Here is a 230,686-nt window from a genome sequence, read left to right on the forward strand (position 1 = left end):
CGTTTGCCACTGACTATGATGTCAAAGCGGTCTTTTAGGACGTTGACCACGCTAGGATCGGTTTGGGTGGCAAGCGTGCTTAAGCTTTGCTGAAGCTTGCTGCTGATGGTGATAGCAGGGCTGCTAAGGCTGCTAGAAGCTCCTGATGACTCCACAATAGCTGCGGTTAAGGCAAATTGTCCTGCAGCTTCCAGTTTGGCGCGCTGATCGCTTGACAAATTGCTTGGAACACGAACTGTAAAGCTTACTTCACCTTTATCGTTGGTCTTTTGGGTAGTGTCCCCGTCTAAGCTTAAAAGACCTTCTTGTGTCAGGATTTTTGGAAGGGCTACCCCAACAATTTGATCTTTAATGACGCCGCCTTGTTTATTGTTCACCCTAAAGGTAACAATAGTACTACCGCCAAAACTTGATAACTGTTTTTGACTAGAGCCACCATAATTAAGCTGATATAAAGCCTCAGGCATTGCAACTTTTGCCACACTGGTTTGGGTTGCAACCCCATCGCTATCTGTTAGCGTCACGGTATAGCCAATTCCTGATGTGATTAAACTATCGCGTTGTTGCTGACTAAGATCTTGGCTGACATTTACAGTAAACGTGACCTGTCCTGAGCTGTTAGTAGTTTGTTGGTTATTTTGAATGCTAATGCCATTGACATTATTGATCGCCAGTTTAACTGATTTACCAACAGCTACACTGCCATCGGGGCGCTTGCTATTAACCACGATCTCAAACTGATCTTTTAAGATATTAACAACGCCAGGAACTGTTTTACTCGTTAATAGTGTCTCACTATCGGCAGTGATCTGAATGCGCTCACTGCTGATTTCACTGCTTGCGCCTGAAGTCTCGATCGCTTGAGCACTAAGAACAAAGCCGCCTGCTTTTTCAAGAAGTGCTCGATTTGCAGCGCTCAATCCTGAGGGCACAAAAACTGTATATTTAACTTGACCTTGGTCATTTGTGATTTGCTGGGCGCTATTATCAAGCAGCAATAACCCCTTTTGGGCTAAATCCGAAGGCAGAGAAGCGATTACAGTTTGACCTGCTACAGGGGCATTTTTATTGTCATTGACTCGGAAAACAACGTCAACTGTGCTACCAAAGCTTGATATGCGAGTTTTGCTACTTGATACAAAGCCTACTTTGTTTTGAGCTTGGGGAATATAAGCTGAGCTGCTAAATGCGGTCACCGTAGTTGAATAATTCGGCTCAGTCAAACTCACCGTATAACCAATACCCGTTTTAGCAATTTGGTTTCGCGCCGCTGTGCTTAGATTTTTTGCTACATTGAGCGTAACAGAGGCTTGACCTTGGGCGTTAAAAATCAACTCATTACTGCTTAATGTGACGCCTTCTATAGGATTATTTAAAGTAATAAATACTTTTGAACCCTCAATTTTGGTTGGAACATTACTATTCACGGGGGTCGCACTAATGACCAGCGGCTGACTGTCACCAAAAGCATTGATAGGATTGTTATTACCCTTGATACTAAGATTATAATCAGATATCGGGCTTGCTACGGGTAAAGTGCCACTGACTTTTTTGGTTGCGCCATTTTTTTCTTGAATATTAACGTTATAAAACAGCCCTGAGCGAATTAAGCTGTCGCGCTCCTCTTTGCTCAGATCGTTATCAATTTTAATATTAAAACGCGATATCCCTTGACTGTCCGTTACTTGGCTGGAACTATCAAGGCTCACCCCTTTAATATCAAGGATACTTGCGCCAACAGTTACCCCTGCTGCCAATGCGCCACTTGGGTCTTTGGTTTGAATAGTTAAAACCGCCGTATCACCATACGGGTTCAATTTGTTATTTGAAACTGAGGTGGTCACTAATCCAGTTTTGACACTAAGCTTACTTTCAGTGACCTGAGTGCCATCGCCACTGCCTTTTTTTCGCACAGAAACGGTATGAACCTGCTCTACAATCGCGCCATTTTGGCGCTTAGCGGTTGCTTTTAACTTAAACCCATTTGCCAGCAAACTGGCTTGTTGAGCGCTTGAGATAACATTGGGATTCAGTTTTAACTCATAAGTGGCTTCACCTTTGTCATTGGTGGTTTGATCACTCAAGCCTTCAACTGTAACGCCATTATTTTCAGAATCCTCAACTGTTAAGCTGACTTTTTTATTAATTACTGCTGACCCTGATTTTTTTTCAGCCGCTTTAACGGTTACTGAAAAGACCACAGGCTCATCGCTAAGCTCAATATTTGCAGGGGTGGTATAAAGTTTTTGTAAGTGAAAATCTGCCTCTTCAGCTGGGGTTTGCGTTCCACCTGAACCGCCATTACTCCCCCCAGTGTTGTTGTTACCTTGACCACCGCCGATAGGAGGCGCTACCACATCCACCCCATCACCGCCACCACAGCCTGCTAAAGCTAAGGCACAAGACAAGGATGTCAGTTGAAACAACTTTGAATTAAGAGGTAATGAGCTATGAGACATGAACAAAACTCCGCAGCGGCGAGAAGATAAAAACAATGAGCTGCCCTGAATCGTTGTCATTAGTGTTGGTCAAAATAAACAACGGGGCTAAAATTGCAGTATGTAATTAAATTGTGGTATATATTAACAAATTGTACGTTAATTCTAACAGCAACTTTACTGACTTTTGTCTTAAGTTACAACCAAAAATTCAGTTTTTGCATTAAATAATCAATCACATAGCCTTTTTAGCCGCGTCCCTCTACCTTCCTTCCTTTAACCTCAATCTGCACAAAAACATTTGAATAATTTATGATTTTATGGTATAAATGTCGGCTTTAAAAATTTCTGAATTGACCGCCTTTGTTATTGGCCTTTAGTGACAAATCGGTCAGCTCAACCTTCAAATAGTTTGTTTGGTCAATGAGTGTGCTGCGTCCATGCCGCAAAATTGCGCGCCTTGCCCAGACCGGTATGAGAGTCCCTCATATCTTATAGATTAGGAGTTCGCCATGTCTAAAGTTTGCCAAGTGACTGGAAAGCGCCCTATGGTGGGTAATAATGTTTCGCATGCAAACAACAAGACCCGTCGTCGCTTTTTGCCAAACCTGCAAAACCACCGTTTTTGGGTTGAGTCTGAAAACCGTTTTGTCCGCCTTCGTGTGTCTACCAAAGGCATGCGTGTGATTGACAAGCTAGGCATTGATAAGGTGCTTGCAGATTTACGCGCCCAAGGTCAAAAGATCTAATAAGCGCCTGATTGCCCCCATTTAAGGATAAGTGTCATGAGAGATAAAATTAAATTGGTATCAACCGCTGGTACTGGCTATTACTACACCACGACCAAAAACAAGCGTACCATGCCTGGCAAGATGGAAATCAAAAAATTTGATCCAAAAATTCGCCAGCACGTGATTTTTAAAGAAGCTAAAATCAAGTAATTTTAACCATTACTTTTTAGTGAGCTATTTAGCTATAAAAAAGGGTTTATCGATTGATAAACCCTTTTTTTGTCGCTGATTTTTTAAAGACAATCAGCTATAACGCGTTGGTTCTTTATCATAAACTTGCGCATGCCAGCGGCTGATTTGCTTTTGCATAATCACCTGAATTGCCGCTTGAATCATATGCTGACCAATCGCTTGGGTATCAGTGCCTAAAAGCTCTTTGAGTTTGTCTGAAAAATCAATCGTCATTAAAGCCTCATCGCTGTTGCCCGTTTCGCGAAGCAGCAGTTGCCCTGCTTCATTTTCAATCAGCTCAAGCGTGGTTTCCTTTGCCATTTTTGCAAATCGTTCAGTCTCAGCATCAAAATCAATTTCTTTATCAATATCATAGGGCATAATTGTCATCCTTATAGTCCCGAAAGCTTACGGGAGAGTCGCCAATACCCTTACAATGGATGCTTTTAACCCAGAATTCAAGCACAATTATGCAAGCAAACAAAACGCTAAAACGGGACTTGATGAATGCTAATGCCAATAGCGCAATTTGGCAAGGGTGAATAAAAACGCAACAAACATGCCTAAATAATACGTGAGTTTTAAATCCAAGGTTGGATCGCGGTATTTAAAAGGCAAGGCAACTGTTGCCGTCGCCGTTGGAATAATGAGCAGCATTAATAACCAATTTTCAACGACGTTAAGCCAGCCGTCCAAATCAGTACCATGACGCAAAGAGGCAAGCCCAAGCAATAAGCAGCCGATAATTAGCAAAATAAAAAGTGACTTTGGCAGCTCTTTTGGAAAGATAAGCGCTGCCAAATTAAAGGAGGGTTGCATAAATTTGTCCGATCAGCTGTAACTGCCCATAAGCCAAAGCATGGAAATACAAGCGGTAAGCCAGCCAAGGCTTAGTGCATTTCTCGGCTCGATATGAAGTCCATTAACTTTGTTTAAAATGCGCGATCCCACCCAAAAAAACAGCGGGATACCAATCATAAAAGCGGGAACAATGACAGCGGCGTGACGTAAAACCTCGCCCAAATCATCACCAACAATTAAGCGAAACGCGTAACCTGCTAAGCTTAAAATAAGTGCAAAAATCGCAAGACCAATGGTAATGCCTTTGGGAACTAGGCTTTTTTGGGATACTTCAGCGCGGTTGTTTAGCGATGTCGTTTGTTGTTCCATCTGTCACCTCATAACGCTTTTGGGATGCTTTATAAAAAATTGTTAACCCAAGCTCATCAAAGCTCAATGTTAATCCAAAGCCTGATTACGCTTTTTTGACTTTTGCCAACTCGGAGCGCAGGGCATCAATGGCAGTTTTATAATCGGCTTGGTTAAAAATTGCAGACCCTGCGACAAACATGTCCGCGCCAGCTTCAGCAATCTCGCGGATATTTTTCGCATTGACGCCACCGTCCACTTCAAGGCGGATATCACGACCACTTTGGTCAATGAGTTTGCGAACCGCGCGAACTTTATCCAGCGTACTTGGGATAAACGACTGACCGCCAAAACCGGGGTTGACGCTCATCAAAAGAATTTGATCAACTTTATCCATCACATGGTCAAGATAATGCAAAGGCGTTGCTGGATTGAGCACCAAACCACATTTTGCGCCGCCAGCTTTAATGAGCTGCAATGAGCGGTCAATGTGAAGGCTGGCTTCAGGATGAAAGGTAATAATGCTCGCCCCTGCCGTTAAAAACTGCTCAATCATGCCATCAACAGGCGACACCATCAAATGAACGTCAATGGGCGCATCAATACCAAAGTCACGCAACGCTTGGCAAATCATACTGCCAAAGGTGAGGTTTGGCACGTAATGGTTGTCCATAACATCAAAGTGAACCACATCCGCGCCCGCCGCCAACACGTTTGCCACTTCCTCGCCAAGCCTTGCAAAATCGGCGGATAAAATGGAGGGCGCGATCAAATAATCAGAGGTGACAGAGCGATTGGCAGTCATAACAATTCCATAAATTTTAATGAGCGATAAGCGATATTATCAACAATTACTTTTATGGGTATGATAGCAAAAAATTGCAATCGTAAACATCGCTTAAAGCTGCGCCATTTGATAATGGTGCTGAATATGATCATGAATAAAACTTTGGATAAAATAATAACTGTGATCAAATCCGGCTTGATAGCGCAGGGTTAACGGCTGATCAGCAGCAAAACATGCCTTTTGCAGCTTTTCTGGCATCAGTTGACCGTCGTGAAAAAACTCATCTGCCGCGCCTTGATCTACCAAAATGCTCGAATATTGCCGCCCTGATGCTTCGATGACTTTGGCGGCATCAAATTCATCCCAAAGCGCTTTATTATCGCCAAAATATTCTAAAAATGCCGCTTGACCCCAAGCCGACTCACTTGCGGAACAAACTGGCGATAAGGCTGAGACGCTCACAAATTTACTGGGAAATTTAAAGCCCAACAGCAGCGCGCCATGACCGCCCATGGAGTGCCCCATAATGCCAATGCTTGTAATCGGAAACTCTTCGCGCAATAACTCGTAAAGCTCGTCAGCAATATAGCTTTGCATATTAAAATGCTCAGACCAAGGCGCTTTCGTGGCGTCCACATAATACCCTGCCCCTTGACCAACAAAATAACGCTCGTCATTAGCAACGTCAACGCCATTATCCGCATCACTTCTTGGCGAGGTGTCGGGGGCAATAAAAATCATGCCAAGCTCACTACAAAGTGCTTGAAAATGGGCTTTATGAGTGACGTTATCGGCATTGCAAGTCAATCCCGACAGATACAAAATCGCCGGACAACGCTGACCTGAAAGTGCATCATCAGGCAAATAAATGCTAAAGCTCATGGGCGTTTTGGTCGCGGCTGAATCATGACGGTAATAATGCTGCTCGCCGTCAAAACAGCGATTGTTTGAGATTTTAGTCAGTTTTGACGATAATTTATGAGGATAGGAAAAAGCCATAATCACTCCTTATGAGAGTCCCATTTTTTATACATTTTTATCAGCGTTTTAAAATGATAATGATAAAGCCCACTTTGCCAAACCTAATAAGCTTGGCAAGGTAGCGTTAGCAAGGTGAATAACGCAAATTAATATTCAATCACGCTGCGAATGCAAGCCGGATCTTTTAGCAGCTCAAAGCCTTTATTAATCTCTTCGTGCTTGAGCTTATGGGTGATGAGCGAGTCAATATCGATTTTGCCTTCCATATACCAATCAACGATGGTCGGCACATCCGTGCGACCGCGAGCGCCGCCAAAAGCTGAGCCTTCCCACTTACGACCAGTCACCAATTGAAATGGTCGGGTAGAAATTTCTTCTCCTGCGCCTGCCACGCCGATAATGATGGAGCGACCCCAACCTTTATGGGTGCATTCTAACGCTTGTCGCATAACATTGACGTTGCCGATACATTCAAAAGAATAATCCACGCCGCCGCCAGTCATCTGAATAATATGGTCAACAACGTTATCAACTTCTTTGGCATTCACAAAATCGGTCATACCAAACCTGCGACCCCAAGCTTCACGGCTTGGGTCTAAATCGACGCCAATAATTCGGCGAGCGCCCACAAGCTTTGCCCCTTGAATGACGTTGAGTCCAATACCGCCCAAACCAAAGACGGCAACGGTCGCACCCGCTTCCATTTGTGCGGTATAAACGACTGCGCCAACGCCTGTGGTCACGCCGCAACCGATATAACATACTTTATCAAATGGCGCATCTTCGCGGATTTTGGCAACGGCAATCTCAGGCAATACCGTATGGCGAGCAAAGGTAGACGTTCCCATATAATGTAAAATTGGCTTGCCATCAAGGCTAAATCGTGAGGTGCCGTCAGGCATCAATCCTGCGCCTTGCGTGGTTCGGATGGCTTGGCAAAGGTTGGTTTTGGGATGCAAACAAAACTCACACTCGCGGCATTCAGGCGTATAAAGCGGAATCACGTGATCGCCCGGCTTTAAACTTTTCACATCTTTGCCAACTTCAAGCACGATCCCCGCGCCTTCGTGACCTAAGATCGCCGGAAAGCGACCTTCAGGATCCGCGCCCGACCACGTGTAATAATCGGTATGGCAAATACCGGTGGCTTTTAACTCAATCAATACTTCATGATCTTTTGGCGCTTCTAAATCAACTTCGTGCAAGGTGAGCGGCTTATTGGCTTCCCAAGCAATAGCAGCAGTAGTTTTCATGATGTTGTCCTTAAATTTATTAAATCAATCGTAAATGATGGCTAAAGTTTTAGCCCTTGATGACCTTAACGCAAATCAGCGCTATCAGCAACCAATCAAACTTTAATATTATTAAACTCATTGATTTGCAATTTTGGCGAATTAAGGGGACGCCGCTGTCACCTCATCAATGGGATGCGCGCTTAAATGCTCAGCATCTTGGTTGGCATGAATAGGATGAACGCTGTTATTTGAATAGCTGCTGTCAAATAGCGCCTTTTCAAACGCTGGCAACGCCGATTTCATAAGGCTTCCTATCGCCATTTGCGGCTCGGACGGCTCAAATCCCATCATGCTTTCGCGAGCTTTGACGCGCAGCTTAGCGTCCTCAAAAGCGGCGGCAAAGCTGTTATTTTCGCGCAAACTTTCAGCAAAAAAGGCTTGACCAAAATAAGTCATTTCCGCGCTATTGGTACAGCCAAACGACATTTTGTCAGCGGCAGATGCGGTAATGACCACGGTCGTTGGCGTCATAAGCTCATCAATAAATGATCCTGAATAACATGCCGAAATCACGATCACCCGCCAGCGGATTCCGGCAGCATCAAGTGCGCCTTTGAGCCATTTTGGGTCGATATTTTCCAAATCAAGCGGCGGATTCGCCAGCTGAAAAATATCTTGATTGCCATGTGAGGACAACGTTAACAAAAGCACATCTTCATCCACATCCATTTGCTGACCAATGGTTTTTAAGCCTTGTAAAATACTCGTTTTGGTCGCGACCGGCTCTTCAAGCCAGCTATGAGTGTTGTTAATTAAAGCTAAAGAATGCGCTTTGGTGCCAAATCTGACATCAAATAATTGCCTAACTTTATCAATCTCGGAGCGAAAAACGTTTTGCTCGGCAAACCCTGCCACGCCCATAAAATACCAGTCCGTTTTGCCTGCTGTATTGGCTTCAACGCGGCTAAGCGCTTGCTTAAGTAAAAAGGGCTGCTCGTAAAGCGCCGCTTCTTCTAATACCGGCGTTACCACAACGGGTTTGAAAATCGGCTGGTCGGCGACATTTTTTTGCCAAATGGTCAGTAGCCCCACCGCGCCAATCAAGATAATAATGCGCTCCCACCACGGCGAGCGAAAGCGTCGCGAAAAAATCCATAAAAGCGCAAGCGTTTGCCACAAAAACAACAGCAAAAATAAAATCGGTAAAAATGCATAGCTCCAATCAAACAGCCAGCCATGCGATCCTAAAAACTGAACCGCACTTTGTAATAGCGCGGATAAGGTATCCGCCACTAGCCACAAAATCGCCGGAACAAACACCATCGATTGGTTGCCGACGCGACCTGCCAAAATGATCCCACCAAGCACAATGATCGAGGGCCAAATCAAATAGCTGACCAAACCTTGCTCGTTAAAAACACTACCAATATCCGCAGCAAGCCAAGAAAACAGCACATTACTGGCAAGCGCGAGCAGCGCAAATAAGACAAACTGCAATAAGGTTGGTTTGACCCAAGCAAAGGCGCGTGTTGAGCCAACGAGCATCCACAAGGAAGCAATAATATTGGCAATAATATTAAATGAAAAGCGGTGTAAGGAGACGGTTTTAGGCGATGATAATGGCAAGGCTTCGACCTCAAGCTGGTCAATAAAATAAAGCAAGTCGCGTCAAGCCGATATGAAATTGGCTTTTGGCTTTGATTAGTTTATCTTGCTTATCTGTCGCAATTGTAACGGATTGTGAGTAAAGACAATAAGAGTGAATTGTAACGCCGATCAAGCAAGGACTTTAGATTTTCCCATAAAAAAAGGTCTGAAGTTCAGACCTTTTTTATCATTCATTGGCAAATTTACTTAAGCGTTATTTTGCTGAAGCTTAAGTTATTTCATCAACAGCTCATTAACGCGTTTTAAATAAGCAGCAGGGTCTTCAAGCTGACCGCCATCAGCAAGCAGCGCTTGGTCAAAAATCACTTGCGCTAAGTCATCGAACTGATCGCTTGATTCAAGTTTTTTAATCAAAGGATGATCAGGGTTCACCTCAAGCGTCGGTTTCACCTCAGGAACGTCTTGACCCATTTGTTTGAGCATTTGGATCATTTGCGGCGACAATTCACCCTCGCCGATCACAAGGCAAGCCGGACTATCGACCAGTCGGGTGGACACGCGAACGTCTTTGGCGCGACCACTGAGCGTTGATTTAAGCTTATCAACCACCGGCTTTAAGTTTTCCTCCGCTTTTTCCGCGTCGGCTTTTTCAGCGTCATCTTGCAAGTCGCCCAAATCTACCGCACCTTTGGCGATATTTTGAAGTGGCGTACCGTCAAACTCGGTTAAGAAGTTCATTGCCCAGTCATCAACGCGGCTGGTCATGAGAATGACTTCAATGCCTTTTTTCTTAAACAGTTCCAACTGAGGACTGTTTTTCGCCGCCGCTAAGTTGTCCGCGGTTAAATAATAAATCGCTTTTTGACCGTCAATCATGCGACCTTTATAGTCTTCAAAGCCGGTCGTTACGTCATTATGGGTGCTAGTGGCGTAGCGTAACAGCTTGGCAATACGCTCTTGATTGCCCATGTCCTCGCCAAGACCTTCTTTGATGACATCGCCAAACTCGCGGTAAAACTCGCGGTATTTTTCTTGTTTACTCTCATCGTCACTGTTAGCAAGGCTTGCAAGCAGCGTTAAGATGCGGCGGGCGTTACCATCGCGGATTGATTTGACATCGCGCGATTCTTGCAGCAGCTCGCGGCTCACGTTCAATGGCAAGTCGGCTGAATCAATCACCCCTTTTACAAAGCGCAAATACATCGGCAACAGCTGATCGGCGTCATCCATAATAAACACGCGCTTGACATAAAGCTTTAAGCCATGCTGCTGCTCGCGAGCGTACAAGTCCATCGGTGCTTTTTTCGGGATATAAAGCAATTGGGTATACTGAACGCGACCTTCAACGCGGTTATGTGTCCAAGTCAGCGGCGCATCAAAGTCATAAGTGATGTTTTTATAAAAATCAACGTACTCATCATCGCTAATGTCCGACGGGCTTCGCGTCCAAAGCGCACTGGCTTTGTTGATGGTTTCCCACTCATCGGTCAGCACCATTTGACCGCCTGCTGGCGTGTCGTCGTCCTCGTCCTCTTTGACATCTTCTTGCCAAACTTCTTTACGCATTTGAATTGGCAAACTGATATGGTCGGAGTATTTATTAACCAGCTGTTTGATTTTATTGCGGTCTAAATAGTTGCTTTCAAAGTTGCCCTCGTCGCTGTACTCATCTTTGAGATGCAAAATGATGGTCGTTCCGCGAGTTGGCTTATCGATGGTTTCGACGGTGAAAACGCCAGTGCCATCAGACACCCAGCGGACGCCTTGATCGCTTGGGACGCCTGCTTTTCTTGACTCAACGGTGATGGTATCAGCCACGATAAATCCTGAATAAAAGCCCACCCCAAATTGACCGATCAGCTGACCGTCTTGCTTTTGCGCGTCAGATAATTTGTCCAAAAAGGCTTTGGTTCCGGATTTGGCAATCGTTCCTAAGTTTTCGATCGCTTCGCTTTCTGTCATGCCAATGCCGTTATCAATAAAGCTGATGGTTTTGGCGTCTTTATCGATAGCAATGCGGATTTTAAGCTCACCGTCGTCCTCATAAAGGCTGTCATCGGTGTTGGCTTCAAAGCGCAATTTGTCGCAAGCGTCAGAGGCATTTGATACCAATTCGCGAACGAAAATATCCGCGTTGGAATACAGCGAGTGGGTCACCAAATGCAAAAGTTGCGCAACTTCAGCTTCAAAGCTATGCTGCTTGGGCTGAGCTTGATTATTTTGATTATTGTCATTAGCTTGAGTCGTATCGCTCATGATTGCTCCTTTTTTCCAAAATTTTTGACTAAAATGATTTCCATGGCGCCATTATTCCCATAACGGCGGCGCTGAAATTACAAATAAGGTCAGCTAAAAATATTTCAAGCCAAAAGGCGATTTTTGTAGTTTTAAAAGGTTTTAGGTTTAAAGCAGACGCTTAATTTACTTAAAGAGCCGCTATTTTGGCATCACTTTGGCATAGGACGAACGGTTAAAATCTGCTCGCTACGACCAAAAGGACCATTAATGTCATGCAAAATGGCGCTGGTTAAGCCAATGCCATCATCGCCAAATTGCTGAACGGCTTCAATGCCAAGATCGCGACCAATCGGCGCGCGAAATAGATGCACTTGCAAATCAGTATTGGGAAACATCCAGTCGGCGTCATCAAGACCCAGCCCTAATCGCGGAACGATGCCATTTGCCGTATCGACCATTCCCATGAGCGCCGTTAAATCCGAGGTCGGCTCGCCTGCCACCATCTCAACGTCGGTGGTCACCCAAGCCATTCCGCGACCGGCTCGGCGACCCGTCACCGAATACAGTTTGAGCGTTTTGATAAAGCCGCCCGGCCAGCGGTGCATTTCATCCCACTCAGGCAAGTCGCTTGGCGCAAACTCAGATTTGCTATCCTCAATCCCAACAATCGCACTGGTATCTTGGGTGAGCAGTCGCCAAGCCCGAGCTACGATGCAATCGCGACCTTGAACGCTTAACACCGCTTCAAGCAGCGCAATCGTTCGCCCTGCGCGAACAAATCGCGTGGTGATGGTGGTATCCGCTAGCGGAATTCGCCCTAAAATATCAAAGCTAATTCTTGCGATTCGCATGTGCTGCTCGGGTGCAAAATGCTCAAGCTCGCGGGTCATGAGTCCTGCCGCTGACGCCATGTGCTGATCGTCCAAATTCCAAGTGCCCTGCGCGTTCAAGGTTGGTTGATAGTGGGCAATACAACTGCCATCTGCTTGATGACTGCGATCAAGGCAGTGGTAATAAGCGCTCATAAGTTTCTATTTTCCGTTTTTGATGGATTACTTTTGCAAAATCACTGTTTAAAACCACTTTTAAATTTGATGGGTCAAATCTGCCACCGGAATTCGCAGTGCTTTTGGTAAGCTAAAGGTGATGTTTTCTTCAATGCCAGCAAGCTCATCAGGAATGTCGCCGCCCCAATCTTGCAAGGTTTGCAAGACTTCTTGAATGAGCACTTCAGGAGCAGAAGCGCCCGCCGTCACCCCAACGCTGCCAATACCATTGAACCATTCGGGCTGCATTTCGCTGGCGTTATCGATCAAATAAGCTTTGCAATTCATACGCTCAGCAAGCTCACGCAAGCGGTTGGAGTTGGAGGAGTTGGGCGATCCGACCACCAAAACGACTTCACAGCGCGCCGCTAAGTCTTTCACCGCATCTTGGCGGTTTTGAGTCGCGTAGCAAATGTCGTCTTTTCTTGGACCTTGGATCGCGGGGAACTTTTCTCGAAGCGCATCAATCACGCGCGCCGTATCATCCATGGACAACGTCGTTTGGGTGACAAAAGCAAGCTTGGTGTCGTCATTAACGCTAAGCTTGGCAACGTCATTTTCATCTTCAACCAGATGGATTTGACCACCGTGGCGGCTGCTAAAGCGCCCCATCGTGCCCTCAACCTCAGGGTGACCGGCGTGACCAATCAGCACCGCGTCCATGCCATCTAAGGCAAATTTAGCGACTTCCATATGAACTTTGGTGACCAGTGGGCAGGTGGCATCAAACACGGTCAAATCGCGGCGCTTTGCCTCATCTTCCACAGCTTTTGACACGCCATGCGCGGAGAAAATCACCACCGCACCGTCCGGAACTTCATTCAATTCTTCAACAAATACCGCGCCGCGATCGGCAAGATCAGACACCACAAACTTATTATGAACCACCTCATGGCGGACATAAATGGGCGGCGCAAAACGCAGCAGCGCCTCGTTGACAATCGCAATGGCGCGATCAACACCGGCACAAAACCCACGCGGATTGGCAAGATAAATTTGCATAAACCACCTAATTTTTGGAAAATTAAATCACTATTGAGGTAAAAAAAGTAATGTAAAAAAAAGCGTGTTGTAAAAAAATAATGTGAAAATGATAGGCTCTACTTTAGCATAACTTCGCCCGATTATTGCTTTATCCACCTGCAAAATCGCCACCTTTTGCGTCACAGACGCGACTTTGGACAAAAATGGCGATATAATAGCGATTTGCGGCGGTGGTTGCCGCCTATTAAAGCTAGGATAATTGCATGACCGGATCACTGTTTATCATCACTGCCGCCTCAGGAACGGGAAAAACCTCCCTTGTCAAGCAACTGGTCGCCACCACCAATGATCTGAGCGTGAGCATCTCCCACACCACTCGAGCGGCAAGACCTGGCGAGATTGACGGTCATCATTATCACTTTACCGATATTGAAAGCTTCACTCAAGCTGTTGAGAACCATCAGTTTTTAGAGCACGCGTTTGTTTTTGGCAATTATTATGGCACCTCAGAAGCCAGCGTCCGCGATCAGTTAACCGCCGGCATCGATGTGATTTTAGAAATCGATTGGCAAGGCGCCAAGCAAGTGAAAAATTTATTTCCAAACGCCACGATGATTTTTATCTTACCACCAAGTGTGGCAACGCTTCGCCAAAGGCTCTCCACGCGCGCCACCGACAGTAAAACGGTCATTGAGGAGCGCTTAGCGGGCGCGGTTGCTGAAATGTCGCAATACGTCAACGCTGATTATGTGGTGATTAATGACAACTTTGAGGTGGCGCTTGCCGAATTAAAATCGATCATCATCGCGGACAGACAAACCCTTGCTCGCCAGCAGGAACGCTATCAAGTCACCATCAATGCGTTACTTAATCACGATGTCAGCGCCGATTTGGCTGACATTGCCAACCGCTAAGCCAATTCCTATTAAAAATCCGCGCTCAAGCCCATAAAACTGCTATAATAGGCGTCATTTTGCAAATTGTATTGGTTTGATATTAAAGATAAATGAGGTGAACTATGGCACGAGTAACGATTGAAGACTGCTTGGACAATGTGGACAACCGTTTTGAGCTGGTATTGGTGGCAAGCAAACGCGCCCGCCAATTGGCAAAAGGCATTGCCGAGCCAATGGTTGAGGTGGACAACGATAAGCCAACCGTTTTAGCACTTCGCGAAATTGCCGCCGGCAAAATCACCCGCGATATCCTCAATCAGCCTGAGCACAGCTTTTCAGCCAGCTCGCTTGATTTGGCATTGTCAGGAAATCACGGATTTTAAGCCCAGCTTTAAAATAAACGGTCATCATTGATGAGTGTTTATACCCTAAACCACAGTTATTCTGTGGTTTTTTTTGATTCTATATTGCGGTACGCTTATTTGGGCAGGTTAATTGGTTTTAAAGAATAATTTTTTTGAAGCGCTTTTAATAAGGTTGACATTGAGGTCAATTTCATATTAATTATGAGTGAGGTCATACTTGATCAGCACTTTATTATAAAGTCGATGACAACGCCGACCGCCTTTAAAGTTTCCGCAGTAACCTTGCTATTATGGCGCTTTAGCCGCTTATCTCAATAGGACAGCCCATTTATGGATCTATCGCTTCCCAAACTCAGTCATCAAATGGTCGATGAGGCGCAATACTCCTTGCTGCGCTCTGTTGGGTATTTAAGCGCTGCTGAACGCCGCGATATCATTGATGCCTGTCAATTTGGGGATCAGGCGCATATCAACGATCGGCGCAAATCCGGCGAGCCTTACATCACCCACCCGATTGCGGTGGCGGAGATTTTGGCAGGATTTCGCTTGGATCGCGATACCATCATTGCTGCTATCTTGCATGATACGGTTGAGGACACTGAAGTCAGCGACGATGAGCTTGAACAGCGCTACGGCAAAGTGGTGGCGCGGCTGGTCGATGGCGTCACCAAGCTGAAATCCTCAAGGCACAATAAGCAGCAAAATAAAGCGGCGACCTTTCATAAAATATTGACCGCAACGCTTGATGATCCACGAGTATTGATCATTAAACTTGCTGACCGATTGCACAATATGTCAACGCTTGATGCCGTTCGCCCTGAAAAACAGCGCGCCACCGCCCAAGAGACGCTTGATTTTTATGTGCCGTTTGCAAGGCTTATGGGATTAAACGATATTGCCGATTATATTGAGGTGCTCTGCTACCGCAACCTTGATTCGGACATGTACAATAAATTGTCGGACAAATTGCTTCAGCATGGCTTGGGTCGCAACTTTCAAAAAGAAGCCATTCATCGTTATTTGACTATTGTGCTTAATAACTTAGGACTTAGCGGTCACGTCAAAGTTTTGGACAATCAGGTTGCCATGTTTCGGCAGTTTTTTCGCAATCGCGGCGAGATCAACTCCCTTTTGCGGCATTACTCCTTTGAGATCGTCCTTGATAACGTCGAAGCTTGCGACAAGCTTGCTTACTATTTGATCAAAAAATACCAAATCGATGACGCTCATATTGAGGATAATATTCGGCGACCGCTTCCCGGCGGCAATCAATCATTAACGCTCATTTATGAGCGCGATAATGACATTATCAAAGCCACCATTTTAACCAAACAAATGCAGCACGCCGCTCGCCTTGGCGTTATAGGCGCGGAGCACGCCTCCGATGTCAGCCAATCGGTCATTCAAGCTTCGCTTCGCAATATGAAAGATTTGGTCAATGATGACAGCTTGGATGAAAGCAGTCCCGATTTTGCGGCGACCGTTGCCACCATTAACGAGCTGATGGATTATTTGCATTCAAGCAAAATCATTTGCTACAGCCCACAAGGTCGCGCTTATGAGCTGCCACAAGGGGCAACCGCGCTTGACTTTGCTTATGCCGTAGGACCTATGGTCGGCAATGTGGCGATCGGTGCCAATATTGAAAACAAAAAAGCCAAGCTTGGAACGGTTCTTAAAAACGGTCAATTGGTCGAAATTGAAGTCGATGAAACTTCTGAACCAAAAGCGGAATGGCTTGGCTTTGTGGTCACCAACAAAGCCCGCGAGGAGATTTTACGCTGGTTTAAGCACTTATCTGCTGAAGACAAACAGCGCCATGGTCAGCAAGCGCTGGATCGCGCGCTACAAACTTACCAAAAAAGCTTGCAGGATTTGACTGAAAGCAATTGGGATAATTTACTTGAATGGCGCGGTATTAAGGACAAAAACACCTTATTTGAGCAAATCAGTTCAGGAACGTTATTGCCGCAATTGGTGGTCTCAAGGCTGTTTAGCGATGAGGTAGCTTGCGCTCAAGCATTAAATGATTTGGATAATGATGCCGCCGCTCAGCCGCAGCAATTGGTCGCTAATGCCGCAGGGGTTGAGCTTGATTTTGCCAATTGTTGTCATCCCATTTATGGTGACCCGATCGTCGGTCACTTATCGCGCCATGGCTTGGTGGTTCACCGTCATAAGTGCTTTTCGCTCGATGACATTCGAAAAGACAATCCCTACCAGATCATTCAGCTGCGCTGGCGTGAGGACAAAGCAAGCGCTCAAGCGGTACCAAAACCTAACCTCAACGCCCCTAACATTCCAGGTGAGTATGATGAAAAAATCCGCTTCCCTGCGTATTTGAAGCTGTCCATTGCGCTAAGCGATGAGCAAATCAGTGAGGTGATTTATCACTTGCGCCAATCTTATATCGGCGTTGAAACCATTGATGTTCGTGCAAGTGACACCATTTTACACATCATTGTCAGAAGCCGCGTTCACTTAGCGCACGGCATTCGTGAGCTGCGATCGCTGCTTGGCTTTCCAAACATCATGCGCTTGTACCAGCTGTAGTTTTATTTTTAGAAAAAAATTTTTATAATGGGCTTTTACCACCACCACGAAGGATATTTTATGACTCGCCAAACCATTCACACTGACCACGCTCCAGCTGCCGTTGGCACTTATTCGCAAGCGATCAAGGTTGGCAATACCGTTTATCTTTCAGGTCAGCTTGGTCTTGACCCAAAAACGATGGAGCTAAAAGACGGCTTTGATGCGCAAGCTAAGCAAGCCTTTGCCAATTTAAAAGCCATTTGTGAAGCGGCAGGTGGCAGTTTAAATGATGTGGTTAAGTTTAACGTGTCACTCACTGACTTGAACGACTTTGCGGCATTAAACACCGTTTTTGAAGCCAATTTAACCGCGCCTTATCCTGCTCGCGCTGCCGTTCAAGTTGCTGCCTTGCCCAAAGGCGGCGTGGTTGAAATTGAAGCCATTATGTTTCTTGACTCATAAGCCTAAAAGCCAAAACGGTTAAAGCAAAACGTTAATAACTTATCAGCTCAGCTATAATAAAACCCAAATGATTGCGTTTGGGTTTTTGTATTTTAAATCGTTAATTTTCAACCTAACCATAAAAAGGGGACAATATGTTGGTTCAAGTGGCGCTTCCTGTTCCCTTATTTCGGGAATTTGATTATTTGCCTATTGATGCCAAGCTGACCGTTATCGGCGGGCGCGTTTTGGTGCCTTTTGGCAGGCAGACATTGATCGGCATTGTGGTAGGATTGGTGGCTGAAACTGACAGCGACATTCCTAAAAATAAGCTTAAAGCCATTTTAGAAAATATCGATGATGAGCCAATTTTTACCGAAGCGATGCTCAATTTGGCGCGCTGGCTTTCTCAATATTATCACTATCCGCTAGGCGATGTGCTGTCGGTGATGTTGCCAAAGCTGATCCGGCAAGGAAAACCGCTTGATTTACTCACCACACATTGGCGGATTTTACCCAAGGCAACGGATACAGATTTGCCCGCGCGCGCTCATAAGCAGCAAGCTCAATTTGCGATGCTCAAACTTCACGGCGAGCATGGCGCAAGTGAGGATGTGCTTTTGATGGAGGGCATGGCGCGCAACTTTTTGATCCTGCTTGAAAATAAAGGCATGATCGAGCGCTTTGAAAAACCAAAAGCGCCGCCAAAACCGGTGAGCCTTGCCAAATTACCGCTTGATTTAACCGACGAACAACAAGCCGTGGTTGATGCTGTAATCTGCGCTCATGAGTCGCAGTCGTATTTGGGAATTTTGCTCAATGGCATCACCGGAAGTGGCAAAACCGAAGTCTACTTGCAAGCGATGCAGCACGTTTTAGAAGCCGGTCAGCAAGTGCTAATTTTGGTGCCTGAAATTGGCTTGACGCCGCAAACAAAGGCGCGATTTGCCAGCCGATTTGCTGCCCATATTGTGCTGCTGCATTCAGGAATGAGCGCCACGCAGCGACTTCAAGGTTGGCAAGATTGTAAATCCGGTCACGCGCAAATTATTATCGGTACACGATCAACGATTCTTTATGCCTTTAATAAGTTAGGATTAATTGTTGTTGATGAAGCTCATGACAGCTCTTATAAGCAGCAAGATACACTGCGCTATCATGCCGCCGATGTGGCGCTTTATCGCGGCGCTCAAATGAACATCCCCGTCATTTTAGGAAGCGCTACCCCAAGCCTTGAGCATTTAAAATTGGTTGATGACGGCAAATTAACCGAATATCAATTGTCAAAGCGCGCAGGCGGCGCAAACATGGCGGTCATGAAACTGATTGACGCACGATTTCAAAGCACGTATCAACAAACGACCCCTGATGGCGAGCGCTACAATACGGGACTTACCGATGCGCTGATTGACGCGATCCGCCGAACGCTTGACGCCGGTGAGCAGGTGCTGATTTTTTTAAATCGCCGCGGTTATGCGCCGATTTTGCTTTGCGAGGCTTGCGGTTGGCAGGCGGACTGTCCACGCTGTGATGCCCATTTGACCGTTCATTTTAGCAATCAGCTCATCACCCAAGGCAATTTATCCCAGTCGTATTTAAAATGCCACCACTGTGATTGGCAGTCGTATATTCCGCCCGTTTGCCCCGATTGCCAAAGCCAAAATTTGGATGCTCGCGGCATGGGAACGTCCCGCTTAAGCGAAAATTTGCATGCCATTTTTGCCAATTTACAAACGAGCAAAACCATTTACCCGATCATTCAAATCGACCGCGACACCACGCGCCGAAAAGACAGTTGGGAGAAAATTTACCAGCAAATTAACGAGGGCAAACCCGCCATTTTGGTTGGAACGCAAATGGTCGCTAAAGGTCACCATTTCCCAAACGTAACTTTGGTTTGTCTGCCAAATGCTGACCGCGGCTTTTTATCGGCTGACTTTCGCTCACCGGAGCACACGGCGCAATTGATGATTCAGGTTGCAGGTCGCGCCGGTCGCGGTGACAAAGCCGGTCAGGTGCTGATTCAAACCCTGCAACCTGAAAACCCGCTACTATTAAAGCTGATTCGTGATGGCTATTTGCCGTTTGCGCAAGCATTACTTGATGAGCGCAAAGTGATGGGACTGCCGCCTTTTAGCTTTGCCGCATTGATTCGCTGTGAAGCCAAAACTCTTGCCGCCGCTACCCAAGCGCTCAATGACGCCATTGCCATTTTGCCAAAGCCGCATCATTTGGCGGTGCTAGGACCTATTGATGCACCGATGAGTAAAAAAAACAGCCGCTATCACATGCAGCTATTGTTGTTGTCAAAAGAGCGTCGGCAACTGCATCATGTGCTTAATCATTGGTGGTCACAAGTGCTGCAACTGCCCTCCGCCAAATATTTAAAGCTAACCTTAGATATTGACCCCATCGCTTGGTAACACATTGCCACGGATTAATTTTTTGATTTTGCTATGCTAAGGGTTGCCAATTTTTTATCAAAATGAGCCTGCTATGACCAAAAGCCCCACGCCAAACTTGACTGATAGCCTTAAAAATACGCCAGAACTGCCTGCCGATACCAAAGGCTATCAAAAAACGCTGCTGATTAGCTTTATCATCATTGCAGGCTACATGGTGATCGAAGCGGTTGGCGGCTGGCTGACCGGAAGCTTGGCACTGTTGTCGGACGCCGGTCACATGCTCAGTGACGCCATTGCGCTTGGGGCGACGCTACTGGCTTTTAAAATTGGCGAAAAAGCCGCCACACGGCAAAAAACTTATGGCTATAAGCGCTTTGAAATTTTGGTTGCGGGCGCTAATGGGGCAACCTTAATTATTATTGCCCTAATGATTATGGTTGAGGCAGTAAAGCGCTTCAACTCGCCGCCTGAAATTGCCACCCAAGGCATGCTCATTATTGCCTTTATCGGAATGTTGGTCAACATTTTGGTGGCTTGGCTCATGCACCGAAGCAGCAATGATGATCACGGTCACAGCCACAGCCACGATCATAATGACAACCATGATCACAGCCACGACGACCACGATCATAGCCACGACAAAAGCACCACCAAAAAACCTGTTAATTTGAACATGCAAAGCGCTTATCTGCATGTGTTAAGTGACTTGCTCGGTTCCGTTGCCGCAATTATTGCTGCGCTTTTGATGATGGCGTTTGGTTGGATTTGGGCGGATGCGGCAGCCTCCGTGATCGTCGCCGTTTTGATTTTGATCAGCGGCTACCGCGTGGTTCGCGATGCAGCGCATATTTTGATGGAAGGCACGCCAAAAGGGATTCAACTTGCTGATGTTGAAGCTCAGTTGCTTAATCATCCTGACGTTGACGCCGTTCACGACCTTCATGTTTGGAGTATTACCAGCGGTCTGCATGCGCTCTCCTGCCACGTGGTCGTGGATGGTGACATGCGCATTCATGAAGCAAGTGCGCTTATTCGTGATCTTGAAGCACGACTGCAAACCCTTAATATTGGTCACGCGACCATTCAAGTTGAAAACGCTCAACATTCTCAAACTGCTGCCTGCTCGGACGGTTTGGTTTGTGATATTGCCAGCCGACCTGTGGAAGGTGGCGCTCATATTGGGCACTCGCATTAACGGCGCTGATTTTTTATCGTTTTATAGGCGCTCATGCTATCTTGAAATGAGCGCAAGCTTAGCCAAACTACCGCGCCAATCGCTATCAAAGCGCTTGCGATAACTAACGACAATCTAATCGGAAAATCAAGCGACCCGCCGTTAATATTAGGAAAATAGGCAGGTCCCATATTTGATGCCATCAGTAAATAAAAGCTAAATAGCAGCAATATGGCAACCGCAATTAACCGAAAAAATAACTGCTTGATGATCATTAATATTGCCGTTTTGGTGGATAATTTTTTCAGTCTCATGGCATCTTCTAATTGAACCTCTTTCATAATTGCCTTCCAAATTTTTTATTTATTTTATTTTCATAATAAATTAAATTTTCCTTATTTATCCGTTTTGTTTGGGGATTCATTACCGAATTGAAAAAAAGCGGCAAATTAAGCGCGCGCCAAATTGCTGCTTTATGGTAGGATGTAAAAAAGCCATTTTATCAGCCGCTTACTATTGATGACTCATTATGATCCGACGCTCAGCGCCTTTTGTTGCTCCCGATATTGTTGAGGATGCCTTATCAAAAGACGGTAAAAAACACGCCAAAGCTTTACTCTCAACGTTGCAAGAGGACATTGCGCAGTTTCGTGATGACCAGTTTCCGCCCGATATTTTGCGCCAAATCCGAGATTTGCCCATTTTTGAGGGAAATCTTGCCGAAGTTCAAGCTTACGCGGCGCGCTGGCGACCACTGATTGATCGCGCCATGGCATTTTATCCCAATGCCTATTTGCCGCCGGATTGTTTGCCGCTGCCGGCAAGCCTTGAGATTCCGCAGTTTATTTACCACGTTCAAAAGCTGCATTTGACCAAAACGCGCGCCAAAGAGTCCAAAAGCTTTGGCTCAGTTGGGGCGCTTACTGATAAATGCGGTGAGTTTACTGCCACCGAGATTGCGCGAATGGAAGTGGTCTTGGCAAAAAATGAGGACGCAAGGCTGGTGGCGCACCGCGAATTTATTGATCTTCGCGCTTACGTGTTTTGCCGCGACCAAAAAGGCGAGATGCTTGATCCTGAGCGCATCCGCTTTTATCGAACGGGGCTTATCGTTCATGCGTTACCCGATTTTAAAATCGTCGATAGCCGCCAAACTCCGCGCAAAAAGCGCAACGATGCTTACACCAATCCGCTTGCAGACAATGGCGTTTGGCGGATTTTTCAAAAAAAATAAGCGTTTTTATTCAGTTCTTTAACTCAAACATTTAACAGTTTTATGTTAGCCCCAACCCAATTAAGGAGAGTCTATGCTTGCTGCCGCGACCGGCGCCCCAAATTTGATGCTTCAAGCCATTATTTTTTTGGGGGCAGCGCTTCTGCTTGTGCCTTTAGGCAAGCGCTTTGGGCTGGCAACGGTGTTGGGGTATTTGTTAACGGGATTGATTTTAGGTCCCAGCGGTCTTGATGTGGTGGGCGATGCCGAAAGCCTGCTTCATGTTGCCGAGTTTGGCGTGGTAATGCTGCTATTTATCATCGGTCTTGAGCTTCAGCCGTCAAGGCTTTGGGCGCTGCGTCACTCAATTTTCGTACTGGGCGGCTTGCAGGTGGGGCTTACGGGCGTCACTTTAATGGGGCTTGCTTATTATTTATTTTCCCTGCATTTAGATACCGCGTTTATCGTCGGCTTTGGGCTGGCGTTATCGTCAACGGCATTTGTATTGCAACTGCTCACCGAAAAGCAGCAATTATCGAGCACTCATGGTCGCGAAGCCTTTACCATTTTATTATTTCAAGACATTGCGGTCATTCCGCTGCTTGCGGTGATCCCTTTTTTATCTGGTGTCCGCGAGCAAAGTTATGACATCATTTATTTTGCCAAAGTCATTGCCGTGTTTGCCGGATTGATTTTTTCAAGCCGCTATATTGTTCGACCATTTTTCAAATTTGTAGCGTTAAGCGGCGCAACCGAACTTCTTACCGCCGTTGCCCTATTTATCGTGATGGGCGTATCGATGTTGATGGAGCAAATCGGGCTATCAATGGCGCTTGGGGCATTTTTGACTGGCGTTTTGCTTGCCGACTCCGAGTACCGTCATGAGCTTGAAGCCAGTATTGAGCCGTTTAAAGGGCTGCTTTTAGGACTGTTTTTTATGTCGGTTGGTATGCTGACCGATGTTGGGCTGATTATGGCAAAGCCTGTCTTTATCATTAGTGCTGCGGCAATGCTGATGGTGATTAAGTTTTTGGTAATAACCTTTATTGCCAAAGCTACTGGCAACCGCTTGCCAACGAGCATTCGGCTTGGGGTGACGCTAGCGCAAGGTGGCGAATTTGCCTTTGTGCTATTTAGCGTGGCGACCCGCCAAAATGTCCTCAACGGCGAGCTTGCCGGAATGCTCAATTTAATCGTGACCATTTCCATGGCGCTGACGCCACTTGCGTTTTTACTGCTTGAAAAAGTCGGCGAGCCTATTTTTGCCAAAAAGAAACCCAGCCGCGAGTACGACACTATCCCCGATCATGAGCATCCGGTCATTATCGCCGGATTTGGTCGCGTGGGGCAAATCATTGGTCGCGTGCTGCGGATGCACAATATTGAATTTACCGCCATTGAGCGCTCGGCAAATCGCGTGGATTTCGTTCGCAAATTTGGTAACCAAGTTTATTACGGCGACCCCAAAAACCCAGAGATTTTGCGCGCAGCAGGAATCAGTAAAGCCAAGATTTTTATCATTGCCGTTGATGATTTGGAGCGCTCCATCACCACCGCTCAGTATCTTCGCGATCATTATCCAGATCTGATTGTGTTGGCGCGCGCCCGTGACCGTCAGCATTATTACCGCTTGCGTGAGGTGGGCGTTCGTCATATTTGGCGCGAAACGTATTTGTCATCCTTAGATATGTCGCGCGAATCGTTGCAACTTTTGGGGATTTCGCCTGAAAAAGCGCGCGAAACGATCCAAACGTTCCGCGATTATGATGATGATTTAATCGAGCGCCAACAAGCCATTTATGATGACGAAGCTCGAATGATTGAATCGGCGCAATCGGCAATCGCTGAGCTTGAAAGCTTATTTGATGAAGACATTGATGAAGCAAGGCGCTTAGATCTAAAGCTTTATCGCATGAGTAAAGAGCAGTCGTCATAGAAGATTAACGCTTAAGCTTATTGTGCCAAACAGCTTTTTGGCGCTTGTTTTTTGTTCAAAGAGCTGACGCATTGCCAATTGCCACTGTCCAAATCGTGATAAAACACCAGCGTTTTACCATTTAAATATCGTGTTGGAAATTGAGCACCGTTAACCGTTGCCACCACCGCGCAATCGGTATTTTTGATTCCGGCAACTTGATTAGCAACGGTCATATTCACCTTTTGCTCAAAAGTGCTCAGCGGCAAATTGACCGGACACAATTGCGTTTGCTCATAAATCAGCGCAACTCGAGATTGGGCATTTTTGGCAATATTATAAGCATCAAATAAAATCTCATGCTCTTTTTTCTTCGCCAGCAGTGGTAAAAACTGAACGTCAATGACAAGCAGCGCAAACGCAAAAAAGCCAAATCCCAAGCCAAAGCCGACCATGCTCACCCCGCCCTCGCGGCGAAGGTGTGCTTGCTGCGCTGCTTCATCACGCGGATTTTGCTCAATTGCGTCAGCAATCTCGCGCCGCGCCATCCGGTAATAATAAGCATCCGTCCAGCGCGCCACCATCACCGACCAAAACAGCCAAATCGCCGCTCCTATGCCAATCCGCGTTGCCATTTGATAAGCCTCTGGAACAAACGCCATAAAGGCAAATTCAAAAAACACCAAAATAATGGTGATATTTAAATGAATAAACGACCATCCTGCCACGCTATAAACGATGGCGTCCATATAGCGCTTTCGGTACAACAGCCACGGAAAGGTCATAAAAAACGCCGCCCAGTGCCATTTAGGCGACAAATAGCCTTGCTTATCAAAGTCATCAAAACGCTTTAAATAATACTCTTGGCTGCGATGACCGATAAACCACTGGTCAAGCTGTCGCCGTCTTTTGGCGCTCAATTGCTCTTGGTAAAACGGCGGCGGTGAATCCGTCTCAATAAATAGCATCGCGATAGGCTCACTTTACAAAAAGGTTCACTAATAAGTCATTATAAAGCATCACTTTGAGCGATTCGAGGGCGCTTTTTATGGCATTTGGTAGCAAAGCGGATCACCGCCTGCGTTCCAAGCGTGCCCGATTTATCTTATAATAAGACCACTTTTTACAACTGACACGGTATTATGAATCAGCCTGACATCTTACAACCGCGCGTGATTAACACCTTTATGAAGCGCAAAACCCACATGAATAAAAACGCTGAGCTTGCGCTAAGTGATCCTATTTTTGCGCCATATTTGGTCAATAATGGCACAGGGATGGGCAATCTTGAGGGCATCAATGACTTGCGAGCGCTATTTCAAGACACGCCAAACGGAGGCGATGCGCCATTAACGCTTGAGATTGGCTTTGGTCTTGGCGACTCGCTCATTGAGATGGCAACCAATGATAAAGACCGCAACTTTATTGGCATTGAAGTTCATGAGCCAGGGATTGGCAAAGCGGCGTTTATGGCGCATGAAAAAAACTTAACCAACATCAAAATCATCAACGGCGACGCCATTACTTTACTATCGCAGCTACCAAGCAATCATATCGACCGAATCCAGCTTTACTTCCCCGACCCGTGGCAAAAAAAGCGCCATCATAAGCGCCGCTTTGTCAGCCCTGAGCGCATGGCACTGGTCACCCGAGTACTCAAATCCGGCGGCTGGTTTCATACCGCAACCGACTGGGAGCATTATGCCTTTTGGATGGTAGAAGTGTTGGACGAGATGCCAAACCTTCACAACCAAGCCGGTCGCGGCAATTTTACCGACCGACCTAATTTTCGACCCCTGACCAAATTTGAGCGCCGCGGTATTGATCGCGGTCATGGCGTTTGGGATTTGATTTATGTTAAGGATTAATCAAGGCTGATTTAAGCAACCTCGTTTTAAAGTTGCTTTGTTAACACCTTTAAAACAGCGATAAATTGTCGCTGTTTCTTTTGGTAAAAATTAACGGCTAATTGGCGTGAAACATCGCCAAATTTTGATTTTTTGGGTTGCTAAAATCATTATTTATGCTTATGCTAAGAAGGATCATTTCACAAAATTCTCAATCTATTATCTTGTAAACTTCGGTTACATAAGGGTTACACGAGTTTTCCCCAAAAGCTGTGGATAACTCTGTGGATAACTCCTCTATTCATTGCTACTAGCACACGTCTTATAACGCCTCCATTAAAATTGATCATTTTTTATACAATTATTTTTTTATTTAAAAATCAATGACTTATCTAAAAATTTTTACTCTAAAAATTAATCTCAATTTTATTAAAGTCACTACTTTTTATTCCAATGTTTCACAAATTGGTTGGATAGCTACTAAAGCTATTCGTCATGCTACAAAACTTTTTCCCTTAAATATGATAAAAAATAGTCATTGGATCTTGAATTTCTAGGCGTCATCTATTGTCGCAAGCAACTGGCAGTTGGGTTAATTTGAGCCGTTAGTTTGCTATAATAGCATCATCGAAACGGCAGATGATTTGCCAAACTTACCAACGTTTTTTTATTATTATTGATAGGACGTCAGCGTAACTTTCGCTATAGTCGCGGTGTTCTATCCCAATTTATAAAAGGATTCCAGAATGGATGACAACAAAGCCAAAGCGCTCAAAGCCGCCCTTGGTCAAATTGAAAAGCAATTTGGTAAAAACACCATCATGCACTTGGGTGATGAGTCCGCAGCGCTTGATGTTGATGTGGTGTCCACCGGATCGCTTGGTCTTGATATTGCGCTTGGGATTGGCGGCTTGCCAAAGGGTCGCATCATTGAGATTTACGGTCCTGAAAGCTCGGGCAAAACCACAATGACCCTGCAAGCGATCGCAGAATGCCAAAAGCAAGGCGGAACTTGTGCGTTTATTGACGCGGAGCACGCGCTTGACCCAATTTATGCGCGCAAGCTTGGCGTCAATACCGATGATTTATTGGTCTCACAACCGGACAATGGCGAGCAAGCGCTTGAGATTACTGACATGCTCGTTCGCTCAGGCGCGGTTGATATGATTGTGGTTGACTCGGTTGCTGCTTTGACCCCACGCGCGGAAATTGAGGGCGAAATGGGCGACTCGCACATGGGACTTCAAGCTCGTCTTATGAGCCAAGCACTTCGTAAAATCACCGGAAACGCCAAACGCTCCAACTGTATGGTGGTGTTTATTAACCAAATCCGTATGAAAATCGGCGTTATGTTTGGTAGCCCTGAAACCACAACCGGCGGTAACGCGCTGAAATTCTATGCGTCAGTTCGGATGGACATTCGCCGCATTGGTGCGGTCAAAAATGGTGATGAAATCATCGGTAACCAAACGCGCGTCAAAGTCATCAAAAACAAAATGGCGCCGCCGTTCCGCCAAGCCGAATTTGAAATCACTTACGGCGAAGGCACCAACCATTTAGCTGAAGTCATCGATTTGGGCGTGGAAGTCGGTGCAGTTGGCAAAGCGGGCGCTTGGTACAGCTATGGCGATGAAAAAATCGGTCAAGGTAAAGCCAACTCCGTGCTGTTTTTGAAAGAAAATCCTGAGATTGCGCAAGCCATTGAAGCGAAAATTCGCGCGCAAAAACTCGGCGCTATTGACCCAACCGCCGTTACCGATGTTGACGAAGAAGCGCCGGATTTCAACGCTGATTCGGTTGAGCTGCCATAAATAACTGATTGTTTAGCTGCTATGAGTCAAGTTAAAACGCTCGCTGAAATCTTAGCGCAAGTTGATAAGGCGCCTGATAAAAAGCCTGATTCAAAATCAGGCTCGGCGATACCAAAGCCTAAAAATCGCTCTGAGAATCAGTCTCAGGGCGCTTTTGTGCATGAGGATAAACAAGAAACATCCTTCACTAAAAATTTTCGCTCAAAACATGAGTTTAAAAAGAAGAAGAAAAGGTCTAACTCCGTAGATGATGATTTTGAGCAAGACTTTCATGACAATTTAGAAATTGGCTTGGATATTGATTCGCCAAATCCTACTCGAAAACAAGGCAAAAAAAAGCGAAAGCGCTTTCATCCTGCCGCAACCTTTATCCCCGAAAAATCAGAAACGCCGGACTACGAGCCGCCAAATCCTAACAGCATCAAAGCCTTACTTGCCGAGGTCAAAAACGATTTAGAAAACGGTGAAACGGAAGGCGATACTCAAGATACGGACAATATTCCTGCCGCACTTAAAGCCTATTTGCGCTCTCCTGAGCAGCGCCAAGCTGAAACGGACGCGATCAAAGCAGAAAGCCGATTACGCTGGCTGGCATTTTACTATTTATCGCGGCGTGAGTTTGGACAAGCTGAACTTAAGCAAAAGCTGATTGAAAAAGATCAAGACCCCGACAAAATCGACGCGCTATTGGCGGAATTTAGCGAAAAAGGCTACCAAAGCGATGAGCGTGCCACCTTAATGCTGATTCGTGAAAATATCCGCAAAGGTCGCGGTCACAACCGAATTAAGCAAGAATTGCAGCAAAAAAAGCTGACCCTGCCTTGCAATATTGACGAGCTCATTGAGTTGGCGCAGTCAGAAACCCAAGCGTTTAGTGAGTTTATGGCGAATGATGACGACTTGGTCGAGGGCATCGACTGGCTAAAACTGGCTGTGGAGGCGCGAACCAAAAAGTACGGCAACAGCATTCCAACCACGCCTAAAGATAAAGCCAAGCAACTGCGATTTTTGCAGTATCGCGGCTTTCAAAGCGATGTTTGCTTTGCAGCGCTTGATTACACCCTTGAAACGTTAGATGAGCGCTATTAACTTATTAATAGCGCTTTTTTTGACTGATAAAAATCAAATCCTCTATCTAATAACTATTTAATTAGTAATAACCAAGCAATTTCCACCAAATCAATCCTGCTCCAATCCAAACGATTAAGTTCACCACGCTCATAATCGCGCCCATGATCCACCATTCCCCAAGCGTGACGTAGCCTGAGTTAAAAATTACCGGCGCCGTTCCGGTTGCATAATGGGTCAAGGTCATCATGATGTTCCCTGCAGCTGCCAAAATTAGGGCATAAAGCATCGGTGGCGCGCCAAGTGCCAATCCCACGGCATAAAACGCGGCAAATAACGCGGTAATATGCGCGGTCGTACTGGCAAAAAAGTAATGAATGTATAAATAAACCAGCGTCAAAATCGCCACCGCACCAATCCAACCGACGCCTGTTGCTGCAATCATATGCTCGATATTGTCCGAAAACCAACTGACCAAGCCAAGTTTATTAAGATAAGATGCCATCATAATCAGCGCACCAAACCAAACAATGGTATCCCAAGCAGATTTTTCTTTAAGCACATCTTCCCAAGTGAGAACGCCCGTTAATAAAAGCGCCGTTAAGCCAATAAATGCCGTGGTCGTTGCATCAACGGTAAGGCTTTCGCTAATCAATAGCGCTGGAATATTTGCCCAAAGTATCAGCATGAGTGCAAACACGCCCAGCATGATTTTTTCTTGACGGGTGACGTGACCCATTTTTTTAAGGTTGTCTTTAGCAAAGGCTTTAGCGTCAGGAGTCGCTTTGACTTCCGGCGGATAAATCAAGTAAATGACCAGCGGCATTAAGATCAAACAAAGCATTCCAGGGATAAACATGGCGACCGCCCAAGTCGTCCACGACAAATGAATTTGACTTCCGGTGGCTTTATTGACCAAATCCACCACCAAGGGGTTGGGCGCGGTGGCAGTAATAAACATACCTGAGGTGATGGGATTGGCATGATAGTTGACCATCGCCAAATAGCGACCGATCTTTTTTTGCGAGCCCTCCTCCGGCGTTGAGTGAAAGCTTTGGGCAATCGATAGCATAATAGGATGAATAATCCCGCCGCCGCGAGCAGTATTTGACGGCGTGATGGGAGCAATCATCAATTCCGCAGCGGTCAATGAATACGCCACGCCCACCGTTTTTTTGCCAAAAATCGAGATGAAATAATATGCAATTCGCCGACCAAGACCGGTCTTAATTAAGCCGCGCGAAATCATGACCGCAATACCAATCAACCAAATCAGCGGGCTTGAAAAACTGGATAACGCATCACTAATTGCACCGCTTGGCGTGTCATTAGTAACGCCTGTAAGTGCCACAGCAGTGACCGCAATAATTGCAATCGCACCGATGGGCAGCACTTTACCAATGATGGCAACAATGGTTGCAATAAACAACGCCAGCATGTGCCAAGCATCGGGGCTGACGCCCTCAGGAATCGGGATCAAAAACCAAATGATTAAACCAATGGCAATCGCGATGACCGCAGGAATGGGCTTAAATGGCATTACTTACCTCCTTAGCATGTTGTTCTTATTTATTTTTATAAGTGCTAATCATTTCGCTACTTTTTGTGGGTATCATATAATGATTAATCTTCCAAATTAGGAAACTTTCACTATTTTTAACAATTCTGTGAACCTTTTTTCAATAATCATTTTTGTTTAAACCATAAAAAAGAGCCCAAAAGAGCCCTTTTTGAATCAATAAACTTAAACTTAAGATTTAAGCGCTCCTAAGCGGTTAGATAACTGCTGAATGATTTGGTCAATTTCTTGATTGGCATCAGCTTCATTGTCCAAATTGCCATGCGGCGTCAGTTGGTTCATCACCTCAGGGAGCAGTTCAGCCAAGCCTTGACGGACTTCCAAATCATTGGCGCCTGTTTTTGCCGCAACGGTTTGAATATCTTGGTCATCAAACAATCGGCTGACTTCATTGGGATCAAGATTGTCATTTAATTCGTGATTGCTTAGCCAAGATCGCGCTTGATGCTCATAGCCAAGTTGGCTGACCTTATTGAGCGCGCCGCCAAGACCACCATTTCGTTGAATCCAGTTCAGCACCACAGGAAGCAGCGCAGCAATCAACATGCCTTTACCACCAAAACCGCTTTGCTGACGTGACCCTAAAATACTGCCTAAAATATCACCCAATCCACCTGCGCCTTGATTAATGCTGCCTCGTGATTGGGAACTTGAGTTCATCAGACCGCCCAAAATATCATCCAACCCAAAATGATTGTCTGTCTGCCGCTCATAGCGCTGCGGATTATAATCGCGCGATTGATGGCGACCGGTCAGCACACCGCTTAAAATATCGCCAAGACCGCCCGTTTTGCGCGGGGTGATTTGCTGATTGATAGGGTTACGATTGGCATCATCAGGATCGATCGCACTACGCGCGATTTGGGTGACCAAATTCCCTAATAAACTCATAATGACTCCTTATTGTTTTAATATTATCTTTTTAATGAGGCAGTTTGCGTTTGCCATCATAAAAACGGCATTAATATTAATATACCAAGTCTAACTGGTTATCGGGAGCGCTATTTTGTTATGTCCTGTATAGCGCTAAGCCATGAGTTGCCCAAGAATGCTCAATTTGCGCCAGTCATCCGCGGTCATTTGGTCGCGAAAAATGGTAAAGGTCAATGACCTCTGATAAGGCTCAATGACTTGAACCTCGGCAATGATCACCCAAGAATAGGCACGGACACGAAGCAAATCGCCCTGCCAAAGCTGATCGCCGCGACTGGTTGCCATCAGCAGTTGCCAGTTTTGACGCGCGTTTAAATGAAGTAGCGGCTGGCTTAACTGTAAAAGCGCAGGTTTTGATAAAAATATAAAACTGCTGATCAAAATCACTGACAATAAAGCCAGTCCAAACTGCCAAATAGCAAGCCCTGCCAACCACGCGATAGGCAAAAAAATGGCAAGTAAAGCGGCATAAAAAAGCAATCGAAATCGGCTTTGCAAAGTTATTGGCGCATCAAGGCGCATTAAGTTGCTCATTTATAATGCTTTAGCATGACGCCAAGATTTGATTTGATTGACCAACTGCCAAACGGCTTCATCTTCAGGCTTTGCTTGGTTGGTAAAATAATCAAGCAAATCAGGGTCTTCATAAGTTAACAGATTAGCAAACGTTGCTTGCTCTTTAGGGTCTGCCGCTAAATAGAGCTCTTTAACATAAGGGTCAAGGTAAAAATCCAGCTCTTTTAGTCCGCGCCGAGCTTGATAAATGATTCGGCGCTGCTCAAGGGTTGGCTCAATCGTTTGGTTAGCAGCCATTATTAGCTCCTTTTAAAAAATGTTAATAGTCATGTTAGCAGCGGCTTAACTGCTCCCAAAGGCTTGCTGCTTGCTTCATCATTGCCACATTATGCGTTCGAATAATGCTTGCGCCTTGCTGGATGGCAATGAGCCCCGCCGCTGACCCTACCCAATCGCGCTCCAAAGCTTGCGACTGCTCCCAAGACGCAACGCCACTTTTATTTAAAACTTCGGCTAAAAACCGCTTTCGAGAAATGCCAAACATCACTGGTCGATGAAAAATTTGAAAGTGATCAAGATGAGTGAGCAATTGACAATGATGATCATAGTTTTTTGCAAAGCCAAATCCGGGGTCAATAATGATATTTTCCGCGCGAACGCCGGCTTGAATGGTCGCTTCAACTTGAACAGACAACTCGCGGATCACCTCGCTGACCACCTCATGATAATCGGCAAACTCATTCATCGTTGTGGGTTCGCCGCGCATGTGCATGAGCATCACTGGAAGATCAAGCGCAGCTGCCATATCGCGAGCGCCCTCTCGAGTAAGCGCGCGAACATCGTTCCAAATATCTGCCCCCGCAATTGCCGCTGACCGCATCACCTCAGGATTACTGGTGTCAATCGACAGCCAAATATCATTGCCGAAGCGTTTGCGAATTTTCTCAACTACGGGAACGACGCGCAACTGCTCTTCCTTAGTTGACACAGCTTTGGCATTGGGTCTGGTGGACTCGCCGCCAATATCAATGATCGCTGCGCCATCATTTAGCATTTGCTCGCAATGATGAAGCGCATCATCAAGTTGATTAAATTTACCGCCATCTGAAAATGAATCCGGCGTGACGTTTAATATTCCCATAATCTGCGGGCGCGACAAATCTAGCGTTTTGCCCCGATAGGTTAACTCAAAATTTGGCAAGGGTTGAAACAATGACATAAAGATTCCAATAGCAAATCAATCTTTGCTCATCATAACAGGAATTTACAGACAATAAAAAAGCCCTTAATGAAAAAAGGGCTTTTTGTTTGAGTTATAACTTCACATTACATTGCAGGAAGTGGTGGTGGCGTTGACTTTGAAGGCTTCACGTCATCTTTTGCCAAATTGACCTCATTGCCTTGATAGACTTTCGGTGGTCTTGGCGCTTCACCCGCTAAAATATCTTGCAATTGATCGCGGTCAATGGTTTCCCATTTCATCAGCGCATCAACCATTGCATAGATTTTATCTTTATTGCCTTCGATCAGCTCACGAGCGATATCATATTGCTCCTCTAGCATTCGGCGAACTTCTTCATCTACTTTTTGCTGAGTAGCCTCTGAAATGGTTCGGCTGCCGCCACCAAAGTAGCCTTGCGAGCTGTCATCATCTTCATAAACCATGATTCCAAGAGCATCTGACATGCCGTACTTGGTCACCATGGCTCGCGCCATTTTGGTAGCCCGTTCAAAGTCGTTTGACGCTCCTGTTGACTGCTGATTAATGAATACTTCTTCAGCAATACGACCACCAAATAAAATGGCAATGTCGTTGAGCATTTTTGACTTATACATACTGGTTTGGTCATGCTCAGGAAGCTGCCAAGTTACCCCTAATGCAAAGCCGCGTGGCATAATCGTCACTTTATGAACCGGATCTGTTCCTGGAAGCAATTCGGCAACCAAAGCATGACCGGATTCATGGTAAGCGGTTGCTCGGCGCTCTTCTTCACGAAGCACCATGGATTTACGCTCAGGACCCATGTAAAGCTTGTCTTTTGCATCTTCAAAATCGTTCATATCAACGCTACGCTTGTTACGGCGAGCAGCAAACAGCGCCGCTTCGTTCACAAGGTTGGCAAGCTGAGCACCACTAAAGCCAGGAGTTCCGCGAGCGAGCGCATTGGCATCAACGGCAATGGTATTTGGCAATTTTTTCAAATGCACTTTTAAAATTTGCTCGCGACCTTTGATGTCTGGCAATCCCACTTGGACTTGACGGTCAAAACGACCAGGTCGCAATAACGCTTTATCAAGCACGTCGGCGCGGTTGGTCGCCGCGATCACGATCACGCCTTCATTACCTTCAAAGCCATCCATTTCAACCAAAAGCTGGTTTAAGGTTTGCTCACGCTCATCATTGCCGCCGCCCATTCCAGAGCCACGATGACGACCGACCGCATCAATCTCGTCAATAAAGATGATACAAGGTGCGTTTTTCTTAGCTTGTTCAAACATATCACGGACACGAGATGCACCAACGCCAACAAACATTTCAACAAAGTCAGAGCCTGAGATTGAGAAAAATGGTACTTTAGCTTCACCGGCAATGGCTTTAGCAAGCAGCGTTTTACCAGTTCCAGGCGGTCCTACCATCAAGATACCGCGTGGAATCATCGCCCCAAGCTTGGTAAATTTGTCCGGATCGCGCAGAAAGTCAACCACTTCAACAACTTCTTGTTTGGCCTCTTCACAGCCTGCCACATCGTCAAAGTTAACGCGGATTTGGTCTTCGGTCAGCATTTTGGCTTTTGATTTGCCAAAGCTCATAGGACCGCTGCCTTTACCGCCCGCGCCGCCTTGCATATTACGCATAAAGAATAAAAACAAGCCGATGATTAACAGGATGGGGAAGCTTGCAATCAACAGCTGCATCAACACGCCTTGACGTTTTGGCGCTGTGCCTTGAACTTCGACTTTATTTTCGCGCAGCATCGGCATAAGCTGCTCGTCCATCACCGCAGGTCTGATGGTCTCAAAAGTTGAGCCATTTTTCTTTTCACCCGTGATCTGCTCACCGTCAATCTTGACGCTTGCCACTTGGTTTTCGGTCACAGCGGTCACAAATTGCGAGTAGTTGAGATTATCAGGCTCAGATGATTGATCAAAGCTGCTAAACACCACTACCAAAACACCGATGACCACCAGCCACAATAAGGTATTTTTTACCATGTCGCTCACAAATTTTCCCATCCCTTATTTAATTGGTGTGCTTTTTTAAACCAGAACGTCAAAAACACAACATTTATTGGGGTAAAATAAGCTTCAGTCACTTGCTTATTTCAACACATAAATTCTTGTTTTTAGACAACTTTGCTCAATAGAATCATTTCGCATAAAACTGACTAATATAAAGTTAATATACCATGATATATGGTAGCTGCTATTAAAATTCAAGCGATTGCGGCAATTATTGAGTTAACAAATGTAGCGCTTAATTACCCTTATTTACGGGCGCTTGATTTGCTATTTAAGGACGCTTTATTGGCTTTGCTGCCGTTTATTTTGAATAAAATAGCTTTATTACATTTTACTAAGTTGAATAACAATCATGACATTATAATTCAAAATTAGAGGTTAACCTTTTGAAATTGGTAGTTATTTTATTGCTACCCAAAAAATTTCTTTTGATCGAGGTCGCGATGCCGCAGGCTTAATGCTACGAACTTTGCTAAACTGTTTTTGTAGCTCAGTGCGAAGTTCTTGCTCACCTTCACCTTGAAAAACTTTCATAATCAGCGCCCCACCTTTTGGCAAGGTATTATTGGCAAAATCAATGGCAAGCTCACACAAATACATCATTCGCGGCTGATCGACGCCGCTATTTCCTGAGGTATTGGGCGCCATGTCCGACAACACCACATCAACCGCGCGCTCGCCAACCTCAGTCATGATGGCATCAAACACTTCCGTTTCACGAAAATCCCCTTGAATAAAGGTCACGTTTTCAAGGGCATCCATCGGTAAAATATCGGAGGCAATCAGCACGCCTTTTTCACCAACCAATCGCCCTGCAACTTGCGACCAGCTGCCAGGCGCCGATCCTAAATCCACCACGGTCATGCCCTTTTTAATCAGCTTGGTTTTGTCATTGATTTCAAGCAATTTATAAGCGGCGCGCGCCCGAAAACCGTCTTTTTGGGCTTGTTGAACATAATAGTCATCGATGTGCTCTTTCATCCAAGCTTTGCTGCTTTTTGACAGTTTTTTATTTTCAATTCGCGTGGCCAAAATGGTGCTCCAACATACGGACCTAAAAGCGCGGTCATTAGATTACTTAATTGTGGCAATCACCGCGTTTTTCAAAGGCTAAAACCTTCATCTTAACATTTTCAATCTATAAAATCGTGCAATTTACCGCAATTTTTAAGCAAGTTGCTGTCAGATTATTTATAATTGTCTTTAACTTTTTTAATGATGCTGCTGTAATTTTTTAACATGGAATCTGCTATGAAATCGATCACTCTTGATAACGACACTATCCGCAAGCTCAAAGGCATCGGTCACGAATTAAAGCCCATCGTCATGATTGGCAATAATGGCGTAACGCCTGCCATCATCAACGAAGTGGATCGCGCGCTTAACGATCATGAATTGATCAAAGTCAAACTGCCGGCTGGAAGCAAGCACGATCGCGATGTGATCAGCAGTGAGCTTGCCGCGGCTGCAAACGCTTTTGTTATTCATAGCATTGGTCGCATGGCGTTGCTACTGCGCCAAAATCCAAATGCCAACCCCAAGCTTTCCAATTTAAGCCGCTATGAATAATTCCTACCCTTGATCAAAAAAAACCGCAGCATTAAGGCTTGCGGTTTTTTTCTAACCATTCATTAAACTGACTTTAGTTTTTAAACTGACTTTCGCAAAAATAACCTTATGCAACAACGATTTTTACTTCAACTGTCCCAAGACACCCTTCAAGAGGATGCCAAACGTTTAGGCGTGACGGCTTTAACCTTAAAGCACATCACCATTGATGTGATTGCTCAAATTCAAAAATCACCGACGCCTTATTTAGAGCTCAATTATCGGATTGAGTTGCCAACGCCGTTATCAAAGTATATTGAATGGTCAGATTGGCAGGCAGATAAGGTTGGCTTTAGCGATTTTTTATGGGAAAAAACCTGCCTTGAGTGCTTTATTCAGCAAAACCATCAGTCAGGTTATGTCGAAATCAATGCTGCGCCCTGTGGCAAATTTGCCGTTTATAACTTTTTAAACTACCGAACGCCCAGCGGTTTGCCCCCTGAGCCTTTATTCATATCAAATGGCAATCGAGCGGTCATTAATTGGCAAAATTTTAGTCAAGATGACTTATCAGATAACTTTCGGCGTCAATTTACCATCGATTTAAAGCAACTGCCTAACTTTCAAGAAAATCTACCCAATTTTGGAATAGGGAAGCTTCATCCTTGTGTGATTTTAAACTTTGAGGCGGCTCAGCTTTATTTTGCGCCAAAGCATGCCATTCCCGCCGATTTTCATGACGCAAGCTACTGGCAGGATTTTAAGCCCAAATCTTAAATTCAACGCGTTTTAGTCACCCTCAGATATCATAATCAATAAAAAAGCTCAGCCATGGAATTCACCATTTCTGAGCTTTTAAGCAAAATTTTTATAAAACAATATCGCGCTTCACTAAAGTTGTGAGGCTAAGAGTAATCATATAAAAATTTTGAGTTATTCGGCCATCGCAAGATAGATGCCGCGGTTTGATGCGTCGTCCACATATTGTGAATCGCGCCAAGTGGTGTATGAGTAAGCGCCGCCATAAGGGCTGATGCTGCTTTGACGGAAATCTGAAATCCAGTTTGAGCCATCATAAATTTGAATGTGACCATGCGGATGCTTTGAGCTGCGATCATAAACGACCACATCCCCTACTTGCGGTGGTGCATCGTTACTGATTTTTGAAAATCCTGCATTCGCAAGCGTTCCGCGAGTGGCATACTGATAGGCTGATGGATTTGGCGTAAAGTCATATCCGGCAGCTTGTAGCGCGGTGCGAACGTATCGCGCGCAGCGACCAGAACTTCTTGACAATGCCACGCGTGAGGCATGAGCGGCGGCTTGGGCTGGCGCTGAATAGCGATCAGGCGCTGATCCTGCCATTTTTTTCTGGTTTTCAAGATAAATCTTTGAAGTAAGCGTTGCAAGCTCTTGCTGCTTTTGCTGAGCTTGGTTGTTGAGCTGATAAATGGTTCGGCTGATTTCATCGTTGTTTGATACCGAAACGTGAGCGCCGGTTCTTGTGCTATAGATGTTTTTTGAGGAGCCGTAGTTTAATGAAGCATTGGTAATGTAATTTGACCCACTTTGGACAACGGCTGCACCACTCGTTTGTGCAACGCCCATTCCTAATACGGTCAAAATTAATAAAGCGTGTTTCATAAATTTACTGCCTTTGGTTAATACAAGATTGCTTGTCATCCATAACAAAGCATCAATTAATTTAGAGGAAGTTTCACCCGTCGTGATAAAATCCTGATTACAACAGCGCATGCTTTTATCTACAGTGGTCAGTATTGGCACCATTACCAATGTTTTAATGACCCACTTCAAAAATCACTTGCTACCCGCTTATGCCGCGCTTGATGGATTGTTCTTACTTAATACCACTCATTGCTTTCATGAAGGTTTGTAATGTCAAAAAAACAGCCCAATCAACTTGCCAATTTAATCGATCATCAAGCGTTTGCTGGCAGCTTATTGCCAAAAAATCTTGCTGATACGCTCAAAATCTACACACAAGCAACCTTAGAATTAAAAACGTTATTGGCAGAAGTTCTGCCCGAGGAAATCCTCAATTCATGCCAGGTTGTGGGTCTAACTGCCGAGCAACTAACGCTCAGTGTGAGCTCAACGACCGCCGCCAATCATATCCGTTATTTACAAAGCGCTTATCTTCAATTGTTGTCATCGCAATCACTTACATTTCAACAACTCAAAGAACTTCGCGTCATGGTAACTCAATTTGATAGCAAAAAACCGTCATCTTATGAACAATCTGTAGTGCTTATTGACCAAAAAAACCTTGATAAAGCCAATGAAAATCAGGCTCTTAGCCAAAACACAAAGCGGACTATAGCACAGGCTGCTAGGCATGTCACCACTGATAAAAATTTACAAAACGCACTTTTGCGACTCATTGATGATGAAAAATCTTGAATTTACAGTGTAATTTTATGTAAATAAAGTATTAAAAGCTTAAGAAAAATGTTTGAAGTGGGATTTGTTTTCACATAAAAAAAAGGTTTGAAAATGAAATCCTAATTTCAGATTTCGCTTTCAAACCTTTTTTTATGCCCTCAATCAAAGAGATTATCAGGGATTGCGCTTGGGTTTAAACAATATTAATTCTCATAATATAGTTTTGTCTTTTGATGTGGATCAACGCTTTGTAATCTTACGTAAATGTTGCGATACTTCGTGTATAATCGTGTATTTATCCCTCGATGGTTATGCCACTCAAAGGTAAGTACTCAATAGGGCAGCTTACATTGTCATCAAATGTTACAATTTCAAAGTTATTTTGATCCGATAAGATCTCACGAATGAGCAAATTGTTTAGCGCATGACCAGATTTATAAGCATTAAATCGACCTAAAATCGGATAGCCAATCAGATATAAATCGCCAAGCGCATCTAAGATTTTATGACGCACAAATTCATCAGCAAATCGCAGCCCTTCAACATTTAGCACCTTTAAATCATCAATGACAATGGCGTTTTCCATGCTGCCACCAAGGGCTAGGTTGTTTTTTCGCAGCATTTCAATGTCTTGTAAAAAACCAAAGGTTCGCGCCGCACTTAACTCTTCAATAAAGTTTTGGGTAGAAAAACACAATTGGGCGTGCTGAAAGTCTTTATTAATGGCAGGGTGATCAAAATCGATCTCAAAGTTCAGCTCAAAACCGTCATAAGGTCGCAGCTCTGCCCATTTATCATCAACTTTTACCCGAACTGATCGGCGCATTCGTAAAAACTTTTTGGGCGCATCTTGTTCACAAAGCCCAGCTTGCAGTAATAGCCCCACAAATGGCGCCGCGCTACCATCCATGATCGGGATTTCTGCCGCTGAAACGCGAACCAATAAGTTGTCAATGCCAAGTCCTGCCACCGCACTTAATAAATGCTCAACGGTGCCCACCCGAGTGCCCCCAAAAACAAGATTGGAGGACATCATGGTATCTTGAACCAAAAACGCGCTGGCAGGAATTGGCGCTGACCCCATAATGTCTGAGCGCTCAAAAATAACCCCGCTATTGACAGGCTGCGGGTGAAACTCCAAGTCAACCGGATGACCACTGTGCAATCCAATGCCAGTAATGTGAATGACTGATTGTATTGTCCGTTGATTCATGGCAGATTTCTCACATATCTTGTTACAATTGTTGTAGTGTACCATTTCTAAAGCAGGTTTCGCTATAGCCAAGTTTTGATAATTTATTGATATCGCTGATAAGTCTAGCAAAATTGTGACTTGATGCCCTTAAGCTTGGCTAAATGGTAGATAAGCTTAGGCATAAAAAAACCAGCCTTAAAAGCTGGTTTTTTAGAAGTTATGACAATGACTTAAACCTTATCACTATACCTAACCACATTTTTATCAGTAATAACTTAGCCGATTTACTGGCTGAAGTTATGAACTCATGACTTATTTATTTTGTTGGCGCTTTAAATAGTCTTGAATGCTGTTGGTTTTAGTTTGTGGCTGCTCTGGCTGAGCGTTTGGTCGTGCCATATTTTCTTGGAACATTTGCGGTTTGGCACGTTGTTGGCTGTTGAGCGCGCTGGTGTGCAAATTAGGATCTACTGGCTGATTGCTGGTAACGGGCGGCACGGATTGAGCAGGTTCAGGCGCTTTTTTAGGGGTGTCATTAAGCGTCAATCCAGTCGCAATTACAGTCACATGCAAGTCATCATTCATATCTTCATCAATAACTGAGCCATAGAAAATATGGGCGTCGTCAATGTCCGTGATGTCTTCAACGATTTCGCTGATTTTGCTAAATTCATCCAATGATAATGACTCTGATGAAATAACGTTGACCAAAAGACCCTTGGCATTTTCCAAGCGCAAATCGTCAAGAAGCGGTGAGCGGATGGCTTTTTCAGTCGCTTGGCGCGCTCGATCATCACCACTGGCACGACCAATCCCCATCATCGCATGACCTTTAGCGGTCATGGCAGTTCGGATATCGTTAAAGTCAATGTTGATCACGCCTTCGCTAGCGATCGTTTCAGCAATACCTTGAACGGCATGAAGCAATACGTCATCTGCCTTTTTAAAGGCATCTTTCATTGAAATGTTGCCATAAACGCTCATCAGCTTGTCATTTGGAATCGTGATGATTGAGTCAACGAAGTTGGCTAATTGTTCGATTCCCGCTTGCGCCGCTTTAATGCGTTTGCCGCCTTCAAATTTGAACGGTGTGGTCACTACAGCAACGGTTAACACTTCCATTTCTTTGGCAATTCTTGCCACCACAGGAGCGGCTCCTGTTCCGGTGCCGCCGCCCATTCCGGCAGTAATGAACACCATATCGGCATTTTCAAGCAAAGCTCGGATGGAATCCTCTTCGCTTTCTGCCGCTTCACGACCCACTTCAGGATTCGCCCCAGCACCAAGACCGCGGTTACTTTTAGCGCCCAATTGCAATTTATGCGGTGTGGTCAAACGATCCAGCGCTTGCTTATCGGTGTTGGCACAAACAAAGGTTACTCCTTTGATGCCTTGCTGAACCATATGCTCAACGGCGTTGCCGCCACCGCCGCCCACGCCGAACACAATAAAGCGTGCCTGACCGTTGCTCACTGGCTGATTGACATCTGGCATGGTATATTTTGACATAGAAAAAATTCTCCAGTTGTAGACAACATAAGCATCAACATGGCTTAAGTGCTATCGACGTCCTTTTAAAATGGTCTGATAAATAATAAGTGGGTTCAGCGCAAAAACCTAATTATTAGCGCTGTATGGATCACCCGTTATTTTAACATAAAAGTTTTTTGTAAAAATATGGGCTATGATAAAGCAGCCTACTACAGTATTTTTTTAAACATGCTACCAAAACCACGTTTTAGCCCTGAAAATAACCCCTCAGGCTTGCCAATCGCTTCAGGCTCACTTTGCTCACTATGGCGAAACTGATCGCTTTGACTATATAGCAAGGTGCCAAAAGCGGTTTGATAAGCGCGATTGGTCAGTTGCGAGGTGATATAGCTTTCAAGCTCATGATCGTTATACTTATAAGCTTTGATCGCAGGATGCGGTTTTGCCATGGTGACCGGCGTTCTTAAACGCTTTTTAGAAAACGCGACCATACCGCGCATGGCGCTTCCACCACCGGTGAACACAATGCCGCGATCAATAAAATCAAACAGCCCTTCTTGTTGTAAGCGCTCAGCAATCTCATCCAAAATGGTGATGTATCGCGCTTCAATAATTTGGGCAAGCTTATAGTTACTTACATTGAGCATCTCGCTGCTGCCATAGCGCTGATAAGAAAAAAAGGCGCTTGGGTCAACGCTACTGACATCCACGGTGCCAAAGTCTTTTTTCAGCTCTTCAGCTTCAATCATAGAGATATTCAGCTCAGCAGAGATGTCCATTGTCACCTCATGGCTGCCACTTGCAAGGCAATGAGTGAAAATGAGCTTATTTTCTTTATAAACACAAATGCTGCTGGTACTGGCACCAATGTCAATCAAACAAACGCCTTGCTGCCGCTCATCCATGCTCAAACAATATTCCGCACTGGTCACCGCATCAAAAACAACATGATCGACACCAACGTCGCAACTTTGCAGCAGTCTTTGGATGTTTTGGCGACTTGCTACAGGCATCATCATCATATGATACATCACGCAAATATCGCGAGCGATCATCTCAATGGCATCATCAACCATCGCTTCTTGATCGTCGATATAAATGCCTTGCTGACAGCAGTGCATCAAGTAATAGTTCGATGGCAAGTCGTTGGCTTTAGCGCGCGTTAAAGCGTTCACCATATCTTGAATTTGGACTTCGCCGGTCGCCGTTTGTACCTCACCCATGCTATTTCTACTTAACAATTCAGGGGTAGAGAGCGTCAACCAAACGCTATGGACACGGCAATTGGCGCGATCTTCAGCTTCTTGAATCGCTTTTTTAATGGCACTTTTTAAGCGCTCGCGGTGCTTGATCTGACCTTGATAAAAGTCACTGTTTTTTACCTGACCTATCCCCAAGATCTGGATGTCTTTGACCGACACCACATTGCCGATCACCACATAAACGGCGGTGGCACTTAAATGGACAACAACAAGGGTTTCAGTATTTTTCATCGTGTTTAATAAACTGCTTTAATAGAAGATGCCAGCATCTTCAAGTCACTCATAAAAAACATCGCAACATTTTTATTCGATGTCATTGAAATTCTGTAAAGCTGAAATTCTGTAAAAATTTTTAACTCATTAATCGCCATTACCACTATAGTTTTTAATCGTCATTAGCGCTTAATGCCGACCGCAAACTAAGCAATCGTTTGATCCGTTTTACCTTCAAATTTAATAGCAACGTCATCTTTATCATTAGAAGGTTTAGGTTTTGGCGAGCTGTCAATGGAGCGCCAAGCAACCGTAAAGCCATTTCTATACCGCAAATCAACCGATTGGATCTCATCAAGCTTTGTTGCCAACTGATTGTTTAGCAGCTGACTTAAGCTTAGCAGCTTTTGGGCGGTATTTTCATTGTCCACAATTACTCGAATACCATTGTCAAAGCGTACCAGCCACGTCATTCTGGGCGTTAAAATAATGTCTTCAACTTTCATGTTCAGCGGTGAAAACCACTCGTTAATTTGCTGCATTTGCTGCATAATCACGCGAGATTGTGATTGATCACCTTGTAGTGTGGCAAATTGGGTGCGCATCAAATCCGTACTTTCTACCGGAACAAATACCGAACCTTTGGCATCGATCAAACGCTCAGTGCCAAAATTTGCAACCGCCTGCTTAGGCAAAGCGCTGACCACAATGCCGCGCTGCCAATCGCGCGAAATGCTCACTTGATCAACCCAAGGCTGAGACAATGCCAAATCGCGAAGCTCTTGTAAATCCGTGGTAAAAAAGTTGCCCGTAGGCGGCATTGCCATCGCTTGCTTTAATACATGAAACTGAGCGTTGCTTAAATGGTCGGGACTCACCTCAATATGAGCGGCTGGCGCATCTTGCAGCGCCTTTGCTGCCATTGCTAAAAGCAGCAGCAATAAAACAACGCCGACGGCTAGGATATAATAGGTCGTTACCTGAACGTCAGCCAGCCGCTGTTTGACCTGAGCCAGCTTATTGCTCATCATTTCAGGAGTCTTGTTGACCGATGACGCCATGACGCTATAGTTTCCTATTTTTAAGCCCGTTGTTTTAAGTCAAAGTTTTTAAGTTAAAGTTTCTAAATTAAAGTCACAAAATGCGCGGTAATCATTACCAATTATTTACAATATTTGGCAAAAAATACTGCTACTATGCTTTTAATTGAGCCTAGCCTTTAAATTAACGATGCAATTTTACGTTACTAAAAATATCTTTACAATATTAACGTATTTTTGTTCTAAACAATAGCATAATGCGAAGTGATCAATCGCTATTTACATAAGATTACAAACAACAAATTAGGCGAACTGAATCTCAATATCGCCTAATTTTTTGATTATTATCCATGATTTAGGGCTAAATTGCCAGCACCACCCGCAATTTAAACGCTAACGGTTTGCGCCAAAATATGCCAGCATAGTTGCTCAAAATTCATCCCGCGAGCTTTTGCTGCCATAGGAACCAAACTGTGACTGGTCATTCCCGGAACGGTATTGATTTCAAGTAGCCAAAAGTTGCCTTTGTCGTCTTGCATGGCATCAATTCGACCCCAACCTTTGGCATCAACAGCGCGAAACGCGGCAAGACTCAGCTCCTGCAAATGACGCTCATCATCAGCGCTTAAGCCGCAAGGGATAAAGTAGCCCGTATCATTGCGATTATATTTCGCTTCAAAATCATAAAAGTTAGTGATGTCGGCAGGCTCTAAGCGAATGACCGGATAAGCTTCATCGTCGATAATGACAATGGTGAACTCGCGACCGGTAATCCAGCGCTCCGCCATCACCGCATCGCCGCAATCAGCAGCCGTCGCAAAAGCTTTAGGCAATTCGTCCAAATGATTCACTTTGGTCATGCCAATGCTTGAGCCTTCATGAACCGGCTTAACAATCAATGGTAATCCCAACATATTAACCACTTGCTGCCAATCGGTATCCGCTGTCAATAATGAAAACGGCGCCGTTGATAATCCGCAGCCCTGCCAAAGCTGCTTGGTGCGGACTTTATCCATTCCCAATGCTGAAGCTAACACGCCAGATCCCGTTTGCGGAATTTCAAGCCATTCAAGTAAGCCTTGCAATACCCCATCTTCACCGCCGCGACCATGCAACACGTTAAAAACGCGATCAAACTGCTTTAGTTCGCTGATGTCTTGAAACTTGGGGTCAAAATGGGTCGCATCAACGCCTTGATTTTTAAGGGCTTCTAGCACGGCTGCGCCACTATTTAGTGAAATGCTGCGCTCGTTGCTATTGCCCCCGTAAACCACCGCCACCCGCCCAAAAGAGCGAGCATCGGTAACGTGACTTTGCTTAATTTTAGGATAGGAGGCAGGTTCTGATTGACGAAATTTTTGATTACACTCGGTCATGGCTTATCCTAACTGTTAAATAATGGGATCGTTAAGGTACAGCTGATTGGCAGCCAAATCAATGGCGATTTGACCGACGTTTCCTGCGCCTTGGGTGATGAGCAAATCGTTGGGCTGCAGCATGCGTTTCATGACCTCAGCAAGATTGTCTTTATCAATGATGGTCGGCTCAACTTTGCCGCGATGACGGATACTTTTTGCCAGTGCTTTAGAATCTGCACCAACAATTAAGTCCTCTCCTGCCGGATAAACGTCAAGAAGCAACAGCTCATCAACTTCGGATAATACCTCAACAAAGTCATCAAAGCAGTCGCGCGTCCGGCTGTAGCGATGCGGCTGAAACAGCATAACCAATCGGCGATCTGGGAAGCTTTGGCGCGCCGCTTTAATGGTTGCCTCTACCTCGGTTGGGTGATGACCATAATCATCGATTAAAAGCACGTCGCCTTCTTCAAGTTCCACTGCCCCATGCTGCTCAAAGCGGCGACCAACCCCAGCAAACTTTTGTAGCGTGCGCTTAATGGCTTCATCATCAACACCTTCATCCGTTGCCATAGTGATCGCGGCTAACGCGTTGTAAACGTTATGCAATCCAGGAATATTTAAGGTCAATTGTAGCGGCTCAAAATCACGGCGAAGTACGGTAAAATGCGTTTTTGTGCCGTCGCTTACCACATCAATGGCTTGAACGTCATTGTAAGACTCAAGACCAAAGGTCAACACGGGGCGCGAAATGTCATCAATCATCGCATAAAGCTCACGGTCATCACCGCAAACCACTGCCAAACCATAAAACGGCATGTTTTGTAAAAACTGAATGTAAGCGGCTTTTAATTTATCAAAGCTGTTTTCATAGGTTTCCATATGGTCTTGATCGATGTTGGTGACGATCGCTGCCATCGGATGCAAGGATAAAAATGACGCGTCTGACTCATCCGCTTCAGCCACCAAATAACGGCTGCTGCCAAGCGCCGCATTTTTGCCGGAAGCGTTTAATTTGCCGCCGATCACATAAGTGGGATCAAGACCGCCTTCAGCCAGCATGGTGGTGAGCAAACTGGTCGTTGTCGTTTTACCATGAGCGCCAGCCACTGCAATGCCATGACGATAGCGCATAAGCTCGCCTAGCATATCAGCTCGGCGGACGACCGGAAGTCGGGCTTTTAGCGCCGCTTTAATCTCAGGGTTGCTGCGATCAATGGCGGAGGACACCACGACCACATCAGCATCGGCAATATTTTTGGAGTCGTGACCGATAAAAATTTCAATGCCAATCTCGCGAAGGCGCTTGGTAACGGGACTGTCCACGATATCCGAGCCGCTAACTTGATAGCCTTGATTGCTCATGACCTCGGCAATGCCGCACATCCCTGAGCCGCCAATTCCTACAAAATGCAGTCGCTGAATCCGGCGCATCTCAGGAATCTCAATCAAACGTTTGGGGGAATCTTGATCAGGGCGATCAGATCGAGCGCAAGGGCTATTGGCAAAAGCGGTGCTTGGCATAACGCGTCTCTTTAAATTAGGGCAAATAAAAGTTAGGTCAAAAAATCAGTAAACGTTGCTAAAAGCGTGACGCAATGGTGCTGATAGCAAAGGTTTATATTACAATTTATTTAAATGGCAATCATAGCCATCAAAGCAATCGCTGCCAAATAATTTGGGCAACCGTTTCGGTCGCGGCGCGATTGGCAAGCGCGTTGGCTTTTTTTGCCATCGCTAAGCAAGATGGTCGATCCAATGCCTGTATCGTGTCACTTAAGCGCTTAGGCGTCAGCTCTGATTGCGGTATTAAAATTGCCGCATCGTTATCGGTCAGCGTTTTGGCATTTGCAGTTTGGTGGTCATCAACCGCATGCGGTAGCGGCACAAAAATCGCAGCAATACCGACATTTTGGATTTCGGTCACGGTCAGCGCGCCTGCTCGGCAAACAATCACATCTGCCCAGTTGTAAGCCGCTGCCATATCCTCAATAAACGGCTGAACGGTGATGTTATGATGGTCAATTTGGCTTTGCTCGTAAGCTGACTGAGTGCTTTCTTCATTGCCGCGACCACATTGGTGGCGAACTTGCAGCGGCTTTGCAATCAGTTCAAGCGCTTTTGGTACGGTTTCATTCAACACTTGAGCGCCAAGCGAGCCACCAACAACGAGCAGTCTAAGCGGCGAGTTGTCATTTTTATCATAGCGCTCATCAGGCATTTTAACGCCAGAGATGGCATTACGAACTGGATTGCCGACCGTTTGAACTTTATCACTTTGACCTTTATCAAAGGTGCCGTCAAACGCCTGCAACACGTTGACCGCCATTTTTGCTAAATAGCGATTGCTCATTCCGGCAATGGCGTTTTGCTCGTGAATGATCAAAGGCGTTCCTGCCATTTTTGCTGCCATGCCACCCGGCGCTGTCACATAACCGCCAAAGCCGACCACCAAATCGATGTCATTTTGCTTGATCACTTTTCGGCTGGCAAGTACGGCGGCAAGCAGGGTCATCGGCAGCTTAAATAATCGCCCAATCCCTTTTCCGCGCAAGCCTTGCATAGCAATCGCGTGATAAGGGTAGCCCGTAGGTTTGACCAAGTCCGACTCCATTCCCGATTGCGTGCCAAGCCAATGAATGGTCGCGCCGCGCTGGGATAACGCTTCGGCAACTGCCAATGCCGGAAACACGTGACCGCCGGTTCCGGCTGCCATCATTAAGATATTGGGCGCTTTGGTTGGAAATTGGCGGGAGTCTTGGTCTTGCATGGAAAAAACCCTAGTTTTAGCGTCAGGATTGACTCAAATAAATGGTCAAACCTTGGTGGGAGTAAAAGCCGAATAGTATAAAGCAATGACAAAAAAGCACTGTGCCATTTGGTAACAAATTGCATGATATTTTGATTGCCATTGCCTGTATTTTTATCAATTAGCTCTCAAAGCGCGCCTCGATGGCTTTAATAAAGTCGGTTGCAATGTCTGTTCCGCATTGGTCGTTAATTTCGCGGACGCAAGTGGGACTGGTCACGTTAATCTCGGTGATGCGACCACCAATTAAATCTAAACCAACAAACATCAGCCCTTTGTCACGGACAATCGGCGCGACCGCTTGCGCAACTTCGCGTTCAGCATCACTAAGCGGCATGGCAACGCCGCGACCGCCCGCTGCCAGATTGCCACGCGTCTCGCCGCCAACGGGAATCCGCGCTAAGCAGTAATCAACCACGACCCCATCAACGATTAACACGCGCTTGTCGCCTTCGCTAATCTCAGGCAAATAACGCTGAGCCATAATTGGCATGGTTTCAAGCTCGGTGAGCATCTCAAGGGTCGCACCAATATTAGGACTATCGGCGGTCAATCGAAACACGCCCATCCCGCCCATACCATCAAGCGGCTTGACAATCACGTCTTGCTGATCGCGGATAAATTCGCGGATGTGCGACTGTTTGCTCGTCACAATAGTTGGGCTCATAAACGGGCTAAACCACGTGGCAAACAGCTTTTCGTTACAATCACGAATCGCGGTTGGGTCATTGACCACCAACACGCCAGCGGCTTTGGCATGATCGAGCAAATAAGTGGCATGCAAAAAGCGCAAGTCAAACGGCGGGTCTTTACGCATTAAAATCACATCAAACTCAGTCACAGCCTTGGTGTCTTTATCGCCCAACTGGTAAAAATCAGCAGGATTTTGCGCACAAACAACCGATTGGCTATCCACCATAAGTTGACCGCGATTGAGCCACAAATCATGAATTTGGCAATAAAACAGTTTGTGACCGCGATTTTGTGCCGACCACATCATCGCCAGACTGGTGTCTTTGTAATAATTGATGCGCTCGATGGGGTCCATCACCACCAAAATGTTTAAGTCCGATTGCTTCATGATAAGCTCACTTAACTTGTTATTTTTAATTTCTATTTTTAAATTTTAAAGTACTAACTCGCCATTATACGCCGTATTGCTCGCGGTAATGCTGCATTTTTGCAAGTTGGGTTGGGTTTTGATAAGCGCGATTTGGGTCAGATAAATAGCTGATCAAGTCATCCATGCTCACCAAAGCGCGAACAGGAACGGCTAAATTTTCGGCAAGCTCTTGAATCGCTGAGCGCGCACCTTGACCTTTTTCTTTTCGATCCAGCGCCACAATAATGCCGCCGACGGTCGCGCCCGCTTTAGTTAAAATGTCCACCACCTCACGCATTGCTGTGCCAGCAGTGATCACATCATCCAAAATCCAAACGCATTTGCCCGCCACATCCGCGCCAACCAGACTTCCGCCCTCGCCATGGGTTTTGGCTTCTTTTCGGTTGTAGCCCCAATGCGCGTTGATGCCGTGATTGCGCCAAAGCGCTTGCGCCGTTGCTGCCACAAACGGAATGCCTTTGTAAGCGGCACCAAAAATCACCAAATCGCGATTTCCCGTTTTTTGCATTTCATCGGCAAGGGCTTTGGCGTAACCATTTGCTAACAGCGACAGCATCTCGCCTGTCGCCAAAAGTCCTGCATTAAAAAAATATGGGCTAATGCGACCTGATTTTAAGACAAACTCGCCAAATTTAAGCACCTGATTGTCAAGCGCCAACTGGATAAACTCATGCGATGAAAACGACTGCGACGACATAACGACCTCTATAGACAAAAACGAATAGACAAAAAAAGTGCTTTATTGTACGCATTATTGCTTACATTGACCAACCGTTGATGGCAATTTCGCTCAAATTAACATACCTTGAAAATAAGCTTGATCGCGATGACATATTAAAATAACAAGTGCCATCGCGGCTAACCTCCATCTCAAAACCAAGCAGGAAGGCAGCGACAATAATATGACCAGAAAACAGACGAATTTGGCGGAAATAATCGCGCCGCGCCGGAAATTTAACCGCTTGGCTCAGCACAAAACTGCGCGCAAAATGACAAATCTGATCGCTATTTAAGCTGCGATTGATGGATTTTCGCTTGCTACACGATTTTAAAATATGCATGGCAACACTACAGGGCAAAATATCTAGCGCCAAACTGTCCTGAGCTTTGCCTATTGCAGAATCAGGAGCGACCGCTTCAAGGAGTTCTGGCTGCAAAATCACTTGCCAATCGTCCAAAAAGTCGCTATTTAATAACGCATCTTGGTCAAAGCGCTTAATCAAAGCGCGAAGCGAGGTTGACAGTGGCGGCGCTTTAAGCACTTTGCTTGAATCAACACTTATCCCAAAGCGGGTAAGCATTGGGAACTGCTGTAACACGCGGTCAATATCTGCCAAATCAAGCAAAACGCTTGGATCAAAATCAGCAATCAGTGGCGGCGAGCTGATCGGCTGCTCAAAATCAGCAGGAAGTGCTACTAACTGCGCCGCTGACAACAACTCTAAATGCTCTTGCAAACCTGTCGAGGCAATCAGCTGCCATTTTGACAGCTCAGTCTCGCCATCTAACGGCGATTTGGGGATCAATTCATAATAACCCTCGCCAAAATACGCGGTCGCCATTCCTTGAGCATTTGGCGCAGGCTCCGGAATATCGGTCAGCGGTCTTGCCGGATCGATAAGCGCTTGATTTGGGTCAAAATTGGGATGACGAACCTTTCGACTCGCCCGATTGAGTTTAGATTGAGTAGAACTTTCCAAAGCCTGTTTTTGTTTGGCTAAAGTTTGCGCCTCATTGTCACCATTTTTCCAAGTCATTGCCAAAGTCGTTTCCGTTACTGGGGTTATTTAATTTCAAAATCGCTGTGCTGCAAAATATCGCGGTAGCCTGCTTGCCAATCGGGAAAAGTAAGCCAATCGCATGGGATATTGCTGTGAAGCCGCTTGCCCGTTACTGCCGTTTTGCGGTCATCAATGACAGGATTTGTGCTGCCAAGCTGATCGCTGAGCCAAGTCGTTAATTCAAAGCTCGTCACTGGCAAATAATCGGTCGCAAGATATAACGGCTTTGGCGCAGCTGTCGTTAATACGTTGGCAATAATCGTCACCAAATCGCTGTCCATAATCCGGTTTGTCCAATGCTTGCGCGCTATCGGCTCTTTCTCATCTTTTTGAGCTTGGCGAACGCGCATGAGGCGATTGCGACCATAAATGCCACTTGGGCGGATGATAATGGTTTTATCGTGAAAGCCATTTTGCAGCGCTTGCTCAGCCTTTAAAATAAAATTTGAGGTTGAATTGTCATCAAGCGATGAAGGCACAACGGTGTCATCAATCCAATCGCCATTGTCTTGACCGTAAATTCCCGTTGAGGAAATAAAAAGGATACGCTCAAGGTTTGGTAACTCATCACTCAAGCTTGCTAAATGCTGACAAATTTTTAAATAGCTGTTTTCATAGCCCACTTTTGAATAGTCATCAGGGGTGACAATAATCGCAATTCTACTAAAATTTTTTAACTGCTCAGCGGTTAAAGCAAGCGCATCACATTGTAAAAACTGAGCGTTTGTTGCCAAATCATAATGATCACGCTTGTGCCTTGCAAGCCCTGTCACATCAAAGCCTTGATCGGCAAGGGTATTGGTCACTGGCAAGCCAATCGCGCCTTGACCGATAATCAGGTACTTTTGATTTTGATGCTGGTTTTGATTTTGCACAACCATAAGTTATCCCTTATCTTATTCTTATGATAACGTTCAACTTTAAATTTAATTAAAAATAGCGTTTATACGACAATTTAATATCATCTTGTGATTCAATCCGGTCGCGCCATTCATAGCTCGCCTCAATCCTAAGCGCTTGGTTTTTATCGATATCGTATTGCAGTCCTAAACTGCTGATTGGCTGCCAATAATGCGATGTTATACTGTCATCTGAGCTGTCACCATGATACCAATACGGCAGTTGTAGCCCTGCGGCGGCGCGCAAGCGCTCATTAATTTGATAATAGCAGCCGGTATCAATTCCTGCGCCCACGCGGTAGCCTTTGCTGATGCCGCGACCTGCCTGAGCTGTCCCATTTGCCATCGCAAAACAAAGCTGCGGCGGCATATGCCCCGTGCCAAGTTTTGGCGCGCCAAACGCCCACGACCAGCCATATTCAAACGAAGTGTTGCCCACCAAATGGTCTTTATCACTGTTTTGCAGCGCCTCGTTTTGCGAGCCATCGTTAACGCGAGTGGCTTCAATCGCGGCGCCCCAAGTTGCGCCTTTTTTAGCGGCATTGACGGGATTAAATGAGCGACCTTTGATTAAGGTGAAATTTTGCAACGTGACGCGATTTGGGGATAGTTTTTCGTTGTCAGTATCATTGACGCGCAAAGTGGCGGCAAGTCCAGTTAAGTTAAAAAATTGCGGAAATCCTGCGGGATTATCAAGCATGTCATGATAGCCGGCTTGAACACCAATATCCGCGTAGCTATTGCCGCCGCGCTGACCAATGCCAAGCTGCATCGATTGCAAAAAATGCCGGTCAAGCGGATTATTATTGGCAGCAGAAATGGTGGTTGGTAACAATGTTTGACCGTCTGGGCTGATGCTCGAGATTGGATTGTCTTTGTGTGACTTGATGCCATCAAGCTTGGCTTTTGGCAAGTTTAACGCTTGAGCTTTATTTAGCTGCGCTTGCCGTAAGCTGCTGTCCGAGGGCGTAAAGCGACCTTTTTCAATCAAGTTTTCTTTATTTAATAATTGGATCACGTCTGAGGGAATCACCGCAAAGGATAATTGGCTTAATAAATGCTGATCAGGACGAACGACGTCAATCAATCGCAAGATTTCAGAGGCGCAATTGTCCGTGGTGAAATAATACGGCAATCCTAAATCTTTGGTTTCCCAAACGTGAGCCATGATTTGCTGGACCTCGCTTGGGGTAAGCATAAGATGATATGTCCACGTGTCGCGCTCGTCTTCTTGCAGATATTTTGCTAACCTTGAGGGATAAGGATCAATCTCGATAATATTATTGTAGCGACCGCTGACCGATTTAAGCGCATAAATCACGAACTGATCGCTATCATTACCATTAACCGTGTCATTGAGCGCATAAGCATGATTGATTTTAGAAAAATCGTTGGCACTGGCTTTTGAATCGATTCGCAATAGCGTGTGAGCAAAGGCGGATAACGGATTGTCCAAGTATTCTTGAGCAAACATCACGGATAATTGGTTCGGCGCAAGGGTCGTCATCCAATCCTCAAGCTTTGGGCAATCGGCATTTATACGGTTTAAATCTATCCCAAGTTCGCCCGCCAGCCAATTAGCGCGCGCCGGAAATCGGCAAATGACCGAGTCGTTTTTGGCAGCTGGAGTTGCCATTTCCGCCGCTAACGCTTTGAGCATGGCATCAAGTTCGGCTTTGGAATCGGTTCTGCCGTTGGGGCTTAAAAAAAACTCAGCATTATCCACCAAGCTTTGGTTATTTTTTTTACTTTTACCAAGCAAGCTTTTTTTATCATCCACAAAATAAAGCAGCCGCCGCCACGTCGTATGCTGAGCTAAATTTTTGCTGTCAGCCTGATTTTGCCAACGTGATAATTGCTCGGTTGCGTTGTTTAAGTTTTGAGCGCTGGGCGGCGTTTTGCTTTCGGTAATTTTAGGTGCTGCTAAATTAGCCGTCATTTTTGCGCGATTGGTGTTGTCTGCCACCATAATTTGCTGCGTTGACTCATCGCTAAGCGTCGGGGCTAACACACCTTCACTAACAATGTTTAATGGCGTCGGTAAAAACGCTTGCGCCGATTGCGCGACCATCAAAATCCCAACGGCCGCAGTTAACGGCGATAGCGGCTGGTGAATAGCGTTCATAATCAAGGCGTGACATCTCATACGTTTGCGCTCGTGCAATTTGCCAAAATTAGCGATAAAATAACCTAAAACTAACGTCCTATCTTAGCATCAATCCTCGCCTTTCAGAATGTTAAAAATGTGACTGATCAAGAGTACCGCCGACGATGTCAACCCAAACTGCGATTCCTAAGATTTATGATGGCAAGCTTGATTCGGCTGAATGGCTTGCCTCGCCCAACTTTAACGAGCGACCAAAAAACAGCGATATTCAGGCGATTGTGATTCACAATATCAGCTTGCCGCCGGATGAGTTTGGTGCGGTGGTCAAAAACGGCTTGCATTACGTTAAAGCCCTATTTTTAAATCAGCTTGATTGGAACGCCCATCCGTATTTTTTAACGATTAAAGGCGCTGAAGTTTCCGCGCACTTATTTATTGAGCGCGACGGTCAACTGACCCAGTTTGTTAATTTTAACGACCGAGCTTGGCACGCGGGGCGATCTAGCTATTTGGGGCGCGCCGAGTGCAATGATTTTAGCATCGGTATTGAGCTTGAAGGCTCAGATTTTATGCCGTTCACCGATATTCAATATGAAGTGTTGGCAAGTGTGATTGCTGCAATTTATGAGGCATATCCCAAAACGCGGCGGCATTTGACGGGGCATAGCGATATTGCGCCGATCCGCAAAACTGACCCTGGCGAGTATTTTGACTGGCAAAAATTGCGCGGAATGGTTGCCCAACATATCAACGCTGATTGACTGTCTTTTAGCACTTTTTAAATAGCATAACCTCAAAAATCGCCCCCAAATTTTTAAGGTTATCCCTATAAAATCCGCAAGCAATTCATTTACGGCGGCGCTGAAAGTGCTATAATCGCTCGCGTTTTTTGACGATAAAGTTGCAAATTGTTATGGCAAAAAGTCGGTTATTTCGCTCCACCATGATTGTCAGCAGCATGACCATGTTGTCGCGGATTTTGGGATTGGTTCGCGATGTGGTGCTGCTCAGCGTCTTTGGCGCAGGCGGTCTCATGGATGCGTTTTTGGTTGCCTTTAAAATCCCAAACTTTTTGCGCAGGCTGTTTGCTGAAGGCGCGTTTAGCCAAGCCTTTGTTCCGGTGTTGTCGGAATACAAAGAAAAATATAGCCTTCGTGAAGTTCAAATCTTAGTTAGCCGAACCTCCGGCGCGCTCATGCTGATTTTATCGATGCTCACCGTGGTGGTCATCTTGCTTGCGCCGTGGGTCATCACCTTATTTGCTCCTGGATTTGCCGACCAACCGGACAAATTTAACATAGCAACTGAGCTGCTTCGCCTCACCTTTCCTTATTTGCTGTTCATTTCGATGACCGCGTTTGCCAGCGGCATTTTGCAAAGTTACAACTATTTTGCTGCTCCTGCCTTTGCGCCGGTGCTGCTCAATTTATGTATGATTGGTGGGGCGCTGATATTTGCGCCGATGTTTGACACGCCCATTATGGCGCTTGGCTACGCGGTGGCAATTTCAGGCTTGTTGCAACTGCTTATTCAATTACCGCAGCTTTGGCAACAAAAGCTCTTGGTTGCGCCCAAAATTGACTTTGCTCATGAAGGTGTTCGGCGCATTTTAAAATTGATGCTTCCTGCCATTTTTGGGGTGTCGGTCACGCAGATTAACTTGCTGCTCAATACCGTTTTTGCCTCTCTTATGATTGGCGGATCAGTTTCTTGGCTTTATGCCGCTGAGCGCATGAGCGAGCTGCCGCTTGGGCTAATTGGGGTGGCAATCGGAACGGTAATTTTGCCAAGCTTGTCCAAAAGTGAAGCGCAAAAAGATGATGTCAGCTTTAAAAAAACCATCGATTGGGCAGCGCGTTTGATTATTTTGGTTGGGCTTCCTGCTGCCGCGGCGCTATTCATGCTGTCTGATGTGCTCATGCAAGCGCTGTTTTTACGTGGTGAGTTTAGCCTTCGCGACGCGCAAATGAGCGCCCTTGCGCTGCAAAGCATGTCCGGCGGCATTTTGGGCTTTATGCTCATTAAAATTTTTGCCCCCGCCTTTTTTGCCCGTCAAGATACCCGAACGCCGGTTAAGATCGGCATCATTTCTGTCATTGCCAATATGATCTTTAGCGTGATTTTTATTGGTATTTTTTACTTATTGGGCAAGCCACTTCATGGCGGCTTGGCACTTGCGACCACCGGAGCGTCGTTTGTGAACGCAGGGCTTTTGTATTACTGCTTACATGAGCGCGGGATTTTTCGCTTTGGTTCGCACTGGAAAAAGCTGTTTTCACAGTTTTTTATTGCCACTTTTGCCATGCTTGCGACGCTTTATTTGCTCATTCCATATTTTCCAACCGATGCCTCACAGTGGCAACGCATTCTTGTTTTGGCGCTGCTTTGTGCTGCCGGAGCGGTCACTTATGGCGTCGTATTAATCGCTACCGGATTTCGACCACGGCAACTAAAACACGGCTAAAAGGTTACCGAACCCCAACAGCTTTGGGCGATTTGGGACAATTTTTATATTTATCTTCAAGGTGTTTCAGGATAAATTAGCGCTAAACATTGTCTCAAAAAACATTGTCCCAAATTTCAAAGTATAAAGGTAACGTCATCATGAGTTCATTAAAAAACTCTGCTGTTCATCAATCGCTTGTATTGAGCTTGCTAAGCGCCGCACTTTTGGTAAGCGCTTGTTCCCCAAAAGACAATCCACCTGAAACTACTGCAACCGCTGCAAATGACGAGCACCCAAGCCCTATTGATAGTGATAAGGGCTTAGGTGAAAGTCCAATCCAAAAAAAGCCAACGGCAACGACTGCTGACGAAGAGAGCGACATGCGGATCAATCAGTCCACTGTAGCCGCGCCGCCCATCATCACCCCAAAAAGTCAAATCGTCACAGGGGATGCCGAGGTGGTCAGTAAAGACATCAATCCCGTCGCCGCCGCCGTCAAGCAGCCCAGTCTGTTGACCAACCCTACGACTGCAGGGACGCCAGAGGACACCGTAAAGCGAGCGCTGGACACCTTATATTATGGCGATGCAGAAAAAGCCGCGATCTATTATCAGGTCAATATGCCAAATTTTACCCAAGAGCTAAAAAACACTCAATACGCCTTTAAACAAACCGTCCAAAGCGTGACCATTACTGATACCAAATATAACGCGGATAAAACCAAAGCCACCGTCACAGGCGAGCTGATGCTCACGGATCAAGGCGATCCTGCCCCGCTCAGCTATGATTTGGAAAAAATCAATGGCAAATGGAAAATCTTAGGATAAATGCTTAATCCTTATTGTTCATCATTGATGTCAAGCGTCAAGCCGAGGATAACCACATCCGCCAAAAAGCCGTCCATATCACAAACTTTGGGCAAATAGCCCCATTGGCTAAAGCCAAACTTGTTAAATAACGCCAAGCTTGGCGCGTTGTGCCCAAAAATCAGCGCGATGACATTGTTAATGCCAAGACTTGGCGCAGTATCTATCATCCAAGCTAAAAGCTTTCGACCTAAGCCTTGATTTTGATAGTCTTGATGTAAATAAATGCTGATTTCGCTGCTGATATGATAGGCAGGTCTTGCGTATAGATCGCTAAAGCTGCCCCAAGCTATAATTTGAGCGCTTGATGTTTGGGTCACGACCACAATTGGGCGCTTTGGATTTTGTAGATGCTCATCAAACCAAGCTTGGCGCTCCGCCACATCGACAAGCGCCAAATGCGCCGTGGCTTGCTTTCCGCCAATACTTTGGTTAAAAATCGCTAAAATATCTGGTAAATCTTCAGGATTTGCCACTCTTACTAAAAACCCGTCGCTTAATTTCGTCGCTGTTAATGCTTTGCCTTGTTCGCAAATTGCCATACCTTTGCCCCACCCTTTGATACGATAAAAAAACTTCGATGACTTGCTCTTAGCAAACTTCCGATAAAGATGCCCAAGTGATCATTTTACTTTATAATATGCCAAGATTTTGTTTGGGCAGGTTATTTTTTGCCAAACGCCTGCTTCTATGACTTTTTGCGATGACCAAAGCTGCCCATTTATGAATACCTATTTTCTTGAGCACTTACTTGACCCAACCCAAAGCGTAAAAGCGCTTGCGCCTTGTGTGTTGACCATTGGCAACTTTGATGGCGTTCATTTAGGGCATCAAGCGATGCTCAAAGCGGTTCGCGAAAACGCCCAAGCTGAGCGGCTGCAATCGGCGGTGATGATTTTCGAGCCGCAGCCGCGCGAGTTTTTTGATCCAAACAATGCCCCTGCCCGCTTGACCAATTTTGCTGAAAAACAAGCGATATTAAGCCAAATGGGTATTGATACGCTGATTGTGGCAAGCTTTGATGGCAAGTTTCGTAGCCTATCTGCCAAAGCTTTTACCGATATTTTGGTCAAAACCTTAAACGTTAAAGCGCTTGTATTGGGTGACGATTTTCGCTTTGGTCAAGACCGCATTGGCGACAGCCAGTTTTTGCGCGATTATGGCTTGCCTGTGACCAATCTTGCGACCATCACCGACCAATCCAAAGCCAACTTGCGAATCAGCTCCACCCGAATCCGCGAACTGCTATTGTCAGGAGATATCGAGCGCGCCAATCACTTATTGGGTCGGGATTACAGCATCAGCGGCGTGGTTCAAGATGGCGATAAAATCGGGCGAACGCTTGATTTTCCAACGGCAAACATTTCGCTTGACCGCTTAACGCCTGCGCTTCATGGCATTTTTGCGGTTGATGTTGTGCGTTTGGATGAGGATGGCAAGGTGATTACCGATGGCTTAACCAATCTGGCAAAAGACGGTCAAACGGGAATTCAAGGTCTGCGAGCTCATAGCCTGTTTGGAACGGCAAATATTGGCAAACGACCTTCCGTTGATAAACCACACGAGTGGCGGCTTGAGGTGTTTTTTCCAAAATTTAGCGGCGACTTGTATGGCTTGCGCCTTAACGTTCGCTTTTTGCACTTTTTACATGGTGAGCGCTATTATGAAAATTTGGCGGCGCTCAAAGCTGGCATTCAGCAAGACGTTCAAGACTTATTGGCTTGGCGGCGCGATCAAAGTTAAGCTTTGCAAAAAGTAAATAAAAAAGCGCCCTTGGTTTATTTATCACCAAAGGCGCTTTTTTATTTACTTTATAAATTTAAGCCGCAGGGTGCATCCGGACATTGAGTTCGTCAATAACGATTGCCCAAGCCGCATCTTTTTTCCATTCTTCTTGTAAAAACATGCATTGTTTTTCATCCCAAATGCTCGCCTCAATCAGCTTTTCATCTTTTGACAGCTTATTTTTTTCGATAAACGCGTCAATCGCTTCATCTGAGCTCTCAAGACCTAACTGCGCAAACAAATCATTGATGGTATAATTTGGTTCACCTAACATAGCACGGCTCCTATCATTTTATTCTTTATTGTTGGCTCGGTTGTCGTAGTAAAAGCAGTAGTAAAAATTATTGCTTTGTTGATTGTAGCAAACTCGGTGGCAGGATTTGTGAGGAAAGTTACCAATTGTGTTAACAAAAAGCTTTTTCCATAAAAAAGCCCTCAAAATAGAAGGCTTTTTTAACATTACAATTTTTACCATTTAAAAAAAATAGCTTATGGTAGCAAATGCGATACCGCGTCGCGCTCTTCGCTAAGCTCTTGCTCGGTTGCGCCCATTTTGTCTTTTGAGAAGCTTGAGGACACATCAACGCCTTCAACGATTGACCAATCGCCATTGCTACAAGTACAAGGGAATGAGTAAATCAAGCCTTTAGCAATGCCGTATTCACCGTTTGAATAAACGCCCATTGAAACCCAATCGTTGTCATCTGTACCAAGCGCCCATGAACGCATGTGAGCGATGGCAGCATTGGCAGCAGACGCCGCAGAAGAGGCACCGCGAGCTTTGATGATCGCCGCGCCGCGCTGTTGAACGTCTGGGATATAGGTGTTTTCATACCAATCGCGATCGATCAAATCAAGCGCAGGCTTGCCATTTACGGTGCAAGCGGTCAAGTCAGGATATTGGGTTGACGAGTGGTTGCCCCAAATGATGACTTTTTTTACATCATTAACGGTGCTGTCAGTTTTTTCAGCAAGTTGCGCCATCGCACGGTTATGATCAAGGCGGGTCATGGCGGTAAAGTTGCGTGGGTCAAGATCCGGCGCGTTACGCTGAGCAATCAGCGCGTTGGTGTTGGCAGGGTTGCCCACAACTAAAACTTTGACATCACGGCTTGCAACGTCATTTAACGCTTTGCCTTGCGCTGAGAAAATTGCGGCGTTAGCTTCAAGTAAGTCTTTGCGCTCCATGCCAGGACCACGAGGACGGGCACCAACCAATAAGGCGTAATCAACATCTTTAAAGGCAACATTGGCGTCGTCAGTTTGAACAATGTCAGCAAGTAGTGGGAAAGCACAATCTTCAAGCTCCATGACGACCCCTTTTAGGGCGTCCAGTGCTGGCGTGATTTCGAGCAATTGCAAAATAACGGGCTGATCTTTTCCTAACATCTCACCTGATGCAATACGAAATAGCATGGCATAGCTGATATTACCAGCAGCACCAGTCACGGCAACACGTAAAGGCTGTTTCATAGCGTAATCCCTCATAATAATTGGATAATTGATCATTATCGTTTTGGCTCACTGACGCTTTCATCGCCACCAAGCAGAAAAAGGCATGACATTGACTCAAAAGGCAAGACCGGATCGTGATTTAACATCCTAACTTTTTTATCAAAGCGCAGGCTAGTTTAGCATCTTGCAAGATTAACCGTCTAGGGACAAATACCGACCATCGCCTTGCGATATTGTTACATTTTATACCGACAAAAATTTGCTTGGCTAAATTTAATAACTGAAAAATTTACGAAATAAGCTTATTTTTATTTATTAATGAGACAATTATATTCACTTTACTAACTACTGCTTCCTGAAATGATAAAGTTTTTGCCACAATTGTCGATGATGTTATTGCAGCGACCAAACTGGCTGCCCTCATAACAAACATGGATTTCAGATAAAATAGCTTGGCGGCGACTGCCTTTAGTACAAATCAAATCAAGGCTTGCCGGCGTCATGCCACTATTTAGCCGCGTCATTTGGCTGATGAATCGCGATTTAGGAACGGTGTAGCTGTTGCCGGTGTTCAGCTCGTTAGGCAATTTAAGTTGTCCTGCAAGATTAGTAATTTGGCGAAAATAACTACTTGAGCTTAAAGGACTACAAGCGCCATAACGCTGCCAAACTTGGGATCGAACTGCCGAATCTGGCATGATTCGGTTGACCACTTTCAGCTGAAGCGGTGTTAAATTGGGATCAGTTGCGCGACCGCAGCGCTCGCCATAGCCCAAATCAAGACCTGAAACGGTCAAAGAATACCCCTCTAAACATTGGCGCATTCGCGCTCGCGACGGCTGAGCGCTACAAAGTACAGGAGTCATCTCAATCATTAACACGCGCTGACCAACTTTGGTCGTGGTCGCGGCTTGAGCACTGATCGGTAACAAGGACGCGCCAAGCAGCATCAGCGCAGGGCAATAAATAGGCAATAAGGTCTTGGTCAGAGGCAGTGATGGTCGAATCATAACAAACAAATAATATCAATAAATTAGAAAAATGAAGTTGGAAATCGGCACTTAAGCGCCAATCCTAAGCTAACTAAAGCGATTTCAATTATCGGCTTAAAATCATCGCCTTTTTTAATCATCACAAATCGTACAAGCTTACTGTTAAAAAATTGGCAGTTGCCATTTGCTCAGTATTTATTCACCCAGCACCTTTACTTTGCCTAATCCTAGATTTAAGCCAGTAAATAATCAGCTTTTATTCAACCCTATTGAATAAAAACCAAGAATAAAACCACCGCAAATAAAAAGAGATATTTAGTATTATTATGGACGCTAACTAATGAAATTGTTGCCAAAACAATAGTAGCAAATGAAGAAATATTCTCTATAGCAAAATCGTAAGCTTCGCGTAACGACGATCAAAAGCGATGCTTTAAATCCTTGCAATAAAAAAGCCAACAGCAAGGTTGCAATTGGCTGAATTAAAAACAGAGAAATAAAGCTTATTAGTATCCTGCCGGAACTGTTCCCATGCGCTGTAAAATCGGTTGATTGCGACCTAGCAAGCTGCTGTAAATAGTGGCATTTTCCATGACGTTTTTAACGTAATTTCGCGTTTCAGGATACGGGATGCTCTCAACGTATTGGTCGGCGGCAAGTGAGCCAAAGTCCGGCTGCCAGCGTTTGGCTTTGTTAGGTCCTGCGTTGTAGCCTGCAGTGGCAAGGACAGGTTGACCGCCAAGCTTTCCTAAAATATCGCCCATATACCACGTGCCGTAGCGAATATTGGTATCGCCGCTGTTGGCATTGGCAGCGCTGTAGGACTCGCCCAAATTGCGAGCGATATATTTGGCAGTGTCCGGCATGATTTGCATCAAGCCACTGGCACCAACGTTTGATCGCGCGGAGGTGACAAAGCGGCTTTCTTGGCGCATGATGCCATACGCCCAAGCCGGATCAATGCCTGCCGAGCGGCTGTAGCGAACGACCGCATCTTGGTGCGGCATCGGGTGCGATAACGCAAAGTTTTTGGCTTTATAGCTGTTATCTGCCGCATAGATGGCGCGATCAAGCCAGCCGTAATCGTGGGCTTGACGAGCCGCAGCTAAAATGAGCGCGTCATCACGGTTATCACGGGCAACTTTGACCGCCCAGTTCCATTCGCGGTTGGCATAAGCTCGGCTGGCATCAGCATTATATAAAGCAAAAGCGCGCGCAAAATGCGGATCTTGCAGCACGCGGGCGCGATCGCTTGCGCTGATATTGGGCAAACTGCTGCCGCCGGTTGAATTGACATCAAAGCGCAAGCCCGCTCTATCTTTTGCCATTAAGCCATAATAATCATCCGTTTTGGCAATGTGCTGATACATTTTTTTGGCAATGCCGCGCTTTTTAGCGTCCCCAGATTGCTCATAAGATCGCGCCAACCAATATTGCCATTGACTGGTTTTTTGCAAATCGGTGTCCATTCGCGCAATGGCTTCAACCGCATCATTCCAGCGGCTAAAACGGATCGCCGCTTTGGCATATTCCTCAGCTTCTTCATTGCTAAAGTCATCGTCCAAACTTTTGGCAAACCAATCGACCGCTTCACGATTAAAGCCGTCATCGGTGTTGTGCATCATGCGCTGAAAGCCCAAAATCCGGTAGCCATAGCGGCGTGTGTCCTCATTAAGCAATCGCGATTGGCGCTGATTGTCTTGTTTAATGTCAAAATCAAGCTGAACGGCGGCTTCGCGATACGATTTGTCGGCAATGCGCCCCAAAGCATAAAGGTACAGGTATTGATTGACCTGACTTGGCGGCAGGGTATTAAATCGGCTGATAAATCCGGTTGGGTTTAACTGAATCTCGCTTAAGGCTGAGTAGGCAATCGGCACGCCAAGCTTGCTAGACAGCGCCATAATGTCGCCCGTTTTGCCGGCTCGCAGCATTCGTTTAAGGCGTGCTGCTCGTTCTTGGTTGCTGATCAACACGTTATTGTTCATTTCAAGCGCTAGCTGATCGCAAAGCGCCGGCTGCTTTTTGGTGGCAAGCCAAACGTTATTTTTTTCTGCCATCGCTCGCATGGTATCACCGCCGTGATTAAACCCAAGCGCCACCGCGCAGCGCTCGGACTCATCGGCATTATGAATCAAATTGGCAACTTGCCGAACAGACGCATAATCCCCTGATGCTGCTTTGGTTTCTGCAAAATCAGCAACCAGCTTTTCTGCCATCACTGTGTTGGGATATTGACGGACAAATTGCGACACTGCCGCCGAGCTTTGCGCGTTCAAATTTAGATTCATCCGCCAATATGCTGGATACATCGCAAATAAGCCGCCGCTCATCTGCTGCTCGTAATTAAACAGCGCCCCCACATCACCGCGGTCAGCGGCGCGGGCGGCATCATTAAAATAGTTGATGCTGCTGTCCACTTGATAGCCGCCATTATAGACGGGCGCAGGGTCAGCGCAAGCTACTTGCAGCGCGCCTAAACTGCCCAAAATCGTAGCAGATAGCATGCCGACTTTCGCCGGAAAAAAGCGGCGTTTTGCCAATACAGGCTTGGAAACGAAGCGATGTTGGGACATTGAATTCTCTTTTTCTCAAAAAATCGTTTTTAAAATCAAGCAATAATAATAGCGCCCGAACCTTGGGCATTTTTACCATCATACTAAATCATTAATACAATCACCACCTATCTTACCGATTTATAGCCGTTTGGACAGCTTACCGTCATAATTTTGCGATAAAAGGCAATTTTCTAAAGATTATTTTCTTAACCTATCAGCTTTTGCCAATGAGCCTCAATTTTTTAAGATAAGCAATTGATACCTTTAGCAATCCTTAAGTGAATTAACGCCTTGCTTTTTTAGGATTTTTTCCCATTAAAAGCAAATTATGCTAAAATATGCCGCCTATATTTTTGATTGTGGCAAGATTTTGCCTTGCCGGTTAGCCATTGGATGCCAATATGAGTGTTTCCGTCTTTGACCCTCGTCAACATGTTCCTGCTGTCCCTGAAGCGGCGGTCGTGCCTGCAAGTCATGCCAAACCCAAAAAGGTGTTTGTCACCACCCAAGGCTGTCAGATGAACGTTTATGATTCGGGCAAAATGCTCGATGTTCTTGGCGACTCGCACGGCATGGAGATGACCGACAACATTGATGAAGCCGACGTTTTATTGATGAACACCTGCTCTATCCGCGAAAAAGCGCAAGAAAAAGTGTTTTCAGAATTGGGTCGCTGGCGAAAACTGAAAGAAAAACGCCCTGATTTGGTTATTGGCGTTGGCGGCTGCGTGGCGTCCCAAGAAGGCGACAATATCCAAAAACGTGCGCCCTATGTCGATATGGTTTTTGGACCACAAACCTTACACCGCTTGCCTGAGCTTTATAATAAATCACAAGAGCAGCAAGACATCGCGCCAAAAAACCGCATCGGTACGATTGACGTATCATTCCCAAGCATTGAAAAGTTTGACTTTTTACCTGAGCCGCGCGTTGAGGGCTTTAAAGCGTTTGTTTCCATCATGGAAGGCTGCTCAAAATATTGCTCATTTTGCGTCGTGCCCTACACTCGCGGTGAAGAATTGTCGCGACCGCTTGATGATGTCTTAGCCGAAATTGACTCCCTTGCCGCTCAAGGTATCCGCGAAATTAATTTATTAGGTCAAAACGTCAACGGCTATCGCGGCGAAAAAGACGACGGCAGCATTTGCCGATTTGCTGAGCTTTTACACTACGTTTCGCACATCGATGGCGTTGAGCGCATCCGCTTTACCACCAGCCACCCGCTTGAATTTACCGATGACATTATCGACGCTTACGCTAAATTGCCAGAACTGGTCTCGCATTTGCATTTGCCGGTTCAAAGCGGCTCAAACGCGATTTTGGCAGCGATGAAGCGCAACCATACCATTGACGTTTATATCAACCAAATTAATAAACTCAAAGCCATTCGCCCTGATTTGTATTTATCAAGCGACTTTATTATCGGCTTTCCGGGGGAAACGGATGCCGATTTTGAAGATACGTTAAACCTTGCTAAAGCTTTGGATTTTGACCATTCCTACAGCTTTATTTATTCCAAACGTCCCGGAACGCCTGCCGCTGAATTGCCGGATGATGTTAGCTTTGCCACCAAAAAAGCGCGCTTAGCGACGTTTCAAAAGGTGATTGTGGACTCAACCCTTGCCAAAACTCATGAGATGGTCGGCAAAAGCGTTCGCGTGTTGGTTGAGCAAATTGCCGACCGCCATCCAGATTGCCTCATTGGTACGGCGGACAATACGCGAACGGTAATGTTCCCGTACGCCGAGGACGAAATGGAAAGCTTACTTGGCAAAATCGTCAGCGTTCGCGTCACCGATTTTGTCAGCCCGCATATGGTCAAAGGTGAAATTGAAGAAGTTTTAGCTTAAATTTTGCTTTAAATTTACCTTTAAAAAGTCGTCAAATTAAAAAAGCCGCTCTAAATTAGAACGGCTTTTTTGTTATAAAAATTAATTACAAATTAATCCGCCAACCAATTGGTTTTGCGCAATTCACACTTCACCGCTTTTCGGCGGCGACGGGTCAATTGCGCCGGATTTTCTTTATCATGAACACCGCCTTTTTTAAGCAAAGGATTTTGCGCGATGGCGTTTCTTGCTTTGATCTGCAAAGGTAAATTTTGTTGCTCAAGTTGACGGGCAAGCTTGAGCGATTGCTTTAGGCTCATGATGCCTCCTTTTATACATTTATTATTGTTATATTGATACTAGCCCTTCACGCACATGACTTGCTTGAGCGTGTGGACGACTTCCACCAAATCGGCTTGGTTTGCCATCACCTCGTCGATGTCTTTATAAGCGCCGGGGATTTCGTCAATCACGCCTTTGTCTTTTCGGCACTCAACGCCTGCGGTTTGCTTAGCAAGCTCATCGACGCTAAACACGCGCGCCGCTTTGCTTCGGCTCATTTTGCGCCCTGCCCCATGCGAGCACGAACAAAACGACTCGCTGTTGCCAAGACCGCGAACGATAAAGGACTTTGCGCCCATTGAACCTGGGATAATTCCAAGCTCACCAGCGTTGGCGCTAATCGCCCCTTTTCGAGTGACAAATACCTGCTCACCAAAATGCAGCTCTTCATTGACATAATTATGATGGCAATTAATCGCCTCTTTAGTCGGCACAAATGGCGGCAAGCCTGCTTTTGGCGAACTAATTGCTTTTAGCACCAACGCCATCATCTCGCGGCGATTGGCTAGCGCGTAATCTTGCGCCCAATCGACCGCCTCGACATAATCGGCAAAGCTATTTGAACCCTCAGCAAAATAGGACAAATCGCGGTCAGGAACGTGACCAAATCGCGACTGCTGCTCTTTTTTTGCCAAATTAATAAAATAGCGCCCGATGGCGTTACCAATCCCGCGACTTCCTGAATGCAGCATCACCCAAACGTCTTGGTTTTCATCCAAACAAAGCTCAATAAAGTGGTTGCCACTACCCAGCGTCCCAAGCTGCCGCGCCCAAGTTTGATCAAAGTTTTTGACCATTTTAAGTAGTCCGGCATGCTTATCGGTAATTGGCTTTAAGCGTTTGCCAAGCGGGTCAAGGGTCGACATTTTGGCTTTGATTTGCTTATGAAAGTCAAAGCCAACCGGAACGGCGCTTTCAATGGCAAGTCGTAGCGGCTTTAAGTTTTCGGGCAAGTCAAATGCTTTTAAGGACAAGCGCACCGCGTTCATTCCGCAGCCAATATCCACGCCAACTGCCGCCGGAATAATCGCCGATTTGGTCGGAATCACGCTACCGACAGTCGCGCCAATGCCCAAATGAACGTCCGGCATTACCGCGATATGCGAGTGGATAAAGTCCAGCTTTGAGAGCGCAAAAAGCTGATTCATCGCGCCTTGCTCGACGTCTTTGGTAAAGATTTTCACCGGAACGCCTTGCTTGCCGGACTCATTTAAAATAAGTTGAATACTCATTGATTCAAATTTCCATTATACGATGGGTCAAAAGTTGCTTATTAAACTTTAGTGTCATTAACCGTTTAAATGCCATTGATTACAGGCTACTTATTAAAAAACGATTAATAGTTAAGCAAAAAAAGACCACAAAAAATCCTGGCTATTGCGACAGCAATAAACCAACGCAACATCGTCTTGGAATTGAAAAAATCAGTTGGAAAAGAAAATAAGCAAGCAATTAAAATAAGCTTGGACTTATTATTTTGCGAACCCAAATCCTAGTGAGTTCTCCAACATGATTGTAATCAACAACGATGACAATTCTACGGGCGTTAATTGCGGCATTTTGAGTCCTCCTTAGGTTGGGCTAATTTGAAAAACTAGCGGGGTAAAAGATAGCTTTGCTAAATTAAAAGATATTTAGCAAAATGGATGAACAATTATAAGGCATTTCAATCACTTAAGCAATGATTATTTAGATTTAGGTTTTAAATTTCCTAAAGTCGCTCAACTGGTATCAATTTTTTTTGCTTGCTGTTCATTTCATTCACAGAGGCGGCAAAAAATTCATCCCAGCATCGCTGTATTATTGTTAGGCATAAAAACAATGATTTAAAAAATATTTCCGGCAACCTCAACCAATAACGCCGCCGCAATCAGCATAAAAATTACGCCGCAGCCGCGATTGAGCCAAAGCAGCCGCTCGCCGACATCAAGCCAGCCCGACAGCTTTTTGCCGCCGCTGGTGTAAATCAGCTGCCAAATGGTTTCACTGACAAACAGCCCGATGGTCAGCACAATATACTGCGACCAAAGTGGCGCTTTAAAATTGATAAACTTAGGGAAAAAGGCAGCAAAAAATAAAATGGCTTTGGGATTGGATAGCGCCACCCAAACGCCCGTTTTAAATAAGGTTCTTGGCGGCGGGGCTTGGCTTACAGCAGCAGCGGAAACGCTTTTGGCAACCGGCTCAAAATTGCCCTCGCTATTCACCGCTTCTTCCAACGCTTGGGCATCTCCAGTAAGGCTTGAGGGCGTCGTATCCCGCCAAGCTGAAATTCCAAGATAAAGTAAATAAATACCGCCAACCGCTTTAATCAGTAGCAAAATCCAAGGCGACTGGCGACTGATGACATCCAGCCCTAAAAGTGTGGCGACCAGTAATATAAATAGCCCAACGCTCAATCCTGCCAGCGTCCAAAGCGTTTTTTTCACGCCGTAATTGAGACCATATTGAAAGGCAAGCAGCATATTGGGACCCGGCGTGGCAGAAATCAAAAACGTACTGGCAAAAAACGCCAAAAACCACTGCCAAGACATCACGCGCCCCTATTTTTTTATGGTTAAAAATCTATAACCACTGCCAATCAGCAATCAGCTATAAGATGAAAAATTGATAAAAAAGCAAACACCGCCATAAAGACGGTGTTTATTCTATTAAAGCATAATTTATCACTAAAATAACAGTCAAAAATCAGATTATTTTTAACGTGAAAATCTGTGATTAAGCGCTTAAGCCCTCAAGCAGCTTTTGCAAAAAGATATCGCAGCGCTTGATTTGACTGATTTCAACAAACTCGTCCGGCTTATGCGCTTGCTCAATACTGCCGGGACCACAAATGATGGTTGGGATGCCAGCGTTAGTAAATTGACCGCCTTCGGTGGCATAAGCCACTTTATGGCGCTGATCATCATCAACAAGCGCGGCAATAAGGTCTTGCAATGCTTTGCTGTCGCGGTCGGTCATCGCCGGAACGCCTTCTTCTTGAAGCAATTCAATCTTGGTTTCAGGGGCGCGATCTTGCATTTGCTTGCTAAGCTCAGCAATTTTATTTTGAATAGGAATGACGATATCGTCTTGGGACATGTGCGGCAAATTGCGATAATCAAAGGTAAATTCGCAAAAATTGGGGACGATGTTGGTTGCCGTTCCGCCTGAAATCGTGCCGACGGATAAGGTGGCAAACGGGACGTCAAACACTTCATCAATATCATCACGCGATTTTAAATCTTCTGCCAAATCATCGACAAAGGCGACTAATCGGCTGGCATAGCTGATGGCATTCACGCCCCGATTGGTCAAAGACGAATGCGCCGATTTGCCATGGACTCGGCAGCGATAAACGGCAATGCCTTTATGAGCGGTGACCATTTTCATGTTGGTTGGCTCACCAACGATACAATAATCGGGCTGAATTCCGCGAGCTTTTAAATCGGCTAAAATCAGCGGCGCGCCCAAACAGCCTACCTCTTCATCAAAAGACAATGCCAAATGCAGCGGTTTTTTGAGTTTTCCTTGATTGGATAAGTCGACCGCTTTTGGCAAAAGGGTCAGCAAACAAGCAATAAAGCCTTTCATATCGCAAGCACCGCGACCAAACAGCTTGCCGTCTTTAACCACCGCGTTAAAGGGCTGTGATGACCAGTTTTGACCATCCACAGGGACGACGTCGGTATGACCTGACAGCACGATGCCGCCTGAAACAATATCTTGCTGCATCCCTGCCTTTACCGTGACAAACAAGTTGGCTTTGTCTTTTTGATCATTAAAGCTAAGCGTGGTATCCAGCCCAAGCGCTTGGCAGTAGCCTTGAACGTCATGAATCAGCGCAAGGTTTGAATGTCGGCTGACGGTATCAAAACCAATCAAGCGCCCAAGCCAATCAAGGCTATCTGAGGGATAATCGCTAACATGCGCTTTTGACAACATGGTGCTGTGATTACTTACCGTTAACGTCATGATGACTCCTTAACTTAACATCAAGATCAAGCCTTAAAATACGCCGTTAGTTTTAAACCATGGCATCCCATCAACTGCGCTGCTTGGCAACGGCTTGTTTTTGCAGGGCTTTGACCTCTGCCACTAGCGCCTCAACCGGACCTTCGACCGGAACGTTTTGCGCAACGTCATTGATGGCAAGACTGTTGAGCGGTGAGCCGGAAGTTGCGCCAAACTCGTCCAGCCACTCATCAAGCTGAGCCATTGAGCTGATATAAACGATGCGACCAAGCCCCGCCCAAGCATGAGCGGCCGAGCACATCGCGCAGTGCTCCCCTGAGGTGAACACCACGGCGTCTTTACGCTCAGCTGCCGACATATTTTCCGCCGCCCATCGTGCCACGGCAATCTCGGGATGATAGGTTGGATTTTTTGATTGGGCGCGGTTACGATCTTCTCGAAGTACGCGACCCTCAGCGCTGACAAGGACGCTGCCAAACGGCTCATCGCCTGCTTCAAGTGCCTCGCGAGCAAGCTCAACACAGCGGCGCAAATGGTTCATGTCGTCATCGGTTAACTGGGGCGTTTGGACAGTATTCTTTTCTTGAACGTGGCTGCTCATCATGACTTCCTTTTTTGGTTATTGTTTTGAGTTTTGGTGGTTGTTTTGAGTCGCAAAATCTTACTCTACCATGAAACTTATCCAATAACCTATCATGACGTTATAAGTAGCGCTTAAGACGGTCGTTGTTGGTTCATCAGGTCACTCACTGGCGGTATGGCTTTAGCAACGTTCAATTCCGCCTCGCGCTCTTTTGCCGTTTTGGCGTCCATAGCAAGCCCTGCAATTAATGACAACTCTTTCACCGCTTTGCGTTTTCGGGTGGCAAGGCTTACCGGAACCATCCGCGCAAATTCAAACAACTGCAAATACGACTCCTCGCCGCCCTCAAAATCATCCTCATCTTCCAAGCGAATCGCGCCAATTTTTGCCAAATCGGACAGCATCTCATTTTCATCGGCACTGATTCGGCAATCACTGACCCCAAAGCCGGTCATAAAGCCATTTGACCATTGTTTTAACGCCAAAATGCGCTCAAGCAAATCGTGCTCATCATCGGGAACGAGTGGGGAGAACGCATAAGCCTCATCTTGGTCTTTTAATTGAAAAACGGTATCTTCTGCCTCCTCAGTTAGCAAAGTAAGCGCCGCCTCTGGCAATGGCGCAAAGCTTAACTCCTCAAGCACCTGCGCCCAAACCGCCTCATCAGGCGCATGGCAAACTGTCATCAGCCCCGTCATTAAGCCATGAAGCTCGCTAATACTCACATCGCTCCAATCTTCAATCGCTATCTGCCAATCATTCCAGCCAGAAATGTTATCATTCATCTTAATGTACCCTTACTTAGTAAATAAATATCAAATTTGCAAAAGCTTTATTCTATAATGCCAAAATCAAGCCAAACCGTCGGCAACTTTTTCTTGCAACAAAAATAAGCCATCGTCAGCAAATTGTCGCCACCATATAGCTATTATGTGGTCACCTATGGCATTATTAAACAGCCGCTCAACCTGATTCACTTGCCGTGGCATTCTAATCTTAATCGCGCCTTACCAAAAGCCGTTTGGCTTGGCTGCGGCAACTGCTTTTTATCTTCCTTTTTTATTCAAGGTCACAATTCATGATGTATGACAAACTGCAAACGCTCGAGACTCTCATTTTAAAATTAAAGCAGCAGCACACTCAACAAAACGATGAGTTGGCGCGGCTTAAACAAAAACCCGTTGCCAACCCAAAAGAGCTGACTGCCCTTAAAAATCAGCTCAACAACGGCATGGCTGAATTAAACGGCTATAAAAAACGGCTCGATGAATTAAACAAGCGTTATCAAAGCCTGGCTGAAGCGCACCGAATGCTAGGCGGCGAGCAAGATAGCTTGCAAAAACAACTGGCGACCATGCAAGAGCATAACCAAAAGCTTGAAACCGAAAACCAAGCGTTAACCCAAAAATGTGAGGCGCTGTCTCAACAAAACAGCGAGCTGCAAGAAAAAAATCGCCTCGCCGCTGAGCGCACCCAAGTGGTACTCAACCGCTTAACTATCATTGATCAAGCTGACGCCTGATCGCTGCATTGTTAACGTATTTAGTTAGCTTATTTCGCGTTTCACTTTATGACTGATTTACTTTAGGACTCATTATGACCGACCCACTCAACCAAAATGTAGAACAAAAAGACAGCACCGAGCAGCCGCAGCTTAAAAAAGTCGATATCATGATTGCCGGCGTTCGCTATAGCGTGATGTGCCCGATTCATGAAGAAGAGGACTTACGCTCTGCTGTGTACTACATCAATAACTTTGCCATGGACATCAAAAATAGCGCACCCAATATCAGTCAAGAAAACTTGCTGGTCTTATCGTGCTTAAACTTATTTGAAAAAATCAGCCATCAAGAAAAATCTGCCAATCATGCCAAAAACAGCAATCAGCAGTCCGAAAACTTGCTGAATAAACTCATTGACGATGCCGAATCGATGCTTCAAAACACGGATAATAAAGCAAAATAATATCAGTTATGGTTGATAGGTTTTGCCGGCATGATAGTCGGATTGGTGCTCATAATTGCAAAAAAATAGCGGCGTCGCACTATGGTCTGTTGGCTCCAAAACGCCGCGATACTCTGCCAATTGGTTATGACAAAAATTGCACTCGCGCGGGGTGATGACATCGCCTTTTTTTGGCATCAAACTTTGCGGCGGCTTTGGGTACATAAACTTAAAAAAGCCCCACATTGCCGCAAATGTGATTACCATCACTAAAATGACCGCGCCCATGACTTGCTCCTTTTATAAAAACTGTTGCCGACTCACACTTATCTTAACCAAAAAACTGGCATAAAAAGCCAGTTTTTTGACGTACTTTGCTAAAATAAACTGTTAAATTTGCAGCTCACTAATGTCCGCCACGGTTAAAAACAGCGCTCGAACTTGCTTTAATAGCGCTAAGCGGTTGTTTTTTAGCTGATCATCATCACTATTAACCATCACGTGATCAAAAAACGCGGTCAACGGCGTATCAAGGCTGGCAAGCGTCTGCAAAATCGCGGTGTAGTCGGCAGTTTCTAGCAGTGGTGCTACCGATTGCTTCGCTTGGTTTACGGCGGCAAACAGCGATTTTTCAGCCGCTTCGGTTAACAAGGCTTCATTAACGCTATCGTTTACCGAAGTTTCCGATTTTGCCAAGATGTTTGCCACGCGTTTGTTTGAATCGGCTAATCGCAAGGCTTGCGGCAACTGGCTGAAAGCTTGAACGGCGCGGATACGTTGGTCAAAATCAAGCGGCATGTGCGGATTGATCGCTTGAACGGCTTGGATCGTTTCGACATTGACGCCTTGCTCGGTGTACATCGCCCGATAGCGTGAGTTTAAAAACGCCATGACTTGAGTAAAGGTGTCGCCCATAGTTGGCATAAGCGCAGGGTTGCTTTGCGCATAATTTTTAATGGCTTGCTCAACCAAGGCAACCAAATTAATTGGCAACTGCTTTTCAATCAAAATGCGCAAAATACCAATGGCGGCTCGGCGAAGGCTAAACGGGTCTTTTGACCCTGTTGGCGCTTGATTGATCGCAAAAATCCCAACCAACGTGTCAATGCGATCAGCTAATGCCAAGCTAATCCCAACCGGCGTTTTTGGCAGCGCATCGCCGCTAAACTTAGGTAAATATTGCTCTTCAATACTAGCTGCAACTGCTTCGGTTTCGCCATTTAAGCGCGCGTAATACGTGCCAGCAATACCTTGCAATTCTGGAAACTCGCCCACCAACGTACTTGCCAAATCTGCTTTAGCAAGCATCGCCGCGCGAACGGTATCGTCAATGCTGATCTCAAGACCTTGCTCTTGCAATAAGTTGGCAATGAACGCCGCAAGCTTTGCCACGCGCTCAGATTTATCCCAAATCGTTCCCAATTGCTCTTGAAAAATGCGCGATTTTAAGCTTCCTGTCAGAGTAACTAAAGGCTGCTTTTGGTCTTGTAAAAAGAAGAACTCCGCATCCGCCAAGCGTGGTCGAACGACTTTTTCGTTGCCCTTGATAATTTGGCGCGGGTCTTTAGATTCAATATTGGTAATAAAAATAAAATACGGCTGCAATTTGCCATCACTATCGGTCAAGCAAAAATACTTTTGGTCGGCTTGCATGGTGGAAATGAGCGCCTCTTGCGGCACTTGCAAAAAGCGCGGCTCAAAGCTTGCGCGAAGGGCGATGGGGAAATCAACCAGCGCGGTCACTTCATCAAGCAAATCTTGCGGAATGATCGGTTCTGCACCAACCTCAGTCGCGAGCGCTTTAACTTGGTTGTAAATCCGCGATTGGCGTTTGTCAAAATCAGCAATGACTTTGGCAGTTTCAAGAACGTTTTCATACTCATTGGCATGATTAATTTCAAGCGCGTCTGGCGAATGAAAGCGATGACCTAGCGTTCGGCTTCCAGTCTCCCAGCCTTGGTCGGTCATTTGTCCTGAGGTGAGCCCTTGAATGGTCGCCGGAATAATAGCGTCATCTTGCATAAGCACGAGCCATTTTACTGGTCTGACGAACTCGTCTTTGTTCGCGCCTGAGCGCATGCGTTTGGCAATCGGCAAATTATCCAGAGCCGTTTGAAAAATATTTGGCAAAAGCTCAGTGGTTGCCTGACCGTGAACGGTTTGCTCAAAGCCCACGTAATCGCCTTTATCGGTATGAATGGTGATTAAATCGCTTGCCTCAATCCCCAAACCTTTAGCAAATCCTATGGCTGCTCGCGTTGGGTTACCCTCATTATCAAATGCCGCTTTTATCGCAGGACCACGTTTTTGCTCAGTTCGGTCGGGCTGTTTATCACTTACGCCAAAGATTTGTAGCGCAAGACGGCGCGGCGCAGCAAATGATTTAACTTCATCAAAAGCGATATTGGCGGCGGTTAATTGCTCAGTGACGCTGTTTGCTAGCGCATCACGAAGGGTTTTTAGGCTTTTTGGTGGCAGCTCTTCACACCCCAATTCAAATAAAATGGTACTCATGGGCTGCTCCTAGTTACTTACTTTTTGATTGGTTTTGGTTTTGACATTGTTTTCTTGAGCGCTACTTTCTTTATCGCTGCTGTCGTCTTCTTTTGGCAAGTACTTATTTAAAGCCTCTTGGCGATGAGCATCATCTGCTAACGGAAAGCCCAATTTCGCTCGAGCTTTCACATAGCCAGTTGCTACTTTTCGCGACAGCGTCCGAACCCGCAAAATAAAGCGCTGACGCTCGGTGACCGAAATGGCGCCGCGAGCATCAAGGAGGTTAAACGCGTGCGAGGCTTTAAGCACCATTTCATACGCTGGCAATGGCAACTCTTTATTGACCAAGCTGTCCGCTTGCGCCTCATAAAAATCAAACAGCTCAAACATTTTGGCAATATCGGCATGCTCAAAGTTATAAGTCGATTGCTCAACCTCATTTTGATGGAACACATCGCCGTAGGTGACCCGACCAAACTCGCCATCCGCCCAAACCAAATCGTAAACACTGTCCACGCCTTGAACATACATTGCCAAGCGCTCAAGACCGTAAGTGATCTCACCGGTGACAGGGAAGCACTCAAGACCGCCGACCTGCTGAAAATAGGTAAACTGGGTCACCTCCATGCCGTTGAGCCAAATCTCCCAACCAAGCCCCCAAGCGCCAAGCGTTGGCGACTCCCAGTTGTCCTCAACAAAGCGGATATCATGAACCAATGGATCAATGCCAATCGCCGCAAGCGATCCTAAATACAGCTCTTGAATGTTTGGCGGATTGGGCTTTAGCACCACTTGGAACTGATAATAATGCTGCAAGCGGTTGGGGTTATTGCCATATCTGCCATCCGTTGGTCGGCGCGATGGCTGAACGTAAGCGGCGTTCCAGCGCTCGGGACCTAGCGCCCGCAAAAACGTTGCCGTATGAAACGTTCCTGCCCCCACTTCCAAATCGTAAGGCTGAAGCACCACGCAGCCTTTTTGCGCCCAATAATTTTGCAGCGTTAGAATTAAATCTTGAAAGCTCAAGGGCGATGCTGTTTTTGATGCGATGTCTGATGCCATGTTTTGGGATGTCATAAAAACGCCATTGTGAATAAAAAACCAATAAAAAATCAACCAACCGATCAGCTTGCCAAAAAGCTTTTGATCAACCTCAAAGAGCTTACCAAACCAATCTGATTGTCCAAGCTCACCTTACTAAAAATCGCGCCAATTTTCCATATTTGCGGCTATTTCACGCCAAAAAACTTTTAGCAGAACCATCCGCCATGAAAAAAGCAAAAAAAATACCCAGATGCGTAAACATCTGGGCAGGAGGAAAAGAGTATTGCGGTCATCCTGTTGCATCAGGCTTTTTGTTTTTTATTTCTTATTTTTTTAGCTTAAAACTGCTATTTTTTATTTTTATAATTTAACTAATCAGTCATTTCACTGACTAATAACGATTGTCCTGATAGCGATCTTGGTAGGAATCTGCCGAAGCGTTTGGCATCACAATCCAAAGGATGATATAAATTAAAATTCCTGGAACTGCCACGCTCATGGAAGACACCACCACAAACAAAATACGAACCCACATCGGCGACCAACCGAAATATTCTGCAATCCCGCCCATAACGCCTGCTATTAAGCGATTGTTCCTTGAGCGATGAAGTTTTACTAACTTTGCCAATGCTGCCGTCCTTTTAATCTCAACTTATTAATTTCGATTCAATTGTCATCAACTTAATTACCACCAATTAACGCTTATAAAATTACGGTCTTAAAAATAACTTGTTTATTAACTGTGGTTAATTGCTTAATCAACTTAAGACTTAGTATAACAAGCAATTGACGATTAACTGTTGATGCTCTAGGAGTAGTTTGTGAGTTTATGCTACATAAACTTGCATTAACCTGTCATTTTTGTTGGTAACTTCCTGATTTTACAATGATATTTCAAAATGTTTCAGAATCGGCTTTGTTGCGCTGATATTTCTTAATTATTTTTTGTCGAGTTATAAAAAATAGTGATTCTCATTTAAAGTAAAATCTTTGACTAAAGCTAAAGTGGTGATTGATGACATTTTGCTATCAAAGCTCGCCCCTCAATTACAATATGCCACCTGCAAGCGCTCAACAAGCGTTTTACTATGCGCTAAAATAAATCATTTGCCTAAAACAATGACAAGAATAATTAAAAAGGAAAAAATTATGGTCGATTCGGGGATTTTTATAGGAGTTTTTGAGCCGCTGCATTTAGGTCATCTGCGCAGTATTTTGGCGGCGGCTGGGATTTGTAAGAACCTTTATGTAGTCATTATCCCGCAACCAAATCCGCATCCTGACTTTAATATCACGCTACAAGATAAAGCGCGCTGGCTACAGATGGCTTGCGCGGAGTTGCCATTTATCCAGATTCGTATTTTGGACTCGCTTGAGCTGCCCGTTCACGAGCCGCAAAATGCTACAAGCGTTAATATTGAATTGACCAACCAAAAGCTCAACTTCGTGATTGAGACGTTAGCGCTACCGCCTGATAGCGTATTATTTACCGCTGAATCCCACCCACTTGCGCAGCCTGACATTGCCCCAAGCCTTATTTTAAAAATAATAACCACACCAAACGAGCCGGAATTTGACACCCAAGCCATCGCCCAAAATCCAATTGCGAATTGGGACGCCATTCATCCGGTAGCTCGCCGTGACTATACCAAAACTGTGGCGATTGTCGGTGGGGAGAGCTCAGGAAAAACTACGCTCGTTTATAAGCTTGCCAATTATTATGGCGCAAGTTTGGCGCTTGAAATGGGCAGACTTTACGTTGGTACGGATTTGGGCGGTCGTGAGACGGGGCTGCAATATAGCGATTACGCGCCAATAGCGCTCAATCATGCCAACGCTATCCGCGAGGCTCGCGCCAATGCCACCGCTCCTATCACCTTTGTGGATACCGATTTTGTGACCACGCAAGCTTTTTGCGAAGAGTACGAAGGTCGAACTCATCCATTTTTGGCGGCTTGCATTGATGAATTTTGCCTTGATTTTACCATTATGCTGGACAACAACACGCTTTGGGTTGCCGATGGGATGCGCTCGCTTGGCAGTTTGGACGCACGGACGCGCTTTGAGCAGCGGTTATTGAATATTTTTGAGCGCCATCAAATTAAGCCGTATCTGATTGATAAGCCAGATTATGATGCGCGATATCATGAAGCCATTGCCTTTATCGACAAGTATGTTTTAAAAAAATAGGGTAAAAAATAACTACGTTTAAGAATCATAAAGTTTAAAAATAATAAAAAAAGGAAACACTATTTATGCAAATTCAGCTTTTGGACAACATTACTGGAAAATGGGCAACGCCGTGGATGATCATTTGGTTTATTTGCGGCGTTTTGGCGCTTTCTGCCGGATTTTGGGTGACAACGGAGCATTTAGCGCTGGATTGGTTTTATTTAATCGTCTCGTTCATTGGTCTTATTTGCGTGGTGTCGCTGTCATTTCGCAAAAACGTTATGGGAAATGGTTTTGGTATGGCAGCAACAGCGGGTGAAGTTGTCGTTCAAGCCACCTCAGGCGCGGTTGGATTGATGCTTGCGCCACTTTTTAACTTTTTTACCCACGCTTACGGGCTATTTTATTGGTCAAAGCATACCGATAGCGATGGCGATATGGTTCCCAAGTCCGCCAATAAATGGGTTTGGCTGGTGACCGCAAGCTTTATTATCATTGGGCTGCTACTATTTCCAACCGTTAACGCGCTGCTTGCCAAATACGGCTTTGCGGTGATTGAAGACGATAGCAGCTTATTTTTAGGGTTTATTTCATTTTTTTGGATTAACGTCATTGCCTTTGTGCTGTCCATCACCGCCCAAGCGGCTATGATTTTGCGCTATTCGTTTAACTGGTGGCTTTGGATTGTGGTCAATTTTGTTTGGTTGATTGTCAACTTGATGTCGGGAAATTACATCTTTGCGATTCAAACAATAATTTATCAAATTAACGCCATCGTTGGGCTTTATGAATGGCACCGAAGCGAACAAAACGCCTTGGCAAATCCGGTCTGATTGTGAGATAACAGAAGTATCTGAGATACAAGACAAGCAGATTAAACATCGCAACTTAACAAGGAGGTTATATGTCACGCCAAAGTAAACGAAGCCTTGAAGCTTGGCTTGCTGATTATGCCATCAGTCATCAAAATGGCATCATTGACTTCCTCCCCTCCCTAAAGAGAGGGGATTCCTACTGCTAGACGGCAAAGCCCTGCCGCAAGAATGTTCTTTGCCGCATTAATATCGCGGTCATTTTGTGTGCCACACTCAGCACAAGTCCATTCTCTTATTCGCAAACCTGTTCTACCTTTCGGACTACTATCGCTGATTTGGCGACAGCTTGAACAGGTTTGGGTGGTGTAAGCTTCATTCACAATCTCAAGATGGCAACCTGCATGCTTGCATTTGTAATCCAGTTGCCGTTTGAGCTCAAACCAACCTGCATCGTAAGTCGATTTAGCAAGATTGGTTTTCTTATTTGTGAATGATTTTGATTTTACGTCACCAACCACAATCAAGGCATTATTACGCACAAGCTTGGTGGTGAATTTGTGGATTAAGTCTTTACGGGTATTTTTAATCTTGGCGTGAATGGCGGTTACGCGCTTTTTGTGGTTAGCGCGCTGAGCCGTTGCCAATCTTGCCGCCCATTTTTGGGTTTGTTTGATGGTGAGAGTTTGACCATCTGAGGTAGTCGCTGCTTCTTTAATTCCTAAATCAATGCCAACTTGACCTTTGCCGCTTTGGACTTTGGCGTCAGCTTGAGCTTTGGCTTTGACCGTGATGCAAGCGTACCATCTGCCCCTTGCATCTTGAACCAGCTCAAGGGTGTTGATTTGGTATAGGCTTAAATTGTAGCTGTCAAACAATTCAACAATCAGCTTTTGACCTTTGGCTAAGCTTAATTGGATAGTTGATTTAAGGGATTTTTTACCACTTTGCCTTGTCGCTAAATGTTTAATCGCTGACTTTTTAAACGGTATCCAACCTAAGCTTTTTTTGCTTGATTTAGGGTTGTTGGTTCGCCATCTTAATTTGGCTTTTTTAAACTGCTTTCGGCTTTTGGCATGAGTCTCACTAATTGCTTGAATAGTTTGTGAGTGCAACCCTAAATACTCGCCTGAGCCTTTGGTGTATTCTGCTAAATCGTAAGCGCTAAAAAACTTTCCAGCTCGTTGTAAATGCTTAAAACTCAACTCATTGACGTAGTTCCAAACAAAGTTAACCGTGCCGCTTAGCTGGTTAAGCGGCAGTGCGTGTTTGTCTTTAAGTCGAAGTTTAAGAGTTTTCATGGTTTTAGTTTGCTAGATTTAGTGAGTCTTAGCAAGCTTAAAGTTGCTTTAAACGTCAACGGCTGTCGCCTGATATCCATGCTTAGAGAGGCATGGTTTTGCAGCGACTTTGGATAAAAAAATCCACTGGCTTTGCGTTCCGACCATTTTTGTGAGCATTTTGGGAATGGGAATGTCGCTTTCGGTTTGGTTCACTCTGGTGCTCAGCGCGCTGGTATTACTGTTTTATATTAAGCTGTCCACCCCGCTATTTTTAGCGATGGGGATTTTTATGCTCATTTGCTTATCGGTGCTTGCTTTGATGTCGCTTGGGTTTAAATTTTGGGCAGGTGTTTTTGTGATCGCTTGGATCGGGCAGTTTATCGGTCATAAAATCGAAGGTAAAAAACCGTCATTTTTTGAAGATTTACAATTTTTGCTCATTGGTCCTGCTTGGGTTGCCAACAGCTTGATAGCAAAGAAAAAAGAAAAGTCAGCTTAAATTCAAAATAAAACTCAAAATATAAAAAAGCGCCGACTTGCAAATGATGACCGTCCGCGCTTTTTTATTTACCTTCCTTTTTATTTACCTGCCTTTTTATTTAACCAAAACAAACCTTATTCAAGCGTTTGCACGCCGCCGCCATTCACAAAAAGAATCTGACCGCTGACCCACTCAGAAATTGGCGCGGCAAAATATAGCATCGCGCCGGCAATGTCGTCCGCCTCGCCTAAGCGCTTAATCGGCGTGTGCGAGAGCATTCTTTTTTCGATTTCGGGCGTGAGTACGGAGCGCAGGGCGTCGGTTCGCGTCGCTCCCGGCCCTACAGCATTGATCCGGACTTCAGGACCAAAGTCGTGAGCCAAGTTTTCAACCATATGGTTAACTGCTGCTTTTGATGAGCCATAGCCGCTCATATTCGGGCTTTTATCGATGCTCGACATTGAGGTGGTGATCACAATTGAGCCGTAACCAGACTGCTTCATATACGGTACGCAAAGTTGGCTCAACCGCCAAGCGCTAAAGACGTTCAATTCAAAATCGCGGCGAAAGTCATCAATGGTAATATCAAACGGATTTTCGCGACCGCCGCCACCGCCGCCGGCGTTATTAATCAAAATATTAACCGTTCCAAAGGTATCGACTGTTTTTTCAACAAGGGCAACCAAATCTTCATCTTTTAAAATGTTGCATTCAACGGCAAGACCTTTAACGCCAAAGCTTTCGATGTCTTGAACCGCTTTTTCAGCATCGGTGAGCTTTAAATCGGCAATGACCACATCCGCGCCTGCTTGAGCAAGTCGCAGCGCGGTAGCTTTACCAATACCGTTTGCGCCGCCAGTTACGATTGCGGTTTTTCCTGACAAATCAAACAGTTCATTAAAATTTTTATGTTGAAACTTGACCATAGCTTATCCTTATTATTTATAACTAATTATAGTGAGGTTTTGATAGACGAAATCGCTACCAACCTTTGGATTTTTTCTACTAAACTCTGTTCTATTATGCTGGCTTAACCTAAACTTATAATGACGACAATCTTATTTTTTTGTAACTGACAATTTTGTGATTTCAAAGATTTGTAACTTCAACGATAAAATAAGCGGTCATCAAATTTGCATTAATGAGGATATTTGTGGATTGGTTTGACATTTTTATTTATGACACCACTTGGGAATTTGCCGCCGAGATCGTCATTCGTACCATCATCATGTATTCCATGGTGTTTTTATTTTTGCGATTTACGGGCAAGCGCGGCATCCGTCAGCTGTCGATTTTTGAATTGGTCATTATTGTGTCGCTTGGCTCGATTGCAGGTGATCCTATGTTCACCGAGGATTTGCCACTGATTCAAGCGCTGCTCATCATGAGCTTAGTGATTGGCTTGTATCATCTTTGCACGTGGCTGACGATGAGATTTAAACCCATCGAGCATCTTTTGGAAGGTGAGCCGACCTATATCGTTAAAAATGGGGTTTTGGTGCTTTCGGAAGTCAGCGGCGGCACGATGTCAAATGATGACTTTTTTGCAGAAATGCGCCAACAAGGCATCCGGCATTTGGGTCAAGTTGAAGTGGGGCTGCTTGAAACCGATGGCGAGTTTAGCATTTTGCTGTTTGAAGATGACGAGGTTTGCTTTGGGCTACCGATTTTTCCGCATGAATATCAAAAAGTAACCCGCATTCATCCCGATCAGCATTACGCTTGTATGCACTGCGGTCACATTGAAAAAATCGCCTCAATTCATGCGCTTTGTCCGCGTTGCAAGAAAGCTGCAGGCTGGGCAAAAGCACTTGATAATAAGATCGTGGATTAACTATTTTTAATAATTTATTTTGATTTGTGGACAACAAATACGATATTCCCTAAACTCAAAAGGCAGTAATCAAAAACGTAAAGGACGATAGGTTAATAACGAATTAAAACTTCAAAAATCTAAATCAAGGATGATGAACGATGACTGATAACCCACACCATAAACCGCGCTTTTTGGCAAGCTTAACTTTAGCGTTAAGCCTTGCGCTATCGCCGCTAAGCTTTGCCTTAACGCCCACAAGCGCGACCGAGCAAGCCGCCGCGCGTTACGACAGCAGCAATGATATTTTTCATCCCATTTATGCCAAAAACGGTATGGTCGCCACCGAACAAGCTTTGGCAACGCAAGTTGGCTTAGACATTTTAAAGCAAGGCGGCAACGCCATTGATGCCGCCGTTGCCGTTGGCTTTGCGTTAGCGGTCGTACTACCAAACGCAGGCAACATCGGCGGCGGCGGCTTTATGGTGCTTCACGATGCCAAAACGGGCAAAAATATCGCTTTAGACTTTCGTGAAATGGCGCCCATCACCGCCAATAAGGACATGTATTTGGACGCCAAAGGCAACGTCATCGATGGCAAATCGCTGTTTTCACATAACGCAGTCGGTGTCCCCGGAACGGTCGCCGGAATGGAATATGCGCTAAAAAAATGGGGAACAATGCCATTATCTAAAGTCATTGCCCCTGCCATTACTTTGGCCGATCAAGGCTTTATTATCAGCGACGTTCTTGGCGATACTTTAGCAGAGGAAGCGCAAAATCTTGGCAAATGGGACAGCACCAAAGCCATCTTTTTTAAAAATGGCAAACCGCTAAAAGCCGGTGACCGCCTAATCCAAAAAGACTTGGCAGCCTCATTGCGCTTAATTAGCCGTCAAGGTTCAAAAGCCTTTTACGAAGGAGATATTGCCAAAAAAATCAGCCGCGAGATGGCGAAACACGGCGGCATCATGACCTTGCAGGATTTAAAAAACTACCGCGTCGTTGAGCGAAAGCCGATCGAGGGCAACTATCGCGGCTATCAAATCGCCACCATGCCCCCACCAAGCTCAGGCGGCATCCACCTCGTGCAAATGCTCAACATGCTTGAAAACTACCCTATCAAAGACTACGGCGTTAACAGCGCTCAAGGCATCCACACCCTTGCTGAAACTATGAAGTTGGCTTACGCTGACCGCTCAGAATACTTGGGCGACCCTGATTTTGTAAAAATTCCGATCAATGGGCTGATTTCAAAGCGCTATGCTCGCGATTTGGTCAATAGCATCTCACCTACCAAAGCGCGACCTTCAAGCGATATCAAACCTGGCAAACCACAAGGCTATGAAAGCGACCAAACGACGCATTACTCCTTGATGGATAAAGCCGGTAATGCCGTTGCAGTCACTTATACGCTGAACCTCAACTTTGGCACTGGCATCGTTGCTGACGGTACTGGAATTTTGCTGAACAATGAAATGGATGACTTTTCGGTAAAACCGGGCGTGCCAAACGCTTTTGGCTTGGTTGGCGGAGAAGCCAACGCCGTTGCCGCCAAAAAACGACCGCTGTCATCCATGACCCCAACTATTGTGCTAAAAGACAATCAACCTTGGCTTGTGACCGGCAGTCCTGGTGGGGCGCGGATTATCACCACGGTGCTCCAAACCATCACCAACACCATTGACCACGGCATGAATCCAGCTGAAGCGATTGTGACCCCGCGCGTTCATCATCAGTGGCTTCCGGATGAATTGCGAATTGAAGACGGTATCAGCCCCGACACTATCAAATTGCTTGAACGCCAAGGCTATAAAGTCGCTCAAAAAGCGCCGATGGGTCGCGTTCAAATCATCCAAGCAGATAAGTCAGGATTTTATGGCTATTCTGATCCGCGCAATCCGGATGGTAAAACGCTTGGATTTTAAGTGAATTAGGTTATAAGGGAACTTAGGTTATAAGCGAGTTTTGATAACTTGATAGGCTGGGCAGAATGCTTAGCCTATTTTTTTAGTGAGTATAAAGCGGATTAGCGGTAACGAACTCTATATCCCATATAGCTTTGATATCGTTAGATTAACCATTAATCTTTGCAAACCTTTAATTTAAACAAAAAAAAGCCCCACAATACTGTGAGGCTTTTTAGAATTTGGAGCGGGATAAGAGACTCGAACTCTCGACCCCGACCTTGGCAAGGTCGTGCTCTACCAACTGAGCTAATCCCGCTTAAGTCAAGTGCTTACTGCTTTGAAGTAATGCTGTCTTGATAGGTTGGCTATTTTAGCAGCATTTATTTTTCTGTCAACGCTTTTTTGCGATAATTTTTAAAAAAATAAGCTAAAAAACGCTATTCTGAGATAAAACATTGTTTTTAATAAATAAAAATTTTTATAAATTTATTTGCCATAAGCTTTGAAGTTTACCTAAAGTAACGCGCGCTCGACAGTTTATAAGCTTACTTACAAAGCTGCGTAAGATTGTTACTTTGCGTAGTCTAGTGTTTGGCAATAATCATTATTATACTTTGTGCCATCAAGTCGATCATCTGTCTTACCTATCGATATTAACGCTTTTATAATCTTCTTGGCTATCATCTTAGCCCGTTTAAGCGTCAATCGATAATTTTGGTTTTCTTTTTTATTTGCTTGTCAGTAAGCTTAAGTTGCTTAAGCGATCAACGCCTTTGACTGCGAGCATTTTATATTGTTAGTGAGGATTTTATGAAAAAAACGCTTTTGACGGCGGTAATGGCAACGTCCCTATCCGCGATGACGTTAACGGGCTGCTCAAGCACCACAGGCGCAGGCGCAATTGGGGTCGATCGCCAGCAGCTGCTTTTGGTATCAAGTGAGCAGGTGCTACAACTGTCGCAGCAAAGCTATAATAAAAGTCTGCAAGAAGCGCGCGCTCGCGGCGTTTTGGACACCAATGCAGCTCAAGTGAACCGTTTAAAAGGCATCGCAAGCCGATTAGTTGCGCAAACTGGCGTTTATCGTCCGGACGCGCAAAAGTGGAATTGGGAAGTTCATACCATCAAGTCTAATGACTTAAATGCCTTTGTTCTGCCCGGCGGTAAGGTGATGTTTTATACCGGAATTATTGATCGCTTGAATCTAAGCGATGATGAAATTGCGGCGATTATGGGTCACGAAATGGCGCATGCCTTGCGTGAGCACTCGCGTGAGCGCCTATCGCGTGAGTATGCCACGCAAACCGGAATCGGCGTTGCAGCCGGAATCTTTGGCTTATCGCAAAACCAAGCTCAGTTGGCAGGGCTTGCAGGGGACTTGGGACTCAGCCGACCGCACAGCAGAACTCAAGAAGCCGAAGCCGATGATATTGGTCTAGAATTGATGGCACGCGCCGGTTACAACCCGCAAGCTGCCATCACCCTTTGGCAAAAAATGCAGCGCGCAAGTCAAGGCGAGCCACCACAATTTTTAAGCACCCACCCAAGCAGCAACAACCGAATTGCCCAACTGCAATCGCTCATGCCAAAAGTTGTGCCGCTTTATCAAAAAGCACGCCGCTAATTAAAGCCTTAACACCTAGTAGAAGAAAAGCGCAATTAAAGGTTGCGCTTTTTTTTGAGCAGATTTTGGCAGCGGCGTTGACGCTTTTGCTTTGCTATAATAGCGATTATTTTAATGACTTAATTTTGTTAATCGTATTATTAATTAGGAATATTTTGCCATGATCGAGCAAGCTACTGCACCGGTCGCCTTTGCGCTAAATGAGGCGCTTAAAGGGCTATCGCCGTCTTACGTGGATATTGTCAATGAGTCAATGAGTCATGCCGGCTATTTTGATGGTAAAGAAAGCCATTTTAAATTGACCATCGTCAGCCCCGACTTTGCCAATAAGCGCTTGGTGGCGCGCCATCAGATGATTTATCAGGCAGCCGCGCCCCTACTGACCGCTCAAGGCGGCAGCATCCACGCGCTTGCCATCCATGCCTTTAGCCCCGATGAGTGGCAAAATCAAGACATTCCAAGCCCGAACTGCGCCGGTAAAAACGTCTAATCGTAAGGATTTTCAATGAAACATTTTCATATGCTGCTTGCCGTCGTGGTGATTGCGCTATTTATTTATCAAAGCTTCTTGGTTTTAGGCAAACAATCTCGAGCTGCTCGCGGCGTTAAAATCGCCAATCATATCGTTTATGCGCTGATTTTGGTGAGTGGTGCTTGGCTGCTTATTCAACTGTTAAGCGTTCATGCACCCATCCAGTGGGTCATTGCCAAATTGGCGCTGTTTATTGCTGCCATTAGCGCAAGCTTAAAAGCGTTTAAGCCTACCGCAACCGCTTCACAAAGCCGAATGGGGATTTTTATTGCAGCCGTTGCCTATATCGGCATTGTGGTTTTGGCAATTGTAAAACCGGGAAATTTATTTTAAGTGGGATTTTAGTACGATCCCCTATCATCACTATGGTAATTCCCTTAAAATATCAAGATGTTAATGATGATTGCGTTTTTGAATTAAAAAGCAGACCGTTTTTTTTCAAAAACTAAGGATATGTTATGAAACTCATCACGCCAATGGCAATAATCACCGCGGCAGTTTCAGCGCTTAGCTTGGGCGGCTGCGCCAGTACCGGCAATGTTACGCCGCAATATATCGCGCCAAGCACCTACCAAAGCTATGATTGTAATAGCTTAAATCAAGAGTTCACCCGCGTGAATCGCTATATTAATGCCACGCAAAATCAGCAATCCGGATTTTCAACTTCCGGCGTTGGTGTTGGAGTATCAGCAGGGCGCTGGGGAATTTCGCCAAATATTTCCTTTGGCGTTGGCAGAAATAACAACAACCAAGGTCGTGATGCAAAACTATCGCGGCTTTTTGGCGAGCGTGATGCCATTGTCCAATCAGCGCGAATCAAGCAGTGCAGCTTTGCCAATGGCATCAAAATTTACGGCGAATAAGCTGAGCTAAAAACTAGCTTTGCGATAAGCTTTGCACCCACTGGACGATTTGCGCGGTAGGAAGTGCTCCTGATTGCCGCGCAATCTCAACACCGTTTTTATAAGCTACCATAGTCGGCAAGTTACGGATGTTGTAAGGCGCTGCTGCCTGCTCAAATTTGTCCGTTTGCAACTTGGCGAACACCACTTGCGGCAACTGACTGGCAGCGGCTTTAAATTGTGGCGCCATCATCAAGCACGGTTGGCACCAACTTGCCCAAAAATCAATGATGGTCAGCACTTCATTTTTTTGGATGATTTTTTGTACAGAGCGGTCGCTCAATTCATGAACCGATCCTGACAATAGTGGCGTGCTGCACTTGCCGCAGTTGGGATGAGCGCTGATTTTGGCTTTTGGAATACGATTGAAGGCTTGGCAGTTTAGGCAAACTAAGTGGACATTACTTGTCATTATGCGCTCCTTTTTATTTTATAAGGTCAGTTATTTTATCGTTTACAATAACGATAATCGCAATTAGAATAAACCATGATGAAAATAGGGGTTAATTCTAAGAGCAATTGCGGTTAGAATAGCCGATATTTTAATGCGTTTGCTATGTTAGCGATCCAGTTTTAACTAGCCTATCATGACCACAAGTTTTAGTTGGTTTGCAATTACGATTTATTGCAAACGCTTACGGTTTACTGGTTAAGGAACAGCGCTTAAAAAAGCTCATTATTGGCGGTTAGCATTGCCCAAAACATTAAGCGGCACTTTTAAATAGCGGATGCCATTGGCTTCAGGATCGGGTAGATTTCCTGCATCAATATTGACCTGAACGGCGGGAATTATCAGCTTTGGCATGTCAAGATTGCGGTCGCGAGCTTCGCGCATGGCAATAAATGCCAGCTTATCGATGCCATCTTGAACATGAATATTGCGACGTTTTTGCTCACCAACGCTTGAGGTGGCACAATAATCACGGTTGGTTGGTGGATAATCGTGACATAAATAAATCACGGTGTCTTCTTTTAGCGCAAGCAGCTTTTGGATGGAATCAAATAAGGTCGCCGCATCTCCGCCTGGAAAATCGCAACGCGCCGTTCCGACATCGGGCGCAAATAAGGTATCGCCAACAAAAACAAGTTGATCGTCACCATCAACTGCTAAATACGCCATATCCGCGGGCGTATGCCCAGGAACGGCAATGGCGTTGATGGTTATGCTACCAAGCTTTAAGGTATCGCCATCGTCCAATAATAAATCAAATTGGCTGGCATCGGTGCGAAAGCTTGTATCTAGGTTATAAATCTGCTTAAATATTTTTTGCACTTGGGTAATGGTGCGACCGATAACTAAGCTGCCGCCAAGAACTTGCTTTAAATAGGCAGCGGCGGATAAATGATCAGCATGGGCATGCGTTTCTATAATAAATTCAAGCTGCCAGCCTGCCTCTTGGATAAACGCAATCAGTTGATCGATACTTTCCGTGCTCGTCGTTCCAGAATTGCCATCAAAATCTAGCACCGGATCAATAACTGCACAAACTTGAAGCTCACTTTTGGAATCAACTAAAATATGTGAAAACGTTTTACTGTCTTGATGCAAAAAAGAATGAACCATCATGACCACCCCCGCTTATGAAACCAGCTACTCGTTATTTTAATTTTATATCTTATTTATCAGCCGTTTACTTTATCAACCAAACCAATAACTTTTGATACGACGCTAAACTTTTAATCAATATAGCATAGATTTTACAATTATAAACTATATAATGTAATTATATATATTGATATTTAATACAATTGACATAAACATCAAGTAAAGTAGATCTTGATAATAAACTTATGATACGTTGTTGATCACTTGAATAAATAGTTTTATTTACTTTCAATTTTAATAACTCTTATTTTTAGTAGTTCTTATTTTTAGTAACCCTTAGTTTTAGTCATTCCTATTAACCCTAATGGCGGTCACGGTGATCGCCTATTTATAAACACGGACTGTTTTTATGATTCTTCATGCATCGCCTTTTGCCAGCCCATTATCGACGGCGCCTTCTAAGGAGTCAGTTTTGAACCCTTCGCTATCGACCAGCATTCAAGATCTGCCAACCGCACCTGCCAGTCACACCATAATGACTCAGCAACAAGCTGCCAACGGCGAGGATATTGACCAACATCAAGAACCAGCAAGCGTTTTGGCGGCTGATTTGGCGCAGCAAATGCAGTCGTCCGCGCTCAAAGCCAGTCAATTGCTAAAATCGCTGTCGCATCCCGACCGTTTGTTGCTACTTTGCCAACTCACCCAAGGCGAATATTGTGTTGGCGAGCTTGAAAGCTTGGTAGGCGTCGGTCAGCCAAGCCTGTCGCAGCAGCTTGGGATTTTACGCAAAGACAAGCTTGTGACCACCCGCCGCGAGGGCAAGCAAATCTACTATAGCATTGCCAGCAATGATGCTTTAGCAGTTTTGCAGCTGCTTTATGAGCGTTTTTGCGGTAATGGCGCGCAATAGCGCCTTAAGTAATAACTTAGTACAGCTCAAAGGTCGCGGTGATAACAAAAGACTGTGTTAAAATTAAGCTTCATTTACCACCAAAAAGACTGCTATGGGCTTTTTTGCCGACCGCTTGATCCCCGACTGGATCACCAAATACCCGCTCAAAAACTTGCCAACGGATTTGGTGGCAGGGCTTGTGGTCGGATTTTTGGTGGTGCCGCAAAGCTTAGGATATGCGGTATTGGCGGGGCTTCCGGCAGAATATGGTCTTTATTCCGCCATTGTTCCGGTCTTGGTTTACGCTTGGCTTGGCTCAAGCAGCGTTCAGGCGATAGGACCTGTTGCGATTACGGCGATTATGACGGCAAGTAGCCTTCATGAGTACGCCGATAAAGGCGCCGCGCAATATGCGCTTATGGCAAGTTTGCTGGCGCTTATGGTCGGCGCTTTGCTGTTTATTGCAGGGAAGCTCAAGCTTGGCTGGATCATGCAATTTATCAGCCGCGGCGTATCGGCAGGGTTCGTAAGCGGCGCGGCGGTGCTGATTTTTATCAGTCAGCTAAAATATATTACAGGCATTCCGGTCAGCGGCAATAGCATCATCGGTTATTTAACCAGTATTCAGCGCCACTTTATGGATTGGCATCCGCTGACGTTACTGCTAGGAATGACCGCGCTTTTTTTACTTATCGCCAACCGCTATGGCAGCCGTTGGGTTTGGCGCTCTTGGCTGCCTAAATCTAAAGCCATTTGGGCGGAGCGCTTATTTCCATTAATTTTATTGGTGATGGCAATTTTTTTAAGCATCACCTTTCATTGGCAAGCTTATGGCGTAGCAACTATTGGCGCTATTCCGCAAGGTTTACCTGCGTTTAAACTGCCTTATTTGCCCGATTTTCATGAAGCGCTCAATTTGCTGCCAACAGCAGGGCTAATGGCGCTCATTGCGTTTGTTTCAAGCAGCTCCGTTGCCAGTACTTACGCGCGCCTTCGCGGCGAACGCTTTGATGCCAATGACGAGCTGACCGGACTTGGACTTGCAAATATCAGCGGCGCATTTTTTCAAAGCTTTGCGGTTGCAGGCGGCTTTTCGCGAACTGCCATCAATGCCGACTCAGGCGCCAAATCACCCGTTGCTAGTGTCATGACTGTCCTTGTGATGGTCTTGGCGCTTATTGTTTTTAGCAACACGCTTGCCCCACTGCCCTACGCGCTACTTGGCGCGACCATCATGGCATCAATCATTGGTCTTATTGATGTCAAAACGCTCAAAGATGCTTGGCAACGCGACCGCTTGGATGCTGCAAGCTTTTTAGCGGCGTTTGTTGGCGTGCTGATTTTGGGGTTAAATTCAGGGCTGATTATTGGACTTATGGTTTCGTTTGCCAGTCTCATTTGGCAATCGAGCAAGCCGCACGTTGCCGTGGTCGGTCAGCTTGCAGACAGCGGGCATTTTCGCAATATCAACCGCCATGATGTCGTTACTTTTTCCAATTTACTGCTGCTGCGAATTGATGAAAGCTTATTTTTTGGCAATAGTGAGTCGGTTCATAAACGCGTCGCCCAAGCCATGCGCCGCTATCCTGACGCTTGCGAAATCGTACTGATTATGGCAGCGGTCAATCATATTGATTTAACCGCTCAAGAAATGCTCATTACCTTAAATCAAGAACTCGTTGCCAATCATAAACGGCTACATTTTAGCTTTATTAAAGGTCCGGTCATGGACAGAATCGGCAACACGCCTCTGATTACTAACTTGTCCGGTTCTGTCTTTATGAGCACGATGGAAGCGGTTGATGCCCTAAAAAATTCTAAATCTTTATAAAACTATTACCAATTTATAAATCAACGATTATGCCAATGCTCAAAAATTTGTGATATTGTTATTCAAAAAGGTTATAAATATTAACTTCATTTTTCCTTATAATAATTCGATATATTGATAAATAATCAAGTATTATTTCCTTTTTTGACTATCAGTTATTTCATTTTTTGACTACCAAAAGTTAAAACCTTTCGAGTTAAAATTTCTCACAAGTTACGGTAATGGCAGTTATGATTTCGGACAATCTCACCATTTATAAGCAAATTTATCCCAGTCAGTGTTGCAAAATAGCCCACCTTGGCTTTCGCTCCGTGATCAATATTCGCCCAGACAGCGAAATTGAATCGCAGCCCTTGAGCGCCGATTTGGCAGCCGCCTCCCAAAAAGCCGATTTGGCTTATTGTTATTTGCCCTTTGACGAAGAGCGCTTAAGCCTTGATACCATTCAAAAATTTGCTGAATTTTATAACCGCTGCCCAAAGCCCGTATTGATGTTTTGCGGTACTGGCGCTCGCGCCAAGCTGCTTTACCAAAGTGCATTAATGCAAGATTTGTTATAACTTGCTCACCAAATTGTCCCAATTCTTTAAGCCAAACTTGATATTATTAGCCATCCCTACCGTTTTCTTGGAGTTGATATGAGTCATAACGTGACCATTACCGGTCAAATTACCCCTGAGCAAGTACCGATGCTGGCTGAAAACGGCATAAAAACCATCATCAATAATCGCCCTGATAACGAAGAACCTAACCAGCCAACGAGCGCTGAGATCGAAAAAGCCGCAACAGAGGCAGGACTTGCTTATAAAGAAGTCTCGTTTTCAGGAAATGGTTTGACCCAGCAGCATGTTGAGGACTTTGCTGAGTTTTTTAACCAAGCCGAGCAGCCGATTTTGATTTTTTGCCGAACGGGAAACCGCTCCACCGGTATTTATGAAGTCGCTAAACAAATGGATTTGCTTGACGATTAAGTATCATCCAATCAAAAGCAAAATTAAAAAAATCCCGAAACCTTGGCTTCGGGATTTTTTATTATGAAGTAAATAATTATTGCATTACCAAATATTCAAATGCAGATAATGCCGCTTTACTGCCCTCACCCATAGCAATGTTGATTTGCTTAAAGGGGACGGTGGTCACATCGCCGCAAGCAAAAATACCTTTGCGGTCCGTTCGGCAGCGCTCATCGATTTCAATCTCGCCAAAGCGGTTCAAATCGATAAAACCTTTGACAAATTCCGTATTTGGAACCAAGCCAATTTGCACGAATACCGCCGCTAATTCTAATTCTTTAATCTCACCAGTGTTGCGGTCTTCATAAACAATCGAGCTGACTTTATTGTCGGTTGCTTTGATTTCTTTAGTCGCTGCACTAGTGATGATATCGATATTGGCTTTTTCGCGCGCTTTGTTGATAAGCACTTGATCCGCTTTTAACGTGTCAGCAAATTCAAACACCGTCACATGCTCAACGATTCCGGACAAATCTAGCGCCGCTTCAATTCCTGAGTTACCACCGCCGATGACGGCTACTTTTCTGCCTTTGAAAAAAGGACCATCACAGTGTGGGCAATACGCCACGCCTTTACCGATATTTTCTTCTTCACCTGGGACACCAAGCTTGCGCCATTTTGCGCCCGTTGCCAAAATAATGCTGCGCGTGGCAAAGCTTTCACCTGTGTTGAGATGGATTCGGTAGTTTTCATCCGGCGTTTCGCTGATTTCTTTAACGCTCACGTGCTCTTTGGTGGTGATGTCATACTCGCGCAAGTGCGTTTCAAAGTTCGCTGACAATGCGTTTCCGGTTGTTAAAGGCACCGAAATCAAGTTTTCAATGTCTTGGGTGTCTTTGACCTGACCGCCAATTCGGTCAGCAACCATGGTCACTTTTAAGCCTTTGCGAGCGGTATAAATTGCCGCAGCAACGCCTGCAGGTCCCGCGCCAATAATGGTCACGTCTTGCTGCTCTAGCTCCTCGCTATCCACCTCACCTGATAGCAAATCAGGGAATTGCTCTTGTAACTTTTCAAGCAATTTTGCGGTATCGATTTTACCGTTAGCAAACGGTTTGCCATTTAAAAAGACCGCCGGAACGCCTTGGATATTATTGGCGTCAACCAACTCTTGGAACAACGCGCCATCAATCATCTCGTTGCTGATGCCATCATTTAATAAGGCAAATTGGTTCAGCGCTTGAACCACATCGGGGCAGCTATGGCAGGACAGTGAGACAAAGGTCTGAAACTGCATGCGCTGATTAAAGCGCTTGACCAGCTTTTGGATGCCGTCATCAAGCTTAAGCGTGTGACCGCCTGCCTGCAAAATTGCCAAAATCAATGAGGTAAACTCATGACCACCCGGAATGCCGCTAAAGACAATCCCTGTATCATCAAGCTTGCCATCAATGCTTGGGCGAATGGTAAAGCTGACCCCTGTCGGCAAGCTGCTGTCGGTAACACTGGCATCAAACTGAATTTTGTCCGTGGCAGTGGCAATCTGAGTTAAAAAGTCGATCAGCTCCGAGCGCTTTTCGTGATCGCCCGCGCCAATCACAAAACTTACTGGTCGAGTCATTTTTTCGCTGTAGCTTTTAATCGCGTCAATCAAGCCTTTATCAATCATAAAAATTCCTTAATGTTAATAATGATATCAATTTTGTAAAAATATATTGTTAAGCTTTCTAAAATTTATCAAGTAACGCTTTGATTTCAAAATCAATTTCTAAGCTTTACTCGATATTGTTTTAGCGCCGATGAGACTATTATCAAAGGTTTTGATCGCATTTGCCAGCTTAGAAACTCAATTGCTAGCATTTAAAAAACAAATCATAATTTATTTTATATCCTAAATTTTAAATTTATATCTCATATTTTATGACTCACTCGAGAATTGCAAGCATAGAATTTGCTTGATGATTTCGCTACAATCGAGAGGCGGTTAAGTAAAAAACGGCATTAGCTATCAGGCGAATTGATGACCGTTTTACCGCTAAAGCAATTATTATAAAGGTGAGCAATCGACAATTATTATTTATTCAACATAGGTAATATTATCACCAACCATTCATCACTGATAAAAGGATAATATAATGGCCTTAGCAAAAAAATGGCAAGAGCACAGCGATACCATCCGCGAACTGCAAGCATCAAGCCCCCACTTTAATGACATTTTTGACGAGCATAGCGATCTTGACCAAAAAATTCGGCGCTTATCAAGCGATGTCATTACCAATGCCAGCCGCGATGACGAAATCGAGCAAATGAAACGCCGAAAACTTCAACTCAAAGATGAAATTTTCCGCCAAATTGACAAAGCCAAGCTTCAGGTCAGCGCTTAGCCAACCAAAAACTAATCACTAAAGAATTAACAACTAAAAAATTATAAAATTCATAATCAAACAAAAACGGCTACTTCTTATCGTTAGCCGTTTTTATTTTTAATAGATTTACTATTTTTAAAGCGTTACTAAAGCGTGACTAACCGCCAATTATCTCGCCACCGTTCACGTGAATGACTTGACCGGTTACGTAACTGGCGTCATCACTAGCAAGGTATAAATAAGCCGGCGCCACTTCATTGGGCTGACCTGCCCGACCCATCGGCGAGCTTTTACCAAATTTAGCCACTTCGTCCGGCGTAAAAGACGCCACAATAAGCGGCGTCCAAATCGGACCCGGAGCCACGCCGTTCACGCGGATGCCTTTGTCTGATCCAGATAAATTATTTGCCAACGCCCGAGTAAAGGACAAAATCGCGCCTTTGGTTGCCGCATAATCGATTAAATGGTCGCTGCCGCGATAAGCGGTAATCGAAGTCGTGTTAATAATGCTGCCGCCTTTATTGATATGCGGCAGCGCAAATTTGCTTAACCAAAAATGCGGATAAAAATTGGTATGAACCGTTTTATCAAATTGCTCGGTGCTGATATCCGTTAATGAGTCTTGCTCAATTTGCATTCCGGCATTATTCACTAAAATATCAATACTGCCAAACTCATCAACCGCTTTTTTAATCAACGCTTTGCAGTTGGCTTCAACGGACAAATCAGAGGCAACAAGCAAACAGCGGCGACCGTAAGCTTCAACGTGCTTTTTGGTAAAGCTGGCATCTTCATCTTCGCAAAGATAGCTCACGACAATATCCGCGCCTTCTTTGGCAAATAAAATAGCAACGGCTTGACCGATTCCGCTATCGGCGCCCGTAATCACAGCAACTTTATTGGCAAGTTTACCATTGGGAAAGTCTTTTGGTAGCACTTCAGGCTTTGGTTGCTGCTTACTTTGTGACCCCGGCAAGTCTTGCTGCTGCTTTGGAAAGGCGTTGTCGTTGGTTTGATCTTGGCTCATGGTCATCTCCTTATTATTTTACTTATGAGGTTGATTTTAAATTCAATTTACTGATAATAAAAAGTTTTGGGCGAACCATTCTTAGCATAGCCAAGTACTCAAGTATTGCAGATGGGCTTTGGTGAAAGATTGTAGATGAGTTGTAAAACGTTAACCTTTAAAAATCAGAATAATTAAAAACAAAAACCCCATCATAAAATGACGGGGTTTTGAAAGGACAACGACAGCCAAATGATTTTAACTTCATTGCCTTTAAGTTTAAGTTTTTACTAAAACTTAGATTTTACCAACCAAATCAAGGCTTGGTTTTAATGTGGCTTGACCTTGTTCCCAAGCTGCTGGGCAAACTTCGCCGTCGTTTTCACGAACGTACTGAGCGGCTTTTACTTTGCGAACCATGTCTTTTGCGCTGCGACCGATGCCTAAGTCATGGATTTCAGCAACTTTGATCAGACCGTCTGGATCGACTAAGAACGTACCACGAAGGGCAGCGTTGTCTTCTTCGATCATGATGTTAAAGCCGCGAGTGATTTTACCTGTGCCATCGCCAAGCATTGGGTATTGAACTTTGCCAATCGCTTCTGATGAGTCGTGCCAAGCTTTGTGAACAAAATGGGTGTCTGTTGATACGGCGTAAACTTCAACGCCAAGACCTTTAAGCTCTTCGTAATGGTTTGCCATGTCTTCAAGTTCAGTTGGGCAAACGAAGGTAAAGTCATGTGGGTAGAACATAAAGATCGCCCAGTTGCCTTTCACGTCGTCAGAAGTGATGGTTTTGAACTCACCGTTGACATAAGCTTGGGTTGAAAATTCTGGGATTTCTTGGTTGATAATAGCTGCCATGAACGGCTCCTTTATTGTTGGTTGATGAGTTACCTTTAAAATTTTTAAGCGCTTAACCATCATCTAAATATTAACAATTATTTAAATATCAACAATCATTTAAATCATCATGAGCGCTTGCGGTACTTGATTTACTATACGCGATTTTCACGGTTTATCTAGTTAAAAGTTTTTATTCTGATGTTTTGTTTTATTAAACTTGTTAAACTAAACTTTCAGATTTCTAAAATGACTAGTATGAGGCGATTATGATTACGTTACGCCAGCTTGAGTTTGCGTTAGCGGTGGCAAAGCATCGACATTTTAAGCGCGCCGCTGAAGAGTGCAATATCTCACAATCCGCGCTAAGCCTTGGGATTGCCGAGCTTGAAAAGCAGTTAGATACGCAGATTTTTGAGCGCAATAATAAGCAAGTGCTAATTACGCCGATTGGTCAGGAGATTTTGACGCGGGCGCAGCGGGTATTTTCTGAAATTAATGACTTGACCACGCGAGCGCAAAGCCACCAAACGCCGCTTGCCTACCCGATGACGGTAGGAATTATCCCAACGATTGCGCCTTATTTGTTACCTAAAGTCTTGCCAGCGCTCAAAGCTCAATTTCCCAATTTTCGAATGACCATCATCGAGCAACAAACCGAGCGCTTGCTTGAGCAGGTTCGCTACGGTCATATTGATACCGCCATTATCGCGCTGCCTTACGCGGTTGACGGGCTTCACAGCTTTGAATTTTGGTCGGAAGATTTTTTTGCGGTGTTTGCTAAAGACGATGAACACGCCAAGCTTGACACCATTGATGCTGATGCGTTGGCGGCGGCAAATTTGATGCTGCTTGGCGAGGGTCATTGTTTAACTGACCAAACCTTATCCGTTTGTCATTTTGACCGCGAGCAGATGAAATCAAGCTTTTCTGAAGCCAGCCTTAACACGCTCATTCAAATGGCACTTGCTGATATGGGAACGACGTTGGTACCAAAAATGGCGCTTGATCAGTTAAAGTTGCAAAATCAAAACGCGGTTGCTGTTCCGCTGACGGAACAAGGACCACACCGGCGAATTGCGTTTGTTACTCGCCTTAACTATGCTCGCGTTGATGATGTTAATTTATTAGGAAAAGTATTTTCTGAAGCGCTATTAGCCGATGAAAATAACGCAGAATCATAATTAAGCTTTCATATTTTAAACGCTTTTTCCGGCAAGTAAGTCATGCCAGTGCTGATAATCAGGCATGGCAGTAGCGACCGCTTGCCAAAAATCACGGCTGTGATTGGGGTGAATTAAGTGACAAAGCTCATGAACGAGAACGTATTCGGTACATTCGATGGGGTATGCGGGCAGATACGTTGACAGCCAAATCCGCCGCGCCCTTGTATTACAGCTGCCCCAGCGCGTTGTCATGGTTTTAAAGCGAACTTCACTGGCAACTGCGGTTTTTGGTTGCCATTTTGCCAGTAGATTTGGAACGATAGCACTTAATTCATCACGGTAAAACTCGGTGATGGCGCGACCGTTTGTATCGATAAGTTGCGGCTTACCCCAAAGTAACACTTTATTTTCGGCATTTTCATCATCAACATTGGGTAAAAACGCCGTTTTTTGCGCGGTTTGTTTTAGCAATTGCTCATGCTGACCGATCGCCCAATTCAGGCGTTTGGTCAGCATTGCTAATAAATAGTCGTCAGCAATGCCTTTGGGATACGTCACAAAAAGCGCATTGGGCTTTAAGCGAAAGTTGATATTTTTAACTTTTTTTGGCGATATATTGAGCGTAATTCCGTTAGCTGCAAGCTCATTATAAACTGCTTCTAGGCTTAAGCTCTTTTTTGCCGTCATGACAATTCTTGCAAATGATTGTCAAAGGACATTCGCTGACTTTGATGATCAGCGCTTACTGATTGCCGCGATTTATCTACGCCAATTGTTGTAAGCAATCCTTGACCGTCACTAACGATAAAATTAGCGCTATCATTGATAAAAGTTGCCGCTCCTGCACAATCCGGTAGCGAAATGCTCTCAATCAGCTTTTTTGATGTTAAATCAAAAACGGCTGCCACGCCGCCAATGGGTGAGGTCACGCACAACAAATTGTTTTGGCTGTCCACAGCAACGCTGGCAATATAGTGATGAAACATATGCCAATTGTCATTGGGCATGGTAAGCGGCAAAAGCGTGTCATCACCAAACTTATGGGTTAATACCAGCGGCAAGTTTAAATGCTTTTCGCCTTGAAACTGAACGCCAATCATCACTGTGCCATCCTCATGAATGTCCAAATGACGGATGCTCATTTGGTTATGCTGCGGGGTGATTTGCGCAAGTAGTTTGCCAGTTTGACAGTCAAGGTAAGTTAGCGCCGGCTGCATGGTATCAAGGTTCAGCTCCTCGCGTGACGCTTGCTCAGTTTTGATGCCGCCATTGGCAATGATAAGCATGTCACCTTTTGGGTGCATGATCAGCTCATGAGGTCCAATGCCGTGAGCGTCAATTTCACCAGTTTTTTGGTAGCCATTTTGCGCGTCATAACTGCCAATTTTACCGGTTAAATTGACCGTATCATTTTCGCTGACATAAAGCGTTTGACCATCAAGACTAAAGCAAGCATGACCGTAAAAATGGCGGTTGCTAGCGGCTTTAATGCTATGCAACACCTGACCTGAGGCGCTATCCAATACCCAAAAGCACGCGCTTGGTCGGCGACCCATGACCACGACATGGCGCTTGGCGGCATCGTCTTGATTTGGCGTGGGCTTAGGTTGAACAACGATATCGTGAACGCGCTCAGGCATAGTAGTTTGCCAAACCAATTGCCGCTCAGCATCTATCCCGACGACACCAAAATCTTGAGCGTCGTTGTCGTCAAGCATGACCGATTTTGGCATGGCAGCCACACCGCTGACCCAAGCGATGGGGCGCGGTAGCCACGTCGTGATATGATCGTCATTGATTTTATTTGACGCGATAGCTTGCTTTGCCGGATTTTTTGCAAAAGTCGCTTTCGATTTAGCCGCAAAACTTAGCGCCCCAAACGCGCCAGACACGTAGTCGCTGATTTTGGCATTCGGATTTGAGCGCTTTCGGTAATAATGATGCGCGCCAACCAAGCCTGTCGTTCCTGACAAGCTAAGCCATGTTAGATTCAGCAGCTCACGAGCAAAGGATTTTTTCATCATCAGTCGCCATCGGTGCTGTTAAAGCCCACGCGAACGCCAAGCGTTGGCATCAATTCACGCTTGATGACGCGGGTGATCGTGGTCAAGTCCTCAAGCAGTTTTTGCTGATTGGCTTTGTCCGCTGTGCCCATATCTTCAGGCAATTGCGCAAGCAAGGTTGTGGTATCGGCAAGGGCGGTCGATAGCTTATTGCCTACCTCACTTTCGCCCTTGGTGCCAAGCATAGCGGTAAATACGGGGTCGGTCAGCACTTGATTAAGGACTGCCAATTTGGCGCTGACAATCTCGCGGCTTTGCTTCGCCGTTGCTGCCGGAAGGTGACCTTTGGCTTTACCAGAAAGTCCAAGTGGCTGCTCAATGGCGCTTGATTTCATTGTTTCTATCATTGCCAATAGCGAGTTAAACCATTTGTTCAGCCCTTGATTGTTATCGACGTTATCTATGGCAAGCAAGGTGGTTTTGTTTTCTTGCCAATTTTTCTCGATTGCCGTTAGGCGCTGATTTAACGCCGAGCTTGCGCTCATCACGTAAGCACACTCGCCTGAATCCAAGCGGTCATTGGCAAATAACGCTTCTTCAAGCCCTGGAACGCCTTGAACCACGGCGCTTTCATCCGCAAGCTGCTCAGGGGTTAAGTTCGGATTGGCGCGGATTAAGTCCGCCACACCTTGATGAACCAAGCCGCGCTCATCAGGATAGTAGTTGATGTATAAATTGCTCATGCTTTTGGTGGCAGGACCAAAATTGATCATTTCAGCTGCTGACCACGACTTTGCAAGCTCAAGCCAAGCGGCGCGCAGCTCATCAAGCTTGTCGCCGGTGACCGGAGCGCTGCCACAATGCGATTTTGCCAAGTCATGAAGCCGCAAGCTTTGCTCGGCGCTTTTGGCGTAAGCTGGGATGACAATATCGTCTGCCACATGCGTCAGATACGTTTTTTTGGTGTCCGCGCTAAGCTCAACTGGCGTAATTTTAACGGCTTCTGTATCAGTAGTGGCGGTGGCTTTTTGAGTTTCAGCTTTGTTGTCACTGACTTTTTGCTGCTTGCTATCCGCCGCTTGATTGTCATTAGGTTTAACACAGCTGACCAAAAGTCCGGCGCTCAGCGCAGAGATTGCCATGGCTAGGGCATGAGTTTTTTTCATAAGTTACTCGGTGGTTGGGTGAACTTGCAAAACGTTATAACGATTTTAAAAAGGCGAGAAGCTCCTCGCGACCTTGTTGGTCAAGCTTTAAAACTTGCTGCTGCTGAGCTTTTGCCTCGCCGCCATGCCAAAGTACCGCCTCCATGAGCGTTCGGGCGCGACCATCATGCAAAAAAGTCGCTTGCGGATCGACCGTTTGCGCAAGACCCACGCCCCAAAGCGGCGGGGTTCGCCACTGATACGAGGTCGCTAAAAACTCCACCTGAGCGTCTTTTGGCGGCAGTTTTCCGGCGATGGTGCGATCTGCCAAATCATCGCCCATGTCATGAAGCAGCATGTCGGTGTATGGATAAATGATTTGACCATGCTGCTCAAGGTGGTCGTCATTCGTTTTTGGCAACTGATAGCGCGGTGTGTGGCAGCTTTGGCAGCCCATATTATAAAAGCGTTTTTTACCGGTAAGCACTTGTACGTTATCTGCTTGACGGCGATGGGGAACGGCTAAATTTCGGGTATAAAATTCAACAAACTTGGTCACTTCATCGCTGACTTCAACGTCAGGTTTGCCGTCACCTTGATAGTCAGCGCCAGTGGCGGCTTTTAAGCAAGCCGTTTGCGACGGCGTACACGACTCCTTTGGGCGGATGCTTGAGGTCAGCCCCATATCTTCGTTAAAAGCAGTTTGGTTTTGGGTGAGCAATTTGGCTTGACCAGCTTTCCAGCCAAAGCGCCCAAGCATGAGTTTTCCCGTTTCGGCATCGGTCACCCAATTGTAAACGCCGCGAATGCCATCGCCGTTGCTGTCTTTGGGGTCGGCTTGTTTTTTGATGGCATCAACTGGGATTTGCTCTAAAAGCCCTAAACCAATCATCGGTAGCGCAATCCTTGGCGATACCATCAAGTCGTCATCAAACGCGCCGTAACCGGCGTTGGTTAAATGAAAGGTTGGCTTTCGCAAGGTTTCGACATGACCGTCAGCAAAGGTGACTTTTTTATCTTGCCAATCCACTTGAATCCGCGCTTCTGCCGGAACGCCTTGAATACCGCGATCTTGAAGCTGACCGCCATAAACCGGATGGGCGATTTTTTCGATCAGTGAATTTTGCAATTGCTGCTTTTGCTCAGCCGTGGTGGCAGGCATTGCCAAACGAATCAGCAAACTGTCCGCATCATCCTCCGGATGGTTGGGCGCATGACCGCGACCATCTTTGATATGACAAGATTGACAGGCAGCCACATTAAACAACGCCCCTAACCCATCGCGGCTGTCGGTACTTGCAGGCGCCACGACCCAAGGCTGCTTAAAAAACGCATTGCCAATAAAAAAGTTGCCTTTTCGTGAGGCAGGAATGTTGGAGGATGGCTTTGAGTAGCTCTCAGAACTGGTAATGCTAATTCCAGTATCGCCGCCTTGTTTGATCTCTTGCGGGTCAAATTCGATCAGCGTTGCCATCGGAACGCCCGCAATATTTTCAATGGCAGCAACGCGCTCTTTTGAGACTGACATCTTTGAGTCTGGATCATCTTTGTGGTTGTTTGTCGGCTGACAAGCGCTTAGTACCCCGATCGATAGTATTGCAAGGCTTTGGGCTACAATTTGTGCTCTTGTCGTCATGGCATCACCTAAACGCTGATTTGACTTAAAACGTTCATTTAAAGCCGATTGTCTTAAACTTGCGGCTGTTAAACGGTCATGCCATCAACCTTGATTGATGGCATGCTATTATACTAAAAAACATGGGATAAAAAAGAGAATCATTATTGATTTTATAACCAACACGACATCATTTTTATTTGACGATAGAACGCCTTTTAGTGACGCAACAGTTAAAATTGCGATCCAGCATCGGCATCAAGATTATCAATACCAACGGCGGCGGCGGCGTTTTCAATATCTGCCGTTAATGCTTGCAAGCTTGTAATTCCAGCCTCAATCCAGCCGCGGCGCTTATTTTGCTCTTCAGCGGAGATGCCATGTTTATTGGCTTGACCGACAGTTGCGATCATTTGATCCACTTTAATGCCTTCTTTTTCCGCTTTATCCACGATGATGTTAAAGGCGTCCTCAACCTTTTTAAAGTCAGCCGTTAATTTGTCGGCTTCATCTTTATGGTTGGTGTCGATCAAATACTGCTTTAAGCCATAACCGCCAACGGCTTTGCCATCGACCGTTTTATAGCTGCCGTTAAAGACGTTTTGGATGCCACGAGCATTATTGGCATAGCTTAAGTGCGTCAAGTCGCTAAAGCACTCATGCTCATCTTCAGTAGAGCCTGTAACAAACGCAACCTGCATACGCTCTGAAGCCAGCTCACCCAAGGCAAGGCTTCCCATTTGATACATAATTTGGCGAAGGGCGTTGCTGTCTTTTCGCGCCATGAAATCAGACCGCAAGGTATTGTCGCTTTCCGGCTGCCACTCAGCTTCCATATCGGTCAAATCATCTACCAATAATTGCGTTACCGCTTTTAGATACTGACCGCGGCGATCACAAATACGCGAATCTGCATTTACCGTATCGCCACTGGTACACTGACCATCGGTAACATAATCGCTTACCGGACGATTTCCTGCGCCCTCACCTGTGCCATTGGTATCTTGACCCCAAAGTAAAAACTCAATCGCATGATAGCCTGTGGTCACGTTCGCCTCACTGCCGCCGATTTCATTCATTTCTGCCAAAAGCTCAGGAGTGATGGTTTTGGTGTCTTGCTTAAGGCTACCGACAGTTACGGTATCGCTATTAATGATGTTGTCTTTGCTGTTATATTCGCCTTCGTAATTGCTGCTAACGTAATCAATGAGCGCCTCATCAAGTGGCCACGCGTTAATTTGACCTTCCCAACCATCGATGCTGGCGATTTTACGAGTGTCATTTTTGGTCACAAAGCCTTCATCAAAACGAAAAACTTCGGTTTGGGCGTAGGGCTGACGCGCCGCTTTATAGGCAGCTTTTGCGGCATCAAGATTGGCTTGGGTTGGGTCATCCACAAAAGTATTCACCGCCGTTTGCAGCTGTTTTGCCGTATCAAGCGAATCTTTAAATGCAGCGTGCGCCATGTCCGCATAGCTTAACAACAAACGATCCAAATTTGCCTGCTCAGCAGCAGAAGGTTTGGCGCTGGCATCTGAGCTTTGGGTGGTTGTTTCAGCTTGGGGGTCAGAATTGTTGGTTTTGCTGCAACCGGTCAACAGCAGCGCTGCCGCCATCGCTGAAGCCAATCCAGTTTTGACTAGGCGACCTTTGGTCATGGCAGTAAGCGTCATACATCCCTCATCAATGAAATAATTTAAATAATAGTTAAAAGTTTGGCAGGAAAAAGCTGAACCATCAGTGATAACTTCGCAATGGCATATCGGCTCAAATTATAGGAGTATTGAGAACGATTATCAAACTTAATTTGATCATAATCGTGATTTTTATAGCGCTGATGATAACTTTGGCAATGTAACTATAAAAATATAACTCTAAAAATATAAACCAAAAAAAAGGTCAACATCACGCTGACCTTTTTATTTGATTTAACTTAACTTTTTATCACGCTTGCAAATTAACGAACGCTTTGTGGGGCGTTAATGGTCAATTCAACACGGCGGTTTTGAGCGCGACCACTTTCAGTGGCGTTGCTTGCGATAGGACGAGTTTTGCCATAAGCTTCAACACGGATACGGTTTGAAGCTACGCCGCGAGCGCTTAGGTAATTGGCAACGGCATAAGCACGGTCACGAGATAGCTTCATGTTATAAGCATCTGTACCTTTGCTGTCAGTGTGACCAGCAATCGTTACGGTGTTTTGGTTGTACTCGCTTAAGGTTGCAGCAAGCTTGTTCAAAGTTGGGGTAAACGCTGAATTTAGGGTAGCATCATCAAAGGCAAAGGTGATATTGCCTGGCATGACCAGATCAATGTTACCATTTTCGTTAGGTCGAACAGTAACGCCCGTTCCTGCCATTTGCTGCTCAAGCTGCTTGGCTTGACGCTCCATGTAGTAACCAACGCCTGCACCAAGTGCCGCGCCGATTGCGGCATCACGACCAGTTTTGTCACCACCTGTCGCTTTTGAAATTGCAGCGCCGCCTGCTGCCCCTGCTAAAGTGCCAATTGCTGTTTTATTTAAACGTTGTTGACCTGTGGCTGGGTCAGTGCTACAGCCTGCCAAAACCAATCCTGAAGCTAACGCGGCAACCATCAATGAATTTTTCATATAATTTTTCCTCACTATAAACTAACTTTCACCATCAAAGTAAATGTTACTCAAAATCTTTCCCTGCCATTATGGCAAAGACGACTTAGGATTATGTAATATTTTGTCACATCTATGTATGACTACTGCATGCCAGTTTGCTACGGCTGGTGAATAACGCCATGATTACTTCTCAAAAGTTACCCAATAAAGATGATAGATATTATTAATGAATAAAAGTTTATTTTATCTTCTTAACTTAATCATCAATTTAAAATAAATAGCGCAAAATAATTTAATCAAAGCGCAACCGTAACAAGCGTACACTCAAATCATTTTCTGCTACCATAGCGCTTATTAATTTTGATTTAGCATTGTTGTTATCAAAGCAGCTCAGTTGCTCCAAAAGCGACTTTACTTAACCCAATTTGGCTGACTTTGATGATGATAAAAAGGAGGTTTAGATGATCGTGACCAAAGCCATGCAATCTTTGCAACATCGCGCCCCAAAAGTGGCAAAAGCTGCCTCGCTTGCCACCGCAACGGGCGTTATTGCCGCAAACAGTATTGGCGGTAGTATTCCGATTTGGCTGATGGGCGCTACCAAAATGATTACGGGCGCCAAAATCGCTGATCAAACGGTCATTAAGATTGCCAATCATTGGATTCACAGCAATAATGTGCTGCTTGACAAGCTGTTTCCTAATAAAGATTGGCGCATCAGCTTGCCTGACGATATCAACCCCAATGGCAAATATCTGCTGATTAGCAACCACCAATCTTGGGTCGATACCAGCGTCATTCAGTACGTAAGCGAAAAAACCTTGCCGCTGACGCGCTTTTTTACCAAGTTTGAGCTGATTTATATTCCGGTTGTTGGTCAGACGTTTTATTTTTTAGACTTTCCGATGATGAAGCGCCACTCAAAAGAAGCCATTGCCAAAAATCCAAGCTTAAAAGGTCAGGATATCGAGGAAGCCAAGCGCGCTTGCCGATTGTTAAAAGACAAGCCTTTTACCCTGTTGAACTATTTAGAAGGCACAAGGTTCACCAAAGAAAAACATGATCAGCAGAACTCGCCTTATCAGCATTTGCTTAAACCACGAGCCGGCGGCTTATCGCTTGCTATTCAATCGCTGGGTGATGAGATTGATGGGATTTTGGACATGACCATCGTTTATCCTGACGGCACACCAAGCTATCAAGATTTGTGGCTTGGCAACGTTCAGCGCTTAGGGGTCGAGGTTCGCAAAATTGACATGCCAAAAGCGTTATTTTCAGCGATCAAAACTGGCGACTACGACAATGATGAGAGCGTGAAAGCCGATATGTTTGCTTGGCTTGATGACATTTGGCAACAAAAAGATGGGCAAATTGAAACTATGCTGGCAGAATTTGACACCACTCAACCAAAAGCTCAACCGCAATAAGCCGATAGCTTGTCGCCTTTTGCTTGAATTTTCAACCAACCTTAAGGTAAGCCTTTTGTGATTGACTCGCCTGCTGATATCCCTGCCAAAACCCCAAGTGTCAAGCCAAGCCGGATCAAGCTTGGCTATGATATTGCCATGATGATCGCCATCAGTATTGATTTGCTAGTGATTGGCTTTGATACCATGCTCATGAGCGACTTTAGCCAATTGATCGCGGTAAAATTGGCGCTCGCGGACAGCTTGCAGTGGTATCAGGCAGTACTACATCAGCCGCTGCGAACGGCAGGCGGGTTTTTTACGGTATTTTTGATTTTAGAATTGCTCGTTCGTTGGGGCATCGCCATTTATACCAAAGTGTACTATCGCTGGTTTTTTTTCCCATTTGTGCATTGGTATGAGGTTTTAGGTTGCTCGCCGCAGCTACGGGCGCTGCGGTTGTTTCGGGTGGTGATCATAGGTCGGCGCTTATATCAGCTTGGCTATCAAGTCTTGCCGCAGCCCTGGGTCAACCGGATTAAATTTTATATCAATTTGTTGCTTGAGGAATTGTCAGATCGGGTGATTTTAACCACGATTTACAATTACCGCGCTCAATTGACCGACCCCAAAACCCAAAAGTCCATCATCCAATCAGCAATTGGCAATAATCGCGATGCCATTGAGCACGCCTTATTGTCTTTATTAAAGCAAGAGCTTGCGCCAAAATTGCTCCAGCTAAAAGACACTCAAAATCAAGGCTTGGCGGTCGATATTGGTCAAGCGGTCGAAACGGGACTTGCCAATTCGCCTGAGCTTCGCCGCTATCTAAAAATGATCCCGATTGCCGGAAGTTTGATTGAATCGCAGCTGTTAAGCGTCGGTCACAGTATCGGCGAGAATGTGGTGACCTCCCTTAGTGATTTTTTGCTTGATCCTGATCGCTTAGAGGCGCTTTTTGCCGCCATTGCTCACGATATTGCGTCGATCGATACTAATAACGCTGAGCTTGAAGCGCTGATTGCTCGCGTGATTACCGCAAGTCTGGATGAGTTTGAGGCGCAAATTAAGGTTCAGCAATGGAAGCATCAAGATTTGCTGAACTTTTAAGCAATCCTTAAAATAATCCGTTATGATAGCCCCATCATTCCCAATTGATGCCCCATTTAAGACCCTTTAAGGTAGGAAGGACTGACGCTATGACGACCAAAACCGATGCCACTGATGCCACAGAAAAAGAGGCGATGCCGACCTTAACGTTTTTTGGCAAAATGTTGACCTTTTCACGATTGCAATTAAATACCGCCGATTTAGCCGCTATTGATGATCAGCTTGCCCAAACGCTGAACCATAAAACCAGCCAAATTCCAGTGATTGTTGACAGCAGCGTCGATCAAGATTTGGATGCGCTGATTGATTTGTTATGGTCTTGGGGACTTCAGCCTATCGGGGTGGTCAAAGGCATCCTTGATGAGCAAGCAGAAAAGCTGCGATTGGCGATTTTTCCAGCAGAAGGCAACCGCATTGAGCGCATTGTTCCAAAGGCGAAAAAAGAGCCGGAAGTTCGCGCAGGTAATGACGCCCCTGAACCTCAAGATCCGGCGCCTGCCTTGCCAACCGAACAAGTCACCAACCTGATTTATGATCAAATTTTGCGATCCGGTCAGAGCCTCAACCACGTTGGCGGCGATTTGATTTTGACCAACAGCGTGAACAATGGCGCTGAAGCCATCACGGACAACAGCCTTCATGTTTATGGTCGCGCTCAAGGTCGCTTGGTGGCGGGCGCAACGGGCGATAAAGATGCGCGGATTTTTTGCCAAATGTTTAATCCCTCTTTGGTGTCAGTTGCTGGAACCTATTGCCTTCGTGACAATTTACCTGAGCATGTGATTGATAAAACCGTTCAAGTTCGCTTTAAAGAAGGTCAAGGTTTGGTCTTTACGGTTATGGATGATTTTTAATTTAAGCATCGACTCGTCAGGCGACCACTTTGATTCAAAAGTAAGCGCTGATAAAAAAATCCTTTAATCTTTTGAAAGTAAAAAATTTTGACCGATTGGCTTTGATTTGGGTTTCACAGCTATAACTTTTTGTTTATTTATGTTAGGCTTATCCCCTTAAGTGACCGCCCTTTTTTTGATGATCGCTGCGGGATTTTTGACCCTAAAGCGTCTTGCGGCACAAAAATTTTTGACATCCCAATCATTCATAGGAGTGTGCCATTGTGGCAAAGATAGTTGTAATCACTTCAGGTAAAGGCGGTGTGGGCAAAACCACCACCAGCGCATCTTTTGCCGCAGGACTTGCGCTACGCGGTCATAAAACCGTGGTTATCGATTTTGATGTGGGACTTCGAAACCTCGATTTGATCATGGGCTGTGAAAACCGCATTGTTTATGACTTTGTTGATGTCATCAGTGGCAACGCCAAATTGTCGCAAGCTTTGGTGAAAGACAAGCAGCTCGACAATTTATTTATTCTTCCTGCCAGTCAAACTCGAGATAAAGATGCGCTGACCGACAAAGGCGTGGCAGATGTCATGGATGAGCTGTCCAAGCAGTTTGATTATATCGTTTGCGACTCCCCTGCTGGTATTGAGCGCGGCGCTCAGCTTGCCATGTACCACGCAGATGAGGCAATCATCGTCACCAACCCTGAGATTTCATCAGTCCGTGACTCTGATCGCATCATTGGTATTTTGCAAAGCCGAACCAAAAAAGTTGAAAAAAATGAAGGCGCGGTTCGTGAGCATCTGATCATCACTCGCTACAACGCTGAGCGCGCCGCGGCGAATGAGATGATGGACATCAACACCATCTCAAATGACATTTTAAAAGTGCCTTTACTTGGCGTGATCCCTGAGAGCCACTCGGTACTTGAAGCCTCAAACCATGGTGAGCCGGTCATCCACTATACCGACTCGGTTGCAGGGCAATGCTATGACGACATCGTAGCCCGCTTTTTGGGTGAAGAGCGCCCCCTACGTCACACAGAAATCAAGAAGAAAAGCTTCTTACAACGCTGGTTTGGGGGTTAAGGATGAGCAAGAAAAAAGGATTTTGGGGCAGTCTGTTTGGTAGTGATGACAAAGCTACCGGAAGCGCCAGCGCCGCAACTGAGCGCCTAAAGGTGATCGTTCAAAGTGAAAATCGCCTAAACAACCGCTTAACCGCCGATCGCATCGAAAAAATGAAGCGTGAAATCTTAGAAGTGGTCAATAAATACGTCAACGGCGTTCAGATTGATGATGTGAACATCAATCACCGTAACGAAAACAGCTTGGACGTTCTTGAAATGAACATCAGCTTGCCTGAACATAAAAAGCCTGCTGCTGAATCAAACTAAGTCCATTTAAATGACTATAAAAAAAGCCCTAATCGATTAGGGCTTTTTTATCGGCTTAAATTTAAGCGTTTATTTTATCCGACCAATCAAATTGTCTTTTTTGATAAATTGGTGCTGCAAAGCTCCTGCGATGTGCAGTACCGTAAACACGATAATCAATGGCCAAATAATATCGGTATGCAAATCGTTATAAAACCGCGCTGACGCACGATCAGGGGCAACAAATACCGGAAGCTCAAATAAGCCGAACATATCAACCGGACGACCGCCGTAAGCTGACATTAAAAATCCAGCAATAGGCATCGCGATCAACAACGCATAAAGGGCAAAATGCGTAAAATGCGCGGCAAGCTGCTGCCATTTTGGCATCAAAATATCAGGAGGCGCTTGGGTCAAAACGCGATTGATCACCCGAGCAATCATCCAAAACAATAAGCTCATGCCAAAAGCTTTGTGAAGACCGATGTATAATTTGCTTTCTGATTGGTCATAAAGCAAAATCATTCCCCAAGTGATGAGCAGTAATAGCGCGCTGATCCAATGAAAAATCCGGCTACTTAGCGGCCATTTTTGAAGATTTGCATTGCTTTGGGTCATAGCTCACCTTATGTTTATCATTAAGTTGGAATCAATTGCCAGCTATTATAGCCGATAATTTAATTAATAAAACTCAACAGTGCTATGCTATTGTTAAGAATCCTTAAGATTAGCTGTCTAGATCCACCAGTTGGTGGGCAATCTTATCTAAATCTGGAACCAAATAATAATGATCATCAATCATGACGGTTTGGAACAGATACGATAAAATTACGTTTTCGCGAAAGCGCTCTTCGGCAACCTCATTGTCGCTGCCCGTAACGACGGGCGCAAAAAAGTTAAACCCTTCATCACGTTTTTTATTAACGTTAATATTGGCTTGAGCAACGTCCAAATATTTTTCAGGAAGCTCAGTATCTTTGACATCAGAGATGCGAACTTGGATGTTTTTAATGTCGCCAACCGTTTGCAAAGCAATTCGGTGAACGCTGGTGTTGCCTTCTAAGACAATCATTTTATCGGGCGTTTGACTTCTCGGCAACAAGTGAAACACCGCCACTTCCTGCTGATGCCAAAGGTACGTCCAAATCCGCTCATGATACGGCTCAATACTTAAAATCAAGCTCGTTGGAATCAGCCAATCCGGCTGGTTCATTGCCGGAATGATGCTCACCTCAAGCAGACCGTTATCGGCGGTCAATAAACTTACGGCTTCAAACGAATGCTTTCGAATTTGGTTCAAAATGACCTCCTAAGTTAAGTTGACGCGGCGCTATTTGACGCTCAAATCAGAGATGACTTGCCGCTCATGGCGCTCGCGTTCGTTCACCACATCGATCAGCTTTTTTGCCAATGCCTTTGGACTTCCTACAAACTGGCAAAATCCGGAGTCGATAATGGCTTGCGGCTGACTTGAGCAGGTGCTCAAACTTGGGTCTTGCGCCCAAAGCTGGCTTTGGTTGTCCTGAATGCTTGCCAAATATTGCGAGCCGTCCTGACCCATGCCAGAAAAAATGATGCTGACCAAATCACTGCCGTAAACATCGCTCATATTTTTGAGCAGCTGACCAATCGCAGGTTTGTACTCCCCCGCCCACGGCTGCGGTAATAAAATCACCCGACCCTCTGAGTCGCAAATGATTTGTTGATCAATCGGCGCAATCAGGCAATATCCTGATTGCAGTCGCCGAGTTGAGGTGATGATTTGGCAATACCACGTGTTATGACGATTTAAAATCCGCGGCAGGGTTTCAATCATGTTTTGGTTAAAATGATGGGCAAGCAGCAAGCAAATCGGCAGACTTGGCGGCAAGTGATCCAAAAACTCTTTAACCGCTTCAGGTCCGCCCATCGATGCGCCCAAAAACACCACCAACTGCCAAGGTTTACTTTGGTTTGCGGTATTTTTTGCCACTAACAGCTCAGGCAAATCCAACAGTTGCGCAAATTTGCGCTTCAGCTTGCGCTGCCATTTGGCGTATTGCGGCAGCTCATTTAAGTAAGGCGCTCGGCTAAAGCCCACCAGAACGGCGCTGTAATTTGAGGCGGCAATGGCATCGATAATAAACTCATCGTAATCACTGTCAATGAGCCAAATATCGATGTTGGGGGGCTTAGGTTTTTGCGCGAGCTGATCACGGCTGACGCAATCAATCAGCAAAAAGCCGCAGCTTTTGACCGTATCGCTAAACGCCAAACGCTGCTGCGGATTTTCTGCTACCACCAGCACCGTAATGTCCGAAGCTGGCTTGTTTTTTAGCGCCTCAATGCGCTGATTAGCCGTCATGAACCTCGCCTAAGGTGATGCCAAGCAGGCTTTGGATGTTATCAAGCAGCTGATTTTCTTGGAATGGTTTTCCCATATAGTCGTTGACGCCAAGCTCAAAGGCGCGCTCGCGGTGTTTTTCCCCCGTTCTTGAGGTAATCATAATAATAGGAATATGCTCTAAGCGGCGGTTATGGCGGATTTGGGTTGCCACTTCAAAGCCATCCATTCGCGGCATTTCAATATCAAGCAAAATCAAATCTGGCGTCAATTCTTGCAAGATTTCAATGGCATCAATACCATCTTTTGCCACGACCGCGGTTAACCCTTGGCGCTCAAGGAATCGTGAGGTGACTTTGCGAACCGTCACTGAATCATCCACCACCAAAATGGTGGGCTGATGCTCGGATTTTTTAGCCACTTTTCGGCTGCCATCATTGACTTGCTTGACATCTTTGATCACTGCAGCATTTCGAAGCAGTGCCAGCATGTCCAAAATCAGCATCACTGAGCCATCGCCCATAATGGTTGCCGCTGAAATTCCTGCCAAATGCGACAGCTGACGACCTAAAGGCTTGACCACTACCTCGATCCGTGATCCTGCAATTTGATCCACTTGTAACGCTAAATTTTGTCCGGTACGGTTTTTAACGATGATTACCGGCAAGCTTGAGTTGGTATTTACAATCAATTCATTCAATCGGCTGCCAGTTAAGATTTCATTGAGATAATGAATGCGATAATCGATATCATCAATGCGCATGGTGGCGCGATCGGACTGATAATAATCAAACAGCTTTTCTGGCTGAACCCGAACCACGCGCTCAATCTGAACCAAAGGAATGGCGTAATAGCGATCAGAAGCGCGAACCACCAACGCATCTGATACGGCAACGGTCAATGGCACCCGAATGGTAAATCGCGAGCCTTGATTGGCTTGAGAGTTGACCGAAACCAGACCGCCCAACTGCTTAATTTCGCTGATCACCACATCCATGCCAACGCCGCGACCTGAAATTTGAGTCACTTGCTTGGTGGTGGTTAATCCGGCATTAAAGATATATTGCATGACATCAAGGTCAGAAAGACTTTTGTCGTTGGCATCGATCAGCCCTTGTGAGATGGCTTTTTGGCGAACGGCTTCAACGTTAATGCCGCGACCATCGTCGGTTAAGTGAATCACCACTTCACTGCCTTCGCGGATCACCTCAAGGATGATTTGACCGCTGCGCTCTTTTCCTAAATTTAAACGCTCTTGCGGGCTTTCAATACCGTGGTCAACCGCGTTTCTGAGCATGTGCTCAAGTGGCGAGGTGATGCGCTCAAGGATGGTTCTGTCCATTTCATCATCGGCATTGACGATGGTCAATTCAACCGACTTGTTTAATTCATTCGCCGTCTGCCGAACGATCCGCTCAAGCCTTGGGGTCAATCTAGCAAATGGCACCATTCTTGAATTCATCAACCCATCTTGAAGCTCAGTTTGGGTTCGTGACAGTTGCAGCAGCAAATTTTCACTGTCACGGGTTTTTTCAAGTAACGTGCTATTAATATCGACCAAATCCGATGCCGACTCGGTCAATGACTTGGACAATTGGTTCAAAGAGGAGTATTGATCCATCTCAAGCGGGTCAAAACCTTCTTTTCCCATCAGCTCAGTGTCATCAATTTGCGCTAAAATCTGCGCTTCAAGCTCGATTTCCATCCGTCTGAGCTGATCGGCTAGACGCTGAATGGTAACGCCCATCTCCTCAATGCTGTTGGTTAAGCTGCTCATCCCCATATCAATTCGCGCGCGGTTAATCGCCGACTCGCCCGATAGGTTGATCATGCGCTCAATCAAATTGCTTGAAATGCGGATCATCTCGTTGCTGCTGCTTTGCTCTTGTGCCACAAAGCTGCCGCGCATTGAGGGCATCTGACTAATGTCTGCCGCCCCAAATATTGCCTCTTGCTTAGATTTTGCCGCCAATACGGCACTCAGCTCAACTTGTAGCGACTGACTTGGTACTTGCTTTAAGCTGTCAGGGTTTTTGCTAAATTGGATTAACGCCTCAATGAGCGCTTTTGGCATGGGCGGGTTGATTTGGTGCTTTAAGATAAATAGCGCATCGGCAAGCCAATCGTGACAAGCTTCTAGCAACTGAGCGATCATTTTCGTGGCAGGTCGGCGGCGAATGGCAAGCTCTTCGTAAACCGTTTCCATTTGGTGAGCCAAATCAGCAATGCCATTGGCGCCAACCATTCGCGCGCCACCTTTAATGGTATGCAAATCCCGCTGCAACGCCTGTAACGCCACAATATCGCTGATGTTGTTTAAAAACAATTGCAGATATTTATTACTGCTGACAATTAGCTCATCAGCTTCTTCTAAAAAGACCTCTAAAATGTCAGGATCAGGAAGACCATCTTGCCAAGATTGATTGATGAGATGGTCAAGATTGACCGTCTCTAAATTTTCATCAGAAGGGTTCTCTTCTACCTCATCAGCTTGCAAATGATTTTGTAGCGCCGGCAATAATAACGTGATCTGATTGGGAAGCGTTTGTAATTGAATAAAGTCTTGCAACTGCGCAATCAAATCTGCAGCAAAAAACGACTCCCGATAGCGAATCACATAATCAATTTGCAAAGACAGTGTGTCTTGAACCGTCTGCATGATATCCAGCCACTGCGCCGTTGGGGCAAGGCGGTTTTCAACAAACGCCTCATAAACGCTTTCAGCTTCGTGGGTCAAATCGCCAATGCTATGAATCCCTGCCATCCGAGCGCCACCTTTGATGGTGTGCAAATGGCGCTGAAGGATTTTGAGGGCAGCACTGTTGTCTTTGTCCGCGCGCCATTGGCTAAAGGTTTGCGCAATGGCATTATCAAGCTCTTGGGCTTCTTCCAAAAAGATTTCAAGCAGCTCAATATCAGTATCAATAACTTCAAGGGATAACTCATCGGCTTGAACGGTTTCCACAGAGGGCACTAAAAGATCGCGAGCACTGTCTTCTAATCCTGCTTTTGGTCTGACTTCATTTGACTCGGAAGCTTCTGGCGCGGCTGTTACTCTCTCATTTTGAAGGTCAGCTTCATCACTTCTATCACTTGGCAACTGATCGCCAAGCTGACCCAATTCTGCGATCACTTGCTCATCAACTTTAAGCGACATGCTTCCGGCAAGCGCATCAAACAGCCCTACCAGCTGATCATGACCGGACAACAGCAAGGTTTGAATATCTTTATCGCGAGCCGCGCTTACGTGATGGTATAAATAATCATAAGCATGAGCCAGCGCTGATAACAACCGCGAAAACTTCGGTGAGCTTGCCGTCGCTTTTGCCAATTTGGCAATTTGCTGCTGCTGCTGACCGATATAAAACTGCGTCTGATCGGCGTTGTCATCACTTAATGAATGCCGCAAATAGCACTCGGCATCAAGCAGCGTATCGATGCCAATTTTTAACAGCGCCGCGACGCTAAAGGGACTCTCTGCAAGCGCCGATTTTGCTTCAGAATGATCCAACATGGTTTGCAAGGTGCTTAAATTTTGCGGGCTTTGTTCTTGAACGCTGTCCGACGGCTGCGATTGGTCTTCTTGATAGGCATCCAAATAGCTGTCAATCATCTCAATGGATTTGGCAATCGCTTGCAAATGCTGAGCGTCCATAAGCGCATCTTGCTGCTGAAGCTGCTCAAGGCTTTGCTCAATCGCCGCGCTCACCTCACTGATTGCCGCCAAGGCGCTCGCGCCACCTGCCGCCCGAAGCGTATGGAACGCACGAACAATTTCATCGCTAACTTCCACAAAATCTGAATGTTTATTGACCTCAACAAACTCATCAATTTGGTTCAACAAATCATAAGCTTCATCAATAAAAATCGCGGCAAAGGCTTGCTCTTCGGCGCTTTGACTTGGAATTTCTGCCAAAGCTTCACTGATAATTTCTTGCGCGGAATGACAAGCTTGTAAGACATGATCGGGCGCCGCTAACCCTGATTCTGAGTGCAATTGCGGATCAGTTTGAGGCAAACCCTCATTGATGAGACGTTGATAATTAAACTCATCGCCAAGCTGCTTACTAAACGCTTGCGCGCAAGCAATCCAGAGCGGAACGTCTTGAGGATAATCTGCCGCCGCGCCATGATTTGCAAATACCGCAATCAGCGTTGGGTAATGATGGATGACATCGCCAACCAGCGCTACCAAATCTTTTGACGGCGTTATGGTGCGATCAAGCAAGCGATTGAGCATATTTTCAATTGCCCAAGCAAGCTCGCCGGAGTAGCACGCGCCAACCATTCGTCCGGAGCCTTTTAAAGTATGAAAACCGCGGCGAATCTCGGTAAGGGGCGCAAGATTATCAATATCTTGCTGCCAATCTTCATAAAGTGGCGTAATTTCTGCCAAAACTTCTTCTGCTTCCTCAATAAAAATCTCTTTAATATCAGGATCAGCATCTTGCGAATCTTCAGGAAACGTTAACTCGTTGACAATAGTTTCTAAAACTTGTGGCAGCTTTTGCTGAGAGATCGCCGCAACCTGCTCAGCAAAAACTGGCGCCGTCTCTTTTGCCGAAAAGCTTTGCGCTTCATGATCGTTTATATCCTCACTGACAACTGGATTTTCGGCTGTTATATCGTCATTGAGCGTCACTGAACTTTGTAATGGCAAATCAGAAATACCCTCAAGCCCCGACATAAGCGGTTTTCCTGACAGCAAGTTTTGACTTTGTAAAATAAAGGTCGCCGGATCACGGCTTGGCGGTCGCATTGCCGCAAAATCTGCCACCCAAGTCGGCAATTGATCAAGCGTTTGGCGAACCAAATCAACCACTTCATATGATGGCGACAGCGTTTTATCCAACACCCGATTTAAGAGCATTTCAATCGCCCAAGCCGCCTCGCCAAGACTAAATGCGCCAACCATCCGCCCTGAGCCTTTAAGCGTATGAAAGCTGCGGCGAATCTCAGTAAGCAGGGTCAAATCCTCCGTATTTTGCGACCAAAGTGGCACCAAGTCCGCCAACTCATCACTGACTTCTTCCGCCTCTTCAATAAAGATGTCACGGATGTCACTGTCCATGCTAAAGTCATCTTCAGGAAGCTCATCATGGATGGCGGCAAGCTCGGTGCTGATCGCCAAATTTGCAATTTGACTTTCAGCCGTTGTTAAACCATCAACTTCTGACTCACTAATATCATAAGCCAGCAACTCATCAGCAATGGGATCAAAGCGCTCAGCATCTTCTAAAATGCCGTCCTCGGATTCAGAAGGCATCACCTCGCCTTCATCATCATAACGAACCACCGAATGGTCAATTTTTGGAAAAATGCTGATGTCATTAATAGCCGCTGGGTTATCTAAAAGCTGATCAAATAACTGATCAGCGTGCTGAACTTGTAAAACGGCTTTATTAAGTAAGTTTTGGTCAAACACCTGCTGCGCCAAATAATCAAGAATCAGCTCAATCGCCGATAAGCTGTCTGCAAGCGCTTGGGTTAACTGCCAATGGATGGGCTTAACTTCTTTTTCCGCCAAAGTTGCAATCAGCTCGCCAAGCTTATCCGTCAGCGGTCGAATGCTCTCAAGCCCCATGTCATCAAAAGCATCGCCAATATCAAAAAACGCTTCAAGGGGCGGCAGTAAATACGGCTGCTGACGCTGAACATACTCATTAAAATGCTGCTTGACATCTTCAACCGCAATCCTCAATTGACGCAAGGCATCATCCGAAAATTGCAATTCTGCCGATGGCGTCTTCTCGGTTGGCAAAATAAACGACGTTGCCGTGCCAATCTTATTTTTAATGCCCTGCTCAGTTTGATAAATGGCGCTGTAAAGCTCTTGCAACTGACGTTCAACTTGCCAATGCAAATCGCTAGCCTTGGCATTATCGTCGTTAACATTATCTGCCATGATTTCAAGCTGGGCTAAAATTTGCGCGGCTTGAGCGGCATAAAGCGACCAGCCGCGAATACCAAGCTGGCGCTTGATTTGCGCCATCGGAATCAACTGCGAGCTTGGATCATCAAGCGCAAAAATGACGGCTTCAATGCTTCCTAAAATCCGTGGTAAAAACGCTTGCTCAACTTCATTATCATCCGTTAAATGCTGCAATACTTCATTGGCAGGCGCTGTTAGATTGTCAAGTAAGCTTAAATTGATATAAATATCTGCAATCAAAGCCTGAATCTGATCGTCAGATAAAGGTTGGGACTCATGATTTGGTTGGCTATAGTCGTTAATGATGTGTTCTAATTTCACCAAAATTGGCGCAAAATCAGTTGGCGCAGCTTCTGAGTTATGAGCAAGATTTTGTAGCCAAACGTCCGTTAAAAACCAAAGCTGTTGCTGATCGATTGATAATTGAGCGTGCCATAAATATTGGCTGACCTTTACTAATGGCGCTAACAGTGCAGCTTGCTGATCTTGGTGTGGACTCCTATTTTGATCAACTTGACAACTTACCGCCAGCTTTTGACATTGCTGATGCCAAACGCTCAGCAATTTTTGATATTGATTGGGCTGAAAAGTGAGGACTTTTTTAACGGTTGGGACTTCAATCTCAATCGCTTGATTAAGGATATCTGACTTTGCTAAAGCCTTCGCATCTAAAGCAGCGGTCGGTATGGTGATCGAGTGGTTGGAAAGATAAAACTGATAGCGGTTGAGGATCGCTTCAAGAAGTTGATTGGTTTTAGTGACCAAAGTTTTACGATAGCTGCCGCACTGACCAAATTGAGCCAGCTCAAGGCTGAGCAGCTGATGGGCAAATTGTGATTGCTTAACTTCTATTTTGGTTAACTTTGGCAGTAGATCTTGATGCGTTAAGACACTTAAAAGCTTGGCAAGATGAGCAAGGTTTGGCAGATTTGCCATGGTCAGCGCGCCGCTGATTTGATGATAAAGATGAGGCGCATCCAAAGTTTCAGCACCCATTACCGCTGGCAACGACTCAGTATCGACCTTTTGCTCACGACTATCTAATAAACGCAATTTTTCTTGAATGATGGGCAATAACCAATCAAGCGATGCCATCTCATTGGGCTGGTTTTTCATAGGATTGTCCTAATAAGGTTATCGTTCATCCAACGGGTCAAAGCCAAATTAAATCAGTAAGCATCCTGCTAACCACGTTTTATTCTCTGATCATTATAGCCAATTTGACCTTGTTGTTAAGACTCATCACTGATTTTTTGCCAAGCATTAATCAACGGGTGTTTTACTTTGCGCATATTTTTTGGTCGCCAACTTAACCCTTCACTAGGTGCTAAAATAATATGACCACCGATGGCGCAAGCTTGCGTAAGTTTGGTCAAAATATCGCGCTGATCAAACTTGCGAAAATAAATCAGCACATTTTGGCAAATGATGACGTCTTGGTCGCCAGTTGGAAGGTCATCACAAAATATATTGTGCCAAATAAAGCTGGCATGATCTTGAAGCTTAGAGCTGACTTGCCAAGGCAAATCAGTTAGCGTGTCATTTGTCTGATTTTGACGCGAGACTGAGGTCACAGGGATCATTGGGATCAAAAACTGCTGATAAGCGTTTGGAATAAAACGGCGCGTCCGTCCCTCATATTGAGCACTTTTTGCTTGAGTTAACGCCTTTTGGCTGACATCTGAGCCTAAAATATGATACTGATCAATTCCTTCTGACGCCAGCATCATCGCAAGCGACCAAACTTCTTGACCATTAGCGCAGCCCAAGCTCCAAATCCGAAAGGGTTTGTGATGGCTTTGATGACGGTTTGAGGTAGAAGCTTTGGCAAGGTTGACAATAAAGTCAAGGGAGGGCGGATGACGAAAAAAGCGGCTTTCTAAAATAAGGACTTCATCAAGTAGAGTTTGGCGCAGTATTGGATCCATAGTCATGCGCTGCCATAACACCTCGATACTCAACTGATTTGACCGCGCGGTAGCTTCTACAGCATGAACTAACCAGCCTAGCTGCTCGGTTGGCAATACAAAACCAATTTCACTTTCGATAAAGCGCCGCCAAAGCTGGATTTCTGCCTTTGATAAGGAAACCATAGGCTGAGTAACGCTTTGGCGTTTGATCGTTTCAAATGATCGATTAAAATGAGAGCTCACGGATCAAAGGCGCTCCAATCAATCTAAATTAAACAATTTGAAAGCCGTCATGATGCGGGGTTAAATGCTCATCATCGTTAGACAGTTTAAAGCCTGCCACCGACTCTTGCAGCGCTGCTGCCATTTCATTAAGCTCACCAACAGAGCGCGCCGTTGCCATCGTTCCTGAGGACGTTTGCGAGGTGATGTCTTGAATAATGTTCATGGTATTTGAAATGTGACCTGCCGAGTCCGCCTGCTGCTGAGCGGCGTTTGAAATGTTTTGGATCAAATCTGCCAAGGTATTAGAAACGTTTTGTACCTCCTCAAGCGCTTCGCCAGCATCTTTTGCCAATCTTGCACCGCGAACGACTTCCGATGTGGTCGATTCCATCGACATCACCGCTTCGTTAGTATCTGCCTGAATGGTTTTTACCAAAGTTTCAATCTGTTTGGTCGCGTTGGCTGAACGCTCAGCCAAACGTTGAACTTCGTCGGCAACGACCGCAAACCCGCGACCCGCTTCCCCTGCCATCGATGCCTGAATGGCGGCGTTTAATGCCAAAACGTTGGTTTGATCCGCAATGTCGTTAATCAAGCTTACGATATCACCAATCTCTTGCGAGGACTCACCCAAGCGCTTAATTCGTTTTGAAGTTTCTTGAATCTGATCACGGATGACGTTCATGCCTTCAATTGAGCGCTGAACCACATCCGCGCCTTTATAAGCAATCGCAACCGAGCGCTGAGCAACCGCTGCCGACTCGGTCGCGTTGGTCGATACTTGGTCAATAGAAACTGCCATTTCGTTAATTGCCGCAGAAACGCCAGCAATTTCTTGAGCTTGGTGTTCAGAAGCTTCCGCCAATTCAACCGCCGTCAGCTGCGTTTGCTCAGAAGACTGAGAGACACGGTCAGCCGTGCTGTTAATGACCAAAACCAACTGGCGCAATTGGTCAATTGCAAAGTTTACCGAGTCCGCAATCGCACCGGTAAAATCTTCAGAAACGGTCGCGTTAACCGTCAAATCCCCTTCCGCCAAGTCGCCCAACTCATCCAGCAGTCGCAAAATTGCCATCTGGTTGCGCTCGTTTTCCTCTTGAATTTGGCGGGCGCGCTCAGACTCAGTTTCCGCTTCTTGGCGGCGGCGCAGCGTTTCTTTTTCAATCAATAAGCGCTCACTGCCACCACGCTGTTTTAACAGCTGCGTCAAGGCGTAAATAAGCCCCAAAATTCCCAGCAAAAATCCCAATGCAGGCAGCACCGAGACATGCTCAAAATCTACAGAGCTTGCCAACCAAAATAAACAGCCCAAGCTTACCAAAGCAAATAGCCCCAGTAACGCCTTCCAATTGCTATTGTCATCCATCGTGATCGGCAAGTTATTTTGCGCGCCGCTCAACGGATTTTTGGTATCACTCATCGTGCTTATTCCTTTCAAACAGTCGTCTAAGTCGTATGAAAACTAACTTTAGGCCAGTTACGGTCATCAATGATGATAAGGATGGGCAAAAAGTCGAAAAATCGCTGACAAACTCTTTTGATGTCAGCCTTAAATCCTAAAGCAAATCAATAATTGAGGCGTCAAATAAAGCCGTCGCCAAAATCGCGATGGTGTTAGATCGACGCATCAATATAACGCGGGTCTTGAGCCAGTAAACTTGGCATAAAAATAAACCAATCTTGGCGATTTTTTAAAAATTTTCCATGATTGTAAGGCGCAAATGGCGAATCAATATCAATGGCTTCAGCCCGATATTGGTTCTTTGAAAACTGCTCAATGCCTAACACCTTATCGACCAGCAATCCTGAAAATATAGCGCCTTGGTCAATCACCATCACTTTTTTTTGGCTTAACGGTTTTGCTCGACCAGGAAGCTGCAAAAATTTTGCCAAATCGGTTAACGGCAGCAACCTACCGCGAACGTTTGCAATGCCCAAAAGCCACGGCTGAACCATAGGAACGCTGGTAAATTCCGGCATGTTCAGCACCTCTGAAATCTCACCCATCGGAGCGATAAGCTGCTGACCATTGATTTCAAACACCACGCCGCGCCAATCGGTATCTTGACCGCCCTGACGACCGCTTTTTCGTGCTTTTGCCAGATCTGCCAGCCGCAACAGCTCAATAAATCCGCGAGACGCCACAAGTTACTCCGTTACGCTTTTAATAATGCGTACCAATTCAAACTCATCAACAGGCTTGGTCAAATATTCTTTGGCGCCTTGGCGCTTGCCCCAAACCCGATCGGTTTCTTGGTTTTTGGTGCTGATAATCACCACCGGAATGTGTGCTGTGGCTTTATCGCGAGTAATTTTGCGCGTCGCTTGAAAGCCATTCATTTCAGGCATGACCACATCCATCAAAATCACATCGGGCAAATGGGCGACTGCCATCTCACAGCCCTGCTCGCCATTTGATGCCTCAAGAACGTGAAAGTTGTTTTTTGCCAACATATCACGAAATTTCGCCATTTCAGATGGCGAGTCATCAATAACTAATACCGTGGTCATGAATATTTCCTTATACATCATCAGCTTATTCATGGTTTAAAAAAATTCTGCTATAAAGAATTTTTTACCTAAAAATACCCATGATTGCCTGCTTATCTTATGACTTAAGTCACACTTTTTTATTCAATCTTTCAATCCGCTTTTTGGCTTCGGTATTGATTGATCGCATCAAACAGCTCATCTTTACTAAATGGCTTGGTCAAGTACTCATCCGACCCCACAATTCTGCCGCGCGCTTTATCAAATAATCCATCTTTTGATGACAGCATGATGACGGGCTTGTCGGCGTAATCTGGGTTGTTTTTAATGAGCGCGCACGTCTGATAGCCATCTAGTCTTGGCATCATAATATCCACGAAAATAATATCTGGGTTGTTATCAACGATTTTTGCTAAGGCATCAAAGCCATCGATCGCCGTGACCACCTCACAGCCTGCTTTTTGAAGCAAGGTTTCGGCAGTTCGGCGGATGGTTTTTGAGTCATCAATGACCATCACCTTTAGCCCATCAAAATTGTTTTCCATGATTTTATCCTATCAACAGCTCGTTTTGGTTTGGCTTTGTTTGATATCAATAACCTTGCATGGCTCAAACATTGATCCCATGCAGCGTTAGCTTTTGCAGTTTTTACTTAAATTCTGTTCATTTGCTTTTGCCATGGCTTTATTTTTTAAATGATCAGCCTTCAAGCAAACGTTAAAATAATAATTTTGTATATCAACGATGACCCGTATCATAGCAAATAATGGGCTTTAATTGATTAATTTTTTAGCGATGCGTTATTTTAATAAAACATAACTTATCTTTGGTAAAACTAGGGCTAAAAACGATTTTTCATAGCGCTTTACCAAAAACTACCGATTATTCATGCAATTATTTTTATAATAGCTCAAAAGCTTTGGGCACGGGCAACGTAACGCTCGTTTTAGCATATTATAGCGCCATTTGCTAGCGCTTTTAACGACGAATGATGACTAATGCTTGTAAAAATGGCACTGATAAAAAGTCGTTATATGCTTTGCCATTGACCATTTTGTCGCGCAAAGCTTGTGAGCAAGCCAAACTTGGCTAACCTTTGTTTTTTATTTCACTTATAAGGCGTTTTGGCAGTGATGCGACCAAACTTTGGTATGACCCACCAACTTTTCATCCTCAGCATGCTTTTAGCCGCGCTTGGCTTAGCGTCCTGCAAACGCCCTGAAGACAGCCGAGCCGCAACGCTTAGCCACAGCCAAAAGGCGCAAAAAGACAAGGCTAATTTGCCCATTATTATCGGTGACGACCGCGTTACCATGTCATCCGATCACATCTTGACCATCAAGCCATCGCGGTATCAGCCAAGTTTGGGGCTTCAAGGGTTGGTTGAGCCGATTAAACAAACCAAATTCAGCGCGGCTCAGGAGCTTATTATTGATCAAGTTTTGGTCAAAAAAGGTCAGCATATTGAAAAAAATACGCCGCTATTTATTGTTCATTTGCCCCAAAAAAGCGTTAACGAGATTGAAACTAGCCTTGGCGATGAAACCTCGCGCGTAAGCGATACCAATAACGAAAGTGATGCCAGCGATAATAAAAGCAATAACCTTGATAGCAATGACAACAATGACGCCTCAAACGTAGCTTTGTCATCGGCTCAATCATCAACGCCGATCGTCATCAAAGCCAGCTATTCGGGGCAGGTTGCTGATATCTTTGTCAATGATAACGATCAAATCACCGCCAAAAAGCCGCTGCTACAAATGGGCGATGACCGTGATTTGCGCTTTGTTGCTACCTTGCCGATAGAAGCAAAGCCGCAGTTGTCCGTTGGGCAAACGGTCAATTTTACCGCCGATCATCTTACCGACACTTTTAGCGGTCAAATCAGCAAACTACAAGATGGCAGCAAGCCTAATGAGCTTTTGGTCGTGGTTCATGTGATTAACAATGATATCAGCCGCGCCAAATTACGACCAAATATGATGGCAGCCGGTCGCGTTGATTATGGTCAAATTGAGGTAGGAACGATTGTTCCGGTTGAGGGCATTCATGATGTGGACTTATCGGCGCTTCAAAAGCCGCCGTATAAACCATTATCCCCGCTCCCTGCTAACGTTTGGATCATCAAGCAAGATCAGCGCTTAACCCGCCAGCCGGTTGAAGTGATTGAATTTGACCCAAGCACCAAGCAGTATTTGGTGGCAGGAATTAGTAACGACAGTCTGATTTGTTTGGCAAATTTGCCCATTGAATCGGCAGGTAAAAAAGTCATCGTGTCTTAATGACGATTTTTAGCGCAAGCTTTGATTTCACTTCATTTCGCCTTATACCACTGATTACAATTGGCAGAAATTGTAACAAAGTGTCTATTGTTTCGTAAGGTGGCTTTTAGGCAAAATAGAACAACGATGGCAGAGTTAAAATCTCCGCGTTTTAAAGAATTTTTATAATAACAACTGATTTTTATTAACCTTGACTACTTTTATCTTTAGCACTTTTATAAAGGACACATTATGAGCAAACAGATTTTATTGATTGAAGACGATCCAGATTTGGCAGAATTGATCAGCGATTACTTGACCATGAACTATTATGACGTTCATCATGCAGGGCTTGGTCAAGAAGGGCTTGATATTTTGGACACCAAAGAGCGCGATATTGATCTGGTCGTGCTTGATTTGATGCTTCCTGATATGGATGGGATGCAAGTTTGCCAAAAAATTCGCGGCAATAAAAACAATTTGACCAACAAAGTGCCGATTATCATGCTCACCGCAAAAGGCGATACCACCGATCGCGTTTTGGGACTTGAGATGGGCGCGGACGATTATATTGCCAAGCCGTTTGAGCCGCGCGAGCTGCTTGCTCGAATTCGCGCTGTCATCCGCCGTCATGAGCAGCCAAACCAAGCCGATAGCCAATCCGACAGCTTAACCTTTGGTCGATTGAGCGTATTTCCTGACAGCCATGAGGTGACGATTGATGACAAACCCGTTCGTTTAACCACGCATCAATTTCAGCTATTGCACTATTTTGCGACCCATTCAGGAAAAGTGCTTAACCGCGAGCAGCTTTGGCAAGCCATGCCAAACGATGACAGCTCGGACAACATTGATCGCGCCATTGACGTTCATATTTCGCGCCTGCGAGCGCTGATTGAGGACAATCCGCGTCAACCAAAACGCATTATTACGGTTCGCGGCGTGGGCTATCAGTTTGCTACCGATCAAGTTTAAAAGTTAGCCTGATTATCTAGGATTATTTAGGCGTTTTAAAAGCAGCATCAGCAATCAGCTGACGATCATTGCTGCAAACCATAGAGAGCGTTATGCAGCAATTGGGGTTTCGGTCAGTTTTTGCCAAATTATTTGCAAGTGTGATGCTGGCGCTGATTTTATTTGCCGCCGCGATGGTTGCGCTCACCCAACTGGTTCACGATAAAGACGCCGGAATTCGCTCTGAAGTTTTGGCAACGCAAATTTTGGGACAAATTGATCCTTTTTTGCAAGAATTAAACATTGCTGTGAATAAAGAAAACCGCCTGCAAGCACGATTTATGCTGGCGGTGGTCAAAAAAAGCTTTGATATTTTTGATGAATCCTTGCAAGCAAAAATGGGGCTTTATGATGCCGATGGTCATTTGCTCATGCAAACGGACAATAGCGATTTACCGCTTGAGCTGCCCGCAACCCCGTCATTACTCACGCTAATTTTCCCCTCTTTTTCTGACGCTCAAGCAACGCCGCAAGCTCAGGTGCTGAGCAGTACCGGCTATACGCTGCTTTATGAATCAAGGCTGCCCCCCAAAAAACCGGTATTGTCTGCCGCGCTCAATTTATTCACCGGAACGCTTTTGCTGCTGATCATTATGGCAGGGGTGCTTTGGTGGATCGCGCGATCCATGACGTGGCAAATCAATCAGATGAGCCGGCAAATGGTGCAATTGGGCGATGGTGATTTTAGCGTTCGGGTCAATGCTCGCGGTAGTGATGAGATTGCAACGCTTGCGCGCGGATTTAACCAAGCAGCGCAAAAAATCGAGCATTTAATCAATGCCAACAGCTTACTTTTAGCGCACGCCTCGCACGAGCTTAGAACGCCCATCACTCGAATTCGCTTGCAAGTTGAGATGATGGACATGCTTGCTGCAAGTATGCCTACTGATACCAAAGCCAAGTTTGATAAACGCGCTCAAGCGATCAACCGTGATCTGTCAGGGCTTAACGATTTGGTTGAAAGCATTTTGTTGGTCAGCCGCTTGGATGCCGGTCACGCCATGCAGCAAGTTGAGCGCCTTGATATTTACGATTTGGTCAACCAAGAGCGCCAGCACTATCCTGAGGCGACCTTGATAGGCGAGCATTTAACGATTGATGGTCAGCCGCCGCTGCTCACCCATTTGATCCGCAATTTGCTCGACAATGCCATGCTTCACGGCACGCCGCCGGTCACGATTTTGGTTTATGGGGTTCAAGCGTTGGACAGCGCCGGAGTTGTTCCAGATTATTTGCTGCAAGCGGTTATGGCAAATAGCTTTTTTGTTGATGATAATGATGAATTTCAGTGGGCAGCAACGATCATTGACCCTGATCAAGATGAAACCAGTTTAGAAGTATTTGCCGATCCTATGGTTTATTGCAATGGCGATTCGGTGAGCAACCATACCGCGCCCGTTTTTACCACCGTTTCTATTGATAACGGCAATCCGCAAACGCTCAGCAACCGTGCCTTTTTCCCTATCAGTGACCTGAGCTTTTGGCTTAAGCAAGCAATTTGGCGGCAACCTGCCTCTAAGCTTGAAGCCAACCCTCACAGCAATAATAAACCAGAAAAATCAAAATCAGCGAAACCTCACCCATCAGCGGCAAAAGACAAAAACGAAACCGCGCAAAAAGAAAGCTTATTTAAAAAGCATCTTCGCAAAGTCAAAGCTGAACCGGTGCGTCCGGCACCAAAATTTGCCGTTATTGCTGTGATTGATGAAGGTCATGGAATCCCTGAGGACAAGCGCGAGGAGATTTTTAGTCCGTTTGTGAGATTGCAGCAAAAGAAAAAAGGCTCAGGGCTTGGCTTGTCGCTTGTCTCCCAAATTGCCACCGCCCATCAAGGTCAAATCACCACCGACACCATCAATGGTCACACGCGGTTTTTGGTGGTGCTTCCCGTTCGTCACGACCCGCATTTTCGCTATAACGACAAAGTCAAAGCGGCGAAAACCACCAAAGCCAATGCCAGCGAAAAATCTGCTTAAGCATTGGTGATTTGGGATTATTGTTAAGCCAATGAGTTAACTACAGTTTTAACATTCTAATTGCTCATGAGTCAGTCATTCCCTGTCATATCCAAATCACTTGAAAATATGCTATATTATCGCCCCTTAATCTTGCGCAAATTGTATTGAGGCTGCGTATTTTTTTCATAACTTATTGAGCATTTCATGACGGATATGATCGTTTTAAACGAGGTGACCAAGCGCTTTTTAAAAGACCGCGCGGGCAAACGCGAAGATGCTGCGGCTAAATGGTTTACCGCCGTCGCGCCGACCACATTAAGCGTCAAGCAAGGCGAGATTTTTGGGCTGATGGGGTACTCTGGCGCCGGAAAATCAACGCTGCTTCGGCTGATTAATTTGCTTGAGCGTCCTGACAGCGGTCGCGTGGTGATCGATGGCGTGGACTTGATGAGCTTATCGGCAAGCGAGCTTCGGGTGGCGCGCCACAATATCGGCATGATTTTTCAGCAGTTTAATTTGATGAGTAACCGCACCGTTTTTGATAATGTGGCGTTTAATTTGACTGTGTCCGGATTTGCTCGCGATAAGATTAAAGCTCGCGTGATGGAATGCTTAGAGATCGTTGATTTGACCGACCGCGCGGGTCATTTTCCAGCGCAGTTGTCCGGCGGTCAAAAGCAGCGCGTGGGCATTGCTCGCGCCATCGCCCCAAGTCCCAAAGTGCTGCTTGCCGATGAGCCAACTTCCGCGCTTGATCCTGCCACCACCCGAAGCCTACTTGCCTGCCTACAAGACATCAATGACAAGCTTGGGGTGACGATTGTGATTGTCACTCACGAAATGAGCGTGATTCGCAGGCTTTGCCACCGCGCCGCCCTTTTACATCAAGGCGAGCTGCTAGAAGTTGCGCCGATTGTTGATGGCAATATTCAAGCGGCAACGTTAATTGGTCAAGGCTTGGTTCAAGAAGATTGATGAGGCAACACAAATTATGATTACTGGTTCAGAACTTTCCACCGCCATCGATAAATTGGTGGCGCTGCGCCCAGAGATTTTGCAGGCGACCATTGACACCTTTGTGATGCTTGGCATTTCAACGTTTGCTGCCATCGTTATTGGCGGGCTGTTTGGCATTTTTTTATTTTTATCCAGCGACCGGCAATTTTTGCAAAATAAAGCGCTTTACGGCGTGCTTGGCGGCATCACCAACTTTATGCGCGCCTTCCCGTTTGTCATTTTAATGATCGCCATGAGTCCGCTGACCAAGACCATTATTGGCACAGGAATTGGTCCGATTGCCGCATCACTAGTGTTGGCTATTGCCGGATCGTTTTATTTTGCAAGGCTGGTTGAGCAAAACTTGCGTGAAGTGCCGCGCGGGATTATTGAGGCGACCGAGTCGATGGGCGCGCGCCCTTTGACGATCGTTAAAGTGCTGCTTAATGAGGCGCGATCAGGTCTTGTGCTCTCGGTGACCATTTTATGTATTAGCTTGCTGTCTTATTCGGCGGCGGCGGGGATGATCGGCGGCGGCGGCTTGGGCGATTTGGCGATTCGCTACGGCTATTATCGCTATCAAACGGAAGTCATGGTCTTTATTGTGGTGATGCTATCGGTCATGGTGATCGCCATTCAAGCCATTGGCAATTGGCTCGCCGTGCGCTTGGATAAACGCTAAACAAGCAATAATTGCCAATAATGAGACTGCTGAAATTGGTATCGTTGTCATTTTGAAATTTATTCAAGTTATCATGCCAATTTATACTTAAGCCCAAGCTTGACTTTCAAGGTCAACGCAGTTAATTTTGAAAAGTTTACCATTGTCATTACCGTCCATTTTGCGATTTTACTTTAAGGATCATTTATGAAATTGACAGATATCAGCCGTCAGTTGGCAAGCGCGTTTGCTGCTGTTGGGGTGTCAGGATTAGTGCTCGTCGGTTGCAGCAACTCATCAGCGCCTGAAGCCACCAAAGAACAAGTTAACGAAACCGAAACGACGACAACGACCAGCGGCGAAACAAATAGTGCGGCAAAAGGCGATATTGATCCTGACCATACCAAAATCGTGATCGGCACGACCGAAGGCGACTTTGCGGATATGGTTCGCAATCAGGTGAAAAAAACGCTTGAAGATCAAGGTTATCAAGTGGAATTGGTCACCTTTACCGATTATGTTCGCCCAAATTTAGCCTTAGCGGAAGGCGATTTGGACATCAACATTTTCCAGCACAAGCCGTACCTTGATACTTTTAAAGCTGAAAACAAATTGGATTTGGTTGAGATTTTCCAAGTTCCCACTGCCCCACTTGGCATTTATTCTGGTAAAAAAACCAAGCTTGATGACGCATTTAAAGGCATGAGCGTGTCAGCGCCAAACGATCCAAGCAACTTTGCCCGCGCTTTGGTGATGATGAATGAGCTTGGTTGGATTAAATTAAAAGACAATATCGATCCATTGACCGCCTCCAAAGCGGACATCGCCGATAACAGCAAATACGACATCAAAATCGTTGAATTGGAAGCGGCGCAATTGCCACGCGCTCGCGATGAAGTGGACTTTGCCATCATCAACGGCAACTACGCCACCGACGCTGGCATCAAACTTACCGATGCCTTGTTCCAAGAGCCAAGCTTTGCTTACGTGAACTGGTCGGCGATAAAAGCAGCTGACGTCAATAAAAAATGGGTCAAAGACATCACCGAAGCTTACAATTCGGACGCCTTTAAAAAGTATGCTCATGACAGCTTCCCAGGCTACAAATATCCCAAAATTTGGGGCGCGGATGATAAAGCGCACATGGGAAACAGTGAAGACAAAGCGGCTGATACTACCAAAACGAATACGGCGGCGGCTAGCGAAGCTGAAAAAACAAAATAAGCAGAACGACTATTTTAAAACGCTCATTACGATGGGCGTTTTTTTATACGTGTTTTTCACCTAAACCTTTCACTTCATAAAAAAAGCCGCAATCATTATTGCAGCTTTTTTATGATTAACGGGCTTACTGAACCAACGTCGTCGTTTCATGAACCTTTTCAGCAGGGTTGTATTGCTCAGAAGTTGGGGTGACGCCACTGCGGTTATTGGCTTTTAAAGATTTGGCAACTTCAGGCGGCATATAGTTTTCATCGTGTTTTGCTAACACTTCACTTGCCACAAAAGTTTTGCCTTGCATTTTTCCAGTGGCAACAACGCCTGAATTTTCTGCAAACAAATCCGGCAAAATCCCTTGATAAGTCACAGGAACGGTCGATTTAAAATCGGTGATGGCAAATTGGACGCTTAACGGGTCATTGGGCGCGCGCTGAACGCTTCCTGCAACCACCATGCCGCCTGCGCGAATGCGCTTATCTTGAGGCGCTTCGTTTTGCGCAATCGCCGTTGGGTCAAAATAATAATCGGTCTGCTGACCGATGGCATAAATGACTAAGGCAACTGCAATGGCAGCACCAATTAGCGTGAACATGACCCACATGAGTTTTTTGCGACGAACGGCATTCATTCTAAAGCCTCATAACTTATCTTACTGATATGATAACATTTTTTGCCAAAAACCATAAGCGATATCGGCAATGATTTTGCTGATGATAAGCTAAATTTTAATCGAGATTTTGAGCCGATTTTGCCGATCTTTGGCGACCAGATTGGCGGATGTCTTGAATAGCAAGCTGCTTAATGAGCGCTTGACGTTGACGGCAGCTATAAAAAATAAACGCGATCATGACGCCCACAGTAATCGCCCAGCACGACCAAACAAACGCGCCATGATTTCCCATGGCGATAAAATCCGCAAAATTATAAAAATACGGCTGCATGACGCGCTCCTGTTATTTATTTTGGCTGCGAACGTAATCTTTGACCCAAGCTTTGCCTTGGTCGCGGTACAAAATCAAGGTGTTGGTGCGGTAAATAGCAAGCGTTGCCACCAATAAATAACTGCCGATAATCATCAGTAGCAGCGGCATCCACATGTTTGCAGACATTTTTGGCGCGGCTGTTAAGGTAAACGTTGCGCCTTGATGTAAGGTGTTCCACCACTCGACCGAGTACTTGATAATCGGTAAATTGACCGCGCCAACGATGGATAAAATTGCTGCTGCCTTACCGCGATTTGCCGTGTGCTCAAAGGCGGCAAACAGCGCCATGACGCCAGCGTACAAAAACGCCAAAATCAGCATTGAGGTCAGCCTTGCATCCCAAACCCAGTAGGTTCCCCAAGTTGGCTTTGCCCAAATTGAGCCGGTGAGCAAGCTGATCACGCAAAGCAAAAAGCCGATTGGCGCGATGGCTTGGGCGACCAAATTTGCCGTTTTAATTTTCCAAACCAAATAAATCACGCCCAAAATCGCTAAAGCAAAATAAATGGAAATCGCAAGGCTTGCTGCTGGAACGTGAATAAAAATAATCCGGTAGCTGTTGCCTTGTAAATAATCCGGCGGCGCAAATGCCAGCCCCCAAATACTGCCAATGGTCAAACAAATCGCGGCAAGGATGGCAAGCCACTTGACCCAAGGCGCAAAAATCCGAAAAAACTGCTTGGTGCCAACGGTGGTCAAAAAACCTTGCCAAAGGCGCTGCCAAAAGCTCATTGATGACGCAGGGGTTGGGTTGGGCATGAAGATAAACCTATGTTTTAGCAGCAAATCAGCGACCTGCCAGCGTTAATAATCACCTGATTTCATTATAGCAATATTGCAAGATTTGTTCACCATTGCCACAAAAGATGTTGCACCAAATCAGTTGAGCCAAGCCATTTTTAGCGTCTGCGCGATCACCCAAGGCATCACAAGCACCGACACAATACTTCCGGCAAGCAGTAGCGCCAAAATGGGCAAACCGTTTAATCCTGTGGCAAACAAATCGACCGCGCCGGTGGCAAAAATAAGTACCGGAAGCTGCATCGGCAATGCAATTAAAGGCACAAGAACGGCGCCATTTTTGAGGGATAACGTCAAGCTGCTGGCAATGGCTGAGAGCATTAGCAGCATTGGGCTTCCGGTCAAAATTGACGCCATTAAAATGCCAGTTTCAAACCAGTTTAATTGGAATAACGGCACGGCAAGTAAGCTTAACAGCGCCACAATACCACTGCTAAAAATCCAATGAATGGTCAAGCGAATCAGCACCCAAAGCGGCAAGGAGGCTTGAGCGACAACCAATTGCGCAAGCGTGCCATTATCAAGCGCCGGTTTAAATAACCCATCAACGCCCATCACCAAAGAGATGAGCGCGGCAATCCAAACAGCGGAAACGCCCAAGCGCTGAAGCAATTGCGGCTCGCTACCAACCGCTAGGGGAAATAAAGTGATAATGACCAAAAACAGCACCAAAGGATACAGCCATTGAACCGCCCCTTGCTGCTTGACTTGCCACTCACGCCGCCAAAGCTGCGCCAAACTGATGCCGCAAGACGCCGGACGATAATGATCGGTTTGCTCAATATTTTTTGCCATCATCATTCCTTGGGCTAAACCATAAATTCGGACAAATCAAGATGACGACTGGCGACTTTGACCGCTTGGTGGCTGGTCATGAGCACCGTGCCGCCTGCTTTGCTAAACGCCAAAATTTGCGCTTCCATTTTGGCAACCATTGCCACATCAAGCGCGGTCATCGGTTCATCAAGCAGCCAAAGCGGCGTCATCTCAGCGGTCATCAGCTTAAGCCTTGCCAGTGTCACCCTGCGCGTTTGCCCCGCTGACAAATGGCTTGAGGACAGCATCTCAAAACCTTGCAGCCCCACCCAATCTAAAGCCTCGTCGATATCCGCCGCCGTGGGACTCATGCCATATAAGTTGAGCAAAAACGTTAAATTTTGCTTCACCGTTAAATTGGGATGGATGCCAAGCTGATGCGACACAAAAAGCGGCTGAATGGGAATACTTTTTAGCCCTTGATAAACAACTTCACCTTGCAAAATTGGCAAAAGTCCGGCAAGCTGCATTAAAAGCGTGGTTTTTCCTGTGCCGTTGTCGCCGACAATATGGCAAATATCACCAATCGCTAAGTCAAGATTGACCCCAAGACAAAGCGGCAGCTCACCGCGCTGAACGGTCAAGTCCTTTAAGGATAATAGCGGTTTTTGCAAAGCCATGGTCACCATCGTTGTTGATAAAGTTGCTAACCCAAAACGGTTAAAAGTAAGTAAACAATAAATCAAAAGCTGAAATGGCGATTGCTCATTTTTACAAGCAAATCATGGCATAATATAGCAAAGCTATGCCAATCGCCAAATTTGCCACCAAAACGGCGTTGCCAAACGATTTTTGCCCACAGTATAACAAATAGTCGATGATAATGACCTCAAAACCTTTGCAAAACGCCGCAATCGCGCCCAAAAATGATCACCAAGCCCAACTAAACGCGCTGATTGATGCTCAAGCCGCCTTTATGCAATCGTGGCTGAATGAAAAAAGCCAGCAACTTATTTTGGACGCGATCGCTTGGGGATATCAGCAGCCGCTTAAGCGCTATTTATCGCCCAAAGATTTGCAGCGCTTGGTGAGCGATTGGCTTCTGAATTATCCGCTCACCGACATGGTTCGCGCCGACATTCGCGCCATACTTCAGGCGATCATTTATCATCCCATCAATGATACCACGCCTTTATCCAGCATTATCGATGATGATCAGATCAATAGCCTTGCTCAATACATTAGCCGCCATGATGACCAACGCGCCGCGCTCATCCACGCGATCATTGGCAACGATACCTTTGCCGATTTGTTGACTAAGACTTTATATCATGCCATTAACGACTTTATGGAAGGCACGCTTGATAAAGCTGGCGGCGTTGGTAAATTGATGAAAATGGGTCGAAGCTCGTTTGAGCGCGCCACCAACAAAAGCCTTGATGACAAGCTTCAAGGCTACTTGCACCGCAATATTAAAGAGCTAAGCCTTCGCGCTGAAGCCAATGCCAACGCTCATTTATCCAATGATGAAGTGACGCGACTACTCATCAAAGGCTGGTCAGGGGTCAAAGATTTGCCGGCAAGCACCCTTCAGCACTATCTTGACAATGACGACAGCAATAACAGCATTGATATGATGGAAGCTCAATTTTCCCAAAGCTTTGATCGGCTTCGGCACTCAGCCTACTTGGAGCAATTATTAAATGCGGCATTAATGGCGTGGTATGAGCGCCATCAATCGGACAGTTTTGGTCAAATTGCCAAAGGCTTACATTTAGAACCTGCCGCTTCCATTGAAATTACGCGACTGATCTCGCCTTTGGTTCAAGATGCGCTGGCAAGCTCGTGGGTTATGACCACCACCAAGCAGATGCTGAGCGACTTTTATCAACAAGCCGATTGTGAATCATTAGCCCTTTCGCAAAATATGGCAAGCGCCTTAAATCATGAGTAATCAAAATTTTATGGGTATGTTAGATAACTTAGCTACTTTGCCAAACGTGGTCAATTTGAGCCATCCTTTATGAGTCAACTTCCTAAAATCAGCGTTTGGCAAAAAATCAAACAGCTGCTGACCAAACAATCGACCGAAAATAATGATACGGCAAAACCGCAAGCAAGTTCTGACGCCGCCTCGGACAAATCGGCGCAACCTGAATCTGTTCAAAATGAGGAGTCGCAACAACCGCAGAACGCTAACCGTCATGTCCCAAACGACGATGAGTTGCCGTTTTTTGACCGCGTAAGCTCAGATGCCACCCCGATTACTGATTTTATCAAAGGCTACTTTGAGCAAAAACAGTGGCATTATACCTATTACGCGCCGCGCGATAGTGACTCGCAGCAGTCGCATCATTTGTCCTTGCGAATGAAAAACAAAGACATCGATTGCGGCTATTTGTTTCGCGTTCAAGAGCAAAACCACTTTTTGGCGGTTTATGGCATTTTGCCGTTTTTGATTCCAGAATCCCACCAAAGCGCGGCGATGCTGCTTATCACCCAAATCAACTACGATATGATTATTGGCAATCTTGAAATGGACATTAATGACGGCGAGGTTCGCTATAAAAATGCCATCGATATTGAGGCGCTTGGTCTTGATGAAGATATCATCGAGAGCTTATTGCAAAGCGTGGTGGCAATGACCACGGTGAGCTTTGAGATTTTTAGCGACTTAATCAACACGCCAAGCCCCTCAAACGATTTGCCAACGCTACTTGAAGAGCTTCGGCAAGAGGCGCAATCGCGGACGTTTTTTTTGCCGACCGAATTTGTTCAATAAATTCAATAAATATTTAATTTTAACAATGACTGATTCATTATGCTAAAAATTGCTTACTCTGATGTGTTTCGCTACCAAGTCCCCGAAAAACACCGCTTTCCCATGCAAAAATACACCATGATTCCTGAGCGCTTATTGAAGGAGGGCACGATTACCACGGATAATTTTTTTGCGCCAAAGCTTTTAAGCGAGGATGAGATTTTAACCACGCACACGGCAGAATATTGGCACAAGTTAAAAACCCAAACGTTAAGCGCCAAAGAAGCGCGACCGATCGGCTTTGAGATGACGCCAGAATTGGTCACTCGCGGTCGCTATATTGCTCATGCCACTTATGAATGTGCGCTATTTGCCAAAGATTTTGGCGTGGCAATGAACGTGGCAGGCGGCACTCATCACGCCTTTGCTGATCATGGCGAGGGCTTTTGCGTATTTAATGACGTTTGTATTGCCAGCAATTTGCTGCTGTCTCGCGGGGAAGCCTCACGGATTTTGATTGTCGATTTGGATGTTCATCAAGGCAATGGCAATGCCGCAATCATGCAAAATGAGCCGCGCGTGTTTGTGTTTAGCATTCACGGGGCAAAAAACTACCCGTTTCGAAAGCAAGTTTCGGACTTAGATATTGAGCTTGCTAATGACACAGGCGACGCAGAATATTTAAAAATTTTGCAGGATACGTTGCCAAAATTAATCAGCGACTTTCAGCCAGATTTAATTTTTTATCAATCGGCAGTTGATGTTTTGGCAACCGATAAACTTGGTAAATTAGCGCTGACACCTGAGGGCTGCCTTGCTCGTGATGAAATGGTGCTTAATCTTGCAAAAGACGCGCAAATTCCGGTGGCGATAGTCATGGGCGGCGGCTATTCGGAAGACATCAACGATGTGGTCGAAGCCCACTGCAACACCTTTCGCGCCGCCCAACGCATTTTTTTTAATAAGTAACTTTTTAACCCATAATTTTTATAAAAATGGATTAATTGCGGTTATCGCGTTTAACCATGGTCGTACCAATTAAGCTGACCAATTGCTGAGCAATATCGTCTTTGGACGCTTTATCTAAATTAACGCTTGCGGTTTGGTATTTTTCCGCAAAAAACACTTGCATGGCGTTATTGTCACTGGCAAAGCCAATATCGGCGCGTGACACATCATTGCAAGCAATCATGTCTAAGTCTTTATCAATCAGCTTCTTTTTCGCGTAGTGCTCAACGTCTTGAGTTTCTGCGGCAAAGCCGACGACAAACAAGTCTGGATTGGCATTTGAAATAGTCGCTAAAATATCAGGATTTTTGACCAACTCTAGCGTCATGGTGTCTTGCGTTTTTTTGATTTTTTGCGGGGCGGCGTCGCGAGTTCGATAATCAGCAACGGCAGCGGTAGCAATAAAAATATCCGCAGCTTGGTTTTGGCTTAATTCGTCAGCATCAAAGTCGTGGTCATGATCGCAGTCGCAATCGTCGTGGTGATGGTGGTGGTGCTCATGATGATGGTGGTCATGAACGTGGTCATGGTCGTCATTGGTGATTAGCGCAGGATGCGTTCCGGCAACGCAATCGCTTACCGCTTTGAGCATATCCGTTGCAGACAGTACATCAATTCGAGTCACGCCAATCGGTGTTGGTAGGGCAACTTTGCCGCCGACAATCAGCGCAACTTCTGCCCCAGCAGCAACGCAAGCTTTGGCAAGCGCAAATCCCATTTTACCCGAGGAGTGATTGGACAAATAGCGCACCGGATCAATGGCTTCAACCGTAGGTCCTGCGGTGATGACCACGCGTTTTTCTGCTAAAGATTGTGGCGTGCTAGATTGAGCAATAAATAATTGCGTTTGCGCAAGTAACATTTCAGGCTCAGGAAGCCGCCCTGCCCCAACATCGCCGCAAGCTTGGATGCCGCTTTCAGGTTGAATGATGTGATAATTTAAATCAGTCAAGGTTTGGATGTTAAGACTGACCGCCGGATGCGACCACATTTGCTGATTCATCGCAGGGGCAATCAGCACCGGCGCGGCAGTGGCAAGGCAAACGGTGGCAAGTAAATCATCCGCCATTCCCATGGCAAGCCTTGCAATGGTATTGGCAGAAGCGGGCGCGATAATGACCAAATCTGCCCATTTGGCAAGCTCAATATGCCCCATTCCGGCTTCGGCAGCCTCATCAAGCAAACTTAAATGCACGGGATTGCCAGTCAGCGCTTGCAAAGTTAATGGCGTGATAAACGCCTGAGCGCCTTGGGTCATAATCACGCGAACCTCAAAGCCGGCTTTGATCAGTAAGCGCGCAAAAACAGCAGATTTATAAGCGGCGATGCCACCGGTGATGGCAAGGACAATTTTGATCATAAGGGTGATTTCAATATTAAAAATGGGCAAAAATTGCGCTTATGGTATCAATTTTGGGCGAAATTGGGTAATATTTTGCGCAATTTATCTTTGATTTGCTTGGTCAATTGGCAAAATTTTAATCATAAGCGCATCATTATCACCAAGGATAAAGGCAAGTCATGGCAATCAAAGACTGGCACGAGGACGACCGACCCCGCGAAAAGCTGCTTAAATTTGGCGCGGCAAGCTTAAGTGATGCTGAAATTTTGGCAATATTTTTACGAACCGGAACGGCAAAGCTGAGCGCCATTGATTTGGCGCGCGAGCTGATTGACCACTTTGGCAGCCTTGCCAATTTACTTGCCGCGCCCAAAGACACCGTTTTGGCGTGTCATGGTATGGGCGTTGCTAAATACGCGCAGATCATGGCATCGCTTGAAATGGGCGTTCGCTATTTGGACGGTCAGCTGAAATCCGGTCAGCATTTTGCCGAGTCAACGATGGTGAAAGACTACCTTCGCGCACGGCTTTCGCGTGAGCCGCGCGAGGTGTTTGCGGTCATGTGCTTGGATGATGCACTTGGGCTGATTGATTTTGAGATTTTATTTACAGGCGGGATATCAAGCTGCTCGGTTTGTATCAAGCATGTGCTTCGCCACGCGATTAGCCATTCAGCAAGCCAGCTTATTATCGCCCACAATCACCCAAAAACTTCAGCTGCGCCATCCGCTGCCGATGATGAGTTAACGCATCACTTAAAAGCCGCTTGCGAGCTGATCGATTTGATTTTGGTGGACCATATCATTGTTGGCGTTGGTAAGGTATTGTCTTATAAAGAAATGAATCGAGCGCCATTTTTCCATTAAAGCTGATCAAAAATTCGGCAAAATATGATTAAAAAAGCGCTAAAACATGACTTGATACAGTTTTTTGACATAGATTAGCACAATTGTCCTTGATAGTTATGCGCGAATATTTCATATTGCTAACCAATTGTATATTAAGGCTCAGCACTTATTAACCTAAGGGTAACACTATCGCCGTGGTTTGATTAACTAAGACTATTTTTAAGGTTAAGATAAAGCGGCAACTTTTTAAAACCATAACAACGTTATTTATTCATTTTTATTATTTATTGTTTGGAGACCGTCATGGCGATTGGCTTATTTATTCTGGCAGTCATCATTGAGTTGGCAATGGTTTTAGCCATCTTTTTGCTGTCATTATCGCGGGTGACGGGCAGTATTTTTGCGCTAATCACTGTAGCCGTTTGCGCCTTTATCAGTCCATGGTCGCTGATTTTGGGCGTTCCCATAGCGCTGCTGTGCTTGGTGCTTTTAATCTCCCCACTTCGCCAAAGCTTGATTACCAAGCGCGTTTATAAAATTTTGGCAGGGGCGATGCCAAGCATGAGCGACACCGAGCGCGAGGCGTTGGATGCCGGAACCAGCTGGTGGGAAAAAGAGCTGTTTATGGGCGCGCCTAACTGGCATACGTTTGCCAATTATCCTTATCCAAAACTGTCGGCAGATGAGCAAAGCTTTTTGGATAATGAGGTGGAAGCGCTTTGTGCCATGCTCGATGAATGGCAGATTCAACACGAATTTAAAGGATTACCGGATGAAATTTGGCAATTTATCAAAGCCAATGGCTTTTTAGGGCTAATTATTCCCAAAAAATACGGCGGTCTTGAATTTACCTCTTATGCTCAAAGCCGCGTGATGAGTAAGATTGCCTCACGATCGCCCACAGCGGCGGTCAGCTGTATGGTACCCAACTCTTTGGGACCTGGTGAGCTGCTCATGCACTACGGCACGGACGCACAAAAGCGGCGCTGGCTGCCTGGGCTTGCTAAAGGGAATGAGATTCCGTGCTTTGGATTAACGGGTCCTGAGGCGGGATCGGACGCCGGCGCTATTCCCGATACGGGCGTGGTTTGCTACGGTGACTTTGAGGGTCGTCAAGTCTTAGGACTTAACATGAATTTTTCCAAGCGCTGGATTACTTTGGCGCCGATTGCGACCGTGGTTGGGCTTGCCTTTAAAATGTATGATCCTGAAGGGCTTTTGGGAGACCCTGAAAAAACCGATTATGGCATCACCTGCGCGCTGATTCCGGCAAGTCATGAGGGCGTCATCACAGGACCGCGCCACAACCCAAGCGGCTCGCCGTTTATGAATGGAACGGTCGATGGCAAGGATGTGTTTATTCCGCTTGATTATATCATTGGCGGTGTTGAAAATGCCGGTCGCGGCTGGCGAATGCTGATGGAATGCCTAGGCGTTGGTCGCGGTATTTCCTTGCCTGCCCTATCGACTGCGGCAAGCGAGATGAGCTATCTTAATGTGGGCGCGTTTGCCAAAATCCGTGAGCAGTTTAAAATCTCGGTCGGCAAATTTGAAGGCGTTCAAGAAGTCACCAGTCAAATGGCAAGCCAAACTTATATGTTAGAGGCGTTTCGCCACTTAGTCACTTGCGGTCTCAACCAAGGTGGCACGCCGTCCGTCATGACGGCTATGGCAAAATACTACGCGACCGAAACCATGCGCGAGGTCATCAACGGCGGCATGGACGTGGTCGGTGGTCGCGCCATCCAAATGGGACCCCGCAACTTTTTATCGACCGCTTATCAAGCCATTCCGGTATCGATCACCGTTGAAGGCGCCAATATTTTAACGCGCTCCTTGATGATTTTTGGTCAAGGGGCAATGCGCTGCCACCCCTATTTGTTTGATGAGCTGCAACTGCTGCAAAGCGAAGATAAAAATACCGCGCTAAAATCCTTTGATAAGCTATTTTTTAAGCATTTAGGCTACACGTTTAATCGCGGCGCCAAAGCGTTTGTGGCAGGTTATTTGGGCGGCAGCAGTGATGCGCCCATTTTCGTTGATGCCTTTACCCGACCTTATTATCAGCATATCAACCGATTAAGCGCGGACTTTGCGCTGACAGCGGACATGGCGCTTGGGCTATTGGCAGGGGATTTAAAGCGTAAAGAGATGCTCTCAGGGCGTTTGGCGGACATTCACGGTCATTTATTTATCGCAACCGCCATTTTGCAATTTTATCAAAACGGCAGCAAATCGGTTGCTGAGCGCCTTCATGCTGAGGTTGCTTTAAAAAACAGCCTTTATACCATTCAAGAGGCGTTTTTTAGCTTTTATGCCAACTTCCCCAACCGCTTTGCCGCGCGCTTGGTTCAGTTTGTCACCTTTCCAAATGGTCGTATTTTTGCGCCGGTGAGCGATGACTTAAAGCAAAAACTGGGCGATACCTTTATGGATGATTTTGAGGACAACCCGTTCCGCGATTATCTCAAATCGATGATTTACTACAACACCGAGCCTGAGGATGTGACGGGTCGCTTGGAATCGACGTACCAAACGCTATTGCTCATTGAGCCCTTGTGGCAGACGTTTAAAAAGGCGGAAAATAAAGACAAGTTTGAGGGCTTAACCTTTGAGGATCATGTGGTTGAAGCCAGTCAAAAAGGTGTGATCAGCGAAGAAGATGCCGAAGTGCTCATTCATTACAATGCCATGCGCTTTGACGCTTTACTGACCGATGTGTTTGATTCAAACCTTTGGCAGGCTCAGGAGCGCCACAATCCGCATACTTTAGAAAATGCCGTTCAGCAATTGACCGATTACGCGGCGATTAAGCAAGCAGCAAGGCGTCGTCATGGCATTGTCGATGAAGACCTGCAACATGACAAACCGACCGGCGATGACAACCCCGACCACGGTTATGAGCAAGATGGCAATGTCAAAAAAGCCAGCGAGCAGTCAAGCGCTAAAGAAATCCGTAACCAAGCTGACTTTGCCCACGACCATCCCGATAGTGAAGCGCTAAGCCACCGCCACCGTGATGCAGAATCCATGCTCAATGAGCGAATGAGCCAAAATCATTCGGCAAACACAGATGACAAATGGCACGATGGTCTGCGCCGTGATGATGAAAAATAGTTAACTTGATTAAAAAAAAGCAAGCCCTCAAAAGCTTGCTTTTTTAATTTATTTTTTACATCAATTAGGTAACTACGTATTTGGTCACCATCGCCAAACAGACCAAAACGATCACCGGTCGAATCAAGCGGCTGCCGCCTTTAATCACCATTTGCGAGCCAAAATAAGCACCGATAGTTTGCCCAACCATCATCGCAAGCCCCACCTTCCAAAGCACATTACCGCCGATAATAAAAAAGATCAGCGAGCCGATGTTACTGGCTAAATTGAGCATTTTAGCCGCGCCCGTGGCTTCAATAATCGTTCGACCGCGAAGCGCAACATTGCCAAGCGCAAAAAACATTCCGGTGCCAGGTCCCATATAGCCATCATAAAAACCGATAATCGGTGAGATGATTTTTTGCCAAACGCCCTCGCTGACTTTAGGCTCAGTTCGAACCGCCCCAATTTTGGGGGCAAGCAGCGTATAAATGCCAATGGCGGCAATCAAAAATGGAATCAGCTTTTCAAGCACATCCGGCGGCGACAGTTGAACGGCAATCGCGCCAAAGACAGAGCCAATAAACGAGGCAATAACTGCCGTTTTGATGGCTTTTGGGTCAACCACACGCCGCCGAATCATCGTTAATGAAGCGGCAAACGCGCCAGACGATGCTTGCAACTTGTTCGTTCCCAAAGTCATGACCGGCGGGATATTGGCAAGCAGCATGGCAGGGATGGTCAACAGCCCGCCACCACCAGCAATGGCATCGATAAACCCTGCTAAAGCGGCAACGCCTGCAAGCATTAGTATAATCTCAATTGACAACGATACGTCCATGACCCAACCTTTTAGATAGATGGCAAATCATCACTTTTTGAACAATGATGGTTTCGGCGCGACCAAAAACTTCCCGATTTTGGTTTGAAGCGCTTGTGAAAATAGAATAAAAATAACCAACAAGAAAACGCCGCGCCGCCTAAGGTCATGGTAATTTCACCAAAACTTTGCGTGATCGGCTGCAAAAATGAACAAAACTGACGTGAAATTGCGCTTATTATAAAGTTAAAGTGATAAAAAAAGCCAAAAATTGGCTAATTTCTGCTAGATTTAAAGGCAATCAATAATTTTGACCCAAAATATGAGGCTGGTATGGCAATTCAACGACTAAAGGCATTTTTTGATCTTGAGGCTTCAGGAGGCATTGTGTTGGCGCTTGCTGCCATCGCCGCCATGATCATTGCCAACACGCCGTGGGTGACGTGGTATGAGTCGTTTGTTCACGCGCCTGTTGCGATCCAAATTGGCAGCTTTGCCATTGCCAAAGATGCCCACCACTGGATCAATGATGGTCTCATGGCAGTGTTTTTCTTTTTGGTGGGGCTTGAGCTCAAACGCGAAGTGCTCATCGGTGAGTTGTCCAACGTTAAGCAAATCATTTTACCGGCGGCGGCGGCGCTTGGCGGGATGATCATGCCTGCCATCATTTATGTCGCGTTTAACCATCAAAATCCTGACTATCTAAAAGGTTGGGCAATTCCAACTGCAACTGACATTGCCTTTGCCCTTGGTATTTTAAGTTTGCTTGGCAATCGCGTTCCAAACGCGCTCAAAGTGTTTTTGGTTTCCATTGCCATTTTTGATGATATTGGCGCAATTGTCATCATTGCGCTGTTTTATACAAGTGACTTGTCATTTGTATCGCTTGGGCTTGCTGCGCTGTGTTTGCCGTTTTTATACTTGCTAAATCGCAAAAACGTCACGGGAATCACGCCTTATGTGCTCATCGGCGTCATCATGTGGTTTTTGGTGCTGCAATCGGGAATTCACGCCACACTTGCTGGGGTAGTGCTTGCGCTATTTATCCCGATGTTTGATAAAACCGATCCTGAGCATTCACCGCTTGAGGAGTTGGAGCACGATTTGCAAAATACCGTATCCTATGGGATTTTGCCGCTATTTGCCTTTGTCAATTCAGGGATTTCGCTTCAAGGCGCGGGACTTGGTGAGCTGTTCCATTCTGTGCCGCTTGGTATTGCCGCAGGGCTATTTATCGGCAAGCAGCTTGGGGTAATGATTGCTTGTTGGCTGATCTTTAAATCAGGATTGTCCACCATGCCGCAAGGGGTCAATTTTAAACAAATTTATGGCGCCGCGCTGCTTTGCGGGGTTGGTTTTACCATGAGTTTGTTTATCGGCGGTCTTGCGTTTGGCGGCAATACGACAGGATTTGATGAGCGCCTTGGTATCATCATGGGATCGATTGTGTCAGGGATTGCAGGCTATATCATGCTCAAAATCAGCTTAAAAGACTCGGTCAGCCAAAATACGCTTGATTTAACGCAGTCATAACTTTAGAAACTAATAAGAGCTCGGATATGGTCATGCCAACGTCTTATCTCACTCATGGTCGCAGCACAAGCATTGACGATCATCGTAATTTGCAAGTGCTAAATCGGATCAAGCGCTATTTATTGCCAAAAGATTTTGCCATTTCCAATGAATTATTGTTAGAGCTGGCTAACGGCTACGATTTGGGGGATGCGCTTGCCGACCCGCTTATTCAAGACGGTATAAAGTTTGCTAAACCTTTACAAGCAAAAATTTTAAATCAAAACCAAATTAGCGATGATGACTTAAACAACAGTTTAAATCGCACTGAGCTTCATGCGCTTTCCCAAACTTTTAGCCGCCATCCCGATTGGTTTGACCCAAAGCTTGCGGCAATTGGCGCAGCGGCGTATCGGCGCTATCCGCTCATGCTGATTTGGCTACTTCGTAACGTGGCATTGATGGCAGGATATAGCATTCCCGCGCTGTCACTGCCTTTAATTCAAACCGGAGCGCTCGTTCATGACGCGCTGCCAAGGCTAATGCGGACTTACGCTTATATTTTAGCCGTTTCTGAATATCCAAATAGCGATAACCGATCTAAATTCCCTTTTGATACCGTGCTTGCGGTTGGCTCTGAGGGCTGGCGGCAATCCATCAATGTCCGGCAAACCCATGCCCTTGTCCGCCAAAAACTGCTTACGGGTAAACTAGCCGTTCCTGAACTTGCTAAAACTGCTGCTCACGCCCAAACGGACAATCTTTGGAACACAGGCTATTGGGGCATTCCGATCAATCAGACGGATATGGTGGCAACGCATTTGCAATTTTCCTTACTGATCATGCGCGGATTGCAATTGCTTGGCGCTCGCATCAGCGCGGAGGAAGCGTCAGGAATTTTACATTTGTGGCAACTTGCCAGCTTTTGGCTTGGCGTTGATTTAAAGCGACTTCCGGAGAATGAGACGGCGTGCTGGGAGTGGCTTTATACCTATTTGTCCATTCAGCAGCTTGATTTTGAGGTGGGGCGACCGCTTGCCAAAGCGCTTCACGACTTGCCAAGTCAGCTGATGGGTGAGGACAACCGCCGAGGTCAGTTTGTGGAACTCGTTAACGCCAGCGTCACCCGAACCTTGGTTGGTGATGACATTGGCGATGGGTTAAATTTGCCCAAATCCAAGCTGCGCTTTGGGGTGCTCTCTGCCGTCCCAATTTTATTTGCCCTTGATACGGCAAGGCTTCACAGTGACAACGCGGCGCAAAAACTTGAGCAATTTCGCGCCAAACGGCAAGACAATATGAACTGGTGGCTTAAAAAAAATGATGACTATTATAAGTAACTATCGGCATAAGATTGGCGGTTAAAAAAACGATTTAAAGCCATTATAATTTTTATCACCTTGATCAAGATTTTTAATGGTTTGGGATTTTGGGATCAAGCCTATAATACCAATCAAGCTTGCGATCAAAGCCGACCTCAAGAAGGCTTGCAATCACGCGACCCGTCAGCCCCCAAACGGTCTCGCCATCGATGACAAAGCTTGGGGTCACAAGCGTGGTAGTCGCGCCTTGAATGGGATAGCGGATTCGGTACTCCTCCACGGGCTGATGAATCAGCGCCGTAAAATCTGCCCAAAAAATTCGCGCAATCTCACCAAGCTCTGGAACCAGTACCAAATCGGGATCAATCAGCGCGACAATCGGGCGAACGCTCAAGCCACTTTTGGACAATTGCGGCGGCAGCTGACCGATGATTTTGACGCGACTTGGCGGCAGCGCAGTTTCCTCGCAAGCTTCGCGAAGGGCGGTGACGACATTATTGCCATCGCCTATTTCAAATTTGCCGCCTGCGCAAGACACCTCTCCGGCATGGCTATTGAGATGCGTGGCTCGGCGAGTGAGCAGCAGCCGAGGCTTGGCTTCCTCAGTAATGGCAACCAAAATCGACGCATCAGCGATGGGCGTTTGGTACAAATGCGCCAAAATTTGTGCCGCGGCACTGATATCGCCATTAAGCGCGATTGCCTGTTTTTTTTCGAGCCGTGGCTGCATGTTTTGACAGAATTCTTGTAAAATAGGTGCTTGCAATTTTTGGGTCAATTGCCCAAGGAGCGGCTGATCAATTCGGCTTGCGAGCGCCACGCTTAACTGATCAAATCGGGGTGAGTGCGGCGCGATTGTCATAACCTTGTCCTTTATTTTATGGTCTGAACCTTTAAAGTGGTCGTTAGGATTTATTTGTGAATAAGATTTTTTCATTATCGAAAATGCAAGGTCGGATAGATACCTGCCCTGAACGCTTACCTTTAATGATTATTGCCTTAGCTTGGGTGGGCGGAACGCTTGCCACCGCCATGCTTGCCTTAATTGGCAATTGGCAAAACGTCGCCATGATCTTAGGCTCGTTTGGCGCCAGCTGTTTGCTGATTTTTGCCTATCCTGAGAGCCCGTTTGCCCAGCCGCGAAATATCGTTGGCGGTCATATGGTCACCACCTTTACGGGGCTGTTTTTTATGAGCATTTTTGGGGTTGAATGGTGGAGCATGGCGCTTGCCGTCGGAACAGCCATCTCTTTAATGCTGCTGCTTCGCGTCCCCCACCCGCCTGCAGGCTCCAACCCCTTGATTGTAATGCTCGGCGGCGTTCCTTGGAGCTTTTTAATTACCCCAACGCTCATTGGTGCCATTGTGCTGGTTGTTGTGGCGCTGATTTACAACAACATCGGTCGCAATCGCCATTATCCGCGCTATTGGTAGCCTTATTTTTTCGTTGATGGTCAAAGGTAAAAGCGCTTTTATTGTCGATAAAGGCGCTTTTTTCATTAAAGTGCTGTAATCCTGTAACCCAAGCTAAGCCTTGTCCAATTCTATGTTATCTTGGAATCAATTTAGATGACGGCTTATCATTATAAAATCAAGCATAAGCACGCTTACGCCGTCACCCTTTTTTAAAATATTGATCGCAAAATTTATCAAATCTTCAAAAATCGTCAGTAATAATTAAGGCAGAGATTATGCAGTATTGTCTTCAATGTGGTCACAAAGCCGAAGTCAAAATTCCGGCAACGGACAACATGCCGCGATTGGTGTGCCCAAGCTGCGGCTATATCCATTATGAAAACCCTAAGATTATCTGCGGCGCGCTGGTAGTCTTTGAAGACAAAGTGCTGCTTTGCCGCCGTGCCATTGAGCCGCAATATGGGCTTTGGACGATTCCGGCAGGATTTATGGAAAATGGCGAAACCATTGCCGAAGGTGCGGCTCGCGAGTGCTTTGAGGAGGCGGATGCCGTTGCCATCAACCCAAGCTTATACTGCATTTATGACATCCCTGACATTGGTCAGATTTATATTATTTATTTGGCGGATTTAAAAGATGGCGCGTTTGGCATTGGCTCAGAAAGCCTTGATAGCGCGCTGTTTAGCGAAGATGACATCCCTTGGGATACCATCGCCTTTGAAGCGGTTAAGCGCACTTTAACTTGCTATTTTGAAGACCGGAAAAAATTTAGCACCTTAAATGAATTCCCCGTTCATCAAGATATGATTGGCAAAGACCAAAGCATTAAGCGCTATTAAAAATTAACTTTTAAAATAATCATTCAAAAGGAATCAAATTATGCCGCGATTGAACCGATTTGGATATTTACCGTTAATGGCAGCGGTCATGACCTGCTCAGGAGCGATAGCAGCAGAAAGCTCTGCCAAAACCAAAGCGCCCCTATCTGCTACCGACTCCGACCCCAATAAACTGAGCTGGATGCAAGGTTTTCCGCCGCCAAAAGACAAGCTGATTATGCAGCCGGAATCGGACTTTTTTAGCTTTCCAAAACTGCGTTGGACGGTTTGCCACATTCGCGAGCTGATGCCAACCACTGAGGTCAGCCGCGGCATTGGTGCGCCGACCACCTTTGATTATGCGCTAGATAAAAATATTGATGCCGTGACCTTTACCCCAACTGGCAGCAAAAAACCGATGACGTGGCGGCAATCATTGGATGCCAACTACACTGACGGCATTATGGTACTTCATCACGGCAAAGTGGTTTATGAGCGGCAAAACGGCTGCTTAACACCGCTTGGCAATCATGCTGCTATGTCGATGACCAAATCAATGACGGGACTTTTGGCGCAAATCTTGGTTGATGAAGGCGTTCTGGACGATAAAAAAATAGTGGCAACCATCATCCCTGAGTTAAAAAATAGCGGCTTTGGTGACGCGACCGTCCGGCAAGTGATGGACATGACCACTGCGCTTGATTACAGCGAAGACTACGCCGACCCTAATGCGGATATTTGGGCGTATTCAAAAGCGGCAAGCCCGTTGCCAAAACCTAAAGACTATACCGGCGCGAACGGCTACTTTGAATATCTGCAAACCGTGAAAAAAAATGGCACTCATGGCGCGGAGTTTAACTATCGAACCATCAATAGCGACGCGCTTGGCTGGATTATCTCACGCGTGACCGGCAAAGCGGTTGATGACTTATTGTCCGAGCGTATTTGGCAAAAAATTGGTGCGGAGCAAAGCGCTTATATGACAGTTGATGCTAAAGGCACCCCATTTGCTGGTGGCGGCTTAAGCGCAGGGCTTCATGATATGGCAAAAATCGGTCAATTGATGCTCAACAAAGGCATCATAGATAACAAGCGCGTATTTCCGGCAAGTGTGGTTGAAGCTATTGCCAACGGTGGTAACAAATCGGTCTTTGCCAAATCCGGCTATGACCAATTGCCAAACGGCAGCTATAAAAGCATGTGGTGGCTGTTTGACAATCCAACGCCAATATTTGCCGCTCGCGGTGTCCACGGTCAGACCGTTTATGTGGACCCTGCCGCCGATATGGTCATCGTTCGCTTTGCCTCGTATCCGGTCGCCAGCAATAGCAAAATTGACCCAACGTCCCTACCGGCTTATAAAGCGTTAGCAAATTACCTGATTCAAAAGTAAAATTTAATATTTAGAAAATAAAAATATAGAAAAACCGCTCAATGATGAGCGGTTTTTTATTTTTGCGATTTTAACAGCGCTTAGCTTTTCACTTTACAAACCTCAAAACCGGCGGTTTTAACAGTATCTTCTTTGTCATAAGGCGCAAGAACGGCTCGCGTTTTGGGCTTGTCTTTTAAATAAGTGGTCGCCACGCGTTTTAAATCGTCAATGGTCACCGCCAAAATTGCGGCGCGCATTTTACGCTGCCAATCGACGCCGCGTTGGTGCAAGTCGCTAAAGCAAGATTTGATTGCCTCGCCTGCCGGTGATCCGGGTTTGTCCATTCCAGAAATAATCCCTAAAATGGCTTCTTCCAATTGCTCATCCGATTGCGGCGTGGTTAATAACCAATCGATACTTTGCTCAAAATGTGCAAAGGTCGCCTCAAAGTTCGGATCGCGGTAGCTGAAAAATTTAAACGCGCAAGCATTGGCGTCATAGCCCGCGCCGCCGCCATAAGCGCCGCCTTTTTCGCGGATGGCACTGTGCAAGTAGCCGTTTCGCAAGTATGGCGCTAGCACCATCAATGCAGCGGTATCCGGATGGTCAGCCGCTGGTACTTTATAAGCACTGGCATTGTGATAAACGTTGGTTGCCACCAGCCAAGCCAAATCGGTTGCCATTGCGTTGTCGTTGCCATCGCCTTGAGTATTGATATCATCAATAGCCACTTTGGCAAAGTCGCTTGGGATTTGGCGGTTTAAACCCTCAAAATCGGCGATTTTTTTATCCTCTTGCCAGCTTTTTACAATCAAATCACTTAAGCGCGCCGTTTCATCTGGCTCGCAAACGATGATGGCAAATTTAGCAAGGCTAGTAATGGACTTATGCAGCGCCATCAAGCCTTGCGCCAACTCATCCCAAACGCTGCTGTCTTCATTGGCATGCGCCAAAAAGTCTTTAAGCGTTTTCAGCGCAGGAAGTCCGCCGCGAGCATACTCAAGCCTTGACTGACGGCTCATGGCGCGGCTTGCCGTTTGCATGGCGTAAGCGTGACCTGATCCGGCAAGGCGTGATTGCCAACTTGCCGCGCGCTGCTGCAAGATTTCTTTAATTCGGCTTTGCTCAGTGAAAATACTGTGCTCCATCACCTCCTTCACCAAGTCGATGGCTTCAGGCTTGCGGTTGAGCGCTCTTGTGGCCACCACAAAATAGCTGCTGATGTCATCGCGGTTGTCAATTGCGGTTCGCTGACTGATTCGCGCGGTTACCCCTGACGATTGCGCTGCTTGTTTGGCTTGAAACTCAAGCGCACCCATAGAATCTGTGCCAAGCTCAGACAATAAGCTTAGATAAATCGGCAATAACGGATGGTTGATAATATCATCCGCGGGCAGCGCGGCGGTATCCACGCCATCAACGGTGGCGGTCAGCGGCGTGACCACTTGGTAATAATAAAGCCCGTTGGTTCCGGCGTCATATTCAAAAATACTACTGTCGCGACCGCTTAATTGAACCGCTTTTTTGCGACCTTCGATAAAGCTAATGTCGGCAGGAACGTCTTCTAATCCCACCTTTGGCAACACGCTTAAATCATCAGCCATGGCTTGACGTTCAGCCAACGCTTGCTCTTGCGCGCGAAGTTGAGCTTTGGCATCATCATCCAAGTTTTTGGCGATAGTATCCAAGCGTTCTTGCTCAGCGGCAGCAAGTTTTGCTGATTTTTGGCTGTCCGGTTTTAGCGTGACCCGAACACGGTGCGGGTTATCAATCAAATGGGTTTTAATTAAATTGGGCAGCCAATTGGCATCTTTTACCTGCTCACGAAGCCAAGCCAAATGCGCGTCAACTTCCCAAACGTCCACCGGATTGCCGTCATGAATGGCGGTGCTAAAGCCCTCAAGCATCAGATTTAGCCCATAAGGCATGCTGTCGCCACCGATATGACGTTGGTCAATTTCGATTTGGTGCAAAATGGTCTCAATGGTGTCATCATCAATTGGCTTTGAAGCGACCTCTTTTAATAAGTCCAAAATGCCCGTTTCAACCGCTTCAGCGTGTTCAGGCTCTGAGCCGCGAAGTCCGGTATAAAACACCATTTCAAAATGGCTGTCATCAAGACCCAATAGCGGACTTGGCGCCGTTCCCAAAGGATGGTTGTCAAGATACGCCCGAAGTGGCGACCCTGCATGCTCAACCAACACGCCCTCAACCAAGCGCAGTGCCAAGCGCTGCTTTGGGTCAGTGATGCTAGGCAAGAGCCAAGCCACCACGTGATGAGTTTGTTTTTCACCCTCGGTGTCCGCCGTATAAGTTTCCACCGCGCTGATTGGTGCGCTTAGGCGCTGCTCGGCTTTTGAGCTGTGCTTTTGACCTTGATCAAAGCTCGCTAGCGCATCGTCATGCAATTTTGCTTGCGTTTTTGCCACCGGAATATTGCCAAAGCTCATAATCACGCTATTTGAGGGATGATAGTGGCTTTGGTGAAACTCAAGCAACTCCTCATGGGTCAAATCAGGAATGTCCGCAGGATCGCCGCCAGAATTGTAATGATAAGTCGTCGTTGGAAACAGGTGATGCGCCACCGAATGATAAAGCTGATCAATCTCGCCGCTCATCGCCCCTTTCATCTCGTTAAATACAATGCCTTTAAATTGCGGTTTGTCCTTGTCATCAAGCTCCACTCGGATGCCCTCTTGCGCAAAATCAAGCGGGTGAATATTGGGGAAAAATGACGCGTCCAAATAAACGGCAAGGAGGTTAAAATAATCGTTTTCATTTTGGGTGGCAAACGGATACGCCGTCCAATCCGCCGCCGTCATCGCATTCATAAAAGTGTTTAATGAGCGTTTAATCATCGAAAAAAATGGGTCACGAACGGGAAATTTTTTGGAGCCGCAAAGTGCCACGTGCTCCAAAATGTGCGCCTCACCTTTTGAGTCCATCGGCTGAGTTCGAAACCCTACCAAAAATGCATTTTCATCGCTTGGGTGCGCTAAATGGTAATGCATCGCGCCGGTTTTTTTGTGGCGGCTGATCAGCACATCTAGCGATAACGCCTCAATCGGGCGGTGGTCAATCAGCTCAAATTCTGGATGCAGGGTCAAATCAGGCGGGGCAATTGCGGTTTTAGAGGTTGTCATAAATATCCTTTTAAAGTAAATTGCACTTGTTTATTTTTAAGCGCAATCTTAAAAATGAGTTTCGCCTTTTTGCAAAACTTTTCTTTTAGCGAAAGATTTAAAATATTCAGCGTTCGGTAATCTTCAAATTTATTGGCAAAGCGGTCAATGAAAAAAGAATTTGCCTTGAGCGCCTCAATGGGGCTTGAGCCATGATAAGTCAAGCCATCGCCAAAATTTTGGCGTCGTCTTATAATCTTATCCTAAAAACTGCGGCTTTAACCTTAAATTTTGCTAAAGACTGCATTCACCTAAAGGCTAAAATTTATATCCAAAATGCCACTTAACACGCCTGCCAAGGGGTGCTATAGTAAAGTTAAACAAAATAATAACCGTAAGCAACTGACCATCAATAATAAGCACTTATGAAAATAAACGCTGGCAATCGGCTAAGGAGCGACTTATGCATTACAAACATATTTTATTGGTGACCGATTTATTGGATGATGCCGATTATGTGGCTCAAAAAGCCAAGCATATTGTGTCAAACCGCCCTGAGTCCAAATTGTCGGTACTGCACATCGTCCGCGACAGTATGGTTGGATTCGGTTATGAATTGGTTCCTGCTTCAAGCCTTTATGACAAAATCGATGATGAGCGTTGTCAAGAAGCGCGGGCAAAATTGGCGCAGTTTTTGGACAGAAATGGGCTTCATAATGTCAACTCCGAAGTGACCACCGCTATTTCAAACAGTGAAGGCATCGTCAATTATTGTCATAAAAATGCCGTTGATTTGCTGGTTATCGGTCGCCATGAGCGCCACGGCTTAGCCGCTTGGCTCAGTGGGGCAACGGCGGATAACATTTTGCCAAATGTCCCTTGTGACAGCCTTGTGGTGCGCTTGGATAAGTCAATGGCAAAACCAAGAAACCTTGCCCCTGCCCTCTAAGCTTTAAAATCATATTGTAATTTTCAACCAAACGATACTAGATACTAACTGAGCCGATCAACACCGACGGCTCAGTTTTTTTATGGGTCAATTGACTCATCAATTGCCAAATCAACAAACTGCTGCCAAATGGGGCTTTGGTGGCGCGCTTTGTGCCAAACGAGCCACCATAATCGCTCAAGGTTGATTCCACCAACTTTGACCTGAACCAACGTTTGCGCGGCAAGCTCATTTTCAATCACAAATTGCGACAAGCAGCCAATGCCGATATCGGCTAATACCATATTTTTGATGGCTTCAGATTGCTGAATTGCCATGATATTGATCGTTTCAGGAAGCTGCTTGAGCAGTTGCTCATCAATGATCTGACGCGTCCCCGACCCCATTTCGCGAACGAGCAGCGGCTGCTTTGCCAGCTTTTCTTGGGTTAACTGATAGCAGTTTTGGGCTGAATTAAAATATCGATTGTCGAGCCATTGGCTATTGGGTTTGGCAAATAATACCAACGTATCGGTTCGCCAAGCTTTTCGCTCGATCGCTTTGGCAGCCTCTGGTCTTGGCGTCCCCTCAACCAGCGCAATGTCGATGTTGAGCTGCTCAACTTCGGTGACGATTTCTTGGGTGTTTGCAATCACAAGCTTGATGTCAGCGTCCGGCATTTTTTGGTAAAGCCCTGCCAGCATTTCGGGGAGTACATAGCCGCCGATGGTGGTGCTCGCGCCGATGGTTAGCTGACCCGCTTTGTGCTCATAATAATGCTCAAGGGTTTGCGCTTGACCTAAAATGGCTTGCGCTTGAATAAAAATCGCCTGAGCATTGGGATGTGGATTAAGCGCACGACCAACGCGCTCAAACAGCGGCATTTTCAGGCGTTCTTCCAACGTCATCAGCGCGCTGCTAACCGCCGATTGCGACAAATTGAGCGCAGCGCTTGCTCGGCTGGTGCTACCAAGCTGATAGATACTCACAAATACTGCCAATTGCTTCAGGGTAATCTTAGGCATTATCGCCGAATTTTCCCTTAAAAAAGGCTGCTGACCCATAAAAATTTCTCTACTTTTTAATTAACTAAGCCAAACTATAGCTTTATCAACCTAAAAAATCGATAGATCATATCTTTTTAATCTGTTTTTATTATAACCTCACTTATCTTATAATATTTAGACATAAGCTTATGCCAAATTGCTAATGATAACGGCAAAGTTAGGCAATAAGCCTTCAATTTTAAGATAGGACAAGACTATGATCGCGATTTCTCAAGCAGTGACCGGTTATGTCCCGCGCGGACGGCATTTGGCGGGGCTTGTGGTCGTTTTGGTGGGCAGTATATTTTGTTTGTGGCTCAATTCACAATTAAATATCTGGTCGCATGGCAAAATCGTCGGGCTATCGTCATTAACCTTAGCCATTTTGGTCGGAATGGTGATTGGCAACACGCTTTATCCAAAATTTGCAGAACATCTTGGCGAGGGCGTCGGCTTTGCCAAAGCTCAAGTGCTGCGCCTTGCCATCATGCTTTATGGCTTTAAACTGACATTAACGCAAGTGGCAAGCGTGGGCGCGCCTGCCATCATGAGCGATGCGCTGGTGCTGACTTCCACTTTTTTGATCACGTACTTTTTGGGAACCAAATGGCTGAAAGTTGATAAGCAAACCACCATTTTGATTGGGTCAGGCGCCAGTATTTGCGGGGCGGCGGCAGTGATCGCGGCGGAACCTGTGGTCAAAGCTGAAGCTCACAAAGTCACCATTGCGGTGGCAACCGTGGTGGTGTTCGGGACGATTGCCATGCTGTTATACCCCTTTTTATACCATTTAGGTTGGCTTAACTCGTGGCTTGGCGCGCAGAACTACGGCGTTTATACCGGCTCCACCATTCATGAAGTGGCTCAAGTTGTCGTTGCAGGAAATGCCATCAGCGCGGACGTTGGCGATACGGCAGTGGTCACCAAAATGATCCGAGTGATGATGCTTGCGCCCTTTTTATTGGTGTTATCGTTTGCCTTAACGCCAAAAGCTGAACATACCGGTCAATCGCAATCGTTCATCAATCGCGCCCGTCAAGTTCGAGTGCCTTGGTTTGCCTTTATCTTTATTGCCGTGGTGGTGATTCATACTTGGGTGAGTATGAGCGCAAGTTTTGAGCACACAATGGTCTTGATCGATGATTTGTTGCTAACCATGGCGATGTTTGCCTTAGGACTGACCACCCATTTAAGCGCGATTAAACAAGCGGGGGCAAAGCCGTTAATCCTTGGCGCCATCATGTTTGGTTGGTTGATCCTTGGCGGCGGGTTGATCAATGGCATCATCAGCACGTTTTAACCCTGTTAACATAAAAAAACCGATGGAATTTATCCTAAATTTCTTCATTTAGCGTCAAATTTTGGCGCTTTTTTATTCCTAAACGAGAAAAATCAAGCAAAGCTGATAATTAATGATTCAAACTGATTTTTGAGATATTACTTAACTCAACTTAAATTAACACTTTATTATTATGTTTAATATTTAAGTTTTATTACTCACTCAATAACGCAGATTGCTCACAATATGCTGGTTTTATTTCTGCTGGAGTGTGGCATACTAAGAGTTACTGCAACCAAAACTGATCATTGCAGAGATGGCAAACTTGGCTGATTACGCCTTATTGGGAGAACTTGCTCAACCTTGCCATGAAATAATAAAACGGACTTGCCAGTTTGACTTTTGAATAAAAGGATACGTCATTATGTTACATACAAGAAGAAAACACCAAGAAGACCACCTCATCACCATCGTTCACAGCACCCGCTTAAAGCCCATCAAGCGTCAGCTTAGCATCCGAACGCTTGAAGCTGAGCGCCCTATCGATCAAGCCTATTTGGCGGAGCTTGCCGGCTCTGATGAGTATGTGTCGATCGCTTTTTGTTATCGCAACTATAATGACGTGAATATGCCGCGCCTTAGCATCAATGAAAGCTGCGCGGTGATCAGCCTTGAGCGCGCCAAAGAGATGCTCCGAACTGAAAACATGAGCGAATGCGCGCTTGATTCCGTCCGAATCATCCTATTTAGCGCCGTATCGCAAACCTTTGGCGGCTTCTTGACCGACGGCGAAACCGATAACCGTTATGTGTTGTCAAAAGGTGTGGATTACGCGCATCTGTCGAAGTGCTAATTTAGCTTTGATATAACATAAAAAAAGCCCATTGAGAGATGGGCTTTTTTGTTGGATTGGAAAAATTAAACTGAATATAGAAGAATAATAGCCTTTTCCATATTTTAAAATAAACCTTTCAATCTTTCCTAAAAACTCATTATTATATAGGTAGAAATATTTATAAATTTATATTGTGCATTTTTAAATACTGAATATATCCTTGCTCTTGAAAATCTCTATTCGAAAGTAAAAAACTATATAAAGATCTTTTCCAAAGCTCATTATATCCTAGCTCATTATCTTTCTTCTTATCTTCAAATATTTTTAGCGCGACTTCCCTTCCTCTAATTTTCTTCAGATAGTGATATCTCTGTAATGTTCCTATTAACTCTGTATTAGCATATCTACTGTAATTATCGTATATACCTAGTTTTGAAAAAGTAAAGTTCATCTTTTTGTAAAATTTATCTTTATTAATATTTTTAATTGAAAAAATTATTTTTTTATAGTCGACCGATATCTCTACATCTAAATTTATATTTTTTGAAATACTTTCAAAGCTTGGATGAAAATAGAATACTTTACTATCATTAGGACTATCATCACTCTTTTTACTATTACAGTTGTGACAAGATGGAACTAAATTATTGAAAGCAATCGAATAAGATTTGAATTTAGATTGAGGCAAATAATGGTCTATCTCTGTGGCTTGCATAACCCTACAATAACCACACACATTGTTCGGATACTTTTCAAGTATCAACTTTCGGGCTGAATCTAAACCCCTATACCTATTATAGAGCAGTTCAAAGTCATTCGCTGTTAACTTACAGTTAATGTTAGACCCACATTCATCTTCGATATAACCCATACAACTATAGCTAAAGTATACATAATAAACCTTATTAGCTCCTATTAAAAATCCTTTACTGGTATTCATGTTAACTCTAGCAGTAACACGTTTTATGTAACTATCATCTATATCTCTTATAATCAACTCTTGATATTTAGTATTATACCTATCCTTCATTAATATCATCTCTTAAATAATACTCAAACAAAGCTTCAGAGCCTAAGAAATACTTAATAGAAGATAAATCTTTAATATTCACATTTCTTACGAAATTTGCAAACCCAGTTTTATCTAACTCTAGTCTAAAAACTTCACTAGTTATAACTCCGATATTTTCTCCAAAAGTATTGATTGTAGGTCTTTCTACTTTATGATCATACATCTTCCATATACATTCACTTGGTATCTCTTGCAAAACTACAGGAGAATGTGTAGCAACTATGCCAAGAGCATTTTTTTTCTTCAATATATCATTAACTGATCTTATAAACGCAGATATTAATGGGGGGTGTAAATGAGTTTCGGGCTCATCCATTAAAACAATAGACTTTTCCTCAACTAAACTTACTATTTTAAAAATCATATATATTATAATAGAGTGACCAGAACTAAGTTCACCTATTCTTTCTAAAAGCTCATCGTTCTTAGCTCTTTTTTCATCAGTACCAATGAAAAAAATACTATCTAAGTATTCTATAATTTCTTCTATTAGAATTTTAAGCTTACTATCGAAGGCAAAGTTATTTGAAAATATTTTTAGATATTTTAGCCTCCCCCTGCTTTCGCAATTCATAATAGTTTTGAAAGTATCTTTCCTAATATCATCCAACGTATAAATTTCATTTACTATTTTTTCTTCTACTATCTCTTGCCTTCTAAAACCCACATAATGAAATTTTTTATTTATCTCTTCATTATTATCTATGCCATAAATTTTACTAAAAATACTTGTAGATATATAAATTAATCGAGAAAATCCCATACTACTGCTAATTTCGCAAATTTCAGATTCTAGTTGGGAGTATAAATCTGTAGTAAATTCCTTAACAATAGAATCAAGTAATCTAGTTTTTCCTACACCGTTACTTCCAATAACAGCGTGAAGATTAGACGGTACTTTACTATCTTTATTTACACTAAAATTCATAGGTGTTTTTCTAAAAATAAAACTTAATTCGTAGCCCTTAAATACACTCTCTTCATTAAGCAATCTTTTAACTTGTTCAAAAGTAGAAATAGAAAAAAATCTATTTAAAGATTGAGAAAATATTTTATTTTCTTCGTCATAAAGATTTAGGTACTGATTATTATATATAACATCGTTTAATAAGCATAGGTTTTCTAATCCTAAATATTTTTTAAAATTAATATAAAACTCTATATCCTGACCTAACGAAACAAATTCTCTACTGAGGGATGAAAAATTTTGTGGTATATCCACAAAACCACTTGTATATGTCTCTTCATTAAGACATCCAATTTTTATAGTACCTATGTTTGTATATTCATTTTCGCGATATAACATAACATGGAAACTAGTTTTATAACCAAAGTCATCCCAATCACTTCTTAATAGATAAACTATTCCTTCTTCACCTTCTTTATCTAAAGAATTGTCTCGAACTTCAAAAATAATAGGTGTTTTATTCATAATTATTACTCTAGTTTATTATTGAAAAGCACTTTCTTAAGCAAGCATAAGTCTGTTCTTAATAGCATTACAATGTTGCAAAAATGCTTTTACAATAGTATCTTTGATTACAATCCCTTCAACTCCTCCATCTGCCCTGTCATCGCCGCAAGTTGCGCTTCAAGCTCTGCAAGTTTCGCGCGCTCCGACTCCACCACCGCCGCAGGGGCTTTACTGACAAAGCCTTCATTTCCAAGCTTTTTCGCTAAAACGTCGGTTTGCTTTTGCAATTTTTCAAAGGCTTTGCCCAGACGGTTTAATTCCGCCGCAGGGTCAATCAAGCCTTTCATTGGCACAAGGACGCGCAGTTTGCCGACCATGCTTGACGATGATAGCGGCACAGTATCGCCATCATTTAAAATCTCAAGGCTGTCAACTTTGGCAAGGGCTTTAAATTGGTTTTCAATGCGTGACAAGCGCGCCGCTTCTTCTTCCGAGATATTTTGCAAAAGGACGGGCAAGCGGACGGCATTGCCAAGGTTCATCTCCCCGCGAATGTTACGGATACTAGCAATCAGCTCTTGCAGCCAAGCCATATCCGCTTCCGTTTGCTCGCTGATTTGGTCATTATTTGCCGCTGGATAATCTGCAATAACGATGCTGTCCACAGTTTTACGATCCAGCAGCGGCGCAATAATTTGCCAAATCTCCTCGGTCAGATAAGGCATGACCGGATGGGTAAAGCGCAAGGCAGTTTCAAGCACATTGAGCAGCACAAAGCGAATTTGTGCCTTACGCTCCGTACTTACCGAATCGTCATTCAGGCTGGCTTTGGCAAGCTCAACATACCAGTCGCAGTATTCATTCCAAATAAACTCATAAATATCATGGCTGACCAAGTCCAATCGGTACTGGTTAAAATGCTGATGAATGCTATTAATGGTACTGTTTAAACGGCTCATAATCCAGCGCTCAGGAAGCTCCCAAAGACTAGGATTAGCCGCTTTATCAAGGGCTTGCGCGTTGCCGTCTTTATCAACGCAGTTCATAAGCACAAAGCGGCTGGCGTTCCAGATTTTATTACAAAAGTTGCGGTAGCCTTCAACGCGCTTTAAGTCAAAGTTGATATCGCGACCGGTACTTGCCAAGGAGGTGAAAGTAAATCGTAGCGCGTCCGTTCCAAAGGCAGGAATGCCCTCAGGAAACTCTTTTCGGGTTTGTTTTTCGATTTTGGCAGCGTCTTTTGGGTTCATCATGTTGCTTGTGCGCTTATCCACCAAGCTTTCTAAATCAATGCCGTCGATGATATCGATGGGGTCTAACACGTTGCCTTTGGATTTGGACATTTTTTGCCCAAAGCTGTCACGAACCAAACCATGAACGTAAACGGTCTTAAACGGCACTTGCGGCGTGCCATCGTCATTTTTGATAAAGTGCATGGTCAGCATAATCATTCGGGCAACCCAAAAGAAAATGATGTCAAAGCCGGTCACCAAAACGCTCGTTGGGTGAAAGGTTTGCATCACGCGAGCATCAGCATTTTTATCCGCCCAATCCAAAGTGCTAAATGTCCAAAGCCCCGAGCTGAACCACGTATCAAGAACGTCCTCGTCTTGGCGTAAACTGACTTCTGCGCCAAGGTTGTATTTTTGGCGAACTTCCGCCTCATCGCGAGCGACATAAACCTGCCCCGCGTCGTCATACCACGCCGGAATGCGATGACCCCACCACAGCTGACGGCTGATGCACCAATCTTGCAAGTCATTCATCCACGCCATATACATATTTTTATATTGCGCAGGGACAAACTCAATTCGACCATCTTCCACCGCATCAATGGCAGGTTTTGCTAGTTTTGCAACGGCAACGTACCACTGATCGGTCAGCCACGGCTCAACGATGACGCCACTTCGGTCGCCGCGCGGGGCTTTGAGCGCGTAATCTTCGATGCTATCAAGCCAGCCCTCATTTTGCGCCTGCTCAACCAAGTATTTTCGGGCAGCAAAGCGTTCAAGTCCGGCGTAATCGCTTGGGGTGGTTTCAAGCTGTGGCTCGCGAACTTGCAAATCGGTATAAACTTGCAATTGCGGTAAAATTTGCGCGTGAGCATCAAGAACATTAATCAGCGGCAAATTGTGACGGCGACCCAAGTCATAGTCATTAAAATCATGGGCAGGGGTAATTTTGACCACGCCAGTTCCAAAGTCAATATCCACATAATCGTCAGCGACAATCGGGACAACGCGATTGGTAATCGGTAGGGTGATGGTTTTACCAACTAAATGCGCGTAACGCTCGTCATTTGGATTGACCGCAACCGCCGTATCACCAAGCAACGTTTCAGGTCGCGTGGTGGCAACGACCAAGTAATTTTTACCGTCTTGGGTTTTAACCGTGTCATCGGTAAAGTGATAGCGAAAATGCCAAAGCGAGCCTTTTTCGTCATGGTTTTCCACTTCCAAATCCGACAATGCCGTTTGAAACTTAGGGTCCCAATTCACAAGGCGCTTGCCACGATAAATAAGACCATCATCAAACAAGCGAACAAACACTTCTTTGACCGCGTTTGACAAGCCCTCATCCATGGTAAAGCGCTCACGCGACCAATCCACCGAGCTGCCAAGGCGGCGGATTTGGCGGGTGATGTTGCCGCCCGACTCTTCTTTCCACTCCCAAACCTTATCAATAAACGCCTCACGACCTAAGTCATGGCGCTTGATGCCCTCGGCGTTCAAGCGGCGCTCAACCACCATTTGCGTAGCGATCCCCGCGTGATCCGTCCCCGGTTGCCAAAGCGTATTGTCGCCTTTCATCCGGTGAAATCGGGTCAACGCGTCCATGATGGTGTTGTTAAAGCCGTGACCCATGTGCAAAGAGCCCGTGACGTTCGGCGGCGGCAAGGCAATCGAAAACGACGCTTTTTTATCAAAGGTGGGCGCAAAATAACCGCTATCTTCCCACTCTTGATAGCGTCCGGCTTCAATTGCGGCGGGCTGATAAGCGTTTTCAAGTTCGGATAACGCAGCTTGGATTGAAGTGGTTAAAGTTTGGTTACTCATAAGGCTCTCAAAAATCGATAATAAAATCACCATGCCGATCAGTTTGGCACAACGACTTTGACATAATAAAAAGATGAAAAATAAAAACTATAGCTAAAATGGCGATATTGCCCCTTACCCTTGAGCAAAATCACGCGGTCATGACCTCAATTTTAGCGTAATTGCAAAAAATTTGTTAGGGCTGGTTGGCGTTGTTGGCAAAATTGCCGTTCAATAGCAAAAAGCCAATGAAGAAATGGGCATTGTCTTTAAAATAAGGGCGAAGATTTAGCAAAGTGAAGGGATAAAAAAGCAATAACTAAAGATTAAGTAAATCGTGAAATCGGCGCGGTAGCAGTTTTAATTTAGCGTTATTACTAACAAATCTGACATCAGCTAGAGTTGATAATACTCCGGATAATGACCGCCGATATTTTGCAGGTCAACATGGATCGCCGTGCCGTAAGCAATCGCTTCGACCATGCCGCCCATTTGATTGATGTTACTGACTTCAAAGCGCAAGCCGTAAACGTGGCTAAAGCCTTTTGCCGCTGCCTGTTCGCGCAAGCGCACCAAAGCTTCTCGGCGAGCGCGCTCAAGTAAGGTTTCATAGGTGGTCAAATTTTTGCCAAAAATATTTAAAATCTTCGCCACCACCATTTTAAAATAATCTTGGGCAATGACCACGCTGCCAAGCACCAATTCGCCTTGGCTGCCTGCGATTAAATTAGGCTGATAAAAGCGCTCGGTTGAAACGATAATATGAGAAAACTTGGCTTCAGAAACTTTGAGCGCCGCAAAATGACGACGCTCATTTCGCGTGCCAAAAAACCAGCCAATAATGATTAACACCAGCAGCGGCGCATAATTGATGATGAGCTGGTCAATGGATGAAGTCATCACTCACCTCAATTAAGGTTAGTCAAAAGGATGAAACTTAGGAAGTTCGTTTTTTGGCGTGCTTTCAGGGGGAAGCTCAGGATCGGGGAAACCTTGTGGGGGCAGATTAGCATCGTTGGCGCTTGGCAGCGGTGCAATTTTAACTGCCGTACCATAAACAAACAGCTCCGCCGCCCCTTGAGCAATGCTTGAGGTTGAAAAGCGAATGCCAACCACCGCATCGGCATTGAGCAATTGCGCTTTTTTGATCATCCGATCAATGGCTTCTTGGCGCGACTCTTCAAGCAGCTCAGTGTAAGCGGTCAACTCGCCGCCAACGATGTTTTTAATGCCGGCAAAGATATCTTGTCCCACGTGCTTTGAGCGCACCGTGCTGCCATAAACCACATCAAGGCGCTCGGTGATTTGATAATTGGGCAAGTGCTCAAGGTTAGACAGTTGCATGGCGATACCTTTTTGTGATCTTAGCAGAATTTATCGTAGCCGGATGATTGATCGAGGTGACCAATTAATCGTTGGTATGAAACAATAAAAACAGCTCCGTTAAATTGCTCTCAATGCTTGCGATCATCTGCTCAAGGTTGTCTTGATCGTTACGCATCGCCACAAGCTCAGGATCGTCCTCACCAATACCACTGAGCACGATCATTGGTAGCGTCAACGTTGCCACATCTTCTGCGGTATCGTCATCATCAAACCAATCATGAGCTTCATCGGCATACATCGCATCAACAAAACCGATCGACCACGCAACAATGTCGGACTCGTCCGACAAATCTAGCGGCTCATCATCCTCACCAAATGGTAAGGTAATTGGCGTCTCATTTTTCAGCTCATTTTCAATCTCTTGGCGCCAGCGCTTGATGCCATCGATCACATTGGCAGGGACTTTGTCGCTTTGGTCTTCAAACAACAGATCAAGCCAATTCGGAAGCGGTCGACCGATTACCGTTGCGGTCAAAAAACCGTGGGTGGCAACGCTGTCTAAAACAAACTGGTGCTCTGATTCATCTAAAAAATCAAGCAACTCATCAAAGCTTAATGCATTTTCCATATCCGTCATCCTTATTACTCGTCGTCCCAATCATCAAAGTCATCATCAAGATCGTCGAAATCATCATCGCCAAGCTCGTCCAGCTCGTCTTTTAAGGCTCGTGCCAGACGCTTTTCTTCTAATAAATTGTCAATCAACCGGCGCTTTTCCAAGCTGCTCAGCCGAGTTCGAGCGCTCGTTTCAGCCTCTTCGACAAGCTTAGCATCGTCGTCATCAATAAAATCATCATCAAACGCATCATCGATATCAGCATCGCTCATGACCGGCTCCTTAATCTTTGGCAATAGTAAAATGCAAATTGATATATGCCTTATAAAGTTTCAAAAGCGCAATGTCAATCCTTTTTCAACCAAAGCGGCTCAAAAGCGTTATTGATTATCCCAAAAGCTCGTCTTCATGACCACTTAACAAAACGTTGTTGCGAAGATCAGACAGCGTTTCCATCATTACGATGCTGCCGCCATCAAACACCGCGCATTCACGCTCATAAACGTTGGTGGGTCTGCTGACGCTATGAAGCTGAACATAATTGCCAATTTGTTTGAGTCCCAAACTTGGCAATAAAATAAGCAGCTGCTCTTTTTTGCCCACGCGCGCCAAAAGCTGAGCCATCGCATTGGCTTGCGCGTTGTCACTGACCCCAACCTTAACATGCAAGGCAAAATGGTCAAGCTCAACGTGTTTTTCATAAATGATTTTATTGAGCATCAAATAAAGCTTGCCAAGCATCACGCCTGCCAGTGCCACTTTTGCGGCGCTGTCATCGGCTTTAAGCATCACCACCGCGCTGCTGCCTTTAAATGTTGGCTCATTAATAACGCTGACCCCTTGCAGCAGTGGCAGTTGCAGCAGCTCAAAAAGGGCTTGCTGCAATAGCTGTGAGCACAGCGCAAAATAAGGATTTCGAGCTTCAGGCGCCAGCAGTTTAAGCATGCCATGGTCATCTTGAAACACAATTTGAACGGTAACTTGATCAAAGCTTCGGCTGCTTGAGAGCTTATTGGTCAAGATGGTGGGCTGGGATTTAATGCTTTCAGCAGGGGCGGCTTTGGTGGGCGCAGTTTCCAATTTTGGGCTGGCTTGTTGAGATTTTAAATAAGCATTTAGCTCTTGATGGGTGTCACTGCTTGGCAAGATGGCAGATTTTTGAGCGCCTGTTTTAGGTTGCGATTTGGGTAAAGTGGCTTCTTTTTTCTCGCGGACTTTGTCCTCAAGCGATTTTAGCTCATTTTTTAAGGCGTTAATTTGCGCCTGCGTTGGTCGCGCCACAAACCCATAAGCCACCCAAAGCAGTAAATGAAAAATCAATGAGCCGATCACAAACGGCCACTGCATAGCAATGATTTCACCTTTACTGATGTCTTTTAAGGTTAAATTGACGCTGCCGATCACCGAGTTGCCATTGGTTGCCAACTGCGAGAGCGTTTTTCCTTGCTGCAAAGGCGCGTTGCCAACCGGAACTAAGACATTGCCTTTGTTGTCTTTAATTTCAAGGCGCGCCACGTCTTGCTCGCTGATATAGCGACCGGCGATAACGCTTAAGCTCACCCGATCCTTATTTTCAAGCGACAGCCGCGACTCATCGATGAGCTGAGTGAGCATCTGCTCGCCTTTTTGCTCAAGATTTTTGGTCAGCTGATGGTCAACGCTAATGACCATCAGTAGCGTTTGTAAACAAAAACTGATCAATACAATAATGGCAAACAACCCTTGCCGCGGCGCTAAATACATCATGATATCGTAAACTTATTTTAAATCAGGAAAGTTAACACAAAGCATATGCTCGTGGCTCATTGACGGCTTATTTTAGCTCATATTGGCATGAATTTTTTAGCTTTTTCTACTGATGATGCCCTAAATCCTATAACTTAGCACCAATTTTAAGTAAGGATCAAAAATACTTCGAGGCTCATCTATAGTCGATGCTTTATAAAACTGTTATGATTCTGACTCTTATCTATGCTGAAGAGAATGTTGAGCTATGAGCAACCCTTCCCAATTTAGGCTGCCAAAAGACAGTAAAGCGTGGCAAAACGCGGTCGATGCCATTGCCGATTTGCTTCCTGACAATACCAATTTGCGCGATTTTGAGGCGCTGCAATCCCTACCCGTGTTTGCGCTGATCGTGGTCTTGCCTGCGCCTATCCCTGATCTTGATATCCACCGCTATATTCAGTCTTGGGTCGATGATCAGCCCAACTGGCATTTAGTGACAGTGGCAGAAGATAAAGATGCCAATTATGTTCATTTTAATATCGATCATAATGATATCGAAGCGGTTCACGTGGCAGAAGCCGCACTTGAAGCTGGCAATTTTAGTCAATCAGACAATGATTCATTAGAAAACAGCACGCTTAAAAACAATAAAGCAAATCTTGATAAAAATCTATCAGCAAATCCTGCCAAATCTTTTGTTGCCGCGCACGTGTTTCGCTATTTGCTTGTTCCGGTTACCAAAACGCTCATGCATCCGGCTAAAAAAACTGCCGCCGCTCACATCATTGATGATCAATTGACCAGCAGCTTACGCCAAGATTTGCGCGAACATTATCAGCAAGACCAAGCAGATCCGCTTGAGGCATTAAACGTGGTGGATTGTCATATTTTATCGATCAGCCCGATGCTGCGAACTCATAAATTGGTTTGCTTTGATATGGATTCGACCTTAATTGAGCAAGAAGTGATCGTTGAGCTTGCCAAAAAAGCAGGCGTTGGCGATGAAGTTGCCGAAATCACCGAATCTGCCATGCGCGGCGAGATCGAGTTTGATGAGTCCTTTGCGCGCCGATTGGCATTGTTAAAAGGCGTGTCAACCTCGGTTCTTGATGACATTTGCGCAAATTTAACGTTATCTACAGGCGCAAAAGCTACCATCAGCGCGTTTAAGGCGCTCGGCTATCATACCGTTTTGGTGTCAGGCGGCTTTACTTATTTTGCCCGCTATATTGCTGATATCTTAGGGATTGATGAAGTTCATGCCAATCGGCTGGATATCAGCGATGGCAAGGTGACCGGTGAGGTTCAATTGCCTATTATTAATGGAGCAAAAAAAGCTGCCATTGCGGCGCAAACTGCCGCTCGATTGGGAATTGATATGTCGCAAGTGGTCTGCGTGGGCGATGGCGCAAACGATTTGCCGATGATGATGGCGGCAGATTTAGGCGTGGCGTATCGCGCCAAACCCATCGTTCAGGCGCGAGCGGATGCGGCGGTCAATGTCACCGGCGTTGAGGGCGTGCTTTATGCGCTTGGTTATCCTGAGCTCCTTCAAGACGACTGAGGTTATCAATATTTAAGAGCTAAGTTTAAAAGCTAAATCTAAACGCTAAATTTAAAAGCTAAGTTTCGGCTTGGCTTTTTGCCTTTTATTTGCCAATTTTTATTTGTTCATAAGCTACAAGGAAATGGACATTATGCCATCATCAAAACCTGCTGTCTCACAGCCCAAAGCCAATAGTCAACCTCTCAATGTCAATACGGCAGCGCCTGCGGTCAATGACCCAAGCCTAAACGATGCTCAGAATCATGACAGCCCAAAACAGCTTGCCGGAGTCTTTGCTCGTGGTCTGGCAATGGGCGCCGCAGATATCGTTCCTGGTGTTTCAGGCGGAACAATTGCCCTTATCGCCGGAATTTATGAGCGGCTGATTAATGCCATCAGCAGCATTGACCCAAGCCTTTGGCGCGATTATCGCCGATCAGGTGGGATTCAAGGGCTGATGGCAGTTTGGCGGGCGATCGATGGGACGTTTTTATTGTGCTTAGCCGCGGGGATTGCCACCAGCCTGATTACTTTTTCAGGCATCATTAAGTATTTACTCGACCATCAGCCGCTCTTCATTTGGTCATTTTTCTTTGGTCTGGTTGCAGCAACGGTAGTGTTGCTGCTCAGTGAAATTAAGCGTTGGACAGTTAGCCGCGCGGCATTATTTGCAGTGGGTCTTATCGCAGCGGTGATCATCAGCAGTATGCCTGCGCTCACCGGAACGCCAAGTCTGCCCTATTTATTTATGTCAGGCGCGCTTGCCATTTGCGCGATGATTTTACCGGGGATATCAGGGTCATTCATTTTACTGTTGCTTGGCGCTTATGATACCGCCCTTGCCGCGATTCATAATTTTGATTTGCCTGTGATTATCACTTTAATTGCTGGGATGGTTTCAGGGCTTTTGCTTTTTACCAAGATGTTAAAATGTCTGCTGTCGCATTATTATCAAGGCACACTTGCGCTGCTTATCGGCTTTATTGCAGGATCGCTGGTCAAAGTTTGGCCTTGGAAAGTGGATGCGCTGGGCGGTCTAAGTCAATCAGCAAGCAGCAATGTCATGCCGTGGCAGTATCCTACTGGCGCACATTGGCTAACCACCTTAAGCTTAATCATCATTGGGGCGGTCTTAGTATCCTTGCTGTCATGGTGGGGTCGCAAATCTCAGCGCTAAAATTGCCATTTGGCTTATTTTTTTTGGTTTAATTTTTTAAAGCATTAACGCGTTTGGTTCACGCGATCGTTTAACCATTTACACGTCATCTGCTGTCGTTTAACGTCCAATCTGACTTTAGCTTTAGCCCTAAAGCTTTCATAATAGGGCGAAAACTTTCTCATTTTTATGGGCATTTTAAACGATGATGACCGTTTTGCCAGTGCTGGATGACACCTTATTAAGTACTCAGGCGATCTTTGGGCTAGGGATTGCTGTAGGGCTGCTGACAGCGCTGGCGATCAGTGCCAAGCGCTGGCTTTTGGGCTATCTTATTGGCGGGCTGATATATTGGGGGGTGATTGACGGGCTTCATCACTGGCTCACCCAGCAGTTTTTGGTCAGCGATTGGCACGGCTTTGTAATTGCCTTTGCGTTAAGTTTACTGCCGCTATTTTTTTGGGTCAGCTACCGCGTCCTTCGATATGATGTGTTAAATTGCCAAAAGCAAAAACCTGCCCTCACAGAACATTCACCCGTTTACGATTCAGGATTTCAGCCAAGATTTCGCTGACATTTATTTTTTTCTTAAAACCGATTGTTACACGATAACCGCGCCTTTCTTGCAAATTGATAACGATAGTTTGGAATGAATTGGTTATAATCACCAAGGTATTTGTAAATATTAAGCTTTCTTAAGCAAATTTTATCTTATTTTGGAGTAAAGTTATGGTGACTATTCCGGTTTTGGATGTCAAATCTGACCCATTAGACGTACTGTTGGCAGTCATTGGCTACCGATTGTCAATGCTGGCAGGAAGCGACAATACGGATGTTCAAGCGTTATTAACTGATAAAAAAGTCACGATCGAATTTATCAGTGAAGAGTCAGGCGTGGCTCGCAGCTACAGCTTTGATAATGGCAAATTTAGCCAGCAATCCGGCGAGACTGAAAATGCGGATTTAACGGTTAAATTTAAAGACTCCATGACGGGCGTGAAGCTATTAACCCAAGGCAGCTTGCCTGCGTTTATGACGGCAGTTCAAGATAAAAAGCTGAGCATTGATGGCGATTACAGCCAATTGATGTGGTTTAATAAGCTTGCCAAACATATCGTTCCGCCAATCCCTGAAGAAGTTAAACCGTATCTTGATCGCGCCAAGCCTTATGCCTATAAAGCGCAAAAGTTTGCCGAGCATTGGATTGGGGTTGCCAAACACAAGCTTGGGAAATAAGTTTTCAGCACCAAGCCCATGAATTTTAAGTCTGCTATTTTAAAGAAGGTTGCGGTATACTAAAGTTACTGCACCTTTTTTTTGTGATTTTATTATCAAAAGTTGAAATCATCTAAACATCATCCGCGTGAACCCCTTTTCTATCCTGAATTTAGCATCATTATAAAAGGACTTATTTTATGGCGATCCTGCAACATATTTTGGAGCCAAGCTTATCCTCGAATTCTTCATCAGCGCCCACTTTTGCAAATGCCCCGATCAAAAGCCGCGAGGCGGTTGCGCAATTGTTTGAATTGCCCTTGATGGACTTGTTACTGCAAGCGCAAAGTGTTCACCGTAAGCATTTTAACGCCAATGAAGTTCAAATCAGCACCCTTTTATCGATCAAAACCGGTAATTGCCCTGAAGATTGCGGTTACTGCTCGCAGTCCGGTCACCACCGTGAAAAAACCAAGCTTGAAGCCGAAAAGCGCTTGGCGGTTGATAAAGTGATTGCTGCCGCAAAACGCGCCAAAGCCAGCGGCTCATCGCGATTTTGTATGGGCGCAGCTTGGAAGCACCCAAGCGCTAAAGACATGCCTTATGTGGTTGAATTAATTCAAGAAGTCAAAGCTTTAGGGCTTGAAACGTGCATGACCCTTGGTATGCTCAATGCCGATCAAGCAAGCCAATTGGCGGATGCAGGGCTTGATTATTACAATCATAATTTGGACACCTCGCGCCGTTATTATGATGAAGTGGTCAGCACCCGAAGCTACGATGACAGATTAGATACGATTGCTCAAGTTCGCGCGTCTGGAATCAACGTTTGTAGCGGCAATATCGTTGGTATGGGCGAAAGCCGTGATGATAGAATTGATTGGGTGATGGAGCTGCTCGCCATGCCCAAGCCGCCAGAATCCATTCCGGTCAATTTACTGGTGCCGATTCAAGGAACACCGCTTGGCGATAAGGTGATTGCCGAGGGTCAATTATCCGTGCTTGAATGGATCCGAACCATTGCCGTGACTCGAATTTGCTGCCCAACCAGTTACGTTCGCTTGTCAGCAGGTCGCGAAAGTCTGTCGGACGCTGAGCAAGCGCTTGCCTTTATGGCGGGAGCCAATTCCTTTTTTTATGGGGATAAATTACTGACGACTGGAAACGCAAGCCAATCAAATGATCAGCGCTTGATGCGCGAGCTTGGACTTCAGGCGCAAATTGCAGAGCCGCGAGCGCCAAGAGTTTTGCCAGTGGTAGATGCGATGAGCGGTCATGAATCTGCCTTGGTACTTGCCGATTGATAATTAATGATTTGATTGCCTAATTAATAAGCCCTCCTAACTCAGCCGAGAGTCTCATGCCCGAGTATTTTAACTGGATCAAAGCATTTCATATCATCTCAATGGTATGCTGGTTTGCGGCGATTTTTTATTTGCCGCGATTGTTTGTTTATCATGCGATGAGCGAGGATAAGATCAGCCAAGATCGCTTTGCCATTATGGAGCGTAAGCTTTATCGCGGGATTATGACCCCTGCAATGATTGCAACTTGGGCATTTGGGCTTTGGATGGTATTGCTTGGTTGGGATGTTTATAAGTCGCAAGGCTGGCTTCATGTCAAGCTTGTCCTTGTGATTTTACTGTCGGCTTATCACGGCGCTTGCGGATTTTATCGTAAAAAACTGATGGATAATCCGCAGTATAAGTCACACGTATTTTGGCGCTGGTTTAATGAAATTCCAGTATTTGCGCTCGTTATTATTGTGATTTTGGTGGTGGTAAAGCCCTTTTAATATTTTAAAGTTAAATCACCGGTCGCATAATGTGATAAACGTGACTTAAGTCGTAAACCTTGTATCGCGCAGGCTCGTGACGGCTCTCTCCGGCATAGCTTAATATAAGCGCTTGCTTGTTGGCTTCATCTACCCAACCGACAAATAAGCCGCTGTGTTCAATGTCGTTATAGCCATGATTGATATAATACAGCCAATCGCCGACCTGAATCTCTTGCGGGTTGGCATAAGGTCCCTCTTTATAAGCGCCTTTTAAAATGGTGTTTTTGGTCACCCCTGCCCGATTAAATACGGCGTTTAAATAATCCCAGCAGCCGCCTTTAATGATGGTTCGTTCATTCAGTGCCATTGCCCGTGCGGTTGCAAGTACCTCACGCGCCGCCCGACTGCTTTGTGATTCAGCTTGTGATAATAGCGGCAAATAACTGCTATCGACATTGTCATAGTTTCCTGCAATACCGCTGCCCCGTAAAAATGCGGGCAATACAGCAGGCACTTTTGGCGCGGTAACGATGGTCGGATAAGTTGCAGCTTTTGGCGAAGCACTGGCAGTTTTGGCAGATTGAATGAGGGTTAAGCGTTTGGGTTGAGCGCTACTTATATTTGAGTTATAAGCTGATTTATTTTGGGCAGAGGAGCTTAGAGCTTGATAACTTTGATTTGAGTAGCTTTGATTTGAGTCGCTTTGAGCAGCATAGCTTGGCTGACTGGGAGAGCTACTATAGCTTGCAGAGTTTTGATACGCCGGATAAGAAGAATAACTTTGTGAATTGGCAGTGCTATTTGAACTTGCGCCATAAGAAATGGTAGGCTGAGTGTTGGTACGCCTGATAGACGATTGGGTACTGATTCGCGCAGGCGGCACTTTGATTTCCTCGCGTACCTCCGATTTTTGCGCAATCAATTGGCTTAAGCTGTCCATCGTCACATTTGCAGAAGCGGCACTTATGCTTGCCACCATCCCAAAACCAATCGCGCTACCAACAACAAAACGCTTATTGCAAAATATCACTGAACCACAAGACATCGCAAACCTCATCTCACAGCCATCACTTACTGATAAAACCTTTTATCAGCGCCAAAATCAGTTATAAACCATTTTGCTCAGTTTCTGCAAGTAATATTGCTGACTGTTGCAAATAAAAGGCGCCAAAATTGCGACAAAAGGTTTAATTATCGGATTGCAACTTGATGTTGGCGTGACGCTTTTGCAACGCTTGACCTTGAAGGATGGCTTTGGCAGCCGCGGCTTCTTGTTCACTATCAAAGCCGCTGATTTGATATTTAGGCAGTTGCGCTGCATCCGTAATGCTCAGCTGGTTGCCAATTTGGCTGACCTTATCATCATTACTTAACGCGATGTGATCGCGGCGACCGTGACAGTCGTGAACCAGCTCACCGGATCTTACCCAAAGGATACCGCCTTGAATGAGACTGCTTTGGGCTTTTTTTTGTTGTTGGCGTTTTAAATTAAACACAAAGCTTGCAACCACCAACAACGCTAAAGCCGCAATCGAGTGCCGAACTGGAAATAAACTCATCGCAACCGCAACGGCAACCGCAGCGATAAGCAGTACCGCGCCAAACCAAAATAGCCCGTTATCGCTCTTTTTTGGAGCGTCCGTTAAGGTAATTTTTGCACCGTTTTCGGTCAGCTTGAGCATAATCAATTGCGCCTTTCGCTTTTATTAAAGCAGCGATTAAAAAAGCCGTTAATCAAAAAGGCTACCAACCAAGCGCTTCTTTTTGTAAGGCGATCAAGTCTTTAATGCCGCCTTCTGCCAAATCGAGCATGGCATTGGCTTCCGTTCGTGAAAAGGGCTTTTCTTCCGCCGTACCTTGGATTTCGATGAAAGCGCCGGATTGGGTCATGACCACGTTTAAATCAGTGTCGCAGCTGGCATCTTCTTCATAGCACAAATCAAGGTAGGCATCCCCGCCTTTAATGCCGACCGAAACGGCAGCAACTAAACCGATCAACGGATCATTTTTTAGCTTTTTGGTTTTTTGTAAAGCTTCGAGCGCATCAATGAGCGCAATCGCCGCACCCGTCACGCTTGCGGTTCGCGTGCCGCCATCGGCTTGCAACACGTCGCAATCGATATAAATGGTATTTTCGCCAAGCTTATCCAAATCGACCATCGCGCGCAGGCTGCGACCAATCAAGCGCTGAATTTCTTGGGTGCGACCTGACTGTTTACCGCGAGCGGCTTCACGCTGATTTCGGGTGTTGGTGGCGCGCGGAAGCATGCCATATTCTGCGGTTACCCAACCTTTACCCCTGCCTTTAAGCCAACGCGGAACGCCTGACTCAATACTTGCCGTACAAAGCACTTTGGTGTCGCCAAAGCTGACCAGCACTGAGCCTTCTGCGTGCTTGGTGTAGTGACGCTCAAAGCGGACGTGACGAAGCTCATTTAACTGCCGGTTATCAATTCGCATAAATCATTCCAAAATGGTCAGTGAAAATAAAAGTTGCCGCTATCCTAACGCCCATTTTTAGAAATATCAACTTTTAAGCCGTCCTCGATCTGCTTCTTATTCTAGGCCTTCCATTTTACGAAGCTCTTTTCGAAGGATTTTACCAACGTTTGATTTTGGCAATTCATCAACAAACTGAACATGGCGCGGTCGTTTATAACCGGTCAGTTGCTTTTTACCAAACTCAAGCAATTCTTCTTCGGTCACATCGCCTTTTTTCACCACAAAAATCTTGGGGTCTTCGCCGCGCTTGTCATTTGGAATACCGATTGCGCCGACCTCTTTGACCGCCGGATGCTCGCTCATTGCTTCTTCAATTTCGTTGGGATAAACGTTAAATCCGGACACCAAAATCATGTCTTTTTTGCGATCCACAATTTTAATAAAGCCTTTTTCATCCATGATGCCGATGTCACCTGTTTTTAGATAGCCGGACTTGGTAAAGGTTTTTTCGGTTTCATCAGGGCGATTTTGGTAGGCAATCATGACTTGCGGACCTTTGACACAAATCTCACCGCGCTCGCCAATGGGCAACTCTGTTTCATCGTCATCAATCAAAATGATATCGGTGCTTGATGCCGGAATGCCGATCTTTCCGGTAAATTCAGCGATGGTCATGGGGTTAAAGGCAACTACTGGCGAGGTTTCTGACAAGCCATAACCTTCAACAATCGGCAGCCCTGTGATTTGGTGCCACTGTTTGGCAACACTTGGCAGTACTGACATGCCGCCGCCAATTGCTGCTTTTAAATTAGAAAAATCAAGCTCGGCAAAATTTTTATTGCCAACCAAAGCATTAAATAAAGTATTCACCGCTGGAATAAACGCAGGCTTATATTTGCCCATTTGTTTGATCAAACCGTCCAAATCGCGTGGATTGGGAATGAGCAGTCCCGCGTAGCCTTCATACATGTTGTACATGCCGCAAACCATGAATGAGAACACATGATACAGCGGTAGCGCCGTCAAAATGACATCATCGGCATTGGGATCATCTTCAAAGGCGCTTTCCATCAGCGCGCGGATTTGCAGCATATTGGCGACCAAATTGCCGTGACTGAGCATCGCGCCTTTGGCAACGCCCGTTGTGCCGCCGGTATATTGCAATAAGGCAACATCGCTTAAACTTAAATCAGGGCGCTTATATTTGCTGGCGGATACGGCGTTTAGCACTTGTTTGAAGCTTTGGCTGTCAGGCAAGCTATAACTTGGAATCATTTTTTTGATATGGCGGGCAACCATATTGATCAAAAAACCTTTGGCGGTACCGAACATATCGCCAAGTTTGCAGACGATCACCTGCTCAACCGCGCCTTTATTTTTGGCGTCTTGGTAGGTTTTGGCAAAGTTTTCTACGATGAATAACACTTTAGCGCCTGAGTCTTCAAGCTGGTGCGACAGCTCGCGGCTGGTATAAAGTGGATTGACATTAACCAGCGTCATTCCTGCGCGAATCACGCCAATCGCGATAATCGGATATTGCAATAAATTGGGCATCATTACCGCAACTTTATCGCCTTTATCAAGTCCTAAAGATTGCAAATAGCTGGCAATTTGGCGGCTGAACAAATCAAGCTGCTTGTAGCTTAGGCTTTCATCCATACAAATATAAGCCGGCTTTTGACCATAACGGCGAAAATTGCGCTCAAACACTTCAAGTAGCGAGGTATTGTCATCAGGCATATCGATGGTCGGCGCAATGTTATAGCGCTCATAAGCCTCAAGCCACGGGCGATTGCTTGGGATGTCCGGCATGGTTGGAAACGCAGTTGCTTCAGCTTGGAGCGATTTGTTGGTATGTTGGTTTGAAGTAGGCTGAGTCATAGCAGGTTTCCAAAGGTGTTAATAAAAAATTCAAAAATAAAAAGTGATGCTAAAAACAATAGCATAGTCGAAAAAAAAGCAAAGTTCAGCCCCGCCTTGTGATGATTTGTGAACTTGTTAGGGCTCGTTTTATCAAAATTCCAAGGCGGCGCGATAACTGAGTTTTGGATTATTGGCTAAGCGGCTGATTTGCCTTTATTTTCCTCCATTGCCCGCAAGTCTTTTCGCAAGATTTTGCCGACGTTGGATTTTGGCAACTCATCGATAAATTCAACATAGCGCGGTCGTTTATAGCCGGTTAAGTTTTGTTTGGCAAACGCCAATACGTCATCGACCGTTAAGCTGTCATCTTTACGAACGACAAAAATTTTGGGAACTTCGCCGCTTTTGTCATCAGGAACGCCAATCACGCCACATTCTAAAATCTTAGGATGCGCCGCCATCACGTCTTCAACTTCGTTGGGATAAACGTTAAATCCGGACACCAAAATCATGTCTTTTTTGCGATCAACGATGGTGACGAAACCTGCGTCATCCATGATACCAATGTCGCCGGTGCGAAAATAGCCATCCTCAGTCATGACTTCGCGGGTCGCTTCCTCACGGTTCCAGTAGCCTTTCATGACTTGCGGGCCGCGAACGCAAATCTCGCCGCGATCACCAAGCGCCACTTCATTGCCCTCGTCATCTAAGATTGCCACGTCCGTTGCGGGCATTGGGATACCGATCGTTCCACCAAAGGTAGCTTGGTTGGCAGGGTTTGCCGTAGCAACGGGGGACGTTTCGGACAAGCCATAACCTTGAACGATGATGTTGCCCGTGATTTGACGCCATTTTTCAGCGGTAGCTTTGAGAACCGCCATGCCGCCGCCCATCGACATTTTAAGTTTACTATGATCGAGTGCTTTAAACTCATCGTTATTGGCAAGCGCATTAAACAAGGTATTGACCGCAGGGAAAAACGCCGGTGGATGGTTTTTATAATCTTTTAACAAACTTTTAAGGTCGCGCGGATTGGGAACAAGCAGCCCAATGCAGCCGCGATAAATGCCAAACATCCCACAAACGGTAAATGAGAAAATATGATACAGCGGCAGCGCGGTCAAAATCACTGGCTGCTCGCCTTTATGGTCAAACTCATCAAAGGCGCTTCCCAAAAAGGTGTCGCATTGAATGAGGTTTGCCACCAAGTTTTTATGAGTCAGCATCGCGCCTTTGGCAACGCCTGTCGTGCCGCCCGTATATTGCAGCACGGCAACGTCATTTAAACCAATATGGCTTGGGCGCTTGTATTTACTGGCGCTGACTTCATGAAGCGCTTGCTTGAAGCTGACGCTTCCTGCGATATTGTAGCTTGGCACCAATTTTTTGACGTGGCGGACAACCGTATTGACCACAAAGCCTTTAAGCGTTCCCATCAAGTCGCCCATCGAGGTGATGACAACATGGTCAACCATTTTTTTACCGATATCTTGATATGTTTTGGCAAAGTTTTCGACCAAAATGAGCGCTTTGGCTTCCGAGTCTTTAAGCTGATGCTCAAGCTCAGGGGTCGTGTATAAAGGATTGACGTTAACCAGCGTCAGCCCTGCCCGCAGCACGCCAATCACCGCAACCGGAAGCTGCAAAATATTGGGCATCATGACTGCCACTTTATCGCCTTTTTTAAGTCCCAGTGATTGCAAATACGCCGCCATTTGTCGGCTATATAAATCCAGTTCTTGAAAGCTGATGCTTGCGCCCATGCAAACAAAGGCGGTTTTGTCGCCAAATTTAGCAAAGCTTGCCTCAAAAATATCAATGAGCGAGGTATTATCCGGCGGCAGTTGAATATCATAGTTGAGCCCAAGCGCCTCGTAAGTCTTAAGCCAAACTTTGTCCTCATGGCGAGTGCCAACGCTTTGATTGTCCATAATCGTCTCCTAAAATGTTATTATTGCTGTGCTCCTTTGCCTTTAACATACACACTTTAAGGAGTGGACTCAATACAAAAGATTGCGTGGTCAGTTTGCAAAGGTTGTTGACAGCTTGCCTTAGAAATTGTTGGGATAAATAACGTCGAAAGTAATAAAAAACCATGCGGCGCAATCACGCAGCATGGCTTAAAAAATTGGGATTAGCGCTTGGCGGCATCGTTTGGCGATAGCGCTTCGGCAAGATCAAGTAATTGAACAAAGTTTCGCCGAAGCCCATTGGGGTCGCTGACAGTATTTTGACTCAAGCTTTGGTTGGCTAAGCGCTTGCTGTCGCTAAATTGCCAGTGATTAATATAGTCACTGCCTTGCAATTTTTGCGCAAATCCAGCAACGGCGATGGCAAACTGGGTATCCGGATGGGCGCGGCCAATAGCAACGCCATTCGTTGCCAAAATGGGCAGCTCAACCAATTGCGACCTTGCTTGCGGGGAGAGCTTGTAGCGAACCTTTAAAAAGCCAAGCTCGGGCGCGTTAGGATTTGCCAGTGCTTTTAGCGGTTGCGGTTTGGCGTAGCGCCGCGGCTCAAAGCTGCCTTTTTGACCTTTTGGGGTGACTTCAAAGAGCGCTACCATGGATTTTCCTGCGCCAATCTCACCGGCATCTACCTTATCATTGTTAAAGTCGGCTTCGTTTAGCAATCGGTTTTCATAGCCAATCAAACGCCATTCACTGACCGCATTGGGATTAAATTCAAGCTGAATTTTAACGTCACTTGCCACCGTGTTAAAGGTTGAGGCAAGCTCATCGCTAAAGACTTTTTTGGCTTCCATCAGGCTATCGATATAGCTGTAATTGCCGTTGCCGCTGTCTGCCATTTGCTCCATCATAAAGTCATTTAAATCGCCGCGACCAAAGCCGACGGTGGATAAGGATATGCCACGATTGCGGTTGGCTTTGACCAAATCGAGCATTTCCTCAACGCTGCTAATTCCCACGTTAAAATCGCCATCTGTGAGCATCAAAATGCGGTTGATGCCATTTTTTTTCAGGGATTTTTGCGCTTCATCATAGGCAAGCTTAAGCGCGTCCTCGCCGTTGGTGCTACCTTCAGCTTGCAGGCTATTGATGGCGGCTTGGATTTTAGCGGTATCATTACCACGAGTGGCAGGCAAAACGACTTCGGTTTCACCAGAATAGCTGATGATGCTAATGGTATCTTCAGCGCGAAGCTGCTTGCTAAGTAAATTCAGCGCGGATTTGGCAAGTGGCAATTTGTCCGGCTCATCCATCGACCCTGAAACATCCACCAAAAACACCAAATTGGCAGGGGGCATTTGTTTCATAAAGCTTAAATTGTCCACCGCTTTGATGCCAACTTTTAAGATTTGATTGCCTTGATTGGACGTGTTCCAAGGCGAGCTGACCAGCTCCGTTTCCACCACAAATGGCGCTCGACCCAAGCGCTTGCTGTTGGCAAAGTCATAATTAAAATAGTTAATCAGCTCCTCAGCGCGAACGGCGTCACGAGGCGGCAAGCTGCCTTCATTTAAATAGCGGCGAATGTTGGCGTAACTTCCGGTATCGGTGTCAATCGACAACGTGGCAACGGGATTATCAAGGGTTCGCTGAATGGCGTTGGCGATATTTTTTTGATAATTGTCGCCCATCTCGTTTGGGGTAGGATAATACGGCTCGGCGCTGACCACTTCCGCTTCGCTATATTCGACCACGGGCGCTGCCATATCAGCATTTGCGACCTCGCCTGCCATACTGTCACTGCTTCGGCTGACACTTTTTGAGCTGTTTGCAGGGCTGCTCGGCTCGCTCATCGTGTCTTGCTTTTGGGTGCTACAAGCGCTGAGCATAGCGGTCATCACACAAAGATAAAGCGCTGGCTTTAAAAAAGGTTGGGATAACGATTTTTGCAGCGGTAAACAACGCTTGGAGGAAAAATAAGGAACCATGGCAATACTCCTTAATCTTAATTTGAGCGCTGATTGCGGCAAAAAATGCAGCGATTGACAGCCAAAACGACCCATAACCAAGCTTAAATACAAGGAAACTCAGCCGCCGAGTTAACAAACAAAGCTTGACTGGTTTTATATTGACTATAGCGAATTTAGGGATCAAAAGCCAATGATTCTTGACGTTTTTTTGCGTCATCCCGCGTCGTTTAGCGTCATTTTGCCCTTTTTAATTGCCCTTAATTGCTTTACGATAGCGCCATTGCCCTGATTTGGGCGTTCTGTTTTTAAAAAGCCAAATTTTAAAAAGTGAATGTTGATTATGTCCGAAAGTCTTACTTTATCTGACGATACTTTTGAGTCAAAAGCGCCATTAAGCGAAGCGGTTGACTCGCGTTCGGTTGCCGAATTTACCGAGCAGGCGTATTTGAACTATGCGATGTACGTGATTATGGATCGCGCGCTGCCTAACATTGCCGATGGGCTAAAACCGGTTCAGCGGCGCATCATTTATGCCATGAGCGAGCTTGGGTTAAAAGCGTCCGCCAAACCCAAAAAATCAGCGCGAACGGTCGGTGACGTCCTTGGTAAATACCACCCGCACGGTGACATCGCTTGTTATGAGGCGATGGTATTGATGGCGCAGCCGTTCAGCTACCGCTATCCGCTTATCACCGGTCAAGGCAACTGGGGCAGCCCTGACGACCCAAAATCCTTTGCTGCCATGCGCTATACCGAAGCCAAAATGTCCGCTTATGCCAACACGCTGTTAAGTGAGCTTGGTCAAGGAACGGTCGATTGGCAAGATAACTTTGACGGCACAATGCAAGAGCCAACCACGTTGCCCGCGCGCTTGCCCAATATTTTATTAAATGGTACCACTGGCATTGCCGTGGGTATGGCAACCGACATTCCGCCGCACAATTTAAACGAGGTCGTCCGCGCCGCCATTCGTTTGCTTAAAAATCCGGACTTAACCATTAAACAATTAACCCAGTCTATCCCTGCCCCTGACTTGCCCACTCGCGCTGAAATCATCACCAGTAAAAAAGACTTACAAGCGATGTATGAGCGCGGTCGTGGCAGCTATAAAATGCGCGCCACCTATCATATTGATGACAAAGAAAAAAACCTGATCATCATTGACGCGCTGCCCTATCAAGTCTCAGGAAGCAAAATCCAAGAGCAAATCGCGCGACTCATGGTGGAGAAAAAACTGCCGTGGATTACCGACATTCACGACGAATCCGACCACGAAAACCCGTGCCGAATCGTGCTTGAGCTGCGCTCAACCCGCGTTGATATTGAGCGCGTCATGAGCCATTTGTTTGCCAGCACCGACCTTGAGAGCAACTACCGCGTTAACATGAACATGATCGGGCTAAATGGTAAGCCGCAGGTCAAAAACTTAAAAGAAATCCTTACCGAATGGCTTGAGTGCCGCCGCGTCGTTGTCACCCGCCGCTTACAATTTCGCTTGGATAAAATCAATAAGCGCTTGCATATTTTGGCAGGCTTATTGATTGCCTATTTAAACATCGATGAGGTCATTAAAATCATCCGCGAAGAGGACGACCCAAAAGCGGCGCTTATGGCAACCTTTGGCTTAAGCGACATTCAAGCCGGCGCAATTTTGGACATTCGCTTACGCCAACTGGCAAAACTTGAGGAAATGGCGCTCAAAGGCGAGCAAGATGAGCTAAACCGCGAGCGCGCCACCATTCAAGAACACTTGGATAATCCTGATAGCCTTACGCAATTGATGATTGATGAAATGAGTGAGGATATGAAAGCTCACGGCGACAACCGAATGTCGCAGCTTATCGAGCGCGATGAAGCGCAAGCGCTTAAAGAGTCCGACCTGATGCCAAGCGAGCCCATCACTGCTGTACTGTCAAAAGCGGGCTGGATCAGGGCTGCCAAAGGTCACGACGTCGACCCGCGCGGCATGAGCTTTCGCGCCGGCGACAGCTATCAGGCGCACTCGCGCGGCAAGTCTAATGCCAAAATCCTAGTTCTCGACAGCACCGGTCGCAGCTACAGTATTGACGCTCATAGCCTAGCGTCCGCTCGCGGTCAAGGCGACCCGTTAACGAGCGTATTAAAGCCACCATCTGCCGCGACCTTTGAGCAATTGCTCTCCGGCGGCACGGAGGAGCGCATTATCCTAGCTGGCGCTCAAGGCTACGGCTTTATCAACACCCTTGGCAACTTGGATACCAACCAAAAATCAGGCAAAAGCATCATTAACTTGGCTGGCAGCCGATTGCTTCCGGTTGCAACGTTAGACACGGCGGCAAATCCTGACCATTTGGCAGTTACCACGGACGCCGGATATTTGCTGATTTTTCCACTCGATGAGCTGCCTACCCAAGCTCGCGGCAAAGGCAATAAATTGATTGATTTAAAAGAGGGCGAAAACGTCATCAGCATCACGCCAATTGCGCTGACCGACAGCCTTGTCATCACCGCAGGAAAACGCCACGTGACCTTAAAGCCAAGCGATTTGGCAACGTATCAAGGGTCGCGGGCGGGTCGGGGCAGCAAACTGCCAAGGGGCTTTCAAAATGTGAGTGATGTTTTGGTTGGGGAGTGACTATTGAACGTTCTAGCCTTTCTTTCGTTTCAGTTTAAGCTTATATTCTCATAAGCTTTAAATGCTCTAATTTAGCTTAAAGGAAAAGTTGATGTATCGTAAAGTGTTTATTAGCCATGCTTCTGAAGATAGTGAAAAAGCAGAAATTATTTATGATTTCCTTAAAATACACTCTTATGACCCTTGGCTAGATACTAAAAAACTACCAATCGGAATACCATGGGACAATGAAATTGAAAACGCTTTAAAAAATTCAGACTTTGTGGTCATCCTTTTATCAAAACAAGCAACTAAAAAAAGAGGCTATATCCAGAGAGAAATAAAGCGTATGGATGTCTATGCTGAGGAAAGGCTTTCAGATGATATTTATATTCTTCCTGTGTTAATTGATGATTGCGATATTCCAAGGAGTCTATCGAAGTATCAATATATTAAGTTTGACGATTGCAAGCTTACAGATAAAATTGTAGATTCTTTAGACTATCAAAGAGAGAAGTATTTATCTTCAATTGATAAATCTAATATTTTGCTTGAAGACTGTGTGAAAAAGTCCGACGGTTATGAACTTAAAATAAAGACTCCATATGATTACTCTATTGATTACAGTATCTGTAGAGAAAACTCATTCTTTGATGCAAAATATATAAACTCTTTTATTGAAAGAGAGATTTTTGATCTTATTGATAACTTCCGAAATTCTGAAAAAAAATATGATTTAGCTCCGCCCTTACAAGGAAGCTACTATTATATTGAAATCGGAAATATTATAACCATTCATTCATCCGAAATTTTATCAGTGTCAACAGGTATAAGTGAATATTCAGGTGGCGCTCATCCAAATCATTACTTAAGTCATAGACATTTTGCTTTAAACCCTGAAAGAACTTTAACTTTAGATGACTTCATTGAATATGATTGCTTAACAACATGGTTAACAGATAAAGTCGAAAAATATGCAAAGGAAGATCAGGATTTTCTAATAAATCATGTTGACGAAATTGATGAAAACAATATTGACTTTTACTGGGATGATAATGATTTTATAGTAAACTTTTCGAGCTTCGCACCTCATGCTTACACAGCTATAAGCTATTTGGAAATACCAAAAAGCAATTTGAATTTTAAATTAAAAATATAAAGATTTTTATAATAAGAAACAGTTAGGAAATTAACTATGAGTAACAAAATTCCCACCCCAAAGATGATTTTTTTTGACATTGACGACACCTTAAGCCGAAACGGTAAAATCGCCCCAAATAACAAAGCGACCCTCGAGGCGCTTGCCGATACCGACATTAAGCTTGTCATCTCAACCGGTCGCTCCAAAGTCATCTTACCGCCTGACATCACCGAATTGCTTGACGCCGGTGTTTTGGACGCCATCATCTGCATGAACGGTCAATACAGCTTTGACAACGAGCGCATCATCAGCCACTACCCTTTGAGCGCAGCGCAAGCGACCACCATCGCCGACCTTTGTAACCAAAGCGGTCTAGTCTATAAGTTCGACGCCGAATCACAAATCGTCTGGTCGGATGAGCACGAATGGCAAACCACCTACCACGACCAAATCAAAAGCTGTAGCATCATCGACCCCGATTACTGCAAATTTAACACCGTTTATCAGTGCTCAGTATTTTTTGACAATCAAGATGACAAAATGCAAGACGTGAACTTTGACCGTCATGCGCTAAAACTTGTGCATTGGCATCCCATCATAGGCGATATTTTGCCGATTGATGCCTCAAAAGCGCGCGGCATTTTGGACGTTTGTGAGCATTTTGCGGTCGATGCTCGCGACTGCATGGCGTTTGGCGATGGGCTAAACGATTTAGAAATGTTTGATTTGGTCGGTTTTGCGGTGGCAATGGGCGACGGCAAAGATGAGCTAAAAGCGCGCGCTAACCTTATCACCGGTAGCATTGAAGAAAACGGTATTCAAAACGTGGTTGAGCATTTTTTAGCAAGTTAAGCTGATGGCTCAATGTTTGGCTGCTCAATTTGCGCCCAAATGTCGCTAAAAATTTGCTTTAATTCCGACAGCATCTCATGGCTTAGCGGCGTTGAGAAATGCCGAACGCCATGAACGGGAATGCCATTGACCTCGGTTTTGACATAAAAGTCCATAAGTTTGCTACTTGAGCTATCTTTGGTAACCCGAATGGGAAGCTGCCGCGATGGCATATCGCTTCGAGACTTTCGCGGGATTTGGTAGCGCTTGATAAATTCATCAAAGGTTCGCCAACCAATACAAACGATGTGCTTGGGTGCGATTTGCGCAAGTGGCAATTGCATTAATTCTTGATGCTCAAGCTGCATGGCTTTGGGCAGTTTTTTCAGTTGCGCTTTCACCACGCTTTCGGTAGGGCTGGCAAAATAGGACAGCAAACTGGTCTCGGCGCAGCGCTCAAGCTTTGCCGCATCACCAAGACAAGCCACATCAATCACGCGGCGGGCAAAGCGATTGCCATGAGCGGCGTCCTCAATAAACTTGCAAGGCAAACTTTTAAAATTAACCAATTTGGTATTATTTTGCCGAGCGGTTAAGTCTTGCCAATAGCGATGACCGGGGTTGATACCGATAAATAAAATGTCGGGATGATAAAGCTTTCCGGTGATAAAGTGACCGGCAAAAAACAGCGGATTGTCGTCTAAATACGGGTTGGCTCGGGTTAAAAAGTCATTAATTTGCTGCTGTTTATTTGCAAAATAATCATCAAGTTCGGTCATAAAAGGCTCTTTTTTTATAATATTAAAATGATAGTAGCGTGTTTTTAATTCTTTTTTAACGGCAATAAAAAAACCTTTACTAATCAGTAAAGGTTTTTTGCAAAGTTTTTAATAGCAGTTTTAAAGCTGAAAACTATCGCGCGGGATAAAACGTTTCCGCACCAGGACCTACCGGAAGCCCAAAAACAAACACCCAAATGCAAAACAGCGTCACCCAACCGAATAAAAAAATCATCGAGTACGGCAGCATCATCGCCATCAACGTTCCGACACCTGTTCCGCGCTTATAGCGGATTGCCACCGCCATAATCAGTCCAAAGTAGCTCATCATCGGGGTAATAATGTTGGTCGTTGAGTCGCCAATTCGGTACGCTGCCTGAATCATTTCCGGCGCGTAGCCGGTCAGCATGAGCATGGGCACAAAAATTGGCGCGGTTACCGCCCACTGCGCCGACGCTGATCCCAGCATTAAGTTGACCATGGCGCAAATCAAAATAAAACCGATCAGCAACAAAGGTCCTGATAGTCCGATGTCGTTAAGAAATGTCGCGCCAGATACCGCCATCACTGAGCCTAAATTTGACCAGTTAAAAAACGCGGTAAATTGGGCAGCAAAAAATACCAAAACGATATAAATACTTAACGAGCTCATGGCGTGGCTCATGGCATCGACCACATCTTGATTGCTGGTGATGCTCTTGGTGATTTTGCCATAAATGTAACCAGGGACAGCAAAAAACACAAAGATAAATACCACGATACCATGCAAAAATGGCGACCCTGAAACCAGTCCCGTTTCGGCATTTCGCAATACCCCATCGGCAGGGACAATCGTCCAAGCCAGCAATAAGCAAAATATAATCATGCTGACGCCTGCCCAAATCAGCCCTTTTTTCTCAAGCGCGCTTACTGGCTCGATTTTGTTGTCAAGGACGCTTGGGTCGTCGGCTTCTTTTGGGTTGTATTCTCCCAAGCTTGGCTCAACGATTTTTTCAGTGACAAAATATCCAAGACCGCTGATCAAAAAGGTGCTTACCATCATAAAGTACCAGTTGGCTTCTGCGCCAACCGTGTAAGTTGGGTCGATAATCCGCGCCGCCTCTTGGGTGATCCCCGACAATAAAGGGTCGACCGTTCCAAGCAAAAGGTTGGCACTATAACCGCCCGACACGCCGGCAAAGGCTGCCGCAAGCCCTGCTAAAGGATGACGACCTAACGAGTGAAAAATCACAGCCGCTAAGGGAATAAGCACCACATAACCTAGCTCTGCTGCGGTATTGGACATAATGCCGGCAAAAACAACGGTAAAGGTGACCATTTTTCGCGGGGCATTTAGCACCAAACCACGAAGCGCGGCGGAAATTAGCCCTGAGCGCTCGGCAATGCCAACACCTAACAGTGCCACCAGTACCGTTCCTAACGGCACAAATCCGGTAAAGTTGGTCACCAAATTTTCAACGATTTTGGCAAGACCTTCACCGTTTAATAAGTTGACCACATAAATGATGCCGTCCTCACTTCGACCTGCTGTGCCCTCAGGTCTTGGGTCAGTGACACTCACGCCAAAATAAGCAAATACGGCGGATAATACTAAAAGCAACACCGACATCCAAACAAATAAAATCACCGGATGTGGTAGCAAGTTGCCAAGCCATTCAACGCTTTTTAAAAAGCGCTGCATCCGCGAGCTTTGCGCGGCATTTTCAAAATCGTTGGGCGGCGGCGTGCTATCTGGTAATGAACTTCCCTGCATAACTGTCCCTAATATGTTTTAGATGGTCGCAAAAGTGGTGCAATTGGCTTGACTGCTGTTGACCACTTGGGTTAAAAACCAAAATTTAAGCATATTTTGGCAGGCAAAACAAACTTTTTTATAATATATTAGAAACTTTTGGGAATATATTTTTGAGAATAAAATTATTTTTAATAAACTAATGCCGTTATGGCAACAGCTATCGCTTGGTTGCTTAAGTGGCTTTTATTTATGGTTCGATTCAAAACGAAGTCTTGTTACGGCATGCTTTTATTACGGCATCGTTAAGCCGCCATCCACAGCAATCGATTGCCCTGTAATAGCAAGGCTTAAATCGGACGCCATAAGCACGACCGAATTGGCAAAATCGCTAACTGAGGTGGCTTGACGAAGCGGCGTGGTGGTAGCGATATAATCAAAAACTTCCTCGGTGGTAAGGCTACTGGCATCGGTAGTTTTAAGCAGCCCGCCTGCCAGCAAATTGACACGGATACCAAATTGACCAAGCTCACTTGCTAAATTGCGCGTCAGTCCAATCAGCGCCGATTTGGCGGTGGTATAATCGTAATACGTCACCACAGGGTTATAAACTAGGTTGGTTGAAATGTTGATGATTTTGCCCAGTTGCTGCGATTTCATTTGCGGTAAAACCGCTTGAACGGTATTGACCGCGCCTTGAACAATGCCCTCAATTTGCTGCGAAAAATGCGACCATTTGACAGTTTCAATGCTTGTAAACTCAGCGTTTGGGTTGAACTGATAATTTGGAAGCGCATTGTTAACCAAAATATCAATTTTTCCAAAGCGATTGACCACTTCTGCGCTCATGGCTTGCATTTGCTCAAGGCTTGTCACGTCACCTTGATAAGCAAATGCTTGTCCGCCTTCGGCAATGATTTCTGCTACCACGTTTTCAGCGGCGTCTTTACTGTTAAGATAATTGACGCAAACGCTTGCGCCGCTCGCTGCCAACTGCTTAGCAATTTGAGCGCCAAGACCACGGCTTGCGCCCGTGACAATGGCGACTTTATTCGTCAGCAGCTTAGGAATCATAATTTCATTAGTCGTCATTGTTAAATCCTTTTATTATCTTGTTCCGGCTCATATTTTGATATTGAGTTATCAGCCGTCATCATAGCATGGTTATGCTAAGCTTTTTTACCTTAGCTTCAGTTGGCTTTTCAGGACGCTATTTTTGCTCAAGTTTTGCTCAAGCTCTTTAAATTTTGACTTGTCACAACCATAATCCTATCATGAGTCAAGTGACGACTATTTTTTAGCTGATTGAGGAGCGCCGTTTTGACATCATCACCTTATTATCCTTCTGCCAAAATTTTGCCAAAAGTTCTTGCTTGCGCGGTTATCGCCGCAAGCCTTGCCGGCTGTAATAAAGCGGACAATTCGGCAGCAAATAATGCCAGTAGCTCCGGCGAGACGCTCAATTTGTACAACTGGTCGGAATATATGCCGCAAGAAATTTTGGACGGCTTTGAAAAAGAAACCGGAATCAAGGTCAATTACACCACCTTTGACTCAAACGAGGCGATGTACGCCAAGCTCAAATTGCTCGACACCTCAAGCCAATACGATTTGGCGGTGCCCTCGACCTATTATGTTGAAAAAATGGCAAACGAAGGCTTATTACAAGAGTTGGACAAGTCCAAATTAAGCAATTTTAAAAACTTGGACACCTCGTTTACCAACACCAAAGTTGACCCTGATAATAAATACTCGATCCCTTATATGTGGGGCAGCACGGGGCTTGCAATTAATGGCGATGCGATTGACCCGAAAATGGTAAACAGTTGGAATGACCTTTGGCGACCTGAATATAAAGGTCAAGTGATGCTGATGAATGACATGCGCGAAGTGTTTGGTATGGCGCTTTTAACCCTTGGTCACTCTGGAAACAGCCGAAACGCTGAGGAAATCAAAGCCGCTTATGAAAAGCTAACTACCTTAATGCCAAACGTGAAAACCTTTAATTCGGACGCTTCAAGAATGCCGTATATCGAGGGCGAAACCAACATCGGCATGACTTGGAACGGCGAGGCGGTCATGGCAAATGATGAGGGCTTAACGAGTCTGGTTTATAAATACCCAAGTGAGGGCGCGCTTTTATGGATGGACAACTTTGTCATTCCAAAAAATGCCAAAAACGTTGATGCGGCGCATAAATTTATCGATTACTTATTGCGACCTGGAAACGCCAAAATCGTTAGCGAAGAAATTGGTTACGCCTCACCTAATATCGAGGCGCGAAAGCTGATGGACGACAGCGTTCGCAATAATCCGACCATTTATCCCAATAAAGATATTTTAGCCAAAGCGGAATTTCAAGAAGACGTTGGCGATGATGCGCTACAACTTTATCAACAATATTGGGATAAGCTCAAAGCCAACCGTTAATTTTTATTATGTATAAAAAACCCTGCACAATTGGCAGGGTTTTTATTAACTGATATTTCAAGCCGTTATTTTGACTTGTCTTCAATCAGCTCTTTCATGCTGTCGCCTTTAGCATTGTCTTTGCCTGCATTTTTATTGGCTTTATCCTCTGACTTTTTGTCTGATTTGCTCTCAGACTTGTTATCAGATTTGCTATCGCTTGGCGGTTTTGGCGCAGGAACGGCAGGCGGCTTTTTAGTTTCTTCAGCTTTTTTATCGGCTGAATTATTTGCGGTGTCATCCCCTGCCACTTTACGCTCTTCATTGACTGACAGCGTTTGCGACTGATCTTTGGACTGCTTGATGCTTTCTGATTTATTTGACGACGATTTGCTGTCCTCTTTAGTCGCTTCTTTTTTAGGCGCAGGTTTGGGCTGGGGTCTTGGTCGCACTGGAACTTCACGCTTGGTCGGTTGCAATTTGACCGCTCGCGTCCGTTTTGATCCCAAATCTTTAATCGGTTCTGGGCGCTCATAGTTGTCGATGATGCTGACATAGCGGTTGATTTCTTCAGGCAACACGCGAACATTTGCAGGTAGCCCAAAATCGACCAGTTTTGCCGCGCCCATAGCTTCTTGTGGGCTTCCCATCAAACCATAAATGAGCATATAACGCAGCTGGTTGTCCTCATCGCGGTAGCGAAAATAAGAAAACTTATCGCGATCGTCGCGACCATCAAGGTAGCTGACCACGACGTCATTTTCAGCCACGTTCATCACCTGAACGGTCCATTTGCCTTTATTGGCAAGCAAATAGCGCTTGTCTTTAAACTCTTCAGGATAGTTGCGCAAGTCGCGAATGGTATCCTCAAAGCTGATCGGCTGAACGTCCGCATCAAGCTCATGCAGCGGCTCAACGCGGGTTGGCTGAGTAAGCTCGGTGGTCAGCGGTTGTGCGGACGCCGTTAAGGGTGCATTTTCAATTTTGGTGACCACCTTTGGCGTTTGGTTAACCATCCAAACCAAAGCGGTGACAACCCCAAGAATAATGGTCATCATCAGCCAAATCAACGCTTGGCGGCGATTTGACTTTTTATCTTGAGGCGTCGCTTGTGAGGTTGCGACCATGAAAATATCCTTTCAAAATTAATAGTAGCGATGCTTTTGCCCAAAGCCCGTCAGCAAAGCCTGATCTTAAGCGTATCAATTAGCTTTCAAGACAGGAATGCTCCAAGAGCACTTGGGTAAGCAGCGAGCTGTCAAAGTCTTTGGTAATGACCGCTTGTCCTAGTGATTTTAACAAAATCAGTCGCAGTTGTCCGTGCTTGACTTTTTTATCGTGCCCCATCAGATCAAGGGCGGTATCAACGGCAATGGGCGGCGGAACAATAGGCAGATTTGCCAAAGTTAAAACGCGCTCCACTCGGGAAACGTCATCAGCCGTTAGCCAGCCAAGCTTTTGCGAGAGTTTTGCGGCTTGAACCATGCCCGCGGCGACCGCTTCGCCATGAAGCCAATTGCCATAGCCTTCATGAGTTTCGATCACATGACCAAAGGTATGACCAAAGTTTAAAATCGCCCGAATTCCTGATTCGCGCTCATCACTTGCCACGATATCGGCTTTATATTGGCAGCAGCGTTTGACCGCCTCGCCAAGAACGGTGAGATCAAGCGCCATCATGACAGGCAAATTGTCCTCAAGCCAAACCAAAAACGCCTCATCCATGATCAAGGCATATTTAATGACCTCGGCAAGCCCGGCTGACAGTTCTCGCGGCGGCAAGGTTTTGAGCGTTGCCATATCCGCAAGCACCATTTGCGGCTGCCAAAACGCGCCAATCATGTTTTTACCTTTAGGGTGATTGATCCCTGTTTTACCGCCAACGCTTGAATCGACTTGGGATAATAAGGTTGTTGGGATTTGAATAAAATCAACCCCGCGCATAAAGCTTGCCGCTGCAAATCCAGTCATATCACCGATCACACCGCCGCCAAGCGCAACTAAAGTCACATCGCGGTTAAAGTGATGATCCATCAGCACATCATAAATCCGGTTGATGCTGTCTTGGTGTTTGTATTGCTCACCATCGGGCAACACACAAGTGGCAACCGTAAAGCTTGCTTCAAGCTTTCGCTGCAAATCTGCCAAATAAATCGGGGCAACAGTGTCATTGCTGACAATTAAGACCTGCTGACCTTTGATAAAGGGCGCAATATAATCTGCCGTTGCCTGCGCCTCATGTGCCATTTGCGAAATAACAATCGGATAATCGTGGCTTTGGGCGCGAACCCATAAGCCGTCATCGCCTTTATGAAGCGTTGGCATTGATGTGGTTAGGGTCATCCTCTACTCCTAAATATGTTTTGGCGCAACTGCTCATTGACCATTATAAACCAAATTGGCAATCAACCTTCATCCTCATGAGCCGTTAATTTAATGGCGCTTAAATCCAAGCAAACGCCCGGCAACTTATCAAGCTGTTCGATGAGCTGTTGAACCATATGGCGTGGATAGGTGTGACCCGTTGGCAAAATAATATGAGCAACCTCTCGGTATAACGGGTCGCGGCGCTGATAAAGCGCTTGTAAGACTTGTCTTGGGTTTGGGTGCTGCAAAAGTGGTCGTGACTTGTCTTTTGCCGTTCGGGCAAGCTGAACCTCGACCGGCGCATTTAAATAAACCACAATACCACGATCATGAAGGGCTTTTCGGTTGTCTTCATTCATCACTGCGCCGCCGCCCGTTGCCAAAATGATATTTGGACGCTGAGTCAACTCATCAATGGCTCGGCGCTCGCGCAAACGAAATCCTGCCTCACCCTCTTTGGCAAAAATCCAAGCGATATCTGCGCCCGATTGCGCCTCAATAAACCAATCACTGTCGACAAATTCGCGACCAAGCTGCTTGGCAAGCAGGCGCCCAATCGTCGTTTTTCCGGCGCCCATTGGTCCTACAATAAATATTGATGGCAACGATTCTACCATATCACCCAACTTAAGCTAAATGAGCTATCATACATCGTAAGCTTTATTCTGGCTAGTAATGAGCTTTAATATTCATAAATTTTAACCATAAAAAAAGCAAGCTTGGCAGCCTGCTTTTTTCAATCACCATGATCACATGACTTTAATGCATCGCGATTAATCCAACCGGCTAATGCCATCATTGATCAGCTTTGGCGTCACAAAAATGAGCAGCTCTTGCTTGTCGGTGCTGCGCATATCACGGCGGAAGGCTTTGCCAATATAAGGCAAATCCCCTAAAAAGGGTACTTTTTCAACCCCAGTTGAGTTGCGGTTTTTAAACACGCCGCCCAACACAATGGTTTGACCGTCTTCAACGATCACGTTGGTTGAAATAGAGTCTTCAGAAATTGCCACATCGCCATTAATAATGGTTGGCGTGCCATTACTAATATTTAATTGCAAGCCAATTTTGCCATCGGGGGTGATGTTCGGCGTTGCCTCTAAACTTAACGCTGCCTCTTTAAAACTGGTGGTGGTCGCCCCACTTGCCGACGCTTCTTGATAAGGAATCTGCGTTCCTGAGGAGACTTTTGCGGTTTGTTTATCCGCGGTTAAAATTTTTGGCGTTGAAATGACTTCCCCGCGGTTGTCCGCTTGCAAGGCAGACAATTCTAAATCAAGCATAAAATCGGACATGCTTAAGAGACCAAAGGCAATACGACCAGCCGGATTGTCAATACCAAGATCAACGTTTAAGTTGTCAGGTCGGCTGATGTCATATTTTGGGTAAGTGACGGTTTGACCGTTGATGGTCGTGCTTTCAACGTCAAAGTTTTTTAAATCCCAAATGGTTTGGTTACTACCGCCAACCAGCAAGTTGCGGTTGTTTGCCGCGCCATTGGATAAAATGCCCCAACGAACGCCAATTTCTTTACTAAAGGTATCGCTTGCGCTGACAATTCGCGCCTCAATCATCACTTGACGCACCGGAATGTCAATTTTGCTGATGAGCTTATGAATATTTTCGATACTGGTGGCGACGTCTTTGACAATTAACGTGTTGGTACGCTCATCAACGGTGACGGTTCCGCGATTGGACAGCAAGGTATTGTTGTCATCAATGGTAGTCGCGGTGGTTCCTGTGCCGCGATTGGTCGCGCCGCTGCCTTGTGAGATCAAGTTTAAAACGTCCGCCGCTTTGGCATAGCTTAAGCGGATATACTCGGTTCGAAGCGGCTCAAAGGCTTCAACGGCGCGCTGAGCTTCAAGCTCTTGCGCTTCTTGCTGGGCAAGCTCAGCTGAGGGTGCCACCAAAATGACATTGCCATTTTCGCGTTTTCCTAAATTTTTACTTTTTAAAATGATGTCAAGCGCTTGATCCCAAGGTACGTTAATCAGTCGCAAGGTGATGTTTCCGGCAACCGAGTCGCTTGCCACAATATTCATGCTGGTAAACTGCGCTAAAATATCCAAAACGCTGCGGATTTCAACGTCTTGAAACTCCATTGACAGCGCCTCACCGGAATAAACCTTTTCTTCAATGGTCGGCTCACGCAAGAGTTCAGGCTTACTGATGCCAATGTTTAATTGATTTCCCGATTGATAGGCTTGGTATTCGTAATCGCCAGTCATATTGATGGTAATAACACCATTTTGACCTTGGTTTTTGGTATCAATGCTAGAGACCAAGCCGTTATTAATGCTCAAGCGGCGCAGCAAATGGCGCGGAACGGTACTTCCGGTTAAACGAACCACCAGCTTATTGCCTTGACGCTGAACATCAACCGGAATGGCTTCATTAGCAAGGGCAATATTGATATTGCCGCCACCGTTACCGCCTGCGGTAAAGTTCAGTGCGCTTAAACCATCATAATTGTACTGCCGACTGACTTGATTTGAGGCAAGTTTAGGATCAAGAAGCGGATTGACCCGAACGATCATGGTATCCGTTGGGACTTCGGGCTTAATGACCGTATTGCTTGCAACGATTGGGGTGACTTCCGTGCTGCTGGTTTCGATAATCGGGGTGACCACAGCTGTCGTGGCAATCGCAGCGTCATCTCCTATAATGCTAGGCTGCGTTACCAAAGCCGCAGTGGCAACTGATTGCGGTCTAACAGCTCGGCGGATGACGGTGTTATTTGAGCGATTCGGCTCAGTGATGGTCAGCAGCAGCTCATTACCGCTGACTGCTGTCGTGTAACTGCCATCTTGCGACAGCCCAACGATCAACCGAGTCGTTTTGTCATTGTTCAGTGTGGTGATGTTGTTCACAAGTCCGGTATTATAGTCGGTCGATCGATTGACCAAACCGTTTTGAACGTTGTCAAAATCAAGCACCAAGCGATTGGGGTCTTTAAGCTGATACGCAGTCGGCTGAACGGGCGCACCATTAAAGCTTAGGCGCAATTGAGTAACAGCAGGCGCAGTTTGCGTAACCGTGACGTTATTGATGCGCTGATCGGCGTAGGCAGTGGTTGTGATCGCCACAAGGCTGATCGCAAGCGCAGAGGCGGCAAACCTTGAGGCACGGTGATGGCTCAGGGCAGCGCCCCGTTTTTGGCGTTTGGTCATTGGTTATTCCTCAAAAAATTTGCCAACTTAGCTGATGGGTGACACCAGCGATTGCGGTCGTTCAACAAAGCCCGCGCGGCTGTCTGGCACAATTTCAATCAAATTAATTTGGGTCGGGGTAATCTCAACAATTCGGCCGTCATTAAGACCAATATAATCGCCGACCTTGACGCTTGCCACCGAGCCATCAGGACGCGAAATTAGTGCAAACTGCTGACCTTCAGGGGAGATGACCATACCGCGAAACGTCAGCTGCTCAAGCTCAAACTGCTCAAGCGGCTCTTTTTCGCGGCTGATGTCTGGGCGAACGCCATCGATGGGCGCGGTTGGCGCTTGAACGTTCACCAAGCTTGGCGGTAAAAAAGGGCTTCGCAGCAAGCTTGAGCGATACACAAAATCCTCAATGACCTCAGCTTTTGGCGGCGGCTCAATGGGCTGAGCAGGCTCATTGCGGATTTGTTCCATGGCTTCTTGAGCTTGCCCCACCCGATCGCTACAACCGGTCAGACCCATTACCATGATCAATACGACGATTTTAGGTAGGGCAAATTTAGGCAGTTGCTTTGTCATCAGTTGCCTCCTGCCGAATCAGTGGTCGCCGTCTCAGTAGCGGCTGGCGCATCACCATTGGCGGGCGCTTCATCTTCTTTAATTTCTTTTGAGCGATACGTTTTGGTTTGTAGCACCAATGTCAATTCTGGCAAGGTATCAAGGGTCGGCTGCGGATTACTCACTTCAAAATCATGCATGGTAATGATTCGCGGCAGCGCTGCCAAACCGCTGATAAAGCTGCCAAATTGATGATAATCGCCAAGCGCGGCAATGCGAATCGGCTGCTCAATAAAAAACTCATTTTCCACTTCAGGCTCAACCGAGATGTCTTGAAAACGGATGTTACTGCCAACGCCGGTCATGTTAATGCCTTCAACCAGCTCAGACACTCGAGTGTCTTTAGGAAGCTGATCCAAAAGGGCATTAAATTCAGTTTCCATCTGCGCCACTTGCGATTTATACGCTTGTAAATGACGCGCTTTTGACTCTTTTTGGCGATAGCTGTCAAGAAGCGTTTGCTGCTCAGATTCAGCGGCGCTGATTTCATCAATTTTGCTGCTGATGGGAAGCGCCCAAGCTAAGGCGGCAATAAATCCAACAATAAAGCACAGCACGGTAATTTTAACCGGAAGCGGCCAGCTGCCATAATTTTCAGGATCAAGCGACTCAAAGCTGCGCCGAAATTCATTAAAATCAAAGGGCTTTTTATCCGTGGCAACTTTTTTCTTTTTTAATAAGATTTTTTTGCGGACAAGCTTCATGCGCCACCTCCAGCATCAGCAGTTGTTGGGGCTGCGGCATCCGTTTGCTCAAGTTTTGACTCATATTGAACTTGCGTGGTAATCACAAACTGAACATAACTGTCTTCAGGATAAACGGGTCTTGGCGGCGCGCCCTCTGCTGTTGGCGCTTGTGTTGCCACCTGCGGCGCGGCTTGATAGGCGGTGATATTTTGCTGGATATTTTGCACCGCCGAATTGCCCATCCATTGGCTGTTATCCAAATTGCGAATCAGGCTTGACACCACGTTTGGATTATCAGCAAATCCAGTTAAGGTAATCAGGTCGCCCTCGCGCTTCATATTGGTCAAATATAAGGCCGGCGGAATGCCCTGAGCAATATCATCCCATAAATGCACCGGAATCGGACGGCGACCTTGCAAGTCTTGAATCACCTGCATTCTTGAAATGATGTCTTCTCGGCGCTGCTCAAGCGTCTCAATCTCTTTGAGCGCCGAATCTAGGCGGCTGTTTTCTTGCTCAATGAGCGCATTGGCGTCCCGCTGATCGTTAAGCTGACTGTTAAAATAGCTCCAAGCGGCAAACGCAGCAAGGAGCGCCAATAACGTGACTGCTGCCACCAACGCGATAAATTCTTTATTTCGCCGTTCGCGCTCTTCTTGCCGCCAGGGCAACAGGTTAATGCGAGCCATTAATCAAAGCTCCTCAATGCCAAGCCACAAGCGGCCATTAAACTTGGCGCATCAATACTTAACTGCTCATTGTCAAGATAAGGGTTGACGGTCATATTGATAAACGGATTTGCCACGCTGACCGGAACGCCAAGCTTTTGCTGAACCATTCCGGACAGCCCTGGAATGGAGCTGCTTCCCCCTGCCAGCACCACATGATCAATGCTATTGTACTGACTTGAGGAAAAATAAAATTGCAGCGATCTTGTGATTTGCTGAATGGCGTTTTCCATAAATGGGGTTAAAATTTCGGGATAATAATCATCGGGGAGGGTGCGATCGCGCTTATTGATGGTTGCCTCATCAAAAGATAAGCCATAACGGTTTTGAATGGCTTCGGTTAATTGCAAGCCCCCAAATAGCTGCTCGCGGCTATAAACAAACTCGCCATTTTTGACCACATAAAGCGTCGTTTGGTAATGACCAATATCAACGAGAGCCACAAGCTCAGGCATATTAAATAAGCTGTCAACCATCAAGCCAAAAGCGCGCTCAATGGCATGCGACTCCACATCCATAATCTTAGTTTTAAGACCACCAAAGGTGAGCGCATCCACGCGCTGATCGACGTTCTCTGATCGAGAAGCTACCAAAAGCACTTGAACCAAATTATCATCAATGACTGACGGTCCGATCACCTCAAAATCTAAATTGACTTCATCTAAAGGAAAAGGGATATACTGATCAGCATCCAAGCGAATCTGCGCCTCACGCTCAATGTCGCTAAGCCCTGATTCCATATCGATGATTTTGGTGATGACCGATGACCCTGAAACCGCCGTTGCTGCATCCGCGCCACTCACTTGACAGCGTTTTGCAAGCTTTGCAATCGTATCGCCAACCGCTTCGGTATCGACGATCATTTTGTCCACCACAGCTCCGGGCAATAATCGTTCAATCCCATAAGACCTAAGATGAAAAACGCCTTGCTGACGCTGAATATCAACCATTTTTACTGAGGTTGAGGAAATATCAACCCCAATTAAATGCCGACTTTTGGATGCAAATAGCCTCACAAGCGCAATACCTTATGAATTTGATGGACTTTTGTAATAGTCAACTACAATACGTTACTTCCCTGATAGATTCAAGTGATTAGATTTAATAAATTTCTTAAATTACACTTTTAATCTCACCTCAAAGTCCGCTTCAAGGTATAATAAATTATTTGTCACAATTTTTAATGAAAAGTCTTATTATGACCCAAAACCCTGCTACCGTCCGTCTCATCCAATATTTGGTGGGGCTTGTCGTTGCCTGTTTGGCCTTGGCGCTGATATTAATACTGGCTGTTCCCATTGGTTTTTATGGAATGGCGATCTATTTGTCGCCCACCTTGCCAAGCGTTCAAGAAATCAAAACGGCAAGTCTTGAGATGCCGCTGCAGATCTATAGCCGTGATGACAAACTGATCGGTCAATATGGCAACCGCTTATCGCTTCCGGTCACTTTTGATCAAATTCCTAAAAACATGACCAATGCCTTTTTGGCAGCAGAGGATGCGACCTTTTTTCAGCACAGCGGTATTAGTATTAAAGGTCTGGGTCGCGCAGTCACCGAAGTGGTCACAGAAGATGATGGTCAAACCGGCGGCTCAACCATCACCATGCAGGTGGCTAAAAACTACTTTTTAAGCCCTGAGCGCACCTTAAACCGAAAGCTGACCGAGCTGTTTTTGGCGCGAAAAATGGAAGATGAGCTGAGTAAAAATGAGATTTTAACCTTATATGTGAATAAAATCTATTTGGGTGAAGGCGCTTATGGTATTAAAGCGGCTGCTAAAAAATACTACAGCAAATCGCTTGATCACTTAACCATTGCTGAGATGGCAATGCTGGCAGGATTGCCAAAAGCGCCCTCTAAATATAATCCTGTTGCCAACCCAAAACGCGCCCTGACCCGCCGCAACTGGATTATCGGTCGGATGCATGAGCTTGGCTATATCAGCGCCGCTGAGCGCGATCAAGCCTTAAAAGCACCAATCGGCTTGAAGCTTTATCAAGAAAAGCTTGATGTGAATATGCCTTATTTGGCAGAAATGGCGCGCTATGCTTTGGTCAACCGTTATGGGGATCAGGTGATTAATGGCGGCTGGCGCGTGCGCTTAACGGTTGACAGCCAAGCGCAAATTGACGCTGAAACTGCTGTGCTAAAAGGTTTGGTCGCTTATGACCACCGTCATGGCTGGCGCGGCGCAGAAGCTCACGACGAGCCGCTTGAAAAGTTCCACCGCTATGGCAGCATGTATCCGGCAAAAGTTTTAAACGTTGGCAGCCGAAGCTTTGATGCCTTGATGTCCTCTGGCGAAACCGTGACGGTCAATTGGTCAGGGATGAGCTGGGCGCGCAAATACTACTCTGCCGACCGCGTTGGCGGCTCGCCATCAAATGCCGGTCAAGTGGTCAGTAAAAATGACATCGTCCGCCTGATCAAAACTGACGGCGGCAACTGGAAGCTTGCTCAGCTTCCTAAAATCCAAGGCAGCTTGGTATCTTTAAATCCCGATACCGGCGCGGTCAATGCGTTGGTTGGGGGTTTTGATTTTGAGCACAGTAAATTTAACCGCGCCCTTCAAGGCTGGCGGCAACCGGGTTCCACTATCAAGCCGTTGGTTTATACCACCGCCCTTGAAAAAGGCTATCGCCCAGACAGTATCGTTTCTGACCGCCCAATCCAAGTGGGCAGCTGGCGACCTAAAAACTCTGACGGTCGTTTTTATGGTGACATGACGCTGCGCCGCGGCTTATATTTATCACGAAACTTGGTCTCGATCCGCTTACTACAAGCCGTTGGCATCTCAGACACCCGCAATTTATTGGATCAATTTGGTCTTGATAAAGAAAAGCTGCCTACCACTTTATCGTTAGCCCTAGGAACTGGGGAAGCTTCACCGCTACAAATGGCAACAGCTTATGCTACCTTTGCCAACGGCGGTCACCGCGTTCAGCCCTATTTTATTGAGCAAATTTACAACTACGACAATAAGCTGTTGTTCCAAGCCAATCCAAAGCAAGCTTGTGCCGTTTGTTTTAACGAGCAATTAGAAGACCTCAATAAAAAGCTGATTGAAGATCATAACGCTCCTGAAAAAGCGAAAGCTGAAGACGCTAGCAACAGCAACAAAGCCAAAGACAAATCAAAAGGTAAAAAAGGCAGTGAGCTCACTGCTGAAGAGCAAGAAAAAGCCAATGCGTTAAAGGCAGCAAAAGAAGCATTGATTTATGATGCCAGCCCAGCCGCTGATCGCTTAAAAGCGCCTGCGGTTCAATACGTTGTTGCTGCCCAAGCGCCGCGAATCTTGCAGCCACGAGTGGCTTATGAAATGGCAGATATCCTGCGCGATGTGGTTCAACGCGGAACCGCAAGACGCGCCTTAGCCCTTGGTCGAAGCGATATCGGAGGCAAAACTGGAACCACCAACGAAGCCAAAGATGCTTGGTTTGCAGGATTTCATCCAACCAATGCTACCGTTGTTTGGATGGGATTTGACCAGCCAACCCCTATGGGACGCCGCGAGTTTGGCGGTGTTGCTGCCCTTCCCGTTTGGATGGACTTTATGCGACCGCAGCTCAAAAATACGCCCCATCAATGGGTGTCTTTAAATAACCGTGCTAAATCTGAAAAGCAAAAGCAGCGCATTATTGAAATGACCGATGAAGGTTTGGTGGCATCTGATGACGACGATGAATTAGATGACGTAAAAAAACCAGTCGCTCCAAAACCTCAGCAGCGAAAACAGCCTGAGCTTGAAGAAGAACTTACCGATGGCGTCAGCAATCAGCGGTTACCAGCACAAAACCAAAAACCGCTAAACCCAACACCTGCAACAAAAATGCCGCCACTGGAATAATCTTAAAAATGGTAATGATAAAAAGCTGGCGCCAAGTCAGCTTTTTTTATTGAGCCGCTTAAAGCTTTAACTATAGTTGCAAGTTTGATCCTAACGGTGAGTAAGCAAAATGTTAATTACCCATAAAAAAAGCCAGCGTTTAAGCTGGCTTTTTTATTTTTTGCTAATACTTATAAGTTATCTTGACCAAGCTCTTGGGCAAAGGCTTCATCAAAGCTGGTAAAGTCTTTGTTCTCAGTGCTGGCGGTAATATCAAACGCCGCACTTAGATCATTGTCTTGAAGCGATTGCTCCAATTTTTCTTTTCGCGATCTGTGATAAGCAAGCCCAGTTCCCGCTGGAATCAAGCGACCAACCACCACGTTTTCTTTTAAGCCGCGAAGGTCATCGACTTTGCCAGTAACTGCCGCTGCTGTCAGCACGCGCGTGGTTTCTTGGAACGATGCTGCCGAGATAAAGCTTTCGGTTGCAAGGCTGGCTTTGGTGATACCAAGCAATTGACGCTCAAACTGAACGGGGAATTTATTTTCCGCAATCAATTTAGCATTTAATGCTTTGACATCCGCGTACTCAACCTGATCGCCTTTGAAGTAGCTTGAATCGCCGCCATCGGTTACTTCAACCTTGCGCAGCATTTGACGAATAATGACTTCGATGTGCTTGTCATTAATCTTCACGCCTTGCAAGCGGTAAACTTCTTGAACCTCGTTCACGATATAGTTAGCAAGCGCCGTTTCACCTTTTAAGCGTAAAATATCATGTGGGTTTTGCGGACCGTCAGCAATGACTTCACCGCGAGCCACCGTCTCATTTTCAAAGACGTTGATTTGACGCCATTTTGGAATCAGCTCTTCATGGACTTCGCCATCTTCATTGGTGATAATAAAGCGATTTTTGCCTTTGGTTTCTTTACCGAAGCTGACCACGCCGGTCATCTCAGCCATAATGGCGTGATCTTTAGGACGACGTGCTTCGAACAAATCAGCAACGCGCGGTAGACCACCGGTAATGTCCTTGGTTCCTGATGACGCTTGTGGAACGCGACCGAGTACCGATCCTGCAGCCACTTCTTCACCATCGCCAACACGGATAATGGTTTCAGCAGGAAGAAAGTAAACAACTTCTTTACCTTCATCTGTGTTTAAGATAATGGCTGGTCGCAAGTCTTTGGCGGCACTTGATCGATCACGCGTTGCCAAAATCTCAAACGAGCTCATGCCGGTTGCTTCATCGATCTTCACCGTGGCTGTCATACCATCGGTAATGTCGCTAAAACGCGCTTTACCGGCAAATTCTGTGATAATTGGATGAGTATGCGGATCCCATTTGGCAATGGTTTGACCGGCATCAACCAAGTCTTTATCACGAACTAACACGCTTGAGCCGTAAGGGACTTTATAGCGCTCACGCTCACGACCAAGCTCGTCCGTCAAGGCAATTTCAGCAGATCGCGAAACGATAACTAAGTGACCGTCAGTATGCTCAACCGTTTTCATATTATGGAACTGAACTTGACCGCCGTTACGAACGGAGATGCTGTTGTCCACAGAAGCCGAGCTTGCCGCCCCGCCCACGTGGAAGGTTCGCATGGTCAACTGAGTTCCCGGCTCACCAATAGACTGAGCTGCCATCACCCCTACAGACTCGCCAATGTTCACTTTATGACCGCGAGCCAAGTCACGACCATAGCACTGTGAGCAAACGCCATGAGCCACATCACAAGTGATGACGGAGCGAACCCAAATGTCATCAATCGCGTTTTCATCTAAAATCGTGACCCACTGCTCATCAATGAGCGTTCCTGCGGGCACTAAGACTTTTGAATCATCATCGTTGTAAGTCACATCACGAGCCGTCACCCGACCAAGTACCAAATCACCAAGTTTTTCGATGATTTCGCCACCTTGGATGTGCGGGGTCATAAGCAAACCTTGCTCAGTACCACAATCATCGCTGGTAATGACCAAGTCTTGCGCCACATCAACCAAACGGCGGGTTAAGTAACCTGAGTTTGCGGTTTTAAGCGCGGTATCTGCCAAGCCTTTTCGAGCACCGTGAGTTGAGATGAAGTACTGCAACACGGTCAAGCCTTCACGGAAGTTCGCTTTAATCGGCGTCTCAATGATCGAGCCGTCCGGTTTTGCCATCAATCCACGCATTCCGGCAAGCTGACGAATCTGAGCGGCGCTACCACGAGCCCCTGAGTCCGACATAATAAAGATTGAGTTAAAGGATTTTTGCTCTTCTTCCTCACCTTCAGCATTAATCACTTTATCGGTTGCTAAGTTGTCCATCATCGCTTTAGCAACTTTATCGTTGGTTCGTGACCAAATATCGACCACTTTGTTATAGCGCTCACCGGCGGTCACAAAGCCTTGCTCAAACTGATCTTCAATTTCGCGGACTTCAGCGTCTGCTAAATCGATAATTTGTTTTTTGCTTGGCGGGATGACCATGTCATCAAGACCAATTGACACGCCTGATAACGTTGCTTGCGCAAATCCAAGGTACATCATTTGGTCAGCAAACATGACACTGTCTTTTACGCCCATTTTACGGTAGCACGAGTTGATGAGGCGTGAGATGTTTTTCTTGGTCATCTCTTGGTTACACTCATCAAACGACATGCCTTTTGGCATCACATTCCAAATGAGCAATCGACCAGCCACGGTTTCTTTTAGACTGGTTTCTTTGGTTTTGTTGCCATCTTCATCGATATGCGTTTCAGTTACCCGAACTTTAATCTTGGCATTCACATGCAAGTCGTTTGAACCAATCGCACGAAGTGCTTCATTTACCGAGGCAAATACCATGCCTTCGCCTTTGGCATTGATTGCTGAACGGCTGATGTAATAAAGCCCTAAAACCACGTCTTGTGACGGAACAATAATCGGATCACCGTTTGCAGGCGATAAGATATTGTTGGTTGACATCATAAGCGCGCGCGACTCAAGCTGAGCCTCGAGCGTCAACGGCACGTGGACTGCCATTTGGTCGCCGTCAAAGTCGGCGTTAAACGCGGTACAAACGAGCGGATGCAACTGAATGGCTTTACCTTCAATCAATACCGGCTCAAATGCTTGCAATCCCAAACGGTGAAGCGTTGGCGCACGGTTAAGCAGCACAGGATGCTCGCGAATCACCATCGCCAGCATATCCCAAACTTGCGGCTCTTCGCGCTCGACCATTTTTTTGGCGGCTTTGATTGTGGTGGCTAAACCATGAGTCAATAGCTTGTTATAAGTAAATGGCTTGAACAGTTCAAGCGCCATTTTTTTAGGCAAGCCGCACTGATGCAAGCGCAGCGTGGGTCCTACTACGATGACCGAACGACCTGAGTAGTCAACCCGCTTACCAAGTAAGTTTTGACGGAATCGACCTTGCTTACCTTTAATCATGTCGGCAAGCGATTTCAAGGGACGCTTGTTGCTGCCAGTAATGGCGCGACCACGGCGACCGTTATCTAAAAGCGCATCGACCGATTCTTGAAGCATACGTTTTTCGTTACGAACGATGATGTCCGGCGCGTTCAGCTCAAGCAGGCGCTTTAAACGGTTATTACGGTTAATCACGCGGCGATACAAATCGTTCAGATCAGACGTTGCAAAACGACCACCTTCAAGTGGAACGAGCGGTCGCAAATCCGGTGGCAAGACTGGCAAAATGGTCATGACCATCCACTCAGGCTTGTTGTTTGAATCGCGAAACGCTTCAAGCAATTTTAGGCGCTTAGACATTTTTTTAAGCTTGGTTTCAGAGCCTGTTTGCGGAATGGCTTCACGAAGCTCATCGATTTCAACGTCCAAATCAATGTCTTTTAATAGGTCTTGAATCGCTTCTGCGCCCATTTTGGCAACAAATTCATCGCCAAACTCTTCAAGGGCTTTAAAATAATCTTCATCATCAAGAAGCTGATATTTTTCAAGACTGGTTAAACCCGGTTCTGTGACGATATAGCTTTCAAAATACAGGACGCGCTCGATATCACGAAGCGTCATATCAAGAAGCAAACCGATACGGCTAGGAAGCGATTTTAAAAACCAAATGTGCGCTACCGGACTTGCAAGATCAATATGACCCATTCGGTCGCGGCGAACTTTGGCGGTCGTGACTTCAACGCCACATTTTTCACAAATTACGCCTTGGAATTTACGGCGTTTATATTTTCCGCAAAGACATTCAAAGTCTTTGACAGGTCCAAAAATTTTGGCACAAAACAAACCATCGCGCTCAGGTTTAAACGTGCGATAGTTAATGGTTTCAGGTTTTTTGACCTCACCATGCGACCATGATTTGATGGTGTCAGGGGAAGCAAGGGTAATTTGAATACTATCAAACTCACGGCTGCCAGTTCCGGCAGAGCTTTGCATAATATCGAGTAAATCTTTCAAGTTGCGTCTCCGTTCTTTTAATCATCCGCAAGGGGTTAATCCTTGCAAACTGAAGGCAATGAATCAGGTTGAGATAACACCAAAAGCAGTCTCAATTGCGACCACTTTTGGTAAAAAAAGCAAAGCTTTTGGCTTAATTAAAGCTAGTTGCTTTCTTTTAACTCAATATTTATTCCCAGCGATTTGATTTCTTTGGTCAATACGTTAAATGATTCCGGCATTCCAGGGTCCATGTACTGCTCGCCATCGACAATGTTTTTGTACATTCGCGTCCGACCTTCAACGTCATCCGATTTAACGGTGAGCATCTCTTGCAAGGTGTAGGTTGCGCCATAAGCTTCAAGCGCCCAAACTTCCATCTCACCAAAGCGCTGACCACCAAATTGAGCTTTACCACCAAGCGGCTGCTGAGTGACTAGCGAGTAAGATCCAGTTGAACGCGCATGCATTTTGTCATCGACCAAGTGGTTGAGCTTGAGCATATACATGTAGCCGACGGTCACTTTACGGTCAAATTTTTGACCAGTTCTGCCATCATAAAGCGTTTGCTGACCGTCACGTGACAGCCCTGCAAGCTCAAGCAGCTCTTTGACTTGATGCTCATGAGCGCCGTCAAATACCGCCGTTCCCATTGGAACACCTTCACGTAAGTTACCCGCTAATGCAATGATATCATCATCCGTCAAGCTGTCTAAATCAACGCCTTCACCGCCAACTTGGTTATAAATTTTGTCTAAAAATTCACGAAGCTCGCTCACTGCCGCTTGGGCTTTGAGCATCCCATCAATTTTTTCACCAAGACCTTTAGCTGCCATTCCCAAATGCGTCTCAAGAACCTGACCGATGTTCATCCGCGAGGGTACACCAAGTGGGTTCAACACGATATCAACGGTGTTGCCATGCTCATCATACGGCATGTCTTCAACCGGCATGATTCGTGACACCACCCCTTTGTTACCATGGCGACCTGCCATTTTATCACCAGGCTGGATGCGGCGTTTCACTGCCAAATAAACTTTAACAATTTTTTGAACGCCATGCGCCAAGTCATCGCCTGCGGTCAATTTGCGTTTTTTCTCAGCAAATTTGCTGTCGATGTCTTTTTGCTTATCGACCAAGTAATCAGCAATCTGCACCAAACGCTCAGAGATTTCTTCTTCAACTGGCTGAATGTCAAGCAAGGTTTCAAGCGACATGTCTTTCATCGCCTCACTCGTCATGACCGTTCCAGCTTTAAGCCCTGCACCGCCGCTGACTTTTTGACCGTTGAGCAGGTTACTAATACGACCGCGAGCCGCTTCTTCAAAGATACGCAATTCTTCTTTTAAGTCTTTACGGTAGCTGTCAAGCTGCGACTTTTCAATCGCGCGAGCGCGAGCGTCTTTTTCAACGCCATCACGGGTGAAGACTTGAACGTCAATGACCGTGCCTTTGCTTGACGTTGGAACGCGAAGTGAGGTGTCTTTCACGTCCGCTGCTTTTTCACCAAAAATCGCGCGAAGTAGTTTTTCTTCGGGTGTTAATTGCGTCTCACCTTTTGGCGTCACTTTACCGACCAAAATATCACCGGCATCAACTTCTGCACCAATATAAACGATCCCTGCTTCATCCAAGTTAGAAAGCGCAGCTTCACCAACGTTTGGAATATCAGCGGTAATCTCTTCCGTACCAAGCTTCGTATCACGCGCCACACAAGTTAATTCTTGAATGTGGATCGTAGTAAAACGGTCTTCTTTCACCACTTTTTCAGACAATAAGATGGAGTCTTCAAAGTTGTAACCATTCCAAGGCATAAAGGCGATGCGGATATTTTGACCTAGCGCCAATTCGCCCAAATCGGTTGATGGACCATCGGCTAAAATATCGCCTGAGGCAATGCTGTCGCCTTGGTTGACAATGATGCGCTGGTTGATACACGTGTTTTGGTTAGAGCGGGTATATTTGATCAAGTTATAAATATCAATACCGGCTTCACCTGCGGTCATTTCTTCTTCGTTCACACGAACGACAATCCGCGAAGCATCCACATCTTCAATCACGCCACCACGTTTGGCAATCACACAAACGCCAGAGTCACGAGCAACGTGACGCTCCATTCCGGTGCCAACCAAAGGCTTATCGGCGCGAAGCGTTGGCACGGCTTGGCGCTGCATGTTTGATCCCATCAATGCTCGGTTAGCATCGTCATGCTCAAGGAACGGAATCAAGCTTGCGGCAACGGAAACAACCTGACTTGGTGACACATCCATATGCGTCACTTTATCTGCAGGCATCCGCACAAACTCGCCATAGCTACGAACGCTGACCATCTCATCGCTTAGCTCGCCATTGTCATTCATTGGCGAATCCGCTTGCGCAATCACTGTGCCAACTTCTTCGATCGCAGATAAGTACTCGATCTCATCAGTTACTTTGCCATCAACCACGCGGCGATACGGCGTTTCTAAAAAGCCAAAGCTGTTGGTTTTTGCAAAAACGGCTAATGAGTTGATCAAACCAATATTTGGACCTTCTGGCGTTTCAATCGGGCAGACGCGACCATAGTGAGTATCATGAACGTCACGAACCTCAAATCCTGCACGCTCACGGGTCAAACCACCAGGACCTAACGCTGAAACACGGCGCTTATGGGTAATTTCCGACAAGGGGTTATTTTGATCCATAAACTGTGACAACTGACTTGAACCAAAGAATTCTTTGATTGCCGCCGCCACTGGTTTTGAGTTGATCAAATCTTGTGGTGATAAGTTGTCAGATTCCGCTGAGCTTAGACGCTCTTTAACCGCACGCTCAACGCGAACCAGTCCCACGCGGAATTGGTTTTCAGCCATCTCGCCCACTGAGCGAATCCGGCGGTTTCCTAAATGGTCAATATCATCAACTTCGCCGCGACCGTTACGAATTTCGATCAGCTCTTTTAAAACATTGATAATGTCTTCATTGGTAAGAACGCTGCGGGCGCGCTGAACATCAGGATCATCGGTGTTTTCAAACTCAAGACCCAAGCGGCGGTTAAATTTCATCCGACCAACATTGGATAAGTCATAGCGATCGGCGTTAAAGAACATGCTTTCAAACAGCTTTTCAGCAGTATCAACCGTTGGTGGCTCGCCTGGTCGCATGACTTTATAAATTTCGATCAATGCTTCTTCACGGCTTGAGGTAGAATCAGCACGAAGGGTATCGGCAATATAAGTGCCTTGATCGATGTCATTGGTGAATAAAATGCTAAATTCTTTAATACCAGCAGCGCTGATTTTTACCAATAATTCGTGGTCAATCAAGGTATTCGCGCGAGCAATTACCTCGTCATCAACGATAATATCTTGAGCTAAAATGCGCTCATAAAGGTATTCATCAGGAACGGCAATTTTGGTCATTCCGGCTTCTTCAAGCTGACGAATTCGGCGCGCGTTAATGCGTTTGCCTTGCTCAACGATTACCTCACCTTCAGGCGATACGATATCGAACTGAGCCATCTCGCCACGAAGACGATCGGCAACAAGATCAATTTCAAACTGATCTTCACCTTTATAAACTGAAACTTTGTCAAAGAACAAATCTAAGATGGTTGCTGTATCAAGACCAAGCGCTCGTAAAATTATCGAGGCTAGCAGCTTACGGCGACGGTCAATCCGCGCAAATACCAAATCTTTGGCATCAAATTCAAAATCAAGCCATGAACCACGGTAAGGAATGATGCGAGCGTTATAAAGCACTTTACCACTGGAGTGCGATTTGCCTTTATCATGGTCAAAAAATACCCCAGGTGAGCGGTGCAATTGCGATACGATCACCCGCTCGGTACCATTAATAATAAACGTACCGTTAGCAGTCATGAGTGGAATTTCACCCATATAAACGCTTTGCTCACGAATGTCTTTAATCGCCGCTTTACTGTCTTTATCTTTGCTGTCTTTGTCTTTAATAATCAGACGGATTTTAACACGCATGGGAGCGGCAAACGTTGAACCGCGAAGGATACACTCGCGCTCATCAAATTCAGGAGTTCCTAAATAGTACTCAACAAACTGAAGCTCTGCATTTCCCGAATGACTTTCGATCGGAAAAATAGAGGAAAAAGCAGCTTGTAAACCAATATTCTCACGAGCTTTGGGCTTTTTATGCTCTTGCAAAAACTGCTCGTAAGAATCTACTTGAATAGACAATAAATAGGGAATGTCCATCACAGCGGGCAATTCAGCAAAACTTTTGCGAATACGCTTTTTTTCAGTATAGGAATATGCCATCGAAAGTCCTTACAGTAGTCGTGAAAACAATGAAAAAGCGTGACTTAGTGCCCTATCAGCCCTAAGATCACGAAAATGCTTACGTAACGCTAAACTATTTTCAATTAACCATTGCCTTGATTCATTTTAAGGAATATCCCAAAAAATAACTTCAAGTCAATCCTTAAATTAAATAATCTATGGCTTAAAATTAGAGGAAAAATAATTCAAGCTCAATGACATGGCGGTTTTTGTCAGAATTTCAATACCCAATAATTTAATATCTGATTGACAAATCATAATCAAAAATTAAATAATATGGTTAAATACAAAGAGTGACGGTGTCGATTTTCACTCTTATTACGCCTAGTAAAGCTTCATTATAAAATATAAAATCATAAAGCGCGCAGACGCAGAAAAATGCCAAACGTCAAATGACATTTAGCATCATCAAGAAAATAAAAATTCTGGCATTGGCACATGCATGTAAATTGTCTGTCCTTTTGATGGGTATCCACCAGATTATGCTTACAAAATGTTGGTAGACACAAAAGGTCAATTGACATATTTTAGCAAAAAAAAGCTGGCAATGCAAGCGCATTACCAGCTTTTTTAGAGCAAAACTTGAGCTTATTTTAACTCAACAGTTGCACCAGCTTCTTCAAGCTTTTTCTTCAATTCTTCAGCTTCGGCTTTAGACGCGCCTTCTTTGATAGGAGCTGGGGCGCTTTCAACTAAGTCTTTAGCTTCTTTTAAGCCAAGGCCAGTTGCTTCACGAACGGCTTTAATAACGCCAACTTTCTTGTCACCAAAGCCCGCTAGGATCACGTCAAACTCGTCTTTTTCTTCAGCAGCAGCAGCGCCTTCAGCAGCAGCAGGAGCGGCAGCAACAGCAGCGGCAGCAGTTACGCCGAATTTTTCTTCCATAGCGCTGATTAATTCAACGATGTCCATTACTGACATTTCAGCGATTGCGTTTAACACATCATCTTTAGATAGTGCCATGAGAACTCTCCGTTTTCTGATAAAATTTAAATAAATTTAACATCAATGCGGCAGGATAATTAATAATTGCCAATAGCATTGAGGTTAAAGGGTTAAAACAAGCAATTAAGCGGCTTCTTTTGCATCTTTGACTGCTGCTACAGTGCGAACAAATTTGCCAGGAACCTCTTTCATGGTACGAGCAAGCTTGGTCACTGGTGCTTTCATGGTTGCCATCAAGATTGCTAAAGCTTCGTCGCGAGTTGGTAACTTCGATACGCGCTCAAGCTCTTGTGGACCAAAGACTTCACCGCCAACTGAGATCAATTTGGTCTCAAGGGTTGGGTTTTCTTTGCTAAAGTCGTAAACGACGCGAGCAGCAGATCCCAAATCTTCCATTGAGAAAGCCAAAAGTAATGGCCCAGTTAGACTATCTGACATACACTCAAACTTTGTGCCTTCAAAAGCGCGTTTGGCAAGGGTATTTTTAACCACTTTTAAAACGACGCCTTTTTCACGGGCTTGTTCACGAAGCTTAGTAAGTTTCGCAACACCAATACCATGATATTCGGCAGCAACTGCTGAGTAAGCATTAGCAGCAACTTCAGACACTTCAGCCACAACTTGTTGTTTTTGTTCTAGCGTTAATGCCATAAGTTGACTCCTTAATCTTATCAAGCTTTTATCATTAATAATAAAAGCTGACTTGATACGACACATTATTTAAAGCAAAAAGCCTTTAAATAACGACTGATTACGGCACCGTTATCAGAATAAACATCGAGAAATAAAAAATTATTGCTCTATCATAAACTGTTTGGGTCACCGTCTGCGTAGGCCAATACAATCTTACGATTGCAATCAATTAACAAAGATCAAGCGCAAGCGCCTATCATCTTTTACCTACGGTCTTAGACAGCGCATAAGCTGCGCTGACCTAATTTTTAAAATAAGATTAAATAGCTTTTTTTAGCCTTGTTAAATAAGGGCTAAAAGCTGATTATTTTGCCACGCGGTAGGGTACAGGATCAATGCTCAGTCCTGGTCCCATAGTGCTTGATAGCGTAATTTTTTTGATGTAAACACCTTTTGAAGTTGCAGGTTTTGCACGCTTCAAATCATTAAGCAAGGCTTGAGCGTTTTGCTCAATTTGGTCTGCATTAAAGCCGATTTGACCAATCGTGGTATGGATGATACCCGCTTTGTCAACACGGTACTGCGCCTGACCTGCTTTAGTGTTAGCAACTGCTTCTGCAACGTTTGGTGTTACTGTGCCAACTTTTGGGTTTGGCATTAAGCCGCGAGGTCCTAGGATAGTACCAAGCTGACCTACAATTCGCATAGCATCAGGAGCGGCGATAACCACATCAAAGTCCATGTTGCCCGCTTTGATTTGCTCAGCCAAATCTTCAAAGCCTACGATATCTGCACCAGCTTCTTTAGCGGCTTCAGCAGCAGCGCCTTGAGCAAATACAGCAACGCGTTTGGTTTTGCCTGTTCCTGCAGGAAGATTGGTTGCACCACGAACTACTTGGTCTGATTTACGTGGATCAACGCCCAAGTTTACGGCGATGTCGATTGACTCTTTGAATTTTGCTGGTGGCAAATCATTAAGCAATTGCACCGCTTCTTCGAGGGTATAAAGCTTTTCGTTATCGATTCGGCTTTGGATTTCTTTTTGGCGTTTGGTAAGCTTACTCATTTACACACCCTCCACGGTGATTCCCATTGAACGGGCAGTTCCGGCAATGGTACGAACCGCTGCATCAAGATCAGCGGCAGTCAAGTCAGCGTCTTTGGTTTTGACGATTTCTTCTAACTGCTCACGGCTCACGCTTCCTACTTTAGAAGTGTTTGGCGTTCCTGATCCTTTAGCAATCCCAGCAGCTTTACGAAGTAAATAAGCGGCTGGTGGCGATTTCATGATAAAGGTGAATGACTTATCGCTATAAACGGTAATTTCCGTTGGGATAGGTAATCCTGGCTCTTGACTTGAAGTGGCGGCGTTAAATTCTTTACAGAACGCCATGATGTTCACCCCTTTTTGACCCAAAGCTGGACCAATTGGTGGTGAAGGGTTTGCTTTGCCAGCAGGCACTTGTAGTTTGATGTAGCCATCAATCTTCTTTGCCATGATTGTCTCCTTATTGGGTAATGACGCCTATTGATCAAAAAACAATAAGCTCCCCGGTTTAAAATTATTTAGTGCAGTTTTTCAACTTTACTAAATTCAAGCTCAACCTGAGTAGGTCGGTTAAATACGTTCACGGTCAATTGAAGCTTAGATTTTTCGTAATCCACTTTTTCAACCAACCCTTTAAAGTCAGTAAATGGACCGTCAATCACAAGTAGCTCTTCACCTGGTTCAAATAGCGTTTTCGGTCTTGGACTTGATTGCGATTGATTTAAGCGGTTTAAAATACGATCGGCTTCATTTTGGGTGATAGGCGCAGGCGTTTCAGGCGTTCCGCCGATAAATCCCATGATTCGCGGACATTCATTGACGATATGCCAAGTGTCATCGTTCATTTCCATTTGGATCAATACGTATCCTGGAAAAAACTTGCGCTCGCTTTTACGTTTTTTACCATCTTTCATTTCGATGACTTCTTCGGTGGGCACCAAAACATCACCGAACATTTCTGCAAATTCACTGCGCTTAATACGCTCGATCAGTGAGCGCTGCACTTGTTTTTCATATCCTGAAAACGCTTGGACAATATACCAACGCATTGGGCGCTCCTAATCTTTTTTTGTTGATCAATAAATTATCAGTCAGTCTTACTGTTATTAGCCGATAAAAACGCCAACAAACCAATTAAAAAAGTTATCTAACAGCCAAACAAAAAACCCAACAATCGCCATCACGACAAGGACTTGCCATGTGTATTGAAAGGTTTCATCTTTACTTGGCCAAGTGACGCGGCGCAGCTCAATCCCCGCATCTTTTAATAAAATCTTAAAAGCGCGCCCTTGATGGGTCAACGCCAAACAAACCAAAGCTATAATAATTAAAACGACGATCAGACCAATTCGTATCCAAACGTTGTTTGCTGGCTGCCAATAGCCGGGTAAATACTGATTGACTAATGTGGCGCCAATCAATAAGACAATAGCAATAAGCCAAAGCACGATGTCTTTGGCTGAACTGGTTTTTGCAACTTCGACTGCTGAACTTGCTGCCATATCTTGCTTCTGCTTACTCAGTAATCCGCCAGCGGTCGCATTGCTAGCAGATAACTTTGTATCAAGGTTATCATGCTCATTGCTCATAATGGACTCACGATGCCGGCTTACTACAAAGAGATAAAAAAGATGGCAGGCGATGTAGGACTCGAACCTACAACCCTCGGTTTTGGAGACCGATGCTCTACCAATTGAGCCAATCGCCTATAGGTGTTAAAGGTGAGCATTATACAATATTTCGATAAAATTGCAAGTATTTTGCTCATGATTTTTAAAATTTGCTGAAAAATAAATCTCAAGCTTATTTTACTTCATGCTCCTCTTTTTATTGCAAGCGATAATTAACGCTGAGGGCTAATATAGCAAGCTCAATGCTCAAAAACAAGCGCTTAACTGAATTAAATACCTGAATCTAGCCACAGTTTAGCCACAAAAAAACCGTCCAAATCGGACGGTTTTTTCAATCACTAGCAAGCGTTTGGATTAGTCACGAACGTTAGCTACAACGCCTGCGCCAACCGTACGACCGCCTTCACGGATTGCAAAGCGAAGACCTTTGTCCATCGCGATTGGGTGGATCAATTCCACGCCCATCTCAACGTTGTCGCCTGGCATAACCATTTCAGTGCCGTCTTGCAATTGGATCGCACCAGTCACGTCCGTGGTACGGAAGTAGAACTGTGGACGATAGCCATTCAAGAATGGGGTGTGACGACCACCTTCTTCTTTTGATAAGACGTAAACTTCAGCGTCAAACTTGGTGTGCGGGGTGATTGAACCAGGTTTTGCCAATACTTGACCACGTTGAACGTCTTCACGCTTGGTGCCGCGAAGTAGAACGCCACAGTTTTCACCAGCGCGACCTTCGTCAAGCAATTTGCGGAACATTTCAACACCGGTACAGGTGGTTTTTTGTGTTGGGCGAATACCGACGATTTCGATTTCGTCACCAACTTTTACGATTCCTGATTCAACACGACCAGTCACAACCGTACCACGACCTGAGATTGAGAAGACGTCTTCGATTGGCATGAGGAATGCTTTGTCGATGTCACGCTCAGGCTCTGGGATGTAGGTGTCAAGGGTGTTCAGTAGTTCTTGAACCGCAGGCTCACCGTATTTGCCGTCTTTGCCGTTTAGGGCTTCTAAAGCTGAGCCTTTGATGATTGGGGTGTCATCACCTGGGAAGTCGTAGTCGCTAAGTAATTCACGAACTTCCATTTCTACCAATTCAAGCAATTCTTCGTCATCAACCATATCGCATTTATTCATGAAGACGATGATGTACGGTACGCCTACCTGACGAGACAATAGGATGTGCTCGCGGGTTTGTGGCATTGGGCCGTCAGTGGCTGATACCACGAGGATTGCGCCGTCCATTTGAGCCGCGCCGGTGATCATGTTTTTAACATAGTCGGCGTGACCTGGGCAGTCGACGTGAGCGTAGTGACGCTCTGGGGTGTCATATTCAATGTGGCTGGTGTTGATGGTGATGCCACGCGCTTTTTCTTCAGGGGCGCTGTCAATGGCTGCGTAGTCTTTGGCTTCGCCGCCTGAGGTTTTTGCAGCAACGGTTGCAATCGCTGCGGTTAGGGTGGTTTTGCCATGGTCAACGTGTCCGATGGTGCCGACGTTGACGTGGGGCTTGTTGCGTTCAAACTTGGCCTTTGCCATGGAGTTTTCCTCTTTATTTGGGGGCAATCGCTAATATCAATCGACTGACCGCTTTTAAATAATTGTTAATCAGATAAGACAAACAAGTTGCAACTATTATAAGAATTCTTTGATTAATAACAAGTGTTTTATCGGTTATCAATAAAGCTTAATAGCAATGTAAGGAACATTCTCCTCACATTGCTTTACTCTTATAAGCTTGCAGTTACTGCTTACTCATCATCATCTTTTGAGTTAAATTTAGAGATGATGCTTTCTGAAACTGATTTTGGAATTTCCGCGTATTTTTGGAATTCCATTGAGTAGGTAGCGCGACCTTGCGACATTGAGCGCATTTGGGTGGCGTAACCGAACATTTCAGCTAACGGTACTTCAGCGCGGATTTGCTTGGTGCCACCAGGAAGGTCTTCCATACCTTGAACCATACCGCGGCGACGGTTTAAGTCACCCATGATATCGCCCATGTAGTCTTCAGGCGTTTCAACTTCAACCTTCATGATCGGTTCAAGAAGCGCAGGATCAGCGTTCATGAAACCTTTTTTGAAGGCAATTGAACCTGCCATTTTAAATGACAACTCATCCGAGTCAACGTCATGGTATGAACCATCATAAAGGGTCGCTTTAACGCCAACCACTGGATAGCCTGCAAGAACACCGTTTTTCATGCGCTCTTGGATACCTTTGTCAACTGCACCGTGGAATTCTTTTGGTACAGTACCACCAACCACTTCTTCAGCAAATTCGTATTCAACGTCGCCTGCCGGATCAAGCGGCTCAAGGCGTAACCAAACGTGACCAAATTTACCACGACCACCAGTTTGACGAACAAATTTACCTTCTTGCTCAATCACTTTACGGATGGTTTCACGGTAAGCAACCTGAGGCGCACCAATGTTCGCATCAACGTTAAATTCACGCTTCATACGATCAACCAAGATCTCAAGGTGCAATTCGCCCATACCGCTGATGATGGTTTGACCAGATTCTTCATCAGTGTGAACACGGAATGAAGGGTCTTCTTTTGCCAAACGACCAAGCGCAATTGACATTCTTTCTTGGTCAGCTTTGGTTTTTGGTTCAACTGCAAGGCTGATAACTGGATCTGGGAATTCCATACGCTCAAGGGTGATGATGTTGTTTTCATCACAAAGGGTATCCCCTGTGGTCACATCTTTCATGCCCACTAGCGCTGCGATATCACCTGAGCGAATTTCAGTCAATTCTTGCTGAGAGTCCGCGTGCATCTGAACGATACGACCAACACGCTCACGCTTCATTTTTACAGGGTTATAAACGCTGCTACCTTGAGTGATCACGCCTGAATAAACGCGAACGAAGGTCAAGCTTCCCACATACTTATCGTTCATGATTTTGAACGCAAGTGCTGAAAACGGTGCGTCATCAGAAGCTTCACGAGTCGCTTCTGTGCCCTCTTTGTCATCAAGAATACCTTTAATGGCAGGAACGTCTTGAGGAGCTGGCAAATAACGGATAACCGCGTCTAGCATTTTTTGAACGCCTTTGTTCTTAAACGCTGTTCCGCAAAGTACTGGAATGATTTCGTTATCAATGGTCAATTGACGAAGCGCCGTGTGAATTTGATCTTCGGTCAATTCACCATTTTCTAAGTAATCATTCATCAGCTCTTCTGAAGCTTCAGCCGCGTTTTCAACGAGCATTTCACGGTATTCTTCAGCTTTGTCTTGCAATTCAGCAGGAATGTCGCGCTCTTCAAACTGCATTCCTTGAGAAGCTTCATCCCAGTAGATGGCTTTCATGGTGATCAAATCAACCACGCCTTCAAAGTCATCTTCTTTACCAATAGGAATCACTAAAGGCACAGGTTTGCCGCCAAGACGGGCTTTGATTTGGTCAACAACGCGGTAAAAATCAGCACCGACGCGGTCCATTTTGTTAACGAACGCTAAACGAGGCACTTTATATTTGTTTGCTTGACGCCAAACAGTTTCAGACTGAGGCTGAACGCCACCTACCGCACAGTAAACCATGCAAGCGCCATCAAGAACTCGCATTGAACGCTCAACTTCAATGGTGAAGTCAACGTGACCTGGGGTGTCGATGATGTTAACGCGGTGCTCAGGAAACTGTTTTGACATTCCTGACCAAAAGCAAGTGGTCGCCGCTGAAGTAATGGTAATACCACGCTCTTGTTCTTGCTCCATCCAGTCCATGGTAGCCGCGCCGTCGTGGGTTTCACCAATTTTGTGACTGACTCCAGTATAGAACAAAATACGCTCAGTTGTGGTCGTCTTACCAGCGTCAATATGCGCTGAGATACCGATATTGCGATAGCGATTTAAGGGAGTTGTACGAGCCATAGTGTCTTCCTAAGGAAAATCGTGTATGTATGAATGTAGTGTCACTGTCTACCAAAGACTAAAACAGGCAAAAGCGCTGCTTCATGTTATTTATATGAATCATAAAAGCAATCATTCATATCTTGGCATCAAAATATGCGGCGGTTTTGGAATAAATTCAAGGAATTATCTTATTTTATTTGCTTGCCGCCAGCTTAACCCCAATTGTTAATAAACATTTAAGATTTAAAACCACGAACAAAATAAGACCGTGTTGAAACGGACTTCCGCTTTTAAGTCAACAATAACTGCTGCCATGAAAGCGGAAGACGATGAATCACAAAATATTGGTGACTCATTACGAGCAAATTAGAAGCGGTAATGCGAGAACGCTTTGTTCGCATCTGCCATACGGTGAACTTCGTCACGTTTTTTCATGGCGTTACCTTTACCTTCTGAAGCGTCACTCAATTCGCCCGCTAAGCGAAGCGCCATTGACTTTTCAGAACGCTTTGAGGCCGCTTCAGCAAGCCAGCGCATTGCCAAGGCCGTACGACGGGAGGGGCGTACTTCCATTGGCACTTGATAGGTAGCACCACCAACGCGGCGGGCTTTTACTTCAACCATTGGGCGAACGTTTTCAAGCACTTCTTCAAAAAAAGCAACCGGATCTTCGATGTTGCGTTTTTGGCTTACGGTATCTAAAGCACCGTAAACAATGCGCTCAGCGGTTGATTTTTTACCATCAATCATAACGTGGTTGATGAATTTAGCGATAGTTTTGCTACCAAACTTAGGATCAGGGAGGATCTCACGGGCAGCGACAACGCGACGTCTTGGCATACTAAATTTCCTTGTCTTCAGGAGCGTCTGACATTCACAGCATCACTTAAAATAACTGCTGTCAGTCAGCCTTACTGCATGATGCTAAAATAAAATCATGCAAAGTGAATAATTGGGTTAAAAGTCAACAAGCATTAAACCTGATTAAAAAAGATTAAGCTTTTGGCTTTTTCGCACCATATTTTGAACGACCTTGTTTACGGTCTTTAACGCCAGCACAGTCAAGTGCGCCGCGAACAGTGTGGTAACGAACACCTGGTAAGTCTTTAACACGACCACCACGGATGAGCACAACGCTATGCTCTTGTAAGTTATGACCTTCACCACCGATGTAGCTTGATACTTCATAGCCTGAAGTCAAACGAACACGGCAAACTTTACGCATGGCTGAGTTTGGCTTTTTAGGGGTGGTGGTGTAAACGCGGGTGCAAACACCGCGGCGTTGTGGGCACGCTTGCAACGCAGGAACTTTTGATTTTTCCTTGATGGTTTTGCGACCCTTACGAATCAATTGGTTAGTTGTTGCCATAAGGCATCCTTCTCCCGTTTAGTCTAAAACAAAAAAATGGTGCCAAAGCCGCAAGATTTACTTGCGCCGCCAGCGCCCATTTTTAGGACAGTATATTATAAAGATATGTTGCTGCTATTTCAACCACTTATCCACTATCTTGCAAGTTGGGTAATTCATGTGGCGTTGTAAAATGGCTAATAAAGCAAATAGTAGCAATTAATGAAAAGTCAACCACAAGCTGACTTCTTGAGCGTTATTATGGGGGTGCTATCCACCTTTTAAAGTCCGCCACAAAAAAAGGGACAATCTAAGTTATCCCTTTTTTGTACTTTATCTAATCAAGCATTTTTATAAAAAGGCTTATTTTACCGAAGTGCTCTCGCTATTTGCTTCCGCCTTTTTATTGTCTTGCTTAGCATTGGCAGCTTCGTCTTTGCTGTCAGAGTTGTCATTTTTGTCACTGCTCTTTTTGTTAGCATCTGACCTAGATTTATCACTTGCCGCTTTATCATCGCTATTTTTGCTATCTACTTTACTATCTTTCACTTCTTTTTTATCGTTAGCTTTGTCATTGCTTTCAGTCTTAGATTTCTCGTCTGTTTCAGATATTTTTTCTTCAGATGGTTTGTCGCTACTGTCTTTTTTATCTTGCTGATCTTTGACGCTATTTTTTAAGTCACTGATTGAGGCTTCACTTTTGCTGTCATCCGTGATGGCGGCGTGAGCAAGTTTAGGTTCAGGACCAAAAGTTGCTTGAGCGGTGCCAATGACTTCTTCAATCAAACGGCTGTTATAGCGCATTCCCACTAATACAGCGGTAAAGGGTAAAAATTTGCGAATCCAAGTTAAATTGATATTGTCTAAATCGATGCCTACTTGGCTTGCGATATTATCAATTTGTTCTGCGTAATAGTTAACGCTTTGATTTTTAAGCCCTAAGTTTTTAAGCTCATTATGAAGTCCTTGGCTTTGGGCATTATCAAGCAAGCCTTTACCCACACCAATACCCGCAAGAAGCGCTTGCTTTTCTTGCATCTTGCTCAAATCAGCGGCAGATAACAGCTCGTAAGCCATCTTAATGCCTTGCTTTCCGGTTAAGGGCTTATCATAAACGGCAGCAAGCTGATAAACAGTTCGTAAAGACACCAAAAGCAGCCATAACGTATCAGCAAGCAATCCTGGCAATCCGGCAAGTCCTGAAATGCCGCCTAAAGTTGCCAATGCTCGGTTTTGATTGGCAATGTCGGTGGCAAGCGCATGGCGCTCTTCTTCATCAAGTTTTGAAACGTCAGCAAAGCGGTGCTCGTTGGGCAAATCAAGTTGGCTCCAGCTTGATGCCAATTTGGCAACTTGCTCAAACGCGCCATCCAGCGCCGATTGCGACAATTTGTTTGGGACAATTTTTTTGGCAAATTTACCGTAAGTGGCAAAGCGTGTTCCTAAAAGCTGCTCAGTGGCTTTAATCGTTTGTTCGCGAAACTTGTCTTGTTGAAAGTCAGTATCGCCCAAATCAACCGCCTTAAACTGTCTTGGCTTGTCAGTTTTGGCGTTGACGGTGTCAATTAAGGCGCCCACGCGCTCAAGATTGTTTCGGGTAAAGTGCCCCACCAAACTTAACCCTTGTGACAAGGTGCTTTGCTTTGCCATGACCATATCCTTAATTAAAATTATCAAAATAGTTAATACGTAATAGTTAATCAATAATAATGCCTTTATTTTAATGACATCATTAAAGCGTTGTCAGTTCGAACAATGTTATGGAGATAGTGACATTTGTATCTAAAAATCTAGCGTTGACGCGCGGTTTGCGTGGTTTTATTAACCCTTTATTTATGATAATTATGAAGACCATGAATAATTATTTTGGATGATTTATCCACTCAAGTGGTTAATTTGCGGTATGATGAGGCAAGATTTTTACGTGATTTTTAGCACTCATAAATAAATAAAAGGAATGAATTATGCGCCGAGTCGTCATCACAGGAGCGGGAATTGTCTCTTGCATCGGTCAGGATTTAGAATCGGTATTGCAAGCACTGCAATTGGGTCAATCAGGAATTGTATTTAATGAAAGCTATGCCGAGCACGGCTTTAAGTCGCAGGTGAGCGGCAGTATTGATAAATCAAAACTTGACACGTCAAAGATTGACCGAAAGCTTAAGCGCTTTTTTAGTGACGCCAGCCTTTACGCTTATGTCAGCGCTTTGGCGGCGATTGAGCAATCAGGGCTAAGTCTTGACACCATTAACTGCAATCCGCGCGTGGCGTTGGTCGCAGGATCTGGCGGCGCGTCAACTTCTGATGTGACCAATGCCGTAGATGCGATGAAAGATAAAGGGCTTCGCGGTGTGGGCGCGATGGCAGTGCCAAAAACGATGAGCAGCTCGGTGTCAGCCGCGCTTGCCACAGGGCTTAAGATTCAAGGGATTTCGTATTCAATTTCGTCCGCTTGCGCCACCTCAACGCATTGCATTGGTCACGCCGCAGAGCTCATTCAGCTGGGTAAAGCCGATGTGGTGCTAGCTGGTGGCAGTGAAGCTGAGGACTGGACGCAGTCTTGTATGTTTGATGCCATGGGCGCGATGAGCACCCAGTACAACGACACACCAACCAAAGCGTCGCGACCTTATGACAAAGACCGCGATGGCTTTGTGATTGCAGGCGGCGGCGCGATGGTGGTGATCGAAAGCTTGGATCATGCCAAAGCTCGCGGCGCCAACATTTTAGCCGAAATCGTCGGTTACGGCGCAAGCTCGGATGGCGCTGAAATGGTTGCCCCAAGCGGTGAAGGCGCGGTTCGCTGTATGCAGCAAGCTTTAAGCCAAGCCGGACTTGACTCGGTTGATTATATTAACTCTCACGGCACCAGCACGCCGCTTGGCGACATTACCGAGCTTGGCGCGATTGCTAAAGTCTTTGGTGGTGATGCCAAAAACGTGCCGCCCATCAGCTCAACCAAATCAATGACGGGTCACAGTTTAGGCGCAGTCGGCGCTCAAGAGCTGATTTACTGCTTGCTTATGCTACAAAACGACTTTATCGCGCCGAACATCAATCTTGAAAACCTTGATGAGGATGCTCAAGACTTTGATATCGTTGCCGAAAAACGCGATGTTGAACTTGATAGCATCATGAGCAACAGCTTTGGCTTTGGCGGCACGAACGCGACTTTAATCATCAAAAAGTTTGCTGAATAACCTGTTAAAATTAAGTCTTTATGAACTGCTTTTTATGAATAAACCATTAAATTCAACCTCAGCTGCCACCTTGGCGGCTGATTTTTCATCGAAGTTTTGTTGGTCGTTTGGCAATTTAACGACAGCGGCACTGGTGACTCAGCTGCAAAAGTTTTTAAGCGCTCAAGATAGCCGCTTACCTTGGCAGATGCTTTGGCTGAATAATGATGGCGCGCCAGTGATTGGAATATTGCCAAAAGTGAGCTGGTCGCTATATTTTTCTAGCCAAAAAACTGGTGACGGCAAAGCACTTTATTATCTTAATACGATTTGCCGTGATAATTCGCCAACGCCTCAAACCTCACAAATAACTTATGAGGCTTGGCAGCAATTACTAATTGATTACGCGGATAAATTTAAACAACCAAATCAAGCTTATGAAATCAATAATAACTTAAAGTATCATCACGGCTTGATGGGATTTATTGGTTATGATATTGCCGCAAATGAACTTAGCCCAACTGCGCCTATTCAACAAGCCAAAAATCAACCTTGCGCGTTTTTAGGTCATTACGATATTTATCTTAAACCTTTGCAAAAAAATGATGAAAAGCTTTGGCAGTTAGTTATCCATCAGCCCAAATCTGAATGGTCAAAAGATTTTAATATTACCAAACTGATTGGCTATCTAAATGCTTTTAATGAGAAAATAGCATCAAATTTAACGACCACAAATCAACCGTTACCGCTAAATTTACAAGCAGCTTGGCAAATTGCCGATTATCAAATGGCGTTTAAACAAACGCAAGATTATTTGTTAAATGGCGATTGCTACCAAATCAATCTCACCCAAGCTTGGCAAAGTAAGCCGCTTTTTGAGTCTACGCCGTTGATTGATTATCTGCCGATGCTGGACGCTAAAACCCAAGCGCCTTTTGCCGGCTATTTAGCCCTGCCCTATTTTCAAAATGGTTCTTTAGAAAATCAGTATAAAAATAATTTGGGATTTGAGTTATTAAGCTGTTCCCCTGAATTGTTTTTTACCTTTAATCGAAATAATCATCACTTAACCATTACTACCAAACCCATTAAAGGCACTCAGCCACGCGGTCGGAATGCCGTTCAGGATGAGCAATTAAAGGCAAAGCTTCAAGACAGCGAAAAAGACCGCAGCGAAAATGTGATGATTGTCGATTTGCTGCGCAATGATTTGGGAAAATACGCGCAAATTGGCAGCGTAAAAGTGCCCAAACTGTTTGCCATTGAAAGCTTTAGCAACGTTCATCATCTGGTCAGCACCATCACCGCCACTTTAAAGTCGGACGTTCATCCGTTGAGCGTTTTGTTTGGCAGTTTGCCTGCAGGGTCAATCACCGGAACGCCCAAAAAACGCGCCGTTGAAATTATCTCAAGCCTTGAAAGTGAGGCTCGCGGGGCATATTGCGGAACGATGGGATTTATGAACTTTGATGGCAGCGGTCAATGGAACGTGTTGATTCGAACCTTACAAGCAAGCGTTAATAACGACGGTCAAAAACAAATCAGCGTTTGGGCAGGCGGTGGCATTACTGTGGCGTCAAATTGTGACGATGAATACCAAGAATGTTTGGACAAAGTTGGCAATGTACTTGCTGTGCTTAGCCAGTCAAACTAGTCTGCCAAGATAGTTTAAAGCGATGCCGTTTAAAATAATACTTTTATAAAAAAAGCTTACCGTCACAGTAAGCTTTTTTATTATCATTTGTAAAATTAAACCAATTCAGTTAACGCCTCAACCAATCGCTGATTTTGCTCGGCAGTTCCCACGGTAATTCGTAAATAATCCTCAATTCGCGGCTGCTTAAAATGGCGAACGATGATGCCTTGATCGCGAAGCCTTGAAGCCACCTCTAGGGCTGACATCTTATTTGGTTTGGCAAACACAAAGTTTGCTTGCGACGGTAAAACTTCAAAGCCAAGCGAAGTTAAATTACGCGTTAACGCTTCGCGAAGCTCAATCACTTGGCTGCAAATATTCTCAAAATAATCACGATCAAGAACGCTTGCCGTTGCCCCAGCTTGCGCTAGTTTATCGAGCGGATAGCTATTAAAGCTGTTTTTCATTCGGGTGAGCGCTTCAATTAACGACGGATTACCAAACGCCATACCAACGCGAAGTCCTGCAAGCGATCGCGATTTTGAAAACGTTTGCGTGACTAAAATATTATCAAATTCGTTAATCAAGCTGACCGCTGATACCGCATGATCGCCATCTTGAGCAAAATCGATATAAGCTTCATCAATGACAATGACGCTATTCGGGTGCTGACGGGCAAGCTTTTGGATTGCTGATAATGGCATGAGCATTCCGGTTGGGGCGTTCGGATTGGCAATAATAATACCGCCGCAAGGCTGCTGATAGTCGTCAGGATTGATGCTAAAGTCATCGCTTAACGCAATTTGCTGCAACTCCACGCCAAATGTTTGCGCATAAACCGGATAAAAGCTATAGCTGATATCAGGAGCTAATAGTGGCAACTCCTTTAAAAAGAAGCTGGCAAATACCAATGCTAATACTTCATCAGAGCCATTTCCCACAAAGACTTGGTTGCGGTTTAAATGATAAAAGTCAGCCAACGCTTGACGAAGCTCGTCCGATTCCGGTGCCGGATACAGCTTTAACAAATCGGCTTGGTGGTTAATCACCGAGCTAATCGCCTCGCTCACCTTTGGTGAAGGCGGAAATGGATTTTCATTAGTATTGAGTTTGCACAAATTGTCGTGTTTTGGCTGCTCACCGGGGATATAAGGCGACAGCGTTTGCGCTTTTTTTGACCAAAGTCTCGTATCAATGCCGGAAGTGTTCATGAGGTGTCCTAATAAAAGCCCAAGTTTGGCGTCTTTTTAATCTTGATAGCGGTAGCGCGCTGATCTGGCGTGAGCGTCCAAGTCTTCATTTTGGGCTAAAACATCCGCTGTTTTTGCTAACGGTTTGCAGCCGGATTGACTGCAATAAATCAGCGAGGATTTTTTCTGAAAATCATAAACGCCAAGCGGTGAAGAAAAGCGCGCTGTTCCTGAGGTTGGCAACACGTGATTAGGTCCTGCGCAGTAATCACCAATAGCTTCAGGGGTGTGCCGTCCCATAAAAATCGCGCCAGCGTGACGAATATCATCAATCAGGCTATTTGGGTCATCAACGGACAATTCTAAATGCTCAGGGGCAACTTGGTTAATCACGCGAAGTCCCTCAGCGCGATCTTTAACTAAAATAAGTGCACCCCGATTTTGCAACGCATCACGGGCGATGTCTGACTTTGGCAACTCGTTTAATGCTTTTTCAATTTCGATTTCAACGTTTTTTAATTGCTCGGCGCTTGTGGTCACAAAAATGGCTTGCGCCACGCGGTCATGCTCAGCTTGGGAAAGTAAATCCATCGCCAGCCAGTCGGCGCGATCTGCTGGTTCACCTTCAGCGTAAACCAAAACTTCTGAAGGTCCTGCAATCATATCGATGCCCACTTGACCAAAAACGGCGCGTTTGGCAGCCGCAACAAATTTGTTGCCAGGACCAGTGATTTTATCCACTTGCGGGATGGTTTTGGTGCCGTAAGCTAAGGCAGCAACGGCTTGAGCGCCGCCAATGGTGATAACGCGATCAACGCCTGATAAGTGAGCGGCAGCTAAAACGAGTGGATTTAACACGCCTTTTGGGGCAGGAACGACCATGATAATTTCTTTGACGCCTGCGACCTTTGCTGGAATCGCGTTCATGAGCACGGACGATGGATAAGATGCCAAGCCGCCCGGAACATAAATACCAACCCGATCAAGCGGGGTGACTTTTTGACCTAAGATATTGCCAAGATCATCTTCATATTGCCAAGACGACTGAGCTTGACGTTCGTGAAACTGCTTAACGCGATCGGCAGCGGTGGTTAATGCCGATTTTACCTCGCTATCTAAACCATCAAACGCCGCTTTAAGCTTGTCTTTTGCAATGTCCAAATCACTGATGGTTTTAGCAGGATGCTCATCAAATTTTTGCGTCAACTCAAGCACTTTGTCATCGCCATGATGGCGAACTTGCGCAATGATATCGTCAACGACACTTAATAGTTCGGCGTCATTGACCGTCTCAAAAGCAAGCAGCTGGCTTAATTGCTGCTCAAAATCGGCATCTTGGGAGTTGAGCTTACGCATGAATCATCCTTTGTTATAAACAGTTCAAGGAGGTAAAAAAGTCACGTTGATTGAGTTTAGCACAACTAAAAAACTTTACTGCTACGCTTAGCATTCATTTTTTAAAATGAAGTTTTTTAAATTTCTTCAATTTTTTATAGCGTTATCGGCAATACTGACTTTAAAGCTGTCTAAAATCGGCTCAAGTAAGGCAAATTTGCGCTTAAAGCTGACCTGATTGACAATGAGCCTTGAGGAGATGTCGCAAATGTGCTCAAGCGGCTCCAAGCCATTGGCGCGCAAAGTATTTCCGGTATCTACCACATCGACGATCAAATCACCAAGACCGACGAGTGGCGCAAGCTCCATTGAGCCATAAAGCTTAATGATATCGACCTGCTGAGCTTGACTGGCAAAATAAGCTCGGGCAACGTTGACGTATTTAGTAGCAACGCGAAGTCGGCGCTTGGGCAAAACGGCGTCTTTGATTCCTGCGGTCATCAATTTGCACTGGGCAATTTGCAAATCAAGCAATTCGTAAACATGGCTTGCCCCATGCTCAAGCAAGACATCTTTTCCGGCAACGCCAAAATCCGCCGCGCCGTGCTCAACGTAAGTCGGAACATCACTTGCCCGCAAGATAAGCACGCGAACGTTTGGGTTGGTTGTTGGAAAAATGAGCTTTCGCGAGGCTGCGGGGTCTTCTAACAGCTCAATTCCCGCAGCTTTTAATAACGGCATGGTTTCATCTAAAATGCGACCTTTAGACAGCGCGAGCGTTAAACCGTCAAATTGCGAATCGGCGGCGTTATCGACAGGGGCAGGTTGCAGCGTTGGCGTCTGGGTCATCATAAAATCCATGTCACGGGGTGGTTCGTGAAAAAGTTAGCAAAAAAATAAGCATTCAGCCAAGCAGTTAACTCTTGGCTGATGGGTGGTTAAACGTCTTTTGAATTGATGCGCTCAATGGTCACCCCAAGCGCTCGCAGTTTGTTTTCAACGTCTTCATAACCGCGATCGATATGATAAATGCGATCAATCAGGCTTTCGCCTTCCGCTGCGGCGGCTGCCATGACAAGCGACATTGAAGCGCGCAAATCCGTTGCCATCACAGGCGCTGCGGTAAATTGCTCAATACCGGTGACTACTGCGGTATGACCATCAATCTTAATATCCGCGCCCAAACGCTTTAGCTCTGGCACGTGCATATAGCGATTTTCAAAGATATTTTCGATGATGGTGCTCGTACCATCTGCCAAGCAGCAAACCGCCATCAACTGAGCTTGCATGTCCGTTGGAAATCCTGGATGCGGCTGAGTTCGGATATCGACAGGTTTTGGTCGAGCGGTCATTTGCGCGCGAATCCAATCATCGCCAGTAGTAATGGTGGCGCCCATCGCTTCAAATTTTTCAAGAACAGGAATTAAGAGTTCCGCTTTAGTATTTTTGGTCAGAACATCGCCGCGCGTCATTAAAGCGCCTGCCAAATAAGAACCGGTTTCGATACGATCAGGAACGACAGAATACTCACAGCCGTAAAGCTCATCAACGCCTTCGATGGTCATGGTTGCTGTGCCAATTCCGCTAATGCGCGCGCCCATTTTAACGAGCATATTTGCCAAATCAACCACTTCAGGCTCTAAAGCACAGTTACCAAGAACGGTCGTGCCTTTTGCCAGTGCTGCCGCCATAATCACGTTTTCGGTACCGCCAACGGTGACCATATCAAACGAAAAATTGCAACCAATCAATTTGCCGCCTTTTGGCGCTTGCGCTTTTACGTAGCCATTTTCAACCACAATGGTCGCGCCCATGGCTTCAAACGCTTTTAAATGCTGATCGACGGGTCGCGAACCAATTGCGCAGCCGCCTGGTAAGGACACTTCAGCTTCGCCAAATCGGGCAAGCAAGGGTCCTAGCACCAAAATAGAGGCGCGCATGGTTTTGACCAAATCATAAGGCGCGTAAAAGCTGTTTATATTCTTGGTGTCACAAGTGACCACTGAACCATCTTTTTGAATGTCAATGCCCATGCCAGCGATAAGCTTAACCAGCGTTTGAACATCTTGCAAAGACGGCACATTTTGTAGCGTAATGGGCGTTTTGGCAAGAATCATCGCAGCAAGCAATGGCAACGCGGCATTTTTCGCCCCTGAAATGGTAACTTCCCCAGCAATGCGGCTGCTACCGGTGATTAAAAATTGATCCATAAAGTGTGACAACCTAGCTTAAAAATTGGGCGAAAAAAAGGGCGGAAAATATCCCCGAACAACCATAAAAAATCACAGCTTAGCGCGGCTTTTGAGTTTCCCACTCCGCAGGCGTTAACGCTTGAATATTAAGCGCATGAATATCACCGCTGGCGATTTTGTCATTGACCAGCGCATAAATTACTTGTTGGCGGGCGACTAAGCGCTTACCTTCAAAGCTTGCATCGACCACGCGAACGTCAAACTTATTGCCTTGGTTGGCAGCTTGAATAAAAGCGTCTGGAAAATGCTGCTGCAAAAACGCAATCAAATCATCAGCGTTCATAAATTATCCTATCAAAAATAAGGGCTGAGCCGAACCTTAGCCATAAACTGAAGCAAGGCGTGACGGCTTGGCATAAAATAGCGCCATTATAGCAAGATTGATGCCTTTTCAGTAGGTCAATCTTGCTCATAACTTGGCAATTTTTACAACGTTGCTGCCAAATAATCAAGAACTTGAGCGCGAACGTTATTGAGCCATTGAAGCGGCGTTGCCATCGCACCGATGCTCGTGGCATGACTTGCGCCTTTGATTTCGCCTGTTATCACCTGAGCGCCATGAGCTTTGAGCGCTTCGGTCATAATTAGGGTATTTGAATCGTGAACCACGGTATCTTTTTCAGCGGTTAATAATAAATACGCGGGCTGATCCCCTTTAATCAAATGATTGGGCATAATTTTATTGGGATCAGCGTCCTTAGGAAACGCATCGCTACTGCCATAACGACGAAAATCGTAACTGTAAGGTCCTGCAATGCCAATGACCGCTTTGATGTCGCTAGGTTTCATGCCAAATGGCGCTAAAAAATCAGCGTTAGACAC

General features: G+C 45.5%; 198 protein-coding genes, 2 tRNA genes and 2 pseudogenes (1 of these 202 cut by a window edge). 76 read left to right on the plus strand and 126 right to left on the minus strand.

The window, feature by feature from the left end; all coding sequences use genetic code 11:
* Nucleotides 1-2,408: hypothetical protein (locus tag HF322_RS05030; RefSeq protein ID WP_169392323.1), on the minus strand; the 2,408-nt coding region annotated here is incomplete at its 3' end.
* Between the two features lie 542 nt (nucleotides 2,409-2,950).
* Between HF322_RS05030 and rpmB the strand changes: the two genes are divergently transcribed.
* Together rpmB and rpmG are read left to right on the plus strand one after the other, a co-directional pair.
* Nucleotides 2,951-3,187, plus strand: coding sequence for a 50S ribosomal protein L28 (gene rpmB / locus HF322_RS05035; RefSeq protein ID WP_169392324.1), 237 nt, complete (start codon nucleotides 2,951-2,953; stop codon nucleotides 3,185-3,187).
* Nucleotides 3,188-3,223: 36 nt separating this feature from the next.
* Nucleotides 3,224-3,379, plus strand: coding sequence for a 50S ribosomal protein L33 (rpmG, locus tag HF322_RS05040; protein ID WP_068037488.1), 156 nt, complete (start codon nucleotides 3,224-3,226; stop codon nucleotides 3,377-3,379).
* 93 nt (nucleotides 3,380-3,472) lie between these two features.
* Here the strand turns inward: rpmG and HF322_RS05045 are convergent, their stop codons facing one another.
* The 10 genes from HF322_RS05045 to ispH form a co-directional block, all read right to left on the minus strand.
* Nucleotides 3,473-3,781, minus strand: coding sequence for a hypothetical protein (locus HF322_RS05045; protein WP_169392325.1), 309 nt, complete (start codon nucleotides 3,779-3,781; stop codon nucleotides 3,473-3,475).
* A 129-nt stretch (nucleotides 3,782-3,910) separates the two neighbouring features.
* A complete protein-coding gene (locus tag HF322_RS05050; protein WP_169392326.1) occupies nucleotides 3,911-4,219 on the minus strand; it encodes a hypothetical protein in 309 nt (102 codons plus the stop codon).
* 12 nt (nucleotides 4,220-4,231) lie between these two features.
* Nucleotides 4,232-4,570: a hypothetical protein gene (locus tag HF322_RS05055; protein WP_169392327.1), complete on the minus strand. Its 339-nt coding sequence runs from the start codon at nucleotides 4,568-4,570 to the stop codon at nucleotides 4,232-4,234.
* 85 nt (nucleotides 4,571-4,655) lie between these two features.
* The gene (rpe, locus tag HF322_RS05060; protein ID WP_169392328.1) at nucleotides 4,656-5,354 is read right to left on the minus strand and encodes a ribulose-phosphate 3-epimerase; all 699 of its coding nucleotides are present in this window, start codon (nucleotides 5,352-5,354) and stop codon (nucleotides 4,656-4,658) included.
* A gap of 93 nt (nucleotides 5,355-5,447) precedes the next feature.
* A complete protein-coding gene (fghA, locus tag HF322_RS05065; RefSeq protein ID WP_169392329.1) occupies nucleotides 5,448-6,335 on the minus strand; it encodes an S-formylglutathione hydrolase in 888 nt (295 codons plus the stop codon).
* A gap of 128 nt (nucleotides 6,336-6,463) precedes the next feature.
* Entirely contained in the window at nucleotides 6,464-7,573 is a 1,110-nt protein-coding gene (locus HF322_RS05070) for an S-(hydroxymethyl)glutathione dehydrogenase/class III alcohol dehydrogenase (RefSeq protein ID WP_308811484.1), read from the minus strand.
* 138 nt (nucleotides 7,574-7,711) lie between these two features.
* The gene (locus HF322_RS05075) at nucleotides 7,712-9,178 is read right to left on the minus strand and encodes a C13 family peptidase (protein WP_169392331.1); all 1,467 of its coding nucleotides are present in this window, start codon (nucleotides 9,176-9,178) and stop codon (nucleotides 7,712-7,714) included.
* Between the two features lie 255 nt (nucleotides 9,179-9,433).
* Nucleotides 9,434-11,416 carry a molecular chaperone HtpG gene (gene htpG / locus HF322_RS05080; protein WP_169392332.1) on the minus strand — a complete coding sequence of 661 codons (1,983 nt, stop codon included), beginning with the start codon at nucleotides 11,414-11,416 and terminating at the stop codon, nucleotides 9,434-9,436.
* 191 nt (nucleotides 11,417-11,607) lie between these two features.
* A complete protein-coding gene (locus HF322_RS05085; protein WP_169392333.1) occupies nucleotides 11,608-12,423 on the minus strand; it encodes a thioesterase family protein in 816 nt (271 codons plus the stop codon).
* A gap of 60 nt (nucleotides 12,424-12,483) precedes the next feature.
* Entirely contained in the window at nucleotides 12,484-13,446 is a 963-nt protein-coding gene (gene ispH, locus HF322_RS05090; RefSeq protein WP_169392334.1) for a 4-hydroxy-3-methylbut-2-enyl diphosphate reductase, read from the minus strand.
* 245 nt (nucleotides 13,447-13,691) lie between these two features.
* Between ispH and gmk the strand changes: the two genes are divergently transcribed.
* From gmk to HF322_RS05120, 6 genes are all read left to right on the plus strand, one after another.
* Complete coding sequence (gene gmk / locus HF322_RS05095) at nucleotides 13,692-14,342, plus strand: guanylate kinase (protein ID WP_169392335.1); 651 nt, start codon at nucleotides 13,692-13,694, stop codon at nucleotides 14,340-14,342.
* 104 nt (nucleotides 14,343-14,446) lie between these two features.
* The gene (rpoZ, locus tag HF322_RS05100) at nucleotides 14,447-14,707 is read left to right on the plus strand and encodes a DNA-directed RNA polymerase subunit omega (RefSeq protein ID WP_169392336.1); all 261 of its coding nucleotides are present in this window, start codon (nucleotides 14,447-14,449) and stop codon (nucleotides 14,705-14,707) included.
* A gap of 312 nt (nucleotides 14,708-15,019) precedes the next feature.
* Nucleotides 15,020-17,242, plus strand: a complete 2,223-nt coding sequence (locus tag HF322_RS05105; RefSeq protein WP_169392337.1) for a bifunctional (p)ppGpp synthetase/guanosine-3',5'-bis(diphosphate) 3'-pyrophosphohydrolase — start codon at nucleotides 15,020-15,022, stop codon at nucleotides 17,240-17,242.
* Between the two features lie 60 nt (nucleotides 17,243-17,302).
* A complete protein-coding gene (locus tag HF322_RS05110; RefSeq protein WP_169392338.1) occupies nucleotides 17,303-17,686 on the plus strand; it encodes a RidA family protein in 384 nt (127 codons plus the stop codon).
* 134 nt (nucleotides 17,687-17,820) lie between these two features.
* Nucleotides 17,821-20,088, plus strand: coding sequence for a primosomal protein N' (locus HF322_RS05115; RefSeq protein WP_169392339.1), 2,268 nt, complete (start codon nucleotides 17,821-17,823; stop codon nucleotides 20,086-20,088).
* 73 nt (nucleotides 20,089-20,161) lie between these two features.
* Nucleotides 20,162-21,265: a cation diffusion facilitator family transporter gene (locus HF322_RS05120; RefSeq protein ID WP_169392340.1), complete on the plus strand. Its 1,104-nt coding sequence runs from the start codon at nucleotides 20,162-20,164 to the stop codon at nucleotides 21,263-21,265.
* Here HF322_RS05120 and HF322_RS05125 read toward each other — a convergent pair.
* Nucleotides 21,262-21,585: a hypothetical protein gene (locus HF322_RS05125; RefSeq protein ID WP_169392341.1), complete on the minus strand. Its 324-nt coding sequence runs from the start codon at nucleotides 21,583-21,585 to the stop codon at nucleotides 21,262-21,264. The two genes, HF322_RS05120 and HF322_RS05125, sit on opposite strands and share 4 nt — an antisense overlap.
* 188 nt (nucleotides 21,586-21,773) lie before the next feature.
* On the opposite strand from HF322_RS05125, the gene HF322_RS05130 reads away from it, so the two are divergent.
* Nucleotides 21,774-22,478, plus strand: coding sequence for a hypothetical protein (locus HF322_RS05130; protein ID WP_169392342.1), 705 nt, complete (start codon nucleotides 21,774-21,776; stop codon nucleotides 22,476-22,478).
* 73 nt (nucleotides 22,479-22,551) lie between these two features.
* Nucleotides 22,552-24,393 carry a monovalent cation:proton antiporter-2 (CPA2) family protein gene (locus HF322_RS05135; protein ID WP_169392343.1) on the plus strand — a complete coding sequence of 614 codons (1,842 nt, stop codon included), beginning with the start codon at nucleotides 22,552-22,554 and terminating at the stop codon, nucleotides 24,391-24,393.
* A 17-nt stretch (nucleotides 24,394-24,410) separates the two neighbouring features.
* Here HF322_RS05135 and HF322_RS05140 read toward each other — a convergent pair whose 3' ends face one another.
* The gene (locus tag HF322_RS05140; RefSeq protein ID WP_169392344.1) at nucleotides 24,411-25,340 is read right to left on the minus strand and encodes a pilin; all 930 of its coding nucleotides are present in this window, start codon (nucleotides 25,338-25,340) and stop codon (nucleotides 24,411-24,413) included.
* Between the two features lie 201 nt (nucleotides 25,341-25,541).
* Here HF322_RS05140 and trmB point away from each other — a divergent pair.
* From trmB to HF322_RS05155, 3 genes and pseudogenes are all read left to right on the plus strand, one after another.
* A pseudogene (trmB, locus tag HF322_RS05145) lies at nucleotides 25,542-26,240 on the plus strand (tRNA (guanosine(46)-N7)-methyltransferase TrmB); the annotation flags it as partial.
* Nucleotides 26,241-26,965: 725 nt separating this feature from the next.
* Nucleotides 26,966-28,030 carry a recombinase RecA gene (gene recA, locus HF322_RS05150; RefSeq protein WP_169392346.1) on the plus strand — a complete coding sequence of 355 codons (1,065 nt, stop codon included), beginning with the start codon at nucleotides 26,966-26,968 and terminating at the stop codon, nucleotides 28,028-28,030.
* Nucleotides 28,031-28,051: 21 nt separating this feature from the next.
* Nucleotides 28,052-29,119: a regulatory protein RecX gene (locus HF322_RS05155; protein ID WP_169392347.1), complete on the plus strand. Its 1,068-nt coding sequence runs from the start codon at nucleotides 28,052-28,054 to the stop codon at nucleotides 29,117-29,119.
* Nucleotides 29,120-29,180: 61 nt separating this feature from the next.
* On the opposite strand, the gene HF322_RS05160 is transcribed toward HF322_RS05155, so the two are convergent.
* The 7 genes from HF322_RS05160 to HF322_RS05190 all read right to left on the minus strand — a co-directional run bounded on the left by HF322_RS05160 (nucleotide 29,181) and on the right by HF322_RS05190 (nucleotide 36,398).
* A complete protein-coding gene (locus tag HF322_RS05160; protein ID WP_169392348.1) occupies nucleotides 29,181-30,638 on the minus strand; it encodes an anion permease in 1,458 nt (485 codons plus the stop codon).
* A 210-nt stretch (nucleotides 30,639-30,848) separates the two neighbouring features.
* Entirely contained in the window at nucleotides 30,849-31,568 is a 720-nt protein-coding gene (locus tag HF322_RS05165) for a YidB family protein (protein ID WP_169392349.1), read from the minus strand.
* A 135-nt stretch (nucleotides 31,569-31,703) separates the two neighbouring features.
* The gene (locus HF322_RS05170; RefSeq protein ID WP_169392350.1) at nucleotides 31,704-32,144 is read right to left on the minus strand and encodes a hypothetical protein; all 441 of its coding nucleotides are present in this window, start codon (nucleotides 32,142-32,144) and stop codon (nucleotides 31,704-31,706) included.
* Nucleotides 32,145-32,423: a succinate dehydrogenase assembly factor 2 gene (locus HF322_RS05175; protein ID WP_169392351.1), complete on the minus strand. Its 279-nt coding sequence runs from the start codon at nucleotides 32,421-32,423 to the stop codon at nucleotides 32,145-32,147.
* 34 nt (nucleotides 32,424-32,457) lie between these two features.
* The gene (gene folP / locus HF322_RS05180) at nucleotides 32,458-33,345 is read right to left on the minus strand and encodes a dihydropteroate synthase (RefSeq protein ID WP_169392352.1); all 888 of its coding nucleotides are present in this window, start codon (nucleotides 33,343-33,345) and stop codon (nucleotides 32,458-32,460) included.
* Nucleotides 33,346-33,452: 107 nt separating this feature from the next.
* Complete coding sequence (gene ftsH / locus HF322_RS05185; RefSeq protein WP_169392353.1) at nucleotides 33,453-35,348, minus strand: ATP-dependent zinc metalloprotease FtsH; 1,896 nt, start codon at nucleotides 35,346-35,348, stop codon at nucleotides 33,453-33,455.
* A 417-nt stretch (nucleotides 35,349-35,765) separates the two neighbouring features.
* The gene (locus HF322_RS05190; protein WP_169392354.1) at nucleotides 35,766-36,398 is read right to left on the minus strand and encodes an RlmE family RNA methyltransferase; all 633 of its coding nucleotides are present in this window, start codon (nucleotides 36,396-36,398) and stop codon (nucleotides 35,766-35,768) included.
* A gap of 219 nt (nucleotides 36,399-36,617) precedes the next feature.
* On the opposite strand from HF322_RS05190, the gene HF322_RS05195 reads away from it, so the two are divergent.
* Both HF322_RS05195 and HF322_RS05200 read left to right on the plus strand, forming a co-directional pair.
* Nucleotides 36,618-36,935: a YhbY family RNA-binding protein gene (locus HF322_RS05195; protein WP_169392355.1), complete on the plus strand. Its 318-nt coding sequence runs from the start codon at nucleotides 36,618-36,620 to the stop codon at nucleotides 36,933-36,935.
* 108 nt (nucleotides 36,936-37,043) lie between these two features.
* Nucleotides 37,044-37,691: a hypothetical protein gene (locus HF322_RS05200; protein ID WP_169392356.1), complete on the plus strand. Its 648-nt coding sequence runs from the start codon at nucleotides 37,044-37,046 to the stop codon at nucleotides 37,689-37,691.
* A gap of 156 nt (nucleotides 37,692-37,847) precedes the next feature.
* On the opposite strand, the gene HF322_RS05205 is transcribed toward HF322_RS05200, so the two are convergent.
* Nucleotides 37,848-38,558 (minus strand): CHAP domain-containing protein, encoded by a 711-nt coding sequence (locus HF322_RS05205; protein WP_169392357.1) that lies wholly within the window; start codon nucleotides 38,556-38,558, stop codon nucleotides 37,848-37,850.
* 252 nt (nucleotides 38,559-38,810) lie between these two features.
* On the opposite strand from HF322_RS05205, the gene HF322_RS05210 reads away from it, so the two are divergent.
* Nucleotides 38,811-39,335, plus strand: a complete 525-nt coding sequence (locus tag HF322_RS05210) for a DciA family protein (RefSeq protein WP_169392358.1) — start codon at nucleotides 38,811-38,813, stop codon at nucleotides 39,333-39,335.
* A 277-nt stretch (nucleotides 39,336-39,612) separates the two neighbouring features.
* Here the strand turns inward: HF322_RS05210 and lpxC are convergent, their stop codons facing one another.
* From lpxC to HF322_RS05270, 12 genes are all read right to left on the minus strand, one after another.
* A complete protein-coding gene (lpxC, locus tag HF322_RS05215; RefSeq protein WP_188211225.1) occupies nucleotides 39,613-40,530 on the minus strand; it encodes a UDP-3-O-acyl-N-acetylglucosamine deacetylase in 918 nt (305 codons plus the stop codon).
* A 294-nt stretch (nucleotides 40,531-40,824) separates the two neighbouring features.
* Nucleotides 40,825-42,021: a cell division protein FtsZ gene (gene ftsZ, locus HF322_RS05220; RefSeq protein WP_169392359.1), complete on the minus strand. Its 1,197-nt coding sequence runs from the start codon at nucleotides 42,019-42,021 to the stop codon at nucleotides 40,825-40,827.
* A gap of 191 nt (nucleotides 42,022-42,212) precedes the next feature.
* Nucleotides 42,213-43,496, minus strand: coding sequence for a cell division protein FtsA (ftsA, locus tag HF322_RS05225; protein WP_169392360.1), 1,284 nt, complete (start codon nucleotides 43,494-43,496; stop codon nucleotides 42,213-42,215).
* 188 nt (nucleotides 43,497-43,684) lie between these two features.
* Complete coding sequence (locus HF322_RS05230) at nucleotides 43,685-44,539, minus strand: cell division protein FtsQ/DivIB (protein ID WP_169392361.1); 855 nt, start codon at nucleotides 44,537-44,539, stop codon at nucleotides 43,685-43,687.
* A gap of 365 nt (nucleotides 44,540-44,904) precedes the next feature.
* A complete protein-coding gene (locus tag HF322_RS05235; protein ID WP_169392362.1) occupies nucleotides 44,905-45,894 on the minus strand; it encodes a D-alanine--D-alanine ligase in 990 nt (329 codons plus the stop codon).
* Nucleotides 45,895-45,909: 15 nt separating this feature from the next.
* Nucleotides 45,910-47,310, minus strand: coding sequence for a UDP-N-acetylmuramate--L-alanine ligase (gene murC / locus HF322_RS05240; protein ID WP_223193198.1), 1,401 nt, complete (start codon nucleotides 47,308-47,310; stop codon nucleotides 45,910-45,912).
* A gap of 220 nt (nucleotides 47,311-47,530) precedes the next feature.
* The gene (gene murG, locus HF322_RS05245; RefSeq protein WP_169392364.1) at nucleotides 47,531-48,646 is read right to left on the minus strand and encodes an undecaprenyldiphospho-muramoylpentapeptide beta-N-acetylglucosaminyltransferase; all 1,116 of its coding nucleotides are present in this window, start codon (nucleotides 48,644-48,646) and stop codon (nucleotides 47,531-47,533) included.
* Nucleotides 48,647-48,806: 160 nt separating this feature from the next.
* Nucleotides 48,807-49,766: a glutathione synthase gene (gene gshB, locus HF322_RS05250; RefSeq protein WP_169392365.1), complete on the minus strand. Its 960-nt coding sequence runs from the start codon at nucleotides 49,764-49,766 to the stop codon at nucleotides 48,807-48,809.
* A 64-nt stretch (nucleotides 49,767-49,830) separates the two neighbouring features.
* On the minus strand, nucleotides 49,831-50,505 hold the full coding sequence (gene pyrE / locus HF322_RS05255) for an orotate phosphoribosyltransferase (RefSeq protein WP_169392366.1): 675 nt from the start codon (nucleotides 50,503-50,505) through the stop codon (nucleotides 49,831-49,833).
* A 61-nt stretch (nucleotides 50,506-50,566) separates the two neighbouring features.
* Nucleotides 50,567-51,565, minus strand: a complete 999-nt coding sequence (locus HF322_RS05260; RefSeq protein ID WP_169392367.1) for a hypothetical protein — start codon at nucleotides 51,563-51,565, stop codon at nucleotides 50,567-50,569.
* A 26-nt stretch (nucleotides 51,566-51,591) separates the two neighbouring features.
* Nucleotides 51,592-52,470: an SDR family oxidoreductase gene (locus HF322_RS05265; RefSeq protein ID WP_169392368.1), complete on the minus strand. Its 879-nt coding sequence runs from the start codon at nucleotides 52,468-52,470 to the stop codon at nucleotides 51,592-51,594.
* Nucleotides 52,471-52,519: 49 nt separating this feature from the next.
* Nucleotides 52,520-54,613 (minus strand): DUF4105 domain-containing protein, encoded by a 2,094-nt coding sequence (locus tag HF322_RS05270; RefSeq protein WP_223193181.1) that lies wholly within the window; start codon nucleotides 54,611-54,613, stop codon nucleotides 52,520-52,522.
* Nucleotides 54,614-54,759: 146 nt separating this feature from the next.
* Between HF322_RS05270 and ampD the strand changes: the two genes are divergently transcribed.
* The 3 genes from ampD to HF322_RS05285 all read left to right on the plus strand — a co-directional run bounded on the left by ampD (nucleotide 54,760) and on the right by HF322_RS05285 (nucleotide 57,868).
* Nucleotides 54,760-55,356: a 1,6-anhydro-N-acetylmuramyl-L-alanine amidase AmpD gene (gene ampD / locus HF322_RS05275; protein WP_169392370.1), complete on the plus strand. Its 597-nt coding sequence runs from the start codon at nucleotides 54,760-54,762 to the stop codon at nucleotides 55,354-55,356.
* 152 nt (nucleotides 55,357-55,508) lie between these two features.
* Nucleotides 55,509-57,059, plus strand: coding sequence for a murein biosynthesis integral membrane protein MurJ (murJ, locus tag HF322_RS05280; protein WP_169392371.1), 1,551 nt, complete (start codon nucleotides 55,509-55,511; stop codon nucleotides 57,057-57,059).
* A 140-nt stretch (nucleotides 57,060-57,199) separates the two neighbouring features.
* Complete coding sequence (locus HF322_RS05285) at nucleotides 57,200-57,868, plus strand: hypothetical protein (protein WP_169392372.1); 669 nt, start codon at nucleotides 57,200-57,202, stop codon at nucleotides 57,866-57,868.
* 11 nt (nucleotides 57,869-57,879) lie between these two features.
* Here the strand turns inward: HF322_RS05285 and HF322_RS05290 are convergent, their stop codons facing one another.
* On the minus strand, nucleotides 57,880-58,449 hold the full coding sequence (locus HF322_RS05290) for a GNAT family N-acetyltransferase (protein WP_169392373.1): 570 nt from the start codon (nucleotides 58,447-58,449) through the stop codon (nucleotides 57,880-57,882).
* Nucleotides 58,450-58,630: 181 nt separating this feature from the next.
* Between HF322_RS05290 and ribF the strand changes: the two genes are divergently transcribed.
* A complete protein-coding gene (gene ribF, locus HF322_RS05295; protein ID WP_169392374.1) occupies nucleotides 58,631-59,650 on the plus strand; it encodes a riboflavin biosynthesis protein RibF in 1,020 nt (339 codons plus the stop codon).
* A gap of 76 nt (nucleotides 59,651-59,726) precedes the next feature.
* Here ribF and HF322_RS05300 read toward each other — a convergent pair whose 3' ends face one another.
* From HF322_RS05300 to HF322_RS05315, 4 genes are all read right to left on the minus strand, one after another.
* On the minus strand, nucleotides 59,727-59,966 hold the full coding sequence (locus HF322_RS05300; protein ID WP_169392375.1) for a DUF2789 family protein: 240 nt from the start codon (nucleotides 59,964-59,966) through the stop codon (nucleotides 59,727-59,729).
* A gap of 215 nt (nucleotides 59,967-60,181) precedes the next feature.
* Nucleotides 60,182-61,165 (minus strand): malate dehydrogenase, encoded by a 984-nt coding sequence (locus tag HF322_RS05305; protein WP_169392376.1) that lies wholly within the window; start codon nucleotides 61,163-61,165, stop codon nucleotides 60,182-60,184.
* 323 nt (nucleotides 61,166-61,488) lie between these two features.
* Complete coding sequence (locus HF322_RS05310; RefSeq protein ID WP_169392377.1) at nucleotides 61,489-62,157, minus strand: hypothetical protein; 669 nt, start codon at nucleotides 62,155-62,157, stop codon at nucleotides 61,489-61,491.
* 488 nt (nucleotides 62,158-62,645) lie between these two features.
* The gene (locus HF322_RS05315; RefSeq protein WP_223193199.1) at nucleotides 62,646-64,646 is read right to left on the minus strand and encodes a lytic transglycosylase domain-containing protein; all 2,001 of its coding nucleotides are present in this window, start codon (nucleotides 64,644-64,646) and stop codon (nucleotides 62,646-62,648) included.
* A gap of 452 nt (nucleotides 64,647-65,098) precedes the next feature.
* Between HF322_RS05315 and miaB the strand changes: the two genes are divergently transcribed.
* Nucleotides 65,099-66,547 (plus strand): tRNA (N6-isopentenyl adenosine(37)-C2)-methylthiotransferase MiaB, encoded by a 1,449-nt coding sequence (gene miaB / locus HF322_RS05320; RefSeq protein ID WP_169392379.1) that lies wholly within the window; start codon nucleotides 65,099-65,101, stop codon nucleotides 66,545-66,547.
* Nucleotides 66,548-66,639: 92 nt separating this feature from the next.
* On the opposite strand, the gene HF322_RS05325 is transcribed toward miaB, so the two are convergent.
* The 6 genes from HF322_RS05325 to HF322_RS05350 all read right to left on the minus strand — a co-directional run bounded on the left by HF322_RS05325 (nucleotide 66,640) and on the right by HF322_RS05350 (nucleotide 72,190).
* Nucleotides 66,640-66,846, minus strand: coding sequence for a hypothetical protein (locus tag HF322_RS05325; RefSeq protein ID WP_169392380.1), 207 nt, complete (start codon nucleotides 66,844-66,846; stop codon nucleotides 66,640-66,642).
* A 39-nt stretch (nucleotides 66,847-66,885) separates the two neighbouring features.
* Nucleotides 66,886-68,100 (minus strand): RtcB family protein, encoded by a 1,215-nt coding sequence (locus HF322_RS05330; protein WP_169392381.1) that lies wholly within the window; start codon nucleotides 68,098-68,100, stop codon nucleotides 66,886-66,888.
* Between the two features lie 594 nt (nucleotides 68,101-68,694).
* The gene (locus HF322_RS05335) at nucleotides 68,695-69,402 is read right to left on the minus strand and encodes a LysE family translocator (protein ID WP_169392382.1); all 708 of its coding nucleotides are present in this window, start codon (nucleotides 69,400-69,402) and stop codon (nucleotides 68,695-68,697) included.
* A gap of 184 nt (nucleotides 69,403-69,586) precedes the next feature.
* Complete coding sequence (gene argE, locus HF322_RS05340) at nucleotides 69,587-70,822, minus strand: acetylornithine deacetylase (RefSeq protein ID WP_169392383.1); 1,236 nt, start codon at nucleotides 70,820-70,822, stop codon at nucleotides 69,587-69,589.
* Between the two features lie 70 nt (nucleotides 70,823-70,892).
* Nucleotides 70,893-71,423, minus strand: coding sequence for a nucleoside deaminase (locus HF322_RS05345; protein WP_169392384.1), 531 nt, complete (start codon nucleotides 71,421-71,423; stop codon nucleotides 70,893-70,895).
* 113 nt (nucleotides 71,424-71,536) lie between these two features.
* On the minus strand, nucleotides 71,537-72,190 hold the full coding sequence (locus HF322_RS05350) for a UPF0149 family protein (protein WP_169392385.1): 654 nt from the start codon (nucleotides 72,188-72,190) through the stop codon (nucleotides 71,537-71,539).
* Between the two features lie 123 nt (nucleotides 72,191-72,313).
* Here HF322_RS05350 and HF322_RS05355 point away from each other — a divergent pair, with 123 nt between their 5' ends.
* From HF322_RS05355 to HF322_RS05365, 3 genes are all read left to right on the plus strand, one after another.
* Complete coding sequence (locus tag HF322_RS05355; protein WP_169392386.1) at nucleotides 72,314-72,487, plus strand: hypothetical protein; 174 nt, start codon at nucleotides 72,314-72,316, stop codon at nucleotides 72,485-72,487.
* On the plus strand, nucleotides 72,484-72,927 hold the full coding sequence (locus tag HF322_RS05360; RefSeq protein WP_223193182.1) for a hypothetical protein: 444 nt from the start codon (nucleotides 72,484-72,486) through the stop codon (nucleotides 72,925-72,927). The genes HF322_RS05355 and HF322_RS05360 overlap by 4 nt, the downstream gene beginning before the upstream one ends.
* Before the next feature lie 74 nt (nucleotides 72,928-73,001).
* A complete protein-coding gene (locus HF322_RS05365; protein WP_169392387.1) occupies nucleotides 73,002-73,370 on the plus strand; it encodes a cell division protein ZapA in 369 nt (122 codons plus the stop codon).
* Between the two features lie 6 nt (nucleotides 73,371-73,376).
* On the opposite strand, the gene HF322_RS05370 is transcribed toward HF322_RS05365, so the two are convergent.
* The 4 genes from HF322_RS05370 to HF322_RS05385 form a co-directional block, all read right to left on the minus strand.
* Nucleotides 73,377-73,637 carry a hypothetical protein gene (locus HF322_RS05370; RefSeq protein WP_223193183.1) on the minus strand — a complete coding sequence of 87 codons (261 nt, stop codon included), beginning with the start codon at nucleotides 73,635-73,637 and terminating at the stop codon, nucleotides 73,377-73,379.
* A gap of 102 nt (nucleotides 73,638-73,739) precedes the next feature.
* Nucleotides 73,740-75,863: a glycine--tRNA ligase subunit beta gene (gene glyS, locus HF322_RS05375; protein ID WP_169392388.1), complete on the minus strand. Its 2,124-nt coding sequence runs from the start codon at nucleotides 75,861-75,863 to the stop codon at nucleotides 73,740-73,742.
* 9 nt (nucleotides 75,864-75,872) lie between these two features.
* Nucleotides 75,873-76,922, minus strand: coding sequence for a glycine--tRNA ligase subunit alpha (gene glyQ / locus HF322_RS05380; protein ID WP_223193184.1), 1,050 nt, complete (start codon nucleotides 76,920-76,922; stop codon nucleotides 75,873-75,875).
* Nucleotides 76,923-77,280: 358 nt separating this feature from the next.
* Nucleotides 77,281-77,517 carry a PspC domain-containing protein gene (locus HF322_RS05385; protein ID WP_169392389.1) on the minus strand — a complete coding sequence of 79 codons (237 nt, stop codon included), beginning with the start codon at nucleotides 77,515-77,517 and terminating at the stop codon, nucleotides 77,281-77,283.
* A gap of 491 nt (nucleotides 77,518-78,008) precedes the next feature.
* Here HF322_RS05385 and nadR point away from each other — a divergent pair, with 491 nt between their 5' ends.
* Together nadR and pnuC are read left to right on the plus strand one after the other, a co-directional pair.
* Nucleotides 78,009-79,079: a multifunctional transcriptional regulator/nicotinamide-nucleotide adenylyltransferase/ribosylnicotinamide kinase NadR gene (gene nadR / locus HF322_RS05390; RefSeq protein WP_169392390.1), complete on the plus strand. Its 1,071-nt coding sequence runs from the start codon at nucleotides 78,009-78,011 to the stop codon at nucleotides 79,077-79,079.
* Between the two features lie 65 nt (nucleotides 79,080-79,144).
* Nucleotides 79,145-79,894, plus strand: coding sequence for a nicotinamide riboside transporter PnuC (gene pnuC, locus HF322_RS05395; RefSeq protein WP_169392391.1), 750 nt, complete (start codon nucleotides 79,145-79,147; stop codon nucleotides 79,892-79,894).
* Nucleotides 79,895-80,055: 161 nt separating this feature from the next.
* Here pnuC and HF322_RS05400 read toward each other — a convergent pair whose 3' ends face one another.
* On the minus strand, nucleotides 80,056-81,174 hold the full coding sequence (locus tag HF322_RS05400; protein WP_169392392.1) for an RNA-guided endonuclease TnpB family protein: 1,119 nt from the start codon (nucleotides 81,172-81,174) through the stop codon (nucleotides 80,056-80,058).
* Nucleotides 81,175-81,340: 166 nt separating this feature from the next.
* Here HF322_RS05400 and HF322_RS05405 point away from each other — a divergent pair, with 166 nt between their 5' ends.
* Nucleotides 81,341-81,655: an Mpo1-like protein gene (locus HF322_RS05405; RefSeq protein WP_375138530.1), complete on the plus strand. Its 315-nt coding sequence runs from the start codon at nucleotides 81,341-81,343 to the stop codon at nucleotides 81,653-81,655.
* A 116-nt stretch (nucleotides 81,656-81,771) separates the two neighbouring features.
* Here the strand turns inward: HF322_RS05405 and HF322_RS05410 are convergent, their stop codons facing one another.
* Entirely contained in the window at nucleotides 81,772-82,563 is a 792-nt protein-coding gene (locus HF322_RS05410) for a glucose 1-dehydrogenase (RefSeq protein WP_169392394.1), read from the minus strand.
* A 227-nt stretch (nucleotides 82,564-82,790) separates the two neighbouring features.
* Between HF322_RS05410 and HF322_RS05415 the strand changes: the two genes are divergently transcribed.
* Both HF322_RS05415 and ggt read left to right on the plus strand, forming a co-directional pair.
* Complete coding sequence (locus tag HF322_RS05415; protein WP_169392395.1) at nucleotides 82,791-83,471, plus strand: DUF421 domain-containing protein; 681 nt, start codon at nucleotides 82,791-82,793, stop codon at nucleotides 83,469-83,471.
* A gap of 140 nt (nucleotides 83,472-83,611) precedes the next feature.
* A complete protein-coding gene (gene ggt / locus HF322_RS05420; protein WP_169392396.1) occupies nucleotides 83,612-85,378 on the plus strand; it encodes a gamma-glutamyltransferase in 1,767 nt (588 codons plus the stop codon).
* Nucleotides 85,379-85,600: 222 nt separating this feature from the next.
* Here ggt and HF322_RS05425 read toward each other — a convergent pair.
* Nucleotides 85,601-85,676 (minus strand) — tRNA-Gly (locus HF322_RS05425).
* A 494-nt stretch (nucleotides 85,677-86,170) separates the two neighbouring features.
* Between HF322_RS05425 and HF322_RS05430 the strand changes: the two genes are divergently transcribed.
* The 4 genes from HF322_RS05430 to HF322_RS05445 all read left to right on the plus strand — a co-directional run bounded on the left by HF322_RS05430 (nucleotide 86,171) and on the right by HF322_RS05445 (nucleotide 88,378).
* The gene (locus HF322_RS05430) at nucleotides 86,171-86,983 is read left to right on the plus strand and encodes a M48 family metallopeptidase (protein ID WP_169392397.1); all 813 of its coding nucleotides are present in this window, start codon (nucleotides 86,171-86,173) and stop codon (nucleotides 86,981-86,983) included.
* Nucleotides 86,984-87,143: 160 nt separating this feature from the next.
* The gene (locus HF322_RS05435) at nucleotides 87,144-87,473 is read left to right on the plus strand and encodes a BolA family transcriptional regulator (protein WP_169392398.1); all 330 of its coding nucleotides are present in this window, start codon (nucleotides 87,144-87,146) and stop codon (nucleotides 87,471-87,473) included.
* A 15-nt stretch (nucleotides 87,474-87,488) separates the two neighbouring features.
* Nucleotides 87,489-87,848, plus strand: a complete 360-nt coding sequence (locus HF322_RS05440; RefSeq protein WP_169392399.1) for a SirB2 family protein — start codon at nucleotides 87,489-87,491, stop codon at nucleotides 87,846-87,848.
* Between the two features lie 125 nt (nucleotides 87,849-87,973).
* Nucleotides 87,974-88,378 (plus strand): hypothetical protein, encoded by a 405-nt coding sequence (locus tag HF322_RS05445; protein WP_169392400.1) that lies wholly within the window; start codon nucleotides 87,974-87,976, stop codon nucleotides 88,376-88,378.
* A gap of 13 nt (nucleotides 88,379-88,391) precedes the next feature.
* Here the strand turns inward: HF322_RS05445 and HF322_RS05450 are convergent, their stop codons facing one another.
* Together HF322_RS05450 and HF322_RS05455 are read right to left on the minus strand one after the other, a co-directional pair.
* A complete protein-coding gene (locus tag HF322_RS05450; RefSeq protein WP_219848179.1) occupies nucleotides 88,392-88,829 on the minus strand; it encodes a co-chaperone YbbN in 438 nt (145 codons plus the stop codon).
* Nucleotides 88,830-89,093: 264 nt separating this feature from the next.
* Nucleotides 89,094-89,984 (minus strand): MBL fold metallo-hydrolase, encoded by an 891-nt coding sequence (locus HF322_RS05455; protein WP_169392401.1) that lies wholly within the window; start codon nucleotides 89,982-89,984, stop codon nucleotides 89,094-89,096.
* 388 nt (nucleotides 89,985-90,372) lie between these two features.
* Here HF322_RS05455 and HF322_RS11780 point away from each other — a divergent pair, with 388 nt between their 5' ends.
* The 4 genes from HF322_RS11780 to HF322_RS05475 all read left to right on the plus strand — a co-directional run bounded on the left by HF322_RS11780 (nucleotide 90,373) and on the right by HF322_RS05475 (nucleotide 93,660).
* On the plus strand, nucleotides 90,373-90,876 hold the full coding sequence (locus tag HF322_RS11780; protein WP_375138528.1) for an ArsR/SmtB family transcription factor: 504 nt from the start codon (nucleotides 90,373-90,375) through the stop codon (nucleotides 90,874-90,876).
* 94 nt (nucleotides 90,877-90,970) lie between these two features.
* Nucleotides 90,971-92,689, plus strand: coding sequence for a SulP family inorganic anion transporter (locus HF322_RS05465; RefSeq protein WP_169392402.1), 1,719 nt, complete (start codon nucleotides 90,971-90,973; stop codon nucleotides 92,687-92,689).
* A 221-nt stretch (nucleotides 92,690-92,910) separates the two neighbouring features.
* Nucleotides 92,911-93,249 carry a beta-lactamase hydrolase domain-containing protein gene (locus HF322_RS05470; protein ID WP_223193185.1) on the plus strand — a complete coding sequence of 113 codons (339 nt, stop codon included), beginning with the start codon at nucleotides 92,911-92,913 and terminating at the stop codon, nucleotides 93,247-93,249.
* Between the two features lie 78 nt (nucleotides 93,250-93,327).
* Nucleotides 93,328-93,660, plus strand: coding sequence for a TIGR01244 family sulfur transferase (locus HF322_RS05475; protein WP_169392403.1), 333 nt, complete (start codon nucleotides 93,328-93,330; stop codon nucleotides 93,658-93,660).
* 76 nt (nucleotides 93,661-93,736) lie between these two features.
* Here the strand turns inward: HF322_RS05475 and ahpF are convergent, their stop codons facing one another.
* Nucleotides 93,737-95,311, minus strand: a complete 1,575-nt coding sequence (ahpF, locus tag HF322_RS05480) for an alkyl hydroperoxide reductase subunit F (RefSeq protein WP_169392404.1) — start codon at nucleotides 95,309-95,311, stop codon at nucleotides 93,737-93,739.
* A gap of 466 nt (nucleotides 95,312-95,777) precedes the next feature.
* Between ahpF and HF322_RS05485 the strand changes: the two genes are divergently transcribed.
* Nucleotides 95,778-96,026, plus strand: a complete 249-nt coding sequence (locus tag HF322_RS05485) for a YdcH family protein (protein WP_169392405.1) — start codon at nucleotides 95,778-95,780, stop codon at nucleotides 96,024-96,026.
* 139 nt (nucleotides 96,027-96,165) lie between these two features.
* Here the strand turns inward: HF322_RS05485 and HF322_RS05490 are convergent, their stop codons facing one another.
* Entirely contained in the window at nucleotides 96,166-97,041 is an 876-nt protein-coding gene (locus tag HF322_RS05490; RefSeq protein WP_219848180.1) for a glucose 1-dehydrogenase, read from the minus strand.
* Nucleotides 97,042-97,311: 270 nt separating this feature from the next.
* The gene (gene ahpC, locus HF322_RS05495; protein ID WP_169392407.1) at nucleotides 97,312-97,878 is read right to left on the minus strand and encodes an alkyl hydroperoxide reductase subunit C; all 567 of its coding nucleotides are present in this window, start codon (nucleotides 97,876-97,878) and stop codon (nucleotides 97,312-97,314) included.
* A 248-nt stretch (nucleotides 97,879-98,126) separates the two neighbouring features.
* On the opposite strand from ahpC, the gene HF322_RS05500 reads away from it, so the two are divergent.
* Nucleotides 98,127-99,041 (plus strand): hydrogen peroxide-inducible genes activator, encoded by a 915-nt coding sequence (locus HF322_RS05500; RefSeq protein ID WP_169392408.1) that lies wholly within the window; start codon nucleotides 98,127-98,129, stop codon nucleotides 99,039-99,041.
* Between the two features lie 15 nt (nucleotides 99,042-99,056).
* Here the strand turns inward: HF322_RS05500 and HF322_RS05505 are convergent, their stop codons facing one another.
* From HF322_RS05505 to HF322_RS05530, 6 genes are all read right to left on the minus strand, one after another.
* Entirely contained in the window at nucleotides 99,057-99,710 is a 654-nt protein-coding gene (locus tag HF322_RS05505) for a M48 family metallopeptidase (protein ID WP_169392409.1), read from the minus strand.
* Nucleotides 99,707-101,044, minus strand: a complete 1,338-nt coding sequence (locus HF322_RS05510) for a DUF1513 domain-containing protein (RefSeq protein ID WP_223193186.1) — start codon at nucleotides 101,042-101,044, stop codon at nucleotides 99,707-99,709. Before HF322_RS05510 ends, HF322_RS05505 begins: the two co-directional genes overlap by 4 nt.
* Before the next feature lie 2 nt (nucleotides 101,045-101,046).
* Nucleotides 101,047-102,192 carry an imelysin family protein gene (locus HF322_RS05515; protein WP_169392411.1) on the minus strand — a complete coding sequence of 382 codons (1,146 nt, stop codon included), beginning with the start codon at nucleotides 102,190-102,192 and terminating at the stop codon, nucleotides 101,047-101,049.
* A gap of 34 nt (nucleotides 102,193-102,226) precedes the next feature.
* Nucleotides 102,227-103,807, minus strand: a complete 1,581-nt coding sequence (locus tag HF322_RS05520) for a di-heme oxidoredictase family protein (protein ID WP_169392412.1) — start codon at nucleotides 103,805-103,807, stop codon at nucleotides 102,227-102,229.
* Nucleotides 103,808-104,019: 212 nt separating this feature from the next.
* Nucleotides 104,020-105,459, minus strand: a complete 1,440-nt coding sequence (locus HF322_RS05525) for an imelysin family protein (RefSeq protein WP_169392413.1) — start codon at nucleotides 105,457-105,459, stop codon at nucleotides 104,020-104,022.
* A 284-nt stretch (nucleotides 105,460-105,743) separates the two neighbouring features.
* A complete protein-coding gene (locus tag HF322_RS05530) occupies nucleotides 105,744-106,397 on the minus strand; it encodes an OmpA family protein (protein WP_169392414.1) in 654 nt (217 codons plus the stop codon).
* A gap of 443 nt (nucleotides 106,398-106,840) precedes the next feature.
* Here HF322_RS05530 and HF322_RS05535 point away from each other — a divergent pair, with 443 nt between their 5' ends.
* The 5 genes from HF322_RS05535 (at nucleotide 106,841) to minE (ending at nucleotide 111,133) form a co-directional block, all read left to right on the plus strand.
* On the plus strand, nucleotides 106,841-107,806 hold the full coding sequence (locus tag HF322_RS05535) for an acyltransferase (protein WP_169392415.1): 966 nt from the start codon (nucleotides 106,841-106,843) through the stop codon (nucleotides 107,804-107,806).
* Between the two features lie 57 nt (nucleotides 107,807-107,863).
* On the plus strand, nucleotides 107,864-108,895 hold the full coding sequence (locus HF322_RS05540; protein ID WP_169392416.1) for a hypothetical protein: 1,032 nt from the start codon (nucleotides 107,864-107,866) through the stop codon (nucleotides 108,893-108,895).
* An 89-nt stretch (nucleotides 108,896-108,984) separates the two neighbouring features.
* Nucleotides 108,985-109,749, plus strand: a complete 765-nt coding sequence (gene minC / locus HF322_RS05545; protein WP_169392417.1) for a septum site-determining protein MinC — start codon at nucleotides 108,985-108,987, stop codon at nucleotides 109,747-109,749.
* Between the two features lie 263 nt (nucleotides 109,750-110,012).
* Nucleotides 110,013-110,825, plus strand: coding sequence for a septum site-determining protein MinD (gene minD / locus HF322_RS05550; RefSeq protein WP_169392418.1), 813 nt, complete (start codon nucleotides 110,013-110,015; stop codon nucleotides 110,823-110,825).
* 2 nt (nucleotides 110,826-110,827) lie between these two features.
* Complete coding sequence (minE, locus tag HF322_RS05555; RefSeq protein WP_169392419.1) at nucleotides 110,828-111,133, plus strand: cell division topological specificity factor MinE; 306 nt, start codon at nucleotides 110,828-110,830, stop codon at nucleotides 111,131-111,133.
* A 69-nt stretch (nucleotides 111,134-111,202) separates the two neighbouring features.
* Here the strand turns inward: minE and HF322_RS05560 are convergent, their stop codons facing one another.
* From HF322_RS05560 to pilG, 9 genes and pseudogenes are all read right to left on the minus strand, one after another.
* The gene (locus HF322_RS05560; protein ID WP_169392420.1) at nucleotides 111,203-111,730 is read right to left on the minus strand and encodes a cytochrome b; all 528 of its coding nucleotides are present in this window, start codon (nucleotides 111,728-111,730) and stop codon (nucleotides 111,203-111,205) included.
* Between the two features lie 109 nt (nucleotides 111,731-111,839).
* The gene (locus tag HF322_RS05565; RefSeq protein ID WP_169392421.1) at nucleotides 111,840-112,412 is read right to left on the minus strand and encodes a hypothetical protein; all 573 of its coding nucleotides are present in this window, start codon (nucleotides 112,410-112,412) and stop codon (nucleotides 111,840-111,842) included.
* A 30-nt stretch (nucleotides 112,413-112,442) separates the two neighbouring features.
* Nucleotides 112,443-113,456, minus strand: coding sequence for a chemotaxis protein CheB (locus HF322_RS05570; RefSeq protein ID WP_169392422.1), 1,014 nt, complete (start codon nucleotides 113,454-113,456; stop codon nucleotides 112,443-112,445).
* Nucleotides 113,446-120,483: an Hpt domain-containing protein gene (locus HF322_RS05575; RefSeq protein WP_169392423.1), complete on the minus strand. Its 7,038-nt coding sequence runs from the start codon at nucleotides 120,481-120,483 to the stop codon at nucleotides 113,446-113,448. The genes HF322_RS05570 and HF322_RS05575 overlap by 11 nt, the downstream gene beginning before the upstream one ends.
* 116 nt (nucleotides 120,484-120,599) lie before the next feature.
* The gene (locus tag HF322_RS05580) at nucleotides 120,600-121,520 is read right to left on the minus strand and encodes a CheR family methyltransferase (protein WP_169392424.1); all 921 of its coding nucleotides are present in this window, start codon (nucleotides 121,518-121,520) and stop codon (nucleotides 120,600-120,602) included.
* A 28-nt stretch (nucleotides 121,521-121,548) separates the two neighbouring features.
* Nucleotides 121,549-122,607: pseudogene (locus HF322_RS05585) on the minus strand (methyl-accepting chemotaxis protein); the annotation flags it as partial.
* 509 nt (nucleotides 122,608-123,116) lie between these two features.
* The gene (locus tag HF322_RS05590) at nucleotides 123,117-123,647 is read right to left on the minus strand and encodes a chemotaxis protein CheW (RefSeq protein WP_169392426.1); all 531 of its coding nucleotides are present in this window, start codon (nucleotides 123,645-123,647) and stop codon (nucleotides 123,117-123,119) included.
* A 3-nt stretch (nucleotides 123,648-123,650) separates the two neighbouring features.
* Entirely contained in the window at nucleotides 123,651-124,013 is a 363-nt protein-coding gene (locus HF322_RS05595; RefSeq protein ID WP_169392427.1) for a PleD family two-component system response regulator, read from the minus strand.
* 131 nt (nucleotides 124,014-124,144) lie between these two features.
* On the minus strand, nucleotides 124,145-124,537 hold the full coding sequence (pilG, locus tag HF322_RS05600) for a twitching motility response regulator PilG (protein WP_169392428.1): 393 nt from the start codon (nucleotides 124,535-124,537) through the stop codon (nucleotides 124,145-124,147).
* Between the two features lie 588 nt (nucleotides 124,538-125,125).
* On the opposite strand from pilG, the gene HF322_RS05605 reads away from it, so the two are divergent.
* From HF322_RS05605 to HF322_RS05630, 6 genes are all read left to right on the plus strand, one after another.
* Nucleotides 125,126-126,274: an HlyD family efflux transporter periplasmic adaptor subunit gene (locus tag HF322_RS05605; RefSeq protein ID WP_169392552.1), complete on the plus strand. Its 1,149-nt coding sequence runs from the start codon at nucleotides 125,126-125,128 to the stop codon at nucleotides 126,272-126,274.
* A gap of 231 nt (nucleotides 126,275-126,505) precedes the next feature.
* Nucleotides 126,506-127,228, plus strand: a complete 723-nt coding sequence (locus HF322_RS05610) for a response regulator transcription factor (RefSeq protein WP_169392429.1) — start codon at nucleotides 126,506-126,508, stop codon at nucleotides 127,226-127,228.
* A 92-nt stretch (nucleotides 127,229-127,320) separates the two neighbouring features.
* Nucleotides 127,321-129,243, plus strand: a complete 1,923-nt coding sequence (locus HF322_RS05615; protein WP_169392430.1) for a HAMP domain-containing sensor histidine kinase — start codon at nucleotides 127,321-127,323, stop codon at nucleotides 129,241-129,243.
* Between the two features lie 186 nt (nucleotides 129,244-129,429).
* A complete protein-coding gene (locus tag HF322_RS05620) occupies nucleotides 129,430-130,200 on the plus strand; it encodes a methionine ABC transporter ATP-binding protein (protein ID WP_169392431.1) in 771 nt (256 codons plus the stop codon).
* Nucleotides 130,201-130,216: 16 nt separating this feature from the next.
* Nucleotides 130,217-130,903: a methionine ABC transporter permease gene (locus tag HF322_RS05625; protein WP_169392432.1), complete on the plus strand. Its 687-nt coding sequence runs from the start codon at nucleotides 130,217-130,219 to the stop codon at nucleotides 130,901-130,903.
* Nucleotides 130,904-131,089: 186 nt separating this feature from the next.
* Nucleotides 131,090-132,106: a MetQ/NlpA family ABC transporter substrate-binding protein gene (locus HF322_RS05630; protein WP_169392433.1), complete on the plus strand. Its 1,017-nt coding sequence runs from the start codon at nucleotides 131,090-131,092 to the stop codon at nucleotides 132,104-132,106.
* Between the two features lie 124 nt (nucleotides 132,107-132,230).
* Here the strand turns inward: HF322_RS05630 and ccmE are convergent, their stop codons facing one another.
* The 5 genes from ccmE to ccmA all read right to left on the minus strand — a co-directional run bounded on the left by ccmE (nucleotide 132,231) and on the right by ccmA (nucleotide 135,323).
* A complete protein-coding gene (gene ccmE / locus HF322_RS05635) occupies nucleotides 132,231-132,731 on the minus strand; it encodes a cytochrome c maturation protein CcmE (RefSeq protein ID WP_169392434.1) in 501 nt (166 codons plus the stop codon).
* A 97-nt stretch (nucleotides 132,732-132,828) separates the two neighbouring features.
* Complete coding sequence (gene ccmD / locus HF322_RS05640; RefSeq protein WP_169392435.1) at nucleotides 132,829-133,044, minus strand: heme exporter protein CcmD; 216 nt, start codon at nucleotides 133,042-133,044, stop codon at nucleotides 132,829-132,831.
* Nucleotides 133,045-133,056: 12 nt separating this feature from the next.
* Nucleotides 133,057-133,845, minus strand: a complete 789-nt coding sequence (ccmC, locus tag HF322_RS05645) for a heme ABC transporter permease CcmC (protein WP_169392436.1) — start codon at nucleotides 133,843-133,845, stop codon at nucleotides 133,057-133,059.
* 120 nt (nucleotides 133,846-133,965) lie between these two features.
* Nucleotides 133,966-134,682, minus strand: coding sequence for a heme exporter protein CcmB (locus tag HF322_RS05650; RefSeq protein WP_223193187.1), 717 nt, complete (start codon nucleotides 134,680-134,682; stop codon nucleotides 133,966-133,968).
* Between the two features lie 14 nt (nucleotides 134,683-134,696).
* On the minus strand, nucleotides 134,697-135,323 hold the full coding sequence (ccmA, locus tag HF322_RS05655) for a heme ABC exporter ATP-binding protein CcmA (protein ID WP_169392437.1): 627 nt from the start codon (nucleotides 135,321-135,323) through the stop codon (nucleotides 134,697-134,699).
* 203 nt (nucleotides 135,324-135,526) lie between these two features.
* Here ccmA and HF322_RS05660 point away from each other — a divergent pair, with 203 nt between their 5' ends.
* From HF322_RS05660 to HF322_RS05670, 3 genes are all read left to right on the plus strand, one after another.
* Entirely contained in the window at nucleotides 135,527-136,597 is a 1,071-nt protein-coding gene (locus HF322_RS05660; protein WP_169392438.1) for a hypothetical protein, read from the plus strand.
* A 69-nt stretch (nucleotides 136,598-136,666) separates the two neighbouring features.
* Nucleotides 136,667-137,425, plus strand: coding sequence for a YbjN domain-containing protein (locus HF322_RS05665; protein ID WP_169392439.1), 759 nt, complete (start codon nucleotides 136,667-136,669; stop codon nucleotides 137,423-137,425).
* 39 nt (nucleotides 137,426-137,464) lie between these two features.
* Entirely contained in the window at nucleotides 137,465-138,373 is a 909-nt protein-coding gene (locus HF322_RS05670; protein ID WP_169392440.1) for a histone deacetylase, read from the plus strand.
* 31 nt (nucleotides 138,374-138,404) lie between these two features.
* Here the strand turns inward: HF322_RS05670 and coaBC are convergent, their stop codons facing one another.
* On the minus strand, nucleotides 138,405-139,772 hold the full coding sequence (gene coaBC, locus HF322_RS05675) for a bifunctional phosphopantothenoylcysteine decarboxylase/phosphopantothenate--cysteine ligase CoaBC (protein ID WP_169392554.1): 1,368 nt from the start codon (nucleotides 139,770-139,772) through the stop codon (nucleotides 138,405-138,407).
* Between the two features lie 161 nt (nucleotides 139,773-139,933).
* Here coaBC and radC point away from each other — a divergent pair, with 161 nt between their 5' ends.
* Both radC and HF322_RS05685 read left to right on the plus strand, forming a co-directional pair.
* On the plus strand, nucleotides 139,934-140,620 hold the full coding sequence (gene radC, locus HF322_RS05680; RefSeq protein WP_169392441.1) for a DNA repair protein RadC: 687 nt from the start codon (nucleotides 139,934-139,936) through the stop codon (nucleotides 140,618-140,620).
* A gap of 285 nt (nucleotides 140,621-140,905) precedes the next feature.
* On the plus strand, nucleotides 140,906-143,719 hold the full coding sequence (locus HF322_RS05685; RefSeq protein WP_169392442.1) for an acyl-CoA dehydrogenase: 2,814 nt from the start codon (nucleotides 140,906-140,908) through the stop codon (nucleotides 143,717-143,719).
* Nucleotides 143,720-143,783: 64 nt separating this feature from the next.
* On the opposite strand, the gene HF322_RS05690 is transcribed toward HF322_RS05685, so the two are convergent.
* The gene (locus tag HF322_RS05690) at nucleotides 143,784-144,539 is read right to left on the minus strand and encodes a TSUP family transporter (RefSeq protein WP_169392443.1); all 756 of its coding nucleotides are present in this window, start codon (nucleotides 144,537-144,539) and stop codon (nucleotides 143,784-143,786) included.
* 312 nt (nucleotides 144,540-144,851) lie between these two features.
* Between HF322_RS05690 and nhaA the strand changes: the two genes are divergently transcribed.
* On the plus strand, nucleotides 144,852-146,051 hold the full coding sequence (gene nhaA, locus HF322_RS05695) for a Na+/H+ antiporter NhaA (protein ID WP_169392444.1): 1,200 nt from the start codon (nucleotides 144,852-144,854) through the stop codon (nucleotides 146,049-146,051).
* Between the two features lie 32 nt (nucleotides 146,052-146,083).
* On the plus strand, nucleotides 146,084-147,370 hold the full coding sequence (locus HF322_RS05700; protein ID WP_169392445.1) for an oxygenase MpaB family protein: 1,287 nt from the start codon (nucleotides 146,084-146,086) through the stop codon (nucleotides 147,368-147,370).
* A 73-nt stretch (nucleotides 147,371-147,443) separates the two neighbouring features.
* Here the strand turns inward: HF322_RS05700 and HF322_RS05705 are convergent, their stop codons facing one another.
* Nucleotides 147,444-148,214, minus strand: coding sequence for a CoA pyrophosphatase (locus HF322_RS05705; RefSeq protein ID WP_169392446.1), 771 nt, complete (start codon nucleotides 148,212-148,214; stop codon nucleotides 147,444-147,446).
* 56 nt (nucleotides 148,215-148,270) lie between these two features.
* Here HF322_RS05705 and HF322_RS05710 point away from each other — a divergent pair, with 56 nt between their 5' ends.
* The 3 genes from HF322_RS05710 to HF322_RS05720 all read left to right on the plus strand — a co-directional run bounded on the left by HF322_RS05710 (nucleotide 148,271) and on the right by HF322_RS05720 (nucleotide 150,979).
* Nucleotides 148,271-148,786 carry an HPP family protein gene (locus tag HF322_RS05710; protein ID WP_308811482.1) on the plus strand — a complete coding sequence of 172 codons (516 nt, stop codon included), beginning with the start codon at nucleotides 148,271-148,273 and terminating at the stop codon, nucleotides 148,784-148,786.
* 257 nt (nucleotides 148,787-149,043) lie between these two features.
* On the plus strand, nucleotides 149,044-149,607 hold the full coding sequence (locus tag HF322_RS05715) for an NUDIX hydrolase (RefSeq protein ID WP_169392447.1): 564 nt from the start codon (nucleotides 149,044-149,046) through the stop codon (nucleotides 149,605-149,607).
* A gap of 40 nt (nucleotides 149,608-149,647) precedes the next feature.
* Complete coding sequence (locus HF322_RS05720; protein ID WP_169392448.1) at nucleotides 149,648-150,979, plus strand: serine hydrolase; 1,332 nt, start codon at nucleotides 149,648-149,650, stop codon at nucleotides 150,977-150,979.
* Nucleotides 150,980-151,059: 80 nt separating this feature from the next.
* On the opposite strand, the gene HF322_RS05725 is transcribed toward HF322_RS05720, so the two are convergent.
* Nucleotides 151,060-154,104: an insulinase family protein gene (locus HF322_RS05725; RefSeq protein ID WP_169392449.1), complete on the minus strand. Its 3,045-nt coding sequence runs from the start codon at nucleotides 154,102-154,104 to the stop codon at nucleotides 151,060-151,062.
* 442 nt (nucleotides 154,105-154,546) lie between these two features.
* Between HF322_RS05725 and HF322_RS05730 the strand changes: the two genes are divergently transcribed.
* A complete protein-coding gene (locus HF322_RS05730) occupies nucleotides 154,547-155,032 on the plus strand; it encodes a universal stress protein (RefSeq protein ID WP_169392450.1) in 486 nt (161 codons plus the stop codon).
* A gap of 80 nt (nucleotides 155,033-155,112) precedes the next feature.
* Here HF322_RS05730 and HF322_RS05735 read toward each other — a convergent pair whose 3' ends face one another.
* Nucleotides 155,113-156,036 (minus strand): LysR substrate-binding domain-containing protein, encoded by a 924-nt coding sequence (locus HF322_RS05735; RefSeq protein WP_169392451.1) that lies wholly within the window; start codon nucleotides 156,034-156,036, stop codon nucleotides 155,113-155,115.
* 238 nt (nucleotides 156,037-156,274) lie between these two features.
* Here HF322_RS05735 and HF322_RS05740 point away from each other — a divergent pair, with 238 nt between their 5' ends.
* The gene (locus tag HF322_RS05740; protein WP_169392452.1) at nucleotides 156,275-157,357 is read left to right on the plus strand and encodes a YeiH family protein; all 1,083 of its coding nucleotides are present in this window, start codon (nucleotides 156,275-156,277) and stop codon (nucleotides 157,355-157,357) included.
* A 403-nt stretch (nucleotides 157,358-157,760) separates the two neighbouring features.
* Entirely contained in the window at nucleotides 157,761-158,189 is a 429-nt protein-coding gene (locus HF322_RS05745) for a hypothetical protein (protein ID WP_169392453.1), read from the plus strand.
* Nucleotides 158,190-158,349: 160 nt separating this feature from the next.
* On the opposite strand, the gene HF322_RS05750 is transcribed toward HF322_RS05745, so the two are convergent.
* From HF322_RS05750 to HF322_RS05785, 8 genes are all read right to left on the minus strand, one after another.
* Nucleotides 158,350-159,111, minus strand: coding sequence for an HNH endonuclease (locus HF322_RS05750; RefSeq protein WP_169392454.1), 762 nt, complete (start codon nucleotides 159,109-159,111; stop codon nucleotides 158,350-158,352).
* Between the two features lie 79 nt (nucleotides 159,112-159,190).
* Entirely contained in the window at nucleotides 159,191-160,675 is a 1,485-nt protein-coding gene (locus HF322_RS05755) for an AAA family ATPase (protein WP_169392455.1), read from the minus strand.
* A 107-nt stretch (nucleotides 160,676-160,782) separates the two neighbouring features.
* Nucleotides 160,783-163,713, minus strand: coding sequence for a valine--tRNA ligase (locus HF322_RS05760; RefSeq protein WP_169392456.1), 2,931 nt, complete (start codon nucleotides 163,711-163,713; stop codon nucleotides 160,783-160,785).
* 375 nt (nucleotides 163,714-164,088) lie between these two features.
* Nucleotides 164,089-164,592, minus strand: a complete 504-nt coding sequence (locus HF322_RS05765) for a YbjQ family protein (protein WP_169392457.1) — start codon at nucleotides 164,590-164,592, stop codon at nucleotides 164,089-164,091.
* Between the two features lie 18 nt (nucleotides 164,593-164,610).
* Nucleotides 164,611-165,036, minus strand: a complete 426-nt coding sequence (locus tag HF322_RS05770; protein ID WP_169392458.1) for a YbjQ family protein — start codon at nucleotides 165,034-165,036, stop codon at nucleotides 164,611-164,613.
* Nucleotides 165,037-165,100: 64 nt separating this feature from the next.
* Nucleotides 165,101-165,646, minus strand: a complete 546-nt coding sequence (locus HF322_RS05775; protein ID WP_169392459.1) for a YecA family protein — start codon at nucleotides 165,644-165,646, stop codon at nucleotides 165,101-165,103.
* Nucleotides 165,647-165,660: 14 nt separating this feature from the next.
* Complete coding sequence (locus tag HF322_RS05780) at nucleotides 165,661-165,906, minus strand: PA3496 family putative envelope integrity protein (RefSeq protein ID WP_169392460.1); 246 nt, start codon at nucleotides 165,904-165,906, stop codon at nucleotides 165,661-165,663.
* A 115-nt stretch (nucleotides 165,907-166,021) separates the two neighbouring features.
* Nucleotides 166,022-167,380 (minus strand): hypothetical protein, encoded by a 1,359-nt coding sequence (locus tag HF322_RS05785; protein ID WP_169392461.1) that lies wholly within the window; start codon nucleotides 167,378-167,380, stop codon nucleotides 166,022-166,024.
* Nucleotides 167,381-167,627: 247 nt separating this feature from the next.
* Between HF322_RS05785 and serB the strand changes: the two genes are divergently transcribed.
* From serB to hemJ, 6 genes are all read left to right on the plus strand, one after another.
* Nucleotides 167,628-168,926, plus strand: a complete 1,299-nt coding sequence (gene serB / locus HF322_RS05790) for a phosphoserine phosphatase SerB (RefSeq protein WP_169392462.1) — start codon at nucleotides 167,628-167,630, stop codon at nucleotides 168,924-168,926.
* 133 nt (nucleotides 168,927-169,059) lie between these two features.
* Nucleotides 169,060-170,085 carry a DUF368 domain-containing protein gene (locus HF322_RS05795; protein WP_169392463.1) on the plus strand — a complete coding sequence of 342 codons (1,026 nt, stop codon included), beginning with the start codon at nucleotides 169,060-169,062 and terminating at the stop codon, nucleotides 170,083-170,085.
* A 184-nt stretch (nucleotides 170,086-170,269) separates the two neighbouring features.
* A complete protein-coding gene (locus HF322_RS05800; protein WP_169392464.1) occupies nucleotides 170,270-170,638 on the plus strand; it encodes a hypothetical protein in 369 nt (122 codons plus the stop codon).
* Nucleotides 170,639-170,793: 155 nt separating this feature from the next.
* Nucleotides 170,794-171,300, plus strand: coding sequence for a hypothetical protein (locus HF322_RS05805; protein ID WP_169392465.1), 507 nt, complete (start codon nucleotides 170,794-170,796; stop codon nucleotides 171,298-171,300).
* Between the two features lie 179 nt (nucleotides 171,301-171,479).
* On the plus strand, nucleotides 171,480-172,583 hold the full coding sequence (gene bioB / locus HF322_RS05810; RefSeq protein WP_169392466.1) for a biotin synthase BioB: 1,104 nt from the start codon (nucleotides 171,480-171,482) through the stop codon (nucleotides 172,581-172,583).
* Nucleotides 172,584-172,639: 56 nt separating this feature from the next.
* Nucleotides 172,640-173,074: a protoporphyrinogen oxidase HemJ gene (gene hemJ / locus HF322_RS05815; protein WP_169392467.1), complete on the plus strand. Its 435-nt coding sequence runs from the start codon at nucleotides 172,640-172,642 to the stop codon at nucleotides 173,072-173,074.
* A gap of 10 nt (nucleotides 173,075-173,084) precedes the next feature.
* Here the strand turns inward: hemJ and HF322_RS11560 are convergent, their stop codons facing one another.
* The 6 genes from HF322_RS11560 to HF322_RS05845 form a co-directional block, all read right to left on the minus strand.
* The gene (locus tag HF322_RS11560; protein WP_188211227.1) at nucleotides 173,085-174,101 is read right to left on the minus strand and encodes a hypothetical protein; all 1,017 of its coding nucleotides are present in this window, start codon (nucleotides 174,099-174,101) and stop codon (nucleotides 173,085-173,087) included.
* Between the two features lie 142 nt (nucleotides 174,102-174,243).
* Complete coding sequence (locus tag HF322_RS05825) at nucleotides 174,244-174,738, minus strand: hypothetical protein (RefSeq protein ID WP_169392468.1); 495 nt, start codon at nucleotides 174,736-174,738, stop codon at nucleotides 174,244-174,246.
* Between the two features lie 61 nt (nucleotides 174,739-174,799).
* Nucleotides 174,800-175,516, minus strand: coding sequence for a ribonuclease PH (gene rph, locus HF322_RS05830; protein ID WP_169392469.1), 717 nt, complete (start codon nucleotides 175,514-175,516; stop codon nucleotides 174,800-174,802).
* A 96-nt stretch (nucleotides 175,517-175,612) separates the two neighbouring features.
* Nucleotides 175,613-177,310, minus strand: a complete 1,698-nt coding sequence (locus tag HF322_RS05835) for an AMP-binding protein (protein ID WP_223193203.1) — start codon at nucleotides 177,308-177,310, stop codon at nucleotides 175,613-175,615.
* Between the two features lie 245 nt (nucleotides 177,311-177,555).
* On the minus strand, nucleotides 177,556-179,292 hold the full coding sequence (locus tag HF322_RS05840; protein WP_169392471.1) for an AMP-binding protein: 1,737 nt from the start codon (nucleotides 179,290-179,292) through the stop codon (nucleotides 177,556-177,558).
* A 203-nt stretch (nucleotides 179,293-179,495) separates the two neighbouring features.
* Nucleotides 179,496-181,259, minus strand: coding sequence for a von Willebrand factor type A domain-containing protein (locus HF322_RS05845; RefSeq protein WP_223193188.1), 1,764 nt, complete (start codon nucleotides 181,257-181,259; stop codon nucleotides 179,496-179,498).
* A gap of 322 nt (nucleotides 181,260-181,581) precedes the next feature.
* On the opposite strand from HF322_RS05845, the gene parC reads away from it, so the two are divergent.
* The 3 genes from parC (at nucleotide 181,582) to HF322_RS05860 (ending at nucleotide 185,827) form a co-directional block, all read left to right on the plus strand.
* A complete protein-coding gene (gene parC, locus HF322_RS05850) occupies nucleotides 181,582-183,855 on the plus strand; it encodes a DNA topoisomerase IV subunit A (RefSeq protein ID WP_169392472.1) in 2,274 nt (757 codons plus the stop codon).
* Nucleotides 183,856-183,946: 91 nt separating this feature from the next.
* Nucleotides 183,947-184,993, plus strand: a complete 1,047-nt coding sequence (locus HF322_RS05855) for a TIR domain-containing protein (protein WP_169392473.1) — start codon at nucleotides 183,947-183,949, stop codon at nucleotides 184,991-184,993.
* Between the two features lie 36 nt (nucleotides 184,994-185,029).
* Nucleotides 185,030-185,827 (plus strand): Cof-type HAD-IIB family hydrolase, encoded by a 798-nt coding sequence (locus tag HF322_RS05860; RefSeq protein WP_169392474.1) that lies wholly within the window; start codon nucleotides 185,030-185,032, stop codon nucleotides 185,825-185,827.
* On the opposite strand, the gene HF322_RS05865 is transcribed toward HF322_RS05860, so the two are convergent.
* The 3 genes from HF322_RS05865 to HF322_RS05875 all read right to left on the minus strand — a co-directional run bounded on the left by HF322_RS05865 (nucleotide 185,824) and on the right by HF322_RS05875 (nucleotide 189,409).
* Nucleotides 185,824-186,585 (minus strand): hypothetical protein, encoded by a 762-nt coding sequence (locus tag HF322_RS05865; protein WP_169392475.1) that lies wholly within the window; start codon nucleotides 186,583-186,585, stop codon nucleotides 185,824-185,826. The two genes, HF322_RS05860 and HF322_RS05865, sit on opposite strands and share 4 nt — an antisense overlap.
* Before the next feature lie 133 nt (nucleotides 186,586-186,718).
* The gene (locus HF322_RS05870; RefSeq protein WP_169392476.1) at nucleotides 186,719-188,338 is read right to left on the minus strand and encodes an AbgT family transporter; all 1,620 of its coding nucleotides are present in this window, start codon (nucleotides 188,336-188,338) and stop codon (nucleotides 186,719-186,721) included.
* Between the two features lie 273 nt (nucleotides 188,339-188,611).
* The gene (locus HF322_RS05875) at nucleotides 188,612-189,409 is read right to left on the minus strand and encodes a 3-oxoacyl-ACP reductase (protein ID WP_223193189.1); all 798 of its coding nucleotides are present in this window, start codon (nucleotides 189,407-189,409) and stop codon (nucleotides 188,612-188,614) included.
* A 228-nt stretch (nucleotides 189,410-189,637) separates the two neighbouring features.
* Between HF322_RS05875 and HF322_RS05880 the strand changes: the two genes are divergently transcribed.
* Nucleotides 189,638-190,747: a PotD/PotF family extracellular solute-binding protein gene (locus tag HF322_RS05880; RefSeq protein ID WP_223193190.1), complete on the plus strand. Its 1,110-nt coding sequence runs from the start codon at nucleotides 189,638-189,640 to the stop codon at nucleotides 190,745-190,747.
* Nucleotides 190,748-190,812: 65 nt separating this feature from the next.
* On the opposite strand, the gene HF322_RS05885 is transcribed toward HF322_RS05880, so the two are convergent.
* From HF322_RS05885 to HF322_RS05920, 8 genes are all read right to left on the minus strand, one after another.
* Nucleotides 190,813-191,853 carry a hypothetical protein gene (locus tag HF322_RS05885; protein WP_169392478.1) on the minus strand — a complete coding sequence of 347 codons (1,041 nt, stop codon included), beginning with the start codon at nucleotides 191,851-191,853 and terminating at the stop codon, nucleotides 190,813-190,815.
* A 79-nt stretch (nucleotides 191,854-191,932) separates the two neighbouring features.
* Nucleotides 191,933-193,069 (minus strand): 3-dehydroquinate synthase, encoded by a 1,137-nt coding sequence (gene aroB, locus HF322_RS05890; RefSeq protein ID WP_375138529.1) that lies wholly within the window; start codon nucleotides 193,067-193,069, stop codon nucleotides 191,933-191,935.
* Between the two features lie 62 nt (nucleotides 193,070-193,131).
* Nucleotides 193,132-193,710: a shikimate kinase AroK gene (gene aroK / locus HF322_RS05895; protein ID WP_169392479.1), complete on the minus strand. Its 579-nt coding sequence runs from the start codon at nucleotides 193,708-193,710 to the stop codon at nucleotides 193,132-193,134.
* 156 nt (nucleotides 193,711-193,866) lie between these two features.
* Nucleotides 193,867-196,266 carry a type IV pilus secretin PilQ gene (gene pilQ, locus HF322_RS05900; protein WP_169392480.1) on the minus strand — a complete coding sequence of 800 codons (2,400 nt, stop codon included), beginning with the start codon at nucleotides 196,264-196,266 and terminating at the stop codon, nucleotides 193,867-193,869.
* Between the two features lie 27 nt (nucleotides 196,267-196,293).
* Complete coding sequence (locus HF322_RS05905; RefSeq protein WP_223193191.1) at nucleotides 196,294-196,836, minus strand: pilus assembly protein PilP; 543 nt, start codon at nucleotides 196,834-196,836, stop codon at nucleotides 196,294-196,296.
* A complete protein-coding gene (locus HF322_RS05910) occupies nucleotides 196,836-197,579 on the minus strand; it encodes a type 4a pilus biogenesis protein PilO (RefSeq protein WP_169392481.1) in 744 nt (247 codons plus the stop codon). Before HF322_RS05910 ends, HF322_RS05905 begins: the two co-directional genes overlap by 1 nt.
* Nucleotides 197,576-198,250, minus strand: a complete 675-nt coding sequence (locus HF322_RS05915) for a PilN domain-containing protein (RefSeq protein ID WP_169392482.1) — start codon at nucleotides 198,248-198,250, stop codon at nucleotides 197,576-197,578. The genes HF322_RS05910 and HF322_RS05915 overlap by 4 nt, the downstream gene beginning before the upstream one ends.
* A complete protein-coding gene (locus HF322_RS05920; protein ID WP_169392483.1) occupies nucleotides 198,250-199,305 on the minus strand; it encodes a pilus assembly protein PilM in 1,056 nt (351 codons plus the stop codon). Before HF322_RS05920 ends, HF322_RS05915 begins: the two co-directional genes overlap by 1 nt.
* A 182-nt stretch (nucleotides 199,306-199,487) precedes the next feature.
* On the opposite strand from HF322_RS05920, the gene HF322_RS05925 reads away from it, so the two are divergent.
* The gene (locus HF322_RS05925) at nucleotides 199,488-202,139 is read left to right on the plus strand and encodes a penicillin-binding protein 1A (RefSeq protein ID WP_169392484.1); all 2,652 of its coding nucleotides are present in this window, start codon (nucleotides 199,488-199,490) and stop codon (nucleotides 202,137-202,139) included.
* A 170-nt stretch (nucleotides 202,140-202,309) separates the two neighbouring features.
* Here the strand turns inward: HF322_RS05925 and rpoC are convergent, their stop codons facing one another.
* The 14 genes from rpoC to HF322_RS05995 form a co-directional block, all read right to left on the minus strand.
* Nucleotides 202,310-206,530, minus strand: coding sequence for a DNA-directed RNA polymerase subunit beta' (rpoC, locus tag HF322_RS05930; protein ID WP_169392485.1), 4,221 nt, complete (start codon nucleotides 206,528-206,530; stop codon nucleotides 202,310-202,312).
* A 143-nt stretch (nucleotides 206,531-206,673) separates the two neighbouring features.
* Complete coding sequence (gene rpoB, locus HF322_RS05935; protein ID WP_169392486.1) at nucleotides 206,674-210,780, minus strand: DNA-directed RNA polymerase subunit beta; 4,107 nt, start codon at nucleotides 210,778-210,780, stop codon at nucleotides 206,674-206,676.
* A 609-nt stretch (nucleotides 210,781-211,389) separates the two neighbouring features.
* Nucleotides 211,390-211,764, minus strand: coding sequence for a 50S ribosomal protein L7/L12 (gene rplL, locus HF322_RS05940; protein WP_169392487.1), 375 nt, complete (start codon nucleotides 211,762-211,764; stop codon nucleotides 211,390-211,392).
* A 105-nt stretch (nucleotides 211,765-211,869) separates the two neighbouring features.
* Entirely contained in the window at nucleotides 211,870-212,397 is a 528-nt protein-coding gene (gene rplJ / locus HF322_RS05945) for a 50S ribosomal protein L10 (RefSeq protein WP_169392488.1), read from the minus strand.
* 346 nt (nucleotides 212,398-212,743) lie between these two features.
* Nucleotides 212,744-213,445: a 50S ribosomal protein L1 gene (gene rplA / locus HF322_RS05950; protein ID WP_169392489.1), complete on the minus strand. Its 702-nt coding sequence runs from the start codon at nucleotides 213,443-213,445 to the stop codon at nucleotides 212,744-212,746.
* Nucleotides 213,446-213,877, minus strand: coding sequence for a 50S ribosomal protein L11 (gene rplK / locus HF322_RS05955; protein ID WP_169392490.1), 432 nt, complete (start codon nucleotides 213,875-213,877; stop codon nucleotides 213,446-213,448).
* Nucleotides 213,878-213,945: 68 nt separating this feature from the next.
* Complete coding sequence (gene nusG, locus HF322_RS05960) at nucleotides 213,946-214,476, minus strand: transcription termination/antitermination protein NusG (protein ID WP_169392491.1); 531 nt, start codon at nucleotides 214,474-214,476, stop codon at nucleotides 213,946-213,948.
* A gap of 57 nt (nucleotides 214,477-214,533) precedes the next feature.
* Nucleotides 214,534-215,016 carry a preprotein translocase subunit SecE gene (secE, locus tag HF322_RS05965; protein ID WP_169392492.1) on the minus strand — a complete coding sequence of 161 codons (483 nt, stop codon included), beginning with the start codon at nucleotides 215,014-215,016 and terminating at the stop codon, nucleotides 214,534-214,536.
* Nucleotides 215,017-215,059: 43 nt separating this feature from the next.
* Nucleotides 215,060-215,135, minus strand: a tRNA-Trp gene (locus HF322_RS05970).
* A 277-nt stretch (nucleotides 215,136-215,412) separates the two neighbouring features.
* On the minus strand, nucleotides 215,413-216,603 hold the full coding sequence (tuf, locus tag HF322_RS05975) for an elongation factor Tu (RefSeq protein WP_169392111.1): 1,191 nt from the start codon (nucleotides 216,601-216,603) through the stop codon (nucleotides 215,413-215,415).
* 212 nt (nucleotides 216,604-216,815) lie between these two features.
* The gene (fusA, locus tag HF322_RS05980) at nucleotides 216,816-218,942 is read right to left on the minus strand and encodes an elongation factor G (protein ID WP_169392493.1); all 2,127 of its coding nucleotides are present in this window, start codon (nucleotides 218,940-218,942) and stop codon (nucleotides 216,816-216,818) included.
* 348 nt (nucleotides 218,943-219,290) lie between these two features.
* Complete coding sequence (gene rpsG, locus HF322_RS05985; RefSeq protein WP_169392494.1) at nucleotides 219,291-219,764, minus strand: 30S ribosomal protein S7; 474 nt, start codon at nucleotides 219,762-219,764, stop codon at nucleotides 219,291-219,293.
* 154 nt (nucleotides 219,765-219,918) lie between these two features.
* Nucleotides 219,919-220,293, minus strand: a complete 375-nt coding sequence (gene rpsL, locus HF322_RS05990; RefSeq protein ID WP_025646352.1) for a 30S ribosomal protein S12 — start codon at nucleotides 220,291-220,293, stop codon at nucleotides 219,919-219,921.
* 342 nt (nucleotides 220,294-220,635) lie between these two features.
* Entirely contained in the window at nucleotides 220,636-221,922 is a 1,287-nt protein-coding gene (locus HF322_RS05995) for an EcsC family protein (protein ID WP_169392495.1), read from the minus strand.
* A 314-nt stretch (nucleotides 221,923-222,236) separates the two neighbouring features.
* Here HF322_RS05995 and HF322_RS06000 point away from each other — a divergent pair, with 314 nt between their 5' ends.
* Entirely contained in the window at nucleotides 222,237-223,472 is a 1,236-nt protein-coding gene (locus HF322_RS06000; protein WP_169392496.1) for a beta-ketoacyl-ACP synthase II, read from the plus strand.
* Between the two features lie 34 nt (nucleotides 223,473-223,506).
* On the plus strand, nucleotides 223,507-225,105 hold the full coding sequence (locus HF322_RS06005) for an anthranilate synthase component I family protein (RefSeq protein WP_169392497.1): 1,599 nt from the start codon (nucleotides 223,507-223,509) through the stop codon (nucleotides 225,103-225,105).
* A 95-nt stretch (nucleotides 225,106-225,200) separates the two neighbouring features.
* Here HF322_RS06005 and hisC read toward each other — a convergent pair whose 3' ends face one another.
* The 6 genes from hisC to HF322_RS06035 form a co-directional block, all read right to left on the minus strand.
* A complete protein-coding gene (gene hisC / locus HF322_RS06010; protein WP_169392498.1) occupies nucleotides 225,201-226,298 on the minus strand; it encodes a histidinol-phosphate transaminase in 1,098 nt (365 codons plus the stop codon).
* A 36-nt stretch (nucleotides 226,299-226,334) separates the two neighbouring features.
* The gene (hisD, locus tag HF322_RS06015; protein WP_169392499.1) at nucleotides 226,335-227,633 is read right to left on the minus strand and encodes a histidinol dehydrogenase; all 1,299 of its coding nucleotides are present in this window, start codon (nucleotides 227,631-227,633) and stop codon (nucleotides 226,335-226,337) included.
* A gap of 126 nt (nucleotides 227,634-227,759) precedes the next feature.
* Nucleotides 227,760-228,461, minus strand: coding sequence for an ATP phosphoribosyltransferase (hisG, locus tag HF322_RS06020; protein WP_169392500.1), 702 nt, complete (start codon nucleotides 228,459-228,461; stop codon nucleotides 227,760-227,762).
* A gap of 89 nt (nucleotides 228,462-228,550) precedes the next feature.
* A complete protein-coding gene (gene murA, locus HF322_RS06025) occupies nucleotides 228,551-229,822 on the minus strand; it encodes a UDP-N-acetylglucosamine 1-carboxyvinyltransferase (RefSeq protein WP_169392501.1) in 1,272 nt (423 codons plus the stop codon).
* A 79-nt stretch (nucleotides 229,823-229,901) separates the two neighbouring features.
* Nucleotides 229,902-230,147 carry a BolA family protein gene (locus HF322_RS06030; protein WP_169392502.1) on the minus strand — a complete coding sequence of 82 codons (246 nt, stop codon included), beginning with the start codon at nucleotides 230,145-230,147 and terminating at the stop codon, nucleotides 229,902-229,904.
* 143 nt (nucleotides 230,148-230,290) lie between these two features.
* A protein-coding gene (locus tag HF322_RS06035) for an alpha/beta hydrolase (protein WP_169392503.1) crosses the window boundary here: on the minus strand, nucleotides 230,291-230,686 show its 3' portion. The gene runs 624 nt beyond the window's last position; 396 of the gene's 1,020 nt are visible here — the last part of the coding sequence; the start codon falls outside the window, past its right edge; its stop codon occupies nucleotides 230,291-230,293.

The sequence above is a fragment of the Psychrobacter sp. MF31 genome (assembly GCF_012847335.1).
GTDB lineage: Bacteria > Pseudomonadota > Gammaproteobacteria > Pseudomonadales > Moraxellaceae > Psychrobacter.

Excerpts from the sequence above, each read along its gene's own strand:
- HF322_RS05875 (WP_223193189.1), bottom strand. The coding sequence starts at position 189,409 with ATGACGACTAATGAAATTATGATTCCTAAGCTGCTGACGAATAAAGTC.
- rpmG (WP_068037488.1), top strand. The coding sequence starts at position 3,224 with ATGAGAGATAAAATTAAATTGGTATCAACCGCTGGTACTGGCTATTAC.
- HF322_RS05305 (WP_169392376.1), bottom strand. The coding sequence starts at position 61,165 with ATGAAACAGCCTTTACGTGTTGCCGTGACTGGTGCTGCTGGTAATATC.
- HF322_RS05660 (WP_169392438.1), top strand. The coding sequence starts at position 135,527 with ATGACCTCAAAACCTTTGCAAAACGCCGCAATCGCGCCCAAAAATGAT.
- folP (WP_169392352.1), bottom strand. The coding sequence starts at position 33,345 with ATGTCATTGTTTCAACCCTTGCCAAATTTTGAGTTAACCTATCGGGGC.
- HF322_RS05285 (WP_169392372.1), top strand. The coding sequence starts at position 57,200 with ATGAGTTCATTAAAAAACTCTGCTGTTCATCAATCGCTTGTATTGAGC.
- HF322_RS05610 (WP_169392429.1), top strand. The coding sequence starts at position 126,506 with ATGAGCAAACAGATTTTATTGATTGAAGACGATCCAGATTTGGCAGAA.
- HF322_RS05335 (WP_169392382.1), bottom strand. The coding sequence starts at position 69,402 with ATGTCTTGGCAGTGGTTTTTGGCGTTTTTTGCCAGTACGTTTTTGATT.
- HF322_RS06000 (WP_169392496.1), top strand. The coding sequence starts at position 222,237 with ATGCGCCGAGTCGTCATCACAGGAGCGGGAATTGTCTCTTGCATCGGT.
- HF322_RS05270 (WP_223193181.1), bottom strand. The coding sequence starts at position 54,613 with ATGAACGCTATTCACCAGCCGCTATCGCCGTTAACTGCGGCCGTTGGG.
- aroK (WP_169392479.1), bottom strand. The coding sequence starts at position 193,710 with ATGGTAGAATCGTTGCCATCAATATTTATTGTAGGACCAATGGGCGCC.
- nadR (WP_169392390.1), top strand. The coding sequence starts at position 78,009 with ATGACAAGAATAATTAAAAAGGAAAAAATTATGGTCGATTCGGGGATT.
- HF322_RS06005 (WP_169392497.1), top strand. The coding sequence starts at position 223,507 with ATGAATAAACCATTAAATTCAACCTCAGCTGCCACCTTGGCGGCTGAT.
- HF322_RS05720 (WP_169392448.1), top strand. The coding sequence starts at position 149,648 with ATGCCGCGATTGAACCGATTTGGATATTTACCGTTAATGGCAGCGGTC.
- HF322_RS05685 (WP_169392442.1), top strand. The coding sequence starts at position 140,906 with ATGGCGATTGGCTTATTTATTCTGGCAGTCATCATTGAGTTGGCAATG.
- ccmA (WP_169392437.1), bottom strand. The coding sequence starts at position 135,323 with ATGGCTTTGCAAAAACCGCTATTATCCTTAAAGGACTTGACCGTTCAG.
- rpoZ (WP_169392336.1), top strand. The coding sequence starts at position 14,447 with ATGGCACGAGTAACGATTGAAGACTGCTTGGACAATGTGGACAACCGT.
- HF322_RS05445 (WP_169392400.1), top strand. The coding sequence starts at position 87,974 with ATGAAACTCATCACGCCAATGGCAATAATCACCGCGGCAGTTTCAGCG.
- rpe (WP_169392328.1), bottom strand. The coding sequence starts at position 5,354 with ATGACTGCCAATCGCTCTGTCACCTCTGATTATTTGATCGCGCCCTCC.
- HF322_RS05615 (WP_169392430.1), top strand. The coding sequence starts at position 127,321 with ATGCAGCAATTGGGGTTTCGGTCAGTTTTTGCCAAATTATTTGCAAGT.
- rplA (WP_169392489.1), bottom strand. The coding sequence starts at position 213,445 with ATGAGTAAGCTTACCAAACGCCAAAAAGAAATCCAAAGCCGAATCGAT.
- HF322_RS05470 (WP_223193185.1), top strand. The coding sequence starts at position 92,911 with ATGGCAGTTATGATTTCGGACAATCTCACCATTTATAAGCAAATTTAT.
- HF322_RS05630 (WP_169392433.1), top strand. The coding sequence starts at position 131,090 with ATGAAATTGACAGATATCAGCCGTCAGTTGGCAAGCGCGTTTGCTGCT.
- HF322_RS05510 (WP_223193186.1), bottom strand. The coding sequence starts at position 101,044 with ATGAAAAAATCCTTTGCTCGTGAGCTGCTGAATCTAACATGGCTTAGC.
- HF322_RS05715 (WP_169392447.1), top strand. The coding sequence starts at position 149,044 with ATGCAGTATTGTCTTCAATGTGGTCACAAAGCCGAAGTCAAAATTCCG.
- HF322_RS05700 (WP_169392445.1), top strand. The coding sequence starts at position 146,084 with ATGCCAACGTCTTATCTCACTCATGGTCGCAGCACAAGCATTGACGAT.
- HF322_RS05370 (WP_223193183.1), bottom strand. The coding sequence starts at position 73,637 with ATGGGCGCGGTCATTTTAGTGATGGTAATCACATTTGCGGCAATGTGG.
- hisG (WP_169392500.1), bottom strand. The coding sequence starts at position 228,461 with ATGACCCAGACGCCAACGCTGCAACCTGCCCCTGTCGATAACGCCGCC.
- miaB (WP_169392379.1), top strand. The coding sequence starts at position 65,099 with ATGAGTGTTTCCGTCTTTGACCCTCGTCAACATGTTCCTGCTGTCCCT.
- ispH (WP_169392334.1), bottom strand. The coding sequence starts at position 13,446 with ATGCAAATTTATCTTGCCAATCCGCGTGGGTTTTGTGCCGGTGTTGAT.
- HF322_RS05410 (WP_169392394.1), bottom strand. The coding sequence starts at position 82,563 with ATGGTCAAGTTTCAACATAAAAATTTTAATGAACTGTTTGATTTGTCA.
- HF322_RS05210 (WP_169392358.1), top strand. The coding sequence starts at position 38,811 with ATGTCAAAAAAACAGCCCAATCAACTTGCCAATTTAATCGATCATCAA.
- ampD (WP_169392370.1), top strand. The coding sequence starts at position 54,760 with ATGTCAACCCAAACTGCGATTCCTAAGATTTATGATGGCAAGCTTGAT.
- pnuC (WP_169392391.1), top strand. The coding sequence starts at position 79,145 with ATGCAAATTCAGCTTTTGGACAACATTACTGGAAAATGGGCAACGCCG.
- rpoB (WP_169392486.1), bottom strand. The coding sequence starts at position 210,780 with ATGGCATATTCCTATACTGAAAAAAAGCGTATTCGCAAAAGTTTTGCT.
- HF322_RS05515 (WP_169392411.1), bottom strand. The coding sequence starts at position 102,192 with ATGAAAAAAACTCATGCCCTAGCCATGGCAATCTCTGCGCTGAGCGCC.
- HF322_RS05465 (WP_169392402.1), top strand. The coding sequence starts at position 90,971 with ATGGGCTTTTTTGCCGACCGCTTGATCCCCGACTGGATCACCAAATAC.
- rplJ (WP_169392488.1), bottom strand. The coding sequence starts at position 212,397 with ATGGCATTAACGCTAGAACAAAAACAACAAGTTGTGGCTGAAGTGTCT.
- HF322_RS05455 (WP_169392401.1), bottom strand. The coding sequence starts at position 89,984 with ATGATGGTTCATTCTTTTTTGCATCAAGACAGTAAAACGTTTTCACAT.
- HF322_RS05625 (WP_169392432.1), top strand. The coding sequence starts at position 130,217 with ATGATTACTGGTTCAGAACTTTCCACCGCCATCGATAAATTGGTGGCG.
- parC (WP_169392472.1), top strand. The coding sequence starts at position 181,582 with ATGTCCGAAAGTCTTACTTTATCTGACGATACTTTTGAGTCAAAAGCG.
- HF322_RS05845 (WP_223193188.1), bottom strand. The coding sequence starts at position 181,259 with ATGGTTCCTTATTTTTCCTCCAAGCGTTGTTTACCGCTGCAAAAATCG.
- rpmB (WP_169392324.1), top strand. The coding sequence starts at position 2,951 with ATGTCTAAAGTTTGCCAAGTGACTGGAAAGCGCCCTATGGTGGGTAAT.
- murJ (WP_169392371.1), top strand. The coding sequence starts at position 55,509 with ATGGCAAAAAGTCGGTTATTTCGCTCCACCATGATTGTCAGCAGCATG.
- gshB (WP_169392365.1), bottom strand. The coding sequence starts at position 49,766 with ATGAAGCAATCGGACTTAAACATTTTGGTGGTGATGGACCCCATCGAG.
- HF322_RS05325 (WP_169392380.1), bottom strand. The coding sequence starts at position 66,846 with ATGAGCCTAAAGCAATCGCTCAAGCTTGCCCGTCAACTTGAGCAACAA.
- HF322_RS05775 (WP_169392459.1), bottom strand. The coding sequence starts at position 165,646 with ATGGAAAATGCATTAAGCTTTGATGAGTTGCTTGATTTTTTAGATGAA.
- HF322_RS05165 (WP_169392349.1), bottom strand. The coding sequence starts at position 31,568 with ATGAGTTTATTAGGGAATTTGGTCACCCAAATCGCGCGTAGTGCGATC.
- HF322_RS05110 (WP_169392338.1), top strand. The coding sequence starts at position 17,303 with ATGACTCGCCAAACCATTCACACTGACCACGCTCCAGCTGCCGTTGGC.
- HF322_RS05865 (WP_169392475.1), bottom strand. The coding sequence starts at position 186,585 with ATGACCGAACTTGATGATTATTTTGCAAATAAACAGCAGCAAATTAAT.
- HF322_RS05405 (WP_375138530.1), top strand. The coding sequence starts at position 81,341 with ATGGGAATGTCGCTTTCGGTTTGGTTCACTCTGGTGCTCAGCGCGCTG.
- HF322_RS05345 (WP_169392384.1), bottom strand. The coding sequence starts at position 71,423 with ATGAGCAGCCACGTTCAAGAAAAGAATACTGTCCAAACGCCCCAGTTA.
- HF322_RS05205 (WP_169392357.1), bottom strand. The coding sequence starts at position 38,558 with ATGAAACACGCTTTATTAATTTTGACCGTATTAGGAATGGGCGTTGCA.
- murG (WP_169392364.1), bottom strand. The coding sequence starts at position 48,646 with ATGCAAGACCAAGACTCCCGCCAATTTCCAACCAAAGCGCCCAATATC.
- rplL (WP_169392487.1), bottom strand. The coding sequence starts at position 211,764 with ATGGCACTATCTAAAGATGATGTGTTAAACGCAATCGCTGAAATGTCA.
- HF322_RS05490 (WP_219848180.1), bottom strand. The coding sequence starts at position 97,041 with ATGACCATGAGCCAAGATCAAACCAACGACAACGCCTTTCCAAAGCAG.
- hemJ (WP_169392467.1), top strand. The coding sequence starts at position 172,640 with ATGCCCGAGTATTTTAACTGGATCAAAGCATTTCATATCATCTCAATG.
- lpxC (WP_188211225.1), bottom strand. The coding sequence starts at position 40,530 with ATGAATCAACGGACAATACAATCAGTCATTCACATTACTGGCATTGGA.
- HF322_RS05575 (WP_169392423.1), bottom strand. The coding sequence starts at position 120,483 with ATGAAAAACCAGCCCAATGAGATGGCATCGCTTGATTGGTTATTGCCC.
- ftsZ (WP_169392359.1), bottom strand. The coding sequence starts at position 42,021 with ATGTCAAAATATACCATGCCAGATGTCAATCAGCCAGTGAGCAACGGT.
- HF322_RS05740 (WP_169392452.1), top strand. The coding sequence starts at position 156,275 with ATGATCGCGATTTCTCAAGCAGTGACCGGTTATGTCCCGCGCGGACGG.
- HF322_RS05400 (WP_169392392.1), bottom strand. The coding sequence starts at position 81,174 with ATGAAAACTCTTAAACTTCGACTTAAAGACAAACACGCACTGCCGCTT.
- HF322_RS05450 (WP_219848179.1), bottom strand. The coding sequence starts at position 88,829 with ATGACAAGTAATGTCCACTTAGTTTGCCTAAACTGCCAAGCCTTCAAT.
- HF322_RS05265 (WP_169392368.1), bottom strand. The coding sequence starts at position 52,470 with ATGGTTGTGCAAAATCAAAACCAGCATCAAAATCAAAAGTACCTGATT.
- HF322_RS05125 (WP_169392341.1), bottom strand. The coding sequence starts at position 21,585 with ATGAAAGAGGTTCAATTAGAAGATGCCATGAGACTGAAAAAATTATCC.
- HF322_RS05160 (WP_169392348.1), bottom strand. The coding sequence starts at position 30,638 with ATGCCATTTAAGCCCATTCCTGCGGTCATCGCGATTGCCATTGGTTTA.
- HF322_RS05135 (WP_169392343.1), top strand. The coding sequence starts at position 22,552 with ATGCTTGCTGCCGCGACCGGCGCCCCAAATTTGATGCTTCAAGCCATT.
- pilQ (WP_169392480.1), bottom strand. The coding sequence starts at position 196,266 with ATGACCAAACGCCAAAAACGGGGCGCTGCCCTGAGCCATCACCGTGCC.
- HF322_RS05785 (WP_169392461.1), bottom strand. The coding sequence starts at position 167,380 with ATGATGTATTTAGCGCCGCGGCAAGGGTTGTTTGCCATTATTGTATTG.
- HF322_RS05805 (WP_169392465.1), top strand. The coding sequence starts at position 170,794 with ATGGTGACTATTCCGGTTTTGGATGTCAAATCTGACCCATTAGACGTA.
- HF322_RS05870 (WP_169392476.1), bottom strand. The coding sequence starts at position 188,338 with ATGCAGGGAAGTTCATTACCAGATAGCACGCCGCCGCCCAACGATTTT.
- HF322_RS05915 (WP_169392482.1), bottom strand. The coding sequence starts at position 198,250 with ATGGCTCGCATTAACCTGTTGCCCTGGCGGCAAGAAGAGCGCGAACGG.
- HF322_RS05230 (WP_169392361.1), bottom strand. The coding sequence starts at position 44,539 with ATGGCGTCATCGGTCAACAAGACTCCTGAAATGATGAGCAATAAGCTG.
- HF322_RS05315 (WP_223193199.1), bottom strand. The coding sequence starts at position 64,646 with ATGCTATCTGCTACGATTTTGGGCAGTTTAGGCGCGCTGCAAGTAGCT.
- HF322_RS05105 (WP_169392337.1), top strand. The coding sequence starts at position 15,020 with ATGGATCTATCGCTTCCCAAACTCAGTCATCAAATGGTCGATGAGGCG.
- HF322_RS05290 (WP_169392373.1), bottom strand. The coding sequence starts at position 58,449 with ATGGCAATTTGCGAACAAGGCAAAGCATTAACAGCGACGAAATTAAGC.
- HF322_RS05835 (WP_223193203.1), bottom strand. The coding sequence starts at position 177,310 with ATGCCGGACATCCCAAGCAATCGCCCGTGGCTTGAGGCTTATGAGCGC.
- HF322_RS05995 (WP_169392495.1), bottom strand. The coding sequence starts at position 221,922 with ATGGCAAAGCAAAGCACCTTGTCACAAGGGTTAAGTTTGGTGGGGCAC.
- HF322_RS05840 (WP_169392471.1), bottom strand. The coding sequence starts at position 179,292 with ATGGACAATCAAAGCGTTGGCACTCGCCATGAGGACAAAGTTTGGCTT.
- rpsG (WP_169392494.1), bottom strand. The coding sequence starts at position 219,764 with ATGCCAAGACGTCGCGTTGTCGCTGCCCGTGAGATCCTCCCTGATCCT.
- HF322_RS05520 (WP_169392412.1), bottom strand. The coding sequence starts at position 103,807 with ATGACGACAAGAGCACAAATTGTAGCCCAAAGCCTTGCAATACTATCG.
- gmk (WP_169392335.1), top strand. The coding sequence starts at position 13,692 with ATGACCGGATCACTGTTTATCATCACTGCCGCCTCAGGAACGGGAAAA.
- HF322_RS05855 (WP_169392473.1), top strand. The coding sequence starts at position 183,947 with ATGTATCGTAAAGTGTTTATTAGCCATGCTTCTGAAGATAGTGAAAAA.
- HF322_RS05750 (WP_169392454.1), bottom strand. The coding sequence starts at position 159,111 with ATGAATACCAGTAAAGGATTTTTAATAGGAGCTAATAAGGTTTATTAT.
- ccmD (WP_169392435.1), bottom strand. The coding sequence starts at position 133,044 with ATGCAGCCGTATTTTTATAATTTTGCGGATTTTATCGCCATGGGAAAT.
- murC (WP_223193198.1), bottom strand. The coding sequence starts at position 47,310 with ATGCGCCGGATTCAGCGACTGCATTTTGTAGGAATTGGCGGCTCAGGG.
- recA (WP_169392346.1), top strand. The coding sequence starts at position 26,966 with ATGGATGACAACAAAGCCAAAGCGCTCAAAGCCGCCCTTGGTCAAATT.
- HF322_RS05560 (WP_169392420.1), bottom strand. The coding sequence starts at position 111,730 with ATGACCCAAAGCAATGCAAATCTTCAAAAATGGCCGCTAAGTAGCCGG.
- fghA (WP_169392329.1), bottom strand. The coding sequence starts at position 6,335 with ATGGCTTTTTCCTATCCTCATAAATTATCGTCAAAACTGACTAAAATC.
- HF322_RS05235 (WP_169392362.1), bottom strand. The coding sequence starts at position 45,894 with ATGACCGAGTGTAATCAAAAATTTCGTCAATCAGAACCTGCCTCCTAT.
- secE (WP_169392492.1), bottom strand. The coding sequence starts at position 215,016 with ATGAGCAATGAGCATGATAACCTTGATACAAAGTTATCTGCTAGCAAT.
- HF322_RS05200 (WP_169392356.1), top strand. The coding sequence starts at position 37,044 with ATGCAACAACGATTTTTACTTCAACTGTCCCAAGACACCCTTCAAGAG.
- HF322_RS05925 (WP_169392484.1), top strand. The coding sequence starts at position 199,488 with ATGACCCAAAACCCTGCTACCGTCCGTCTCATCCAATATTTGGTGGGG.
- ftsA (WP_169392360.1), bottom strand. The coding sequence starts at position 43,496 with ATGAAAAATACTGAAACCCTTGTTGTTGTCCATTTAAGTGCCACCGCC.
- HF322_RS05800 (WP_169392464.1), top strand. The coding sequence starts at position 170,270 with ATGATGACCGTTTTGCCAGTGCTGGATGACACCTTATTAAGTACTCAG.
- HF322_RS05620 (WP_169392431.1), top strand. The coding sequence starts at position 129,430 with ATGACGGATATGATCGTTTTAAACGAGGTGACCAAGCGCTTTTTAAAA.
- HF322_RS05745 (WP_169392453.1), top strand. The coding sequence starts at position 157,761 with ATGTTACATACAAGAAGAAAACACCAAGAAGACCACCTCATCACCATC.
- HF322_RS05430 (WP_169392397.1), top strand. The coding sequence starts at position 86,171 with ATGAAAAAAACGCTTTTGACGGCGGTAATGGCAACGTCCCTATCCGCG.
- pilG (WP_169392428.1), bottom strand. The coding sequence starts at position 124,537 with ATGGAAAACAATTTTGATGGGCTAAAGGTGATGGTCATTGATGACTCA.
- glyS (WP_169392388.1), bottom strand. The coding sequence starts at position 75,863 with ATGAGTACCATTTTATTTGAATTGGGGTGTGAAGAGCTGCCACCAAAA.
- HF322_RS05435 (WP_169392398.1), top strand. The coding sequence starts at position 87,144 with ATGATCGAGCAAGCTACTGCACCGGTCGCCTTTGCGCTAAATGAGGCG.
- HF322_RS05735 (WP_169392451.1), bottom strand. The coding sequence starts at position 156,036 with ATGCCTAAGATTACCCTGAAGCAATTGGCAGTATTTGTGAGTATCTAT.
- HF322_RS05485 (WP_169392405.1), top strand. The coding sequence starts at position 95,778 with ATGGCCTTAGCAAAAAAATGGCAAGAGCACAGCGATACCATCCGCGAA.
- HF322_RS05570 (WP_169392422.1), bottom strand. The coding sequence starts at position 113,456 with ATGACGGCTAATCAGCGCATTGAGGCGCTAAAAAACAAGCCAGCTTCG.
- HF322_RS05760 (WP_169392456.1), bottom strand. The coding sequence starts at position 163,713 with ATGAGTAACCAAACTTTAACCACTTCAATCCAAGCTGCGTTATCCGAA.
- HF322_RS05500 (WP_169392408.1), top strand. The coding sequence starts at position 98,127 with ATGATTACGTTACGCCAGCTTGAGTTTGCGTTAGCGGTGGCAAAGCAT.
- HF322_RS05530 (WP_169392414.1), bottom strand. The coding sequence starts at position 106,397 with ATGAAAAATTCATTGATGGTTGCCGCGTTAGCTTCAGGATTGGTTTTG.
- HF322_RS05670 (WP_169392440.1), top strand. The coding sequence starts at position 137,465 with ATGCTAAAAATTGCTTACTCTGATGTGTTTCGCTACCAAGTCCCCGAA.
- HF322_RS05765 (WP_169392457.1), bottom strand. The coding sequence starts at position 164,592 with ATGACTTCATCCATTGACCAGCTCATCATCAATTATGCGCCGCTGCTG.
- HF322_RS05330 (WP_169392381.1), bottom strand. The coding sequence starts at position 68,100 with ATGAGTATTCAACTTATTTTAAATGAGTCCGGCAAGCAAGGCGTTCCG.
- aroB (WP_375138529.1), bottom strand. The coding sequence starts at position 193,069 with ATGACCCTAACCACATCAATGCCAACGCTTCATAAAGGCGATGACGGC.
- ahpF (WP_169392404.1), bottom strand. The coding sequence starts at position 95,311 with ATGATTGATAAAGGCTTGATTGACGCGATTAAAAGCTACAGCGAAAAA.
- HF322_RS05690 (WP_169392443.1), bottom strand. The coding sequence starts at position 144,539 with ATGGACGTATCGTTGTCAATTGAGATTATACTAATGCTTGCAGGCGTT.
- HF322_RS05725 (WP_169392449.1), bottom strand. The coding sequence starts at position 154,104 with ATGACAACCTCTAAAACCGCAATTGCCCCGCCTGATTTGACCCTGCAT.
- glyQ (WP_223193184.1), bottom strand. The coding sequence starts at position 76,922 with ATGACATCCCAAAACATGGCATCAGACATCGCATCAAAAACAGCATCG.
- serB (WP_169392462.1), top strand. The coding sequence starts at position 167,628 with ATGAGCAACCCTTCCCAATTTAGGCTGCCAAAAGACAGTAAAGCGTGG.
- ccmE (WP_169392434.1), bottom strand. The coding sequence starts at position 132,731 with ATGAATGCCGTTCGTCGCAAAAAACTCATGTGGGTCATGTTCACGCTA.
- HF322_RS05120 (WP_169392340.1), top strand. The coding sequence starts at position 20,162 with ATGACCAAAAGCCCCACGCCAAACTTGACTGATAGCCTTAAAAATACG.
- HF322_RS05085 (WP_169392333.1), bottom strand. The coding sequence starts at position 12,423 with ATGAGCGCTTATTACCACTGCCTTGATCGCAGTCATCAAGCAGATGGC.
- argE (WP_169392383.1), bottom strand. The coding sequence starts at position 70,822 with ATGACGTTAACGGTAAGTAATCACAGCACCATGTTGTCAAAAGCGCAT.
- bioB (WP_169392466.1), top strand. The coding sequence starts at position 171,480 with ATGGCGATCCTGCAACATATTTTGGAGCCAAGCTTATCCTCGAATTCT.
- HF322_RS11780 (WP_375138528.1), top strand. The coding sequence starts at position 90,373 with ATGATTCTTCATGCATCGCCTTTTGCCAGCCCATTATCGACGGCGCCT.
- HF322_RS05440 (WP_169392399.1), top strand. The coding sequence starts at position 87,489 with ATGAAACATTTTCATATGCTGCTTGCCGTCGTGGTGATTGCGCTATTT.
- HF322_RS05055 (WP_169392327.1), bottom strand. The coding sequence starts at position 4,570 with ATGGAACAACAAACGACATCGCTAAACAACCGCGCTGAAGTATCCCAA.
- minC (WP_169392417.1), top strand. The coding sequence starts at position 108,985 with ATGACGACCAAAACCGATGCCACTGATGCCACAGAAAAAGAGGCGATG.
- HF322_RS05595 (WP_169392427.1), bottom strand. The coding sequence starts at position 124,013 with ATGACCACGGTATTAGTTATTGATGACTCGCCATCTGAAATGGCGAAA.
- HF322_RS05300 (WP_169392375.1), bottom strand. The coding sequence starts at position 59,966 with ATGTTAGGTGAACCAAATTATACCATCAATGATTTGTTTGCGCAGTTA.
- HF322_RS05905 (WP_223193191.1), bottom strand. The coding sequence starts at position 196,836 with ATGACAAAGCAACTGCCTAAATTTGCCCTACCTAAAATCGTCGTATTG.
- HF322_RS05155 (WP_169392347.1), top strand. The coding sequence starts at position 28,052 with ATGAGTCAAGTTAAAACGCTCGCTGAAATCTTAGCGCAAGTTGATAAG.
- HF322_RS05170 (WP_169392350.1), bottom strand. The coding sequence starts at position 32,144 with ATGAGCAACTTAATGCGCCTTGATGCGCCAATAACTTTGCAAAGCCGA.
- HF322_RS05050 (WP_169392326.1), bottom strand. The coding sequence starts at position 4,219 with ATGCAACCCTCCTTTAATTTGGCAGCGCTTATCTTTCCAAAAGAGCTG.
- HF322_RS06030 (WP_169392502.1), bottom strand. The coding sequence starts at position 230,147 with ATGAACGCTGATGATTTGATTGCGTTTTTGCAGCAGCATTTTCCAGAC.
- rplK (WP_169392490.1), bottom strand. The coding sequence starts at position 213,877 with ATGGCAAAGAAGATTGATGGCTACATCAAACTACAAGTGCCTGCTGGC.
- radC (WP_169392441.1), top strand. The coding sequence starts at position 139,934 with ATGGCAATCAAAGACTGGCACGAGGACGACCGACCCCGCGAAAAGCTG.
- HF322_RS05650 (WP_223193187.1), bottom strand. The coding sequence starts at position 134,682 with ATGGCAAAAAATATTGAGCAAACCGATCATTATCGTCCGGCGTCTTGC.
- HF322_RS05365 (WP_169392387.1), top strand. The coding sequence starts at position 73,002 with ATGACCGACCCACTCAACCAAAATGTAGAACAAAAAGACAGCACCGAG.
- HF322_RS05115 (WP_169392339.1), top strand. The coding sequence starts at position 17,821 with ATGTTGGTTCAAGTGGCGCTTCCTGTTCCCTTATTTCGGGAATTTGAT.
- ahpC (WP_169392407.1), bottom strand. The coding sequence starts at position 97,878 with ATGGCAGCTATTATCAACCAAGAAATCCCAGAATTTTCAACCCAAGCT.
- HF322_RS05780 (WP_169392460.1), bottom strand. The coding sequence starts at position 165,906 with ATGAGCGATGCTGATATCGATGATGCGTTTGATGATGATTTTATTGAT.
- HF322_RS05730 (WP_169392450.1), top strand. The coding sequence starts at position 154,547 with ATGCATTACAAACATATTTTATTGGTGACCGATTTATTGGATGATGCC.
- pyrE (WP_169392366.1), bottom strand. The coding sequence starts at position 50,505 with ATGTCGTCGCAGTCGTTTTCATCGCATGAGTTTATCCAGTTGGCGCTT.
- HF322_RS05360 (WP_223193182.1), top strand. The coding sequence starts at position 72,484 with ATGATGTATGACAAACTGCAAACGCTCGAGACTCTCATTTTAAAATTA.
- HF322_RS05885 (WP_169392478.1), bottom strand. The coding sequence starts at position 191,853 with ATGGTCGCAACCTCACAAGCGACGCCTCAAGATAAAAAGTCAAATCGC.
- HF322_RS05525 (WP_169392413.1), bottom strand. The coding sequence starts at position 105,459 with ATGACGCTTACTGCCATGACCAAAGGTCGCCTAGTCAAAACTGGATTG.
- HF322_RS05705 (WP_169392446.1), bottom strand. The coding sequence starts at position 148,214 with ATGACAATCGCGCCGCACTCACCCCGATTTGATCAGTTAAGCGTGGCG.
- HF322_RS05045 (WP_169392325.1), bottom strand. The coding sequence starts at position 3,781 with ATGCCCTATGATATTGATAAAGAAATTGATTTTGATGCTGAGACTGAA.
- HF322_RS05825 (WP_169392468.1), bottom strand. The coding sequence starts at position 174,738 with ATGCTCAAGCTGACCGAAAACGGTGCAAAAATTACCTTAACGGACGCT.
- tuf (WP_169392111.1), bottom strand. The coding sequence starts at position 216,603 with ATGGCAAAGGCCAAGTTTGAACGCAACAAGCCCCACGTCAACGTCGGC.
- HF322_RS05140 (WP_169392344.1), bottom strand. The coding sequence starts at position 25,340 with ATGCTATTTATTGAGACGGATTCACCGCCGCCGTTTTACCAAGAGCAA.
- ggt (WP_169392396.1), top strand. The coding sequence starts at position 83,612 with ATGACTGATAACCCACACCATAAACCGCGCTTTTTGGCAAGCTTAACT.
- HF322_RS05755 (WP_169392455.1), bottom strand. The coding sequence starts at position 160,675 with ATGAATAAAACACCTATTATTTTTGAAGTTCGAGACAATTCTTTAGAT.
- HF322_RS05310 (WP_169392377.1), bottom strand. The coding sequence starts at position 62,157 with ATGATTCGACCATCACTGCCTCTGACCAAGACCTTATTGCCTATTTAT.
- HF322_RS05505 (WP_169392409.1), bottom strand. The coding sequence starts at position 99,710 with ATGACGGCAAAAAAGAGCTTAAGCCTAGAAGCAGTTTATAATGAGCTT.
- minE (WP_169392419.1), top strand. The coding sequence starts at position 110,828 with ATGAGCAAGAAAAAAGGATTTTGGGGCAGTCTGTTTGGTAGTGATGAC.
- ribF (WP_169392374.1), top strand. The coding sequence starts at position 58,631 with ATGAATACCTATTTTCTTGAGCACTTACTTGACCCAACCCAAAGCGTA.
- HF322_RS05665 (WP_169392439.1), top strand. The coding sequence starts at position 136,667 with ATGAGTCAACTTCCTAAAATCAGCGTTTGGCAAAAAATCAAACAGCTG.
- HF322_RS05605 (WP_169392552.1), top strand. The coding sequence starts at position 125,126 with ATGCGACCAAACTTTGGTATGACCCACCAACTTTTCATCCTCAGCATG.
- HF322_RS05770 (WP_169392458.1), bottom strand. The coding sequence starts at position 165,036 with ATGCAACTGTCTAACCTTGAGCACTTGCCCAATTATCAAATCACCGAG.
- nhaA (WP_169392444.1), top strand. The coding sequence starts at position 144,852 with ATGGCAATTCAACGACTAAAGGCATTTTTTGATCTTGAGGCTTCAGGA.
- hisC (WP_169392498.1), bottom strand. The coding sequence starts at position 226,298 with ATGAACACTTCCGGCATTGATACGAGACTTTGGTCAAAAAAAGCGCAA.
- hisD (WP_169392499.1), bottom strand. The coding sequence starts at position 227,633 with ATGCGTAAGCTCAACTCCCAAGATGCCGATTTTGAGCAGCAATTAAGC.
- HF322_RS05260 (WP_169392367.1), bottom strand. The coding sequence starts at position 51,565 with ATGACTTGGAAAAATGGTGACAATGAGGCGCAAACTTTAGCCAAACAA.
- HF322_RS05860 (WP_169392474.1), top strand. The coding sequence starts at position 185,030 with ATGAGTAACAAAATTCCCACCCCAAAGATGATTTTTTTTGACATTGAC.
- HF322_RS05350 (WP_169392385.1), bottom strand. The coding sequence starts at position 72,190 with ATGAATGATAACATTTCTGGCTGGAATGATTGGCAGATAGCGATTGAA.
- HF322_RS05175 (WP_169392351.1), bottom strand. The coding sequence starts at position 32,423 with ATGGCTGCTAACCAAACGATTGAGCCAACCCTTGAGCAGCGCCGAATC.
- HF322_RS05195 (WP_169392355.1), top strand. The coding sequence starts at position 36,618 with ATGAAATCGATCACTCTTGATAACGACACTATCCGCAAGCTCAAAGGC.
- murA (WP_169392501.1), bottom strand. The coding sequence starts at position 229,822 with ATGGATCAATTTTTAATCACCGGTAGCAGCCGCATTGCTGGGGAAGTT.
- ccmC (WP_169392436.1), bottom strand. The coding sequence starts at position 133,845 with ATGCCCAACCCAACCCCTGCGTCATCAATGAGCTTTTGGCAGCGCCTT.
- HF322_RS05130 (WP_169392342.1), top strand. The coding sequence starts at position 21,774 with ATGATCCGACGCTCAGCGCCTTTTGTTGCTCCCGATATTGTTGAGGAT.
- HF322_RS05910 (WP_169392481.1), bottom strand. The coding sequence starts at position 197,579 with ATGAAGCTTGTCCGCAAAAAAATCTTATTAAAAAAGAAAAAAGTTGCC.
- coaBC (WP_169392554.1), bottom strand. The coding sequence starts at position 139,772 with ATGATCAAAATTGTCCTTGCCATCACCGGTGGCATCGCCGCTTATAAA.
- HF322_RS05795 (WP_169392463.1), top strand. The coding sequence starts at position 169,060 with ATGCCATCATCAAAACCTGCTGTCTCACAGCCCAAAGCCAATAGTCAA.
- rpsL (WP_025646352.1), bottom strand. The coding sequence starts at position 220,293 with ATGGCAACAACTAACCAATTGATTCGTAAGGGTCGCAAAACCATCAAG.
- fusA (WP_169392493.1), bottom strand. The coding sequence starts at position 218,942 with ATGGCTCGTACAACTCCCTTAAATCGCTATCGCAATATCGGTATCTCA.
- HF322_RS11560 (WP_188211227.1), bottom strand. The coding sequence starts at position 174,101 with ATGTCTTGTGGTTCAGTGATATTTTGCAATAAGCGTTTTGTTGTTGGT.
- HF322_RS05475 (WP_169392403.1), top strand. The coding sequence starts at position 93,328 with ATGAGTCATAACGTGACCATTACCGGTCAAATTACCCCTGAGCAAGTA.
- nusG (WP_169392491.1), bottom strand. The coding sequence starts at position 214,476 with ATGCGTTGGTATATTGTCCAAGCGTTTTCAGGATATGAAAAACAAGTG.
- HF322_RS05535 (WP_169392415.1), top strand. The coding sequence starts at position 106,841 with ATGATCGTGACCAAAGCCATGCAATCTTTGCAACATCGCGCCCCAAAA.
- htpG (WP_169392332.1), bottom strand. The coding sequence starts at position 11,416 with ATGAGCGATACGACTCAAGCTAATGACAATAATCAAAATAATCAAGCT.
- rph (WP_169392469.1), bottom strand. The coding sequence starts at position 175,516 with ATGCGAATTGATAACCGGCAGTTAAATGAGCTTCGTCACGTCCGCTTT.